This is a genomic window from Candidatus Methylopumilus universalis (assembly GCF_006364435.1).
In the GTDB taxonomy this organism is placed as follows: domain Bacteria; phylum Pseudomonadota; class Gammaproteobacteria; order Burkholderiales; family Methylophilaceae; genus Methylopumilus; species Methylopumilus universalis.
In genome coordinates, this window is the sequence record NZ_CP040977.1 from 170,272 (window position 1) to 396,778 (window position 226,507).

Annotated in this window: 254 protein-coding genes and 6 tRNA genes (2 of these 260 running past the window's edge); 160 read left to right on the top strand and 100 right to left on the bottom strand. The window is 36.5% G+C overall.

Translation table 11 applies throughout. The features are described from left to right. The 63 genes from hisC to rplQ all read left to right on the top strand — a co-directional run. On the top strand, positions 1-471 hold the 3' portion of the coding sequence (gene hisC, locus FIT70_RS00945) for a histidinol-phosphate transaminase (protein WP_139930349.1). 594 nt of this gene lie to the left of the window's left edge; only the last 471 of its 1,065 coding nucleotides appear in the window; the start codon falls outside the window, past its left edge; the stop codon is at positions 469-471. Positions 472-536: 65 nt separating this feature from the next. Beyond that, positions 537-1,127, top strand: coding sequence for an imidazoleglycerol-phosphate dehydratase HisB (hisB, locus tag FIT70_RS00950; protein ID WP_139866813.1), 591 nt, complete (start codon positions 537-539; stop codon positions 1,125-1,127). 22 nt (positions 1,128-1,149) lie between these two features. Next, positions 1,150-1,782, top strand: coding sequence for an imidazole glycerol phosphate synthase subunit HisH (hisH, locus tag FIT70_RS00955; RefSeq protein WP_139866815.1), 633 nt, complete (start codon positions 1,150-1,152; stop codon positions 1,780-1,782). 11 nt (positions 1,783-1,793) lie between these two features. Next, positions 1,794-2,534, top strand: coding sequence for a 1-(5-phosphoribosyl)-5-[(5-phosphoribosylamino)methylideneamino]imidazole-4-carboxamide isomerase (gene hisA / locus FIT70_RS00960; protein ID WP_139866817.1), 741 nt, complete (start codon positions 1,794-1,796; stop codon positions 2,532-2,534). Then, positions 2,535-3,305 (top strand): imidazole glycerol phosphate synthase subunit HisF, encoded by a 771-nt coding sequence (gene hisF, locus FIT70_RS00965; protein ID WP_139869996.1) that lies wholly within the window; start codon positions 2,535-2,537, stop codon positions 3,303-3,305. Further along, complete coding sequence (gene hisI / locus FIT70_RS00970; RefSeq protein WP_139866827.1) at positions 3,302-3,688, top strand: phosphoribosyl-AMP cyclohydrolase; 387 nt, start codon at positions 3,302-3,304, stop codon at positions 3,686-3,688. Before hisF ends, hisI begins: the two co-directional genes overlap by 4 nt. A 5-nt stretch (positions 3,689-3,693) precedes the next feature. Next, positions 3,694-4,023: a phosphoribosyl-ATP diphosphatase gene (locus tag FIT70_RS00975; RefSeq protein WP_139866829.1), complete on the top strand. Its 330-nt coding sequence runs from the start codon at positions 3,694-3,696 to the stop codon at positions 4,021-4,023. Then, a complete protein-coding gene (locus FIT70_RS00980) occupies positions 4,020-4,352 on the top strand; it encodes a histidine triad nucleotide-binding protein (protein ID WP_139866831.1) in 333 nt (110 codons plus the stop codon). The genes FIT70_RS00975 and FIT70_RS00980 overlap by 4 nt, the downstream gene beginning before the upstream one ends. Before the next feature lie 13 nt (positions 4,353-4,365). After that, positions 4,366-4,563, top strand: coding sequence for a Sec-independent protein translocase subunit TatA (gene tatA / locus FIT70_RS00985; protein WP_139869997.1), 198 nt, complete (start codon positions 4,366-4,368; stop codon positions 4,561-4,563). 5 nt (positions 4,564-4,568) lie between these two features. Further along, positions 4,569-4,793 carry a Sec-independent protein translocase protein TatB gene (gene tatB, locus FIT70_RS00990; protein ID WP_052734595.1) on the top strand — a complete coding sequence of 75 codons (225 nt, stop codon included), beginning with the start codon at positions 4,569-4,571 and terminating at the stop codon, positions 4,791-4,793. Then, on the top strand, positions 4,790-5,506 hold the full coding sequence (gene tatC, locus FIT70_RS00995) for a twin-arginine translocase subunit TatC (protein ID WP_139874194.1): 717 nt from the start codon (positions 4,790-4,792) through the stop codon (positions 5,504-5,506). The genes tatB and tatC overlap by 4 nt, the downstream gene beginning before the upstream one ends. 126 nt (positions 5,507-5,632) lie before the next feature. Continuing rightward, positions 5,633-6,232: a ubiquinol-cytochrome c reductase iron-sulfur subunit gene (petA, locus tag FIT70_RS01000; RefSeq protein WP_139930351.1), complete on the top strand. Its 600-nt coding sequence runs from the start codon at positions 5,633-5,635 to the stop codon at positions 6,230-6,232. Between the two features lie 15 nt (positions 6,233-6,247). Beyond that, a complete protein-coding gene (locus FIT70_RS01005; protein WP_139876857.1) occupies positions 6,248-7,552 on the top strand; it encodes a cytochrome b in 1,305 nt (434 codons plus the stop codon). Further along, a complete protein-coding gene (locus tag FIT70_RS01010) occupies positions 7,549-8,253 on the top strand; it encodes a cytochrome c1 (RefSeq protein WP_139930353.1) in 705 nt (234 codons plus the stop codon). The genes FIT70_RS01005 and FIT70_RS01010 overlap by 4 nt, the downstream gene beginning before the upstream one ends. A 2-nt stretch (positions 8,254-8,255) precedes the next feature. Further along, on the top strand, positions 8,256-8,855 hold the full coding sequence (locus FIT70_RS01015) for a glutathione S-transferase N-terminal domain-containing protein (protein WP_139866844.1): 600 nt from the start codon (positions 8,256-8,258) through the stop codon (positions 8,853-8,855). Between the two features lie 10 nt (positions 8,856-8,865). Further along, positions 8,866-9,252: a ClpXP protease specificity-enhancing factor gene (locus FIT70_RS01020; protein ID WP_139930355.1), complete on the top strand. Its 387-nt coding sequence runs from the start codon at positions 8,866-8,868 to the stop codon at positions 9,250-9,252. 50 nt (positions 9,253-9,302) lie between these two features. Further along, a tRNA-Thr gene (locus FIT70_RS01025) sits at positions 9,303-9,378 on the top strand. 86 nt (positions 9,379-9,464) lie between these two features. Then, positions 9,465-9,549, top strand: a tRNA-Tyr gene (locus tag FIT70_RS01030). A 49-nt stretch (positions 9,550-9,598) separates the two neighbouring features. Next, positions 9,599-9,674 (top strand) — tRNA-Gly (locus FIT70_RS01035). A gap of 22 nt (positions 9,675-9,696) precedes the next feature. Then, a tRNA-Thr gene (locus FIT70_RS01040) sits at positions 9,697-9,771 on the top strand. Positions 9,772-9,814: 43 nt separating this feature from the next. After that, positions 9,815-11,005, top strand: coding sequence for an elongation factor Tu (gene tuf / locus FIT70_RS01045; protein WP_139866869.1), 1,191 nt, complete (start codon positions 9,815-9,817; stop codon positions 11,003-11,005). A 23-nt stretch (positions 11,006-11,028) separates the two neighbouring features. Beyond that, positions 11,029-11,104 (top strand) — tRNA-Trp (locus FIT70_RS01050). Positions 11,105-11,123: 19 nt separating this feature from the next. Further along, on the top strand, positions 11,124-11,468 hold the full coding sequence (secE, locus tag FIT70_RS01055; protein WP_139866850.1) for a preprotein translocase subunit SecE: 345 nt from the start codon (positions 11,124-11,126) through the stop codon (positions 11,466-11,468). 2 nt (positions 11,469-11,470) lie between these two features. Beyond that, positions 11,471-12,007, top strand: a complete 537-nt coding sequence (nusG, locus tag FIT70_RS01060; protein WP_139868805.1) for a transcription termination/antitermination protein NusG — start codon at positions 11,471-11,473, stop codon at positions 12,005-12,007. Between the two features lie 71 nt (positions 12,008-12,078). Continuing rightward, the gene (gene rplK / locus FIT70_RS01065; RefSeq protein ID WP_046486936.1) at positions 12,079-12,510 is read left to right on the top strand and encodes a 50S ribosomal protein L11; all 432 of its coding nucleotides are present in this window, start codon (positions 12,079-12,081) and stop codon (positions 12,508-12,510) included. A 1-nt stretch (position 12,511) separates the two neighbouring features. After that, positions 12,512-13,201 carry a 50S ribosomal protein L1 gene (gene rplA, locus FIT70_RS01070; RefSeq protein ID WP_139866852.1) on the top strand — a complete coding sequence of 230 codons (690 nt, stop codon included), beginning with the start codon at positions 12,512-12,514 and terminating at the stop codon, positions 13,199-13,201. A gap of 228 nt (positions 13,202-13,429) precedes the next feature. Beyond that, complete coding sequence (rplJ, locus tag FIT70_RS01075; protein ID WP_139874200.1) at positions 13,430-13,951, top strand: 50S ribosomal protein L10; 522 nt, start codon at positions 13,430-13,432, stop codon at positions 13,949-13,951. Positions 13,952-13,991: 40 nt separating this feature from the next. Continuing rightward, positions 13,992-14,372 (top strand): 50S ribosomal protein L7/L12, encoded by a 381-nt coding sequence (gene rplL, locus FIT70_RS01080; RefSeq protein ID WP_139876860.1) that lies wholly within the window; start codon positions 13,992-13,994, stop codon positions 14,370-14,372. Positions 14,373-14,518: 146 nt separating this feature from the next. Further along, a complete protein-coding gene (gene rpoB / locus FIT70_RS01085; protein ID WP_139866857.1) occupies positions 14,519-18,688 on the top strand; it encodes a DNA-directed RNA polymerase subunit beta in 4,170 nt (1,389 codons plus the stop codon). Between the two features lie 11 nt (positions 18,689-18,699). Further along, positions 18,700-22,947, top strand: a complete 4,248-nt coding sequence (gene rpoC / locus FIT70_RS01090) for a DNA-directed RNA polymerase subunit beta' (RefSeq protein WP_139884191.1) — start codon at positions 18,700-18,702, stop codon at positions 22,945-22,947. 119 nt (positions 22,948-23,066) lie between these two features. Next, entirely contained in the window at positions 23,067-23,441 is a 375-nt protein-coding gene (rpsL, locus tag FIT70_RS01095; protein ID WP_139866861.1) for a 30S ribosomal protein S12, read from the top strand. 34 nt (positions 23,442-23,475) lie between these two features. Then, a complete protein-coding gene (gene rpsG / locus FIT70_RS01100; RefSeq protein WP_139866865.1) occupies positions 23,476-23,946 on the top strand; it encodes a 30S ribosomal protein S7 in 471 nt (156 codons plus the stop codon). A gap of 28 nt (positions 23,947-23,974) precedes the next feature. Then, positions 23,975-26,065 carry an elongation factor G gene (gene fusA / locus FIT70_RS01105; RefSeq protein ID WP_139874205.1) on the top strand — a complete coding sequence of 697 codons (2,091 nt, stop codon included), beginning with the start codon at positions 23,975-23,977 and terminating at the stop codon, positions 26,063-26,065. A 25-nt stretch (positions 26,066-26,090) separates the two neighbouring features. Next, a complete protein-coding gene (gene tuf / locus FIT70_RS01110) occupies positions 26,091-27,281 on the top strand; it encodes an elongation factor Tu (RefSeq protein WP_139866869.1) in 1,191 nt (396 codons plus the stop codon). Positions 27,282-27,333: 52 nt separating this feature from the next. Further along, a complete protein-coding gene (rpsJ, locus tag FIT70_RS01115; RefSeq protein WP_046486954.1) occupies positions 27,334-27,642 on the top strand; it encodes a 30S ribosomal protein S10 in 309 nt (102 codons plus the stop codon). A gap of 94 nt (positions 27,643-27,736) precedes the next feature. Further along, positions 27,737-28,381 (top strand): 50S ribosomal protein L3, encoded by a 645-nt coding sequence (gene rplC, locus FIT70_RS01120; RefSeq protein WP_139930357.1) that lies wholly within the window; start codon positions 27,737-27,739, stop codon positions 28,379-28,381. Beyond that, the gene (gene rplD / locus FIT70_RS01125; RefSeq protein ID WP_139870006.1) at positions 28,381-29,007 is read left to right on the top strand and encodes a 50S ribosomal protein L4; all 627 of its coding nucleotides are present in this window, start codon (positions 28,381-28,383) and stop codon (positions 29,005-29,007) included. Before rplC ends, rplD begins: the two co-directional genes overlap by 1 nt. Continuing rightward, positions 29,004-29,315 carry a 50S ribosomal protein L23 gene (gene rplW, locus FIT70_RS01130; RefSeq protein WP_139866876.1) on the top strand — a complete coding sequence of 104 codons (312 nt, stop codon included), beginning with the start codon at positions 29,004-29,006 and terminating at the stop codon, positions 29,313-29,315. The genes rplD and rplW overlap by 4 nt, the downstream gene beginning before the upstream one ends. A 9-nt stretch (positions 29,316-29,324) precedes the next feature. Continuing rightward, a complete protein-coding gene (gene rplB, locus FIT70_RS01135) occupies positions 29,325-30,158 on the top strand; it encodes a 50S ribosomal protein L2 (protein ID WP_046486966.1) in 834 nt (277 codons plus the stop codon). A 5-nt stretch (positions 30,159-30,163) separates the two neighbouring features. Further along, positions 30,164-30,439, top strand: a complete 276-nt coding sequence (gene rpsS / locus FIT70_RS01140) for a 30S ribosomal protein S19 (protein WP_139866878.1) — start codon at positions 30,164-30,166, stop codon at positions 30,437-30,439. Position 30,440: 1 nt separating this feature from the next. After that, complete coding sequence (rplV, locus tag FIT70_RS01145) at positions 30,441-30,776, top strand: 50S ribosomal protein L22 (protein WP_139866880.1); 336 nt, start codon at positions 30,441-30,443, stop codon at positions 30,774-30,776. Between the two features lie 12 nt (positions 30,777-30,788). Beyond that, complete coding sequence (rpsC, locus tag FIT70_RS01150) at positions 30,789-31,586, top strand: 30S ribosomal protein S3 (protein WP_139866882.1); 798 nt, start codon at positions 30,789-30,791, stop codon at positions 31,584-31,586. Then, positions 31,570-31,986 (top strand): 50S ribosomal protein L16, encoded by a 417-nt coding sequence (rplP, locus tag FIT70_RS01155; protein WP_046486979.1) that lies wholly within the window; start codon positions 31,570-31,572, stop codon positions 31,984-31,986. The genes rpsC and rplP overlap by 17 nt, the downstream gene beginning before the upstream one ends. Before the next feature lies 1 nt (position 31,987). After that, the gene (gene rpmC, locus FIT70_RS01160; protein WP_046486982.1) at positions 31,988-32,182 is read left to right on the top strand and encodes a 50S ribosomal protein L29; all 195 of its coding nucleotides are present in this window, start codon (positions 31,988-31,990) and stop codon (positions 32,180-32,182) included. A gap of 2 nt (positions 32,183-32,184) precedes the next feature. Continuing rightward, positions 32,185-32,451, top strand: coding sequence for a 30S ribosomal protein S17 (gene rpsQ / locus FIT70_RS01165; RefSeq protein ID WP_139866884.1), 267 nt, complete (start codon positions 32,185-32,187; stop codon positions 32,449-32,451). A gap of 162 nt (positions 32,452-32,613) precedes the next feature. Next, on the top strand, positions 32,614-32,982 hold the full coding sequence (gene rplN / locus FIT70_RS01170; protein ID WP_139866886.1) for a 50S ribosomal protein L14: 369 nt from the start codon (positions 32,614-32,616) through the stop codon (positions 32,980-32,982). Positions 32,983-32,992: 10 nt separating this feature from the next. Further along, the gene (gene rplX, locus FIT70_RS01175) at positions 32,993-33,310 is read left to right on the top strand and encodes a 50S ribosomal protein L24 (RefSeq protein ID WP_139866888.1); all 318 of its coding nucleotides are present in this window, start codon (positions 32,993-32,995) and stop codon (positions 33,308-33,310) included. An 8-nt stretch (positions 33,311-33,318) separates the two neighbouring features. Further along, a complete protein-coding gene (rplE, locus tag FIT70_RS01180; protein ID WP_139866890.1) occupies positions 33,319-33,858 on the top strand; it encodes a 50S ribosomal protein L5 in 540 nt (179 codons plus the stop codon). A gap of 9 nt (positions 33,859-33,867) precedes the next feature. Next, entirely contained in the window at positions 33,868-34,173 is a 306-nt protein-coding gene (gene rpsN, locus FIT70_RS01185) for a 30S ribosomal protein S14 (RefSeq protein ID WP_139874206.1), read from the top strand. Between the two features lie 15 nt (positions 34,174-34,188). After that, positions 34,189-34,584, top strand: a complete 396-nt coding sequence (rpsH, locus tag FIT70_RS01190; protein WP_139866894.1) for a 30S ribosomal protein S8 — start codon at positions 34,189-34,191, stop codon at positions 34,582-34,584. A gap of 11 nt (positions 34,585-34,595) precedes the next feature. Next, a complete protein-coding gene (rplF, locus tag FIT70_RS01195; RefSeq protein WP_139866896.1) occupies positions 34,596-35,129 on the top strand; it encodes a 50S ribosomal protein L6 in 534 nt (177 codons plus the stop codon). 10 nt (positions 35,130-35,139) lie between these two features. Further along, a complete protein-coding gene (gene rplR, locus FIT70_RS01200; RefSeq protein WP_139866898.1) occupies positions 35,140-35,493 on the top strand; it encodes a 50S ribosomal protein L18 in 354 nt (117 codons plus the stop codon). A gap of 25 nt (positions 35,494-35,518) precedes the next feature. Further along, positions 35,519-36,031, top strand: coding sequence for a 30S ribosomal protein S5 (gene rpsE, locus FIT70_RS01205; RefSeq protein WP_139866900.1), 513 nt, complete (start codon positions 35,519-35,521; stop codon positions 36,029-36,031). A gap of 4 nt (positions 36,032-36,035) precedes the next feature. After that, positions 36,036-36,239: a 50S ribosomal protein L30 gene (gene rpmD, locus FIT70_RS01210; protein ID WP_139866902.1), complete on the top strand. Its 204-nt coding sequence runs from the start codon at positions 36,036-36,038 to the stop codon at positions 36,237-36,239. Positions 36,240-36,248: 9 nt separating this feature from the next. Then, complete coding sequence (rplO, locus tag FIT70_RS01215) at positions 36,249-36,686, top strand: 50S ribosomal protein L15 (protein WP_139866904.1); 438 nt, start codon at positions 36,249-36,251, stop codon at positions 36,684-36,686. A 10-nt stretch (positions 36,687-36,696) separates the two neighbouring features. Continuing rightward, positions 36,697-38,019, top strand: coding sequence for a preprotein translocase subunit SecY (gene secY / locus FIT70_RS01220; RefSeq protein WP_139874209.1), 1,323 nt, complete (start codon positions 36,697-36,699; stop codon positions 38,017-38,019). Between the two features lie 10 nt (positions 38,020-38,029). Next, positions 38,030-38,248, top strand: coding sequence for a translation initiation factor IF-1 (gene infA, locus FIT70_RS01225; RefSeq protein ID WP_139866908.1), 219 nt, complete (start codon positions 38,030-38,032; stop codon positions 38,246-38,248). 33 nt (positions 38,249-38,281) lie between these two features. Continuing rightward, positions 38,282-38,395 (top strand): 50S ribosomal protein L36, encoded by a 114-nt coding sequence (rpmJ, locus tag FIT70_RS01230; protein WP_082092808.1) that lies wholly within the window; start codon positions 38,282-38,284, stop codon positions 38,393-38,395. Between the two features lie 86 nt (positions 38,396-38,481). After that, positions 38,482-38,844, top strand: a complete 363-nt coding sequence (gene rpsM / locus FIT70_RS01235; protein WP_046487011.1) for a 30S ribosomal protein S13 — start codon at positions 38,482-38,484, stop codon at positions 38,842-38,844. Between the two features lie 21 nt (positions 38,845-38,865). Next, positions 38,866-39,258 carry a 30S ribosomal protein S11 gene (gene rpsK, locus FIT70_RS01240; protein WP_046487015.1) on the top strand — a complete coding sequence of 131 codons (393 nt, stop codon included), beginning with the start codon at positions 38,866-38,868 and terminating at the stop codon, positions 39,256-39,258. A gap of 42 nt (positions 39,259-39,300) precedes the next feature. Continuing rightward, complete coding sequence (gene rpsD / locus FIT70_RS01245; RefSeq protein WP_046487017.1) at positions 39,301-39,930, top strand: 30S ribosomal protein S4; 630 nt, start codon at positions 39,301-39,303, stop codon at positions 39,928-39,930. Positions 39,931-39,960: 30 nt separating this feature from the next. Further along, positions 39,961-40,947, top strand: coding sequence for a DNA-directed RNA polymerase subunit alpha (locus FIT70_RS01250; RefSeq protein ID WP_139866910.1), 987 nt, complete (start codon positions 39,961-39,963; stop codon positions 40,945-40,947). 32 nt (positions 40,948-40,979) lie between these two features. Continuing rightward, complete coding sequence (gene rplQ, locus FIT70_RS01255) at positions 40,980-41,387, top strand: 50S ribosomal protein L17 (protein ID WP_139870010.1); 408 nt, start codon at positions 40,980-40,982, stop codon at positions 41,385-41,387. Between the two features lie 70 nt (positions 41,388-41,457). Here rplQ and rpmG read toward each other — a convergent pair whose 3' ends face one another. The 4 genes from rpmG to coaBC form a co-directional block, all read right to left on the bottom strand. Next, positions 41,458-41,613, bottom strand: coding sequence for a 50S ribosomal protein L33 (rpmG, locus tag FIT70_RS01260; RefSeq protein WP_139866914.1), 156 nt, complete (start codon positions 41,611-41,613; stop codon positions 41,458-41,460). 9 nt (positions 41,614-41,622) lie between these two features. Continuing rightward, positions 41,623-41,859, bottom strand: coding sequence for a 50S ribosomal protein L28 (gene rpmB, locus FIT70_RS01265; protein ID WP_046487024.1), 237 nt, complete (start codon positions 41,857-41,859; stop codon positions 41,623-41,625). An 84-nt stretch (positions 41,860-41,943) separates the two neighbouring features. After that, positions 41,944-42,396: a dUTP diphosphatase gene (dut, locus tag FIT70_RS01270; RefSeq protein WP_139870011.1), complete on the bottom strand. Its 453-nt coding sequence runs from the start codon at positions 42,394-42,396 to the stop codon at positions 41,944-41,946. A 1-nt stretch (position 42,397) separates the two neighbouring features. Further along, positions 42,398-43,579, bottom strand: a complete 1,182-nt coding sequence (coaBC, locus tag FIT70_RS01275) for a bifunctional phosphopantothenoylcysteine decarboxylase/phosphopantothenate--cysteine ligase CoaBC (protein ID WP_223257738.1) — start codon at positions 43,577-43,579, stop codon at positions 42,398-42,400. A 142-nt stretch (positions 43,580-43,721) separates the two neighbouring features. On the opposite strand from coaBC, the gene FIT70_RS01280 reads away from it, so the two are divergent. Both FIT70_RS01280 and FIT70_RS06955 read left to right on the top strand, forming a co-directional pair. After that, positions 43,722-45,719, top strand: coding sequence for a carbon starvation CstA family protein (locus FIT70_RS01280; RefSeq protein WP_139931362.1), 1,998 nt, complete (start codon positions 43,722-43,724; stop codon positions 45,717-45,719). A gap of 27 nt (positions 45,720-45,746) precedes the next feature. Continuing rightward, positions 45,747-45,905, top strand: a complete 159-nt coding sequence (locus FIT70_RS06955) for a CstA-like transporter-associated (seleno)protein (protein WP_190238388.1) — start codon at positions 45,747-45,749, stop codon at positions 45,903-45,905. On the opposite strand, the gene lgt is transcribed toward FIT70_RS06955, so the two are convergent. Next, positions 45,902-46,669 carry a prolipoprotein diacylglyceryl transferase gene (lgt, locus tag FIT70_RS01290; RefSeq protein ID WP_139870013.1) on the bottom strand — a complete coding sequence of 256 codons (768 nt, stop codon included), beginning with the start codon at positions 46,667-46,669 and terminating at the stop codon, positions 45,902-45,904. The genes FIT70_RS06955 and lgt overlap by 4 nt on opposite strands. A 63-nt stretch (positions 46,670-46,732) precedes the next feature. Here lgt and ilvD point away from each other — a divergent pair, with 63 nt between their 5' ends. The 3 genes from ilvD to FIT70_RS01305 all read left to right on the top strand — a co-directional run bounded on the left by ilvD (position 46,733) and on the right by FIT70_RS01305 (position 49,903). Continuing rightward, complete coding sequence (gene ilvD, locus FIT70_RS01295) at positions 46,733-48,586, top strand: dihydroxy-acid dehydratase (protein WP_139930361.1); 1,854 nt, start codon at positions 46,733-46,735, stop codon at positions 48,584-48,586. Positions 48,587-48,594: 8 nt separating this feature from the next. Beyond that, the gene (locus FIT70_RS01300; RefSeq protein ID WP_139870015.1) at positions 48,595-49,494 is read left to right on the top strand and encodes a D-hexose-6-phosphate mutarotase; all 900 of its coding nucleotides are present in this window, start codon (positions 48,595-48,597) and stop codon (positions 49,492-49,494) included. Between the two features lie 88 nt (positions 49,495-49,582). Continuing rightward, entirely contained in the window at positions 49,583-49,903 is a 321-nt protein-coding gene (locus tag FIT70_RS01305; protein ID WP_139866928.1) for a c-type cytochrome, read from the top strand. A 30-nt stretch (positions 49,904-49,933) separates the two neighbouring features. Here FIT70_RS01305 and FIT70_RS01310 read toward each other — a convergent pair whose 3' ends face one another. The 9 genes from FIT70_RS01310 to polA all read right to left on the bottom strand — a co-directional run bounded on the left by FIT70_RS01310 (position 49,934) and on the right by polA (position 60,422). Beyond that, a complete protein-coding gene (locus tag FIT70_RS01310) occupies positions 49,934-51,349 on the bottom strand; it encodes an amino acid permease (protein WP_139866930.1) in 1,416 nt (471 codons plus the stop codon). Further along, positions 51,342-52,250 carry an oxygen-dependent coproporphyrinogen oxidase gene (gene hemF / locus FIT70_RS01315; RefSeq protein ID WP_139866932.1) on the bottom strand — a complete coding sequence of 303 codons (909 nt, stop codon included), beginning with the start codon at positions 52,248-52,250 and terminating at the stop codon, positions 51,342-51,344. The genes FIT70_RS01310 and hemF overlap by 8 nt, the downstream gene beginning before the upstream one ends. Before the next feature lies 1 nt (position 52,251). Then, a complete protein-coding gene (gene tsaC / locus FIT70_RS01320; protein ID WP_189340859.1) occupies positions 52,252-52,794 on the bottom strand; it encodes an L-threonylcarbamoyladenylate synthase type 1 TsaC in 543 nt (180 codons plus the stop codon). 1 nt (position 52,795) lies between these two features. Then, positions 52,796-54,067, bottom strand: coding sequence for a phosphoribosylamine--glycine ligase (gene purD, locus FIT70_RS01325; RefSeq protein ID WP_139930365.1), 1,272 nt, complete (start codon positions 54,065-54,067; stop codon positions 52,796-52,798). Positions 54,068-54,070: 3 nt separating this feature from the next. Beyond that, the gene (gene purH / locus FIT70_RS01330) at positions 54,071-55,630 is read right to left on the bottom strand and encodes a bifunctional phosphoribosylaminoimidazolecarboxamide formyltransferase/IMP cyclohydrolase (protein ID WP_139884195.1); all 1,560 of its coding nucleotides are present in this window, start codon (positions 55,628-55,630) and stop codon (positions 54,071-54,073) included. Between the two features lie 2 nt (positions 55,631-55,632). Then, complete coding sequence (locus tag FIT70_RS01335; protein WP_139866940.1) at positions 55,633-55,872, bottom strand: helix-turn-helix domain-containing protein; 240 nt, start codon at positions 55,870-55,872, stop codon at positions 55,633-55,635. Beyond that, positions 55,872-56,882, bottom strand: a complete 1,011-nt coding sequence (gene dusB, locus FIT70_RS01340) for a tRNA dihydrouridine synthase DusB (protein WP_139866942.1) — start codon at positions 56,880-56,882, stop codon at positions 55,872-55,874. The genes FIT70_RS01335 and dusB overlap by 1 nt, the downstream gene beginning before the upstream one ends. 74 nt (positions 56,883-56,956) lie before the next feature. Next, positions 56,957-57,691: a competence/damage-inducible protein A gene (locus tag FIT70_RS01345; protein ID WP_139931364.1), complete on the bottom strand. Its 735-nt coding sequence runs from the start codon at positions 57,689-57,691 to the stop codon at positions 56,957-56,959. Between the two features lies 1 nt (position 57,692). After that, positions 57,693-60,422 (bottom strand): DNA polymerase I, encoded by a 2,730-nt coding sequence (polA, locus tag FIT70_RS01350; protein WP_139866944.1) that lies wholly within the window; start codon positions 60,420-60,422, stop codon positions 57,693-57,695. A 21-nt stretch (positions 60,423-60,443) separates the two neighbouring features. Here polA and FIT70_RS01355 point away from each other — a divergent pair, with 21 nt between their 5' ends. The 4 genes from FIT70_RS01355 to FIT70_RS01370 are packed head-to-tail and all read left to right on the top strand — an operon-like array spanning position 60,444 to position 63,311. Continuing rightward, positions 60,444-61,172: an LOG family protein gene (locus tag FIT70_RS01355; RefSeq protein ID WP_139866946.1), complete on the top strand. Its 729-nt coding sequence runs from the start codon at positions 60,444-60,446 to the stop codon at positions 61,170-61,172. Between the two features lie 50 nt (positions 61,173-61,222). Then, positions 61,223-61,567: a DUF2782 domain-containing protein gene (locus tag FIT70_RS01360; protein WP_223254735.1), complete on the top strand. Its 345-nt coding sequence runs from the start codon at positions 61,223-61,225 to the stop codon at positions 61,565-61,567. 34 nt (positions 61,568-61,601) lie between these two features. Beyond that, positions 61,602-62,522 carry a homoserine kinase gene (locus FIT70_RS01365; protein ID WP_139930367.1) on the top strand — a complete coding sequence of 307 codons (921 nt, stop codon included), beginning with the start codon at positions 61,602-61,604 and terminating at the stop codon, positions 62,520-62,522. 18 nt (positions 62,523-62,540) lie between these two features. Continuing rightward, positions 62,541-63,311, top strand: coding sequence for a BPSS1780 family membrane protein (locus FIT70_RS01370; RefSeq protein ID WP_139866949.1), 771 nt, complete (start codon positions 62,541-62,543; stop codon positions 63,309-63,311). On the opposite strand, the gene FIT70_RS01375 is transcribed toward FIT70_RS01370, so the two are convergent. The 3 genes from FIT70_RS01375 to FIT70_RS01385 all read right to left on the bottom strand — a co-directional run bounded on the left by FIT70_RS01375 (position 63,308) and on the right by FIT70_RS01385 (position 67,538). Further along, positions 63,308-65,464 (bottom strand): UvrD-helicase domain-containing protein, encoded by a 2,157-nt coding sequence (locus FIT70_RS01375; RefSeq protein WP_139876882.1) that lies wholly within the window; start codon positions 65,462-65,464, stop codon positions 63,308-63,310. The genes FIT70_RS01370 and FIT70_RS01375 overlap by 4 nt on opposite strands. A 91-nt stretch (positions 65,465-65,555) precedes the next feature. Beyond that, positions 65,556-67,208, bottom strand: a complete 1,653-nt coding sequence (gene groL / locus FIT70_RS01380) for a chaperonin GroEL (RefSeq protein ID WP_139866953.1) — start codon at positions 67,206-67,208, stop codon at positions 65,556-65,558. A gap of 42 nt (positions 67,209-67,250) precedes the next feature. After that, a complete protein-coding gene (locus FIT70_RS01385) occupies positions 67,251-67,538 on the bottom strand; it encodes a co-chaperone GroES (RefSeq protein ID WP_046487076.1) in 288 nt (95 codons plus the stop codon). Between the two features lie 156 nt (positions 67,539-67,694). On the opposite strand from FIT70_RS01385, the gene FIT70_RS01390 reads away from it, so the two are divergent. Genes FIT70_RS01390 through FIT70_RS01410 form a run of 5 tightly spaced genes read left to right on the top strand, consistent with a single transcriptional unit; the run spans position 67,695 to position 72,374 of the window. Continuing rightward, on the top strand, positions 67,695-68,771 hold the full coding sequence (locus FIT70_RS01390; protein WP_139866955.1) for an aldo/keto reductase: 1,077 nt from the start codon (positions 67,695-67,697) through the stop codon (positions 68,769-68,771). Between the two features lie 3 nt (positions 68,772-68,774). After that, a complete protein-coding gene (bioA, locus tag FIT70_RS01395) occupies positions 68,775-70,079 on the top strand; it encodes an adenosylmethionine--8-amino-7-oxononanoate transaminase (protein WP_139866957.1) in 1,305 nt (434 codons plus the stop codon). Between the two features lie 2 nt (positions 70,080-70,081). Beyond that, positions 70,082-71,473: a D-alanyl-D-alanine carboxypeptidase/D-alanyl-D-alanine endopeptidase gene (gene dacB / locus FIT70_RS01400; RefSeq protein WP_139930369.1), complete on the top strand. Its 1,392-nt coding sequence runs from the start codon at positions 70,082-70,084 to the stop codon at positions 71,471-71,473. Positions 71,474-71,499: 26 nt separating this feature from the next. Beyond that, on the top strand, positions 71,500-71,955 hold the full coding sequence (locus FIT70_RS01405) for an FKBP-type peptidyl-prolyl cis-trans isomerase (RefSeq protein ID WP_420897690.1): 456 nt from the start codon (positions 71,500-71,502) through the stop codon (positions 71,953-71,955). Continuing rightward, positions 71,955-72,374, top strand: coding sequence for an OsmC family protein (locus FIT70_RS01410; protein ID WP_139866961.1), 420 nt, complete (start codon positions 71,955-71,957; stop codon positions 72,372-72,374). Before FIT70_RS01405 ends, FIT70_RS01410 begins: the two co-directional genes overlap by 1 nt. 7 nt (positions 72,375-72,381) lie before the next feature. Here the strand turns inward: FIT70_RS01410 and FIT70_RS01415 are convergent, their stop codons facing one another. The 3 genes from FIT70_RS01415 to FIT70_RS01425 are packed head-to-tail and all read right to left on the bottom strand — an operon-like array spanning position 72,382 to position 74,726. Then, the gene (locus FIT70_RS01415) at positions 72,382-72,696 is read right to left on the bottom strand and encodes a DUF2322 family protein (protein ID WP_139866963.1); all 315 of its coding nucleotides are present in this window, start codon (positions 72,694-72,696) and stop codon (positions 72,382-72,384) included. A gap of 3 nt (positions 72,697-72,699) precedes the next feature. After that, positions 72,700-73,320 (bottom strand): 2-polyprenyl-3-methyl-6-methoxy-1,4-benzoquinone monooxygenase, encoded by a 621-nt coding sequence (coq7, locus tag FIT70_RS01420; protein ID WP_139930371.1) that lies wholly within the window; start codon positions 73,318-73,320, stop codon positions 72,700-72,702. Next, a complete protein-coding gene (locus tag FIT70_RS01425; RefSeq protein WP_139930373.1) occupies positions 73,317-74,726 on the bottom strand; it encodes a S41 family peptidase in 1,410 nt (469 codons plus the stop codon). Before FIT70_RS01425 ends, coq7 begins: the two co-directional genes overlap by 4 nt. Positions 74,727-74,844: 118 nt before the next feature. Here FIT70_RS01425 and FIT70_RS01430 point away from each other — a divergent pair, with 118 nt between their 5' ends. Then, positions 74,845-75,132, top strand: coding sequence for an Rdx family protein (locus tag FIT70_RS01430; protein ID WP_139866968.1), 288 nt, complete (start codon positions 74,845-74,847; stop codon positions 75,130-75,132). Here FIT70_RS01430 and FIT70_RS01435 read toward each other — a convergent pair. Continuing rightward, positions 75,129-75,659, bottom strand: coding sequence for a C40 family peptidase (locus FIT70_RS01435; protein ID WP_139866970.1), 531 nt, complete (start codon positions 75,657-75,659; stop codon positions 75,129-75,131). The genes FIT70_RS01430 and FIT70_RS01435 overlap by 4 nt on opposite strands. A 90-nt stretch (positions 75,660-75,749) precedes the next feature. On the opposite strand from FIT70_RS01435, the gene FIT70_RS01440 reads away from it, so the two are divergent. The 6 genes from FIT70_RS01440 (at position 75,750) to FIT70_RS01465 (ending at position 81,763) form a co-directional block, all read left to right on the top strand. After that, the gene (locus FIT70_RS01440) at positions 75,750-77,681 is read left to right on the top strand and encodes a DNA repair helicase YoaA (RefSeq protein WP_139874244.1); all 1,932 of its coding nucleotides are present in this window, start codon (positions 75,750-75,752) and stop codon (positions 77,679-77,681) included. 3 nt (positions 77,682-77,684) lie between these two features. After that, a complete protein-coding gene (gene tsaB / locus FIT70_RS01445; RefSeq protein WP_139874246.1) occupies positions 77,685-78,371 on the top strand; it encodes a tRNA (adenosine(37)-N6)-threonylcarbamoyltransferase complex dimerization subunit type 1 TsaB in 687 nt (228 codons plus the stop codon). Beyond that, positions 78,361-78,798, top strand: coding sequence for a ribosomal protein S18-alanine N-acetyltransferase (gene rimI, locus FIT70_RS01450; protein ID WP_139874248.1), 438 nt, complete (start codon positions 78,361-78,363; stop codon positions 78,796-78,798). The genes tsaB and rimI overlap by 11 nt, the downstream gene beginning before the upstream one ends. Next, positions 78,798-79,313, top strand: a complete 516-nt coding sequence (locus FIT70_RS01455) for a hypothetical protein (RefSeq protein ID WP_139874250.1) — start codon at positions 78,798-78,800, stop codon at positions 79,311-79,313. Before rimI ends, FIT70_RS01455 begins: the two co-directional genes overlap by 1 nt. Positions 79,314-79,329: 16 nt before the next feature. After that, on the top strand, positions 79,330-81,054 hold the full coding sequence (locus tag FIT70_RS01460; protein WP_139874252.1) for a proline--tRNA ligase: 1,725 nt from the start codon (positions 79,330-79,332) through the stop codon (positions 81,052-81,054). A gap of 226 nt (positions 81,055-81,280) precedes the next feature. Then, positions 81,281-81,763 (top strand): DUF1097 family protein, encoded by a 483-nt coding sequence (locus tag FIT70_RS01465; RefSeq protein ID WP_189340861.1) that lies wholly within the window; start codon positions 81,281-81,283, stop codon positions 81,761-81,763. Between the two features lie 42 nt (positions 81,764-81,805). Here FIT70_RS01465 and FIT70_RS01470 read toward each other — a convergent pair whose 3' ends face one another. The 3 genes from FIT70_RS01470 to FIT70_RS01480 are packed head-to-tail and all read right to left on the bottom strand — an operon-like array spanning position 81,806 to position 83,981. After that, positions 81,806-82,675: a hypothetical protein gene (locus FIT70_RS01470; protein WP_139928171.1), complete on the bottom strand. Its 870-nt coding sequence runs from the start codon at positions 82,673-82,675 to the stop codon at positions 81,806-81,808. Positions 82,676-82,705: 30 nt separating this feature from the next. Continuing rightward, entirely contained in the window at positions 82,706-83,731 is a 1,026-nt protein-coding gene (gene queA / locus FIT70_RS01475; RefSeq protein ID WP_139930376.1) for a tRNA preQ1(34) S-adenosylmethionine ribosyltransferase-isomerase QueA, read from the bottom strand. 58 nt (positions 83,732-83,789) lie between these two features. Then, positions 83,790-83,981, bottom strand: coding sequence for a DUF2970 domain-containing protein (locus tag FIT70_RS01480; protein WP_139874256.1), 192 nt, complete (start codon positions 83,979-83,981; stop codon positions 83,790-83,792). Positions 83,982-84,076: 95 nt separating this feature from the next. Between FIT70_RS01480 and FIT70_RS01485 the strand changes: the two genes are divergently transcribed. The 6 genes from FIT70_RS01485 to FIT70_RS01510 all read left to right on the top strand — a co-directional run bounded on the left by FIT70_RS01485 (position 84,077) and on the right by FIT70_RS01510 (position 89,139). Beyond that, positions 84,077-84,163, top strand: a tRNA-Leu gene (locus tag FIT70_RS01485). Positions 84,164-84,207: 44 nt separating this feature from the next. Next, positions 84,208-84,666 (top strand): DUF2244 domain-containing protein, encoded by a 459-nt coding sequence (locus FIT70_RS01490; protein WP_139874257.1) that lies wholly within the window; start codon positions 84,208-84,210, stop codon positions 84,664-84,666. 103 nt (positions 84,667-84,769) lie between these two features. Beyond that, the gene (coxB, locus tag FIT70_RS01495; RefSeq protein WP_223257739.1) at positions 84,770-85,930 is read left to right on the top strand and encodes a cytochrome c oxidase subunit II; all 1,161 of its coding nucleotides are present in this window, start codon (positions 84,770-84,772) and stop codon (positions 85,928-85,930) included. A 39-nt stretch (positions 85,931-85,969) separates the two neighbouring features. After that, the gene (gene ctaD / locus FIT70_RS01500) at positions 85,970-87,565 is read left to right on the top strand and encodes a cytochrome c oxidase subunit I (RefSeq protein WP_139866992.1); all 1,596 of its coding nucleotides are present in this window, start codon (positions 85,970-85,972) and stop codon (positions 87,563-87,565) included. A gap of 121 nt (positions 87,566-87,686) precedes the next feature. Beyond that, the gene (locus tag FIT70_RS01505) at positions 87,687-88,232 is read left to right on the top strand and encodes a cytochrome c oxidase assembly protein (protein ID WP_139874258.1); all 546 of its coding nucleotides are present in this window, start codon (positions 87,687-87,689) and stop codon (positions 88,230-88,232) included. Between the two features lie 34 nt (positions 88,233-88,266). Next, positions 88,267-89,139: a cytochrome c oxidase subunit 3 gene (locus FIT70_RS01510; protein ID WP_139866996.1), complete on the top strand. Its 873-nt coding sequence runs from the start codon at positions 88,267-88,269 to the stop codon at positions 89,137-89,139. A gap of 44 nt (positions 89,140-89,183) precedes the next feature. Here the strand turns inward: FIT70_RS01510 and FIT70_RS01515 are convergent, their stop codons facing one another. Then, on the bottom strand, positions 89,184-89,402 hold the full coding sequence (locus FIT70_RS01515; RefSeq protein WP_139866998.1) for a twin transmembrane helix small protein: 219 nt from the start codon (positions 89,400-89,402) through the stop codon (positions 89,184-89,186). A gap of 128 nt (positions 89,403-89,530) precedes the next feature. On the opposite strand from FIT70_RS01515, the gene FIT70_RS01520 reads away from it, so the two are divergent. Together FIT70_RS01520 and FIT70_RS01525 are read left to right on the top strand one after the other, a co-directional pair. Beyond that, positions 89,531-90,166, top strand: coding sequence for an SURF1 family protein (locus FIT70_RS01520; RefSeq protein ID WP_139874259.1), 636 nt, complete (start codon positions 89,531-89,533; stop codon positions 90,164-90,166). After that, positions 90,163-90,750 (top strand): SCO family protein, encoded by a 588-nt coding sequence (locus tag FIT70_RS01525; protein WP_139874260.1) that lies wholly within the window; start codon positions 90,163-90,165, stop codon positions 90,748-90,750. Before FIT70_RS01520 ends, FIT70_RS01525 begins: the two co-directional genes overlap by 4 nt. Here FIT70_RS01525 and FIT70_RS01530 read toward each other — a convergent pair whose 3' ends face one another. Then, positions 90,751-91,245: a peroxiredoxin family protein gene (locus FIT70_RS01530; RefSeq protein ID WP_139884207.1), complete on the bottom strand. Its 495-nt coding sequence runs from the start codon at positions 91,243-91,245 to the stop codon at positions 90,751-90,753. A 90-nt stretch (positions 91,246-91,335) separates the two neighbouring features. Here FIT70_RS01530 and FIT70_RS01535 point away from each other — a divergent pair, with 90 nt between their 5' ends. From FIT70_RS01535 to FIT70_RS01550, 4 genes are read left to right on the top strand one after another with little or no spacing between them, the layout of a single operon-like run. Next, positions 91,336-92,322 carry a COX15/CtaA family protein gene (locus FIT70_RS01535; protein ID WP_139874262.1) on the top strand — a complete coding sequence of 329 codons (987 nt, stop codon included), beginning with the start codon at positions 91,336-91,338 and terminating at the stop codon, positions 92,320-92,322. After that, positions 92,315-93,223 carry a heme o synthase gene (cyoE, locus tag FIT70_RS01540; RefSeq protein ID WP_139870042.1) on the top strand — a complete coding sequence of 303 codons (909 nt, stop codon included), beginning with the start codon at positions 92,315-92,317 and terminating at the stop codon, positions 93,221-93,223. The genes FIT70_RS01535 and cyoE overlap by 8 nt, the downstream gene beginning before the upstream one ends. 20 nt (positions 93,224-93,243) lie before the next feature. After that, positions 93,244-93,717: a c-type cytochrome gene (locus FIT70_RS01545; protein WP_139874264.1), complete on the top strand. Its 474-nt coding sequence runs from the start codon at positions 93,244-93,246 to the stop codon at positions 93,715-93,717. 6 nt (positions 93,718-93,723) lie between these two features. Next, the gene (locus FIT70_RS01550; protein ID WP_139874265.1) at positions 93,724-94,536 is read left to right on the top strand and encodes a symmetrical bis(5'-nucleosyl)-tetraphosphatase; all 813 of its coding nucleotides are present in this window, start codon (positions 93,724-93,726) and stop codon (positions 94,534-94,536) included. Here FIT70_RS01550 and FIT70_RS01555 read toward each other — a convergent pair whose 3' ends face one another. Further along, positions 94,537-95,472 carry a carbohydrate kinase family protein gene (locus tag FIT70_RS01555; RefSeq protein ID WP_139874266.1) on the bottom strand — a complete coding sequence of 312 codons (936 nt, stop codon included), beginning with the start codon at positions 95,470-95,472 and terminating at the stop codon, positions 94,537-94,539. Continuing rightward, on the bottom strand, positions 95,469-95,882 hold the full coding sequence (locus tag FIT70_RS01560; RefSeq protein WP_139867017.1) for a CopD family protein: 414 nt from the start codon (positions 95,880-95,882) through the stop codon (positions 95,469-95,471). The genes FIT70_RS01555 and FIT70_RS01560 overlap by 4 nt, the downstream gene beginning before the upstream one ends. Positions 95,883-96,085: 203 nt before the next feature. Between FIT70_RS01560 and FIT70_RS01565 the strand changes: the two genes are divergently transcribed. Beyond that, positions 96,086-99,949 (top strand): DUF3683 domain-containing protein, encoded by a 3,864-nt coding sequence (locus FIT70_RS01565; protein WP_139874267.1) that lies wholly within the window; start codon positions 96,086-96,088, stop codon positions 99,947-99,949. Position 99,950: 1 nt separating this feature from the next. On the opposite strand, the gene FIT70_RS01570 is transcribed toward FIT70_RS01565, so the two are convergent. The 3 genes from FIT70_RS01570 to phoB form a co-directional block, all read right to left on the bottom strand. After that, the gene (locus FIT70_RS01570) at positions 99,951-100,652 is read right to left on the bottom strand and encodes a hypothetical protein (protein ID WP_223255733.1); all 702 of its coding nucleotides are present in this window, start codon (positions 100,650-100,652) and stop codon (positions 99,951-99,953) included. 8 nt (positions 100,653-100,660) lie between these two features. Further along, a complete protein-coding gene (gene phoR / locus FIT70_RS01575; protein WP_139874268.1) occupies positions 100,661-101,962 on the bottom strand; it encodes a phosphate regulon sensor histidine kinase PhoR in 1,302 nt (433 codons plus the stop codon). A 66-nt stretch (positions 101,963-102,028) separates the two neighbouring features. Then, entirely contained in the window at positions 102,029-102,715 is a 687-nt protein-coding gene (gene phoB, locus FIT70_RS01580) for a phosphate regulon transcriptional regulator PhoB (protein WP_139870048.1), read from the bottom strand. 137 nt (positions 102,716-102,852) lie between these two features. Between phoB and FIT70_RS01585 the strand changes: the two genes are divergently transcribed. The 3 genes from FIT70_RS01585 to nusB all read left to right on the top strand — a co-directional run bounded on the left by FIT70_RS01585 (position 102,853) and on the right by nusB (position 105,515). Next, the gene (locus tag FIT70_RS01585; protein ID WP_139874269.1) at positions 102,853-104,523 is read left to right on the top strand and encodes an OFA family MFS transporter; all 1,671 of its coding nucleotides are present in this window, start codon (positions 102,853-102,855) and stop codon (positions 104,521-104,523) included. An 81-nt stretch (positions 104,524-104,604) separates the two neighbouring features. Then, positions 104,605-105,054 (top strand): 6,7-dimethyl-8-ribityllumazine synthase, encoded by a 450-nt coding sequence (gene ribH / locus FIT70_RS01590; RefSeq protein ID WP_139874270.1) that lies wholly within the window; start codon positions 104,605-104,607, stop codon positions 105,052-105,054. Continuing rightward, positions 105,054-105,515, top strand: a complete 462-nt coding sequence (nusB, locus tag FIT70_RS01595) for a transcription antitermination factor NusB (RefSeq protein ID WP_139930378.1) — start codon at positions 105,054-105,056, stop codon at positions 105,513-105,515. The genes ribH and nusB overlap by 1 nt, the downstream gene beginning before the upstream one ends. On the opposite strand, the gene FIT70_RS01600 is transcribed toward nusB, so the two are convergent. From FIT70_RS01600 to FIT70_RS01620, 5 genes are read right to left on the bottom strand one after another with little or no spacing between them, the layout of a single operon-like run. After that, on the bottom strand, positions 105,512-106,231 hold the full coding sequence (locus FIT70_RS01600; protein WP_223255734.1) for a UDP-2,3-diacylglucosamine diphosphatase: 720 nt from the start codon (positions 106,229-106,231) through the stop codon (positions 105,512-105,514). The genes nusB and FIT70_RS01600 overlap by 4 nt on opposite strands. A 2-nt stretch (positions 106,232-106,233) precedes the next feature. Then, positions 106,234-106,719, bottom strand: coding sequence for a peptidylprolyl isomerase (locus FIT70_RS01605; protein WP_139874986.1), 486 nt, complete (start codon positions 106,717-106,719; stop codon positions 106,234-106,236). 19 nt (positions 106,720-106,738) lie between these two features. Further along, positions 106,739-107,329 (bottom strand): peptidylprolyl isomerase, encoded by a 591-nt coding sequence (locus FIT70_RS01610; RefSeq protein WP_223255735.1) that lies wholly within the window; start codon positions 107,327-107,329, stop codon positions 106,739-106,741. Continuing rightward, positions 107,295-108,545: a L,D-transpeptidase family protein gene (locus tag FIT70_RS01615; protein ID WP_139930380.1), complete on the bottom strand. Its 1,251-nt coding sequence runs from the start codon at positions 108,543-108,545 to the stop codon at positions 107,295-107,297. The genes FIT70_RS01610 and FIT70_RS01615 overlap by 35 nt, the downstream gene beginning before the upstream one ends. A gap of 3 nt (positions 108,546-108,548) precedes the next feature. Continuing rightward, positions 108,549-109,622, bottom strand: a complete 1,074-nt coding sequence (locus FIT70_RS01620; protein ID WP_139930382.1) for a nuclear transport factor 2 family protein — start codon at positions 109,620-109,622, stop codon at positions 108,549-108,551. Between the two features lie 125 nt (positions 109,623-109,747). On the opposite strand from FIT70_RS01620, the gene cysS reads away from it, so the two are divergent. From cysS to FIT70_RS01635, 3 genes are read left to right on the top strand one after another with little or no spacing between them, the layout of a single operon-like run. Next, positions 109,748-111,106, top strand: a complete 1,359-nt coding sequence (cysS, locus tag FIT70_RS01625; RefSeq protein ID WP_139930384.1) for a cysteine--tRNA ligase — start codon at positions 109,748-109,750, stop codon at positions 111,104-111,106. Between the two features lie 3 nt (positions 111,107-111,109). Next, entirely contained in the window at positions 111,110-112,336 is a 1,227-nt protein-coding gene (argJ, locus tag FIT70_RS01630; protein ID WP_139930386.1) for a bifunctional glutamate N-acetyltransferase/amino-acid acetyltransferase ArgJ, read from the top strand. 3 nt (positions 112,337-112,339) lie between these two features. After that, positions 112,340-113,272 (top strand): Nudix family hydrolase, encoded by a 933-nt coding sequence (locus FIT70_RS01635; RefSeq protein ID WP_189340862.1) that lies wholly within the window; start codon positions 112,340-112,342, stop codon positions 113,270-113,272. 2 nt (positions 113,273-113,274) lie between these two features. Here FIT70_RS01635 and FIT70_RS01640 read toward each other — a convergent pair whose 3' ends face one another. From FIT70_RS01640 to coaE, 4 genes are read right to left on the bottom strand one after another with little or no spacing between them, the layout of a single operon-like run. Continuing rightward, complete coding sequence (locus FIT70_RS01640; RefSeq protein ID WP_190247545.1) at positions 113,275-113,697, bottom strand: copper chaperone PCu(A)C; 423 nt, start codon at positions 113,695-113,697, stop codon at positions 113,275-113,277. 4 nt (positions 113,698-113,701) lie between these two features. Next, complete coding sequence (locus FIT70_RS01645) at positions 113,702-113,890, bottom strand: DNA gyrase inhibitor YacG (protein WP_139874277.1); 189 nt, start codon at positions 113,888-113,890, stop codon at positions 113,702-113,704. Next, on the bottom strand, positions 113,887-114,654 hold the full coding sequence (zapD, locus tag FIT70_RS01650) for a cell division protein ZapD (protein WP_139867048.1): 768 nt from the start codon (positions 114,652-114,654) through the stop codon (positions 113,887-113,889). Before zapD ends, FIT70_RS01645 begins: the two co-directional genes overlap by 4 nt. Before the next feature lie 21 nt (positions 114,655-114,675). Then, the gene (gene coaE, locus FIT70_RS01655) at positions 114,676-115,281 is read right to left on the bottom strand and encodes a dephospho-CoA kinase (RefSeq protein ID WP_139875394.1); all 606 of its coding nucleotides are present in this window, start codon (positions 115,279-115,281) and stop codon (positions 114,676-114,678) included. Positions 115,282-115,378: 97 nt separating this feature from the next. Between coaE and FIT70_RS01660 the strand changes: the two genes are divergently transcribed. Then, positions 115,379-115,729: a hypothetical protein gene (locus FIT70_RS01660; RefSeq protein ID WP_139867052.1), complete on the top strand. Its 351-nt coding sequence runs from the start codon at positions 115,379-115,381 to the stop codon at positions 115,727-115,729. Here the strand turns inward: FIT70_RS01660 and FIT70_RS01665 are convergent. Then, entirely contained in the window at positions 115,726-116,694 is a 969-nt protein-coding gene (locus FIT70_RS01665) for a polyprenyl synthetase family protein (protein ID WP_139930390.1), read from the bottom strand. The two genes, FIT70_RS01660 and FIT70_RS01665, sit on opposite strands and share 4 nt — an antisense overlap. A 165-nt stretch (positions 116,695-116,859) precedes the next feature. On the opposite strand from FIT70_RS01665, the gene rplU reads away from it, so the two are divergent. The 6 genes from rplU to FIT70_RS01695 all read left to right on the top strand — a co-directional run bounded on the left by rplU (position 116,860) and on the right by FIT70_RS01695 (position 121,315). Beyond that, positions 116,860-117,174 carry a 50S ribosomal protein L21 gene (gene rplU, locus FIT70_RS01670; RefSeq protein ID WP_139871077.1) on the top strand — a complete coding sequence of 105 codons (315 nt, stop codon included), beginning with the start codon at positions 116,860-116,862 and terminating at the stop codon, positions 117,172-117,174. A gap of 14 nt (positions 117,175-117,188) precedes the next feature. Further along, positions 117,189-117,446 carry a 50S ribosomal protein L27 gene (rpmA, locus tag FIT70_RS01675; protein ID WP_139867058.1) on the top strand — a complete coding sequence of 86 codons (258 nt, stop codon included), beginning with the start codon at positions 117,189-117,191 and terminating at the stop codon, positions 117,444-117,446. Positions 117,447-117,511: 65 nt separating this feature from the next. After that, a complete protein-coding gene (gene cgtA / locus FIT70_RS01680; protein ID WP_139930392.1) occupies positions 117,512-118,546 on the top strand; it encodes an Obg family GTPase CgtA in 1,035 nt (344 codons plus the stop codon). Further along, positions 118,527-119,645: a glutamate 5-kinase gene (gene proB, locus FIT70_RS01685; protein ID WP_139867062.1), complete on the top strand. Its 1,119-nt coding sequence runs from the start codon at positions 118,527-118,529 to the stop codon at positions 119,643-119,645. Before cgtA ends, proB begins: the two co-directional genes overlap by 20 nt. Before the next feature lie 21 nt (positions 119,646-119,666). After that, positions 119,667-120,167 carry a 5-(carboxyamino)imidazole ribonucleotide mutase gene (gene purE / locus FIT70_RS01690; protein ID WP_139867064.1) on the top strand — a complete coding sequence of 167 codons (501 nt, stop codon included), beginning with the start codon at positions 119,667-119,669 and terminating at the stop codon, positions 120,165-120,167. 32 nt (positions 120,168-120,199) lie between these two features. Next, positions 120,200-121,315, top strand: a complete 1,116-nt coding sequence (locus FIT70_RS01695; RefSeq protein ID WP_420897691.1) for a 5-(carboxyamino)imidazole ribonucleotide synthase — start codon at positions 120,200-120,202, stop codon at positions 121,313-121,315. A 26-nt stretch (positions 121,316-121,341) separates the two neighbouring features. On the opposite strand, the gene rpsT is transcribed toward FIT70_RS01695, so the two are convergent. Next, positions 121,342-121,605 (bottom strand): 30S ribosomal protein S20, encoded by a 264-nt coding sequence (gene rpsT, locus FIT70_RS01700; protein WP_139867068.1) that lies wholly within the window; start codon positions 121,603-121,605, stop codon positions 121,342-121,344. Between the two features lie 212 nt (positions 121,606-121,817). Here rpsT and murJ point away from each other — a divergent pair, with 212 nt between their 5' ends. The 11 genes from murJ (at position 121,818) to FIT70_RS01755 (ending at position 135,607) form a co-directional block, all read left to right on the top strand. Beyond that, the gene (gene murJ / locus FIT70_RS01705) at positions 121,818-123,353 is read left to right on the top strand and encodes a murein biosynthesis integral membrane protein MurJ (protein ID WP_139867070.1); all 1,536 of its coding nucleotides are present in this window, start codon (positions 121,818-121,820) and stop codon (positions 123,351-123,353) included. A gap of 9 nt (positions 123,354-123,362) precedes the next feature. Continuing rightward, positions 123,363-124,259, top strand: coding sequence for a bifunctional riboflavin kinase/FAD synthetase (locus FIT70_RS01710; protein WP_139930396.1), 897 nt, complete (start codon positions 123,363-123,365; stop codon positions 124,257-124,259). A gap of 5 nt (positions 124,260-124,264) precedes the next feature. Further along, complete coding sequence (ileS, locus tag FIT70_RS01715) at positions 124,265-127,036, top strand: isoleucine--tRNA ligase (protein WP_139930398.1); 2,772 nt, start codon at positions 124,265-124,267, stop codon at positions 127,034-127,036. Next, complete coding sequence (gene lspA / locus FIT70_RS01720) at positions 127,029-127,496, top strand: signal peptidase II (RefSeq protein WP_139870065.1); 468 nt, start codon at positions 127,029-127,031, stop codon at positions 127,494-127,496. Before ileS ends, lspA begins: the two co-directional genes overlap by 8 nt. Before the next feature lie 2 nt (positions 127,497-127,498). Next, positions 127,499-128,137: a sulfite oxidase-like oxidoreductase gene (locus tag FIT70_RS01725; RefSeq protein ID WP_139930400.1), complete on the top strand. Its 639-nt coding sequence runs from the start codon at positions 127,499-127,501 to the stop codon at positions 128,135-128,137. 29 nt (positions 128,138-128,166) lie between these two features. After that, positions 128,167-128,544, top strand: a complete 378-nt coding sequence (locus FIT70_RS01730; protein WP_139884227.1) for a DUF2946 domain-containing protein — start codon at positions 128,167-128,169, stop codon at positions 128,542-128,544. A gap of 72 nt (positions 128,545-128,616) precedes the next feature. Beyond that, a complete protein-coding gene (locus FIT70_RS01735) occupies positions 128,617-130,878 on the top strand; it encodes a TonB-dependent receptor (protein WP_223257742.1) in 2,262 nt (753 codons plus the stop codon). Then, positions 130,853-132,049, top strand: a complete 1,197-nt coding sequence (locus tag FIT70_RS01740) for a sialidase family protein (RefSeq protein ID WP_139930403.1) — start codon at positions 130,853-130,855, stop codon at positions 132,047-132,049. Before FIT70_RS01735 ends, FIT70_RS01740 begins: the two co-directional genes overlap by 26 nt. A gap of 6 nt (positions 132,050-132,055) precedes the next feature. Then, the gene (locus tag FIT70_RS01745; RefSeq protein WP_139874290.1) at positions 132,056-132,517 is read left to right on the top strand and encodes a TlpA family protein disulfide reductase; all 462 of its coding nucleotides are present in this window, start codon (positions 132,056-132,058) and stop codon (positions 132,515-132,517) included. A gap of 73 nt (positions 132,518-132,590) precedes the next feature. Then, entirely contained in the window at positions 132,591-135,173 is a 2,583-nt protein-coding gene (gene clpB, locus FIT70_RS01750) for an ATP-dependent chaperone ClpB (RefSeq protein ID WP_139874291.1), read from the top strand. 14 nt (positions 135,174-135,187) lie between these two features. Beyond that, the gene (locus FIT70_RS01755; protein ID WP_139930406.1) at positions 135,188-135,607 is read left to right on the top strand and encodes a secondary thiamine-phosphate synthase enzyme YjbQ; all 420 of its coding nucleotides are present in this window, start codon (positions 135,188-135,190) and stop codon (positions 135,605-135,607) included. Between the two features lies 1 nt (position 135,608). On the opposite strand, the gene FIT70_RS01760 is transcribed toward FIT70_RS01755, so the two are convergent. Both FIT70_RS01760 and gpmI read right to left on the bottom strand, forming a co-directional pair. After that, a complete protein-coding gene (locus FIT70_RS01760) occupies positions 135,609-136,844 on the bottom strand; it encodes a murein hydrolase activator EnvC family protein (RefSeq protein WP_139930407.1) in 1,236 nt (411 codons plus the stop codon). Further along, positions 136,837-138,378, bottom strand: a complete 1,542-nt coding sequence (gpmI, locus tag FIT70_RS01765; RefSeq protein WP_139876077.1) for a 2,3-bisphosphoglycerate-independent phosphoglycerate mutase — start codon at positions 138,376-138,378, stop codon at positions 136,837-136,839. The genes FIT70_RS01760 and gpmI overlap by 8 nt, the downstream gene beginning before the upstream one ends. A gap of 86 nt (positions 138,379-138,464) precedes the next feature. Between gpmI and grxC the strand changes: the two genes are divergently transcribed. From grxC to FIT70_RS01785, 4 genes are all read left to right on the top strand, one after another. Further along, positions 138,465-138,725 carry a glutaredoxin 3 gene (gene grxC, locus FIT70_RS01770; RefSeq protein WP_139867094.1) on the top strand — a complete coding sequence of 87 codons (261 nt, stop codon included), beginning with the start codon at positions 138,465-138,467 and terminating at the stop codon, positions 138,723-138,725. Between the two features lie 106 nt (positions 138,726-138,831). Then, on the top strand, positions 138,832-139,356 hold the full coding sequence (secB, locus tag FIT70_RS01775; RefSeq protein WP_139867095.1) for a protein-export chaperone SecB: 525 nt from the start codon (positions 138,832-138,834) through the stop codon (positions 139,354-139,356). Next, positions 139,340-139,798 (top strand): SH3 domain-containing protein, encoded by a 459-nt coding sequence (locus FIT70_RS01780; RefSeq protein ID WP_189340863.1) that lies wholly within the window; start codon positions 139,340-139,342, stop codon positions 139,796-139,798. Before secB ends, FIT70_RS01780 begins: the two co-directional genes overlap by 17 nt. A gap of 4 nt (positions 139,799-139,802) precedes the next feature. Continuing rightward, on the top strand, positions 139,803-140,804 hold the full coding sequence (locus FIT70_RS01785; RefSeq protein ID WP_139867099.1) for an NAD(P)H-dependent glycerol-3-phosphate dehydrogenase: 1,002 nt from the start codon (positions 139,803-139,805) through the stop codon (positions 140,802-140,804). A gap of 2 nt (positions 140,805-140,806) precedes the next feature. Here the strand turns inward: FIT70_RS01785 and trmL are convergent, their stop codons facing one another. After that, complete coding sequence (gene trmL / locus FIT70_RS01790; protein WP_139876940.1) at positions 140,807-141,271, bottom strand: tRNA (uridine(34)/cytosine(34)/5-carboxymethylaminomethyluridine(34)-2'-O)-methyltransferase TrmL; 465 nt, start codon at positions 141,269-141,271, stop codon at positions 140,807-140,809. Between the two features lie 114 nt (positions 141,272-141,385). On the opposite strand from trmL, the gene bioB reads away from it, so the two are divergent. Genes bioB through bioD form a run of 5 tightly spaced genes read left to right on the top strand, consistent with a single transcriptional unit; the run spans position 141,386 to position 145,903 of the window. Then, a complete protein-coding gene (gene bioB, locus FIT70_RS01795) occupies positions 141,386-142,399 on the top strand; it encodes a biotin synthase BioB (protein ID WP_139876941.1) in 1,014 nt (337 codons plus the stop codon). A 7-nt stretch (positions 142,400-142,406) separates the two neighbouring features. Then, positions 142,407-143,594, top strand: coding sequence for an aminotransferase class I/II-fold pyridoxal phosphate-dependent enzyme (locus FIT70_RS01800; protein ID WP_139930409.1), 1,188 nt, complete (start codon positions 142,407-142,409; stop codon positions 143,592-143,594). Next, positions 143,584-144,345: a pimeloyl-ACP methyl ester esterase BioH gene (gene bioH / locus FIT70_RS01805; RefSeq protein WP_139930411.1), complete on the top strand. Its 762-nt coding sequence runs from the start codon at positions 143,584-143,586 to the stop codon at positions 144,343-144,345. The genes FIT70_RS01800 and bioH overlap by 11 nt, the downstream gene beginning before the upstream one ends. A 2-nt stretch (positions 144,346-144,347) precedes the next feature. Next, positions 144,348-145,217 (top strand): malonyl-ACP O-methyltransferase BioC, encoded by an 870-nt coding sequence (bioC, locus tag FIT70_RS01810; protein WP_223257743.1) that lies wholly within the window; start codon positions 144,348-144,350, stop codon positions 145,215-145,217. After that, on the top strand, positions 145,217-145,903 hold the full coding sequence (bioD, locus tag FIT70_RS01815; RefSeq protein ID WP_139930415.1) for a dethiobiotin synthase: 687 nt from the start codon (positions 145,217-145,219) through the stop codon (positions 145,901-145,903). Before bioC ends, bioD begins: the two co-directional genes overlap by 1 nt. Here the strand turns inward: bioD and nadD are convergent. The 10 genes from nadD to FIT70_RS01865 form a co-directional block, all read right to left on the bottom strand. After that, positions 145,878-146,537 carry a nicotinate (nicotinamide) nucleotide adenylyltransferase gene (nadD, locus tag FIT70_RS01820; RefSeq protein WP_139930417.1) on the bottom strand — a complete coding sequence of 220 codons (660 nt, stop codon included), beginning with the start codon at positions 146,535-146,537 and terminating at the stop codon, positions 145,878-145,880. The genes bioD and nadD overlap by 26 nt on opposite strands. 3 nt (positions 146,538-146,540) lie before the next feature. Then, positions 146,541-147,800, bottom strand: coding sequence for a glutamate-5-semialdehyde dehydrogenase (locus FIT70_RS01825; RefSeq protein ID WP_139930419.1), 1,260 nt, complete (start codon positions 147,798-147,800; stop codon positions 146,541-146,543). A gap of 39 nt (positions 147,801-147,839) precedes the next feature. Continuing rightward, positions 147,840-148,868 (bottom strand): DNA polymerase III subunit delta, encoded by a 1,029-nt coding sequence (gene holA, locus FIT70_RS01830; protein WP_139874303.1) that lies wholly within the window; start codon positions 148,866-148,868, stop codon positions 147,840-147,842. 3 nt (positions 148,869-148,871) lie between these two features. Beyond that, positions 148,872-149,279, bottom strand: coding sequence for an LPS-assembly lipoprotein LptE (locus FIT70_RS01835; RefSeq protein ID WP_189340864.1), 408 nt, complete (start codon positions 149,277-149,279; stop codon positions 148,872-148,874). Positions 149,280-149,360: 81 nt separating this feature from the next. Continuing rightward, complete coding sequence (leuS, locus tag FIT70_RS01840) at positions 149,361-151,814, bottom strand: leucine--tRNA ligase (protein ID WP_139884236.1); 2,454 nt, start codon at positions 151,812-151,814, stop codon at positions 149,361-149,363. Between the two features lie 7 nt (positions 151,815-151,821). After that, on the bottom strand, positions 151,822-152,472 hold the full coding sequence (adk, locus tag FIT70_RS01845; RefSeq protein ID WP_139874306.1) for an adenylate kinase: 651 nt from the start codon (positions 152,470-152,472) through the stop codon (positions 151,822-151,824). A 67-nt stretch (positions 152,473-152,539) separates the two neighbouring features. After that, complete coding sequence (gene rsmA / locus FIT70_RS01850; RefSeq protein WP_139884237.1) at positions 152,540-153,304, bottom strand: 16S rRNA (adenine(1518)-N(6)/adenine(1519)-N(6))-dimethyltransferase RsmA; 765 nt, start codon at positions 153,302-153,304, stop codon at positions 152,540-152,542. Next, a complete protein-coding gene (gene pdxA / locus FIT70_RS01855; RefSeq protein ID WP_139930423.1) occupies positions 153,301-154,284 on the bottom strand; it encodes a 4-hydroxythreonine-4-phosphate dehydrogenase PdxA in 984 nt (327 codons plus the stop codon). Before pdxA ends, rsmA begins: the two co-directional genes overlap by 4 nt. Positions 154,285-154,293: 9 nt before the next feature. Beyond that, complete coding sequence (locus tag FIT70_RS01860; RefSeq protein ID WP_139930425.1) at positions 154,294-155,610, bottom strand: peptidylprolyl isomerase; 1,317 nt, start codon at positions 155,608-155,610, stop codon at positions 154,294-154,296. Positions 155,611-155,617: 7 nt separating this feature from the next. Next, entirely contained in the window at positions 155,618-157,906 is a 2,289-nt protein-coding gene (locus FIT70_RS01865; protein ID WP_139930427.1) for an LPS-assembly protein LptD, read from the bottom strand. Positions 157,907-158,098: 192 nt separating this feature from the next. On the opposite strand from FIT70_RS01865, the gene FIT70_RS01870 reads away from it, so the two are divergent. The 7 genes from FIT70_RS01870 (at position 158,099) to FIT70_RS01900 (ending at position 164,503) form a co-directional block, all read left to right on the top strand. After that, entirely contained in the window at positions 158,099-159,079 is a 981-nt protein-coding gene (locus tag FIT70_RS01870; protein WP_139884241.1) for an aminoglycoside phosphotransferase family protein, read from the top strand. Between the two features lie 2 nt (positions 159,080-159,081). Beyond that, positions 159,082-159,765, top strand: a complete 684-nt coding sequence (gene murU / locus FIT70_RS01875) for an N-acetylmuramate alpha-1-phosphate uridylyltransferase MurU (RefSeq protein ID WP_139884242.1) — start codon at positions 159,082-159,084, stop codon at positions 159,763-159,765. Positions 159,766-159,774: 9 nt separating this feature from the next. After that, positions 159,775-161,085 (top strand): aminopeptidase P N-terminal domain-containing protein, encoded by a 1,311-nt coding sequence (locus FIT70_RS01880; protein WP_139930429.1) that lies wholly within the window; start codon positions 159,775-159,777, stop codon positions 161,083-161,085. Next, positions 161,082-162,242 (top strand): FAD-dependent monooxygenase, encoded by a 1,161-nt coding sequence (locus FIT70_RS01885; RefSeq protein ID WP_139884243.1) that lies wholly within the window; start codon positions 161,082-161,084, stop codon positions 162,240-162,242. The genes FIT70_RS01880 and FIT70_RS01885 overlap by 4 nt, the downstream gene beginning before the upstream one ends. Beyond that, the gene (locus FIT70_RS01890) at positions 162,239-163,405 is read left to right on the top strand and encodes an FAD-dependent monooxygenase (protein WP_139884244.1); all 1,167 of its coding nucleotides are present in this window, start codon (positions 162,239-162,241) and stop codon (positions 163,403-163,405) included. Before FIT70_RS01885 ends, FIT70_RS01890 begins: the two co-directional genes overlap by 4 nt. Beyond that, positions 163,406-164,125 (top strand): DsbC family protein, encoded by a 720-nt coding sequence (locus FIT70_RS01895; protein WP_139867136.1) that lies wholly within the window; start codon positions 163,406-163,408, stop codon positions 164,123-164,125. It abuts the gene before it with no gap. A gap of 174 nt (positions 164,126-164,299) precedes the next feature. Continuing rightward, positions 164,300-164,503: a cold-shock protein gene (locus FIT70_RS01900; RefSeq protein WP_046487297.1), complete on the top strand. Its 204-nt coding sequence runs from the start codon at positions 164,300-164,302 to the stop codon at positions 164,501-164,503. A 40-nt stretch (positions 164,504-164,543) separates the two neighbouring features. Here the strand turns inward: FIT70_RS01900 and icd are convergent, their stop codons facing one another. Further along, on the bottom strand, positions 164,544-165,782 hold the full coding sequence (gene icd, locus FIT70_RS01905) for an NADP-dependent isocitrate dehydrogenase (RefSeq protein WP_139879304.1): 1,239 nt from the start codon (positions 165,780-165,782) through the stop codon (positions 164,544-164,546). A 20-nt stretch (positions 165,783-165,802) separates the two neighbouring features. On the opposite strand from icd, the gene FIT70_RS01910 reads away from it, so the two are divergent. The 3 genes from FIT70_RS01910 (at position 165,803) to FIT70_RS01920 (ending at position 168,703) form a co-directional block, all read left to right on the top strand. Then, positions 165,803-166,339, top strand: coding sequence for a pseudouridine synthase (locus FIT70_RS01910; protein WP_139867140.1), 537 nt, complete (start codon positions 165,803-165,805; stop codon positions 166,337-166,339). A 109-nt stretch (positions 166,340-166,448) separates the two neighbouring features. After that, entirely contained in the window at positions 166,449-167,534 is a 1,086-nt protein-coding gene (gene aroC / locus FIT70_RS01915; protein ID WP_139867142.1) for a chorismate synthase, read from the top strand. Further along, entirely contained in the window at positions 167,534-168,703 is a 1,170-nt protein-coding gene (locus FIT70_RS01920) for an MFS transporter (RefSeq protein ID WP_139930432.1), read from the top strand. The genes aroC and FIT70_RS01920 overlap by 1 nt, the downstream gene beginning before the upstream one ends. A gap of 16 nt (positions 168,704-168,719) precedes the next feature. Here FIT70_RS01920 and folE2 read toward each other — a convergent pair whose 3' ends face one another. The 7 genes from folE2 to FIT70_RS01955 all read right to left on the bottom strand — a co-directional run bounded on the left by folE2 (position 168,720) and on the right by FIT70_RS01955 (position 174,718). Beyond that, entirely contained in the window at positions 168,720-169,511 is a 792-nt protein-coding gene (gene folE2, locus FIT70_RS01925; protein WP_139871130.1) for a GTP cyclohydrolase FolE2, read from the bottom strand. 35 nt (positions 169,512-169,546) lie between these two features. After that, positions 169,547-171,385, bottom strand: coding sequence for a 1-deoxy-D-xylulose-5-phosphate synthase (gene dxs / locus FIT70_RS01930; RefSeq protein WP_139930434.1), 1,839 nt, complete (start codon positions 171,383-171,385; stop codon positions 169,547-169,549). A 1-nt stretch (position 171,386) separates the two neighbouring features. After that, entirely contained in the window at positions 171,387-172,274 is an 888-nt protein-coding gene (locus FIT70_RS01935; RefSeq protein ID WP_139930436.1) for a polyprenyl synthetase family protein, read from the bottom strand. Further along, complete coding sequence (gene xseB, locus FIT70_RS01940) at positions 172,267-172,485, bottom strand: exodeoxyribonuclease VII small subunit (RefSeq protein WP_139867152.1); 219 nt, start codon at positions 172,483-172,485, stop codon at positions 172,267-172,269. Before xseB ends, FIT70_RS01935 begins: the two co-directional genes overlap by 8 nt. A gap of 11 nt (positions 172,486-172,496) precedes the next feature. Next, positions 172,497-173,144, bottom strand: a complete 648-nt coding sequence (locus FIT70_RS01945) for an alpha/beta hydrolase (protein WP_139874319.1) — start codon at positions 173,142-173,144, stop codon at positions 172,497-172,499. A 48-nt stretch (positions 173,145-173,192) separates the two neighbouring features. Further along, positions 173,193-173,714 carry an SRPBCC family protein gene (locus tag FIT70_RS01950; RefSeq protein ID WP_139874320.1) on the bottom strand — a complete coding sequence of 174 codons (522 nt, stop codon included), beginning with the start codon at positions 173,712-173,714 and terminating at the stop codon, positions 173,193-173,195. Positions 173,715-173,776: 62 nt separating this feature from the next. After that, a complete protein-coding gene (locus FIT70_RS01955; RefSeq protein WP_139874321.1) occupies positions 173,777-174,718 on the bottom strand; it encodes a YncE family protein in 942 nt (313 codons plus the stop codon). Positions 174,719-174,813: 95 nt separating this feature from the next. Here FIT70_RS01955 and FIT70_RS01960 point away from each other — a divergent pair, with 95 nt between their 5' ends. Next, positions 174,814-175,287 carry an RNA pyrophosphohydrolase gene (locus tag FIT70_RS01960; protein WP_139930438.1) on the top strand — a complete coding sequence of 158 codons (474 nt, stop codon included), beginning with the start codon at positions 174,814-174,816 and terminating at the stop codon, positions 175,285-175,287. 1 nt (position 175,288) lies between these two features. Here FIT70_RS01960 and FIT70_RS01965 read toward each other — a convergent pair whose 3' ends face one another. The 5 genes from FIT70_RS01965 to nadC all read right to left on the bottom strand — a co-directional run bounded on the left by FIT70_RS01965 (position 175,289) and on the right by nadC (position 180,125). Further along, on the bottom strand, positions 175,289-175,933 hold the full coding sequence (locus FIT70_RS01965; RefSeq protein WP_139874322.1) for a phosphatidylserine decarboxylase: 645 nt from the start codon (positions 175,931-175,933) through the stop codon (positions 175,289-175,291). Positions 175,934-175,937: 4 nt separating this feature from the next. Further along, entirely contained in the window at positions 175,938-176,954 is a 1,017-nt protein-coding gene (gene ilvC, locus FIT70_RS01970; RefSeq protein ID WP_139867163.1) for a ketol-acid reductoisomerase, read from the bottom strand. A 20-nt stretch (positions 176,955-176,974) separates the two neighbouring features. After that, positions 176,975-177,466, bottom strand: coding sequence for an acetolactate synthase small subunit (gene ilvN, locus FIT70_RS01975; protein ID WP_139867165.1), 492 nt, complete (start codon positions 177,464-177,466; stop codon positions 176,975-176,977). After that, positions 177,467-179,185, bottom strand: a complete 1,719-nt coding sequence (locus FIT70_RS01980; protein ID WP_139870105.1) for an acetolactate synthase 3 catalytic subunit — start codon at positions 179,183-179,185, stop codon at positions 177,467-177,469. It abuts the gene before it with no gap. Positions 179,186-179,258: 73 nt separating this feature from the next. Then, the gene (nadC, locus tag FIT70_RS01985; protein ID WP_139930440.1) at positions 179,259-180,125 is read right to left on the bottom strand and encodes a carboxylating nicotinate-nucleotide diphosphorylase; all 867 of its coding nucleotides are present in this window, start codon (positions 180,123-180,125) and stop codon (positions 179,259-179,261) included. Between the two features lie 54 nt (positions 180,126-180,179). Here nadC and FIT70_RS01990 point away from each other — a divergent pair, with 54 nt between their 5' ends. Further along, entirely contained in the window at positions 180,180-180,791 is a 612-nt protein-coding gene (locus tag FIT70_RS01990) for a glutathione S-transferase family protein (RefSeq protein WP_139930442.1), read from the top strand. Here the strand turns inward: FIT70_RS01990 and mnmA are convergent. The 10 genes from mnmA to FIT70_RS02040 all read right to left on the bottom strand — a co-directional run bounded on the left by mnmA (position 180,742) and on the right by FIT70_RS02040 (position 188,971). Then, on the bottom strand, positions 180,742-181,869 hold the full coding sequence (gene mnmA, locus FIT70_RS01995) for a tRNA 2-thiouridine(34) synthase MnmA (protein WP_139867173.1): 1,128 nt from the start codon (positions 181,867-181,869) through the stop codon (positions 180,742-180,744). The two genes, FIT70_RS01990 and mnmA, sit on opposite strands and share 50 nt — an antisense overlap. A 4-nt stretch (positions 181,870-181,873) precedes the next feature. Then, positions 181,874-182,647 (bottom strand): pyrroline-5-carboxylate reductase, encoded by a 774-nt coding sequence (gene proC / locus FIT70_RS02000; RefSeq protein ID WP_139875441.1) that lies wholly within the window; start codon positions 182,645-182,647, stop codon positions 181,874-181,876. 26 nt (positions 182,648-182,673) lie between these two features. After that, on the bottom strand, positions 182,674-183,390 hold the full coding sequence (locus FIT70_RS02005; protein WP_139930444.1) for a YggS family pyridoxal phosphate-dependent enzyme: 717 nt from the start codon (positions 183,388-183,390) through the stop codon (positions 182,674-182,676). Between the two features lie 103 nt (positions 183,391-183,493). Beyond that, positions 183,494-183,799, bottom strand: coding sequence for a hypothetical protein (locus FIT70_RS02010; RefSeq protein WP_139930446.1), 306 nt, complete (start codon positions 183,797-183,799; stop codon positions 183,494-183,496). Between the two features lie 154 nt (positions 183,800-183,953). Next, positions 183,954-185,231, bottom strand: coding sequence for a dihydroorotase (locus FIT70_RS02015; RefSeq protein WP_139867179.1), 1,278 nt, complete (start codon positions 185,229-185,231; stop codon positions 183,954-183,956). Beyond that, positions 185,228-186,181, bottom strand: a complete 954-nt coding sequence (locus FIT70_RS02020; RefSeq protein WP_139930448.1) for an aspartate carbamoyltransferase catalytic subunit — start codon at positions 186,179-186,181, stop codon at positions 185,228-185,230. Before FIT70_RS02020 ends, FIT70_RS02015 begins: the two co-directional genes overlap by 4 nt. Further along, positions 186,174-186,674 (bottom strand): bifunctional pyr operon transcriptional regulator/uracil phosphoribosyltransferase PyrR, encoded by a 501-nt coding sequence (pyrR, locus tag FIT70_RS02025; protein WP_139870112.1) that lies wholly within the window; start codon positions 186,672-186,674, stop codon positions 186,174-186,176. Before pyrR ends, FIT70_RS02020 begins: the two co-directional genes overlap by 8 nt. 8 nt (positions 186,675-186,682) lie before the next feature. Continuing rightward, the gene (ruvX, locus tag FIT70_RS02030) at positions 186,683-187,135 is read right to left on the bottom strand and encodes a Holliday junction resolvase RuvX (protein ID WP_139867185.1); all 453 of its coding nucleotides are present in this window, start codon (positions 187,133-187,135) and stop codon (positions 186,683-186,685) included. A 158-nt stretch (positions 187,136-187,293) separates the two neighbouring features. Then, a complete protein-coding gene (ribBA, locus tag FIT70_RS02035; RefSeq protein ID WP_139874327.1) occupies positions 187,294-188,376 on the bottom strand; it encodes a bifunctional 3,4-dihydroxy-2-butanone-4-phosphate synthase/GTP cyclohydrolase II in 1,083 nt (360 codons plus the stop codon). A gap of 7 nt (positions 188,377-188,383) precedes the next feature. Continuing rightward, the gene (locus FIT70_RS02040; RefSeq protein ID WP_139874328.1) at positions 188,384-188,971 is read right to left on the bottom strand and encodes a riboflavin synthase; all 588 of its coding nucleotides are present in this window, start codon (positions 188,969-188,971) and stop codon (positions 188,384-188,386) included. A 49-nt stretch (positions 188,972-189,020) separates the two neighbouring features. Here FIT70_RS02040 and FIT70_RS02045 point away from each other — a divergent pair, with 49 nt between their 5' ends. The 8 genes from FIT70_RS02045 (at position 189,021) to kdsB (ending at position 195,800) form a co-directional block, all read left to right on the top strand. Beyond that, on the top strand, positions 189,021-190,289 hold the full coding sequence (locus FIT70_RS02045) for a lipoprotein-releasing ABC transporter permease subunit (protein WP_139874329.1): 1,269 nt from the start codon (positions 189,021-189,023) through the stop codon (positions 190,287-190,289). Next, positions 190,282-190,959 (top strand): ABC transporter ATP-binding protein, encoded by a 678-nt coding sequence (locus FIT70_RS02050; protein ID WP_139874330.1) that lies wholly within the window; start codon positions 190,282-190,284, stop codon positions 190,957-190,959. The genes FIT70_RS02045 and FIT70_RS02050 overlap by 8 nt, the downstream gene beginning before the upstream one ends. Before the next feature lie 101 nt (positions 190,960-191,060). After that, a complete protein-coding gene (locus FIT70_RS02055; protein ID WP_139874331.1) occupies positions 191,061-191,663 on the top strand; it encodes a MotA/TolQ/ExbB proton channel family protein in 603 nt (200 codons plus the stop codon). 16 nt (positions 191,664-191,679) lie between these two features. Next, a complete protein-coding gene (locus FIT70_RS02060; RefSeq protein ID WP_139874332.1) occupies positions 191,680-192,093 on the top strand; it encodes an ExbD/TolR family protein in 414 nt (137 codons plus the stop codon). A gap of 31 nt (positions 192,094-192,124) precedes the next feature. Then, positions 192,125-193,879, top strand: coding sequence for a lipid A export permease/ATP-binding protein MsbA (gene msbA, locus FIT70_RS02065; protein WP_139874333.1), 1,755 nt, complete (start codon positions 192,125-192,127; stop codon positions 193,877-193,879). 4 nt (positions 193,880-193,883) lie between these two features. Beyond that, positions 193,884-194,879, top strand: coding sequence for a tetraacyldisaccharide 4'-kinase (gene lpxK / locus FIT70_RS02070; protein ID WP_189340865.1), 996 nt, complete (start codon positions 193,884-193,886; stop codon positions 194,877-194,879). Then, complete coding sequence (locus tag FIT70_RS02075; protein ID WP_139874335.1) at positions 194,872-195,054, top strand: Trm112 family protein; 183 nt, start codon at positions 194,872-194,874, stop codon at positions 195,052-195,054. The genes lpxK and FIT70_RS02075 overlap by 8 nt, the downstream gene beginning before the upstream one ends. Beyond that, a complete protein-coding gene (kdsB, locus tag FIT70_RS02080; RefSeq protein WP_139874336.1) occupies positions 195,051-195,800 on the top strand; it encodes a 3-deoxy-manno-octulosonate cytidylyltransferase in 750 nt (249 codons plus the stop codon). The genes FIT70_RS02075 and kdsB overlap by 4 nt, the downstream gene beginning before the upstream one ends. On the opposite strand, the gene FIT70_RS02085 is transcribed toward kdsB, so the two are convergent. The 5 genes from FIT70_RS02085 to sucC are packed head-to-tail and all read right to left on the bottom strand — an operon-like array spanning position 195,797 to position 200,746. Next, the gene (locus FIT70_RS02085; RefSeq protein ID WP_139867206.1) at positions 195,797-196,135 is read right to left on the bottom strand and encodes a P-II family nitrogen regulator; all 339 of its coding nucleotides are present in this window, start codon (positions 196,133-196,135) and stop codon (positions 195,797-195,799) included. The genes kdsB and FIT70_RS02085 overlap by 4 nt on opposite strands. A 22-nt stretch (positions 196,136-196,157) precedes the next feature. Then, a complete protein-coding gene (locus FIT70_RS02090) occupies positions 196,158-197,753 on the bottom strand; it encodes an NAD+ synthase (RefSeq protein ID WP_139930452.1) in 1,596 nt (531 codons plus the stop codon). Between the two features lie 4 nt (positions 197,754-197,757). Beyond that, positions 197,758-198,705 carry an ankyrin repeat domain-containing protein gene (locus FIT70_RS02095; RefSeq protein WP_139867210.1) on the bottom strand — a complete coding sequence of 316 codons (948 nt, stop codon included), beginning with the start codon at positions 198,703-198,705 and terminating at the stop codon, positions 197,758-197,760. Between the two features lie 3 nt (positions 198,706-198,708). Beyond that, a complete protein-coding gene (gene sucD / locus FIT70_RS02100) occupies positions 198,709-199,581 on the bottom strand; it encodes a succinate--CoA ligase subunit alpha (RefSeq protein WP_139867212.1) in 873 nt (290 codons plus the stop codon). 1 nt (position 199,582) lies between these two features. Next, positions 199,583-200,746, bottom strand: coding sequence for an ADP-forming succinate--CoA ligase subunit beta (gene sucC / locus FIT70_RS02105; RefSeq protein WP_139874338.1), 1,164 nt, complete (start codon positions 200,744-200,746; stop codon positions 199,583-199,585). A 123-nt stretch (positions 200,747-200,869) separates the two neighbouring features. On the opposite strand from sucC, the gene serB reads away from it, so the two are divergent. Further along, entirely contained in the window at positions 200,870-201,715 is an 846-nt protein-coding gene (gene serB, locus FIT70_RS02110) for a phosphoserine phosphatase SerB (RefSeq protein WP_189340866.1), read from the top strand. Here the strand turns inward: serB and FIT70_RS02115 are convergent. The 10 genes from FIT70_RS02115 to FIT70_RS02160 all read right to left on the bottom strand — a co-directional run bounded on the left by FIT70_RS02115 (position 201,712) and on the right by FIT70_RS02160 (position 211,861). Beyond that, positions 201,712-202,491: a ferritin-like domain-containing protein gene (locus FIT70_RS02115; RefSeq protein ID WP_139874340.1), complete on the bottom strand. Its 780-nt coding sequence runs from the start codon at positions 202,489-202,491 to the stop codon at positions 201,712-201,714. The genes serB and FIT70_RS02115 overlap by 4 nt on opposite strands. Positions 202,492-202,501: 10 nt before the next feature. Continuing rightward, positions 202,502-203,335 carry an SMP-30/gluconolactonase/LRE family protein gene (locus FIT70_RS02120; RefSeq protein WP_139874341.1) on the bottom strand — a complete coding sequence of 278 codons (834 nt, stop codon included), beginning with the start codon at positions 203,333-203,335 and terminating at the stop codon, positions 202,502-202,504. A 24-nt stretch (positions 203,336-203,359) separates the two neighbouring features. Further along, entirely contained in the window at positions 203,360-203,848 is a 489-nt protein-coding gene (locus tag FIT70_RS02125; protein ID WP_139871169.1) for an ankyrin repeat domain-containing protein, read from the bottom strand. Between the two features lie 18 nt (positions 203,849-203,866). After that, positions 203,867-207,754 (bottom strand): phosphoribosylformylglycinamidine synthase, encoded by a 3,888-nt coding sequence (purL, locus tag FIT70_RS02130; protein WP_139930454.1) that lies wholly within the window; start codon positions 207,752-207,754, stop codon positions 203,867-203,869. Positions 207,755-207,838: 84 nt separating this feature from the next. Further along, positions 207,839-209,629 (bottom strand): ferrous iron transport protein B, encoded by a 1,791-nt coding sequence (gene feoB, locus FIT70_RS02135; protein ID WP_139874343.1) that lies wholly within the window; start codon positions 209,627-209,629, stop codon positions 207,839-207,841. Continuing rightward, a complete protein-coding gene (locus FIT70_RS02140) occupies positions 209,626-209,859 on the bottom strand; it encodes a FeoA family protein (protein ID WP_139874344.1) in 234 nt (77 codons plus the stop codon). The genes feoB and FIT70_RS02140 overlap by 4 nt, the downstream gene beginning before the upstream one ends. 87 nt (positions 209,860-209,946) lie before the next feature. Further along, positions 209,947-210,741 (bottom strand): peptidylprolyl isomerase, encoded by a 795-nt coding sequence (locus tag FIT70_RS02145; RefSeq protein ID WP_139930456.1) that lies wholly within the window; start codon positions 210,739-210,741, stop codon positions 209,947-209,949. 36 nt (positions 210,742-210,777) lie between these two features. Next, complete coding sequence (locus FIT70_RS02150; protein WP_139867232.1) at positions 210,778-211,026, bottom strand: BolA family protein; 249 nt, start codon at positions 211,024-211,026, stop codon at positions 210,778-210,780. 6 nt (positions 211,027-211,032) lie between these two features. After that, positions 211,033-211,332, bottom strand: a complete 300-nt coding sequence (locus FIT70_RS02155; protein WP_139930458.1) for a YciI family protein — start codon at positions 211,330-211,332, stop codon at positions 211,033-211,035. Between the two features lies 1 nt (position 211,333). Beyond that, entirely contained in the window at positions 211,334-211,861 is a 528-nt protein-coding gene (locus tag FIT70_RS02160) for a septation protein A (RefSeq protein WP_139867236.1), read from the bottom strand. 87 nt (positions 211,862-211,948) lie between these two features. Here FIT70_RS02160 and FIT70_RS02165 point away from each other — a divergent pair, with 87 nt between their 5' ends. From FIT70_RS02165 to FIT70_RS02190, 6 genes are all read left to right on the top strand, one after another. Further along, the gene (locus FIT70_RS02165; protein ID WP_139930460.1) at positions 211,949-212,794 is read left to right on the top strand and encodes a 3',5'-nucleoside bisphosphate phosphatase; all 846 of its coding nucleotides are present in this window, start codon (positions 211,949-211,951) and stop codon (positions 212,792-212,794) included. A 68-nt stretch (positions 212,795-212,862) separates the two neighbouring features. Then, positions 212,863-213,501, top strand: a complete 639-nt coding sequence (locus FIT70_RS02170; protein WP_139867240.1) for a site-2 protease family protein — start codon at positions 212,863-212,865, stop codon at positions 213,499-213,501. A gap of 17 nt (positions 213,502-213,518) precedes the next feature. Next, entirely contained in the window at positions 213,519-214,718 is a 1,200-nt protein-coding gene (locus tag FIT70_RS02175) for a tryptophan--tRNA ligase (protein ID WP_139870132.1), read from the top strand. Further along, positions 214,718-215,509, top strand: a complete 792-nt coding sequence (locus FIT70_RS02180) for a segregation and condensation protein A (RefSeq protein WP_139874349.1) — start codon at positions 214,718-214,720, stop codon at positions 215,507-215,509. Before FIT70_RS02175 ends, FIT70_RS02180 begins: the two co-directional genes overlap by 1 nt. A gap of 3 nt (positions 215,510-215,512) precedes the next feature. Then, positions 215,513-216,064 (top strand): SMC-Scp complex subunit ScpB, encoded by a 552-nt coding sequence (gene scpB / locus FIT70_RS02185; RefSeq protein ID WP_139867246.1) that lies wholly within the window; start codon positions 215,513-215,515, stop codon positions 216,062-216,064. A gap of 30 nt (positions 216,065-216,094) precedes the next feature. Beyond that, on the top strand, positions 216,095-217,069 hold the full coding sequence (locus tag FIT70_RS02190; RefSeq protein WP_139884267.1) for a pseudouridine synthase: 975 nt from the start codon (positions 216,095-216,097) through the stop codon (positions 217,067-217,069). Here the strand turns inward: FIT70_RS02190 and prmB are convergent. From prmB to xseA, 7 genes are read right to left on the bottom strand one after another with little or no spacing between them, the layout of a single operon-like run. After that, a complete protein-coding gene (gene prmB, locus FIT70_RS02195; RefSeq protein WP_139928297.1) occupies positions 217,066-217,965 on the bottom strand; it encodes a 50S ribosomal protein L3 N(5)-glutamine methyltransferase in 900 nt (299 codons plus the stop codon). The genes FIT70_RS02190 and prmB overlap by 4 nt on opposite strands. Next, positions 217,962-219,089 (bottom strand): succinyl-diaminopimelate desuccinylase, encoded by a 1,128-nt coding sequence (gene dapE, locus FIT70_RS02200; RefSeq protein WP_139884268.1) that lies wholly within the window; start codon positions 219,087-219,089, stop codon positions 217,962-217,964. Before dapE ends, prmB begins: the two co-directional genes overlap by 4 nt. Position 219,090: 1 nt before the next feature. Beyond that, complete coding sequence (locus tag FIT70_RS02205) at positions 219,091-219,453, bottom strand: Spx/MgsR family RNA polymerase-binding regulatory protein (protein WP_139874353.1); 363 nt, start codon at positions 219,451-219,453, stop codon at positions 219,091-219,093. A 3-nt stretch (positions 219,454-219,456) separates the two neighbouring features. Further along, positions 219,457-220,284, bottom strand: coding sequence for a 2,3,4,5-tetrahydropyridine-2,6-dicarboxylate N-succinyltransferase (gene dapD / locus FIT70_RS02210; protein WP_139874354.1), 828 nt, complete (start codon positions 220,282-220,284; stop codon positions 219,457-219,459). 51 nt (positions 220,285-220,335) lie between these two features. After that, entirely contained in the window at positions 220,336-221,151 is an 816-nt protein-coding gene (locus tag FIT70_RS02215) for a M48 family metallopeptidase (RefSeq protein WP_139874355.1), read from the bottom strand. A gap of 2 nt (positions 221,152-221,153) precedes the next feature. After that, positions 221,154-223,034, bottom strand: coding sequence for a potassium transporter Kup (locus FIT70_RS02220; RefSeq protein WP_139928301.1), 1,881 nt, complete (start codon positions 223,032-223,034; stop codon positions 221,154-221,156). A 33-nt stretch (positions 223,035-223,067) separates the two neighbouring features. Next, positions 223,068-224,297, bottom strand: coding sequence for an exodeoxyribonuclease VII large subunit (gene xseA, locus FIT70_RS02225; protein ID WP_223257744.1), 1,230 nt, complete (start codon positions 224,295-224,297; stop codon positions 223,068-223,070). 64 nt (positions 224,298-224,361) lie between these two features. Here xseA and FIT70_RS02230 point away from each other — a divergent pair, with 64 nt between their 5' ends. The 3 genes in view from FIT70_RS02230 to FIT70_RS02240 are tightly spaced (at most 4 nt apart) and all read left to right on the top strand, a layout consistent with a single transcriptional unit that may run on beyond the window. Continuing rightward, on the top strand, positions 224,362-224,862 hold the full coding sequence (locus FIT70_RS02230) for a disulfide bond formation protein B (protein WP_139870143.1): 501 nt from the start codon (positions 224,362-224,364) through the stop codon (positions 224,860-224,862). Continuing rightward, on the top strand, positions 224,862-225,743 hold the full coding sequence (cysM, locus tag FIT70_RS02235; protein ID WP_139867264.1) for a cysteine synthase CysM: 882 nt from the start codon (positions 224,862-224,864) through the stop codon (positions 225,741-225,743). Before FIT70_RS02230 ends, cysM begins: the two co-directional genes overlap by 1 nt. Before the next feature lie 4 nt (positions 225,744-225,747). Beyond that, positions 225,748-226,507, top strand: partial view of a 3'-5' exonuclease gene (locus FIT70_RS02240; RefSeq protein ID WP_139874357.1) — the 5' portion only. Its footprint extends 17 nt past the window's final position; only the first 760 of its 777 coding nucleotides appear in the window; the start codon lies at positions 225,748-225,750; the stop codon falls past the right edge of the window.

Below are 226,507 nucleotides of genomic sequence, written 5' to 3' on the forward strand. Positions count from 1 at the left end.
TACAATAATTTATTAGTCACCCATTCATTTTCTAAATCGAGATCATTGGCAGGATTAAGACTCGGTTACGCTATAGGACATGCAGACCTTATTGAGGCTTTAATAAGAGTCAAAGATAGTTTTAACTCTTACCCGATAGATCGATTAGGATTAATTGCAGGCATTGAATCCTTCAAAGATGATTCATATTTTAAAAATATCTGCCAAAAAGTTATTCATACAAAATTAAATTTTATAGAAAAACTGACTAGCCTTAATTTTTCAGTACTTCCTTCAGGCGCTAATTTTATTTTTGCTAAACATACTAGTGTCGAGGGAAACATAATCGTAAGCAAACTAAGAGATCAAGGAATTGTGGTAAGGCGTTTTGATAATCCGATACGAATTTCTTCTTATATTCGATTCACAATTGGTTCTGATGAAGAAATGGATTCATTGCTTAAAGCCTTAAAACTTATCCTAAGCGCATGAAATAATTGATGTTAATTACATTTTTAATGAGTTAAAATATCTTATCTACTTTGAAGTAAAAAAATATGACAAGATCAGCATCCGTTTCAAGAAATACAAATGAAACTAAAATTGAGGTAAGTATTAATCTTGATGGTCAGGGGAGTGCAAAACTCAATACTGGCATTGGTTTCTTGGATCATATGTTGGACCAAGTAGCGCGTCATGGTATGTTTGATTTAGAAGTCACAGCAAAAGGCGATCTTCATATTGATGCACATCATACTGTTGAAGACGTTGGTATAGTTCTTGGACAGGCTTTCAATAAAGCAATCGGAGATAAAAAAGGCATTACCAGATATGGTTCAGCCATTATCCCTTTAGATGAAGCTTTGTCTAGAGTTGTGCTTGATATCTCAGGTAGGCCCGGACTTGAATTTGATGTTGAATTTAAAAGAGCGGTTATAGGTGAATTTGACGTTGATTTAATACACGAATTTTTTCAAGGGTTCGTAAATCATGCAAATATCACGATGCACATCGACAATCTTAAAGGCGATAACTCACATCACCAGGCAGAAACAATATATAAGGCATTTGGAAGAGCTCTTAAAATGGCCGTTTGTATTGATCCAAAAATTTCTGGCATAACCCCCTCAACCAAAGGTAGTCTATAAACCTTTTTTCACCAAAATAATAATGATCGCAATCATTGATTATGGAATGGGAAATTTAAAGTCAGTATTTAATGCCTTTAAACAAGTCTCGCCTGAAGCTGATATTAAAGTTACAAGCAATCCTGCTGATATTAAAAAAGCACATCACGTCGTTTTTCCTGGCCAAGGTGCTATGCCTGATTGCATAAGAGAGCTTGATGAAAGAAATTTAAGATCCTCTGTTCTAGACGCGGCAAAAACAAAACCTTTTTTAGGAATATGCATTGGTTTGCAAATGCTATTTGATAAAAGTGAAGAAGGCAATGTGGACGGCTTAGGATTGTTGAGCGGCACCATTAAGCGATTTAATAATGAAAATACAGCGGACGAAAGCGGTCATAAGTTAAAAATTCCTCATATGGGATGGAATGAAGTGTCACAAACAAATAATCATCCTTTATGGCAAAACATCAGTAATAACGATCGATTTTATTTTGTTCATAGTTATTATTTAGAGTCTAAAGATAAAAATATCGTGTCAGCTGAAACGTCATATGCACAAAAATTTTGTTGTGCTATTGCTAAAGAAAATATTTTTGCAGTGCAATTTCATCCAGAAAAAAGTTCTACAGCTGGCTTACAGCTTATAAAAAACTTCGTTCAATGGTCAGTATAGGTTTTTAGTTTATGTTAATTATTCCAGCGATTGATCTAAAAGATGGTAAGTGCGTTAGGCTTAAGCAAGGCTTAATGGAAGAATCAACAATCTTTTCAGAAAACCCTGGACAGGTAGCAAAGCAATGGACAGACCTTGGCGCAAGAAGATTGCATCTGGTCGATCTAAATGGTGCTTTTGCAGGCAAACCAGTCAATGAATCGGCGATTAAAGCAATTGTAAAAGAAGTTGATGGTGCGATTCCAATTCAATTAGGCGGTGGCATTCGTAATCTCGATACCGTAGAAAAATACCTTAATAGCGGAGTTGACTACATCATCATAGGAACAGCTGCGGTTAAAAATCCTGGCTTCCTTCATGAGGCCTGTTATGCATTTCCTGGGCAAATCATTGTCGGACTTGATGCAAAAGAAGGAGAAGTGGCCATTGATGGGTGGGCTAAATTAACTGGACACAATGTGATTGAACTTGCAAAAAAATTTGAAGGATATGGTGTTGAAGGAATCATCTATACAGATATTGGACGTGATGGCATGTTAAATGGATTAAATATTGAGGCGACCGAAAAACTAGCTGAGGCGCTAACGATTCCTGTCATTGCCAGTGGTGGGGTGACCAATCTAGAAGATATTAGAAATTTAAGTTCAATTGCCTATTCGGGTGTCATTGGAGCAATTACAGGCAGGGCCATATACGAGGGCACACTTGATTTTAAGGCAGCACAAGCACTCGCAGATGAGCTTATCAAGTAAATGTCGCTCGCAAAAAGAATTATTCCTTGTCTAGATGTGACTGATGGCAGAGTGGTTAAAGGTATTAATTTTTTAGAGTTAAAAGATGCAGGAGACCCCGTAGAGGTTGCAAAAAAATATAACGAACAAGGCGCCGATGAATTAACTTTTTTAGATATCACAGCAAGTTCAGATAATCGAGGTTTGATACTTCATATTATTGAAAAAGTTGCAAAAGAAGTTTTTATACCGCTGACTGTAGGCGGCGGTGTTCGAACTATAGAAGATGTAAGAAATTTACTTAATGCAGGTGCTGACAAAGTCAGTATTAATACATCAGCAATTGTTAATCCAGATATTGTTTATCAAACTTCATCTCGTTTTGGTTCCCAGTGTATTGTTGTTGCAATAGATGCAAAGTTAACAGTCCAGGGAGATAAATCTTTTTGGCAGGTATTTACCCATGGAGGCAGAAATGCTACTGGGCTAGATGCAATTGAATGGGCTGCGAAAATGGCTTCATTAGGCGCAGGCGAATTATTAATTACGAGCATGGATCGAGACGGGACAAAAAAAGGGTTTGATCTCGAATTGATTAAGGCAATATCTGATAAAGTAGATGTGCCTATTATTGCTTCCGGAGGCGTTGGAGACCTTCAGCATCTTGTAGATGGTATAAAAATAGGTGGAGCTGATGCAGTCCTAGCAGCAAGTATATTTCACTTTGGAGAATATACAATCGATGAAGCAAAAGCATTTATGAAGTCTAATCACATAGAGATTCGTCAATGAGCTGGATACATTCAATTAAATGGGACTCTGATGGCCTTGTGCCGGTGATCGCTCAAGACTATAAAACAAACAAAGTTCTTATGTTTGCATGGATGAACGAAGAAGCTTTGGAGCTCACACAAAAAAATAAAAAAGCCTTTTATTGGTCAAGATCTAGGAAAAAAATTTGGGAAAAAGGTGAGGAATCCGGGCACACACAAAATGTTCGTGAAATAAGACTTGATTGTGATGGCGATGTTATTTTGATTAAAATCGAGCAAGTTGAAAATATTGCTTGCCATACTGGACGTGAAACTTGTTTCTACCAAAAATTAGATGATAAAGGCATTTGGGTAACTGATCATGTCGTCATCAAAGAGCCTAAAGATATTTATAAAAAATAAATAATATGAATACTATTTTAAAAAAGCTTACGGAAACACTCGAAGCTAGAAAAAAAGATGATCCGACTAAGTCATATACAGCTTCTTTGTATCGCGATGGATTAGAAGCTATTTTAAAAAAAGTAAATGAAGAGGCTTTCGAAACAATTATTGCCGCGCGCCAAGGAGATAATAAAGAGCTTATTCACGAAGTCGCCGATCTTTGGTTTCATACTTTAGTATTAATGGCACATAAAAATTTAAGTGCAGAAGATATTTTGAATGAACTTGCAAAGAGAGAAGGCACTTCGGGTATTGAAGAGAAAGAAAACCGTTCAAAAAGCAAAATAATATGACCTGCATTTTTTGTAAAATTATTGACGGTTCTATACCTAGCAAAAAAATATTTGAGAATGATGAGTTAATTGCTTTTCATGATGTTCACCCCATTGATAAGGTGCATTTTCTTATAACACCCAAAAAACATATTGAAAATTTAATGGCCTGCAATGAATCTGATAAGGACATCATATCGAATATGCTTCTATTAGCGCCGAAGTTAGCAAAAGATTTGGGATTAAAAGGTTTTCGAACAATGATTAATTCTGGTGTCGAAGGCGGTCAAGAAGTTTTTCATATGCACTTTCATGTATATGGTGGAAGTTCAAAACTAGCAAAAATTTAATAAGGGAGTTTTTATGGGCTTTTCAAGTATTACACATTGGCTAATAGTTTTATTAATTGTCTTCTTAATTTTCGGCACAAGTAAATTAAGAAATATTGGTAGCGACTTAGGCGCTGCCATTAAAAACTTTAAAGATGCTGTCAAGAATGAAAATACAACTAAAGTTAAAAAATCAATTCGAAGAACATCAAAAACAAGAGCCAGAAAATAAGTTTAATGTTTGATGTTTCATTCTCAGAATTAGTTGTTATTTTTTTTGTGGCACTTATGGTCATCGGCCCAGAAAAGTTGCCTAAGGTAGCTAAAGTCCTAGGCAAGCTTACTGGAAGAGCCCAAAGCTACATTGGCAAACTTAAAGAAGAAATTGAGCGAGAAGAAAAGTTTAAAGAGCTTCAAAAAATCCAGCGTGAAATTAAAAAAAAGTCGATTAAATCTCGGTGACTCACTTTAAACCTTTTATTCAGCAACTCATTGAATTAAGAAATACTCTTTTTAGGGCTGCGGTTAGTTTTATTATTATTTTTATATGTTTAAGTTTTTATGCAAATGATATTTACAGTTTTTTTTCAGCGCCAATCATTGCTAAGTTAACGGATGGGAACAGGCTTGTCAGTACAGGTCTTACTTCAACTTTTTTAGTACCACTTAAAATCACAGCTTTTGTTTCATTTTTGCTTTCACTTCCTTTTATTTTTTATCAGTTGTGGCGTTTTATTTCTCCTGGACTTTATAAAAAAGAAAAAAAATTAATTTTATTTTCCTTTGTAAGTGGATTTGTATTGTTCTTTATAGGGATGGCCTTTGCTTACTACCTAATTTTCCCAATTGTATTTAATTTCTTTATTCTCATGACGCCATCAAATGTAAGCTTGATGATAGATATTTCAAATTATTTAGATTTAATTTTATCCTTACTCATTTCATTTGGTTTGGCATTCGAAGTGCCTGTGATCATTCTTATATTAGTAACATTAGGATGGGTAAAGGTTAAAAAATTGGAAGAAGCAAGACCTTATATGATTGTTATTGCCTTTATCATTAGCGCTATTTTGACACCACCTGATGTTATCTCACAATTTTGCTTGGCTATTCCATTGTGTTTTTTATATGAATTGGGCTTATTTGTATCAAAACGAATTAACTTAAAGGCTTGATAAGCTTTAATTTAGCTTTGCCTGCTATTTAGATTTCGAATGAAACTTTGTATAATGAACTAACTTTCGCAGAGTTAATTTCTCTCAACCATATTAATTTCATAAAAGCATACTTAACAGAAGATCATGGCAAACCATCAAGACGATAAAATAGATAAAAAGAAAAGAAGTTTTTTAATTGCAGCTACTACTGTTACTGGCGCAATTGGCGCAGGAGCGATTGCCGTTCCTTTTTTATCAAGCATGACACCAAGTGAACGCGCTAAAGCAGCTGGAGCACCTGTTGAAGTTGACTTAAGTAAGATTGAAGCAGGATCTATGATCACGACTGAATGGAGAGGTCAGCCAGTTTGGATTATCAATCGCTCTAAGGCAATGTTAGATGATTTAAAAAAAAATGACCCTAATCTTTCTGACCCTAATCTTGATGTAGTTTCTCAGCAACCAAGTTATTGCAAGAATGCTACAAGATCTCTCAAGCCTAATTTAATTGTCTTGGTTGGTATTTGCACTCATCTAGGTTGTTCACCAACCGCTAAATTAGAAATGCAAGGTGATATGGGCGAAAATTGGAATGGTGGATTTTTCTGTCCATGCCACGGTTCTAAGTTCGATTTAGCTGGACGTGTATATAAGGGTTCTCCAGCACCAATTAATCTTGTAGTTCCTCCGCATAAATATATCAATGACAGCACCCTCTTAATTGGTGAAGATAATAAAGGATAAGGATTACTTAAAAGTATGAAATCAGAAATTAAAACAAAAAAATCTAAAGTCGGGTTAATGGCTTGGATAGATGAAAGATTCCCCTTGTCATCTTTAATTACAAACCATCTTACTGAGTATTACGCACCTAAAAATTTTAATTTCTGGTATTTTTTTGGAGCACTTGCCCTACTTACACTGATTCTTCAATTGGTTACAGGTCTTTTGTTAACGATGCATTATAAGCCTGATGCAGAATTAGCATTCGCCTCTGTTGAGTACATTATGCGAGATGTTTCATTCGGATGGTTAATAAGATACATGCACTCTACAGGCGCATCTTTATTCTTTGTTGTTATTTATCTTCATATGTTTAAAGCTTTAATTTATGGATCCTATAAAAATCCAAGGGAGCTCTTATGGCTCTTTGGCGTAGCTATTTTTCTATGTTTGATGGGTGAGGCTTTTTTTGGATATCTTTTACCTTGGGGACAAATGTCTTATTGGGGCGCGCAAGTTATTGTAAATCTGTTTTCCACTATCCCATTTATAGGCCCAGATTTATCGGAGTGGCTAAGAGGTGATTATCTAGTTTCAGATGCAACGCTCAATCGCTTTTTTGCTTTTCATGTGATTGCTCTTCCTATTGTACTTTTAGGTCTTGTATTTTTTCATCTGGTAGCGCTTCATGAAGTTGGCTCAAATAACCCTGATGGCGTTGAGATAAAAAAGAATCTCGATAAAAAAACAAGCATTCCTTTGGATGGCATTCCATTTCATCCCTATTACACAGTAAAAGATTTAATTGGTGTTTCGGTATTCCTTATTGTATTTGCGCTGATTGTTTTTTATTGGCCAGAAATGGGAGGCTACTTTTTAGAGGCCAATAATTTTATTCCTGCTGACCCACTAAAAACGCCTGCGCATATAGCGCCTGTTTGGTATTTCACTCCGTATTATTCAATTCTTCGGGCTGTCCCACCTGTTTTAAATTCGCAATTTCCAGGCGTTGCTGCAATGGGATTATCCGTACTCGCATTTGCTTTTTTACCTTGGCTAGATAAAAGCAAGGTTAAATCAATTCGATACAAAGGCAATTTATTTAAAAGATGGATTGCATTATTTGTTGTGAGCTTTTTTGTTTTGGGATATTTAGGTACAGTTCCATCAAATGTTTGGGGACAATTCTCCAATGCAATTCCCTTGATTGGTGGGGTTGATAAAGCAACAGTAGTTGCTCGAATTTTTACGGTAACTTATTTCTTATTCTTTTTATTGATGCCCTACTACAGTCAAAAAGATAAAACAAAACCAGTTCCATCAAGGGTCAGTAATAAATGAAAATTTTAACTAAATTATTTTTAATATTCGTTATTGTATTTTCTAATGTTGCATTTGCGAATGAGCATGTAACTTTAGATAAAGCGCCCATCGATTTAAAAGATCAAGCCTCTCTTCAACGAGGCGCTAAAACATTCATTAATTATTGTTTAAATTGCCATAGTGCAAACTATATGAGATACAACCGCTTAAAAGATATTGGTTTATCTGATAATTTAATTAAAGAGAATCTACTTTTCACAGCAGAAAAAGTTGGTGAGCCAATGAAAATTGCGATGACCAGAAAAGATGCTAAGGCATGGTTTGGAGTGGCTCCTCCCGATCTTTCTGTTGAAGTAAGGGCAAGAGGTGCGGATTGGATTTATAGTTATCTAAGAGGATATTATCGTGATTCATCTTCGCCTACTGGATGGAACAACACTATTTTTGAAAAAACAGCGATGCCTCACATTTTGTGGAAGTTGCAAGGCGATCAAAAGCTAAACCCAGAGCACCAAACTCTAGAGATTGTTAAACCAGGTTCGCTTTCGGTGAAAGAATATGATGCGCTTGTAGGAGACCTTGTAAATTATCTTACTTTCATGTCAGAACCCTCAAAGCTAAAAAGACTCCATATGGGGTATTATGTTTTGTTATTCCTCGGCTTGTTATTAGTTTTAACAGTCAAACTCAAGAAAGAATTTTGGAAAGATATTAAATAATTATGATGAAATTATATTCAGGCTCGATCGATCCTTTTAGCCATCGCTGTAGAATCGTTCTATTTGAAAAAGGTATGGACTTTGAAGTTGTTGATGTTGACTTAGCAAATAAACCGGAAGACCTCGCTATTCTAAGTCCTCATAATTCTGTTCCTGTCTTGGTAGAAAGAGATCTTGTATTAACAGACGCTAATATTATTAACGAATATATTGATGAGCGCTTTCCTCACCCTCAGCTTATGCCAGCTGATCCAGTGATGAGAGCTAGAGCACGTTTATTTTTAAGTGATTTTGAGAAGCAATTATTTGTGCATATTCCCGCTTTAGAATCCTCTGATGAAACTGCTAAAGAGATTGCAAAAAAACATGTGCGTGATAATTTACTTTTAATCGTTCCCATTTTTTCTAAACAACAACATTTATTGAGTGACGAATTTTCGATGTTAGATGTTGCGATTGCTCCTTTATTATGGCGATTGGGCCATTATGGTATTGAGCTTCCAAATCAAGCAGCACCATTACTCAAGTATGCAGAGAAATTATTCTCTAGACCACTTTATGCTGATGCAATGACACCTTCAGAAAAAGCGATGAGAAAATAATTTAGCATTAATGGCAAAATCAGCTTCAACCAAACCTTATCTTGTAAGAGCAATTTATGAATGGTGTGTTGCTGAACAACACACACCTTATTTGCTTGTAAAGATAGACCAAAATACCTTAGCCCCCAGAGCTTTTATTAAAGATGGAAAAATTCTTCTTAATTTAAGTCCTGGTTCTATTAAAGATTTGCTTATGGGCGATGAAGCAATTACCTTTACAGCAAGATTTAATGGCGCACCTGAAAATTTATACCTCCCTATTTCTGCTGTTGAAGGGATTTACGCTAAAGAAAATGGTGAAGGATTGTTCTTTGAAGCGAAAGAAGATCAAGAATTAGGTTCAGCTGAAATAAAAAAATCACCCAATAAACCTAAATTAACTCTAGTTAAGAGCTAAAAAACTAGTTCAAATTTAAATAAATTGGTATAGTAGCGCCTCCTGATAACGCCGGATTAGCTCAGTTGGTAGAGCAGCGCACTTGTAATGCGAAGGTCGTCAGTTCGATTCCGACATCCGGCACCATCTTAGTTCGTATTTATTTCTTATCTATAAGTCCCTCATTAGTTTGACAAAAATCAAAAAAACCAACATAATTTAGGGTTCGGTTTGGAGGGGTGGCCGAGTGGTTAAAGGCGACGGACTGTAAATCCGTTCTCTCTGAGTACGAAGGTTCGAATCCTTCCCCCTCCACCATGAGTAATAGGCTCTTTTGAGGTGACGTGGAGATTAGATCCATGGGTGTGCGGGTGTAGCTCAGCTGGTAGAGCATTAGTTTTCCAAACTAAATGTCGCGAGTTCGAACCTCGTCGCCCGCTCCAGATATATTGAGAATTTGGACACGCCCATGTGGCTCAGTGGTAGAGCACTCCCTTGGTAAGGGAGAGGTCGCGGGTCCGATTCCCGCCATGGGCACCAGTAGATATTTTTGAAGAATGTAATTAATTAAGGATATAACATTATGGCAAAAGGCAAATTTGAACGTACCAAACCCCATGTGAACGTTGGCACAATTGGTCACGTTGACCATGGTAAGACAACACTTACAGCGGCAATCACAACGATTCTTGCTAAGAAATTTGGCGGAGAAGCTAAGGCTTATGATCAAATTGATGCGGCGCCAGAAGAAAAAGCACGTGGCATTACAATTAATACAGCCCACGTAGAGTACGAAACAGCGAATCGCCATTATGCGCACGTTGACTGCCCAGGCCATGCTGACTATGTTAAAAATATGATTACAGGTGCAGCGCAGATGGACGGCGCAATCCTTGTATGTTCAGCAGCTGACGGCCCAATGCCTCAAACACGTGAACATATCCTTTTAGCTCGCCAAGTAGGCGTGCCTTACATTGTGGTCTTCTTAAATAAAGCAGACATGGTGGATGACAAAGAATTATTAGAGCTCGTTGAAATGGAAGTACGTGACCTTTTAACGAAATATGACTTCCCAGGCGACAAAACACCAATCGTGATAGGTTCTGCAAAATTAGCACTCGAAGGTGACCAATCTGAAATTGGTGAGCCATCAATATTTAAATTAGCTGAAGCACTTGATTCTTATATACCAATGCCAGAACGTGCAATCGACGGTGCATTCTTAATGCCAGTTGAAGATGTGTTCTCAATCTCAGGTCGCGGTACTGTAGTAACGGGTCGTGTTGAGCGCGGTATTGTTAAAGTAGGTGATGAAATTGAAATCGTAGGTATCAAACCTACACTTAAAACAACATGTACAGGCGTTGAAATGTTCCGTAAGTTACTTGACCAAGGTCAAGCAGGCGACAACGTAGGTGTGTTGTTACGTGGTACAAAACGTGAAGAAGTTGAACGTGGTCAAGTATTAGCTAAAGCAGGTTCAATCACACCACATACAAAATTCGCTGCAGAGATCTATGTGCTTGGTAAAGATGAAGGTGGTCGTCATACACCATTCTTCAATGGTTACCGCCCACAGTTCTACTTCAGAACAACAGACGTAACAGGCGCTGTTGATTTACCAGCAGGCACAGAAATGGTGATGCCAGGTGACAACGTGTCAATCACAGTAACACTCATTGCACCAATCGCGATGGAAGAAGGTTTACGTTTTGCGATTCGTGAAGGTGGCCGCACAGTAGGTGCTGGTGTTGTTGCTAAGGTGATTGAATAGTTTTAAAGATAAATTTTATATTTAGGCCAGTAGCTCAATTGGTAGAGTATCGGTCTCCAAAACCGAGGGTTGGGGGTTCGAGACCCTCCTGGCCTGCCATTAAAAGAAAGAAGTATTAATGACTGATAAGTTAAAAATTGTTTTTTCATTCTTACTTTTTGTAGCGGGAATAGTTGGGTTTTATCTATTAAGTGATCAAGCTTTAGTGCTAAGAATATTAGCAATTCTTGCCGGACTTGGATTTGCAGGAATAGTTTTTTGGAAAACAGCGCTTGGTCAAAAGACATTTGGATTTATTAACGAATCCATTGTTGAAGCTAAAAGAGTTGTTTGGCCAACAAGAAAAGAAACAATACAAATGACAATTACTGTATTTATTCTAGTTGCTGTGATGGCAGTTTTCTTGGCATTGGTAGATATAAGTTTTTCATACATGATTAATTGGTTATTGGGACGGGGTTAGTAATGACGATGCGCTGGTATGCTGTCCAAGCTTTTTCTGGATATGAAAAGTTAGTTCAAAAAGGACTTTCTGAAAGAATTGAGCGATCAAGTCTCCAGAGTTTTTTTGGTGATATTTTAGTGCCTGTAGAAGAGGTTATTGAAATGAAGGCTGGCCAAAAAACATTAAGCGAAAGAAAACTATATCCAGGCTACGTTCTTGTGCAAATGGAAATGAATGACGAGAGCTGGCATTTAGTTAAAAGTACACCAAAGGTCACTGCTTTCATTGGTGGGAGCGCACTAAAACCAACACCGATTAAAGATAAAGAAGTAGAGATTATTTTGCAGCGTATGGATGAGAGCAAAACCAATCCAACGCAAAAACTTACCTTTGAAAAAGGTGAATCAATTCGAGTTATTGATGGACCATTCAAAGAGTTCTCAGGAACGATTGAAGATATCAATTACGAAAAAAGCAAACTTAAAGTATCTGTGGTTATTTTTGGTAGAGCAACGCCAGTTGAGCTTGAGTTTGGCCAAGTAGAAAAAGAAGTTTAGTAGTAAAGCAGTAAAAATTAACTAGGGAGCTTTTTTAAATAAAGCGTTTGCACCTAATTTAGGAGAATGAAATGGCAAAGAAAATCGTTGGCTATATAAAGCTACAAATCCCAGCCGGCAAAGCAAACCCAAGTCCACCTGTAGGACCTGCGCTAGGCCAAAGAGGCTTAAATATTATGGAGTTTTGTAAGGCATTTAATGCCGCTACACAAACTGTTGAACCTGGACTACCTATTCCTGTTGTGATTACCGCTTTCGCAGACAAGAGTTTTACTTTTGTTATGAAAACGCCACCCGCATCAATTCTAATTAAAAAAGCAGCGAAATTAGAAAAGGGTTCGCCAAGACCGCATACGGATAAAGTTGGAAAAATTACTAGAGCGCAAGCTGAAGAAATTGCCAAAACAAAAATGGCAGATCTTACAGCTTCTGATATGGATGCTGCAGTGCGAACAATCGCAGGCAGTGCGCGAAGCATGGGTATAGAAGTGGAGGGTGTATAAAATGCCATTAAATAAAAGAATTACAACATTAAGATCTAAAGTTGACCGTGATAAATCTTATCCCGCACAAGAAGGTCTTCAGCTTGTTAAAGAAACAGCAACAGCAAAATTTGATGAATCAGTGGATGCAGTGATTAATTTAGGTATTGACGCTAAAAAATCTGATCAACTTATTCGCGGTGCATTAGTGCTTCCAAACGGCACAGGCAAAACAACACGTGTTGCAGTATTTGCCCAAGGTGCTGCAGCTGAAGCTGCAAAAGCAGCAGGGGCTGACATTGTAGGATTTGATGATCTCGCTGAAAAAATTAAAGGCGGCATGATGGATTTTGACGTTGTTATTGCAACGCCAGACGCGATGAAAGTTGTTGGTGCATTAGGTCAAGTATTAGGACCAAGAGGTTTAATGCCAAATCCAAAAGTAGGAACGGTAACGCCAGATACAGCTGCAGCAGTTAAGAATGCAAAAGGTGGACAAGTTCAATATAGAACTGATAAAGGCGGTATTGTCCATTGCACTATTGGTCGTGCATCATTTTCTGTGGACCAATTAAAAGGTAATTTGGCAGCGTTAATTGATGCAATTAACAAAGCTAAGCCACCCACAACTAAAGGTATTTTTGTAAAAAAATTATCGGTTTCTAGCACGATGGGTGCTGGTGTAAGAATCGATTCGACAAGTTTAGTGTAAGGAATTAAAAAAAAGCGAAAGCTTTTTTAAAAAGAACTTTGGGTTCATTGATACGAAAGTATCGGTGAAGCTTTCAAAGACCGTAGGTGCTAACAAGTCTAATTCTAGTGATCGTTTGCTAGAGCCTACGCAGATGGCGGTACCCCTAAGGGATAGCATCCTGATAAAGGTCGCCGTAATGTTGGTATTAAGTTTACTTAATGCTTAATTTAACGGAAGGAGAAGACCTTGAGTCTTAATCTTGAACAAAAAAAGGCAGTGGTTGCTGAAGTTAATAAGCAAATCGCAGGCGCTCAAGCAGTTGTTTTAGCAGAAAACCGAGGTATTGATGTTTCTGAGATGACAGCGCTAAGAGTTCAAGCCAGAAAATCAGGAGTTTATCTTCGCGTCTTAAAGAACACTTTAGTTCGAAGAGCCGTAGATGGAACTGCATTCTCTGACTTAGCTAATGAAATGGTAGGTCCAATAGTGTATGGCATCTCAACTGATCCAGTTGCAGTTGCTAAAGTGCTAAATGATTTTGCCAAGTCAAACGATAAGTTTGTTATTAAATCAGGAGCAATGCCGAATAAGGTAATGAGCGCTTCAAATATTGAGGCATTAGCATCATTACCAAGTCGTGAAGAATTACTCGCAAAATTATTGGGAACAATGCAAGCACCAATTGCAAAGTTTGTTCGTACGCTTAATGAGGTACCAACAAAATTTGTACGTGGCTTAGCGGCAGTTCGCGATCAAAAACCTGCGTAACTATAACGATTAATTTAAATTTTTTTATTAGGAGTATTAAATGGCTATCTCTAAAGCTGAAATTTTAGATGCAGTAAGTGCAATGACAGTTCTTGACTTGTCAGAGCTTATTAAAGATATGGAAGAAAAATTTGGCGTTTCAGCTGCTGCTGCTGCTGTTGCAGCTGCACCTGCTGCCGCTGCTGCTGGCGGTGCTGCTGCTGCAGAACAAACTGAGTTTACTGTGATGTTAACTGCTTCAGGTGAGCAAAAAGTAAACGTTATTAAAGCTGTTCGTGAAATCACAGGTCTTGGCTTAAAAGAAGCTAAAGACTTAGTAGATGGCGCACCTAAGCCAATTAAAGAAGGTGTTGCAAAAGCTGCAGCTGAAGAAGCACTAGCTAAATTAAAAGAAGCTGGCGCTACAGCAGAGCTTAAGTAATGCTAATTAGCATGGCTGACAGCTTGCTGTCAGCCATTGCTTTTTGTTTTAAATAATTTTTAGATTAAAACTTATAAAAATTCATAAAACAATATTCTTCAATCTGAAAAGTTTATTGTTTTATGAAAATTACACCAGGAGACGCAATGAGCTATTCCTTTACTGAAAAAAAACGTATTAGAAAAAGTTTTGCTAAAAGAGAGCGTGTGCAAGATATACCATACTTGCTCACAATGCAGCTTGAGTCTTATGCAGCTTTTTTACAAAAGAATACGCATGCCGAACAGAGACTTAGCGAAGGCCTCCAGTCAACATTCAATTCAGTATTTCCTATCACAAGTCATTCCGGTAATGCCCGACTTGATTTTGTAACTTACAATTTAGGCGAGGAAGCGTTTGATGTTAAAGAATGTCAACAACGCGGCTTAACATATGGTGTTCCATTAAGAGTCAAAGTTCGTTTAACTCTTATGGATAAAGAAGCATCAAAACCAACAGTTAAAGAAATTAAAGAGCAAGAAGTGTACATGGGTGAAATTCCACTTATGACAGATAATGGCTCGTTCGTTATTAATGGTACCGAGAGAGTTATCGTATCTCAGCTTCATAGAAGTCCTGGCGTATTTTTTGAGCATGACCGAGGCAAAACGCACAGCTCTGGAAAGTTATTATTTTCAGCAAGAATTATTCCTTATCGTGGCTCTTGGTTAGATTTCGAATTTGATCCTAAGGATTATTTGTATTTCCGTGTGGATCGTCGTAGAAAAATGCCAGTCACAATTTTGTTAAAAGCGTTAGGTTATTCACCAGAACAAATTCTAGAAACATACTACGATTTTGATTCATTCCATGTGACTGCTAAATCAATTGATTTTGAATTAGTTCCTGATCGTCTAAGAGGTGAGATTGCTAAGTTTGATATCGCTGACAAAAGAGGAAATGTGATTGTACAAAAAGACAAGCGCATTACTGTTAAACATATTCGCGAAATGGAAAAAGCAGGCGTAAACAAAATTACGGTAGATAAAGATTTCATTTTGGGCCGCAAACTTTCAAAAGCAATTGTAGATAAAAATACAGGCGAAGTTATTGCTAGCGCAAATGACGAAATCACAGAGTCAGTATTGGATAAATTTATTGAAGTGGGTGTAGGACAAATTCATACACTCTATTCAAATGATTTAGATCATGGCGATTACATTTCTCAAACACTTACTTCAGATGAAGTTCCTGATCAGTATAGTGCAAAAGTAGCTATTTATCGAATGATGAGACCTGGCGAGCCACCAACTGAAGATGCAGTTGAAGCTTTATTTAAAGGATTATTTTTCAATGAAGACCGATATGATTTATCTAATGTAGGTCGCATGAAATTTAATCGAAGAGCACATCCAAAAGCATATGAACAACATGCAAATTGGTTGCAAAGATTTTACAAACGCGTAGGCCCTCAAGGTGAAACTGGTGCAAATATTTTATCGAACGATGATATCTTAGCTGTGATTGGTGTTCTGATTGAATTACGAAATGGTCGAGGCGAAATAGATGATATTGACCATCTTGGTAATCGAAGAATTCGTTCTGTTGGTGAGCTTGTTGAAAATCAATTTAGAACTGGTCTTGTTCGAGTGGAGCGCGCAGTTAAAGAAAGATTAAGTCAAGCTGAGGCAGACAATTTAATGCCACATGACTTAATCAATTCAAAACCTATCTCAAGTGCGATTAGAGAATTCTTTGGTTCCTCACAACTATCTCAATTTATGGATCAAACCAATCCATTATCTGAGATTACGCACAAGCGAAGAGTTTCAGCCCTTGGCCCTGGTGGCTTAACAAGAGAGCGTGCTGGCTTCGAGGTACGTGACGTTCATTCGACGCATTATGGCCGCGTATGTCCAATTGAAACTCCAGAAGGACCAAACATTGGCCTCATTAATTCACTTGCACTTTATGCAAGAACCAATCAATACGGCTTCTTAGAAACACCTTATAGACGAGTTGAAAATGGTAAAGTCACTGCAAAGATAGATTATCTTTCTGCGATTGAAGAAAGTGAATTTGTTATAGCCCAGGCAAATACTGAGCTTGATAATAAAGGACACTTTCAAGACGATTTAATTTCATGTCGTCATCGTAACGAATTTACGATGTCCTCAGTAGATCCTATTCAGTATATGGACGTAGCGCCTGGCCAAATCGTTTCTGTGGCAGCCGCATTAATTCCATTTCTAGAACACGACGATGCAAATCGTGCGCTTATGGGTGCAAACATGCAGCGTCAAGCTGTGCCATGCTTGAGAGCAGAGAAAGCAGTTGTAGGGACAGGTATTGAAAGAACAGTAGCAACTGATTCTGGCACAACAGTTCAAGCTAAGCGCGGGGGTGTTGTTGATTATGTCGATTCAAGACGTGTTGTGATTCGCGTGAACGACGATGAGGCTGCTGACGGAGAAGTTGGCGTTGATATTTATAATCTAACTAAATATACAAGATCTAATCAAAATACCAATATCAATCAAAGACCGCTTGTAAGAATTGGCAATAAAATTGCAAGAGGTGATGTGATTGCTGACGGCGCATCAACAGATGTGGGCGAATTAGCACTTGGTCAAAATATGCTTGTTGGATTTATGCCTTGGAATGGTTACAACTTCGAGGATTCGATTTTAATTTCAGAGCGTGTAGTAGCTGAAGATCGATATACATCAATTCATATCGAAGAATTATCTGTTGTATCTAGAGATACAAAATTAGGCCCGGAAGAAATTACACGTGACATTTCAAATCTTTCAGAAAGAATGCTTGGAAGACTGGATGAGTCAGGCATCATTTATATTGGCGCTGAAGTTGAATCAGGCGATGTGCTTGTAGGTAAAGTTACACCAAAAGGCGAGACACAACTTACACCTGAAGAAAAACTCTTAAGAGCAATTTTTGGTGAAAAGGCTTCTGATGTAAAGGATACAAGTTTAAGAGTGCCGTCAGGCATGTCTGGAACAATTATTGATGTTCAAGTATTTACTAGAGAGGGCATTGATAGAGATTCAAGAGCTGAACAAATTATTGATGACCAATTAAAACACTTCAAACAAGATCTAGCTGATCAATTAAGAATCGTTGAAGATGATACTTTTGGAAGAATCGAAAGATTACTTACAAACAAAGTCGCAACTGGCGGCCCAAAAGGGTTGAAAAAAGGCGAAAAAATCTCTAAAGATTTTCTAGCTTCAATTAATAGGTACGATTGGTTTGATATTCGCCTAGGTAACGATGATGCTTCAAAACAATTAGAAAGTTTGAAAGATAATTTAGCAACTGCTAAAGAACAATTCGACAAACGTTTTGAAGAGAAAAAACGAAAATTAACACAAGGCGATGAGCTCCCTCCGGGCGTTCAAAAAATGGTGAAGGTTTACTTGGCCGTGAAACGCAGAATTCAGCCTGGCGATAAAATGGCTGGACGTCACGGTAACAAAGGTGTTGTTTCAAAAATTGCTCCTGTAGAAGATATGCCACACATGGCTGATGGCACACCTTTGGATATTGTATTAAATCCATTGGGCGTTCCTTCTCGAATGAATATTGGCCAAATTTTAGAAACTCATCTTGGTTGGGCAGCTAAAGGCCTAGGTCTTCGTATCGGAGAAATGCTAAAAGAAGAAGTAAAAATTACTGAAGTTCGTAAATTTTTAGATCAAATTTACAACGATGCTTCAGGTAAAAAAGAAGACATTAAGTCATTAAACGATGATGAAGTTGTAGAGCTTGCTGAGCATTTGAAAAATGGCGTTCCATTTGCCACATCAGTGTTCGATGGCGCATCTGAGTCGGACATTCAATATATGTTAGATCTTGCTTACCCAGATAACGATCCAAAAACAAAACTGTTGCAATTCTCAGCAAACAAAACGCAAGTTAAATTGTTTGATGGCCGCACAGGTGAGGCGTTTGAAAGACCGGTCACAGTAGGTTATATGCACGTACTTAAATTACATCATTTGGTTGATGACAAAATGCATGCACGTTCAACAGGACCTTATTCTCTAGTAACGCAACAGCCACTTGGCGGTAAAGCGCAATTTGGCGGACAACGTTTTGGTGAGATGGAAGTTTGGGCGCTAGAAGCATACGGCGCTGCTTATACCTTACAAGAAATGTTGACTGTTAAATCAGACGATGTTGCTGGTAGAACTAAAGTATACGAAAACATAGTGAAGGGTGAGCATAAGATTGATGCAGGCATGCCTGAATCATTCAACGTGTTGGTTAAAGAAATTCGTTCACTAGCTATTGATATTGACCTCGATAGAAACTAAGGAGATCACAGATGAAAGCTTTATTAGACCTATTTAAACAGGTTACACAAGAAGAAGAGTTTGATGCAATTAAGATTGCATTAGCATCTCCAGAAAAAATTCGTTCATGGTCTTATGGTGAAGTTAAAAAGCCAGAAACGATTAATTACAGAACATTTAAACCTGAAAGAGATGGTTTATTTTGCGCAAAAATATTTGGACCTATTAAAGATTACGAATGTCTTTGCGGTAAATATAAACGACTTAAACACCGCGGTGTCATTTGTGAAAAATGTGGTGTTGAAGTTACCTTATCAAAAGTGCGTCGTGAGCGCATGGGTCATATTGATTTAGCAAGTCCAGTTGCACATATTTGGTTCTTAAAGAGCTTGCCAAGTCGTTTAGGTATGGTGCTTGATATTGCTTTGAGAGATATTGAACGCGTTCTTTATTTTGAAGCATTTATTGTTGTTGACCCTGGCATGACTCCTTTAACAAGAGGACAACTTCTTACTGAAGATGACTATCTTGCAAAAATAGAAGAGTTTGGCGATGAATTTACCGCAGTGATGGGTGCTGAAGCAATTAAAGAATTGCTTAAGTCACTCGATATTAATAGTGAAATTGAAAAATTAAGAACTGAATTAGCTGAGACAGGCTCAGAAGCAAAAATTAAAAAAATTGCTAAGCGTTTAAAAGTGCTTGAAGCATTCCAGAAGTCAGGCATTAAACCTGAATGGATGATTCTAGAAATTCTTCCTGTGCTCCCTCCTGAGTTAAGACCTTTAGTGCCTCTTGATGGCGGAAGATTTGCTACATCAGACTTGAATGATTTGTATCGCCGAGTGATTAACAGAAATAATCGTTTAAGAAGATTATTAGATCTTAAGGCGCCAGAAATTATTGTTAGAAATGAAAAGCGTATGTTACAAGAAGCAGTTGATTCACTTCTTGATAATGGAAGACGTGGCAAGGTTATGACAGGTGCTAACAAGAGACCATTAAAATCTCTTGCCGATATGATTAAAGGTAAGGGTGGCCGATTTAGACAAAATCTTTTAGGTAAGCGTGTTGATTATTCAGGACGTTCAGTGATTGTTGTTGGACCACAATTAAAACTTCACCAATGTGGTTTGCCGAAGAAAATGGCACTTGAGTTATTTAAACCATTTATTTTTCATAAATTAGAAGTGCTTGGCCTTTCTACAACTATTAAAGCTGCAAAGAAAAAAGTAGAAGAAGAAGGACCGGAAGTATGGGACATTTTAGAGGACGTAATTAGAGAGCATCCTGTTCTATTAAACAGAGCCCCAACATTACATCGTTTAGGTATTCAAGCATTTGAGCCTATATTAATTGAAGGCAAAGCAATTCAATTGCATCCCTTAGTCTGTGCTGCATTTAACGCCGACTTCGACGGTGACCAAATGGCAGTGCATGTGCCTTTATCTCTTGAGGCTCAAATGGAAGCAAGAACTTTAATGCTTGCATCTAATAACGTTTTATCTCCAGCCAATGGCGAACCAATTATTGTTCCATCACAAGATATCGTGCTTGGTCTTTATTACATGACGAGAGACAAAATCGCTGCACGCGGTGAAGGTATGAAATTTAGTGATGTAGCAGAAGTTCATCGTGCTTTTGATAGTGGACTGGTTGATCTTCATGCGCGCGTGACAGTTCGCATTAAAGAAACTGAATTAGGTCTAGACGGCACAACAACTGACAAAATAAATCGACATGAGACTACGGTTGGAAGAGCAATACTTTCTGAAATTCTTCCAGCAGGACTTTCTTTTGATTTAATTAATAAAGCATTAAAGAAAAAAGAAATTTCAAAATTAATTAATGCAGGTTTTAGACGTGTCGGCATCAGAGAGACAGTAATTCTCGCAGACAAACTAATGTACATGGGTTATACCTATGCCACAAAAGCAGGTATCTCAATCAGCATTCATGACATGCTTGTTCCTCCAGAAAAAGAGCAGCTCATTGAAGCTGCTGAAGCTGAAGTTAAGGAAATTGAAAATCAATACATCTCAGGCTTGGTTACCCAAGGTGAAAGATATAACAAAGTAGTTGATATATGGGGCCGTGCAGGTGACAAAGTTGCTGACGCAATGATGAAGCGTCTTAAGGAAGAGCCTGTTAAAAATGATGCTGGTGAAAATGTAAAAGGCAAAGATGGTAAAGATCTTTATCAAGAATCATTCAATGCAATTTATATGATGGCTGATTCGGGCGCTCGAGGATCTGCAGCTCAAGTAAGACAGCTTGCAGGTATGCGAGGTTTGATGGCAAGGCCTGATGGCTCAATTATTGAGACACCAATTACTGCTAATTTCCGAGATGGCTTAAATGTTCTTCAATATTTTATTTCGACGCACGGTGCACGAAAAGGTCTTGCAGATACAGCATTGAAAACAGCTAACTCAGGTTATTTAACTAGACGTTTAGTTGATGTAACTCAAGATCTTGTTGTAACACAACACGATTGCGGTACAGAAGACGGTTTAGTTACGAAAGCGCTTATCAAAGGTGGTGAAGTTGTTGAGCCATTAAGTGATCGTATTTTGGGTCGTGTAAATGCCCTCGATATTTACCATCCAGAAACGCAAGAAGTGATTTATTCAAAAGGTACGCTCCTTGAAGAAGACCATGTTGAGAAAATTGATGCACTTGGTATTGATGAAGTGAAAGTGAGAACTGCACTTACATGCGAAACAAGACATGGCATTTGTTCTCAATGTTATGGTCGTGATTTAGGTCGTGGTAAATTGATTAGTCAAGGTGAGTCTATCGGTGTGATTGCAGCGCAATCTATCGGTGAACCTGGCACACAATTAACAATGAGAACCTTCCATATTGGTGGCGCAGTTTCTAGAGCAGCATCAGTAAGCCAAGTTGAAAGTAAATCAAATGGCGTAATTCAATTTACATCCACAATGCGTTACGTTACCAATGCTCGAAATGAGCAGGTTGTTATTTCACGTAATGGTGAGTTGATTATTCAAGATGAAAGTGGTCGCGAAAGAGAACGTCATAAAGTTCCTTATGGTGCAAACCTAGTTGTACAAGATGGCAAACCTATTAAAGCAGGTGGCGTTCTTGCAACATGGGATCCTCATACACGTCCAATTATTTCTGAGTATGCTGGACAGGTTAAATTTGAAAACGTTGAAGAAGGTATTACAGTTGCAAAACAAATTGATGATGTCACAGGCTTATCATCATTAGTTGTGATTGATCCTAAGCAACGTGCGGGTCAGTCAAAAGGCTTAAGACCTCAAATCAAAATCTTAGACACATCTGGCAATGAAGTTAAATTAGCGGGTAGCGATATATCTGTTAACGTAACTTTCCAGCTCGGTTACATCATTACTGTAAAAGATTCTCAAGAAGTAAAAGTGGGCGATGTGATTGCTCGTATTCCACAAGAATCTTCTAAGACGCGAGATATCACCGGTGGTCTTCCAAGAGTTGCTGAATTATTTGAAGCAAGATCTCCAAAAGACGCAGGTATGTTAGCTGAAAGTACAGGTACAGTTTCATTTGGTAAAGACACCAAAGGTAAACAAAGACTTGTGATTACAGATCTTGAAGGTGTTTCAAAAGAGTTTTTAATTCCTAAAGACAAGCATGTGACAGCGCATGATGGTCAAGTTGTGACTAAAGGTGAAACTATTGTGGACGGACCAGCGGATCCGCAAGATATTCTTCGCCTTCAAGGCAGGGAAGCTTTAGCAAGATATATTATCGATGAAGTTCAAGATGTTTATAGATTGCAAGGTGTAAAAATTAATGACAAACACATTGAAGTTATTGTTAGACAAATGTTAAGACGTGTTCGTGTCACTGATGCAGGAGACACTTCATTTATTCAAGGTGAACAAGTCGAAAGAGCTGAATTGTTAACTGAAAATGAATCGATAATGTCACAAGACAAAAAACCTGCTGAGTATGAATATGTGCTTTTAGGTATTACTAAAGCATCGTTATCTACAGACTCATTTATTTCAGCGGCTTCGTTCCAAGAAACAACTCGCGTTCTCACTGAAGCAGCAATTTTAGGCAAGCGTGATGAATTAAGAGGACTTAAAGAGAATGTAATCGTTGGTCGTTTAATCCCTGCAGGTACAGGTTTGGCTTATCATGAATCAAGAAAAGCTGCAGCTGCTGGGGAAAGTATGGACCCTGTTGAGGTACCTCTTGATCAAATCGATACTCCAATGGAAGTGGCACAGGAAACTAGCCCTGAAATTGAAGCGCCGACTGAATGATAGGTTGACATTATGCAGGAACCAAAATACAATTTGCGGCTTTTTGGGATCTTCGCGTTTAGCGGGGACTCTAATAAAGTCATCATCAATAGTAATTTAGAAATTTAAGGATTTAGGCGATGCCAACAATTAATCAGTTAATTCGTAAACCACGAAAAAAAGTTGAAAGTAAGAGCAAGGTTCCAGCTCTTGAAGCTTCACCTCAAAAAAGAGGTGTGTGTACGCGTGTTTACACAACAACTCCAAAAAAACCAAACTCTGCTTTGCGTAAAGTGGCTAAAGTTCGTTTGACGAATGGTTACGAAGTGATTAGTTATATCGGCGGAGAAGGCCATAATTTACAAGAACACTCTGTTGTTTTATTAAGAGGCGGCCGTGTAAAAGACTTACCAGGCGTTCGTTACCATATGGTTCGAGGAAGTCTGGATACAGCCGGTGTTAAAGATCGTAAACAGTCTCGATCTAAATACGGCGCTAAGCGACCTAAAGAATAAGTTTTTTAGAATACTAAATTAAGGTAAACATATTATGCCAAGACGTAGAGAAGTTCCCAAAAGAATCATCCTTCAAGATCCAAAATTCGGAAGCCAAGAGGTTTCTAAATTTGTGAATGTATTAATGACGAGCGGAAAAAAATCCGTTGCCGAAAGATTAATTTATGGCGCATTCGATCAAATTAAAACGAAAAGCGGAAAAGACCCTATTGAAGTATTCTCTCTCGCATTAACAAATTTAAGACCAGTTGTTGAAGTAAAAAGTCGACGTGTAGGTGGTGCTAACTATCAAGTACCTGTCGAAGTAAGACCTTCAAGACGTGTGGCTTTAGCTATGAGATGGCTAAGAGATGCAGCACGTAAAAGAGGTGAAAAATCAATGGATTTACGTTTAGCAGCAGAAATTGTAGAAGCTTCTGAAAATAAAGGCGCCGCAATGAAAAAACGTGAAGAAGTTCACAGAATGGCAGAAGCTAATAAAGCGTTCTCACATTTCCGTTTCTAAACTTAATTAATTAAAAGGTAATTCTAAAGTGGCTCGCATAACCCCCATTAATCGATACAGAAATATAGGAATTAGTGCTCATATTGATGCAGGTAAAACTACAACAACTGAGCGTATTCTTTTTTACACTGGGGTGAACCATAAGATTGGTGAAGTCCACGATGGTGCCGCAACCATGGACTGGATGGAGCAAGAGCAAGAGCGAGGCATCACGATTACTTCAGCAGCAACAACTTGCTTCTGGAAGGGTATGGCAGGTCAATTTGACCAGCATCGAATTAATATTATTGATACCCCAGGACACGTAGACTTCACTATTGAAGTGGAGCGATCAATGCGAGTTCTTGATGGTGCTTGTATGGTCTATTGTGCAGTAGGTGGTGTTCAGCCTCAATCAGAAACTGTATGGCGTCAAGCAAACAAATATAAAGTTCCACGTTTAGCTTTTGTAAATAAAATGGACAGAGCCGGCGCAAACTTTTTTAAAGTTTACGATCAAATGCGCTTACGTTTAAAAGCAAATCCAATTGCACTTCAGGTCCCTATTGGCGCTGAAGAAAAATTTGAAGGCGTGATAGATCTTATTAAAATGAAAGCTGTTTATTGGGATGAATCATCTCAAGGTATGAAATTTGATTATCGCGATATTCCTGCAGATTTAGTTGATACATGTAAAGAATGGCGCGAAAAAATGCTCGAAGCCGCCGCAGAAGCCAATGAAGAATTAATGAATAAATATTTGGAAACTGGTGATTTAAGCGAAGAAGATATTAAAAAAGGATTGCGCATTAGAACGATTAATTTTGAAATCGTGCCTATGTTATGTGGATCAGCCTTTAAAAATAAGGGTGTGCAAGCTATGTTGGACGCAGTGATTGAGTACCTGCCTGCACCTACGGATGTACCTCCAGTACCTTGTGAAGATGCTAAAGGTCAACCTACAACTCGTAAAGCTTCTGATGAAGAGCCTTTTGCAGCGTTAGCATTTAAAATTATGACTGACCCTTTTGTGGGCCAATTAATTTTCTTCCGTGTTTATTCTGGCGTGATTAATTCAGGCGATACCATTTATAACCCAATTAAAGGCCGTAAAGAACGTATTGGCCGTATTCTTCAAATGCACGCAAATCAGCGTGAAGAATTGAAAGAAGTTCGTGCTGGCGACATTGCGGCAGCCGTCGGACTTAAAGAAGCAACAACAGGCGACACTTTATGTGATATTAATAATGAAGTTGTTCTTGAAAGAATGATTTTCCCTGAGCCTGTTATTCACGTTGCAGTTGAACCTAAAACAAAAGCCGATCAAGAGAAAATGGGTATAGCTTTAAATAGACTTGCTCAAGAAGACCCTTCATTTAGAGTGAAGACAGATGAAGAAACAAATCAAACAATTATTTCCGGCATGGGCGAGCTTCATTTAGAAATTCTTGTAGATCGAATGAGAAGAGAATTTGGTGTTGAAGCTAATGTAGGCGCACCGCAAGTGGCTTACAGAGAAGCCATCAAGAAATCAGTTGAAATTGAAGGTAAATTTGTTAAACAATCTGGTGGTAAGGGTCAGTATGGTCATGTATGGCTGAAAATGGAGCCAAATGAACCGGGTAAAGGTTTTGAATTTATTGATGCAATTAAAGGTGGAACAGTGCCCCGTGAGTTCATACCTGCGGTTGAAAAAGGATTACGCGAAACACTTCCTGCAGGTGTAGTTGCTGGTTATCCAGTTGTAGATGTCAAAGTTACTTTATTTGATGGTTCATACCATGATGTTGACTCAAATGAAAATGCATTTAAAATGGCAGCTTCGATGGCATTTAAAGACGGAATGCGCAAAGCGGACCCTATCCTTCTTGAGCCTATGATGGCAGTTGAGGTAGAAACACCTGAGGATTATTTTGGTGATTTGATGGGCGACCTTTCATCTAGACGTGGCATGATTCAAGGTATGGAAGATAATGCATCTGGCAAAGTTGTTCGCGCCGAAGTTCCATTAGCAGAGATGTTTGGATATTCAACAACCATGCGTTCCCTATCTCAAGGTAGAGCAACATATTCGATGGAATTTAAGCATTACACAGAAGCACCAAGAAACGTAGCAGAAGCAGTTGTTAATAAAAAATAAGTTAAAAATTTAAGGATATAACATTATGGCAAAAGGCAAATTTGAACGTACCAAACCCCATGTGAACGTTGGCACAATTGGTCACGTTGACCATGGTAAGACAACACTTACAGCGGCAATCACAACGATTCTTGCTAAGAAATTTGGCGGAGAAGCTAAGGCTTATGATCAAATTGATGCGGCGCCAGAAGAAAAAGCACGTGGCATTACAATTAATACAGCCCACGTAGAGTACGAAACAGCGAATCGCCATTATGCGCACGTTGACTGCCCAGGCCATGCTGACTATGTTAAAAATATGATTACAGGTGCAGCGCAGATGGACGGCGCAATCCTTGTATGTTCAGCAGCTGACGGCCCAATGCCTCAAACACGTGAACATATCCTTTTAGCTCGCCAAGTAGGCGTGCCTTACATTGTGGTCTTCTTAAATAAAGCAGACATGGTGGATGACAAAGAATTATTAGAGCTCGTTGAAATGGAAGTACGTGACCTTTTAACGAAATATGACTTCCCAGGCGACAAAACACCAATCGTGATAGGTTCTGCAAAATTAGCACTCGAAGGTGACCAATCTGAAATTGGTGAGCCATCAATATTTAAATTAGCTGAAGCACTTGATTCTTATATACCAATGCCAGAACGTGCAATCGACGGTGCATTCTTAATGCCAGTTGAAGATGTGTTCTCAATCTCAGGTCGCGGTACTGTAGTAACGGGTCGTGTTGAGCGCGGTATTGTTAAAGTAGGTGATGAAATTGAAATCGTAGGTATCAAACCTACACTTAAAACAACATGTACAGGCGTTGAAATGTTCCGTAAGTTACTTGACCAAGGTCAAGCAGGCGACAACGTAGGTGTGTTGTTACGTGGTACAAAACGTGAAGAAGTTGAACGTGGTCAAGTATTAGCTAAAGCAGGTTCAATCACACCACATACAAAATTCGCTGCAGAGATCTATGTGCTTGGTAAAGATGAAGGTGGTCGTCATACACCATTCTTCAATGGTTACCGCCCACAGTTCTACTTCAGAACAACAGACGTAACAGGCGCTGTTGATTTACCAGCAGGCACAGAAATGGTGATGCCAGGTGACAACGTGTCAATCACAGTAACACTCATTGCACCAATCGCGATGGAAGAAGGTTTACGTTTTGCGATTCGTGAAGGTGGCCGCACAGTAGGTGCTGGTGTTGTTGCTAAGGTGATTGAATAGTTTTTTAAAATTAATACCGTAAGGTATTCGCTCTTTGGAAAGGTAGTAAAAAATGCAAAGTCAGAAAATTCGTATACGTTTGAAGGCATTTGATTATCGTTTAATCGATCAATCAGCCCAAGAGATCGTTGAAACAGCAAAAAGGACAGGAGCTGTTGTTAAGGGACCTGTTCCGCTTCCTACTCGAATCGAAAGATTTGATATTTTAAGATCGCCGCACGTCAATAAAACGTCGCGAGATCAATTTGAAATAAGAACTCATCAGAGATTGATGGATATCATAGATCCTACAGATAAAACAGTAGATGCTTTAATGAAACTGGATTTGGCTGCTGGAGTTGATGTAGAAATTAAGTTGTAAAATTTTAAAGCGTTAGGTATAATTTCGCGCTCTTTGTAGAAATCGGTCAATTGTAATCGGTTTCGTTTAATAATAATAATTTAAGGATACGATCATGAGCTTAGCGCTTATTGGTCGCAAAGTGGGTATGACAAGGGTATTTACAGAGGATGGCACTAGCATTCCTGTAACAGTTCTTGAAGTCTTACCTAACCGCGTGACACAGATCAAAACAATCGCTTCGGACGGCTATACTAGCCTTCAATTAGCCTATGGTGCGACAAAAGCTACCAAGCTTGATAAAGCACTTACAGGACATTACGCTAAAGCAGGTGTAACAGCAGGTACTGGATTACACGAAACTGCAATCAAAGAAGAAGATGTAGCGAATTTCCCATTAGGCACGAATATCACTGTAGAAAACTTCAAAGAAGGCCAACTTGTTGATGTTACAGGTACATCAATTGGTAAAGGTTATGCTGGTGTTATTAAAAGATATCACTTCAGCTCAAATCGCGCATCACACGGTAATTCAAGATCACATAACGTTCCAGGCTCAATTGGTATGGCTCAAGATCCAGGCCGAGTTTTCCCAGGAAAGCGCATGTCTGGTCATTTAGGTGCTGTGAGAGTCACTACACAGAACTTGGAAATTGTTCGTGTTGATACTACAAAAAATCTAATCCTAATTAGAGGGGCGGTTCCAGGCTCCAAAGGCGGCGACGTTTTAGTTCGCGCAGCTGTGAAAGTGAGCAAATAATGGAATTAAAATTACTTGATAAAAACGGAAAGTCCGCTAAGAAAAGCGTCACAGTTTCTGATGCAACATTTGGCCGAGAATTTAATGAGGCTCTTGTTCATCAGTTGGTTGTTGCATACATGGCAAATGCACGAGTTGCAACTCGCTCACAAAAAACAAGAGGTACTGTAAAACACAGTACTCGCAAGCCTTACGCACAAAAAGGTACAGGCAATGCTCGTTCTGGTATGACTTCAAGCCCTATATGGCGTGGAGGTGGCAGAACATTCCCAAATTCACCTGATGAAAATTTCTCTCACAAAATGAATCGTAAAGCATATCGCGTTGGTATGAGATCTATTTTGTCTGAATTGGTAAGACAAGAGAGATTAAGTATCGTTGAGGAATTTAAAGTTGAAACGCCAAAGACAAAACAACTTGTCGATAAAATTAAAGACATGGGATATACGCAAGGTGTTTTAGTTTTAACAGATGCGTTTGATGAAAATTTATATTTATCATCAAGAAATTTAACTAACGTAATGGTTGTAGAAGCGCAATATGCTGACCCAGTAAGTTTAGTTCAGTTTCCAAATGTTGTGGCCACAGCTGGTGCACTTAAAAAACTTGAGGAGATGCTAGCGTGAGTCAAATAGTTCATACACAAGATCGTATTATTCAAGTTATTTTAGCGCCACAAATTACTGAGAAAGCAACATTCATTGCTGACAAACATAATCAAGTGGCATTCAAAGTAAGAACTGATGCGACTAAATCAGAAATTAAAGCTGCTGTTGAATTAATGTTTAAAGTTGAAGTAAAGGCTGTGACATTACTCAATGTAGGTGGCAAGGTAAAAAGAGCAGGCCGTTCATTTGGTAAAAGAAATGATTGGAAGAAGGCTTACGTAAGTCTTAAGCCAGGCCAAGAGATTAATTTTGCGAGCGGTGAATAAGGATAAAAAATGGCTTTAGTTAAAGTAAAACCAACCTCCCCAGGAAGACGCGCAGTTGTTAAGGTTGTTAATCCAGACCTACACAAAGGCAAACCCTTCGCACCTTTAGTTGAAAAAAAGAATAAGCATGCCGGAAGAAATAGCCGTGGTGTTATTACAATTCGTCATCATGGTGGCGGCCATAAACAAAATTATCGAATGATTGATTTCAAACGAAATAAAGATGGCATTCCTGCAAAAGTAGAGCATCTTGAATACGATCCAAATAGAACTGCAAATATTGCACTTCTTTTATATGCAGATGGTGAAAGAAGATACATTATTGCTCCTAAAGGTGTAGCTGTAGGTGCTGAGTTAATAAGTGGCTCTGAAGCCCCCGTTAAAAATGGTAATGCTATGCCATTAAGAAACATTCCTGTAGGTAGCACTATCCACTGTATCGAATTACAGCCTGGCAAAGGTGCGCAAATAGCTCGCTCTGCTGGAACTTCTGTGCAGCTTTTAGCAAGAGAAGGTACATATGCTCAATTAAGACTTCGTTCAGGCGAAGTAAGAAAAGTACATGTAGATTGCAAAGCAACTTTAGGTGAAGTCGGTAACGAAGAACATTCTCTAAGATCTATTGGTAAAGCAGGTGCTATGAGATGGAGAGGCGTTAGACCAACAGTGCGCGGTGTAGTGATGAATCCTGTTGATCACCCACATGGTGGTGGTGAAGGAAAAACTGCGGCTGGTATGCATCCAGTGAGCCCTTGGGGAACTCCAACTAAAGGCTATCGAACAAGAACAAATAAACGTACTGACAATATGCGCGTCAGTCGTCGTCCAGCGAATAAGAGGTAATAAATATGGCACGTTCAGTTAAAAAAGGACCATTCATTGATGCACATTTGGCAAAGAAAGTTGAGGTTGCCTCAGGTAATCGCGATCGTAAGCCAATTAAAACCTGGTCAAGAAGATCAACGATCTTACCTAGCTTCATTGGTCTTACCATTGCAATCCATAATGGAAAACAACATGTACCTGTAATGATTACAGAAAATATGATTGGACATAAGTTAGGTGAATTTGCACTAACAAGAACCTTTAAAGGTCACGCTGCTGACAGAAAGGCTAAGGTATAAAATGGCTACCGAAGTTTCAGCAGTTCTAAAAGGTGTTCGTTTATCACCCCAGAAGGCAAGATTAGTTGCTGATTTAGTAAGGGGAAAAAAAGTAGATTACGCGCTTAACATTCTTAATTTCAGCCCAAAAAAAGGTGCAGAAATTATTAAGCGAGTAGTAGAGTCCGCAATTGCAAATGCCGAACACAATAATGGGGCTGATATAGATGAATTGTTTATTAAAACAATTTATGTAGATAAAGGCATTATTTTAAAACGTATCCGTGCACGCGCTAAAGGCCGTGCAGGGAAAATAACAAAACCAACTTGTCACATTAAAGTGACAGTCGGCAACTAAAGAGAAAAAAATATGGGTCAAAAAATTCATCCAATTGGTTTCCGCTTAAGTGTTCAGAAAAACTGGACATCACGTTGGTATGCTAATAGTAAAAATTTTCCTGCAATGTTGAACAATGACATTAAGGTCAGAGAATTTTTAAATAAAAAATTAGCAAATGCTGCGGTAAGTAAAATTGTTATTGAGCGACCAGCCAAAAATGCAAAGATTACAATTTACTCAGCAAGGCCTGGAATTGTAATTGGGAAAAAAGGTGAAGATATTGAAACATTAAGATCAAGTTTACAAGCGCTTATGGGCGTTCCGGTTCATTTGAATATTGAGGAAGTACGTAAACCAGAAATCGATGCAACGTTAATTGCACAAAGTATTGCTCAGCAATTAGAAAAACGTGTGATGTTTAGACGTGCTATGAAAAGAGCAATGCAGAACGCAATGAGGCTAGGGGCTCAAGGTATCAAAATTATGAGTGCTGGCCGATTAAATGGTATTGAGATTGCAAGAACAGAATGGTATAGAGAAGGCAGAGTGCCTCTTCATACATTAAGAGCTGATATAGATTACGGTGTAGCCGAAGCGAAGACGACTTATGGAATTATTGGTATAAAAGTATGGGTCTTTAAAGGTGAGTTATTCGTAGACAATACAAAAGAAACTTCACAGACATTAGATGCTGCAAATCCAGCAATTGAAAAAGCTGCAGAAGAAAAAAAACTTAGAAAACCAAGAGTAAAAAAAGACGAAACAACAGCACAAGAACCAGAAAAAAAAGTGAGAAAGTCGAGGGCTAAAGATGTTACAACCGGCTAGACAAAAATTTCGTAAGATGCAAAAAGGCCGAAACAAAGGCATTGCAACGACAGGAAACAAAGTAAGTTTCGGTGATTTCGGTTTGAAAGCTATTGGACGAGGACGTCTAACAGCGCGTCAGATTGAAGCTGCACGTCGAGTGATGACGCGTCACATTAAGCGTGGTGGCCGAGTATGGATTCGTATATTCCCAGATCAACCAATTTCAAAAAAACCTGCTGAAGTTCGTATGGGTAACGGTAAAGGCAGTACCGAGTACTACGTAGCTCAAATTCAGCCTGGCAAAATGTTATATGAGATGGATGGAGTGACTGAAGCATTAGCGAGAGAAGCGTTTAAATTAGCAGCAGCTAAGCTTCCAATTGAAACAACCTTTATTACTCGTCATATCGGAGGCTAATATGAAAACAGCTGATTTAAGAAAAAAGACAACTGAAGAATTAGGTACCGAGTTATTAGAGTTAAGAAGAGCTCAGTTCTCATTAAGAATGCAATTGGCAACTCAACAATTAAACAAGGTTGATCAAATTGCGAAAATTAAACGTGATATCGCAAGAGTGAAAACAGTTCTTGGCGAGAAAGTTAAACAGGCTTAAATATGACGGATACAAAAAAAGTTGTTAGAACCTTTACGGGCAGAGTTGTCAGCGACAAGATGGACAAGACAGTGACTGTATTGGTTGAAAGAAAAGTAAAACATCCTTTAATTGGCAAGGTAATTGTTAAGTCAAATAAATTTCACGCGCATGATGAAAAAAATGAAAGTAAGGAAGGTGATTTGGTTGTTATTACAGAAAATCGCCCTATTTCAAAAACTAAATCATGGGTCGTTAGTAAAATAGTTACAAAAGCAGTTCAAGTTTAGTTATAAGAAGTTGAGAATAAGAAATAAATAGCATATAATGCGAGACTTTTTTGGGGTTCATAAACTATAAGTTTATAAGCTAACCCCCCAATACTGACCGTAGTATATCGGCTAATTAAAAAGCTGGCCTTAGCAATAACGGATTAAGTTGGAGATAAATTCATGATTCAAATGCAGTCAAGATTAGAAATTGCTGACAATACTGGCGCACGTTCAGTAATGTGCATTAAGGTATTGGGCGGCTCAAAACGACGTTATGCAAGTATTGGTGACATCATCAAAGTAAGTATTAAAGACGCAGCTCCTAGAGGCAGAGTCAAAAAAGGAGAGGTTTATACCGCAGTTGTTGTGAGAACAGCAAAAGGCGTTAGAAGACCAGACGGGTCTTTAATTAAATTTGATGCAAATGCCGCCGTTCTTTTAAACGCTAAATTAGAACCTATTGGAACTCGTATTTTTGGACCTGTAACTCGCGAATTGAGAACAGAACGGTTCATGAAGATCGTTTCATTAGCACCAGAAGTTTTATAGGAGCATACGGATGAACAAAATTCGTAAAGGTGACAAAGTCATTTTAAATACAGGTAAAGACAAAGGTAAACAAGGTGTTGTTTTAAGCGTTCTTAAAACAGGACATGTTGTGGTTGAAGGTTTGAATATGGTAAAAAAACACACCAAACCGAATCCTGCAAAAAATATTCAAGGTGGAATCGTAGGTAAAGAAATGCCACTTAATATTTCTAATGTTGCTTTACTTAATAACTTGACTCAAAAAGCTGACAGAGTCGGAATTAAAAAATTAGATGATGGAAAAAAAATCCGTGTTTTCAAATCAAACAACGAAGCAGTTGACGCATAGGAAAAGAAATGGCTCGATTAAAAGAATTTTATAAAACAGAAGTTATTAAAAAAATGACTGAACAATTTGGTTACTCATCACCAATGCAAGTCCCTAGAATTGAAAAAATTACTTTAAATATGGGTGTGGGTGAAGCGGTAGCTGACAAAAAGATCATGGAACATGCTGTAGGCGATATGGAAAAAATTGCTGGTCAAAAAGCTATTGTCACAAAAGCTAAAAAATCAGTGGCAGCATTTAAGATTCGTGACGATTATCCAGTAGGTTGCAAAGTAACTCTCCGTAGAGATCGTATGTATGAATTCTTAGATCGACTTGTTACAGTTGCTATTCCTCGAATTAGAGACTTTAGAGGTATTTCTGCTAGATCATTTGATGGTCGTGGGAATTACAACATGGGTGTTAAAGAGCAGATTATTTTTCCTGAAATTGAATACGATAAAATCGATGCATTAAGAGGGATGAATATCACAATTACAACGACAGCTAAAACTGACGAAGAAGCAAAAGCATTGTTATCTGCGTTCAGTTTTCCATTTAGAAACTAGGTTTAGACTATGGCTAAAATGTGCATGATAGAACGTGAGTTAAAACGACGCAATATGGTTGAAAAATTTAAGACCAAACGTGCTTCTTTAAATCAAATTATTTCAGATATAAACGCATCTTCAGAGCAAAAACAAGAAGCGAGACAGAAACTACAAAGTTTACCCCGCAATTCAAGTCCAGTTAGATTAAGAAATCGTTGTTCTCTAACAGGACGTCCAAGAGGCGTCTACAGTAAGTTCGGGATTGGTCGAAGTAAATTAAGAGATTTAATGATGCGAGGCGAAGTGCCTGGCGTGATTAAAGCAAGTTGGTAATAGGAGAAAAATAATATGAGTATGAGCGATCCAGTTGCCGATATGCTAACCAGAATTAGGAATGGTCAAGGTACTAATAAAGTATCTATCACCATGCCTGCATCTAAATTAAAAAAAGCTATCGCACATGTTTTAAAAGATGAAGGCTACATTGAGAATTTTGCTGAACACGAAGTTCAAGGCAAGCCAGTATTAAATATTGAACTCAAATATTATGCCGGCAGACCTGTTATTGAAAAAATTGAAAGAGTAAGTAAGCCAGGTTTACGAGTTTATAAAGCAAGCCAAAGCATTCCAGAAGTTATGAATGGTCTTGGTGTTGCAATCGTATCGACGTCTAAGGGAGTTATGACAGATAGAAAAGCAAAAGCTGCGGGTATTGGCGGCGAAGTGCTTTGCTATGTGGCTTAAGGAGAGAATATATGTCACGTATAGCTAACGCACCCGTAGCGATTCCTCCTAAAGTAGAGGTTTCAATTAATGATTTGAATATTTCGATTAGTGGACCGATGGGAAAATTAAATCAGTTCATTACACCTAACGTTAAATTAAATAATGATGGCCAAGCAATTACATTTGCAGCAGCTGATGAGTCTCAGCAAGCAAACGCAATGGCTGGCACTATGCGAGCTCTTGTTGCAAACATGATGAAAGGTGTTTCTGAAGGATTTGTAAGAAAACTAACTTTAATTGGTGTTGGGTATAAAGCTCAAGCGCAAGGTGCAAATCTTAATCTTGACCTAGGTTTTTCACATCCTGTGAATTATAAAATGCCTGAAGGCGTTAAAGTTGAAACACCAAGTCAAACTGAAATTATTTTAAAAGGTTCTGATAAGCAATTAATAGGTCAAGTTGCTGCTCAAATTAGAGCGTATCGACCTCCAGAGCCATATAAAGGTAAGGGCGTTCGTTATTCAGATGAGAACGTAATTATCAAAGAAACTAAGAAAAAATAAAGGTTGAGATATGTATAATACAAACCCCCGTTTACGTCGCGCTAAAAAGACAAGAGCAAAAATCGCTGAACTTCAAGTGACAAGACTAAGCGTTCACAGAACGAACACAAACATTTATGCGCAAATCATAAGCGCTGGTGAGAATAAAGTTTTAGCAAGCGCTTCTTCACTTGAAGCGGATATTAAAAAAACTTTAAAGAATGGCGGCAATATTGAGGCAGCTGCTCAAATTGGCAAACGCATTGCTGAAAAAGCAAAAAAAATAGGAATTACAAATGTAGCATTTGATAGGTCAGGTTATCGCTATCACGGCAGAGTTAAAGCTTTAGCAGATGCTGCTAGAGAAAACGGCTTGTCTTTCTAACCCAATAATTTAAATAGGTCAAAACATGGCAAAAGATTTAGAAAATCAACAAACGCAAACAGACGGTCTAAGAGAAAAAATGATTGCTGTAAACCGAGTTACTAAAGTAGTTAAGGGTGGTCGAATCATGAGCTTTGCTGCGTTAACTGTTGTTGGTGATGGAGACGGTTCAGTTGGTATGGGAAAAGGTAAAGCAAGAGAAGTGCCTGTGGCAGTTCAAAAAGCAATGGACGAAGCTAGAAGAGGTATGCTCAAAGTAAAACTTAACAATGGTACTTTGCAACATGCAGTAATGGGTGAGCACGGCGCTGCAAAAGTATTCATTCAGCCTGCTTCCGAAGGTACCGGCATTATTGCTGGTGGCGCTATGCGAGCAATTTTCGAGGTAATGGGCATTACTAATGTTTTAGCAAAATGTATTGGATCAACAAATCCTTATAATGTTGTAAGAGCAACATTGAATGGACTTGAGTCAATGAATACACCGGCTGAAATTGCTGCTAAACGCGGTAAATCAGTAGAAGAAATTAGAGGCTAATTAAATGGCAAAAACAAAAAAAGAAATTACAGCGGGTTTAAAAGTTACATTAATTAAAAGTTTGATTGGCAGAACTGAGCCTCATCGCGCAACAGTGAAAGGATTAGGTCTTAGAAGAATACATCATACAGTTGAGTTGCAAGACACTCCTGCGATTCGAGGCATGATCAATGCAGTGAATTACTTACTTAAAGTCGAAAAGATATAAAGAGAAATTATGAAACTAAATACATTAAAACCAGCAGTTGGTTCTAAAAAAGTAGCAAGACGTGTTGGCCGAGGTATTGGTTCCGGTCTTGGAAAAACGGCTGGACGCGGACACAAAGGACAAAAATCTAGAGCTGGTGGATTCCATAAAGTTGGTTTTGAAGGCGGTCAAATGCCGATTCAAAGACGTCTTCCAAAACGCGGATTTAAATCATTAACACATAAATTAACTGCTCGCGTTAGAACAAATGAGCTCAATTTAGTTGAGTCAGACAATATTGATTTGCTCGTATTAAAAGCGGCAAAATTAATTTCTGATAATGCTAAGACAGCAAAAGTATATTTGTCTGGCGAAGTGAAAAGAAAATTAACAATCCAAGGTTTATTGCTAACTAAGGGCGCTCGAGCTGCGATTGAAGCGGCGGGCGGAAAAGTAGTAGAAGTTTGAGAATTTAATTTTGGCTCAAGATAATCTATTAGGTGCTTTAGGTAAGACAAGCGAATTAAAAAATCGCATATTGTTTGTTTTAGGCGCCATTATTGTTTATAGACTTGGCGCTCATATTCCAGTACCTGGAATTGATCCGCTTGAGCTTAAAAAATTATTTGACTCACAAAGCGGCGGCATCTTAGGAATGTTTAATATGTTCTCTGGAGGCGCGCTAAGTAGATTTACCTTATTTGCGTTAGGGATCATGCCTTACATTTCTGCATCGATCATTATGCAATTATTAACTGTGGTATCGCCTCAGCTTGAACAGTTAAAAAAAGAAGGCGAAGCAGGCAGAAGAGCAATAACAAAATATACGAGATACGGTACAGTTATTTTGGCCGCATTTCAGGCGCTTGGTATTTCAATTGCGCTGGAGTCTCAACCTGGATTAGTAATTGATCCGGGATTAGCTTTTAGACTGACATCAGTTGTAACTTTAGTCAGTGGAACAATGTTCCTTATGTGGTTGGGTGAACAAATTACTGAAAGAGGTATTGGTAACGGTATCTCAATTATTATTTTCACGGGTATTGTCGCTGGATTGCCAAGTGCATTGGGAAGCACACTTGAGCTAGCTAGAACGGGCGCATTTTCAATACCATTAGTTTTCTTCTTGTTTGCAGCAACTATTTTAGTGACAGCACTGGTCGTTTTTGTTGAAAGAGGGCAGCGAAAAATTACTGTTAATTATGCAAAAAGACAAGTTGGTAATAAATTATATGGAGGCCAAACCTCTCATTTGCCTTTAAAACTAAATATGGCGGGTGTCATCCCACCTATTTTTGCATCAAGCATTATTTTATTTCCAGCGACTTTAGCTGGTTGGTTTGGATCTGGAGAAAATATGTTGTGGCTTAAGGATATTGGAGCTGCAATTTCACCAGGACAGCCGATTTATATTTTTCTATTCGCATTAGCGATAGTGTTTTTCTGCTTTTTTTATACCGCTTTGGTTTTTAATCCAAAGGAAACAGCAGATAATTTGAAAAAAGGCGGTGCGTTTGTTCCTGGCATTAGACCGGGAGAACAAACTGCAAAATATATCGACCAAATTATGGGTAGATTAACTTTAGTGGGCGCTGTGTATATAACGCTTGTATGTTTATTGCCAGAGTTCTTAATACTTAAGTTTAATGTTCCTTTTTATTTTGGAGGTACATCATTATTAATTATTGTAGTGGTAACGATGGATTTTATGACCCAGGTTCAGTCTCATCTGATGTCATATCAGTATGAGGGATTACTTAAGAAAGCTAACTTTAAAGGTGGCGCTAATGCGCTTAGATAGCCTTTAATTAATGGCAAAAGAAGACACAATTGAAATGCAGGGGGAGATTATAGAAAATCTTCCAAATGCAACTTTTAGAGTTAAGTTGGAAAATGACCATGTTGTATTGGGTTATATTTCAGGAAAAATGCGTATGAATTATATTCGTATTCTTCCAGGAGATAAGGTGACAGTTGAAATGACGCCTTATGATTTAACCAGAGCAAGAATTACGTTCAGGGTTAAATAAGTAATATTTAATTAAAATTTAAGAGGTATAAAAATGAGAGTTCGCGCATCCGTAAAAACATTATGCCGAAACTGTAAAGTTGTCAGAAGAAGAGGTGTTGTGAGAGTAATTTGCTCAGATCCTCGACATAAGCAACGACAAGGATAAGGGTGGGTTGTTAATTGTTAAAAATTCAACAACCTGTTAAAATATAAGGCTTTTTATTTAATTTGCCATTTTTTTTGGAGTAAGTTATGGCTCGTATTGCTGGGGTGAATGTACCCGATCATCAACATGCAGAAATTGCTTTAACAGCGATTTATGGCGTTGGAAGAAACACCGCAAAGAAGATCTGTATTGCGGCAGGAATCATTGCGACTGCTAAATTAAAAGATTTGAACGATGCTGACGTGGAAAAGCTTCGTGATCAAGTTGCAAAAATTAAGGTTGAGGGTGACTTACGAAGAGAAGTCACAATGAACATTAAACGTTTGATGGATCTTAGCTGTTACCGAGGTGTAAGACATAGAAGAGGTCTTCCAGTAAGAGGCCAAAGAACTAAAACGAATGCAAGAACAAGAAAAGGCCCTGTTAAAGCAATTAAACAGGCTAAATAAAAGAAGGTTTAAGGATTATTTATGGCAACAAAAGCTAATGTTCGTGTAAAAAAGAAAGTTAAGAAAAATGTAGCAGAAGGTATTGCTCATATTCATGCATCTTTCAATAACACAATCATCACAATTACAGACAGACAAGGTAATGCATTATCTTGGGCAACATCTGGCGGCGCTGGATTTAAAGGCTCGAGAAAAAGTACACCTTTTGCAGCGCAAGTTGCAGCTGAGGCAGCAGGTAAAGCGGCTCAAGAGTGTGGTGTAAAAAATCTTGAAGTAAAAATTAAAGGACCAGGCCCTGGAAGAGAATCTGCAGTGCGTGCACTTAATGCTGCAGGATTTAAAATCACGAGCATTCAAGATGTAACGCCAGTGCCACACAATGGTTGCCGTCCACCTAAGAAAAGAAGAATTTAATAAGTTGAGCATTGAATTGCTCATTGAAACAGGAGAGTTATTTTGGCAAGAAATCTAGATCCTAAATGTCGTCAATGTAGAAGAGAAGGTGAAAAACTTTTTCTCAAAGGCGAGAAATGTTTTACTGACAAATGCGCTATTGAAAAGCGTAATTTTCCTCCTGGCCAACATGGACAAAGAAGAGCGAGCCGCTTATCAGATTACGGCGTTCAATTAAGAGAGAAACAAAAGCTCAGAAGAATTTACGGAATATTAGAAGCACAGTTTAGAAGTTACTACGCTGAAGCGGATAGAAAAAAAGGCATCACTGGTGAAAATCTTCTACAACTTTTAGAGTGCAGATTAGATAACGTTGCATATCGAATGGGTATTGGCGCTTCACGAACAGAAGCAAGACAAATTGTCAGACATAACAGTCTTCTAGTAAATGGCCGAAGAGTAAACATTCCTTCCTATCAAGTTAAGCCAGGTGATGTTCTCTCAGTTGCAGAAGCATCTAAGCAACAATTAAGAATCAAAGGTTCAATTGAAGCTGCAGAGCAAAGAGGTTTTCCGGAGTGGATTGAAGTTGATGTAAAAGGTCTTAAGGGTACGTTTAAAAACAAACCACTACGCGATGATTTACCAGCAACAATTAATGAATCACTCGTTGTTGAGCTCTATTCGAAATAATTAAATAAGAATTATTGATAAGGATACATAATGCAAAATAGTCCTACAGAATATTTAAAACCAAGAATCGTAAATGTTGAAGTTATAAACCCAGTAAGAGCTCGAGTAACTTTAGAGCCTATGGAAAGAGGCTTCGGCTTTACTTTAGGTAATGCATTGAGACGCGTTTTATTGTCATCAATTCCTGGCTTTGCAATTACTGAAGTAAAGATTGATGGCGTAGTTCATGAGTATTCAACTTTAGATGGCGTGCAAGAAGACGTGGTTGATATTCTTTTGAATTTAAAAGGTGTTGCATTAAAACTTCATAATAAATCTGAGACAACGCTCACATTAAACAAAACTACCGAAGGTCCAGTGACAGCAGCTGATTTTGAAACAAATCACGATGCTGAAATTATCAATCCAAATCATTTAATTGCGCACCTTACAAAAGGTGGAAAATTAAATTTAGAAGTTAAAGTTGAAATGGGTAGAGGATATCAACCAGTTCCAGCGAGAAGAAAATCAAATCAAGAAGATAAAACCCTAGGTTTTATTATGGTTGACGCTTCTTTTAGTCCGATCAATAAAGTAAGTTATTTTGTTGAGAGCGCTCGTGTAGAACAAAGAACAGACTTAGATAAATTAATCATGGACGTTGAAACTAATGGCGTTATTGACGCTGAACAAGCGATCAGAGATGCTGCGAGAATTTTAATGGGACAGCTTTCTGTATTTGCAAACTTAGAAAGTGCTTTAACTGAAGTTGAAGTGAAGCAAGCGCCCCAAGTTGACCCAGTCTTATTAAGACCTGTTGATGATTTAGAGCTCACAGTGAGATCAGCAAACTGTTTAAAAGCAGAAAATATTTATTACATTGGCGATTTAATTCAACGCAGTGAAAATGAGCTTTTAAAGGCTCCAAATCTTGGAAGGAAATCACTTAACGAGATTAAAGATGTTCTAGCTTCTAAAGGTCTAACTTTAGGAATGAAATTAGAGAATTGGCCTCCAGCAGGTTTAGAAAAAGCGTAATCATTAAATAAGAAAAATTTGAGGGTAAGAGTATGCGTCACGCAAATGGTCATAGAAAATTAAATAGAACGAGCAGTCATCGACAAGCAATGTTGAGAAATATGGCTACCTCTTTGTTAAAAAACGAGATTATTAAAACTACATTACCAAAAGCTAAAGAGCTTAGAAAAGTAGCTGAACCTCTTATTACATTAGCAAAAAATGCAACCTTATCTAATAGACGTCTAGCCTTTAGCCGTTTAAGAGATAGAGACATTGTGACTAAGTTATTTGCTGAGCTAGGCCCACGTTATAACTCAAGAAAAGGTGGCTATTTAAGAATATTGAAGTGTGGCTTCCGAGATGGGGATAATGCGCCTATGGCTTTTGTTGAGCTTGTAGATAGGCCCATTGTTGAGGTTGCAACACCTGCTCCCAAAGAAGAGGCAGTAGCAGAATAAAGTATTATTAGATAAATAAAAAAAGCCAGCTAATGCTGGCTTTTTTTATTGTCTTTGTTAAAGCTTAAAATTATTTAATTTTTGCTTCTTTATAAACTACATGCTTTCTAACAACGGGATCAAATTTTTTGATTTCCATTTTATCAGGCATGGTTCTTTTGTTTTTTGTTGTGGTATAGAAATGTCCAGTACCAGCACTAGACTCTAATTTGATTTTTTCACGCATATTTATTCCTTAAATTTTCTGGCCAGCTGCACGCATTTTTTTAACAATAACATCAATGCCTAGCTTGTCAATTGTTCTGAGCGCTGCATTAGTAATTCTCATTGAAACCCAACGATTCTCGGTCTCAACCCAAAATTTACGGTTTTGTAAATTAGGTAAAAAGCGTCTTTTGGTCTTGTTATTGGCGTGAGATACGTTGTTTCCAGACATTGGTTTTTTGCCGGTTAATTGACATACGCGAGCCATAATTTAAATCCTTTATTTGTTACAATAATTTCGAAAAAGAGTGCTATTAAACCACATAACCCACTGTCTTTTCAAGTGAATTCGTTAGTTTTTACCTGTACTTCCAAAGCCGCCCTCACCTCGTTCTGTTTCAGGAAATTCGGCTACAAGGTTAAATTTAGCCTGGATAACCGGCACGATGACTAGTTGTGCGATACGCTCCATAGGGTTGAGTAGAAAGGCGTTCTCGCCACGATTCCAGCAAGAAACTAGCAATTGACCTTGGTAGTCTGAGTCTATTAAGCCTACCAAATTACCTAAAACGATACCATGTTTATGCCCTAAGCCCGACCTAGGAAGGATAAGCGCTGCATAAGCAGGATCCTTAATAAATATTGAAATACCAGTGGGTATAAGAAATGTTTCACCTGGATTAATCGTTTGTATATGCTCGGTACATGCTCTTAAATCAAGACCTGCTGAACCCGGCGATGCATAATTAGGCAGCATTTCTTCGATTCGCTTATCCAAAATTTTAAAATCAATTATTAGGCTCATTTTATTTGTCCGAATTTATGCGATGGGCTATTTCTTTTAAGATAACTTTTGCTGCAACTATTTTATTTGATTTTGGCACATCAATAACATCGTTTTTGCTAATTATGGAAACTTTAGTATCTTGTAAGCCCATAGATTCATGAATTAAATTTGCCACAATTAAATCCAAATTTTTCGTCTTTAGTTTCTTTTGTGCATTTTCAATAAGATTTTCACTTTCCGCAGCAAAGCCTACTTTAAAGATTTTATTTTTAGATAACCCTACTTCTTTCAGAATGTCTATTGTAGGCTTGAGTTGAAGTGTCATATCTAAATTATTTTTTTTCAATTTCCCATTAAATATTTCTTTAGGTGTGTAATCAGAAACGGCTGCAACACTTATAAAAATATCTTGGTCATTGATATGCTGAAGGACAGCTTCATGCATAGAATGCGCATCTCTCGCATCAATGACATTTATATTTTCTGAAAAATCTTGATTGCCTGACGTGATTACAGTGACTGATGCGCCCATAGATTCTGCAGTATTGGCGATTGCAGAGCCCATATTGCCTGAGCTAAGATTTGTAATAGCTCTCACGTCATCTATCATTTCAATTGTGCCACCAGACGTTATTAATATTTTTTTGTTTTTGAGGATTTTAGGCGTGAGATGATTTTGAATTGATCTGAACAATTCTTCAGTATCTATCATTCTTCCAAGCCCTATATCACCGCAAGCCTGAGCCCCTGAATCGGGACCAAAAAATAACACACCATCTTTTTTTAATTGTGAAACATTACGTTGGGTAGCTTCATTGGCCCACATGCGAATATTCATAGCAGGAGCAACGGCAATCGGACAAGCTCTTGCTAAGCACAAAGACGATAAAAGGTCATCAGCAAAACCATGCGTTAATTTTGCTAAGAAATTAGCGCTGGCAGGTGCAATAAGAATGAGATCGTAATCTCTTGATAGCTCTATATGAGACATCCCATTATTAGCATTACTTTTCCATAAACTTGTTAAAACTTCTTTGCCTGAAAGAGCCTGAAATGTAAGAGGTGCTATGAAATGACTCGCAGATTCAGTCATCACAATTTGAACATCGAAATCATTTTTCACAAGAAGACGAGTTAATTCAGCTGCTTTATATGCAGCTATACCCCCTGTAACGCCGATGATTATTTTATTAGATGCCAAGATAAGATTTACGCAGTCGCAATGAATTTAGTTATTTTAATTTTTATTAATTGCATATAATTAATAGATTGAATGGGAAGTCAGTATATCAAAGATATATAAGGCAATAAATTAATTTAGATATCAGATTGGATACATTGTGATTAAAAAATATTTTAAAAATATAGTTTGGGTTCTTCTTGCTTTATTGGGGGCTTTAGCATTTTCAACAATTGCACTGAGCCGCAATGAGAGTATCAACGCCGTTTGGTTTATTACGGCTGCTGTATGTATATACATGATTGCTTATAGATTCTATGCAAGCTGGATTGCAGCAAAAGTTCTAGTCATTGACGAGCATAGAAAAACACCAGCTCTAAGACTGCAAAATGACAAAGACTTTATTCCTACAGACAAGTGGATTGTATTCGGCCACCATTTTGCTGCGATTGCTGGGCCAGGTCCTTTGGTTGGCCCCACGTTGGCAGCCCAGTTTGGTTATCTTCCTGGCATGTTATGGATTTTAATAGGTGCTGTATTAGGAGGCGCTGTTCAAGATATGACCACATTATTTTTTTCTACGAGACGCAACGGAAAAAGTTTAGGACAAATGGCAAGGGATGAGATTGGTGTAATTGGCGGAACTGCTTCATTGATTGGTACATTTTTAATCATGGTTATTTTGATTGCTGTTTTAGGGTTGGTGGTTGTGAATGCCATGAAGCATAGCCCTTGGGCAACATCGACAGTTGCGGCAACAATACCTATCGCAATTTTTATTGGGATTTATTTAAGGTCCATTAGGACAGGCAGAGTCCTTGAGGCCTCATTAATTGGATTCGGATTATTGCTTTTGGCCGTTTTTGCTGGAGGATTAATTGACCATTCCCAGACGCTACGAACTTATTTTGATCATGATAGTTTGACGCTGGCGTGGGCTATTATCTTTTACGGCTTTGCAGCAGCAGTGCTTCCAGTTTGGCTTTTGCTAGCGCCAAGAGACTATCTATCGACATTTGTAAAATTAGGTACAGTGATTGTTTTAGCGGTTGCGATTATAACCCTGCAACCAGAAATAAAAATGCCAGCCCTGACACAGTTTACAGACGGTACAGGCCCTATTTTTGGTGGCAGTCTATTTCCTTTTGTTTTTATTACCATCGCGTGTGGATCAATTTCTGGATTCCACTCTTTAATAGCTTCAGGCACAACACCTAAACTATTGGACAATGAAAAATATATTCCAATGATTGGATATGGCGCGATGCTTTTAGAATCTTTCGTAGCTATTATGGCCTTAATAGCCGCAACAGTATTGGAACCAGGCATCTTTTTTGCAATTAATAGCCCTGTGGGAGTTGTTGGATCAGAAGCTGTCGATGCCATTCAAAAAATAAACTCATGGGGATTTAAAGTGACAGTTGAGGAAATGGAATTGCTTGCAAAAAATATGGGTGAAACATCACTTTTTGCTAGAACAGGCGGAGCCCCTTCATTAGCCGTGGGTATGGCAAATATATTTGGCAAGGCATTTGGTACAAACTTATTAGCGATGTGGTATCACTTTGCCATCATGTTTGAGGCAATATTTATTCTCACTACATTAGATGCAGGCACTCGTGTTGGAAGATTTATGTTACAGGATATGATTGGCAACATTTACCCGAAGTTTGGTCAAACTTCATGGATGCCATCAATTATTTTAAGTAGTGCAATCGTTGTAAGCTGTTGGGGATATTTTTTATACATTGGCGTGATAGATCCTAATGGCGGTGTAAATATTCTGTGGCCTTTATTTGGTATTGCGAATCAAATGTTGGCAGCGATTGCATTATCTGTAGGCACTGGCATTCTTATTAAATCGAACAAATTAAAATACGCTTGGGTCACTGGACTACCTTTAATTTGGTTAATTATTGTGACCACTACTGCTGCTTATCAGAAAATATTTAGTCAAGATATTAGAGTTGGATTTCTTGCAGCAGCTAGAAATCTGACAGATAAAATAAATACAGGGCTCATCGAGGACAGTAAAATTTCCATTACTCATCAGCTAATTTTTAATCAAAAACTAGATGCTTTTATTACTCTCTTCTTACTTATTATTTTGTGGACAGTAGTGATTGATATGTTAAGAATCTCATTTTTCAAAAAGAATTAATAAGCCATGCTAAGAGCAATTAAATTAATGTATGCATTTTTACGCAGATTATCAGGAGATGATCTCTATGATCTTTATTTATTGAATCATAAGCGATGTTTAAAAAAACATAAGCTCATGAGTAAAAAGAATTTTTATCAAGCAACGCTTGATAAAAAATGGAGTGGTATAAAACGTTGTTGTTAGCTTTTTTTAAACAAATAAATGCCAGCAATGAGCATTGGAATAGACAGCCACTGACCCATAGAAAGATTAAGGAATAGCAGCCCTAGGAAATGATCAGGCTCTCTTGTAAATTCAATTAAAAATCTAAAAGTTCCGTACAGTATCAAAAAAACAGCAGATATCTGACCCGTTTCCCTTTTTTGTTTTGAATATAACCAAAGCGCTATCAATAGAATAAAACCTTCAAAAAAGCTTTCGTAAAGTTGAGAAGGGTGTCTTGGCATGCTGTCCACATTAGGAAAGATCATGCCTAAGAAAAATTGTGTGGGTCTTCCCCATAGTTCTGCATTAATAAAATTTCCAATTCGACCAAATGCAAGCCCAAGAGGAACTAAAGGTGCAATGAAATCTAAAACTGATAGCAAAGATACTTTATATTTTTTAGCCAAAAGTATCATGGCAATAACTACACCTAAAAATCCTCCATGGAATGACATGCCACCTTTCCATAATGCAATGATCTCGGTCGGATCTTGAACATAGTATTGCAGTTGATAAAATAAGATATAACCTAATCGACCGCCTGCAATAACGCCAATAGCACCATAAAAAAAAGCATCATCCAACATTTTTTCATTCCAGGATAACCATGGACGCGTTCTGATTTGAACTTTACCTAATTGAAGAAATCCCACAAAAGCCAAAAGATACATAATTCCGTACCAATGAATTTGAAACGGTCCAAGATTAACTGCTACAGGGTCTATTTGGGGATGAATAAGCATAAGTTTATTGTCATTATAAGTTAAAATAATTGTTTAAATTGATTGTAATTTTAAGAGGTCATTATGCCCGTATATCGCTCTAAAACGACTACTCATGGCAGGAATCAAGCTGGTGCCCGCGCACTTTGGCGTGCCACAGGCATGAAGGATGGTGATTTTACAAAGCCAATTATTGCAGTTTGTAATTCATTTACACAGTTTGTTCCAGGGCACGTTCATTTAAAAGATATAGGGCAGCTTGTAGCAAGAGAAATTGAAAAACATGGCGGCGTTGCAAAAGAGTTTAATACCATCGCAGTAGATGATGGGATAGCTATGGGGCATGACGGAATGTTATACAGCCTGCCAAGCCGAGATCTAATTGCGGATAGCGTCGAGTATATGGTTAATGCTCACTGTGCAGATGCCATTGTTTGTATATCTAATTGCGATAAGATAACGCCCGGTATGCTTATGGCAGCCTTAAGAATTAATATTCCCGTAGTCTTTGTTTCAGGCGGCCCTATGGAAGCGGGTAAGGTCAATTGGAATAATGAAATCAAGAAATTAGATTTAGTAAACGCAATTGTTGCTGGCGCCGACCCGAAAGTATCTGATAAAAATTCTGATGAAATCGAACGGTCAGCATGTCCAACATGCGGCTCTTGTTCAGGCATGTTTACAGCAAATTCAATGAACTGTTTAACCGAAGCCTTAGGATTAAGTCTGCCCGGAAATGGAAGTACTTTAGCTACGCATGCAGCTAGAAAAAAATTATTTCAAGAGGCTGGAAGAGTTATTGTTGATTTAGCGAAGCGATATTACGAAGGTGAAGATGAAAGTGCATTACCTAGAAATATTGCAAGTTTTAAAGCTTTTGAAAATGCAATGACTTTAGATGTGTCTATGGGAGGCTCAACAAATACGGTTCTTCATTTGCTTGCGGCAGCTCACGAGGCTAAAGTAAATTTCACGATGAAAGATATAGATCGCATTTCAAGAAAAGTGCCGTGCTTAGCAAAAGTAGCGCCTGCTACAGATAAGTTTCATATGGAAGATGTTCATAGAGCAGGTGGTGTGATGGGAATTCTAGGAGAGCTTGATCGTGCGACATTAATTCATAGAGATGTCCCTACTGTTCACTCTAAAACTTTAGGTGAAGCAATAGATCATTGGGATATTGTGACGACCAAAAATGAAGAGGTTAAAAACTTTTATCGTGCAGCACCAGGAGGCATACCTACTACAATCGCATTTAGTCAAAGTATGCTCTACCCAACATTAGATGATGATAGAGCTGCTGGCTGTATTAGAAATAAGGAAAATGCTTATAGTCAAGACGGCGGACTAGCAGTTTTGTTTGGGAATATTGCACGTAATGGCTGCATTGTTAAAACAGCAGGTGTTGATGAGGGGATTTTAAAATTCAAAGGACGTGCGCGTATTTTTGAATCACAAGATGAGGCTGTAGAGGCTATTTTGGGGGATAAGATTATTGCAGGTGATGTTGTTGTCATCACATATGAAGGCCCAAGAGGTGGGCCTGGCATGCAAGAAATGCTCTATCCGACTGCCTATCTAAAATCGAAAGACCTCGGTAAGGTTTGTGCTCTTTTAACTGATGGTAGATTTTCTGGTGGAACTTCAGGGCTGAGTATTGGACATGTATCACCTGAGGCTGCTGAGCAAGGCGAGATCGCATTAATTGAAGAGAATGATCATATTGAAATCGACATCCCAAATCGAACAATTAATTTAATGATTGATGATGCAACTCTGATTCAAAGAAAAAATAAGATGAATGCCAAGGGCAAGAATGCTTGGAAACCTAAACCAAGAACAAGAAAAGTTTCTCAAGCATTAAGAGCTTACGCATTGATGACCACAAGCGCAGATAAAGGTGCTATTCGTGACATTTCAAAGTTAGAGGAAATTTAATTTTTAAAATGATAAGTGAAAAAAATATATCAGCAGCTCAAAGTTACAAAATTACACAAAATGAAATTGGTTTAAAATTTATTACGATTGATAATGAGCTTGCTTCAGCAAAGATTGCGCTTCAAGGTGCTCACATTATGCAATGGAAGCCACATGATGTAAAAAATGAAGTGCTCTGGCTTTCAAGCAACGCGAGATTTATGCATGGAAGATCTATTCGGGGCGGCGTGCCTATTTGTTGGCCATGGTTTGGCGCCCATCCTACAGACGGAAGTTTTTGTCCGCATGGATTTGCTAGAGTTATTCCATGGCGCATTAATGAGATTATTGATTTGGAGAGTGGGGCAACTAAAGTGACACTTGTTATGCTTCCTACCCCCGAAGTGAATAGACAGCTTTCATATCAATTTAATTTAGAATTCTCTATCACGATTGGTAGTTCAATCCACCTTGATCTTAAAACAACAAATTTATCTGAACAACCTTTCTTAATTGGTGAGGGATATCACACTTATTTTGAGATAAGTGATATTGAAAATATTGAAGTGACTGGATTGGAAAATAAAATCTATTCAGACAAAGCTAGGGGGTATAAAAAATTCACTCAAGAAGATCAAATTAAATTTGATGCTGAATTCGATAGAGTTTATTTAAATACAAAAGATACATGTGTGATTCATGACCAAGGGTTTAGTCGGAAAATTACCGTACAAAAACAGAACAGTGAATCAACAGTTATTTGGACTCCGTGGGATAAAAAAGTTAAAACTATGGTTGATATGGGCACTGAACATGAATGGAAAAAAATGATCTGTGTGGAAACTGTTAATGCACTGGAAAATAGCGTTATGGTCTATCCAAATCAGTCTCATAACCTAATAGCCGAGTATTTAGTTCAGGAATATTAAGAGTCTAATGTTGTTTAAATTGCTTTTAATTTGAATAAGATTAGGAGTATCATAACAATCGCAAAATCAATTTAAGGGTGGAAATAATATGAAATCAGTAATTTTAGGTATTGCAATGATCGGTGCGTTCTTAGTAAATCAAGCTCAAGCCGCAGATGCTAAAGCTGCTGAAGCATTGGCTCAAAAAAGCGGATGTTTAGCTTGTCATGGTGTAGAGAAGAAAGTTCTTGGACCATCTTACAAGGATGTCGCAGCTAAATATAAGAGCGACAAAGGTGCTGAAGCGAAATTAGTAGCTAAAGTAAAAGCTGGTGGTAGTGGTGTTTGGGGTCCGGTTCCAATGCCGCCTCATCCTCAAGTTAAAGATGAAGATATTAAAACGATCGTACAATGGGTTTTATCGCTTTAATCAAGTTTTAAACTTAAATAAAAAACCGGCTTAGGCCGGTTTTTTATTTAAGTGACTATGTTTTATTGAATAAGTAAAGTAAAAAACAATCCCAATAAACACCCAAATCAAAAATCTTCTCCAAGTTTCATGGGGCAAGAAAAACATTAAGGCGCCACATGAAAAGATTCCCAAGAGTGGAATAAGGGGATGCCATTTATTCTTGAAAGTTGCTTTATTATTTTTGTGAAGTTTACGTATAAAAATGACTCCCAGAGAAACAATCACAAAAGCAGCTAATGTTCCAATATTAACAATTTCAGCTAAAGTGCCCAGCGGTATAAAACCAGCAATTAATGAGATGATCAGCCCGCAAAAAACAATAACTTTCACAGGGGTGTTGGTATTTTTATTTACCTCAGATAAAGCATGAGGAAGCAATCCATCTCTACTCATTGCGAAGATAATTCTTGTTAAGGCGTAGTAAAGAACAAGCATTACAGTTGTGAGCCCGGCAATAACACCAGTAGCGACAACTGCAGAGGCCCATTGAAAGCCTATTTTTTGGAGTGCATAAGCCACAGGCGAAGATACATTAAGTTCTTGATATGGAACAACGCCTGTAAGTAATAATGAAACAATAATGTAAATCACAGTACAAAAAGCAAGTGAACCAATAATGCCTTTGGGCAGATCCCTTTGTGGATTGATTGCTTCTTCAGCAGCAGTTGAAACTGCATCAAAACCAACGTACGCAAAAAATACCAATGAAGCGCCAGCGAGAACACCAACGGTTTTTCCATCAGGTAATGTCGAAAACCATCCATAAGGCATAAAGGGATGCCAGTTAGCTGGATTTACATTAAAGATAGCAACTGAAATAAATAATGTGATGGTTAGAAGTTTAATAAAAACCATCGCAGCATTAAATTTAGCACTTTGCTTTGCGCCGACAATAAGTAAGGACATCATGATTAATATAATGACCATTGCAGGAAGATTGACTAAACCTCCCAATGAAGGCGCTTTTGATAATGACTCCGGAAGACCAAGACCCATAGCGGTCAGAGCATTATTAAAATAGCCAGACCAGCCATTTGCAACTGCAGCAATAGACATTCCGTATTCCATTAGCAGAATCCACCCCATAATCCATGCAAAGAATTCACCAAAGGCAACATAACTATAGCCATATGCACTTCCACAGCCACCAATCGAAGATGAAAGTTCTGCATAAGCTAAAGCTGCAAAAGCACAAGCAAAGCCCGATACTATAAAAGATAAAATGACTGCAGGACCAGCTTGGTTAGCGGCCGCAATACCGGTTAAAACAAAAATACCGGTGCCAATGATGCATCCTATACCAAGTAATGTAAGGTCTAGCGCACTCAAACATTTTTTTAAATGCGCTGGATGCTTATGGTTAATATTTTTTTTTCTAAGAATTTTTTTAAATAGATTATTCATGATTCAGCCAGTCTTTATTCGTTAAAAAATATGTATATAATTTTTCTTCTTTACTGCCTGGATCTGGTTTCCAATCATATTTCCATTGAACCATTGGTGGCATTGACATTAAAATTGATTCAGTTCTACCGTTAGATTGCAAACCAAACAAAGTGCCACGATCAAATATTAAATTGAATTCTACATAACGACCGCGTCGATATAACTGGAATTCTCTTTCTTTCTCTGTGTACTGAATATCTTTTCTTCTTTGCAGAATGGGCAGATAAGCGTTTAAAAAAACATCACCCACCGATTTATTCAAACTAAAAGACTTATCAAAACCTAAGCGATTAAAATCATCATAGAAAATACCGCCAATCCCTCTAGGCTCTTTGCGATGCTTTAGATAGAAGTATTCATCACAATTCTTTTTAAATTCCAAATAAAAGTTTCTATCATATGAATCGAGCATAGTTTTAAGTGTCTGATGAAAATGAATTGCATCTTCGTCGAAGCCGTAATAGGGAGTGAGATCCATACCACCGCCAAACCACCATATATCTTCATAGCCTTCTTTTTTTGCAATAAAAAATCTAACATTCATATGCACTGTCGGCGCATATGGATTTTTAGGATGAAAGACTAGCGATAACCCCATAGCCTCCCATTTTCTATCTGCCGCCTCTGGATGACTAGCGCTTGCCGATCTGGGCAACTTGTCACCTAAGACATGTGAGAATCCAACGCCAGCTCTTTCAAATACGTTACCATTTTCTAAGAGACAAGAAGTTCCACCGCCACCTTCTTTTCTTTGCCATGAGTCATTAATAAAATTTTTTCCATCAACAATCTGAATTGTTTCGACAATCTTAGTTTGAAGGTTATTAAAGTACTCAAAAACTACATTTGAATTAATCATATTATTTTCTAATTATTCTTTTACTAAAAAAATCTTGGATCGTTGTAGGTTTTTTTTCACTACCAATATTTCCTTCAATGATCTTTACTTTATCTCCATATAAATTTTTACATGCCCTAAGAGTTTTGATGGATTGTTTATGGCTTAAATTAGCACTTGTTGAGGTGATTGGAAAGTTGATTGAATTTAATAAATTCAAAGTGCTTTTAATTTTAGGAAGTCTTATAGCAATGTTTTGACTGCTACCCCTTAACCATAAAGGGCAATAATTAGACGCAGGGACTAACCAAGTATGAGGCCCAGGCCATTTATCCATCATTTCTTTTTCTTGTTTCTCTGACAGATCTCGCATATATGCACGCAAATGATTTATCTTGGAGCTAATTAAAATAAAACCTTTTGACCGGGCTCTTTTTTTTAAACATATAATTTTTTCTACCGCATATTTATTTTTTGGATCACAACCCAATCCATAACACGACTCAGTAGGGTAGGCTATAACGCCACCTTGTTTTAGATATCGGATTAAGCGTTGATTAGCCAATTTAATTATTATTTAATGCTCTGTAACCTATATCTTTTCGATATTGGACACCATTAAATTTAACAGTATTGATAGCCTCATACGCTTTAAATTGTGCTTCTTTGACAGAGTTACCAAGTGCAGTGACAGCTAAAACTCTTCCGCCGGAAGTAAGAAGCTTATTATCTTTGTATACAGTACCTGCATGAAAAATATAGCTGTCAGGAATAATGCGATCTTCAATATGAATTTCATCGTTTAGCTTTGGAGATTCAGGGTAACCTGCTGATGCTAAAACGACAGCTAGCGCTGTTCTTGTATCCCATTCAATTTCTAATGAATCAAGATGTCCGAGAGCTGCTTTGTATAGCATTTCAAACAAATCACTTTTCAGCCTCATGAGAATGGGCTGTGTTTCAGGGTCACCCATACGGCAATTAAATTCTAATGTTTTTACATCGCCCTTTTTAGTTATCATGAGACCTGCATAAAGAAATCCAGTAAAAGGAATACCATCTTTAGCCATACCATAAATAGTGGGGGAGATAATCTCTTCCATGACTTTAGAATAAATTTCGTTAGTTACTATAGGAGCTGGAGAATAAGCCCCCATACCCCCTGTGTTAGGGCCCATATCATGATCTAAAAGCCTTTTATGGTCTTGACTTGTAGCAAGCGGTAGAATTGTTTTGCCATCACATACCACCATAAAGCTAGCTTCTTCACCCTCAAGAAATTCTTCGATCACAACTTTAGCCCCTGCATCACCAAATTTATTGTCTAAAAGCATAAAGTCGATTGCTTCATGAGCTTCTTCGACTGTCATAGCAACAATGACACCTTTTCCAGAAGCCAAACCATCAGCCTTGATCACAATGGGTGCGCCATGCTCAGCAATATATTGATGTGCTTCATCTGGCATTTTAAATGTTCTATATTTTGCAGTAGGAATGTTGTGCCTATACATGAAGTCTTTGGCAAAATCCTTAGAGCTTTCAAGTTGAGCAGCTTTTTGAGTAGGCCCAAAAATATTCAAATTTTTAAATCTAAATAAATCAACAATACCTTTAGAAAGCGGTAGCTCCGGGCCAACAACAGTCAGATCAATTTTTTCTTTAATTGCAAAATCTGAAAGAAGATTAATATCGGTTAGATCAATATTTTTGAATTTTGGATTGAGATAAGTGCCGCCATTGCCTGGTGCAATAAAAGTAGCACTTACTTTGATACTTTGAGAAAGTTTCCATGCCATTGCATGTTCTCTGCCGCCACTTCCAATGACAAGAACTTTCATAAATTAATGCCTAAAGTGACGATATCCAGTAAATAACATGACGAGACCTAATTCATCGGCAGCAGAGATAACTTCTTCATCTCTAAGGCTTCCGCCAGGCTGAATAACACATTTTGCGCCAGCCGTGGCAAGCACATCAATACCATCCCTAAAAGGAAAGAACGCGTCTGAAGCGACCACTGAATTTATTAAATCGAGATTTGCATTTTGAGCTTTGATCGATGCAATCTTGGTACTGTCTACTCTGCTCATTTGGCCTGCACCGATTCCTAATGTTTGATTATTTTTACAAAATACAATCGCATTTGATTTGACATATTTAGCGACGCGCCATGCAAAAAGCATGTCAGCCATTTGTTCTTGGTTAGGCTTGAGTTTAGAAACTATTTTGCAATGATCCATATCGATATTGAAATTATCTGGCGATTGAACGAGCAAACCGCCACCAATTTTTTTTAATTCAAAAGCATTGAAGTTGTTATCCAAAGTTACCTCTAGCAATCGAATGTTTGGTTTTGATTCAAATATTTTAAGTGACTCGGCCTCGTAAGAGGGAGCGATTACAACTTCCACAAATTGCGAAATAATTTGAGATGCAGTATTTTTGTCTAACGCTGTATTGCAAGCAATAATACCGCCAAATGCAGAAGTTGGATCAGTTGAAAATGCTTTCTTATAAGCATCTAATAAGTCCTTAGAAGAGCCTACTCCGCATGGGTTGGCATGTTTTACGATTACGCAAGAAGGAAGCTTAAAGCTTTTAACGCATTCCCACGCTGTATCTGCGTCATTTAAGTTATTGTATGAAAGCTCCTTGCCTTGTAATTGTTTAAAGCTTGCTAATGATCCTTTGGTTGCTATTTCATCAACGTAAAACGATGCACTTTGATGCGGATTCTCGCCGTAACGTAAATCCATCTTTTTATTAAATGCGAGGTTAAGTTTTTTAGGGTAAGTTACATTTTTATTTGTATCTAGTCCATTAAGATAATTTGAAATAGCTAAATCATATTTGGCAGTATGTTCAAAAGCTTTTTTAGCCAAAATAAATCTACATTCCAGATTAAGGGCGCCATCATTTTTCTTTAATGCATCTTCAATCATTTTATAATCCGAATTATCAGTTACTACAGCTACACCATTATAATTTTTGGCTGAAGATCTAATCATTGCTGGACCGCCGATATCTATATTCTCAATAGCTTCAGATAGCGGACAGTTTTCTTTGGATATTGTCGCTTCGAATGGATATAAGTTCACTACCACCAAATCAATTAAAGGAATATTAGATTTAATCATCGTTTGTAGATGTTTTTCGTCATCTCTTTTTCCGAGAATGCCGCCATGTATCTTTGGATGAAGTGTTTTTACTCTACCGTCTAACATTTCAGGGAAGCCAGTGTAATCACTGACCTCAATGACAGGAATATTATTTTCAGCAAATAATTTTGCTGTACCCCCAGTAGATAAAATTTCAACGTTGTACTTAATTAGTATCTTAGCGAAATCGATAATGCCTTTTTTGTCTGATACGCTTATAAGGGCTCTTTTTATTTTAATCATAACTAGATATCAATTTTATGTTGTTTTAACTTTTTTCTGAGTGTGTTTCTATTAAGACCAAGAATTTCTGCAGCCTTACTTTGGTTGCCTTTTGAAATGCCCATAATATAAGTTAATAGTGGCTTCTCTACGATACCGATGACCATATCGTAAACATTCGTGGGATGTTCGCCATCCAAGTCTTTGAAGTATTGATCTAAAGACTCGTTTACACAATCCGGAATATCTGTTTTCTTTTCCATTAAGCTACCAACATTTCTTCTTCATACTTTATATATGGGGATTCGATTGAAAGAAAATTAAAATAATCTTCGATTGTTTTAATTTGAGCATCGATTGTTTCAATTGTATTCATATGGTGTCTAAAATTTGCAGAATTTTTTAATCCTTTTGTGTACCAAGAGATATGTTTTCTAGCAATTTTTAATCCTGCGTTTTCACCATAAAAATCATAAAGCTCCTTCACATGAGCAATCGTTATATTTTTTATTTCATAAGTGGACGGGTTATCTAAATGCTTTCCTGTTTTAAGATAGTGATCAATTTCTCTAAAAATCCAAGGTTTACCTTGGGCAGCTCTTCCGATCATTACTCCATCTACACCGGTGTAATCTAAAACAAATTTAGCTTTTTCTGGTGAAGTAATATCACCATTCGCAATAACGGGAATTCTGACTGACTGTTTTACTTCGGCGATGGTGTCATATTCTGCATCACCCATGTACAAACAAGCTCTTGTTCTGCCATGAATAGCTAATGCTTTAATACCAATGTCTTCGGCAATTTTTGCAATTTCTATCGCATTACGATTTTTAGTGTCCCAACCAGTTCTTATTTTTAATGTGACAGGAACATCTACAGATTTAACCACGGAAGACAATATTTTTTGTACAAGCGGTTCATCTTTAAGAAGTGCTGATCCTGCCATGACATTACATATTTTTTTCGCAGGACAGCCCATATTGATATCGATAATTTGAGCGCCATGATCTACGTTAAATTGAGCTGCTTCAGCCATCATTTTTGGATCAGCGCCAGCAATTTGAACTGAAATTGGATCTACTTCACCTTCGTGATTGGCGCGACGAAGTGTTTTTTCGCTGCCGTATAGAAGAGAATTTGATGTCACCATTTCACTTACCGCCATGCCAGCGCCAAACTTTTTACAAAGTTGACGGAAAGGACGGTCTGTGACGCCTGCCATGGGCGCGACTACGAGATTATTTTTAATGGAAATGGAACCTATTTGCACTGTGTTTATATTTGCTTAGGGAAAGCTGCCTATTTTATAGGCAAATGGCTTTTTATAAAAGTGAAGTCTTCAAATTACTTAAGCCATGCATAGCCTAAATTAACAATTTTAGTTTGTATCTCTAAAAGGGCTTCATCAACTGAATTTGATGGGCCTTTAACACCCAGCTCAATAGTCTTGATGGGCTTTAATTTGGGCAGGCTAAAAAGTTTAATTTCTGGATATTTTTTTACAATCTCATTCATCAAATCGATCAATTTACTTTCACTTACATCATTAATCCAAATCGAAGCTTCGGCAAAATCATTTTGATTTAATAGCTGCTGATAGTGGGTATTGAGAATCCATTCGACCATCGGCCAAGCCATTTCAGGAAAACCTGGCAGGAAATGATAATCATTAATTTTAAATCCAGGAATTTTATTAACGTCGTTTGGAATCAATAATGCACCCTCTGGAATATCTGCCATTAAAACTCTTTTTGGATAAGCTCCATCACCAAAATGTTCTTCAATAAGTTTTACAGCTTCATTATTTCTCATTAATTGAAGATCAAAAGCGATTGCAGCAGCCTGTCTTGTGAAGTCATCTGGTGTTGCACCAATGCCACCAAAAGAGAAAACAACAGTCTTAGAGTTTGTTGACTCTTTGATAGATTGAATAATACTTTTCGAATCGTCTTGAATATATTTCACCCAAGACAATAAAAGACCATATTTTTTTAATGTTTTTTTTAAGTATTCAAAATGTTTATCTTCTCTTTTGCCAGATAAAATTTCATCACCAATAATTAAAGCGCCAAATTCCATTCTAGTGAGCTGCATCCCAATTTAAACCAACACCGATATCTACAATAAGAGGAATATCAAGATTTGCAACGCCCTCCATTAAGACAGGCAATTCTTTTTGTAATATATTGATTTCATCTTGAGGGACTTCAAAAACAAGCTCATCGTGTACCTGCATAATCATCATTGTTTTTAAGTGTGTGTTCTGAGTAAGCCATTGATCAACTGCAATCATTGCTAACTTAATGAGGTCAGCGGCAGTGCCTTGCATGGGAGCATTTATTGCCGCTCTTTCTGCTGCAGCTCTTCTAATTCCATTTGAACTATTAATTTCTGGGATCCATAATCGTCTTCCAAAAAATGTTTCTACATAACCTTTATCTTTAGCAAATAATTTTGCTTCTTCCATATAACGTTTAACGCCAGGATATCTAGCAAAATAAGTCTCAATATAATTTGAGGCAGCACTGCGCTCAATACCAAGTGATTTTGATAAACCGAACACACTCATGCCGTATATCAATCCAAAGTTAATAACCTTGGCATAACGCCTTTGTTCTTGGGAAACGCTGTCTAGGTCGCAACCAAAAATTTCAGCTGCTGTTGATTTATGAATGTCTTCATTATTCCTGAAAGCTTCAAGCAATCGTTTATCTTGAGACAAATGAGCCATGATTCTTAATTCAATTTGAGAATAGTCTGCAGATAGAATAGATGAACCTTCATTCGCTATAAACGCTTCTCTTATTTTTCTGCCTTCCAGGGTTCGGATTGGAATATTTTGTAAATTAGGATCTGAACTTGCAAGACGTCCGGTGATTGCTACAGCTTGGTTATAGCTTGTATGAATGCGACCAGTGTTGGTGTTAATCATTTTTGGTAATTTATCTGTGTATGTTGATTTGAGCTTAGATAGACTTCGATGTTCAAGTAATAATTTGGGTAGAGGATAATCAAGGGCTAAATCTTGTAACACTTCCTCATCCGTAGAAGGCGCACCTGAAGGTGTTTTTTTTAAAGATTTAATACCCAGCTTATTAAATAAAATATCTTGTAATTGTTTAGGTGATGCGAGATTAAAGGGTTGTCCTGCTAATTGATAGGCCTCCTCTTCAAGCAGTAAAATCTTTTTACCAATTTCGTGACTTTGTATATTTAGTTTTTTGTCGTCCACAAGCACGCCATTTCTTTCAATTTTTAAAAGCACCCCAGCGGCGGGCATTTCGATGTTTTCGTAAATGAATTTTAGTGGCGCATCATTTTCAATTGCAGGATTAAAAAATTGATTTAATTGCAATGTAATGTCGGCATCCTCAGACGAATAATGAGATGCCACATCAATATCGACTTCATTAAATCTAAGTTGATTTACACCTTTGCCTGCAACTTCTTCGTAACTTACACAGGTATGTCCTAGATGCCTCAAGCTTAAATTATCCATGCCATGGCTTTGATGGCTTTCTGTCACATAGCTTTGAAGCATCGTATCGTGCTTAATACCTTTAAGACATATCCCATGGTTTAAAAAAACATGCGCATCATACTTTATGTTTTGCCCAATTTTCTTGATCTTTTCATCTTCTAACATGGGTTTAAGTATATTTAATACAGTATCAACTGATAACTGATCAGGAGCGCCAGGATAATCATGTGCTAAAGGAATGTAGGCTGCTTCACCAGCAGTTACTGCTATCGATATCCCTACAATTTTTGCCTGCATAGAATCAAGTGAGTTAGTTTCTGTGTCGACACAGACATATTTTTTATCTTTGATTTTTTCTAGCCATATATGTAATAGATCTTTGTCGAATATCGTGTCGTATTTTATTTTAGAAATAAAATGACTGGGTGATTTGATAGATATTTTTTCTTCACTACTTTTGCTTGATAAATTTTCCTGATAGCTGCCTTCTTTAATTTCGTTAAGCCAATTTTTAAATTCAAATCTCTGATATAAATTTTCTAAAGTGGACGGATCCTGTGCTTTAGGTTTGAAATTATCCCAATTTTTGTCGATATCTAAATCGCATCGAATCGTAATAAGATCTTTGGCTTTAGGAATCCAATCGAGTGATTTTCTTAAATTTTCACCGACGACACCTGAGAATTGAGCAGCATTCTTTACGATATTGTCGAGTGTTTGATATTCATTAAGCCATTTCAATGCAGTCTTAGGACCGACTTTCTCAACGCCAGGGACGTTATCTGAAGTGTCTCCAATAAGTGTTAAGTAATCGATAATTTGATTAGGCATCAACCCAAATTTGTTTTTGACACCTTCGATATCAAGCTTTTCATTTGTCATCGTATTAATCAAAGTGACATGCTTATTTACAAGTTGAGCCAAATCCTTATCGCCTGTAGAAACGACGACATTAAATTGATGTTGAGTAGCTTCCTTGCATAATGTACCAATGACATCATCAGCTTCAACTCCTTCTTGAATGATAATAGGCCAACCCATCGCTGTAATTGCTTCATGAAGCGGTTGGATTTGAGCTCTTAAATCATCAGGCATCGCTGATCGATTGGCCTTATACTCAGGGTAAAGATCATTTCTGAAAGTTTTTCCTTTTGCATCAAAAACGCAAGCGCTATAATCAGAAGGAAACTCTTTATGGAGTTTTCGGAGCATATTTAAGACGCCATAAATAGCCCCAGTAGGTTCTTGGTGACTGTTTCTAAGGTCAGGTAATCCATGGAATGCTCGATAGAGATAAGATGAGCCATCGACCAATAATAGTGTTTTCATTGTTTAACTTTGAAAGTTTTTATGTCAGCAGATAAAAAGATACCTAAATTTAACGGCCCAGAATTGTTTGATGAAACTCATAACGAGAGCGAATCCTGGTATGCATTTGAAATTATGTCAGAATTTGTTGGTGCCACCGAAAAACTTAAAAAAATAACCCCTGCCGTATCTGTGTTTGGCAGTGCTAGGGTTAGTGAAGACCATCCTTATTACAAGCTCACCGTCGATATAGCAGAGGCGCTATCCAACTCCGGATTTAGTGTTATTTCTGGCGGCGGTCCCGGTCTTATGGAAGCCGTGAATAAAGGAGCTTCCCTAGGCAAGGGCCCTAGTATTGGACTTAATATTAACTTGCCCCACGAACAAAAATCGAACGACTATCAGGATATTTCAATCAATTTTAAATATTTCTTTATGCGTAAAGTGATGTTTATTAAGTACGCTTCAGCTTACGTCGTATTACCAGGTGGATTTGGAACTCTTGATGAATTAATGGAAGTCATCACACTGATTCAAACAGGTAAATCAAGAAAAATCCCTATCATTTTAGTAGGAAAAGAGTTCTGGTCTGGCTTATTAGACTGGTTAAAAGACAAAATCGTAAATGAGGGCATGGCTGAATTAAAAGACTTAGATTTGATCCAAATTCTTGAGGGGCCCAAAGAGATAGTAGATGCGATATTTAACCACTATGAATCGATTGGTTTTACGCTAACGCCAGCGGAGAGAAAAGCTCAGCTTTACTTATAAATTATCAAATAAACCATACCATCTATAGGTTTTTTGCTAGAATCTTGTGTATGAAAATACAAAATTTAATTAAAGCTTTTTTATTGGCGACTGTCTTCATGAGTTTAAATGTAATGGCTGAAAAAAAACTCGAGCTTTTAGAAGAAGTGAAGCCGCCGCCAAAGAATTTTGAAAGCGATATTGTGGATGAACCTCAAATTACCATCACCAAAAAAGGTGCTGATACAGTCGAGGAATACCGCATTAATGGAGAGCTTTATATGATGAAAGTAACACCCCCTGCTGGTGGACCTTCATATTATCTATTGAAGGAAGACCAAGACGGTGGTTGGGCTAAATATGACGGCCCTAGCCAGCCGCTTACTGTGCCTAAATGGGTAATATTTAGATTCTAAATTTTTTTTGAAAGGGCTTTAAGCCCTTTTTTTTATGTCTGTCTATACATCAGTTAATATTGAAGAATTAAAAATCTGGCTTCAAGATTATGCTTTAGATAATCTCACTGATTATCAAGGTATCAAGTCTGGAATCACGAACACTAATTATTTTTTGATGACGGCACATGATCGTTTTGTTTTAACACTCTTCGAAAAAAACACCTTAGAAGATCTCCCGTATTTTGTAGATCTCATGGCTCACTTAGCTAAAAATTCATTTTTGTGCCCCAAGCCGATTTTCAAAAATAACGGCACAGCTTTAAGTATTTTAAAAAATAAACCTGCTTTAATCGTGACATGCTTAAAAGGCAAAGAGCTCAACAAACCTGAAGTTAAGCATTGCAAGGCTGTGGGCGCAAGTCTCGCAGAGCTGCATATGAAATCAGCTAATTTTACAGCTCAACATCAAAATACAAGAGACCTTAACTGGATTAAAAAAACAGCTGAAACTTTATTTAGTGAATTGCCCAAAGATGAGAGTCTCTTATTAAGAGAAGAAATTCTTTACCAAGAAAAGAAAAATTATAAGCTGCCTAAATCCACTATTCATGGAGACCTATTTCGAGACAATGTGCTCTTTTTAAATGATCAAGTATCAGGGTTTATTGACTTTTATTATGCTTGCACAGATTATCTTATCTTAGATGTAGCGATCGCCGTAAATGATTGGTGCGTAAATAATGATGGTTCTTTTGATGAGGCGAGATTGAATGCTTTCTTAGATGCCTATAAAAAGATAAGATCTTTTAATGATGATGAAGATCAAGCTTGGAATGATATATTGAGATTAGCGTCTCTTAGGTTCTGGGTTTCAAGACTTAACGATTTCTATCATATAGAAGAAGGTGAGCTTACCTTCATAAAAGACCCTGACCATTTTAAGAAAATTTTAAAGCAACGCATTAGCGGATAAATTTTAAGGTAAATTAATATGAAAAAAATTACATTCCGTGATTCCATTCGCTGGAATAAAGAGAGCTTCATGCTCTTCAAAAAGACGCCTAATCAATCATTGATGCTTAGCTTAGCTTATCTTTTTATTTTTATGCTCTTACCTTCAATGCCTATGATTCAAATTTTTTCAATTGCGTCTATCTTGATTTGGCCAGTTTTTTTGGTATTCGCGGTTAACTTCTACAAGACTCATGACAAAAATAAGGAAGAAAAATTTATAGCCGTTTTCGAAAAAATTAAACCTAGGCTGCCAACATTGCTAACACTTGGCTTCATTTGCTTAATTTATGCGGGTATGGTGACGATGGTTTTAAATTCTGAAATGCAGGGTTTTATTCAAATATCAGAAAAAAATAATGAGCTTTTGACAGTGATGAATAATTTTGTCCCCATGATAGGAAAATTAATCTTACTCCTACTTCCGCTTCTTATGGCTACTTGGTTCTCACCAATGCTGATCGTTTATAACAACTACTCACTTTTTAAAGCAATCAAATCTAGTATCGCCGGATGCTTAATGTATATTTTTCCTCTAGGTCTTTCATGGTTTATTTTTTCAACAATAGCAATATTATTTATGTTGTCATGTGGGTTATTGATTGGATCTCTCGCTTCATTCTTTCCCGCCATAGGACCCTCACTAATGGGAGCGATTATTTTCTTCGCACTTCTCGTGATTACATCAGTGATGTTTGCGTTTCAATATATTAGTTACCGAGATATTTTTAAGTCTGCTAGAAGTTATTAGTGTTTGAAGAGTTTTGCGTATTCCATTGCAAGCCATTTGGTACCTGCTTTGCTAAATTTAATTTGGATTCTTAAATCATCCGCATTTCCTTCATAACCTAAAACAGTTCCCTGGCCAAATTTTTCATGCATTACAGATTCACCAATTCGCCAGGAATGCTTCTGCTGAGAAGGTTGTGAATAATTCTCTTCAATCTGATCTACATTATTCTTAAAATTAATGGTGTTAATGTTTTTGACGAGATTCTCAGGGATTTCTTCTAAGAATCTTGATGGCATTCCATATCTTGTTTGACCATGGAGCATTCTTGATAATGCATAGCTTAAGTATAGTTTTGATCGGGCTCTCGTCACAGCAACATACATAAGCCTTCTTTCTTCCTCAAGCCCTTTGGATTCGAAGAGACTTTGTTCGTGCGGACATAAACCTTCTTCAAGGCCTGAAATAAATACTACATCAAATTCTAATCCTTTAGATGAGTGAATCGTCATAAGTTGAATAGCATCTGAACCTTCGCTTGCTTGCATATCACCACTTTCTAAAGAGGAATAATTCAAAAAATCTCCAAGTGGATTTGTAGACTCATTGTTATCATTGTTAAGAAAGGTTGCGGCCGCAGAAACTAATTCATTTAAGTTAGAGACCCTATCTAAACCATCTTTTTCATTGGTATAGTGATCCTTTAGTCCTGATTCGTTAATAATAAGATCAATCATTTGTGGAAGCGTTAATCCTTCGAAGCCGCTTTCAATATGTTTGATGAGATGGACAAAATAAGGCAAACCTTTTTTAATTGTGAGTGTTTGATCTGATGACTTCACTGCAGCATCCCAAAGGCTACAACCATCTCGCCTAGATGTATCTTGAAGACTTTCTAATGACCGACTTCCAATACCGCGTGTTGGAAAATTTACAATTCTTAAAAATGCACTGTCATCATTTTTATTTGCAATGAGTCTCAAATAAGCAATAGCATGTTTAATTTCGGCACGCTCAAAGAAACGTAATCCACCATAAACACGATAAGGTAGGTTAGATGAAAAAATATTATGTTCGAGAATGCGCGACTGTGCATTGCTTCTATAAAGAATTGCAATATGATTGAGCGAGACACCTTCCCTATGAAGCATTTTGATTTCATCTACAATAAACTTGGCCTCATCAATGTCGGTATGACCTGTATAAATTCGAATAGGATCGCCCTCTCCAGCCGAAGTCCATAAGTTCTTGCCTAATCTATTTTTGTTATGATCAATGATGGCATTTGCGGTATTAAGAATGTTACTTTTAGATCTGTAGTTTTGTTCTAGCTTAATAATTTGTTTAACATGGAAATCTCTTTCAAGATCTTTCATGTTGCCAACTCTAGCTCCTCTAAAGCTATAGATAGATTGATCATCATCCCCCACAGCAAACACAAAACTGCTGCTACCCGCAAGAAGTTTTAACCATTTATATTGAAGTTCGCTCGTGTCTTGAAACTCATCAATGAGAATATGCTTAAATCGATCTTGATAATGCTGGCGAATAGCTATTTTTTTTTCAAAAAGTTCATAGCATCTTAGAAGCAATTCACCAAAATCAACTAGACCTTCTTTTTGGCATTGTTTCTCATACTCAAGATAGATTTCATTTAATTTTTTTGAGTGTGTGTCATAAGTATCGACATGCGCAGCCCTTAAGCCCTCATCTTTGCATCCATTGATATAATGCTGTACTTGTTTTGGTGCATATGTTTCATCGTCCACATTCATGACTTTCATAGTTCTTTTGATGAGAGATAACTGATCTTGGCTATCTAGTATTTGGAACGTCTCAGGTAAATCAGCATCTCTTGCATGCGTTTTAAGAAATCTATTACATAAACCATGGAATGTACCTACCCACATACCTCTTGTATTAATGGGAAGCTGCATAGTAATTCTTTGCAGCATTTCTTTTGCGGCTTTATTGGTAAATGTTACAGCGATAAGGCCAAAAGGACTCACCACATTTGTTTGAATAAGCCATGCAATTCTGGAGGTGAGTACTTTAGTTTTGCCACTCCCTGCGCCAGCGAGAATGAGTGCAGATTCATTTTGAAGTGTTACAGCTTCAATTTGTTTTTCATTTAAATCTTTAAATTGATTTTGGTTTGGCAGGGATAGGGTCATGAGGTGTAATGCTATCCTAATTTATTACTAGATAAAAAAAAGATTAAAAAAAAGACCTCCTAAGAGGTCTATTTTTATTAATGCTTTTGAGTTACATCATACCGCCCATGCCACCCATACCGCCCATACCGCCCATATCACCACCGCCCATTGCTGGAGAGTCATCTTTAGGAAGATCAGCAATCATACAGTCAGTCGTTAACATAAGGCCTGCGACAGATGCTGCATGTTGCAATGCAGAGCGAGTTACTTTAGTTGGGTCTAACACACCCATCTCAACCATATCACCATAAGTCTCGTTAGCTGCATTAAATCCGTAGTTGCCTTTGCCAGCTACTACATTATTAACCACTACAGATGGCTCTACACCAGCATTCGCAACGATTTGTCTTAAGGGCTCTTCAACAGCACGAAGCACAATACGAACACCAGCTTCTTGATCTGCATTTTCACCTTTAACTTTTGCAATCGCATCACGCGCTCTAATTAAAGCAACACCACCGCCAGCAACAATACCTTCTTCAACTGCAGCTCTTGTTGCATGGAGTGCATCTTCAACGCGCGCTTTTTTTTCTTTCATTTCAATTTCAGTTGTTGCACCTACTTTAATTACAGCAACGCCACCTGCAAGCTTTGCAACACGTTCTTGAAGTTTTTCTTTGTCGTAGTCACTAGTAGCTTCTTCGATTTGTGTTTTGATTTGAGCGATACGTGACTTAATATTTTTTTCGTCAGCAGCACCATCAATAATGATAGTGTTTTCTTTGCCCACTTCAATTCTTTTCGCTTGCCCTAAATCTTCAATCTTAATTGTTTCTAATTTCAAACCTACTTCGTCTGAAATCACTGTAGCACCTGTAAGAATTGCAATATCCTCAAGCATTGCTTTTCTTCTATCACCAAAACCAGGTGCTTTAACTGCGACAGTCTTTAAGATGCCACGAATATTATTTACAACTAAAGTAGCCAGCGCTTCACCTTCAATATCTTCAGCAATAATAAGAAGAGGGCGGCTTGATTTTGCTACTTGTTCCAATGCCGGAAGAAGATCTCTAATATTAGATATTTTTTTATCATGTAAAAGAATAAAAGGATTATCTAACAATGCAATTTGTCGATCTGAATTATTTATGAAGTAAGGTGAAAGATATCCGCGATCAAATTGCATACCTTCTACGACGTCTAACTCATTTGTTAAGCCTGAACCATCTTCAACAGTGATTACACCTTCTTTACCTACTTTATCCATCGCATCTGCAATGATTTGTCCGATAGAGTGATCAGAGTTAGCAGATATTGAACCTACTTGAGCAATTTCTTTACTTGTTGTACATGGCTTACTTAATTTTTTAAGTTCAGCAACACCAGCTTCAACAGCTTTATCGATGCCTCTTTTAAGATCCATTGGATTCATACCTGCGGCTACTGATTTCATACCTTCACGAATGATCGCTTGAGCTAATACAGTTGCCGTCGTCGTTCCATCGCCTGCGATATCAGAAGTTTTAGATGCAACTTCTTTAACCATTTGCGCGCCCATGTTTTCAAATTTATCTTTAAGTTCGATTTCCTTTGCAACTGATACACCATCTTTAGTGATTGTAGGTGCGCCGAATGAACGCTCCAGAACAACATTTCTACCTTTAGGGCCGAGTGTAACTTTAACTGCATTTGCTAAAATATTTACACCAGTAATCATCTTTTGGCGAACGTCGTCACCAAATCTTACGTCTTTTGCTGCCATTTTTTATTTCTCCAAAATATTTACGAATTAATGTTTAAGGCTTTATTCAACAATGCCCATGATGTCTTCTTCACGCATCACAAGTAATTCTTCACCATCGACTTTAACTGCCTGGCCAGCGTATTTTCCAAATAAAACTTTATCGCCTACTTTGACGTCTAGTTTTTTAACACTGCCATCTTCTAGGATTTTTCCATTGCCTACTGCTTGGACTGTTCCTTGGTCTGGTTTTTCTGTTGCGCCGTCAGGAATAACAATGCCTGATGCTGTTGTACGTTCTTCTTCAAGACGCTTTACAATTACGCGATCATGTAAAGGGCGAATTTTCATTTCATATTCTCCTAATAGTGTATTCTTTGAAAATTAATCAAAATCGAAAACATGAGCGATTAGCACTCAATGTCATAGAGTGCTAATAATAGGGACGAAAGTCTAAAATTTCAAGTGCTATTTCGTTAAATATCTGAATTTAAACATTATTTTTATATGAGTTATTACATAGAAAAGCAAGACTATCGAAACCTAGGGCAATCTAATTTGCTTATTTCACCCATTACTTTGGGGACGATGACCTTTGGTGAGCAAAATACAGAGGCTGAGGCATTTTTGCAGCTTGATTGGGCGATATCACACGGTATTAATTTTATTGATACGGCCGAGATGTATCCCGTTCCGCCAAAAGAAAATACTTTTACAGCGACCGAAATCATCATAGGTAATTGGCTAAAAAAACAAAAAAGAGATGACATTGTTTTGGCGACTAAAGCTGCGGGGCCCAGAAGATCACTCCATTGGATTCGCAATGGTCCTAAGGCGTTTGATGAGCAAAATTTTCGTGCGGCACTTGAAGGTTCTTTAAAAAGACTTCAAACAGATTATATTGATTTGTATCAGCTCCACTGGCCCGAAAGAAATGTGCCTATGTTTGGCCAATACAAATTTGATCCAAGCGGTGAAATGGAAGGTTCAAAATTAAAAGAATGGGTCTCTATAAATGAACAGTTAGAGGCATTAGCTAAGTTAGTGCAAGAAGGTAAGATTAAATATATCGGCATCTCAAATGAGCAGTCCTGGGGCGTGATGGAATTTATTCGTATTGCAAGAGAAAAGAATTTGCCTCTTATAGCTTCAGTTCAGAATTGTTATAACCTCATTAATAGGGGGTTAGAGTTTGGGATGACAGAAATCTTCTATCGAGAAAAGATCGGTTTTTTAGCTTACTCCCCTTTAGCTTTTGGACATCTCACCGGTAAATATTTAAAGAATATCGATGAAAAAGGTCGCGTCACATTGTTTAAAGGCTTTGCACAAAGATATGACAAGCCTAATGTCTTCCCTGCTGTGAGGGCTTATGAAGCATTAGCATTAAAACATGACATGACATTGACTGAGATGGCTTTAGCATTTGTTTATCATCAATGGTTTGTAACATCCACCATCATAGGCGCAACATCGGTTGATCAATTAAAAGAAAATATTGAGGCGTTCAAAAGAAGATTACCTCAAGAATTATTAGATGATATTGAAAGAATTCATCTTACTCATATGAATCCGGCACCTTAATGTATGAAGAATCAGCAGTTTATTGATAGAAGTTTAAAAAATTTGTGGCATCCATGCACGCAAATGAAAATTCAACAAGCCCAATCCCTTATCCCGATTAAGCGAGGTGAGGGAGTTTGGTTGTACGATTACAATGAAAAAAAATATTTAGACGCAATAAGTTCGTGGTGGGTTAATTTATTTGGCCACAATCAAAGCGAAATTAAAAAATACATCACAGACCAGCTTGATCTAATAGAGCATGTGATGCTTGCAGGTTTAACACATGAGCCTGCTATCCTTCTCTCCGAAAAGTTAAGTAGTATCACAAACTTAGGCCACGCTTTTTATGGCAGCGATGGATCTAATGCTATTGAAATCGCTATTAAAATGAGCGTGCATTATTGGAGGAATAAAGGATGTCCTAAAAAAAATAAAATAATTTATTTGGAAAATAGTTACCATGGAGAAACGCTCGGTGCTTTATCTGTGACAGACATAAAACTTTTTCGAAAAAATTATGCTTCATTGATTAAAAAAAATAATCCTATCAAGACGCCAGACTGGCGATATGCTGACAAAGGTGAAACATCCGAATCCTATGCATTAAGATGTATTGAAGATTTAGAAATATATCTTCAAGACAATCATCAACACATAGCAGCTTTTATTATAGAGCCGCTTGTGCAATGCGCAACAGGCATGGGGATGTATCACGCAACTTATTTAGCAAAAGCCAGAGAGCTTTGTACAAAGTATCAAATCCATCTTATTGACGATGAAATTGCAGTTGGTTTCGGAAGAACAGGAAAAATGTTTGCATTTGAGCATGCACAAATAAAACCTGATTTTATTTGTCTCTCAAAAGGATTAACAGGGGGCTATCTTCCTCTGTCATCTGTATTAACGACTGATGACATTTATATGGCATTTTATGAAGATAAGATAGAAAAAGGATTTCTTCATTCGCATAGCTATACAGGTAATCCGCTCGCTTGCAGTGCAGCATTAGGCACATTAAGTTACTTTGAAAATCATGATGTGATTAATCAAAATAATAAAACCTCAGCTTATATATCGGAACGCATAAAGACACTCGAAACATTACCTATTTCTAATTTAAGAAATGTAGGCATGATATGGGCATTTGAGCTTGAAGAAGCCTCAAAAAACACAATAAAAAAAATAACTATGAAAGCCATTAAGAATGGGCTATTCATAAGACCAATAGGGAATACCATTTACTTTATGCCGCCTTATGTTATTAACCATGTCGACATAGATTTTATGATTGATACAACTTTAGAAGCAATCCAGTCATACGTATAAATATGCGAATACTAATTTTGATTTATGCGTTATGGACGCATGCTGCATTTGCGGATACTAATGCCATTAATAAAATACTCAATCGCGCTGAGCTTTCAAAAGAAAACTACTCGCTTTATATTAAAAATATATCGAAGCAAAATGTAGTGTTTAGTTATAACGAACAAAAAGCATTTAATCCAGCTTCAGTGATGAAGCTCGTGACGACATACGCTGGACTCCAACTTTTAGGCCCACAGTTCCAATGGAAGACAGAGGTACTTTATAAGGGCGCCATAAAAAATAAGCACCTTTATGGCAACCTTATTATTAAAGCTTATGGCGATCCCACACTCACTTATGCAGATCTTTCAGAAATTATCGAGAAAGTTCAACAGCAGGGTATTTTGCACATTCATGGCAATGTTATTTTTGATGAAAGTTTCTTCGGGAAATTGGAAGATCAAGATGCTATTGATGATAAAAAATATCGAGCCTATAACGTCAATCCAAAATCTTTTGTAGTGAACGAGAACACAGTCAACTTTAAATTTTCAATCATTAATAAAAAAATTAAAATACAAACCTTTCCTGAAATTAAAACGCTAAAAGTTATTAATCATTTAAAACTTACTGATCAGGGGTGTAATGATTGGAAAGATAGTCTTGGGTATGAAATAGAGACGAAATTAAATGTGACGGAGATTAAATTTAGCGGTCGCTTTGATAAGGCTTGTGAAAGTAAAAATATTGATTTGTCTGTGATGGGTATTGATCGCTTACCTCAGGCCTTATTTGAAAAGCTTTGGAATCTCCACGGTGGAAGCGTAGAGGGTGAATTTAAAAACACCTATCAACATATTGCCGATACGCTTAAGATTTACGAGCACCAATCGAGACCGTTAAGTCTCGTTGTGAGAGATGTTAACAAATATAGCCAAAATTTAATTGCTAGGAATTTATTGCTTACTATTCTTGCAGAAAATAATGGCAATCCCATTACTGAAAATGAGGCAGGAAGATTTATTAAAGAATCTTTAATTAAAGGAAAAGTTAATCTTGATTCTCTTGAGATGGATAACGGCGCTGGACTATCAAGGAATGCAAAAGTGAATTCTGAGAATCTAGGCTTTTTATTAGAAAAAGCCTACACCGATACCTATATGCCTGAATTTATAGCATCGCTTCCAAATATAGGGATAGACGGTACTTTGAAGAGTAGAGGAAAAAAATTATCTGTTGCAAAGCATGCCTATTTAAAAACAGGCAGTATTCAAAATGTCAGCGCTATTGCAGGATATATTTTTGATAAAAATAATGACGTGAAAGTTTTTGTATTTATAGCAAATGATCCTAAGGCAAACGAATCATCTAAAATACAAGACGAGCTGATTGAATGGACTTATCTTAATTAAACTTAAGGAATGTTAATATGCGATATATGAATGTGATTAAATTTATTTTAGCTTTTAGTATTATTTTAATTAATATTGATTTGGCTTTTGCTGAATCAAAAATCTCACAAAAGGAATTGAAATTGGAAAAAAATATCACTACATTAGTTATTAAAGATAGTGTCCTAGGAAATGGACGGCAAGCTGAAAAGGGACTTGCAGTAACTGTTCATTACACCGGCTGGTTATACGACCCTAATCAAAAAGATGGCAAGGGCAAAAAATTTGATAGCTCATTAGATCGCAATGATCCTTTCGTTTTTAATTTAGGTGGTGGTCAGGTAATACGGGGTTGGGATGATGGAGTGGATGGTATGAAAATTCATGGCAAAAGGACACTCATTATTCCTCCAGAAATGGGTTATGGATCTAGAGGAGCGGGTGGCGTTATTCCACCAAATGCCACTTTAATTTTTGATGTTGAGTTGCTTGGAGTTAAATAATGAAAGCTCGGGTTAAGTGGGTTGAGAATGTATGTTTTATTGGTGAGTCCGAGTCAAATCATTCAGTGATCTTAGATGGACCCGAAGAGTTAGGTGGCAGAAAATTAGGTATGCGACCTATGGAAATGTTACTGATTGGCATGGGAGGGTGCACATCATTTGATGTGGTCACCATTCTCAAGAAATCAAGACAAGCTATCAGTGATTGTTATGCTGAAATTGAAGCTACGAGAGCTGATACAGTGCCAAAAGTATTCACTAAGATACATATTCATTTTGTACTAAAAGGTGAGAACTTAGACAAAGATCAGGTTGAGCGAGCGATTAAGTTATCTGCTGAAAAATATTGCTCAGCTTCGATCATGCTATCCAAATCAGTTGAAATTACTCACGATTTTGAAATTAAAGAAGGTGATTAAGCCGTAATTAATGTTTAATAATTCTTAAATCGAGGGGCTCTTCATTTTCCATTACGGAAAGAAGGCGATCAATATTTGGATGTTTTCCTGGGTTCTTTTGTGCATCCTCAGTATGTTCCGAATATAAATCAAGACCTTCAATCGCAGCATCTAAAGTAATTGAACCAAAAAGCTTCCAAAGATGTTGGTAGACTTTAATAGAGCCTTGGCTTCCGGGCTTATTCTCGATAGAGCCTATTAATGTATTATTTTTATAAATCTCGATGCGATCAATATGATCTGAATTATCGAGTGTCAATAGAATTTCATTGAATTTTTGCATTGATTAAATTTTTGCAGAGAGCATAGTCATAACTTTTGATGTTAATGACATTGCTTTTTTGACTTGATGAGGCAATTCGATACCACCTAATTCCTTTGCTTTGGCTGCATGCTGTTCTTCATCGTTCGCCATCACTTCTAAAATTTTATTAGTTTTAAGATCTTTTTTTGATATTTTATTTAAGTGATTTGTTAAATGTTGTGTTACTTGACGTTCTGTTTCAGCTAAAAATCCTAAGTTATATTTTTCACCTAATACGCTTGCAAAAGAGCCCATTAAGAACGATCCCGTATACCAAATAGGATTAAGAAGGCTGGTTTTGCCCCCTAGTTCATGAATTCTAGTATTACACCAATCAAGATGATCAATTTCTTCCTTGGAAGCTTTTTTTAAAGACTCCGTCCCTTCGCCATGCGGATTGAAAAGAAGTTGTCCGCTATATAAAGCTTGTGCGCATACCTCACCCGCATGATTGACTCGCATCAATTCGATGGTGCGTTTTTTTTCGTCTGGAGTTAATTCGGTATCTTCAATGTGAAGATCAGGTCTTGGTCTTGAGCCCTTAGGTTTGGAAAATAAAACCTTCAGGCCCTTATCAAATTCAATAATGAGATCATCAATCATTTGTTTTGAATAATTTGTAGGCCTTTGAGAATATTCATCGCTTCTTGAAATTGCTTATCTGCTTTACTTGCAGGTTCAATCGGGCCTGATGGCGTATCAGAAGTTTTCTTTTTCTCTTCTTCAGGTTTTTTGATTGGTGGAGCTAAAGGTTTGCTATCTTTATCTTTAGGTGCAACATTCGTATCCGCATCTTTTGGATTTGAAAGATGGTTTGTAAGATCCGCTTCTTTAGTCATAAATGAAGGATCGCTTCCGTCATCAACAATGATATCAGGCACAATCCCTTTAGCCTGAATAGATCTTCCTTTAGGCGTAAAGTATCTTGCTGTTGTCATCTTAATCGCCGTACCGTTATTCATAGGCAGAATACTTTGTACAGAGCCTTTACCAAAACTTTGCATACCTACAATCAAAGCTCTCTTATGATCTTGGAGTGCGCCTGCTACAATTTCAGATGCAGATGCTGAACCGTTATTTACTAAAACAGCCATGGGTGTTGTTCTAATATCCTCTGGAAAATCTTTAAGGTAGTCATCTTTGCCCCCGCCTTTTAAATAATCCCCTGGTACAGCTGTTAAGTGCATTTTTGAATCTTGTGCACGACCTTCGGTATAAACGACTAAGTCACCTTTTGGCAAGAAGGCAGCAGATACACCTACAGCGGCATTCAATAGACCACCTGGATTATTTCTAAGATCAAGCAATATACCTTTTAATGGTGTTTTATTTTGCTGGCGAAGATTTTTTAGGAGCTTCGCTAAATCTTCACCTGTATGTTCTTGGAATTGAGCGACACGAACGTAAGCGTAATTAGGTTCAACAAGCTTTCCTTTAACGCTTTGTGTCTTGATGATGGCGCGCACTAGATTAAAAGTTAAAGGTTTAGTTTCTCCCTTTCTTAATACAGTGAGAACAATGCTGGTCCCTGGTTTACCACGCATTTTTTTAACTGAGTCATTAAGCGTTAAGCCTTTTGTCGAAGTCTCATCTAATTTCATGATAAGGTCGCCGCTCTTCAGACCTGCTTTATAAGCTGGACTATCTTCAATCGGAGAAACCACTTTTACAAAACCATCTTCCATGCCGACTTCAATACCAAGACCACCAAACTCACCTTGAGTGGCTTGATTTAAGTCCTTAAGATCTTCGGTATTTAGGAAAGAAGAGTGAGGATCAAGTCCTGTTAACATGCCGTTGAGTGCTTCGTTAATAAGCTTCTTGTCTTCTACGGGCTCAACATAGTCAGATTTAATTTTGCCAAAGACTTCAGCAAAAGTTCTAAGCTCATCAACGGGCAAATTATTTTTTTCAGCTTTATCCGCAAAGACGGGTAAATTTAAACTGATTAGAACACCAATAATAGCGCCACAGGCTATAAGGGTAAATTTTTCGAATTTTGAGCGCATGAAGGACTTTCGTAATAAGCTATTAAGCAGTAATTATTTAATAATAAAGCATTCTGTCTTTTTGTTTGCCTTATATCAATAGGCTTGAATAAATATATTTTAAGAATACCTTTGAACCATGGGAACTAAATCTAAAACATATGAAATCGAAATTCAATTTTGCACTCAATGTGGCTGGCTTCCCAGAGCATCATGGATGATGCAGGAGATATTAACGACTTTTCAGGATGAAATTTTATCAGTCACATTAACCCCAAAGTCAGGCGGAATTTTTGAAATTTTCCTAGATAAAGAAAAAATCTATTCTAGATCGGACTTCGGAGGATTCCTGGATATTAAGGATATTAAAAAATTGATTAGAGATAAGATTAACCCAGGAAAAAACCTAGGTCACACTGATCTTTAGAGTGTTTCTTCTGGATCAACTCTCGTTGCGCCATTAAATCTTTTAAGCCAATAGTTTTTTGTAAGATTTTCTACGCGAATAGTTTTTCCTGTGCGTGGCGCGTGTATAAATTCATTATTTCCCACATAGATACCAACATGAGAGAACTTAGATTTTCTTGTATTAAAAAACACAAGATCCCCCGGTTGTAAGTCCTCAAATTTTATAGTTTCACCAATCTTACTAAGTGATCTGGCACTTGGCGGAAGGCTTAAATTTAGCGCTTGCTCGAAGACATATTTTACAAACTGACTACAATCAAAACCCGTTTCTGGTTTTGAGCCACCTAACTTATATTTAATACCCGTAAGCTCATAAGCTTTATCTATGATAAGAGGGATGTTGTTAGTCCATTGTTTATCAACTACTGGTGTCGACTCTGAGGCTACCACCGAGTCTTGACTGCTAACATTAATTGAATCAACTTCAGCCCAAGCGGGACTTGAAAATGCAAGTATTAAAAGGGTAATTAGCGTTTTGAAATTCATAGTTTGAAAATGAGTTAATTTAAGACATTTTACCATTTAAGGTGTGTTTGTGAAATCGGAGTTTCATCTGCATGAGATAATCCTGGGACCATGAATGAACTATTTATTAAACAATTTTTTAGTGAAAAAGGCGAGCTATCTCAGAGTATTGAAGATTATCGTCTGAGACAGGAGCAGGTCGACATCTCGGTATTAATTGACGAAGCTATCACAAATAAAAAAAAGTTAATTGTTGAGGCCGGAACGGGTATTGGTAAAACTTTTGCGTATCTTGTGCCAGCGTTTTTGTCTGGCGGGAAAATTATTATTTCTACGGCTACCAAAAATCTTCAGGATCAGTTGTTTACTAAAGATATTCCCATGATTAGAGATGCATTAAATGTCCCCGTGACTCTAGCAATGTTGAAGGGCAGATCAAACTATCTATGTCACTTGCGATTAGAAAACGCCATGATCGAAGGCGCATTTATGACCAAAGAAGATGTCACTTATTTGCATCTCGTTAATCAACATGCGAAGCATAGTATGGATGGCGATAGATCAGAATTGGATACAATTCCAGAGAGCTCCTCCATATGGCCCCAGGTCACCTCCACTAAAGAAAATTGTTTAGGTCAGGATTGTAGTTTTTATAAAGAGTGCTTTGTTATGAACGCCAGAAAAAAAGCATTGACTGCTGATGTCACGATCGTGAATCACCATTTATTTTTTGCCGACCTTAACATGAAGGAAGAAGGCATATCCGAACTTCTACCAAAAGCCACTACTGTTATTTTTGATGAGGCCCATCAAATACCTGACATCGCATCTATTTTCTTTGGAAAAAATGTTTCAACGGCTCAAATTAGCGAGATCGTTCAGGATGGCTATCAAATTTATTTGAAACATATGAAAGACGTTTCAGATTTTGAAACAATTTTAAATGATCTAGAAAAAGCAAATAAAGATTTTAGACTTGTATTTCCAAGGGAATCTAATCGATACCCATACCAAAAAATTTCTACTTTTAGCCGATTCGACTCTGCTTACGAAAACTTAATTGAAAAACTCAAAACATTAATTCAGTTATTGGCTCATCACAAGGACAGGGATACGGAGATTGAAAAGTATTTTGATAATTCGAATGAAATACTTTCCAATTTTGATAATTGGCGTGACGATAAAGATAACAACTCAATAAAGTGGGTAGAGGTTTATTCTCAGTCCGTGCAACTTAATAATACCCCCTTATCGATTGCCGATATGTTTGCAAAACATATCAATAATGAATTAACTTCATGGATCTTTACATCTGCAACTCTCGCTGTAAAAAATAATTTTGATCATTTCAAAAGTCAGCTAGGTTTAACAGATGCGGATTCTGTTTCTAAGGAAAGTCCATTTAACTACGCTGAAAAGGCTTTACTTTTTGTACCTAAACTAATGCCAGATGCTAATCATGAGAACTTTAACTTTGCGGTTGTTAATCAAATTTATCCCTTTATCAAAGCGAGCAAAGGTAGGGCATTTATTTTATGTACGACACTAAAGTCTATGCGGGAGATATTTACGCTCCTTCAAGATAAAATTGAAACGGATCAGTTGGATTACCCCATATACCTTCAGGGCGATGGTTCAAGGAATCATCTTTTAAATAAGTTTAGAGAACACGGTCACGCTGTCCTCATAGGCTCTTTAAGTTTTTGGGAGGGGGTTGATGTGAAGGGAGATGCCCTATCATTAGTGGTAATAGATAAATTGCCTTTTTTTTCGCCAGAAGATCCGGTGCTCGCTGCGAGAATTGATAAAATTAACAAAAGTGGAAAGAATGCCTTCATGGAATATCAGTTACCTAACGCAGTGATTACTTTAAAGCAGGGAGCTGGTCGATTAATTCGCGATGAATTTGATAAGGGCGTACTGGTGATATGTGATACAAGAATTATTGAAAAAGCTTATGGAAAAAGAATGTGGCAGAGCCTGCCTCCTTTCGCTCGATCACGAGATGATTTAGAGGTTATCCAGTTCCTAGAAAAAATTTAATCTATGAAAATCTTATCTTTAGATACTTCGACCGAATATATGTCTTTAGGCTTAAAAATTGATGAGGATTTTTACTCGATCAATATCAAGGCTGGACAGACTCACTCAGAAATTGTCTTGCCGGAAATAAAAAAATTACTAAGCGAGCATCAATTAACCATAACGGATCTTGATGCTGTTGCATTTGGCAGAGGTCCAGGTTCATTTACAGGGATTAGAATTGCATGCGGCATAGCTTATGGATTGGGCTATGGTGCATCGATTCCAGTCATCGGTGTTAATAATCTTTTGGCACTTGCTGAGGCATCAGGTAAAGATAAAGTGGTCAGTGGTATTGATGCCAGAATGGGTGAAATATATTTAAGTGCTTACATAAAAGAAGGGAAAACATTTTCAGAGCCTATGCTCGAAGGTGTTTATAAGCCTCATGAATTGCCTCAGCTTAAAGGCTTAGGTTGGACCTTAGTTGGAAATGCAATTGAGACATACGAAAAGCAAATGAAAGATCACTTTGGTCAGCAGATTGAAGAAGTTATTTTTGGCCCCTATGAAGTGGTCGAATCCATTTCTAAACTCGCAATGCCCTTCATTAAAAATAAATTATTCGAGCTGATTCATGCCGAACCTCTCTACTTAAGAAATAAAGTGGCCTTTACGACCGAAGAGCGAAAGTCATTGAATGCAGTTTAGTGACTTCAAAGAGATTGATTTAAGCGCGATTGAATTGATTGAAAATGAAGTTCATGCTTACCCTTGGACGCGAGGTAATTTTTTAGATTCAATAAAATCAAGTCACACATGTTTTATGATGAAGGCAAATGAAGAAATCATAGGATATGCGGTCATAATGTTTGTATTAGATGAGTGTCACATACTTAATATAAGCATAAAAAAAAGTATGCAAAAGAAAGGCTATGGTTCGGATTTACTTAAAGAAGTAATTCGTCGTTCAGAGTTGGCTCATTCTAAAACGATTTATCTTGAAGTTAGGATGTCCAATCATGCCGCTATTCACTTGTATGACAAACATGGGTTTAATGAAATGAGCATTAGAAAAAATTATTATCGTGCTAAAGAAGGGCGGGAAGATGCAGTTTTAATGGGGCTCGAGATTTGATGGATGCTGAATACACAAAAAGAATTTTAAAGGAACTTGAATTATTTCCCCTTTGGAAATTAAAAGACAAGGATATTGCTTTATCTATTTCAAAAGAAGAGATAAAGCTCATTGAGACCGATTTATTTTTTGTATTCAAAATTAATTGTGTAGAAGGATCGTTATTACTTTTAAGCCAGAATTTTGTATTGGAACAGGAAGGGGCTGTACAAGAATTATTTTTAAATATTGCAAAATTTATTACAACGACGATAGGTCAAGACACATTCCAGAAAAATCATTTATTAATACTCACTAAAGATCAATTAAGCGACCTATGCCTAAATACTCCTCCAAAGCATATGCTAGCTTTTGGGTTAAATAATCAGTTTTTTGAAGAATACAAAACAAATAATTTGATGAATAATGTCACTTTGAACATTAAGCATACGCTTGATCTTAATCATCTTCTTCAAAACCCAAAAGATAAGAAATTAGTTTGGGAAAATATTTTAGATTTAATTAAAGACTTTTAAAAAAGAAAGAACATTAATGCTTGCATCAAAATTTTACATTTCAACCCTAAAGGAGGCGCCATCAGAGGCTGAGCTTATTAGTCATAAACTTATGATTCGCGCAGGCTTTATTAAGCGACTCGGTTCAGGCCTTTATTCTTGGATGCCACTTGGCTTAAAAGTTTTAAGAAAAATTGAAGCGATCATTAGAAATGAAATGAATAAGGCAGGGGCCCTAGAGTTATTAATGCCAGCCATACAGCCAGCTGAGCTATGGGAAGAGACAGGGCGATGGGAACTCTTCGGACCACAGATGTTAAAAATCAAAGATCGCCATGATCGAAGTTTTTGTTTTGGACCGACGCACGAAGAAGTGATCACAGATATTGCTAGAAAAGAAATTAATAGCTACAAGCAGCTGCCTATTAATTTTTATCAGATTCAAATGAAATTTAGGGATGAAATTAGACCTCGTTTCGGGGTGATGCGTGCTCGCGAGTTTCTTATGAAGGACGCCTATTCTTTCCACGCCTCAAAAAACTCTCTGCAAGAAACCTACGAGACGATGTATCAGGCCTATACCAATATTTTTAATAAGATAGGTCTTCAGTTTAGAGCAGTTAAAGCGGATACCGGTGCAATTGGAGGAGACGGGTCACATGAGTTTCATGTTTTAGCTGATTCCGGTGAAGATGCGATTGCATATAGCTCGGTTTCTGACTATGCCGCTAACATTGAATTAGCAGAAGCTATTCTTCAGGATCATAAAAGGCCAGATGCAATAGAGAAGATGGTTAGATTTGACACACCTAAACAGACGACATGTGACGACGTCGCTAAGTTAATTGGCGCATCTACTAAGAAGACAGTCAAAACTATAGCCCTTATCAATCAAACTAATGAAGCGAATGAATTTTTCTTGGCTCTTCTTCGCGGCGATCATGAACTTAATGAAGTGAAATTATCTAAACTACAAGGATTTGAGAATTTCCGTTTTGCAACTGAAGATGAAGTGAAAGAGCATCTTAAATGCCCACCAGGATTTATTGGGCCTGTAGGAGTTAAATCTTCTATAAAAATTATAGCGGACAAGTCCGTCGGTATTCTGTCTGATTTTATCTGCGGGGCCAACGAGCCCAAGCTTCATCTAAAAGGGGTAAATTTTGTGCGAGACGTTCCGGAGCCACTACTTTATGCAGATATAAGAAAAGTGGTTGAAGGTGATGTCAGTCCAGATAAGCAAGGCATGCTTCAGATATGCAGAGGGATTGAAGTAGGCCATATTTTTCAGTTGGGTAATAAATACTCTAAAGCGATGAAAGCCGAATATTTAGATGAAAATGGCCAGACTCAAACTTTAGAGATGGGCTGTTACGGTATAGGAGTGTCACGCATTGTAGCTGCTGCTATTGAGCAATCACATGATGATAAGGGCATTGTTTTTCCTATTAATATCGCACCTTTCGAAGTGGTGATTGCACCTATAGGTTACGACAAAAGTATTGAAGTAAAAGCTTCGGCTCATAAAATTTATGATGCGCTTCAGGCTTTAGGGGTTGACGTCTTGCTCGATGACCGAGGAGAGCGCCCGGGGATTATGTTTGCCGAGATGGAGTTGATAGGTATTCCTTATAGAATTGTCATTGGTGATCGTAATTTAAAAGAAGGTAAAGTCGAGTTCCAAGGTCGATTGGATCAAGAGTCTAAGTTAGTTGATGAATATCAAATAGTTAAAGAAATTAAATCTTTGTTAGCCCATTGAAAATTTAACCAATTTATTCATAAGTATATGATTTAATTGAGTTTTTTTTGTCAAGTATTTATTACAAAATAATTACAATTAAGGGGTGTATTTGTTAAAAAAAAGGGGTAATATTCGGCAAGTAGTTAGTAATCAATGACCTGGAAGACTAGGCCCATATGATAACTAAGTGCTCAAGTACTACAGCTCTTTGATGTATATACAGTCAACTAACTTAGGAGATGTTATGTCGAAATCATTAGCAGTAGCAATTAGTGTTGGTGTAATAGCAGGTCTTTGGAGTTTCCTCGGAAGTGGTTATCTCAGCTTTGCAAGTATCGCGATTGGTTTTATAGCTTGGGCTGCTTCTGGCCTAGTTGGCAAATCAGACGCAATGCAAAAAACAGTTATTGGAATGACGTTCGGCGCAATTATTGCATCAGTTGCAGTTTATTTAGCGGGTGTTGAATTACCGCTTATAGGTGCAAATATCGCAGTAGGCGTTGGTGTAGCAGCACTCATTCTTGTTCTGGTTGCTGATAAGGTATCTCAAGTTGCTAATGTTGGTGTAAATGTTTTAGGTTTTGCGTCAGCTTTCACACTATCACCAAGTGCAGCTAGTATCGGTGCAATGGATTTATCTAATCCAGTAGCTATTGTTTTAGTTTCAAGTATCTTGGGCGTAGTTGCAGGTAACTTAGCAGGAAGACTTGCCGCTGCAATTAAATAATTGTTTTAAATAAAAAAACGCACCTTTTGAGGTGCGTTTTTTTTATTTAGATTTGCTAGAAATTTTAAACCCATAATAGGTTCCGAACTCACCCTCAGATTCGTTATATATAAAGAATAAATTATTTGCGAAGCCAAGGCCGTTGTAATGATTGTGTGCCCTTAACTTGATATCCTTTGGCAAAGAAGATTTACCAACGAAGCTACCCTTAACATTAAAGATTAATACTGCTTTATGGTCCACATCGAGAATAGCCAGCTCTTCCCCATCAATGCTCGTTGCCGCAATAAAGCTATCGCTTAAATCATCAAATGCTACACCTGCTGATTTGAGATCCAAATTAATTTCCCCCACTTTGCTGCCATCATTCACATCAATAATAATGACCCTGCCACTTCTTTTTTGTTTAGCAAAGTAACGATTCGTTTTTGAGTCAAAAGAAGGCATCGTTGCTGAATCGCCAAAGGCAGGATTAAAGCTAGACACTTCTTTGGAGGTACCTTTTAAAATACCTTGTGAATCGAGGTCTAGAGAAAAAATACCCGTGTTAGGTGCGAAACCAGCTTCACTCGAAACGTTATAAGTGATGGTTGTAAGCTGAAAGCTTAATTCATTATAAAAAATGGAGCGATTATCAAATCCTGCTTGTGTTGAAGCCACATACTTTCCAGATTGATCATAGGTGTGAATAAGTGATTTAGAGATAGGTGCTTCGGTTTCAGAGCCTAAAGGAGCTAGGCCGCCATCTGCGATGTAATATTTTTTCTGTCCCGGAATAAAAGCCACTGTCATAGGCCGCGTCGTGGGCTTCTTAGCAAGCGTAATTTTAACTTCTGATTTTGCTTCAGGAAGCACGTCCGCATAAATAGAATAATTAAATATTAAAAAACATAATGCAATAATAATTTTCATAAGATCTATTTTCTAAGGTTGATTGTTAATTTAAGACCGCTCAATAAATGTAGCATCGCCATAACTAAAAAAGCGATATTCATTTTTAATGGCGTGCTGATATAGTCTTTTCATAGTATCACTTCCACTAAAAGCCGAGACTAAAATAAATAATGTACTTTTCGGTAAATGAAAGTTGGTAAGTAATGCGTCTACAATTTTAAATGTATAACCTGGTTTAATAAAGATAGAAGTTTCTTTTAATCCAGATTGGATCGTTTCCTCGGAAAATAAACTTTCAAGCGCTCTTAAAACGGTGGTACCGATGGCAATAATTCTGCCATTCTTTGATTTGGCATCATTAATCATGTGAATAGTTTTATCTGGCACATTAAAAGACTCGCTATGCATTTGATGGTCATTAATATCGTTATCTCTAACGGGTTGAAAAGTGCCAGCTCCGACATGCAGCGTTAAAAAAGTGTATTTAATTTTTTTGTCATCTAAGGCTTTAAAAATTTCATCGGTAAAATGGAGTCCAGCAGTGGGCGCTGCGACGGCACCCGACTCTTTGGCATAGATTGTTTGGTATCTTTTTTCATCAGATATATCCGCATTTCTCTCGATGTAAGGGGGTAAGGGGATATGCCCATATCTTTCAAGTATGTCGTAACTGGATAAATTTGAATTAAACCCAATATAAAAAAGATCGTTTTCTTTCTTGATGACTTTAACCGACACGTCTTTGTTGATTTCAAAGATATTATCATCAACTATTTTTTTTGATGTTTTTAAGTGCGCGAGCGCATGATGGTCATCCAAGATACGCTCAATCATGATTTCAACTTTTCCGCCTGTGATTTTTTTCCCAAATAACCTGGCTTTAATCACACGTGTGTCATTGAAAATCAAAAGATCATTTGGATTTAATAAATCAACAAAGTCTGTAAACTTTTTATCGCTGAATGACTTTGTATTTTTATTTAAAACAAGGAGCCGACTCGAGTCCCTTTTTTGAAGGGGAGTTTGGGCAATAAGATGCTGGGGCAGTTCAAAATTAAAGTCTTCAATTAGCATATTAGATTTATGCGCTTAACATTTTAAGAGCAGTTTTTAAATGATCTGAATATTAGAATTATTTAATATGGTTCAAAATAATACCTACTAAAATTGCAAGCGTTAATAGCAAAAGAATTGCCACTAAAAAACCTATAATCACAAAATACTTTATCCCATGCTTTTCAACAAAAGCATCATCCTGAGAAAATCTTCTATTATTTTGGATGCCGAAAAAAGCCGATAGGATACTTTTGATGATATTAAGCATGGTCTTTTACTAAGTTTTAAATTCCTACAATCATAATATAGTTATCAGATTTAAGCCGATATTATCTATAATGTTAAGCTTGTATGCATCTAGAGGCCGGGATGGCGGAATTGGTAGACGCACGGGACTCAAAATCCCGCGCTAGTAATAGCGTGCGAGTTCGATTCTCGCTCCCGGCACCATAAATTATTGGAATTTTTTTCTTTTAAGTACGTCAAGAGAAAATATGATTCAAATCAAAAAGTCAAAGAAAGGCACTTTAGACGAATTTATTCTTCGGCCAAATCCATCTATGCCATGGAGAGTGATTAAAAAAATATATCTTTTTTTCTTTATCTTTATTCTCATAATTTCCTTAATACTCTGTTACTTTGGATTGTATCTAGCGATTCCTTTTTACGGCATTGAAGTGCTTTTGCTTGGATATGCTTTATATTTCACTTGTCTTAAAAGTACCTTTTATCAAATTATAAGAATCAGTTCCCGCTTAATTGAAATTAAAACTATTCAAGGGAAAAAAATAATTAGAGAGGAGTTTAATCGAGACTGGAGTAAATTTAGACTTGTAACAACATACTTTAATCGACCTAGCTATATAGTCATAAGCTCTAAGGGAAAAAATACTCGTATTGGAGATTTTTTATGCGAGAAAGAGCGCTTAGAATTGTTTAAAAAAATCTCATGATTACTATTTTTCGTATTGATTTTAAAAAATCCTACTGATAACATGAGGAACATAAAATTTCAGTAAATATAGATCATTCGACTTTTACCGTAAGGAATAATAAATGCACTTGAATAAAAGTATGGCTAGATTTTTATCTAATTTCATAGTTATCGTCTCAGCACTATTCTTATTAAGCCCCGATATATTACATGCTGCTTGGGGTTTAAATATGAGAGAGGGAGCTACCCCTATAAGTCAAGATGTTTATAACATGCATATGACTTCTTTATATGTAGTTACTGTCATTGGTATTTTGGTGTTTGGTGTGATGTTTTGGTCAATATTCCATCATCGTAAGTCGAAAGGCGTCAAACCAGCAAAATTTTCACACAGCACAACCGTTGAAGTAATTTGGACTCTTATACCTTTTGCTATCATTGTTGCATTGGCAATACCTGCAACTAAACTTCTTGCAAGGATGGATGACACTTCAAAATCTGAAATCACTATCAAAGCAACAGGGTATCAATGGAAATGGAAATATGACTACATAGATGAGGATATTACTATTTACAGTAATTTGGCCGCTGATAGTGTTGATGCTAGCCAGAGGAATTCAGGTATTGATCCAAAGACTGCAGATAACTATTTACTAAATACTGATACAGCTCTTGTACTTCCTGTTGGTAAAAAAATTAGAATTATGACAACAGCGAACGATGTTATTCATGCTTGGTGGGTGCCTGATCTAGGCTGGAAAAGAGACGCTATCCCAGGATTCATTAATGACAACTGGACGGTAATTAATAAAGAAGGTGTTTATCGCGGGCAGTGCGCTGAAATTTGCGGCAAAGGACATGGATATATGCCCATTGTTGTAAAGGCTGTTCCAGAAAAACAATACTTAGCTTGGGTTCAAGAAACAAAACTTGCATTAAAATCTAAAAAAGATAGTGGCGATAAAGAGCTGTCAATGGATGAGTTAAAATCTAAAGGTGAAGCGGTTTATAAAGCAAATTGTCTAGCTTGTCATCAAGCAAATGGACAAGGTATTAAGGGAGTTTTCCCATCAATTGATGGCAGCCCTCTTGCAAACCTAAAGGAAAATATACCAGCTCATATTCATCAAGTTATTTATGGAAAGGGAAATATGCCAGCTTTTGGCGAGCAACTATCGGACACTGATATTGCCTCAGTAGTTACTTTCACAAGAAATAATTGGGGTAATAAAACAGGCGATATTATTCAGCCTAAAGATGTAGCAGCAGGCAGAAAGAAATAATTTTAAATTTAATTTTTTTAATTTAGGAAGATTTTAAGAATGAGCACAATAGCACACGCCGATCACGATCATCACGATCATAAGCCCACAGGCATTAAACGTTGGTTGTTTTCAACAAACCATAAAGACATAGGTACGATGTATCTCGTGTTTTCATTGATTATGTTCTTTATTGGCGGCGCAATGGCGATGGTTATTCGTGCAGAGTTATTTCAACCAGGGCTTCAGTTTGTAGACCCCCAATTTTATAACTCGATGGTTACTGTGCATGCGCTTGTAATGATTTTCGGAGCTGTTATGCCTGCTGGAGTCGGTCTTGCTAATTGGATGATACCTATTATGATTGGCGCTCCGGACATGGCCCTTCCTCGTATGAATAATATGAGTTTTTGGATTATGCCTTTTGCTTTTGCACTTCTTTTGGGCACTTTATTTATGGAAGGTGGAGGCCCTGCAGGCGGCTGGACTATGTACCCTCCTCTTGTTCTTCAAACAGGAAAAGCATTTCCGTATTTAATCTTTGCGGTTCATTTCCTAGGTATCTCATCTATTATGGGTGCAATTAATATTATTGCGACAGTTTTCAATATGAGAGCGCCAGGTATGACATTAATGAGATTGCCTTTGTTTGTCTGGACTTGGGTGATTACAGCCTTTTTACTTATTGCCTCTATGCCAGTTTTAGCAGGTGCCGTAACAATGCTCTTAACAGATAAATATTTTGGCACAAGCTTTTTTAATGCTGCCGGTGGCGGTGACCCAGTATTGTTCCAGCATATTTTCTGGTTCTTCGGACATCCAGAAGTTTATATTTTAGCCCTACCAGCTTTCGGAATCGTATCTCAAATTATCCCGACTTTTGCTCGTAAGCCACTTTTCGGATATGCATCTATGGTTTATGCCACAGCATCAATTGCAATTCTTTCTTTCTTTGTATGGGCGCATCATATGTTTACAGTTGGGCTTCCTATCAACGGCGAATTATTTTTCATGTATGCAACGATGTTAATTGCTGTTCCGACAGGCGTTAAAGTATTTAATTGGGTAGCTACAATGTGGAGAGGCGCTATGACTTTTGAGACTCCCATGCTATTTGCATTGGCATTTGTAATTTTATTTACAATTGGGGGCTTTTCAGGGCTTATGTTAGGCATTACGCCAGTTGACTTCCAATATCATGACACTTACTTTGTTGTAGCTCATTTCCATTATGTCTTATTAACAGGTGCAGTATTTGCTCTAATGGCATCTGTTTATTATTGGCTTCCTAAATGGACTGGCAACATGTATGACGAGAAATTAGCTAAGGTACATTTCTGGTTATCGACCATTTTTGCAAATGTACTTTTCTTCCCACAACACTTTTTAGGTTTAGCCGGTATGCCAAGAAGAATTCCAGATTACAGTGTTCAGTTTGCAGATTTTAATATGGTTTCAAGCCTTGGCGGTTTTGCTTACGGCATTTCACAGTTGTTATTCGTATACATAGTTATCAAATGTGTCCTAGGCGGCAAAAAAGCTACAGGTCAAGTTTGGGAAGGCGCACGCGGTTTGGAGTGGACATTGAGCTCACCTCCGCCATACCATTCATTCACTAAGCCACCAAAAGTCACAAAAGCTTTAATGGACTATTAATGGTAAAAAAAGCATTTCAAAATAATAATGAATTAGTTAAAAAAAGAAATAAACGATTAGCATTAATTCTAGGCTTAGTTGCTTTTTCTTTTTACGTAGGGTTTCTTCTAAGCAATATGAAATGATTAAATTTGGCGGCATTAAGCGAACAACTGTTTATTTAACGCTGCTCACAGTTGTAATGTTTGGTTTTGGTTATGCACTTGTGCCTCTATATGATGTTTTTTGTGAAGTCACTGGGCTGAATGGAAAGACAGGACGTATTTACAATGCAGAAGCGTCAAAGTTAATTGTAGACACTCAACGATTTGTTACGATTCACTTTGATTCGAATATAAATGGTAATTTAGCTTGGAAATTAAAAGCCGATCAAAAGTTTTTAAAGGTTAATCCAGGTAAATTTTATGTTGTGACCTATACCGTTGAAAATATGATTAGTGAGGAAATTATTGGGCAGGCAATACCAAGTGTTACGCCTCAAATTGCATCACTTTATTTAAAAAAGTCAGAGTGTTTTTGTTTTAGGAATCAAGTATTAAAGCCCGGTGAGAGTAAAAAACTTACTGTACGGTTTGAGGTGGATAAAGATATTCCTAAAAATGTGGAATCACTTACTCTTTCTTACACTTTTTTCAGAGCTTTGAAAGATGACAAAAAGGCAAGTTAAGTAATGTTAATATATTAATAATGAAGGAAATTATATGGCAAGCAAAGATATCTATTTTGTTCCAGAGTCAAGCAAATGGCCAATAGTCGGCAGCCTTGCTCTCTTTACTACATTCGTAGGTTCAGCGATGTTATTAAATCAATCGCCCAATGCAAAGTATGTCTTTATTGCTGGCATAGCAGCAGTAATTTATATGTTTGCAGGATGGTTTTCAAATGTAATAGCTGAGAGCCTTTCAGGGAAATATAATAAACAAGTAGATATTAGCTTCAGAATGGGCATGGGCTGGTTTATTCTTTCAGAAGTTATGTTTTTTGCAGCTTTTTTTGGTGCGCTATTTTATGCTCGTGTATTATCTGTGCCTTGGCTTAGTGGTGAAGGTCATGGAGTAGTAACGCATCAGTTTTTATGGCCAGCGTTTAAAGCATCTTGGCCTATGTCAGTGATGCCAAATCCAACCAATTTTACGGTTTATAAAGACACTATCCCGGCATTTGGCTTGCCCGCAGTTAATACCTTAATACTTTTAATAAGTGGGGTGACAGTTACATTTGCTCATTGGGCTTTAAAAAAAGCACAAAGAAATTATCTTAATATCTGGCTTGCTGTTACGGTCGCATTAGGTGCATTATTTGTGTACTTGCAAGCAACCGAGTATCACCATGCTTACACCGAATTAAGTTTAAAACTTAGTTCTGGAATATATGGATCTACATTTTTCTTACTTACAGGATTCCATGGTTTTCATGTAACGATGGGAGCTGTGATGTTAGCAGTGATTCTATTGAGATCAATTAAAGGACATTTTACAAAAAATGATCATTTTGCTTTTGAGGCTGTCGCTTGGTATTGGCACTTTGTGGATGTGGTTTGGCTAGGTTTGTTTATATTTGTATATTGGCTTTAATCTAGCACATTTAAAAAGCGCTATATTTATAGCGCTTTTTTATTTTACATGCCATGAGGATGAATCAGGCCAGAATAAAATCCATAAAAAAGCAGGAAGAATAAAAGAAGAGAAAGCCCAACTCTAAAGGAAAGCGATGTAACCATTCTGTTAGAATTCTTTTTTTTATCTTTGATTAGAAAGAAAAGCCCACCCGAAAGGGATAGAAGTATAAATAATAGAATTGCAATTACAAGAATCTTAAATAATAATTCACCGCTCATAAAATAACCTTGTCTTCAATATAATTTTGAAATTTTCAATCTATAACATAAGTTTTAATTATAAGTTATTACCTACTCTGATATTTATTATATTTTTTACCTTTTTTATTAAATTAGGGTTCTGGCAGATGGACCGTGCCGATCAAAAAAAGATAATTAATATGGCATTTGTCGAAAGACAAAATAAGCCGCCAACACATTTGAATAAAGAAACTATCCAAATGCCAATAAAGGATATTATTTGGCGCCACGTTACTTTGAGCGGGGAGTTTTTAAATGACAAGAATATTATTCTAGACAATCAAATTCGTGAAGAAAAAGCAGGCTTTCTCATTTATACCCCTTTTAAAATTTTAGACTCTAATAAAATTATCTTAATTAATAGGGGCTGGTATCCTCTAACCAATTCAAGAAAAGATATTCTTGATATACCTCCTATTAAAGAGATGCAAACAATTGAAGGTCAAGTTAGTCAAATGCCCTCTTCTGGTATTTCACTAGGAAAAGTAGTAACTGAAAAATTAAATGAGTCGTCTTTTAGGCTTCAGAAGATGGATTATGAAGTTTTAAGCTCTTTAATAAGCAAAGATTTAATGGGGTATGAAGTTAAACTCAGAAAACCAATTTTTGATAAGACTTATGTTGTAGATTCAGGTACCCCAGTCCCGGACAGTGATAAAAATTACGGTTATGCATTTCAGTGGTTTGCGATGGCATTTACTCTTTTCATTATTTTTATAAGATTAGGCGTAAAAAAGAAATGATCTTAAGCGATATTCTTAAGTCACGGTTAAAACTAATTGGTATTGTATTGTTATTTGTTATGCCTGTAGTTTATGCATGGTATTTAGTTTTTTTTACAAATTACAAAATGCATACAAAAGGAGTAGAGCATGGACTCTTAATTAGTCCAATTATTCAGGTTGGTGATTTCGAGTTATTTGAACCGATAAGCCAAGAAAAATATCAATTAATTGGTAAATGGACATTAGTTTCCTTCGTGGAAAATAAATGTGAGAAGGCGTGTGAGTTTCAATTATATGAGTTAAGACAAATTTGGCTTGCATTAGGTAAAGATGGCAATAAAATTCAAAGGCTAGCTATAGTTAAAGATAAAAATTTAATTTCATCTGAACAGATTAAATTGAGCCAAGGCCACCTCTTTTTGAAAGAAGATAAAGATTCAAAAGATAGACTAAATAGTCGAATTAAATCTTATCCAGCCTTTGATAGCGAATCTATCTATCTGATAGATCCTTATGGAAATTTGATGATGCAATATAAAAAAGGAACGAATCCATCTGGAATAATTAAAGATATAGAACGATTAATAAGAATTTCAAAATAATTAGGAATCTAGATGCTTTTTCAAAAGAGCATTTAATTTATTAAAATCTAATTCTCCTATGACTTTATCAATGATTTTTCCATTTTTATCAATTAGTATTGAAGTTGGTGTAAGACGAATGTTCTCAAATGATTGTGCAATTTGACCGTCAATGTCTAGCACAACAGGAAAAGGGATTTTATTCTTTTGAGTAAAATTTAAGACATGATTTGGCGGGTCATAACTCATAGATACAGCGATAATTTCCAAACCTTGCCCTCTGAATTGATTATAAGTAGCAGCTAGACCTGGCATTTCTTTGATACATCCTGGACAGTCGGTTGCCCAAAAATTGATGATTGTAAAATTGTTTTTAACTTGATAAAGCTGGAAAGCTTCACCAGTAATTGAAGTAACCCGAATCTCAGGAACTTTTTTATTTGCAGTTAATGACAAAAAAAATAAGACTAAAAGAGCTAATAAAACGAATAACAGCCAGAGAGATTTTTTTGCCATAATTGGGTGAATGTTATAATTCTTTCATAGTAATGGAATTATTTCTTATGAGTCTAATCGATATTATTATAATTTTATAGAAATTTAATTATGAATCTTTTTAAAAAAATTACTTTATTTACAACAATTATGACATTTTGCTTAATTGTTTTAGGCGCCTATGTAAGGCTGTCTGATGCTGGTTTAGGTTGCCCAGATTGGCCAGGATGTTTTGGAACGCTAACAGTGCCAGAAAGCCAACTGGCTATTGAAAAAGCCCAACATACTTTTCCAGGTCAGGTTATAGAAAATGACAAAGCTTGGAAGGAAATGGTTCATAGATATGTGGCAGGCCTATTGGGGCTTTTAATTTTATCAATTGCATATTTGGCTTATAAAAATAAAAAATCACTTAAAGTGAACATCCTTGTTCCTTTCACTCTTCTGGGTATTGTATTTTTTCAAGCTATGTTAGGAATGCTTACAGTTACACTTTTACTCAAGCCTATTATTGTTAGTGCCCATTTAATAGGTGGCATGGCAACTTTAGCTATACTCACCTATCTAAGCTACGAACATTTCAACAAAAATTCAAAATTAATTCTAAAGAAAAGCATAATTTTTTATATGGCAAGGTTTGGCCTTATTCTGATTTTTATGCAAATATTTTTAGGTGGTTGGACAAGCACTAATTATGCTGGTCTCGCTTGTACAGATTTTCCGACCTGCCATGGTCAATGGATCCCTGATATGGACTTTAAGAATGCGTTTAATATTTTCAGAAATCTAGGCCAAACTTCTGAAGGGGCTCCAATTAGCCTTAACGCACTACATGCAATTCAATGGATACACAGAGTAGGCGCTATAACTGTAGTTATTTATTTTGGCTATTTATCTTATGCATTGATGAAATATAAACAATTGAGATTTGAAGCAATCCTTCTATTAATTATATTGGCAGCCCAATTTGTTATTGGAGTTGCTAACTTGATTCTTCATCTCCCAATGGTCTTAGCTGTTAGTCATAATCTAACAGCAGCTTTACTAGTTATCATAATAACAATATTAAATTCAAAAATTAAAAAACAATATGCTTAACTCTCTTAAAAAAAATGCTTTGAATCTTAAGGTTGATTTAAAGAATTTTTTAGTTCTTTGCAAGTTGCGAGTTAATTCTCTTATTGTTTTTACTGCTGTGATAGGAATGTTTTTAGCTACCCCAGGGATGGTGCCATTTAATCTATTACTAAGCTCTATTTTGGGTATTGCTTTTGTCTCGTTTGCAGCAGCAGCTTTTAATTGCCTGATTGAACAAAAAATAGATGCTGTGATGGCAAGAACAAAAGGAAGGCCAATAGGGACAGGGCAATTGTCATCCGAACGCACTGTAGTTTATGCAAGTATTTTGGGAGGTATTGGATTAGCAATTCTTTTTTATTATGTGAACTCTCTAACAATGTGGCTTACTCTTGCAACTTTTTTCTCTTACTCTGTCATTTATACAATTTTTCTTAAGCCTGCTACGCCAATGAATATTGTTATTGGTGGTGCCTCTGGCGCCATGCCTCCTATTTTAGGGTGGGCAGCAGTTAATAATACTGTTGGACCGGAAGCGCTAATTTTATTTTTAATTATCTTCTGCTGGACGCCACCTCATTTTTGGGCATTGGCACTTTACCGGAGAAATGATTATGCAAAAGTAGGTATACCAATGTTACCTGTCACACACGGCGAGTCTTTCACATTATTACAAATTGTTCTATATACAATCATTTTGATTATTGTGACTATGGCGCCATTTAGTCTTGGTATGAGTGGGCTTATTTATTTAATTTGTGCCACTATTCTTAATGCCTTTTTCTTGTACTATGTAATTATGCTTTATAAAAAGTACTCAGATAAATTGTCCATGAAAACATTTAGATATTCTATTATCTATTTAAGTTTGATTTTTTCTGCGATGTTAGTTGACCATTATTTTAAATTTACTCTGTATTAAGATTACAAAAGGAAAGTTAAATGAATTTAGAAAAAGAAAAAAATGTATTATTTGAATTAACTATAATTATTGTTGGAGCAATTGTAGGGGGAATTTTATTTATTTCATTCGTAACCTATGACTTTAAGAGCAGTCCTAGTTCTAACGTTATGGTAGAAAGTAAAATTAAAGAAAATATTCAGCCAGTAGCAAAGGTAGAGTTATCACAGGCTATTGCAGAAGGGTCAGCTTCGGGAGGAAAATCAGGGGAGGAAGTCTACAAAGCTGCTTGTTTAATGTGCCATCAAGCTGGTATGTTAAATGCTCCAAAATTTGGTGATGTGCAAGCCTGGGCTCCAAGAATAGCTCAAGGTTACGAAGTGCTTGTTCAGCATGCCATCAAAGGAATTCGATCTATGCCTGCAAAAGGTGGGAATGCATCTTTGTCTGACAATGAAGTTGCAAGTGCGGTCTTATATATGTCGAATTCATCAGGCGCTAACTTTAAAAAATAAATATCTATGGCAATTTACGCAATTGGTGATATTCAAGGTTGCTACTATTCTTTTCTAGATTTACTAAAAAAAATTAAATTTAAACGTGGCAGAGATCAACTTTGGCTCGTAGGCGATTTAGTTAATCGTGGTAATGGATCATTAGAAATTTTAAGATGGTGCTATAAAAATAAATCCTCAGTGACAGCTGTCTTAGGCAATCATGATCTTCATGCATTAGCTATCAAATATAAAGTCATTGAGCCAGACGATGAAGATACTTTGTCTCGCCTTCTTAAAGCAAAAGACTCAGATTTACTTTTTAAATGGTTAAGATCACTCCCATTAGTGCATTATGAAAAAAAACACTTAATGGTTCATGCAGGTGTAATGCCTCAGTGGACTATTAAAGACGCTCTTAAATTCTCAAAAGAAGTAAGCACGCAACTCCGCAGTAAAAAATATATAGAATTTTTATCTTCTATCTATGGCAATAAGCCAGATAAGTGGTCTAGCACTTTAAATAAAAATGATAAAGCAAGAATTATCATTAATGCGACAACAAGATTGAGGGCTTTATCTTCAGACGGAGCTATTGATTTTACCTATAAAGGCGAACTTAAAAATATGCCTAAAAAATTAAAAGCTTGGTTTGATTTTCCTAAAAGAAAAACTAAAGATAACGTTATTATTTTTGGCCATTGGTCAGCACTTGGGCTTGTCACAAGAGGAGATATTTTTTCGATTGATACAGGCTGCGTTTGGGGAAGATCTTTAACGGCCGTCAGGCTTGATGATAAGTCAGTATTTTCTGTCAAAGCTAATTCAAAAGATACCTAGTTAATTATTTTCTTCGATTAATTTTTTTGTATAAAGTATTTCGATGTCATCACGGGTAGGCCGATGATTCTGACCTCCTTGATTTTGAATTTTAATAGCGCCCATCACAGAAGCTAATCGACCAGTAGATTGCCAATCCCATTTCTTAGAAATTCCATATAGAAGGCCTGCGCGATAAGCGTCGCCGCACCCTGTTGGATCAATAGTTGATTGAACCTTAATGGGTTCGATCTTGTATGTTTTATGATCAGCATAAATGATTGAGCCTTCACCACCCCTGGTAACAATTAATGCCTCTACTTTTTTAGAAATTTCTTCTAAAGAAAGAGAAGTCTTTTCTGATAGAAGAGTTGCTTCATAGTCGTTCACCGCAATATATGTAGCATCATCAATAAATTTTAAAAGTTCTTCACGATTAAACATTGGCAGCCCTTGGCCAGGATCGAACATAAAGGGGATATTAAGTGCCTTACATTCTTTAGCGTGATTCATCATGCCATCTTTTCCATCTGGCGCAATAATCGCTAAACATACATCCTTCACTTCTTTAATTTTGTTCTGATGAGATTCCACCATGGCGCCTGGATGAAAAGCTGTAATTTGATTGTCACTGAGATCAGTTGTAATATATGCCTGCGCTGTATAGAGACTTTTAATTTCTTTGATATATGAAGTATCAATTCCATTTTGATTAAGCCAGTCAAAATAAACGGAAAAGTCGCTACCTACCGTTGCCATAATGACAGGATTTTCATCGAGAAGCTTAAGATTGAAAGCAATATTTCCTGCGGTACCGCCAAATTCTTTCCTAAGTTCTGGCACATAAAAAGCCACACTTAATTTATGAATACTTTCAGGCAAAATATGGTTTTTAAATTGGTCTTTGAATACCATAATGGTATCGAAAGCCATAGAGCCACAGATGAGTATACTCATGCTGGTTTAAATTCGACTAAGTAAATTATGACAACAAGAGCTATTACAGGCACCTCATTAAACCATCGGAAATAGATATGGCTATGCTTATTTTTATTGTTTTTAAAATCAATAAGATGTTTAAAACATAGATAGTGATAAGCAAGTAATAAGATTACAAGACCTATTTTAATTTGAAGCCATTGTTCAGTGACTCCATAGAGATTCCAAAGCCATCCTCCGAAAAGTATTGTTAAAAAAGCGCCAGGTGTCATGATGCCAAAAAAAAGCTTTCTTTCCATGACTTTGAATCTTTCATGGCTAATTTTATCTTTACTCATGGCGTGGTAAACAAATAGCCTTGGCAAATAAAAAAGGCCAGCAAACCAAGTCACCATAAATATAATATGAAGGGTTTTTATCCAGAGCATTTTGGGTGTTTTTGAGAAATTAATCTGAACTTTGTTAAAGTCATTGGATTCATAAAAAGATAAGGGACGGGCTCTTTAAGCCGAGTAAATTGAGTTCATATTTTAACTGAATTTTTTGCCTAAAGTTCAATAACCCTATGGGTTATAACGTTGTTAGCAATTCTCCTCCATGATATGCTCATGGTTAAATTAAATTTATTTAAATGAACGCCCCAATACTCAAATCTATTTTTAAAACGCAACCATTTCCAATCAATCGATTGCGTGAAATACCCTATAACTATACTTCGTTTTCAGACCGAGAAATTGTCATTAGATTCTTGGGGGAAAATGTCTGGAATATTCTGAATGAATTGAGAGACGAAAGAAAGACAGGCCGATCTGCTCGAATGCTTTTCGAGGTGCTAGGTGATTTATGGGTAGTTAATAGAAATCCTTACCTTCAAGATGATCTTTTAGAAAATCCGAAGCGACTGAAAGCATTAGTAGATGCTATGTATCATCGTATCCATTCGATTGGGGAGCGAAGTTCTGGCAATGCCAAAGTCATTGAGCTTTCTGAGGCAGCGCATAAGGCAGTTAAGACTTTTGAAAATGATTTCAAGTTGGTCAAAAAACTTAGAAGAAAAATTTTTTCTAAATTAAAAAAAATCACTAAAAAAGATAATATTCAATTTGATGGATTGGCGAGAGTATCTCATGTAACTGATGCAACGGACTGGAGAGTTGAATACCCATTCGTGGTAATAAACCCAGATCACGAAGAAGAGATGGCGCACATTGTTAAAGCTTGTATCGACCTTGAGTTAACGATTATTCCTCGAGGTGGAGGTACAGGATACACTGGTGGGGCTATTCCGCTCTCCCCGTTTTCAGCGGTCATTAATACCGAAAAACTTGATGATATAAGCAATGTCGAATATCAGAATTTACCTGGTGTTAGTGAGCGTGTGCCTGTTGTGAAGTGCGGTGCTGGGGTTGTTACAAGACGCGCTATGGAAATGGCGACAAATAACGGTCTTGAATTCGCTTGCGATCCAACATCAGCAGATGCATGTTGTATTGGTGGCAATATTGCAGTAAATGCTGGCGGAAAGAAAGCGGTTCTGTGGGGGACAGCTTTAGATAATTTAGCTTCTTGGAAAATGGTTGACCCTAATGGTAATTGGATTGAGATTGAAAGATTAGATCATAATCTTGGCAAAATTCATGATATAGATTTGGTGCGCTTTAAAATTAGTCGTTACAAAACTAATGGTAAAGACTTAATTGATAAGCCAGAAATATTAGAAATTCCAGGAAGCAGTTTTAGAAAAATTGGATTAGGTAAGGATGTTACTGATAAATTCTTGAGTGGGCTTCCAGGTGTCCAAAAAGAAGGCTGTGACGGACTTATCACATCTGGTACTTTCATCCTTCATAAAATGCCAAAGTATATAAGAACTGTATGCTTAGAATTTTTTGGTAATGTCTCTCATGCAGTTCCAGCAATTGTTGAAATCAAAGATTATTTAGATCAATCAAATAGCACGCTCTTAGCTGGCTTAGAGCATATGGATGAGCGTTATATTAAGGCTGTTGGATATAGCACAAAAGCTGCAAGGCAAGAGCGTCCCCGCATGGTTTTGATTGCTGATATAGCTAGTGATGATGAAGATGCTGTAGGAATTTCAGCCTCTCAAATTGTCCAGATAGCTAATTCAAGAGATGGCGAAGGTTTTATAGCAGTTTCAGCAGATGCACGAAAACGTTTTTGGCTTGACCGTGCAAGAACAGCCGCTATTGCAAAACATACGAACGCATTCAAGATTAATGAAGATGTTGTAATTCCCTTGCCAAAGCTTGGTGAATATTCTGACGGTATTGAAAGAATTAATATTGAGCTTTCAATTAGAAACAAATTAAAACTTTTAGATGATTTAGAAACTTTTATTGAGCACGATAAGTTTCTTTATGAAGAAGAGGGTTTGAATTCAGATCCAGAGCTTAATCAAGTTAAGCAAAAAATGAGTATAGATTTGATTCATGGATTAAGGGAAAAATGGGGCCAGATGCTCGACAATTTGGATGGTCCGCTTTCATCACTTCTTCAAAGAAATGTTGATATTGAATATAAATATGAAAATATCTTTAGAGCCCTTCAATCTTATGAGTTAAGAATTTCTTGGAAGAAAGAACTAAAAGATCCACTTCATGAAATTTTTAGTGGAAGAGAGTACCAGGCCTTTCTACTTAAGCTAGATCAAATACATAAAAATACTTTGAAGAGCAGGGTATTTATAGCCCTTCATATGCATGCTGGAGATGGTAATGTGCATACCAATATTCCAGTCAATTCAGATGACTACCAAATGATGCACGAAGCGCATGAGGCGGTAGTGAGAGTTATGGCTTTAGCTAAAAGCCTCAATGGTGTTATTTCTGGCGAGCACGGCATTGGCATTACAAAAATGGAATTTCTAGATGAGAGCACAATTGAAGCATTTGAGAAATATAAAAATAAAGTAGACCCCTTTGGACATTTTAATAAAGGCAAACTACTTCCAGGATCTGGTTTAGAAAATGCTTATACGCCAAGCTTCGGACTATTAGAGCAAGAATCGATCATCATGGAACAATCTGCTATTGGAGAAATCGCAGATTCAATAAGTGATTGCCTGCGCTGCGGTAAATGTAAGCCCGTTTGTACTACTCATGTTCCGCGCTCTAATTTACTCTACAGCCCAAGAAATAAAATTTTAGCAACCTCACTTCTGATCGAAGCATTTCTGTATGAAGAACAAACAAGGCGTGGCATTTCAATTAAACATTTTGATGAATTCAATGATGTAGCTGATCATTGCACTGTCTGCCATAAATGCTTAAATCCATGTCCGGTAGATATTGATTTTGGTGAAGTCTCTATCGCTATGCGAAATTTTCTAAGAGAGCAGGGTAAGCGTCATTTTAGTCCAGGCACTGCTCTAGCTATGACTTATTTGAATATGAAAGACCCTGTCACTATTAAAATTATGAGAACTTTAATGGTTGATTTCGGTTACAAAGCTCAACAAGCTGGGCATAATCTATTAAAAAAACTTGGTGTTATTAATTTATTTAAAAATAACCCACCTTCTACAATTGGCAAGGCTCCAATTAAGTCTCAGATTGTTCATTTCTTAAATAGGCCTATGCCTAAAAATATGCCCACTAAGACATCAAGAGCTCTTCTCGGCATAGAAGACGATAAGCTTGTTCCCGTAATAAGGAATCTACAAAAAATCAATGAAGACTCTGATGCAGTTTTTTATTTCCCCGGATGTGGCTCTGAAAGACTTTTCTCTCAAGTAGGCTTGGCGACCCAAGCAATGTTATATGAGGTAGGTGCTATTACTGTGCTGCCGCCAGGTTATTTGTGTTGTGGTTATCCGCAAACATCATCTGGCAACCATGATAAAGGTCAAAAAATAACTTCTGATAATCGTGTTCAATTTCATAGAGTCGCTAACACGCTTAATTACTTAGATATTAAAACAGTGATTGTTTCTTGTGGGACTTGCATGGATCAATTACAAAAGTATGAATTTGAAAAAATATTTCCTGGTTGTAGATTATTAGATATTCATGAATATCTCATGGAAAAAGGAATAAAAATGGAAGGTGTATCAGGTACAAGATATATGTACCATGACCCATGCCATAGCCCAATGAAAACATATGCGCCTAGCAAAGTTACAAATGCATTGATGAATACAAATGTACCTCTAAATGATCGCTGTTGCGGTGAGTCTGGAACGTTTGCTGTAGGTAGGCCAGATATTGCAACGCAAGTTAAAAAGAGAAAACAAGAGGAAATTGAAAAAGGCATTCAAAAAATGGGCGAGGATCAGCCAGAGGCTTTAGGGGAAGTGAAAATTCTTACTTCCTGCCCTTCATGTCTGCAAGGGCTTGCTCGTTACGGAGAGGATACAAATACGACTGCAGATTATATTGTTGTTGAATTGGCTAAGAATTTATTGGGCGCCAATTGGATGCAAAATTATGTCGAGAGCTCAACCAAAGGTGGCATTGAGAAAATACTTTTGTAATTTAAAAGGGTATCAATAAGCCAGTCGTGACGTTCTGAATAATTCGCGTAATACTGCGCTCAGTTTTTTCAGATAACGTAAAAGCTAGAAAATCTGTTCTACCAATAATTTTTCCAAACTCTCTTTCAAAAGATAAATTACTTTCTTTTTCATTTATTTCATTCGCTAGTAAAAAGAATTTACCGGAGCTATCTTTAGTGTTAGAGAGTTTCCAAACAGCTGTTTCAATATTGCGAGAGGCGTTGTACAACATCTGAGGATCAACGGAGTCAAATAAATAAAATTCTTTTTTGCCTCCATGAGCTTTGATAAGCATCGTATAAATACCAACAATAAATGGAAGCACTTTGTCGCCTTTATAGTCCTCGCTAAATGTTAAATAAATAGCATCAGTGCCTTGAGCATTATTGATAGCTTCAAAATTCCAATTATGGTTTCCATTAAATACCCAATTCACCATTTTTTCAGGATCTTCAGACGTACTTTTTTTTAATTCAGAAGGATTTCTTTTGTAAAGCTTAATCATAAGAGTTTTTAAACTTTGAATATTTTCTCTGATCTCATGATCAGCCATACGATCAAAATCTGTTTTTCCAAGCTGTCTTGCAGACTGCCTATCTGGCTCAACAATTTCTTTTGCATGTGAAATGGGAAGGGACACTATAAATACTAAACAAAAAAAGAAATAATAAAATTTATTCATTTTCTTCTTCATTTCTTAAGAGACAGTCTTTCTTGAGGGAAAATGATTTTAAATTGACTACCTTTACCTACCTGACTTGTAATTTCTATTTGTGCCTGATGTCGAATGCAGATATGTTTTACAATAGATAATCCTAATCCAGTACCCCCAGTAATTCTGCTTCTATCAGCATTAATTCTATAAAAGCGCTCCGTAAGTCTCGGAATTAGCTTTTCATCAATACCGATACCAGAATCTTGCACTTCAAAATAAGGCTTTTGATTTTCCATATCCCATATAACATTAATCGACCCGCCTTTTTCAGTATAGCGTATAGCATTACTTACTAAATTTAAAAATGCACTATATATTTCTTTTTCATATCCTAATAAAGCAATATTTTTTTTAATGGACATATTAATTTTATGTAATTTGCCGGATATCAAATCTGAATCTTTCTCCAGTCGCTTAAAGAGATGGTGCATATCTATTTCTTTTTTTTCGGCTGCTGCTGCGTTTGATTCTATCGAGGAAAGTTGAAGTAAGTCCTCAACTAGTTTTTTCATTCGATCTGATTGCTCAAGCATCATTTGCAGATAGGAATAGGTTTTTTCATTGAATTCATTTTTCATATCTGAAAGTGTTTCTAAAAATCCAATGATGACCGTTAGCGGCGTTTTTAACTCATGTGAAACATTTGCAATAAAATCACGCTTAATAGAATCATTTTTTTCAATCTGTGTAATATCTCTACAGATAAGAAGTTTTTGACTTGCACCAAAAGGAACTAGAAGTATTTCGAATGATCTGCTTGTATTCCGCCAAGAAATTAATTTAAGCGAGTCATTGTATTTATTGTTATTGAGGTATTCAGTAAAGCTAGTTTCGCGCAATAAGTAGTTGATTGGCTGATTGATATCTTTGGATAGATTAATACCGAACATTTTTTCTGAAGGCTTGTTGCACCACTCAATCTCATTATTTTGATTCAGAGCAACAATACCATCAGGAATAGCTTCTGCTGCTGTCATAAATCTGCCAAGTGTTGTGGTTAGTTCAGACTTACTTTTCTTTTGTTTTTTATATTCTCGATAGAGTATGGAAAATATTTCTTCCCAGATGCCTGATCCATCAGGGATAGTTGATAGATTTGGATTTTTAAGCCATTTGTTTAGACGGTGAATCCAATAAACATGAGAAAGTAAATAGACAGTGAGGCATAAGACAAAAAACAAAAAAGCAACTTCTAAACTTTTAAATCCCCAAACAACAAGAGATAAAAAGGATACAAATAATAAAACCCAAAAAGTATTCCAACGGATATCTTGCAATGTTTTTTCTCGCTAAAAACTTATCAGTATTATAGCGAGTAATGCTTGAAGTGATCTAGGTAAATTCTATTTTGTAGAGAGTCTGTAACCTGAGCCTCGGACAGTCTGAATTAAATTTTCATGTTGAGATTGGGTAAGAATATTTCTCAATCTTCGAATATGAACATCGACTGTTCTATCCTCAATAAAAATTTGACTCCCCCAAACTTTATCCAATAATTGACTCCTTGAATAAACTCTTTCAGGGTTGCTCATAAAAAAATGAAGCAATCTAAATTCTGTTGGACCCATCTCCAGCGGTTTATTGTTTCCGGTAACACGATGGGATACAGGATTTAATTCTAGGCCATTAATTTTTAAGATATCTTCAGTAAGTTCAGGTGCTTTTCTTCTAAGAACAGCTTTGATTCGAGCGTTAAGTTCTCTAGGACTAAAGGGCTTTGTAATGTAGTCATCTGCACCAACCTCCAAACCTTTAACTTTATCTAATTCATCACTTCGGGCTGTTAACATGATAATTGGTATTGTTTTTGTTAAAGCATTGCTACGCAATTTTTTTGCAAAATCTATACCTGACATACCAGGCAACATCCAGTCGAGCAAGATAATATCGGGAAGAGCTTCGTTAATGAGTTTTTCTGCATGTTCTGCACTTATAGCCCTTAAAGGGTTATAGCCGGCCTGGGAAATATTAAGTGCCAAAAGCTCAAGAATCGGGCTTTCATCTTCAACGATCAGTATATTGGCTTTCATAGTTGCTTATATTAATGGATTGGTTATGATCGTATGACATTTGTATGACATTTTAATGACAATATATAGTTTACAAAGAATAAGATGTTTTTTAAAAATTAATTTAATATTGAAATGTTGATTTTCGGAGAATGTGTATGCCAAGTTTTTTTTCAAAAGAATATATCACTGCTAAGGCTTCTTATAATCGTTGGTTGGTTCCCCCTGCAGCATTAGCCATTCATCTTTCAATTGGTATGGCCTATGGATTTAGTGTCTTTTGGAAGCCTTTAGGGAACGCCTTAATAGGTTCAGATGGCAAGGCTTTAGCTGCATGCTCTGCTGGAGCAGCTACCTTTGCAGATAAACTTCATGGAACACTTAGAGCTTTAACTGCGACAGATTGTAACTGGACTCAATTTGATTTGGGGTGGATGTACACACTGTTCTTTGTTCTTTTAGGCTGTTCCGCAGCTTTTTGGGGAAGCTGGTTAGAGCGAGCGGGTCCCAGAAAAGCCGGGCTTGTATCTACATTATGTTGGTGTGGTGGATTGTTGCTTTCCGCATTTGGCATATATACGCATCAGCTTTGGATGATGTGGCTTGGCAGTGGCGTCATTGGTGGGATAGGCTTAGGCTTAGGATATATTTCCCCCGTATCGACTCTAATTAAATGGTTTCCCGATAAAAGAGGTATGGCAACTGGTATGGCGATTATGGGTTTTGGAGGAGGTGCAATGATTGGCTCTCCGCTAGCCACAATGCTAATGACAAAATTTTCTACAAACACTAACGGCATGATTCAGCCTGGGATTTGGCAAACATTCGTAGTATTGGCCATTATTTATACCATTTTTATGATTTCAGGCTCTTTAGGATATAGAGTGCCTCCAACAGGCTGGAAGCCAGCAGGATGGAATCCTCCTAAGAATAAAAATAATAATATGATTTCGGTTAATCATATCCATTTAAATAAGGCGCATAAAACGCCACAATTTTGGTTTCTGTGGATAGTTCTTTGTATGAATGTGTCAGCAGGTATAGGAATTATTGGAGCGGCAGCGCCAATGCTTCAAGAAACTTTTGGCGGCGCCTTAATTGGCCACTCAGATCTGGGCTTTGCAGACCTTAAAAAAGATGAGGCTCTGTTGGCGCTTGCAGCAGCAGTTGGCGCAGGATTTGTAGGGTTAATTTCTTTGTTTAATATTTTTGGCCGGTTTTTTTGGGCCAGTATTTCAGATAAGTTAGGAAGAAAACTGACTTATATTGTATTTTTTACACTTGGTATCTTGATGTACGTCACCGCGTCCTATATGGCTGGATCAAAATCATTAGCGCTCTTTGCAGCATGTTTTTGTATTATTGCTTCTATGTATGGTGGAGGATTTGCAACGATACCGGCTTACTTAGCAGACATGTTTGGAACTCAATTTGTGGGCGCAATTCATGGAAGAATTCTCACAGCTTGGTCAACTGCTGGCATATTAGGACCTGTGATTGTAAATTATATGCATGATATGAGGGTTGAAGCACAAGTTCCTTTTTCGGAAATTTATGCACCCATTTTTTATATTTTAGCGAGCATGCTTGCTATCGGATTTATTGCAAATCTTATGGTGAGACCTGTGGACAAAAAATTCTTTATGACTGATAAAGAGTTATTAGCTGAAAAAAAATTAGCCCATGAAAAATTTATTTCAACAAAAGAAACCTTTGGAAGAGCTGAAAAAACTCCATTAATAACTTTTCTTGCTTGGTCAGCTGTTGGCATACCAATCTCTTATGGGATATGGAGCACCATACAAAAGGCCTGGATATTGTTTCATTAACTTATATAAAAGCAAAAGATAGCTCTCATATAAGTTAAAATTACTTTTTTATTTAAAAGTAATACTAAAGGACTTAGTGAATTGAGAGAGATTTTAAAAAATTCAAATGGAGAATTATTCTCTATTGGTATTGTGATGTCAGAATTTAATCCGCATGTTGGTGAAGCTCTAGTTAAGGCATGTCATAAAGAACTTCTAGCCCTTGGTGTAAAAGATGAACGTATTGTATTAGCAAAAGTTCCTGGCGCCTTAGAAAGTCCACTAGCTCTTAAAAAGATGGCGCAAACAAAAAAATTTGATGCGCTTATTGCAATGGGAGCTGTAATAAGAGGGGAGACTTTTCATTTTGAAGTTGTAGCAAACCACTCAGCAAAATCAATTATGGATGTTCAATTAGAATTTAGTATGCCAATTGTTAATGCAATATTGACTACTGAAAATGACGAGCAGGCTATGGAGCGAGCCCCAGTTAAAGGCAAAGAAGCTGCTCAAGTGGCTATACAAATGATTCATCTATTAAAGTCAATCTAATGCTAGAAGTGCAACCGATTAAAAAGAAAAAAAAGCTTGTCAATAATAGACGTAAGTCCAGAGAGCTTGTGATGAAAAGTATTTATCGCGGCATCTTAAATCAGTTTGATACTAATCAGATTAAAAAAGACATTAAAGATGACCCTGATTATTTAAAAGCGGATGAAGTTTTTTACCACCAACTTTTTGATGGCATCATGAATAATATGGATCAATTAAATAATGAAATTTCAAGTTTCATTGATCGGCCTATTGAAAAGCTAAGCCCTATAGAGCATTCAATTCTATGTATTTCAGTTTATGAGCTTATGTATGATGCGCTAATTCCATATAAGGTGGCTATTAATGAAGGTGTTGAATTAGCCAAGACCTTTGGTGGAATTGATGGGTATAAATATATCAATGGCGTGCTAGATAAAGTAGCTGAAAAAAGAAGACCGTTAGAGTTTCTAAAGCATTAAATTTGATGAGTTTTGATACCATGTAAATCTAGTGTTAAATAACTCCCCTGCTCATACCAGTCACCTAAAACAACGCGTTGCATTTGATGGCCATCAAGATTAATTGAATGATGGTATGGTCTATGTGTATGGCCATGAATAAAAAAATCTGGGTAATTAAATTGAATTAGGATTCGATTTACTTCATCAGGATTTGCATCCATGATTTCTTCAGATTTATTTTTTTTATTTAATTCACTTTGCTTTCTGAATTCATTTGCAATTAAGGTTCGCTCAGGAAGAGGTATTTTTAGAAATTCATTTTTCCATGATTCATCTCTAACTTTTTTTTTGAAAGATTGATACTCAGTATCATCGGTACAGAGTGAATCTCCATGACTTAGAAGTATTTTTCTGTCATAAATTTTGATAAGCGTTGGATCTTTTAATAAAATGGCGCCCGTTTTTTTTTCAAAGGCAGACCCTATGAGGAAGTCTCTATTGCCGTGCATTAAAAAAACTTTAATATGACGATCGACCAATCCTTTAAGGGCGCTGATTACATTTTCATGATAGCTTGAATCGTCACCGATCCAATATTCAAAAAGATCGCCAAGTATGAAAAGTGCATCAACCTGACTAGTCATTTTATTTAAAAAATTTACGAAAGCATCAGTAATGCTTGGGCGACTTTCGCACAAGTGTATGTCTGATATAAAGATAGTTTGATTAGGCAATATTAGTTAATAGCGACATTAAGAATTGTGACAGTTTCAATAGGAACATCTTGATGGCCACCCGAATTACCTGTTGCGACTTTTTGAATTTTATCGACAATGTCAGTACCTTCAATAACTTTTCCAAAAACACAATAACCCCAACCATCTTGGCCTGGGTAATTTAAAAAATCATTATTATTTACATTAATAAAGAATTGGCTCGTAGCAGAGTCGGGTATTGAAGTTCTTGCCATGGCAATAGTATATTTGTTATTTTTAAGGCCATTATTAGCCTCATTTTTAATAGGTTTTTCAGTAGCTTTTTGCTTCATCGAAGCATCAAATCCACCGCCTTGAATCATGAAGCCATCAATGACTCTGTGGAAAATAGTGCCATTGTAATAACCATTCTTAGCATAACTTAAAAAATTTTCGACAGTAATGGGAGCCTTATCCGTGTCAAGCTCCAAAATGATATTGCCAAAATTGGTTGAGAGTGTAATCACTTTAATTCCTTTATAAAAATTAGTTAATATGTTTTGCATTAATAATAATGACGGGCCTAATAGGCACATCAGAGAAGCCTTTGGAGTTACCTGTAGGTAGCTGCCCAATTTTTCGAATAACATTCATACCCTCAGTTATTTTGCCAAAAACACAGTAACCGATAGAACCTGCCTCAGGGCTTGTATAGTTTAAAAAATTGTTATCGATAAGATTTATAAAAAATTGGGCTGTTGCAGAATTCGGGTCATTTGTTCGAGCCATAGCAATAGTTCCTGCGCTATTTACCAATCCATTATTTGATTCATTAACAATAGGAGGCTGCGTTGTTTTTTCAGACATCTCTCGAGTAAATCCGCCACCCTGAATCATAAAGTTATTAATGACTCTATGAAAGACAGTTTCCTTATAAAAACCGTTATTTACGTAATATAAAAAATTAGCGACTGTTTTTGGAGCCTTTTCAGGATAGAGCTCAATCTTAAAGTTGCCTTGATTAGTTTCAAACTCAACAACTGGATTAGCCGCATAGGTTAAGGGTGAAAATAAGAAAAAAACAAAAAGTAATTTGATTAAATTAAGCGCCGCCTTCATACATAATTCTCCATTCATTATTTTCATTAATCCAATACTGCCTTTTATTCATTTTATTGTTAATTGTGGGACTTTTATAATCCTGAATAAAATCTACCAAAACCATTTCATTTTCTGTGTTCGGATAATCAAAGAATGAAATTTCAGATAGCCCTACAAAGACCTTTTGCTTTTGAGCCTGAATAATTCTCTTTCTCTCAGCCCAGGAGTCATAATTATCTTTTTGACTAAAAAAGTTTTTTGAATAAAATTTTAGGTAGCTTTCAGTGTCTTGATCTTCCCATTTTTCTCTCCATCTTTCTATGGCATTAATAAGTGAAAGTTTTCTCTCAGCCAAATTTTTGTTACTAGACTCTAAATCTTTTAGTGACTGAAAAGAAATAATAATAGGAATTTTGTTATTATCTAAAACAGAAGATAACTTGATTAGATCAGGGTTACTTAATACAATACATCCATCACTTGCTAGCGGTGCTCTATTGTAAGTGGTCTTTGGCGTGCCATGAAGCCATATGCCAGAGCCATTTCTTTTATTCTTTATATCAATTTCATTTGGGTAACTTAAAGGGTAGGCTGCTTCACCATAAAAATCAGATAATGATTCTCTGATTTTTTTTCCTGTAAAGTAAACGCCCACTGGTGTCTTTTTATCACCTTCATACTGCTTGCCAAATCCATTTTTGCCTATAGAAACATAAAAATCATCTTTATAAGAAAGCTTTCCATCTATATTTTCGTATAGATAGAGTCGAGAACTACCTGCATCTACATAAAAAAGATATTTATCTTTGTCGCTAAGTTGAGCAAAAATTTTCGGTTCATTTTGTAGATTTAAATTATTAAGGTATCTTTCAATTCTTACTTTTGCTTCATTTTTTAAATTTTCAACTTCTTCTTTTTTTTCACCTGTAGTTTCATCACCTATACCATTAATTTGCTTTGCGTGAGCTAAAAGCAAGTCCCCTTGAATTAGATAGGCTAACTTAAAATTTGGTGTTTGTTTGATAAGGGCGTCAATAGTTTTAAGGGCTATGTCTACCTTACCTTCTGAAATTTCTACTAAAGATTTTACAAGCATCTTTTCAGGTGTTTCATATCTTAATTCAATAGGATTTAAATTGTTATTCGAAACAAGTATTTCTTCGCTTAAGGCTTGGGAGGAATTAAAAAGAAGCGCCAGGATTAAAAAAAAGCGAAATTCTTTTGTCAGGAATATTCTGATGAAATTTACCATCAACTATTGTTTGCCAGAATATTCTTGCTCAATAAACCAACCAGAACCCTCTTTTCTTAAGATAAGAGTTTTGCTTGATATTTGAGTTAATTTATTTGAAGTATATTTTTGTTTAAAAGTCACCTGAGCAAAACTATCGCCTTTTCTTGAGATGTTTGTTCCAGAAACTTCCACTGTAATTATGTCCTTACCTACAATTCTATTCCTTCTTGATTCTTGCCAGTCTGAAAAGCTTTCTCCATTAGGTGTTCTGAAGTTAGAAGAATATTTAGCTAGATAAGCATTAACGTTTTTTGACGACCAAGCTTCAGCCCATTCTGCTAAAAAAGAATCAATTTCAGAATCACTATTATTAGCTATATTATTTTTAACAGAAGGGATTTCCTGAGGTAAATTTTTTGGTGGCTGCACATTTGCAGTTTGAGCCGGCGGTGTTGTCATAGTCGATTGCGCAATTGCAGGTTTCTTGTTGACGTCGTTAGTCGCTATTTGAACTGGCTGTGAGACAGGGGCAACTGGTGCTTTAATATCATTTGCATTAAAGAGTTTTTTGATAAGGGATAGTTTTGTTTTAGCTTGTAAATTTGTTTTATCAATTTCCAAAGCTTTGTTGTAGGCAACCGTAGCTCGTTTAGTATAAAGATCACCCAAGTTAACATGAGCAGTTGCATAGCTAGGGTGAGTTTTAATGGCTGACTCCAGAGCTTTTTGTGCTTTATCGTAGTCACCTAATTCAGCATAGAGTACTGCTAAGTTATTAAATGGCTCAGGAAGGCTGGGATGTTTTTCAGTGAGGTAAGTGAATGCCAATATGGCTTCGTTATATTTTCCAAGCTCAGCCTTCACAACGCCTTTAATAAAGATGACCTGAGGGTCATTAGGATTCGTTTTAAGATATAGGTCTATTTGTTGAGCGGCTTTTTCTTTTTCGCCTTTTTCAATAAGTTGCATAATCGATTTAAAATCATCAGCTGCGTAAATGTCATTTGCTATGAAAAATGTAGTTAGGGATAAAAGGATAAACAGTAAAAAACCTTTTAAATTCTTAATATTAGAACATTCGTTTTTTTGCGGCATGGTATGATTTAACCTAATAAATTTAGCATAATTCTACCAAATAGCACCCTTATCATCTATATGTTATTTATGAATAAGCCCTTCACTATTCCTTTGTTATTCTTGAAATTACAAGCTTATTTGCAATGATTAAAATCTATAACACCCTTTCGAAAAGCAAAGAGACTTTTAAGCCTATCCAAGAAGGGCAAGTGAACATCTATGTATGTGGAATGACGGTCTATGACTTATGTCATATTGGGCATGCGCGTGTAATGGTTATTTTTGACGTGGTAAGGCGTTGGTTTGATATTTTAGGATATAGCGTGAATTATGTTAGAAATATTACTGATATAGACGACAAGATTATCAGTCGCTCCATTCAAAACAATGAATCGATTCAAGCTCTCACGCAAAGATATATAAACGAAATGAATGATGATGCGAAAGCGCTCAGCGTTTTGAGTCCCTCAAACGAGCCAAAAGCAACAGAACATATTAAAGACATGCTTTCTATGATTCAGATATTGATTGAAAAGCAGCATGCCTATGTTGCTAAAAATGGAGATATTTTTTATTCAGTAAGATCTTTTAAGGAATATGGAAAATTATCGGGCAAATCAATAGAAGATTTGCGTGCGGGCGAGAGAGTTGATATCGACCAAAATAAGCATGATGAATTGGATTTTGTTTTGTGGAAGTCTGCAAAACCTAATGAGCCGAGCTGGGAATCGCCTTGGGGTAAAGGAAGGCCGGGCTGGCATATTGAATGTTCGGCAATGAGCTCTCATTATCTTGGCCATCATTTTGATATTCACGGAGGTGGACAGGACCTTCAATTTCCTCATCATGAAAACGAAATAGCTCAATCTGAAGCCGCACATGATTGCAAGATGGCTAATTATTGGATGCATAACGGTTTTGTGAGGGTTGATGATGAAAAAATGTCTAAGTCTTTGGGAAATTTTTTCACTATACGGACAGTGCTTGAAAAATTTGATCCAGAGGTGGTTAGATTTTTTATTTTAAGAGCCCACTATCGAAGCCCACTCAATTATTCAGATACGCATCTTGATGATGCAAAATTAGCATTACAAAGATTATATGTAAGCTTAAGGGGATTTAAGATTGAGAATTCTGAAGTGGATTGGCGCCATCCATTAGCAAATAAATTCAAAGAAGCTATGAATGATGACTTCAACACACCCGAGGCTATCTCTATTTTATTTGAATTAGCAAATGAAATTAATAAAAGCAAATCTGAACTTCTTGCTGGCTTACTTAAAGCTCTTGCGAAGACAATTGGACTTCTCGAAAGAGATCCAGAAAATTTTCTAAAAGGCGATGAAAAAATTTCTCTTAATATTGATGCATTAATTTTACAAAGATATGAGGCGAAAAATAATAAAGACTTTAAGGAGGCAGATCGTATTAGATCTTTATTGCTTGAAAATGGCGTTGTGTTAGAAGATACTCCTCAAGGCACTATTTGGAGAAAAGAATAAGCTATGCCAGTTAATCTTAAGCCACTCACTATAGATTCTATTTCCCCCATCAAAGGTATATCGCTTGGGACTGCTAAAGCGCATATTAAAAAACCTAACCGTAAAGATTTACTGTTGGTAACTATTGCAGAAGGCTCAAGAGTTTCGGGTGTATTTACGCAAAATGCATTTTGTGCGGCACCTGTTCTTCTTTGCAAGGAACATTTAAAAAATGAATCCGACATTCGTGCGCTCATTATCAATACTGGTTGTGCTAATGCAGGTACGGGAGAAGAAGGCATCTTAAAGGCGCAAGAGACGTGTCAAGCTGTCAGCGAACTTCTTTCCATCAATTCAAGACAAGTTTTACCATTTTCGACAGGTGTTATTTTAGAAAGCCTGCCAATTGATAAAATTAAAAATGGATTGCCAGATACAGTAAAAAACTTAGACCCAGCTCACTGGTTCGATGCAGCAGAAGCAATCATGACTACAGATATTGCTCCAAAGGGAGCCTCGAGAAGAATAAAGATTCAAGATAGGGAAATTTTTATTTCTGGTGTAAGTAAAGGCTCCGGCATGATTCATCCAAACATGGCAACCATGTTGTCATTTATTGCAACAGACGCTTCTATCAATCAAATCCTACTTGATAAACTTCTTAAAGAAGTGACGCAACAATCATTTAATTGCATTACTGTTGATGGCGATACATCTACTAATGATTCATTCATTCTCATTGCAACAGGGCATGCAGGGAATCGTGAAATTATTGAAGAAGATAATGATTATGAGATTCTTAAGGCTGCCATTCTTGAAGTTGCCATTGAGCTAGCGCAGGCTATTGTGAGAGATGGGGAAGGTGCTACGAAATTCATTACTATTCAAGTCGAATCAGGTCTTGATAATGCTGAATGCAGAAAAGTGGGTTTTGCAATAGCACATTCACCTTTAATTAAAACAGCTTTCTTTGCATCTGATCCGAACTTGGGAAGAATATTAGCTGCAATTGGCTATGCCGGTATTGAGTCTCTTGATATTTCAAAAATAGAATTATATTTGGGAGATTTTTTAGTAGCAGAAAAAGGTGGTCGAGCAACTTCATATACTGAGCACCAGGGACAGGAAGTCATGAAACATTCTGAGATCAGTATGCGAATACTTCTTAATCGAGGCCATGCTAAAGCAACAATATGGACATGTGATTTTTCATATGACTATGTAAAAATTAATGCCGATTACCGTTCTTAAATTGTGAATATTGTTCGCGCAGCCGCAGCTGTTATCCAAAGACATGATGGATTTCTTCTGATGGCCCAAAGACCGCCTGGTCGAGGATGGAGCGGGTGGTGGGAATTTCCAGGCGGCAAGATTGAAATAAATGAATCGCCTTTTGAGGCACTTCAAAGAGAGCTTCAGGAAGAAATTAATATTTCCGCAAATGATGCGACGTTATGGTTTGAGCGAAGTTACATCTACCCAGATAAGACGGTCTATATCTATTTTTTTAAAGTGACTGATTGGACTGGCCAAATCACATCATGTGAGAATCAATTATTAGATTGGCAAGATCCATCTCATGTAACAGTTGCTCCAATACTGCCTACCAATTTATTTGTGCTGAAATCTATTTTACTTCCCTCAGTTTATGCCATTACAAATATTGAAGAAATGGGAGATACATTATTTTTTGAGCGATTCAAAATTAAACTTGAAGAAGGCTTGAAGATGATACAGGTGAGAGAAAAAAACTTACCTTACCAAGACGTAAAAAAAATAGCTCAAAAGATCTTAGATATGGCAAGGCCTTATCAGGCAAAAGTTTTAATTAATGAAAATGAAAAGCTCGCATTAGATATTGGAGCTGACGGTGTTCATTATCCATCACATAGACTAAATAAATTAAAAGACCGACCAGCCTTTTCTCTATGCGGAGCTTCTTGTCACAGCATAGAAGAGCTGATGATTGCACAAGATTTAAATATGTCATTTGCTGTATTTTCCCCAGTTCAAAAAACTGAATCTCATCCTCTTGCCGATCCGATAGGCTGGGAATTTTTTAGTGAATGTACAAATAAATTAGATATACCAATTTATGCGCTTGGTGGACTCAACCCTTCGAGCTTAAGCACATCCTGGCAATATGGTGGACATGGTATTGCGATGAAAACGGCTATTTGGGAATAAAATTACTTGATGACTGCGTTAATTGATTTATCAAAAGACTGATTTTTTTTGTCCTTAAAATGAAGTGTAAGTTTCACTTTTTGGCCAGCCTTTAGCGGACCTTTAAAATCCATGAGCATTAAATGATGTCCACCGGACTTAAATTCAAATGTCTTGTCTTGGTCAATTCTGATTTCATGCGCCATACGCATTTTCATGACGCCTTTTTCTTGAATAGTATTGTGCATTTCTATCGTTTTAATTCTTTGAGAAGTAACCGAAGTCAGTATTAAATCTTCATTACTAAAAAGTGACATATAAGCGACGCTCATATCATCACCTTCTTCAGTAGAAGCAATCCAAGCATTTTCTATTTTGATATCTGGGGCTGCTAGTATTTCTGTCGATATTAGAAGTGCAATTGCAAATAAGATAAATTTTAACAATTTCCTAGATAGAGTCTTCATTTAAATCCTCGAGGTTAATTTCAACAGGAATTTTATAGCCTTCATTTGCCCACTGACCCAAATCAATCATGCGGCATCTTTCAGAGCAAAAAGGCCTAAAAGCATTAGATAGACTATATTCAATGCTTTGATTGCATTGAGGGCAGTTTACAAAAGTAATCTTCAAGCTCATAACCAGCAAATACTATATTTAAATTCAAGATTTAATTTAACAGGCTCTTTTTTTAATTCTTCACTAAGCTGGTTAAAGAAAACATTAACGGTATATTTGTTTGCGCTAATTTCAGGATAAATATTTAAAGTCTTTTCAAGTTCAAGTCGGATAAGGTCGAATGTCTTGAGCGGGTCAATGGTTTGCTGATGTTTGCCTTCTTTTGCTTTGATCGACTCAACGTGACATTGATTTCTCAATATTAATAAAATGATAGAGGCCGCATCCTTAAATACCATAAGTGGCTGAGCCCAGGATTTAAAATCCTCTAATTTAGATTTTCTCGTTTTATGAGTTGCCCAGTTACGAAAATTTGGAAAATCAACATCAAGAAGGCCGCCGGGAGAGCTAATCCTTTTTTTAACCTCTTCTAAAAATAAATTGTTATTGAAGTTAAAGCCAGGCTTTACATCTATATTCTCTAACTTTTTACGAGCTACTTGTATCATTGGAATAATTTCTTTTGGATTGAGCTGCCCTTCTTTTAATGTTTGACTCTCTATGAGCGTTGACTGCTTCTTTTCTTGCCTTTCAAGCTCCTGAAGAAAATCAATTTTTAAATCAGACCTTGATACAAGCTGTACTATTTCAAAAAGTGTATTGAAACAACCGAATTCAAAATAATCATGTGTATTTTTTAATTGATGTTCAAATTTTTGATAGATTTCTTCAATACGAAGTAATCTTCGAATGCGTTCATTAAGCGGAAATTCAAATGTGATCATATGGGCATTATCGGTTTGATTTTATTTAACAGCAACTAAATTTAAATATTTCTTATGTAATGATTTTATCGATTCTTCTAGCTTTTCTATTGATCCATCATTAATAACGACATCATCTGCTTTTTCGATGCGTGAGCTACGATTGATTTGTTGGTCGATGATGGATTGAATAACAGAGATATCAATACCATCTCTTTTTTTAACACGTTCGATTTGATCATTTTCCTTACAGTCAATAACAAGTGATCTAGAAATAAGACTTGTGTATTGATTTGTTTCAAATAGTAGTGGAATGTCAATCACCACATAAGATTCATGCGATAACGCATTTAGTCTTTTTTTCACTTCTTCATAAATTTTTGGATGAAGAATTTTTTCGAGATTTATTTTTTTATTCTTATCTGAAAAAATAATTTCTTTTAATTTTTTTCGATCTAATTGATTGTCTTTATCGAATATAGCATCCCCAAAAACTAATTTGATTTCTTGTATAGCTTGATGACTTGTCTCTGTAATTTCTTTTGAAATATTATCGAGATCAATAACTTTAATACTTAAGGATTTAAATATTTTCAGCGCTTCACTTTTGCCTGATCCAATGCCGCCAGTCATCCCAATAATAAACATTATTTACCTTAAACTTTTTAAATATTATGAATAAATTTACTTGAAATTATAGAATTAATCACCATTAATAGATCATGAATGATTTAAACTATGACTTATGAATGAATTGCAAAATACGCCAAACAACTTAATTCCATCGGAAGATCAATCTGCCTGGGCCGATTTAGTGATTTGTCGAGTAGAGGTTGATTTACCTAATTGGCTTTCACAGCTCGCAGGTGGCAGCAATTGGCAAGTTTACTCCGAATCGGAATATGATCACTCCATTAGTTTCTTATTGCGACAAGGCAAGAAGGAAGCAGAAGTAACTTTGTTTAATAATGGCTATGCTCAAGTTGATCTTAACGGTAAATCGATTTTTGATGGATCCATAACCTCAGGCACCAATAAATGTGCGCATCTGAGTTATTACCGTGCTGATAACGGTGATCCTATTGTTTTAAACTAGTAATCTCTCAATATTACAAATTGGGTGAGAGCTAAAAGAGCATCTTTATAAACTGAAGATGTAATGTGTTTAATCAGTTTTTCACCTTTTTCTATTTCTTCTTTTGCAAGCTGTCTCACATATTCTAGAGCTTTGGTTTCTTTGACAGCATTTAAAACACTCTCTAACTCGGTTAAGCCTCCATTTTCAATAGCTGCTCTAATAATATTTTTTTGCTGATCATTACCTTTTTTCATTGTATATAAAAGAGGCAGTGTAGGTTTGCCTTCTGCTAAGTCATCACCTAGATTTTTTCCTATCTCTTCAGGGTTGCCTGATAGATCAAGAACATCATCAATCAACTGAAAAGCAATGCCCATATGTTTTCCAAACTGAGCAAGGGCTTTTATGTCGGCATCATCAGCGCCACCTATAATGGCACCGAGTTCGGCAGCAGATTCAAACAATTTTGCAGTTTTGTAGTACACAACTTTTAAATAATCCTCGTCTTCAATAGAAGCGTTATGAATATTTAAGAGCTGTAAGACTTCACCTTCTGCAATTGTGTTTGTTGTATTCGCTAAAACCTCCATCACTCTCATATGATTGATTTTCACCATCATCTGAAATGCTCTGGAGTAGATAAAATCGCCCACTAAAACGCTCGCAGCATTTCCAAAAATAGTATTCGCTGTTTTGTGGTTTCTTCGTTTTGTGGACTGGTCTACAACATCATCATGAAGAAGTGTTGCAGTATGAATAAATTCAATGACTGCAGCCAATTCATGGTGCTCTTTTTGAATGGGGCCAAATAAACCACCTGCTAAGAGAAGGGTGCTTGGCCTTAAGCGCTTACCACCCCCCTGGATAATATGGCCTGCGACTTGGTTGACAAGAGGCACTTCGGAATAAAGCGAAGCTCGAATAACCTCGTTTACGGCCAGTAAATCGCTTTTAATTGGGGATAAAATGGTGCTAAGAGTCACAAAAACAAGGCTTAAGGGTTGTTAAAGTCTTATTTTAGCATAGCCCTCTTTGGGCTTTTTACAGACAAAAAGCCTTCATCCTTACCCTTGAAGAATTTGCTTAACAGGCCTAATTTAAGTATAATTCGCGATTCTTTTAAAGTAGTTAAAGTTTGAGGTTTTATCATGTATGCAGTAATCAAAACAGGTGGTAAGCAATATCGCGTAAATCAAGGCGATAAGCTTAAGATTGAAAAAATAGCAGGTGATGTAGGTGCGAATGTCGTTCTAGATCAAATTTTAACAGTCGTTGATGGTGATAACGTGACTATAGGCTCGCCTATTGTAAGAGGCGCTAGTGTTACAGCAACCGTAGTGAGCCACGGCCGTCATGATAAAGTGCGAATTTTTAAAATGCGCCGTAGAAAACACTACCGCAAATCTCAAGGCCATAGACAAAGCTTTACTGAGATTCAAATCGATAAAATATCAGCTAAATAATTTAAGGATTAATCATGGCACATAAAAAAGCAGGCGGAAGTTCAAGAAACGGTCGTGACTCCCAAGCCAAACGTCTTGGCGTAAAGGCTTTCGGTGAGCAGGTTGTTTCAGCTGGTAGTATTATTGTTCGTCAACGTGGCACTAAGATGCACCCGGGTGTAAATGTAGGTATGGGCAAAGATCATACTCTTTTTGCAAAGGCTGACGGTAAGGTAACCTTTACCATCAAAGGCGCATTAAAACGTAAAACCGTTAATATTGTTCCAGTCTAAGCAATTCTAAGATTCTACAAAGCCCTGTCAGTTGATAGGGCTTTTTTATTTGGTAAATTGATATTATGAAATTTATAGACGAAGCAACCATTAAGATCTACGCGGGCGATGGCGGCAATGGCATTGCAACATTTCGTCGAGAAAAATATGAGCCTATGGGAGGACCTAGTGGAGGAGATGGTGGCCGAGGTGGCTCCGTATTTTTCGAAGCCGATCAAAATTTAAATACGCTCGTTGACTATCGTTACACGCGAACTTTAAAAGCGCAAAGAGGTGAAAATGGCCGAAGTGCTGAATGCTACGGCGCTAAAGGGGAGGATTTAATATTAAGGGTGCCTGTCGGTACGGTAATCTCAGATAAAGCGACTGGCGATTCTTACGCTGATTTAAGCCATCATGGGGACAGAGCTCTTTTAGCTAAAGGCGGTAAAGGCGGTCTTGGTAATATTCATTTTAAATCGAGTATTAATCGAGCGCCGAGACAATGCACTAAGGGCGAGCCTGGTGAAGAGTTTGAGCTTTATCTTGAGCTTAAAGTGCTAGCTGATGTGGGTCTCTTAGGTATGCCAAACGCTGGCAAATCTACTTTTATAAGATCTGTATCAGCTGCGAAACCAAAAGTAGCGGACTATCCTTTTACAACATTGCACCCTAATTTAGGTGTGGTGAGAGTAGGGGAGAATCAAAGTTTTGTGATTGCCGATATTCCTGGCCTTATTGAAGGCGCTTCAGAGGGCGCTGGTTTAGGACATCAATTCTTAAGACATCTTGCAAGAACTACAATACTCTTACATTTAGTTGATATCGCACCTTTTGATCCTTCGGTGAATCCGGTCGATGAAGCGCGCGCCATTGTGAATGAATTAAAAAAATATGATGAACTTTTATATCAAAAACCACGCTGGTTGATATTAAATAAAATTGATATGGTAGAAGATGTTGCAGATAAGGTGAAAGCATTTGTTAAATCTTTCGGTTGGTCAGGCCCAGTATATTCAATCTCCGCAATTAAGGGAGTTGGTTGTAAAGAGCTTACATATGACATCATGACCTTTATTGAAGAAAATAAAAAAATTCAAAATGAAATCGTTATTAGCTAATAGTCAACGCATTATTATTAAAGTAGGCTCTAGCTTACTCACCAACCACGGTGAAGGGTTAGATCAAAAAGCTATTGCTTCATGGGTAGAGCAGATCGCTCATCTTGTTAAATCAGGCAAAGAAATTGTTTTGGTTTCAAGTGGCGCCGTCGCTGAAGGCATGCAAAGACTTGGTTGGAAAGCGAGACCAACTTTAATTAATGAATTACAAGCAGCAGCTGCTATTGGTCAAATGGGTTTAGTTCAAATTTATGAAAAGAATTTTTCACAGCACGCATTAAAAGCTGCACAGATTTTATTAACGCATGATGACCTTGCTGACCGGAAAAGATATCTCAATGCGCGCTCTACATTAAATACACTTTTAGAACTTAAAGTGATTCCAATTATCAATGAAAACGACACAGTAGTGACGGATGAAATTCGTTTTGGTGACAACGATACGCTGGCATCCCTAGTTGCTAATCTTATCGAGGCTGATCTCTTAGTGATTTTGACAGATCAACCAGGACTATTTTCTGAAGACCCAAGAAAAAATAAAGAAGCCAAGCTCATTCATCATGGTGTTGCAGGCGACATATCTCTAGAAGCAATGGCTGGCGGTGCAGGCTCTTCAATTGGTACAGGCGGTATGCTTACTAAAGTTTTAGCTGCTAAACGCGCATCTAGAAGTGGGGCGCATACAATCATCGCATCTGGCAAAGAAGAAAATGTTTTAATTCGACTTAGTCAAGGTGAAACTATAGGGACTCATTTAGAAAGCAAACAATTAAAAGTTGCAGCAAGAAAACAATGGCTTGCTGATCATTTACAACTAAGAGGTAAGTTAATATTAGACGACGGTGCTGTCGATGCGTTAAAAAAAGAAGGTAAAAGTTTATTGCCTATTGGCGTCACTTCGGTTGAAGGAGATTTTGATCGGGGAGAGGTTGTGCTTTGTCTTGATTCAAAGGGCGGCGAGATTGCGCGTGGACTCATCAATTATAATGCGGCCGAAACAAAAAAAATTATGGGCAAATCTACTAATTCGATAGAAAATTTATTGGGCTACATTGATCAGCCTTCTTTGATTCATCGAGATAATTTAATTTTACTTTAAGATTTTTAAAGGGAGTTTTGTATGTCAGAAAATAAAAAACTTGTCGCCATTGTTATGGGATCTGACAGTGATTGGCCGGTCATGAAATTTGCAGCTCAAATGCTTGCAGATTTTGATGTGCCTTACGAGGCCCAGGTCATTTCAGCGCATAGGACCCCAGATTTGATGTTTAAATTTGCTGAAGATGCTGCAAAAGAAGGCTATCAAATTATTATTGCAGGCGCAGGAGGTGCGGCTCATCTGCCTGGCATGGTTGCTTCTAAAACCACGTTGCCCGTATTAGGCGTACCGATTCCTTCAAAACATCTTCAAGGTCAAGACTCTTTATTATCGATTGTACAAATGCCAAGAGGTATTCCTGTAGCCACTTTTGCTATCGGTGAGGCAGGGGCTGCAAATGCAGGACTTTTCGCAGTATCTATTTTGGCGCATGAAAATAAAATATTAGCTAAAAAGCTTGAAGTGTTTAGAGAAAAGCAAGCTAAAAAAGTCATCGATATGAATTTATCGGAGAAGCCTTGAGTCAGCTAGTTCAACCGCTTTTACCTCCAGCGATGCTTGGCATTCTTGGAGGAGGTCAATTAGGCCGTTTCTTTGTGATTGCAGCTCATGAGATGGGTTACAAAGTCACTGTATTAGATCCTGATCCACAAAGTCCGGCAGGGACCATCGCAGATATTCATTTATGTAAATCTTATGATGACGTTTCGGCTTTGGAACTTATGAGAGATACATGTCAAGGCGTAACCACTGAATTCGAAAATGTTCCTGCAGATAGCATGGACTTCTTATCGAAAAAGATACATGTGAGCCCTTCAGCAGAATCGGTAAGAGTCGCTCAGTATCGCGTTCTTGAAAAAACTTTTTTAAAAGAATCAGGACTGCCCGTAGGTCCTTTTGAAATCATTCGGGACGACAAAGATATTCCATCTGATACTTCCTCTATTTATCCTGCTATCTTAAAAGTCGCTCGCTTTGGATATGACGGTAAAGGCCAGGCAAGAGTTGCTTCACAAAAAGAAGCATTAGCTGCTTTTCATCAATTCTCAAATCAGGAATGTGTTTTAGAAAAAATACTTCCTTTAGATATGGAAGTTTCTTTAGTTTTGGCGCGAGATCAAGCAGGTCATATAGAGACGTTTAATGTTTCAGAGAATATTCATACTAACGGTATTTTAGATATCTCCATTGTGCCGGCGCGTTCAACACAATTGATTAATAATTTAGTGGATCAACTTGCAAAACAAGTAGCTCAAGCACTTAATTATGTCGGCGTACTAGGCGTTGAGTTCTTTGTCAGTGAGGGTAAAGTTTTTGTTAATGAGATTGCTCCTAGACCGCATAATTCTGGTCATTACACCATTGACGCTTCTGTGACGAGTCAGTTTGAACAACAGGTAAGAGTGCTAGCAGGTCTTCCGCTTGGAAGCGCTGAGCTTCATTCATCCGCTGTCATGGTTAATCTATTAGGGGATGTTTGGACAAACAGCAAACAAAAAAAACCTGATTGGGATAAGGCTTTTAATGAGCCGGGTTTAAAAATGCATCTTTATGGAAAACATGAGGCAAGACCAGGTCGAAAGATGGGTCACTTTACCGTGGTAGATAAAAACTTAGATATAGCCTTTGAAAAGGCTATAAAAGTAAGAAAGCTTTTGGGAATTGCTTAGATCAAAGAGAGAAGCTCTCTTTGAAATTAAGCCATTGATTTGATTGCTGCGTTTAAGCGTTGTTTATGACGTGACGCTTTGTTTTTATGAATAATCTTTTTATCAGCGATACGGTCGATAACTGAAACATTTTCTTGGAAAGATGTTTTTGCAGCTGCTTTATCGCCAGTTTGAATTGCTTTTAAAATCTTTTTAATTGCAGTACGCAAAGTTGAACGCAAACTTGCATTATGAGCTCGTTGCTTCGTTGCTTGGCGGGCACGTTTTCTAGCCTGTGCGGTATTTGCCATGTTTATCCTTTAGTTAATATCTTTTATTACGAAGGCGAGAATTTTAGCGATATTTGAGGTTTTATACAAGATAAAACGCTCATTTTAGTCCTAAATTTCAGTCATATCCCCTTGATATTCTAAGCTTATCAATATTTTTGTTGGAAACCTTGATAAAACGACCTCCATGCTAAAATCTTTGTAATTTAGTGACACTTAAATAGATAAATTCAATGAATCTTCTTAGAGCACTCGCAACCGTCGGAAGCATGACTTTCGTATCAAGAATTTTAGGTTTTGTGAGGGATAGCTTGATCGCCAAAATCTTTGGCGCGGGCATGGAGACGGATGCTTTTTTTGTAGCTTTTAAAATTCCCAATTTATTAAGGCGGATTTCAGCAGAAGGCGCTTTCTCCCAAGCTTTCGTCCCAATTCTTGCTGAGTATAAAAACAAACGTAGTTATGAGGCAACACATCTCTTAATTAATCACGTATGTTCATTATTAAGTCTTTTTCTAATAGCAATTACATGCATTGGTATTTTTGCGGCACCTTGGCTTGTCTATGTTAGTGCGCCAGGTTTTATAGAGCATTCTGAAAAGTTTCAGCTCACTGTTGATTTATTAAGAATCACCTTTCCTTATATATTTTTTATTTCTCTAGTCTCGATGGCTGGCGGCATTCTGAACACTTTCAACAAGTTTTCCGTACCTGCTTTTACGCCTGTATGGCTTAATTTATCTTTTATATTTGCAGCATTATTTTTTGCCGATTATTTTGATCGGCCTATTTTAGTTCTAGCTTGGGCTGTATTTGTTGGGGGCGTGCTCCAGTTAATTTTTCAGATTCCCTTTTTAAGAGAAATTGGGTTTATTCCTAAATATCAATTGGATCTTAAAGATCGAGGTGTGTGGAGAATTATTAAACTCATGGGACCTGCAATTTTCGGGGTATCTATTGCGCAACTATCTTTGCTTATTAATACTATCTTTGCATCATTTCTCGAGACCGGAAGTATTTCATGGCTGTATTATGCGGATCGACTCATGGAGTTTCCAGCAGGCGTTTTAGGCGTAGCACTCGGAACGATTCTACTGCCAAGCCTTTCGAAATCTTATTCAGGTAAGAATCAAAAAGAATACTCAGGTTTACTTGACTGGGGACTAAGGCTGACTTTTATTCTTGCAGCGCCTGCAGCTGTTGCATTGGCCGTATTATCCCTACCCTTAATTACAACCTTATTTCACTATGGCGCTTTTAATATGCATGATGTTTTGATGACTCAACAAGCTACCATTGCATACAGTTTTGGACTGATGGGTTTAATCATGATTAAAGTATTAGCACCTGGATTTTATGCAAGACAGAATATTAAGACGCCGGTCAAAATTGCACTTTTTACTTTATTCTCAACTCAACTCATGAACATGTTATTTATTGGACAATTCAAACATGCAGGCTTAGCGCTCGCGATTGGTTTGGGCGCATGCCTAAATGCAAGCCTTCTTTATTATCATTTAAGAAAAGGCAGGTATTACAAACCTCATGATGGATGGGCACAATTTTTAATAAAACTTTTTATTGCCTTAGTTTTAATGGGTCTCACTTTATTTTATTTAAAAGGAGATTCATTGCTTTGGCTTGAGTATTCAATTTCAAAAAGATTGATTTACTTAATAATGCTTATTCTTGCGGGTTCAGTTGTTTATTTTGGCTCATTGTGGATGATGGGATTAAGACTTCAATCATTCATTCGAAGAGCTATTTAAGTTTTTGTGATGCAAGTCTTTCGCCATTTTCCACTAAGTTCAGAAACGCCTATTGGTCTTACAATTGGCAATTTTGACGGTGTTCATATAGGCCATCAAGCCCTTATTCAAAAACTTATAGAGGAATCTAAAAGAAGAAAAATTACACCATCGATTATGACATTTGAACCGCACCCTAAAGAATTTTTTGTGCCTGAACATGCACCAACTCGACTTACGAGCCTAAGAGAAAAGCTAGAGTTTTTTTCAAGCTGTGGCGTGGAAAATGTTTTTGTATGTGCCTTTAATAAAAAATTTGCAAACATTTCTAGCGATGTGTTTATGCATCAAATATTAAAAAAGCAATTAAAAGCAGAGCTCATTATCGTAGGAGATGATTTTCGTTTTGGAGCTCAAAGATTAGCGGGAATAGAAGACTTGAGAAAAAGTGGATTTGAATTATTCGAAATTCCAGAAATCGATGTGAAAGGTAAGCGAGTATCAAGCACATCAATTAGAGAGGACCTTAAAGAGGGTCGTATTGAATCAGTCAATGAATTTTTAGGTAGGTCTTATTCGATCAGCGGAAAAGTGGTTAAAGGAGACGGGCGCGGAAGACAAATGGGCTTTCCAACTGCCAATATTCATATGAAGCATTCGAGACCGGCTCTAACAGGTGTATATGCGGTAAAATTAGGAAATAGAAATGGCGTTGCTAATCTTGGAATCAGACCGACAGTTGCAGGCATCCCGAAACTTTTGCTAGAAGTTCATTTGCTTAATTTCAATGAAGATATTTATGGGCAGCATGTGCAAGTGACTTTTCTGGAAAAGATTAGAGATGAAATGAAATTTGAAAATATTAATGCACTCATTGAACAGATTAAAAAAGACGTAATACATGCAACACGTTTTTTTGAAAAATAAAATATATGACCGAAGAAAATAAATATCAATTAAATTTGCCAGATACGCCATTTCCTATGCGTGGTGATCTTGCTAAAAGAGAACCTCTTTGGGTTAAGCGCTGGCAGGAATTTAAGCTGTACCAAAAAATTAGACAAAAAAGAAAGGGCGCTAAGAAATTCATTCTGCATGATGGCCCACCTTATGCAAATGGAGATATTCATATTGGGCATGCTGTTAATAAAATTTTAAAAGATATTATTGTTAAATCAAAAACCTTATCTGGGTTTGACGCACCATATGTTCCAGGGTGGGATTGCCATGGACTTCCGATTGAGCTTGTTGTCGAAAAATTGCATGGCAAGAATATTGACCCTAAAAAATTTAGAGAACTATGTAGGGAATATGCAGCAACGCAAGTTGAAAAACAAAAAAATGATTTTATACGTTTAGGTGTATTAGGGGACTGGAATCAACCCTACCTCACGATGAATTTTGAAACCGAAGCCGACATCATGAGATCGCTTGGACATATTCATCAAAATGGATACCTCTATCAAGGAAGCAAGCCTGTGCATTGGTGTGTTGATTGTGGTTCAGCATTGGCTGAGGCTGAAGTGGAATATGAAGATAAAACTTCACCTACAATTGATGTGGGGTTTAAAGTTATAGACGGTGATATTTTAAAAAAGATATTCAATATAAAAGAAGTAGAAGATACGTTCGCAGTGATTTGGACAACAACACCCTGGACACTTCCAGCGAATCAGGCTGTATGTGTTCATCCTGAACTAAGTTACGGTTTATATAGTACTGAAAAAGGTAATCTTATCCTTGCTGAAGATTTGGCTGAAAAAAATCTTATGTATTATGGTTTAGAGTCTTTTAAGAAATTATCCTCATGTAAAGGTCAAGATTTAGAGCATCTTAAACTCAGCCACCCGTTTTATAAAAGAAATGTACCTATCATATGTGGCGACCACGTCACTCTAGACGCTGGAACTGGACTTGTTCATACAGCACCTGCACATGGGTTAGAGGACTATGCAGTTGGGATGCAATATCAATTGCCTGTAGATAACCCAGTCAACGAAGAGGGAAGGTTTTATTCTTTTGTTGAACAGTTTGCAGGCGAGAGTATCTGGGAGGCCAATAAAAAAATTATTGAAACATTAGACGCTAATCAATCTTTATTTGCTTCGAAGAAATTATCACATAGCTACCCACATTGTTGGCGCCACAAAACACCAGTGATTTTCAGGGCTACACGTCAATGGTTTATTGGGATGAATCAAAAAAATAATAAAAAGACATTGCGTGAGAATGCAAACGAAGCGGTCAGTCATACTACTTTTTATCCTGAGTGGGGGAAAGCGCGTTTAGAAGCTATGATTAAAAATCGCCCTGACTGGTGCGTTTCTCGCCAAAGAAACTGGGGTGTTCCTATGCCACTTTTTGTTCATAAAGAAACTTACGAATTACATCCGCGCACTAATGAATTAACTGAATTGGTTGCTAGAGAAGTTGAGAAGTCAGGTATTGACGCTTGGTTTAATTTAGATGCTAAAACATTACTTGGCGAAGATGCTAATCAATATAAAAAAATAAGTGACACATTAGATGTCTGGTTTGATTCAGGAACGACGCATGCTTCTGTGCTAAAAAAACGTGAAGACTTAGCTTATCCAGCTGATCTTTATTTGGAAGGCTCAGATCAGCATCGGGGCTGGTTTCAATCGAGCTTACTTACAGGTTGCGCAATTGATGGAAGAGCGCCTTATGAATCTCTATTAACGCACGGCTTCGTCGTTGATGGAAGTGGACATAAAATGAGTAAATCTAAGGGCAACGTCGTAGCACCACAAAAAGTCATGGATCAATATGGTGCTGATATTTTAAGATTCTGGGTAGCCTCTACAGATTATTCTGGCGAACTCACTATTTCAGACGAAATTTTAAAGCGAGTTGCTGAGGGATACAGGCGCATAAGAAATACCTTACGCTTTCTGCTAGCTAACCTTGGCGATTTTGATGATAAAAAAGATTTACTTCCAGTGAAAGAATGGCTGTCGATAGATCGCTATGCATTACATTTGACGCATCAGCTGCAAGATCATATTAAAAAAGATTATGCATCTTATGAATTTCATTTAGGCATGCAAAAGTTTGTAAGCTTTTGTTCTGAAGACCTAGGTGGATTCTATCTTGATATTTTAAAAGATCGACTTTACACATCAAATGAAAATTCTAAAGCAAGACGAGCTGCGCAAAGTGCAATCTTCCATATTACACATTCCTTAATGAGATTGATGGCCCCTGTTTTAAGCTTTACAGCAGATGAAATTTGGCAGATTCTCATGCCAGAAAGTGATGAATTAGTATTTATGGATACATGGTATGACCTACCACCTCACGATTTGGACGCAAGGGAATTACTAGCATGGGAGCATATTATTCATGTACGTGCAATTGCTAATAAAAAAATTGAAGAGTTACGTGAAAAAGGATTAGTAGGCTCTTCACTTCAGGCTGAGATTGATATCTACGCTTCAGGTGAAATTTATGAATCTTTAGAGAAGCTTCATGAAGATCTTAAGTTTTCGATGATTACTTCGCGTGCAAAACTTCATGAAAGACAAGGCGATTTACATATAGATGTTCGCGCAAGTGAGCATAAAAAATGTGATCGATGCTGGCATTATCGCAAAGAAGTTGGATCGCATCATGAACATCCAACGATTTGCAATCGATGCATCAGTAATCTTTTTGAAAAAGGTGAAGTAAGGTCTCATGCGTAAATATATTGTGATTGCATTCTTGATTGTTATTTTGGATCTCATAACCAAACAATGGATATTTAACCATTTAGATTTTGGAAGTGCTTTAGTAATAACTCCATTTCTTAATATTGTGCATTTTCAAAATACGGGAGCCGCTTTTAGTTTTTTAAGCGAAGCTTCTGGCTGGCAGAGATATTTCTTTATCGTCGTTTCATTGGTCGCAATTTTTATCATTATTCGATTAATGCATCAGCGATTAAAACAGCCATTATTGTGCTTAGCCCTCGCCTTCATACTTGGCGGAGCAATAGGTAATTTGTGTGACAGAAGCTTTTATGGTTTTGTGATCGATTTCATTTATGTTCACTACGAAGCCTATTACTGGCCAGCATTTAATGTGGCAGATAGCTTTATTTCAATAGGCGTCGCTTTAATTCTTTATGATGCATTTAAAAACAAAAAACCTTTATTGAGCTAATCATGCCTGACTGGAAAAAACTGATAGAAGGTAAAATCGCTCTTGCTAAAAAGGGCTTAAAACGAAACGAACCCAATCAAAATGAGCGTATTCCCTTAGGGCAAACACTCACCACTAAATTTCCTATACTTGATTTAGGAATCAGACCTGACATAGATGAAAGTAATTGGAACTTGAAAGTATTTGGTCTGGTTGAAAAAGAAATTGATTTGGATTGGACTTCTTTATTAAAACTACCTCAAACAAAAGATATTTCGGATTTTCACTGCGTGACACGCTGGTCTATGTTGGATGTGCCGTGGGAGGGTGTTTTAGCTAGGGACATTTTAAGTTTAGCTAAGCCATTAAATAAGGCTAATTTTGTAACGCTTCATAGTTATGACGATTACACGACTAATATCCCACTAGAAGTTATGCTAGATGATGATGTGATTGTTGCGCACCATGTTTTTAATAAGCCATTAGAAAATGAACATGGCGGCCCAGTAAGATTAGTTGTGCCTAAACGTTATGCATGGAAAAGTGCAAAATGGCTAAAAGCCATTGAATTGCACGCTGAAGATAGGCCGGGCTTTTGGGAAGTCCGCGGATATCATAATGATGCTGATCCATGGCTTGAAGAGCGTTTTTCAGAAAATTAGCAATCAATTCTTGTTATAATATTCTGACCATGAAAAATGCATATAAAAAAATAGGAAGTTGGATTGCGATTTTTGCAATGCTTTTAACATCCTTTATGCCATTAATTTCACACGCAATTGAGTCACAAAATAATCTTGATAATCAAGAGAGAATTTGTACTTCTCAAGGCATTAAATTTGTTTCGACGCAAAATGATAGCCCAGATAAAAATCATACAAGTATTAATATGATTCATTGTGCTTATTGTTCGACAACTTCAGATAAGAATTATCTACCAGAAGGTAATATTCAATTAGGATTAACTTTGATTCCTAATCCTGCGAAATTTTTCCTAGAATACGAATCCCCAATACTTCAGTCCTACTTTAGATCCTCTCACCCTCCTCAAGCCCCGCCAGTTATTTAATTTATCTAGTAATGCATCACTTGTGCATAAATTTGCACATTTTTTCTATTTTTCGAGATTGATTAAATGCTTATGAAGAAGATTATTCCTGCTATTTTATATTTATGTATTGTGCCATCAGCTTTGTCTGGAGAGACATCTGATTTGGTGACCGGTACTATTACAGTCAAAGATTCTTTTGTCGATAGCCGTATTATGAAATTTCCGGCTACCGTTGAAACTTTTGACAGAAAGCAAATTGAAGAGAGTGTTAACGCTGCAACACCAGCACAGACTTTAAAATACTTACCCAGCATTCAAGTGAGGGAAAGATCTATCGGAGATAGAAACGGTATTATTTCTTCAAGAACCATAGGAAGCATATCTAGCGCACAAAGCATGCTTTACGCTGACGGTATCCTTTTATCTAATTTACTTGGGAATTCATTTTCATATCCTCCAAGATGGGGCATGGTAAATCCTGAAGAAATTCAAAGGATAAGTATGATGTATGGTCCTTTTTCTTCACTCTATGCTGGAAATTCAATGGGGGGAGTGATCAATATCGAAACACGCATGCCTGAAAGATTAGAAGCTCATGCCGGAGTGCAAAGTTTTATACAAAATTTTAAGCTTTATGGTACTGATCAAACTAAGATTGGTAACCGTGAATTTCTTTCTATAGGTAATAAAGTCAATGATTTCAGTTTTTGGGCGAGTATGAATAGACTTGAAAATACGGCACAGCCCCTTGATTTTTTAGTTGCTAATCTCAGTTCAACTGCAGCAGGAGGTGCAACTCTTGTGACAGGCGCTTATCAGGATAAAGGCATTTCAAATCAGGATAGAGTTATTTTTGGTGCAACAGCTATCGATACTTCTATTCAGACAAATGGAAAATTTAAAGGTCAGTATGAATTTTTAAATGGATCTAAGCTCGCTTATACAATTGGATTATGGGATCTTGATAGCAGACAGAATGTACAAAGTTATATTAAGGATAGCGACGGCAATTCAATTTACGGTGGAGATGTGAACTTTAATAATAAAAAATATAGTTTAGCAACAACAAGAATGAATCCAGCTCAGGCAGAAGCGTTTCACGTGATGCAATCCATAGATTTTAAATCTAATGATAAAGGTTTCTTTAATTGGCAAATGACACTATCTGATTATGATTACTCTAAGGACTTGAGTAATCGATCAAATTTAACTGGAACTGCTAATACCAATCCTTATATTACAAAAACCGGACAGATCACAGACCTTGCAGGTACAGGTTGGACAGTATTCGATAGTCGCATCACATTGCGTCCAAAAGATCACACCATTGATCTCGGCTACCACTTAGATTACTATCAGCTAAGGCAAATAGTAAATGCATCTAGTGATTGGATGGGCTCACAAAAAGGAACTTTTAGTTCCTTATCTTCCGGTAATACAAAAACGCATGCTGTTTATGTTCAAGATAAGTGGCAAATAACGCCGTTATGGGCGCTTACATTGGGAGCTCGTCAAGAGCATTATGAAGCTTATGATGGAGTAAACCAAAATACTACAAATCTTGCTAGGTATGAGGATAGATCTAGAAATACCTTTTCTCCCAAGGTATCCTTAAGTTTTGAACCTGTACCAGCATGGGGATTTCGAGCCGCCTTTGGCAAAGCGTACCGATTTCCAACCGTCACAGAGCTATTCCAACAGTTAACAGACAATGGCAGGATTGTTACGAATAATCCCAATTTAAAACCTGAAGAGATTTATTCTAGTGAAATCACAGGGGAGCGACGCTTTGCAAACGGCCTTGCAAGAGCTAGTCTTTTTAGAGAGGATAGGTATGACGCATTAATTTCTCAAACAAACGTTTCATCTGTTGGTACTTCAAGTTCATATGTTCAGAATGTAGATCATGTCAGAATACATGGCATTGAATTAGCAACTGAATTGAAAAACGTAATGATTCCTAAACTTGATGTGGTAGCTAACGCGACCCTAATCGATTCAGAGATTTTGAAAAATGATGCGGCGCCTTCGTATATCAATAAAAAAGTGCCCCGCATCCCAAGACAGCTTTATAAAGCTGTAGCAACTTATAGAGTAAGTGAAGATTTCACAATGAGTTTAGCTGCAAGATATAGCGGACGTCAATTTATACAATTGGATAATTCAGATATCAATCCAGAGACATATCAAGGCGCTAGTCGATTTTTATTTGTAGATGCTAAGGCAAATTATAAATTTAAAGATAGATGGACAGCCTCATTGGGAGTAGATAATATTTTTAATGATCAGGCTTATGTTTCCCATCCACTTTCTCAAAGAACAGGCTATGTGCAAGTTAAATTTGATTATTAAGTTTTTTAAAAAAATAATATTTTTACTATTGATTTTATTCTGTGAGACGAGTTTTTCTCATGAGGGTCATAGTCATGGCCCTTCGGTTGTCGCTTCGGTCTCATTTGATAAGTCAGGAACTTTATGGCGAGTGAGAGAGCAGCAGGGATTTGTTATTGTTGACTCATCAAATGATCAAGGACTTAATTTCTCGAAATCTATAAATGTAAATACAGAACTTCAGAAAATAGGAACATCAGGAGACGCAAAACCTAAGATTGCTATTGGTCCTGAGGGGAATATTTATGTCACTTGGACCCAGGCTCTTTCAAAGCCTTATACAGGCTATATATGGTTTGCGAGATCAAAAGATCGTGGAAAAACTTTTGAATTGCCTCAGATTGTTCACCAAGATAAGTCAGAAATTACACATCGTTTTGATGCTATCAATGTAAATAAAGACGGGCGAATTTTTGTAGCATGGGTAGACAAGCGCGATTTAGAAAAAGCCAAACTGCAAAAAAAAGAAAGAGAGTATAAAGGAGCAGCCTTGTATTATGTAGTTTCAGAGAATTTTGGCGAATCATTTAAAGTCGAGAAAAAAATTGTTGATAGCAGTTGTGAATGCTGCAGAATTAGTTTAACCAATGATAGTAGAGGAAATATTATTGCTCTGTGGCGGCAGCTTTATGATGGGGGTATTAGAGATCATGCAGTAGCTAAGATTGATCTTAACGATAATATCGTCGTCAATAGAGCCACTTTCGGTGGTTGGAAAATTGACGCATGTCCTCATCACGGCCCTGCAATATCTAGAGGAGGTGACTGGGGATATCATATGGCTTGGTTTGATGGGGGAGATAAAGCAGGTTTATTTTATGGACGAATCGATGGCGATGCTTGGGTAAGCTCACCCGCTAAGAGGTTTGGAAATGCTAACTTTCAGGCAGGCCACCCATCACTATTGAGTATCAATGAAAAAGTTTATCTAGCTTGGAAAGAGATCAATGACTCGGACAACTATATTGTTTTAGCTATTTCAGAAGATGGCGGAAAAAATTGGCTAGAAGCTAAAAAAATCAAAAAAACTGAAGGTGCTTCAGACTATCCTGAGCTTATTCAATTTAACAACAAAGCCTTTCTTTCTTGGAATACCATTAAAGATGGCTATCAATTCATAGCTCTTGAATAAATTTTTATGAAATTAAAAATCTTTTTATTCTTTTTGTTTTTTTCTCACCTTTCCTTTGCGTATGACTTTATGCCATTTGATATGAACACGCGTAAAGTTATTGAAAAAAGATATATTGATCAACCTTTAATTATTTCTTTTTGGTCGATTGATTGCCCCTATTGTATAGATGACCTTAAAAAGCTTGGCAAAGCTCTTAGTAAAAATACAAATGTACAATTAATCACAGTATGTGTAGATGGAAAAGAGTCCGCTAAAAAAGCTGAAAGAATTTTAAGTCAGGCTAATCTGCCAAAACACGAACAATACCAATATGCAGAAGTTGATGAAGATAGACTTCGATATAACATTGATCCAGCATGGTACGGTGAGCTTCCGAGAACATACTTTTATGACGCGACACACCAAGTCACTCCTTTAAGCGGGAAAATCTCTAACTCATTCCTCGATAAATGGTTTAAAAAATAAGTTAATAATCTGATTGAAATTTATGACTTCATCCCCATATTAGTAGTATTAGACTAATTGATGAGGAATTAATATGCGTTTTGATAAATTGACCACAAAGTTTCAGCAAGCATTTGCTGATGCACAGAGTCTTGCAAATGCGAATGACAATCCTAATATCGACCCAGTTCACATGGTTCAAGCTTTGCTTGATCAAGATGACGGAAGTACAGCTTCACTTCTATCTTATGCCGGTGTTAATTTAGCACCACTTAAAGTATCCCTTAAATCATCTATTGATAAATTAGCTAAAGTAGAAGGCAATCAAGGTGAAATTTCAATATCACGAGATTTAAATAATCTTTTAAATCTCACTGAAAAAAATTCACAAAAATTGGGTGATGCATACATCTCAAGCGAGATGTTTTTACTAGCATTAGCCGATGATAAAACCGAAGCAGCTAGACTATTAAAACAACATGGCCTAACTAAAGCCGCCTTAGAAAAAGCTGTTCAATCTGTGAGGGGTAGCGAAAAAATAAATTCTAAAGATGCAGATGGTCAAAGAGAGTCCCTAAAAAAATATACAATAGATTTAACAGAGCTAGCGAGAGTCGGCAAGCTTGATCCTGTGATTGGCCGGGATGACGAAATTCGTCGCACTATTCAAGTACTACAACGTCGAACAAAAAATAACCCTGTGTTGATTGGTGAGCCTGGAGTAGGTAAGACAGCTATTGTTGAGGGCTTAGCCCAGCGCATTGTGAATGGGGAGGTTCCCGATTCATTAAAAAATAAACGAGTCTTGTCACTTGATATGGCTGCTTTGTTAGCAGGTGCTAAGTATCGAGGCGATTTTGAAGAGCGCTTAAAAGCTGTTTTAAAAGAAATTGCATTAGACGAAGGTCAAACAATTGTCTTTATCGATGAGATTCATACAATGGTCGGTGCTGGCAAGTCTGAGGGTGCGATGGATGCAGGCAATATGTTAAAGCCTGCATTAGCGCGCGGCGAACTTCATTGTGTAGGTGCTACGACTCTAGATGAATATAGAAAATATGTTGAGAAAGATGCTGCATTAGAAAGACGATTCCAAAAAGTGCTTGTAGATGAGCCTTCAGTCGAAGCCACCATTGCAATCCTTCGTGGACTGCAAGAAAAATATGAACTTCATCATAATGTAGAGATTACTGACCCTGCGATTGTGGCAGCAGCAGAATTGTCACATCGCTATATTACTGATCGCTTCTTACCTGATAAAGCAATCGACTTAATCGATGAGGCAGCGTCTCGTATAAAGATGGAAATCGATTCAAAACCTGAAGTCTTAGATAAATTAGAGCGTCGACTTATTCAATTAAAAATTGAACGTGAAGCGATGCGCCGAGAAAAAGATGAAGCATCTAAAAAGCGTTTTGAGTTAATTGAAGATGAAATAAAAAAACTTGAAAAAGAATTTAGTAATTTAGAAGAGATTTGGAAGTCAGAAAAAGCACAACTTCAAGGTTCAAAACATATTAAAGAAGAGATTGAACAAATACGTTTAAAAATTGAAGAGGCAACACGCAAAGGCGAATGGCAAAAAGTTTCTGAGTTGCAATATGGAAAGTTACCTGAGCTAGAAACACAGCTCAAGCAAGCTGCTAAAGCTGAGACTGCTAAACCACAAGCGAACCGAATGTTGCGGACCGAAGTGGGTGCTGACGAGATCGCAGAGGTTGTAAGTCGTGCTACAGGTATCCCTGTCGCAAAAATGATGCAAGGAGAGCGTGAGAAACTTTTAAAAATGGAAGATAAACTCCATGAGCGCATTGTAGGTCAAGATGAAGCTGTTCGTGTTGTATCGGATGCAATCCGTCGTTCACGCTCAGGCTTGAGTGACCCTAATCGACCTTATGGCTCTTTTCTTTTCTTAGGACCGACAGGTGTAGGCAAAACAGAACTCTGTAAATCTTTAGCTAATTTTTTATTTGACTCCCCAGATCACTTAATCAGAATTGATATGAGTGAGTTTATGGAGAAGCATTCTGTAGCTCGCTTAATCGGTGCTCCTCCAGGTTATGTAGGTTACGAAGAAGGCGGATACCTCACTGAGGCTATCCGAAGAAAACCTTATTGCGTGATTCTATTAGACGAGGTAGAGAAAGCACATCCAGATGTGTTCAATGTGCTTCTTCAAGTTTTAGATGATGGTCGTTTAACAGACGGACAAGGGCGCACTGTAGATTTTAAGAATACCGTCATCATCATGACCTCTAACTTGGCTTCTAATATGATTCAATCGATGTCAGGTGATGATTACCAGGTCATTAAACTAGCGGTAATGGGCGAAGTTAAAAATCATTTTCGGCCAGAGTTTATTAATCGTATTGATGAAGTGGTTGTCTTCCATGCATTGGGTGATGATCATGTTAAATCGATTGCAGCGATTCAATTGCAGTATTTGAAAGATCGATTATCACAGCTTGAAATGAAAGTAGAAATTACTGATGCTGCTTTAGATGAAATCTCTAAAGAAGGGTTTGATCCGGTCTATGGTGCAAGACCTTTGAAGAGAGCGATCCAGTCTGAAATTGAGAATCCACTTGCTAAGGAAATTTTAGCAGGTCATTTCATGGCAAAAGATACAATTAAAATTGACAGTGTTTCAGGTAAACTTAAATTTATTAAAGTTTAAATAAAGTCTTGTTTATGAAACAACTCAGTCAAACATTGGCGATCCAAACTTCGGGTCGCCACTTTTATGATGTCACTCAAAAAGTTTTGGATTGGGCAGAGCGGTCAGATTTTAAAGAAGGCCTATTAACGCTTTATGTCCAACATACTTCAGCCAGCCTGCTTATTAACGAAAATTATGATCCAGATGTTTTAGTTGATTTGGAAAGTTTCTTCGAGCGTTTAGTGCCTGACGGCGACCCATTATTTATTCATACAGCAGAAGGTCAAGATGATATGCCAGCTCACATTAGAACTGCTCTAACGCAAACAAGCCTCTCCATACCAATCAAGGAAGGTAAGGTTGCATTAGGTCAATGGCAGGGTATTTTTTTGTATGAACATCGTTATCAATCCCACGAGCGTCGCATCTTAATGCATGTGATTGGTGAATAAGTTATTTAATTGAAGTCCAGGCAAGAGGATCAAAAGGCTTGCTGAGTTTTCTTAATTCAAAATAAAGACCATTTGAGTCATTGCCCCCAGTATTGCCCACCAAAGCAATCACGTCTCCACCACGCACAATTTCACCTGTCTTTTTAATTGTGGATTGATTATTTCCATATAGACTCATATAGCCTTCGCCATGATCCACAATAATAAGATTTCCAAAGCCACGAAGCCAGTCTGCAAAGACGACGCGACCAGTCGCAATGGATTTAACTTCATTACCTTCATTAGATTTAATAAATAAACCTTTCCAAGATAAGCCAGTATCTTCTCGAGGTGAGCCGAATCGATTAATTACATCTCCCTTAACGGGTAAGCTTAATTTACCTCGTAATGTTTCAAACTTTTGACCTGAAAATGTTTCTGTAGGGATGCTCTCATTACGAACAATAGGTGTTTTTGAAGATATTTTTTCTTCTCGTTTTGAAGGAACAGGGGCTGAAGGTAATCTTGCTAAACGATCAACAAGGTCTGTTAATCTTTTTTCATCTCGCATTAATTTTTGAATTTCATTGCGTTGTTGATTAATTTTTGAAGACAAACTTGCAATAAGTTTAGCGCGATCTTTCTTTTGAGATTCGAGTTCTGTTTTCTTTACTTCTTCTTTTTGTTTTAAACCTGCAATCTCTTTAAGCTTCTGTGCAGTTTCAGCACTATAAGCCTCAATTTTTTTTAAGTTACCTTGCATTTGGTAAATACTTTTAGCGCGAGCTTTTGCCACATAAGAGTAATATTGAATATTTCTTGCGACAACACTAGGATTTTCAGATTGGATAATCATTTGTAAGTAGCCAGGATCACCATGAAGATACTGCTGGTAGATTTGTTCACCCAACATTTTTCTTTGGAGATCAACCTGAGACTCTACTGTATCGGATTGTGCTTTAAGCTCTTGAAGTTTGGTATAATTTTTCTTTTGTTGAACTGATATTTCATAAAGTGAGCGATTGGTATCACTGATCTGCTTTTCGCTTTTTCTTAACTGATCGGTCGCATCTTCTTGAGCTTTTTGCGTGCCACTTAATTCTTTTTTCAACCGATCAATTTTTTCATGAACAGCGTTTAAGTTTTCTTTGGCTGAATCAGCTTTTGTTGCAGCTAAGCTATGATGAGAAAAAGATAGAAGGCATATAAAGGTGCATTGAATCAAAAAACTCAATGAGCTGTTTTCGACTTTAATCATTCAATTGAATTAGGTTTTGTCCTGTCATTTCGGATGGCTGTTTTTCACCCATGAGATGAAGTAGGGTGGGAGCTATATCCGAAAGTCTTCCATTGGATTTAATCGTAGCTTTTCGACCAATATAAAGGAAAGGCACTATATTTGTAGTGTGTTGTGTATGGACTTGTTTATTTTCATAATCTTCCATGAGCTCTGCATTGCCATGGTCTGCCGTAATAATGACTTCGCCGCCTATAGATTCCATAGCATTTACGACCTGACCAATACATGTATCGAGTGCTTCCATCGCTTTAATTGCAGCATTAAGGTTGCCTGTGTGGCCTACCATATCTGCGTTCGCAAAATTACATATGATAGCGTGATATTTTTTACTCCGAATAGCGCCCTCTAACTTTTCTGCGACTTCAAACGCGCTCATTTCAGGCTGTAAATCATAAGTAGCTACCTGTGGTGAGGGCACTAGAATGCGATCTTCACCTTCATAGACAGTTTCATTGCCACCATTAAAGAAAAAAGTAACATGCGGATATTTTTCTGTTTCAGCAATGCGCAATTGTTTTAAACCTAATTTTGAAATATATTCACCAAATGAATTATTCACAGATGTCTGTTTAAAAATCACGGATGATTTTTTGTCATTCTGGTCGTATTGAGTCAAAGTGAAATAGTGGCTAATATTAATTTTCTTTTGACGCTCAAAAGCGTTGAAGTTGTCTTGCAAAAGTGCATCTGTAATTTGTCGTGCACGATCCGATCGATAATTCATGAAGACGACTGCATCTCCATCTTGAATCGTAATAGCTTTCCCATTTCCATCATGAATGGATGTAGGTTTAATAAATTCATCTGTTTCTTCTCTGTTGTATCCCTCATGAATTGCATCAGCTGCATGAGAGGCATGGATAGGAGATCCTATCGTTAATGTGTTGTAAGCTAATTCAATGCGAGGCCAACGTTTATCGCGATCCATCGCATAGTAGCGACCTGATATAGAGGCGATTTTTCCAATACCGATATCTTTTAAATGAGATTCAAGTTGTTCGATAAAATGTAAAGCGCTTTTAGGGGGAGTATCTCGACCATCTAAAAAGGGGTGAATATAAACATTTTTCAATTCACATTGCTTTGCGACTTTGAGCATGGCGTAGAAATGATCTAAATGGCTATGGACGCCTCCATCAGAAAAAAGGCCCAGAAGATGTAAGGCCTTGCCATTTTCTTTAAGTGATTTAAATGCATTAATAAGAGATGGATTTTTAAAAAAATCACCCGACGTAATACTTGTGTTAATTCTTTCAAGATCTTGCTGAACAATTCGGCCAGCGCCTATATTTAGATGGCCGACTTCTGAATTACCCATTTGTCCTTTAGGTAAACCTACAAATTCTTCAGAAGCATTAATAAAGCTATGTGCGTATTTATTCCACAAACCATTCCAGTGGGGCATCTTTGCATTTTTAATTGCATTATGGTCCTCGTCATCTCGATGGCCAAAGCCATCCAAGATAATAAGTAGCACAGGTTTTTTTAACATAATAGAAGACATGTGTATGTGGCTTTAAAGATTAATGAATTATAATGCTTGTCATCAAATTTCACACTCCTTAACGTTAGTGCGCTATGAAATCAATCAAGATGTATACCAGTGCTTATTGCCCTTATTGCTCAAATGCTGAAAAGCTTTTGTCTAAAAAAGGGATTACGCAGATTGAAAAAATCCGCGTAGACGAAGATTCGGCCATTTTAAAAGAGATGATTGAAAAAACTGGACGTCGAACAGTGCCTCAAATTTATATTGGTGACTATCATGTAGGCGGGTTTGATGATTTAAGATCTCTAGACTTACAAGGCAAGCTCGATCCACTTCTTGGGATTTCTTAGAAAGATTACTTCTTATTTTATTTAAATATTCGCTATAAAAAGATAGAATGCTGTATTCGTTTAATTAAATAACAGCGGTTTTAATGCCGCGTGACTGGAAAATAACATGGCAGAAAAAAAGAAAGCAGCTCCCAAATCAACCAAGGCAGAAAAAAACGTCAAAATTGACCCCCAGGCAAATGGAAGTGCGCAACCTGGTTTCGCTATCGAAAAACTTTTTCTTAAAGATGTTTCAGTTGAGGTACCTAATTCCCCAGAAATTTTTACACAACGTGAAGCGCCTCAAATCGCTATTGAGTTAGGTAATTCAGGCAAGCCTCTCGCTGATGGTTATTTTGAAGTTGCTTTAAAAATTACTGTGACGTCTAAAATTGCTGATAAAACAGCCTTTCTTATTGAGGTGACACAAGCAGGTATCTTTGCATTGCGTAATATTCCAGAAGAAAATCTTGAAATGATTATCGCGATTACTTGCCCTAATATTTTATTCCCATACGCACGCGAAGCTATTTCAGACTTAGTGATTAAGGCAGGTTTTGCACCTGTTCTTTTAAATCCAATTAATTTTGAAATGCTCTATATGCAACAAAAGCAGCAAGCAGCGGGTAATGCGGTTGACACAAAAAACTAAGTTTTTTTTCCGTTATTTTTTTGTAGGGATTCTCTGCGCTATATCGCAATCCGCGTATGCCGAATTTCGATCTGTCATATCACCTAAAACCATTCTCTTTGAAGCACCGTCAGCAACTACCAAAAAAGTCTATTTAGTGGGTGAAGGCTACCCTTTAGAAGTTATTGTGAATTTAGGCGACTGGCTAAAGGTAAGAGATCCTTATGGTGCTTTAAGCTGGGCTGAATCAAAAAATTTACAATCCAAAAGGACGGTGATTGTGAAAGTAGATAAAGCAAACATATACAAAGAGCCTGAATCTAAATCAGCGCTGATAGCTACCATCGAAAAAGATGTTGTCATTGAACTATCAGATCCTCTTATCACTAATGGCTGGATTAAAGTACGTTACCAACAAGATCTTGATGGATACATTCAAACCTCTCAAGTATGGGGAATTTAATTAATTGAAAATCGCAGTCTTAGGCGCAGGCGCATGGGGCACGGCTTTGGCGATGCAAATCAGTCAAAAGCATCAAGTCACCTTATGGGCTAGGAATGCAGGTCATGTATCTGGCATGCGTAAAGCAAGATCAAACCCGCTTTATTTAGGCGACTTCCCATTTAACGATCAATTGATGCTTGAAGATAATTTAGAGGAAGCGATTCGCGATGCCGAGCTTATTCTGTCGGTCGTACCTACCTCAGGTTTTAGAGCTATTCTAAAAGAGATAAAATCCTTAAATCATAAAGCTCCTGTCATATGGGCCAATAAAGGGTTGGAAGCAGGGACCGCAAAATTACCTCATGAAGTTGCTATCGAAGAACTAGGCGACCCTAAAAAAACAGGACAGCATTGGGGGGCTTTATCAGGCCCGAGTTTTGCAGCTGAGCTTGTAAGATCTCTACCTACCGCATTAACTTTAGCCGCAACTGACGAAGCATTCACACAAAGCTTAGCTTCCATTATCCATGGGAATAACTTGCGCGTTTACACAAGCCAGGACGTGATTGGAGTGTCTGTCGGTGGCGCGCTTAAAAATGTGATCGCTATTGCTGCAGGTATTTCAGATGGCATGGGATTTGGAAATAATGCGAGAGCTGCTTTAATTACCCGAGGCTTGGCTGAAATTACGCGTTTCGGTATGAGTTTGGGCGGCCAAAAAGACACTTTCATGGGACTTACAGGCGCAGGCGATTTAATTTTGACCTGCACTGGAGACTATTCGAGAAATCGTGAGGTAGGCTTGAGGCTTGCTAAAGGTCAAACGATTAATGAAGTTCTAAAGGGGTTGGGCCATGTTGCAGAAGGTGTATACACTGCTAAAGAAGTTGTGAATCGCGCAAAAGCGCTTCATGTCTCTATGCCTATCATGCACGAAGTGAATCAAGTGTTAAGTTTTAGTAAATCACCTAAAGAAGCTGTGATCGATTTATTAGGTCGCGAGCAAAAATCAGAAACACACTAAGTCTAAGCCCCGCCTTTAAATCCATTTTGTCGCCATGCTTCGTAGAGAAGAATTGCGGCTGCATTCGATAAATTTAAGCTCCTACTATTTTCCGCCATAGGAATTCTTATTTTTTTATCGTGATCAAATTGACTACGAATCGACTCAGGTAAGCCTCGGGTTTCAGGCCCAAATAAAAAGATATCACCCTCTTGATATGAAACCTCATGGTAGGGCATCCCGCCTTTAGTCGTGACTGCAAACATGCGACTTTTGCTGTAAAGCGATTCGAATGCTGAAAAATTTGGATATGTTTTGACTGGGGCGAACTCATGATAATCAAGTCCTGCCCGAAGAAGCTGCTTGTCATCCAAACTAAAACCTAAGGGCTCAATTAAATGAAGTTGAGTGCCTGTATTAGCGCAAAGCCTAATTATATTTCCAGTATTAGGCGGGATTTCAGGTTCAAAAAGGGCAATAGAAAACATAAAATATAACAACTGATTAATTTTTATACAATTGTAACAAATTATAGTAAAATACCTTAACAATTGGTTTTTAATGATATTTTTATAATTAAATCATATAGATAGGGAATTTTCATGATTGAATCTCAGCCTAATATAAGTCAGCAACCCATTCAATTTGAACGAAAGCCCCCTAAAAAACCAAAAAATTCCCCAAAAGATCGCTGGTCAATTATTGAAATTGAAGCCTTATATGCGCTACCTTTCAGTGACCTTATGTTTAAGGCCCAAACGATTCATCGTGAAAATTTTGATCCCAATAAAGTTCAGGTAAGCACGCTCTTATCTATTAAGACGGGAGGATGTTCCGAAGACTGTGGCTATTGCCCTCAATCTGCTCGCTATGACACCAATGTAGAGAATGAAGCCATGATGCCTATCGATGAGGTGCTTAAAGCTGCAAAGGCTGCAAAGGATGCGGGTGCCAGTCGCTTTTGTATGGGCGCTGCTTGGAGAAGTCCAAAGGATAAAGATTTAAAGCCCGTCTTGGAAATGATTCAAGAAGTTAAAAAAATGGGACTTGAAACTTGCGCAACCCTCGGCATGTTAAAGGATGGGCAAGCTAATATGCTAAAAGAAGCGGGGCTTGATTATTACAACCATAATTTAGATACGGCCCCTGAATTTTATGGCGACATAATTTCAACACGCGTATATCAAGACAGACTTGACACATTAGATCGTGTTCGAGAAGCTGATCTTCATGTGTGTTGTGGTGGCATAGTTGGTATGGGCGAGAGCAGAACTCAGCGCGCAGGCCTGATTGCGCAGCTCGCCAATATGGAAAAGCAGCCTGAGAGTGTGCCGATTAATTTATTGACACAAGTAGAAGGTACGCCCTTGCATGGTACCGAACCACTCGACCTTTTTGAGTTTGTGAGAACGATTGCTGTTGCAAGAATTACGATGCCAAAAAGTTATGTAAGATTATCTGCAGGAAGACAGTCGATGCACGAAGGCATACAATCATTAGCTTTCTTAGCTGGGGCCAATTCAATTTTTTATGGCGAAAAGTTATTAACGACAGATAATCCGGATGCAAAAGTTGATCAAGCCTTATTTAATAAGTTAGGTATTCATCCTATATAAGCTTGTGATGCTAGATCAAATTCATCGTGAACTCCAATCTTTAAAAGACAATCATCTTTTTAGAACAAGAAAATTATTAAGTGGAAGATTGGGATCTAATCTTTCTTTTAATCATCAAAATTATTTAAGCTTTTCATCGAACGACTATTTAGGTCTTTCACAAAATAAATCTATTCAAGCTGCGCTGATTGAAGGTATTCATTTGTCAGGCAACGGCATGGGAGCCTCTCATCTTATTTCAGGCCATCATGAATTCCATGAGGCATTTGAAAGTGCATTTAGTGAAGCGCTTCATTTTGAAAGAGCGCTTTTATTCTCATCAGGCTATATGGCCAATATGGGGATCATCTCAGCATTAGTTGGAAAAGACGATACTATTTTTTCTGATAAGTTAAATCACGCATCATTAAATGATGCGTCTATTCTTTCTCGCGCTGCTCATAAAAGATATCGACATCATGATTTACAACATCTAGAAGAGTTATTGCAAGCATCAAAATCAAAAGCAAAGCTTATTGTTACGGATGCTGTTTTCAGCATGGATGGCGATTTAGCTAATATTCCAGACTTATTGCAATTATGTGAAATGTACGATGCTTATCTTTACGTAGATGACGCACATGGTTTTGGTGTATTGGGAAAAAATGGTAAAGGTATACTGCAATACTTTTATGACCAAGAAAAAATTAAAGAACCTTATTCGCCCAGGATTATTTATATGGCAACGTTAGGGAAGGCTGCTGGTATTCATGGTGCTGTCGTAGCATCTTCAAATAATCTTATCGAATATTTCATTCAAAAATCTAAACAATACATTTATACAACTGCTATCCCAGCTTTTATGGCGCATGGATTGAAAGAATCCTTAAATCAAATTTTGAAGGCAGATCAAATAAGAGCTCACTTAAATAATCTTATTGCGCATTTTAAAGCTGAGGTTAAATTACAAAAAATGAATTTAGGTGACTCATTAACGCCTATTCAGCCACTTATTGTTGGAAGTGAAATAAATGCATTAAGATTAAATCAATGGTTAATGGAAAAGGGAATATATGTCCCTGCTATTAGACCGCCTACGGTTCCTCATGGCACTTCTCGTTTACGCATTTCATTTTCAGCATTACATCAAGATAAGGACGTGATGACATTAATAGAAAATATATTAGATTTTGAAAGTCAATCTGATGCACATTAAAAAAATTGGACAAGGCAAAGATCTTGTTCTTATTCATGGATGGGGTATGCATAGTGGTATATGGGAACCTATCATTGAGAAATTTTCAAATCAATACACACTTCATCTTGTCGACATCCCAGGTATGGGTAAAAGTGATAGCATCGACCCTTATGATCTCAATCACCTCGTTGATGCGATCAGTCAAAAATTACCATCATCTTTTGATATTTTAGGATGGTCTTTAGGCGGCCTCATTGCATTAAAAATGAGTTTGATACATCCACAAAAAATTCATCGTATGGTTTTGGTGGGGGGGACGCCTTGTTTTATTAATCAGACAGATTGGAGTTGTGGCGTAGATGTTAGAGATTTTAATGATTTTGCTGATAAGCTTTTTAAAGATTACAAATCAACTATGATAAATTTTTACACTCTACAACTTATGCATTCAAAAGACAGCAAATTCCTTATTAAAAAACTTAAAGAGATAAATGAAAAATCAGATCCTCCGAAAGTCAAGTCTTTGCAGCTTGGCCTAGATATCTTGTTAAATAATGATTTGCGAGATGACATTAATAAAATTAACCATAAAACACTTTTAATAGTCGGCGACATGGATCGCTTGACACCAAAATCAGCTTCTACATGGCTTGAAGGTCATTTAAAGGATGCGCGATTAAAAGTAATCCAAGGCGCATCACATATTCCTTTTTTATCTCACTCGCATGAGTTTTTTGATCAACTCGATCAATTTTTATTAGCAGCTTAATCATGACTCAGCATCATATTGATAAAAAAAGAGCTCAAGCCTCATTTAATAAAGCTTCTGCTTTATATGAAGATTCAGCTGTTCTTCAAAAGCAAGTATTAGAAGAAATGTTTCTAAGGTTAAAATTACTCAAAATTAATCCGAACAGCATTCTTGACTTAGGTTGTGGACCCGGTAATGCTGGACCTGAATTAAAAGCTGCATATAAGCCTCATGATCTTATTTATTTAGATTTTGCCTATGACATGCTAAGAAAAGCAGAAGAGAAAAACAGAGATCATTTCTTAAAGGTATTTTCAAGTAAAACGACACAGCGATTTATTTGCGCAGATATGGAGGCTATCCCATTAGCAGATAATAGTATCGATATGGTTTGGTCAAATTTATCTCTTCAATGGTGCAACGACCTTGATCAGGTATTCACTCAAATAGCAAAAACATTAACGCATAATGGACTTTTTATTTTTAGTACATTTGGACCAAGCACACTTCATGAATTAAGAATGTCGCTCGCATCATTTTCTCAGTACTCACATGTAAATCAATTTATAGATATGCATGATATTGGTGATGCGCTAATACGATGTGGCTTTTCAGATCCGGTTTTGGATGTAGATGTTTACACACTTACCTACAGTACGTTTAAAGAAATAATGTATGACTTGAAGCATATCGGAGCTCGCAATGCTCTTCAGGGAAGAGCAAAGGGTATGACAGGTAAAGGCTTCTTGTATCAATTAGAGAAATTGTATGAAGTTTATAGAGCTGATGAAAAATTGCCTGCAAGTTACGAAGTTGTGTACGGGCATGCATGGAAAGTGAATAAGCTGCATGATGAATCCTCAATTATTAAGTTCTACCCAAAACAATAATGCATTCATTTTTTATTACTGGGACTGATACAAATATAGGAAAGACTGCTATTACGTGCAGCTTAATTGTTAAGTATATTGAGGAAGGATTTCGAGCAGCCGGTATGAAGCCTGTTGCTGCAGGGTGTCATTTAGAAAATGGTTATATGATTTCTGATGATGTTAAAAAGATTATTGAAGTTAGTAATGTAGATCTAAATTTAGAAGAAATTAATCCTTATTCATTCGAACGGCCGATCGCACCTCATATAAGTTTTAAGTCAAATGAAATTGATATTCGTTTAATTAAAAAACATTTACGATCTTTTGAAATAAAAATAGATTATTTATTTATTGAAGGAGTGGGAGGATACGCAGTGCCTTTAACTGAAACCTTTACTACAGCTGACTTAGTCGAGAGTTTAGAGATACCAGTTATTCTGGTGGTGGGTATGAAATTAGGGTGTATCAATCACACTTTATTAACAGTTGAAGCAATTTTGAATAAAAAGCAAAAACTCTGTGGCTGGGTCGCCAATTGTGTAGATGAACACATGGAGGCTTATGAAGAAAATTTTTCTTTTTTGAAAGAAAAAATTAAGGCACCTTGCTTGGGTGAAGTCCCTTATTTCAAAGATTTTGACCCTTACAAAGCATCAAAATTTATCAATATAAATAAGCTTAATGGTAAAGCTTATGAAGATTGATGTAGTCAGCAACACCTGCAGGCAAAAGATTTATAAGATTTTTATTTGAATAAATAGTGTCTCGAATTTGAGATGACGAGATATCAATATACTCAAATGTTTTCGTCATAATTAGCCCGTGACCAGATGTGCGAAGATCTTCAACATTTTGAGTGAGTCTTTCAGCCCATTCTTTTTTTAGAACTGATGTTAATTGTTCTTCTAAAATAGGGGATTCGCGCCTTTCTACTACCAATATGTGGCAATAATTAAAAAGCTCATTCCATAAGTGCCATGATTCAAGCTTTAGGAAAGCGTCACTTCCCATTAAAAAACAAAACGCTTGCTCCTCTTTTTTTTCTAATGCAAGACTTTGCAATGTCTCAATAGTATAAGAGGGTTTTAGGTCGCTTTGGTTTTTTTTAATTTCACGATCATCAATGAAAAAATTAGTGTGCGGATTGAGAGCGAGTTTGAGCATTTCTATACGATGCTTATTTTCTACGACGATATTTTTATGAGGCGCTAAACCGGCTGGAATAAAAAGGACTTTCGACAATGACGCTAGGTCTTGCCAGGCTTTAGCTAATTCTATATGACCACAGTGTATTGGATCGAATGCGCCGCCTAATACACCAATAAGTTTCAAAGACATTCCTTATTTACGTATATGCCCATTACCTAATACGATATATTTTAGCGAAGTAAGTCCCTCAAGCCCTACAGGACCTCTTGCATGTAATTTATTTGTTGAAATGCCTATTTCAGCACCTAGGCCATATTCAAAGCCATCAGCAAAACGAGTTGAAGCATTAACCATAACGCTACTTGAATCGACTTCTTTTAAGAATCGCATAGCGTGTCCATAGTTTTCAGTAACGATAGCATCTGTATGATGAGAAGAATATTGATTGATATGATTAATTGCATCGTCAACGTCATCGATAATCTTGCATGAAATAATTGCATCAAGGTATTCGGTATAAAAATCATCTTCACTTGCTGCTTTAATACCCCTTACAAGTTTCAAAGTTTCTTTGCAGCCACGAACCTCAACTTTATGTTGATGCAGCATTTTCACAATTTTAGGTAAAAAATCTCGCGCAATGTCTTTAGATATTAAAAGTGATTCGGTCGTATTGCATGTTCCCAATCTTTGAGTCTTAGAGTTCTCAATAATTTGAAGTGCTTTATCTAAATCTGCATTTTTATCTACAAAGACGTGGCAATTTCCATCTAAGTGTTTAATGACAGGCACAGTTGCCTCATCGCTAATCATCTTAGTTAAGCTTTTGCCGCCCCTTGGAATGATCACATCAATGTAGTTATCAAGTTTAATCATAGCTTCAACTATCGATCTATCGGTTGAATCAATCACCTGAACAGCCTGAACTGAAAGACCGGCTTTTTTAAGTGCCTCATGAATAATATTGCTTAAAGCAATATTAGAGTGAATAGCTTCGCTACCACCTCTTAATATAATGGCATTTCCAGATTTGATAGATAAACTCGCTGCATCAATGGTGACGTTAGGACGAGATTCATAAATCATACCTATAACACCAAGAGCTACACGCATTTGACCGACTTGAATACCTGATGGCCGTGTATTCAAATGCATAATTTCACCAATAGGATCCTTAAGATCAACAATACCTTGTATGCCTTTAATCATCGAATCAATAGTTTTAGTTGAAATGATAAGGCGCTCGATAGAAGCGCGATCTAATTTATTTTTTTTAGCTACTTGGATATCCTTCTTATTGGCTTTCAGAATAGTTTTTGCTTTTGTATTCAAAAGCTGAATGAGATGAGTCAATGCATCATTCTTTTGTTGTGTTGATGCTTTAGCCATCAAGCGTGAAGCTTTTTTCCCTTCTAGGCCAATTTTTTTAAGATATTGATTTATATTTGTCATGTGTGAATTATACGCGTTAAGAAATTAACTTGTATAGGATCAAATTTTTCGACTTCGAGATGCTATTTTTGCAAGTCCTAGACAAAGCCTATCTGTCTCTAACCAAGCATCCCCATGGGAAACACCTTTTGATATTTTATCGATTTCGGATAGCTTTTGAATAGCCGCTCTTAAATGCTTAGCCGAAAAAAAAGAAAGTGCTTTCCTAACATATATAAGTTTGTCTCCAAATATTCTTGATTTTGTAAGATGACTTTCTAAAGATTGACCTCTAAAATCAAGCTCTTTTATTTCAAGCATGGGTTTTAATACCCATGAAAGTGAGCTTGTAATGCTAATTGGGTTTTGACCTTCTTCCTTTAAAAAATTAAGTGTCGATAACGTTTTCATCTGATCACCAATTAATACATATTCAGTGAGTTCAAAAGCGTCATAACGAGATACATTGGAGATAGATTGAGAAACTTTTTCGTACGAAATAGGTTGGTTTGGAAAAAGCAATGCTAATTTATTTAATTCTTGATCTGCGGCAAGCATATTCCCATGAACGAAATGACTAATAAGCTGAATACTCTCCTCATCTAGAGTTATAGACAATAATAAAGCTCTTTTTTTTAACCAAGAAGGAATTTCAGCTGGTTTGATTTCGTCAAGCCTAATTGTGTAAGCAATTTTTTCAAGATCTTTAAACCATTTCTGCTGCTTGGTTTCTTTCTCTGTTTGAGGTAATTGAACAATAAGAAGGTCGTCTTGAGAAAAATTTTGCAGAATTTCATAAAAAAATTCGCCACCTTCTTCATTTATTTTTCCTGAGGGAATAACGATTTCAATAATGCGCTTTTGAGAAAATAAGCCTTGAGATGAAAGGGACGAGGCACATTGATCCCATTTGAAATAGCGGTCAACATTGAAACTCAATTTTTCTAAGTAAGAGTGTTCTTTAGCGAATTGACGTAGGATGTCGAAAGCTTCTTTTCTTGAAAGAGCCTCATCTCCTAAAAGAAGAAATTTTGATCCCTGATTTTTTTGAAGCTCTTTTTTAAGAGCTTCCGAATCAAATGCTACCATTAGTTATTTTTTACTAAGCTGAATTTGGTTGAATAGATTTGTAATAGTTTCAATACGCATAGATTCGTTAAGCTGTCTTTCTTCTTCCTCTTTACCAATAACATTCGAGTCGCTATAAGTAAAGTCCCGACGTGATTCTAGAACATTTTCTTGACTCCAAGTTTCGCTATCTGGAGTTTTAATTCGATAACGAATCCTATAGAAAATTTCAAATTCTCGAACAAGACCTTGTCCACTTAAAGATAAAATTCTTTTTTCACTCTCTTCACTAAGAAGCTCAATTCTTAATTCTGGATTTTCTGTAGGAAGAACAATAGCCACTTTATTGCTAGTTAAGGCTTTTTTGAGATTTTTTGTAAAGCTTAAATCCTTACCTTCTATGCTGACTGTTTTAAATGATATTTCTGTCATGCCTCTCAAATGAAATCCACAGCTAGTTATGATTACAAGTGTGAGCAGCGTTATAAATTTTTTATGTATAGTATTCATCATTTACCCTGTGACGATATTAATGAGTTTTTTAGGTACAAATATCATTTTTTTAACACTATTTTCATGGCTAATAAATCTTTTAACGTCTTCATTTTCAAGGGCCATCCGCTCAATATCTTTTTGCTCAAGACCTGTTGATACTAGCATATTTCCCCTGAGTTTTCCGTTCACTTGGATCACCATAGCATATTCGTTTTTAATTAATGCGTTAGGGTCAGTTTTGGGCCATAACTCTTTATCAATAGGAGCATTAAAAATATGATTCCATAGGGCATGACATATATGCGGCACGAAAGGGTTGAGTAACAAAATTACATTTTGTATGACTTCTTGTTTTACTGAAAGCGTTACAAGATCATTATCTTCAACTTTTGCAAAAGTATTCATTAGCTCCATTACAGAAGATATAGCTGTATTAAAACTATGCCTTCTTTGAATGTCATCAGTAATTTTTTGTATAGTGTGATGAAGCTCGAATCTTAAATTCTTTGTTTGAGCCGAGAGTTCGCCTTCTTTATAAGGCTCAATTTTGCCTCTAGCATGATGGTCATAAACGGTTTTCCAAAGCCGTTTTAGGAAGCGATTGGCTCCCTCAACACCACTATCAGACCATTCTAAGCTTTGTTCCGGAGGGGCTGCAAACATGATAAATAGTCTAGCAGTATCAGCGCCAAATTGATCAATGAGTGACTGAGGGTCAACAGTGTTACCTTTTGATTTTGACATTTTGGTACCATTTTTTAATACCATGCCTTGCGTCAAAAGATTTTTAAATGGCTCAGAATGTTTAATGAGGCCAAGGTCTCTTAAAAGTTTATTAAAAAAGCGTGCATATAATAAATGCAAGATGGCGTGCTCAATGCCACCAATATATTGATCAACAGGCATCCAGTAATTACTTCTTTCATCGACCATGGCATTTTGATTGTTATAACTTGGATAGCGAGCAAAATACCAAGATGATTCTACGAAAGTATCCATCGTATCTGTTTCCCTTTCAGCTGGCTTGCCGCAGGAAGGACAGGTTGTTTTATAAAAAGATTCATCTTGTTTAATAGGAGATCCAACACCATGCATAACGATGGATTCGGGAAGCACTACAGGCAAATCTTTTTCTGGCACAGGCACTTCGCCACATGAATAACATTTAATAATGGGTATTGGGCATCCCCAGTAACGCTGTCTTGAAATCCCCCAATCACGCAATCTAAATTGCGTTGTTTTTTTGCCTTTATGGAGAGAGATTAATTTATTAACAATGGCATCAAATGCCTCTTGAAATTCCAAGCCATTAAATTCACCCGAATTAATTAACCGTCCGTAATCAGTAAAAGCAGCTTCAGCAAGGTTGGTTGTTTTTGCATCAATTGGCTCAATAACTTGTTCAATGTTAAGGTTGTATTTTTTTGCAAATTGAAAATCTCTTTCATCATGCGCAGGAACCGCCATCACCGCTCCTGAACCATAATTCATAAGTACATAATTGGCGATCCAAATTGGCACTTCTTTTTGTGTGATAGGGTGAATAGCTCGAAATCCAGAGTCGATACCTATTTTCTCTGCAGTTGCAATATCAGCCTCAGCGACGCTGCCTGTTGTGCATTCGTTAATAAATGTTTCAATTGCAGGATTATTTTTTTTAATTAATGAAGCAAGTGGGTGTTCTGCGGCAATAGCTAAGTAAGTGACACCCATAAGTGTATCTGGCCTGGTGGTGAAGACTTTAAGAGGATCAGCGTGATCTTTAATGGTAAATTCAATTTCACAACCATGACTTTTACCAATCCAATTTCTTTGCATGGTTTTGACTTGTTCTGGCCAGCCTTCAAGATCATCTAAATCCCTTAGAAGCTCATCCGCATATTCAGTAATTTTCATAAAATACTGAGGGATTTCTTTTTTCTCAATAACAGCGCCAGATCTCCATCCTTTTCCGTCAATTACTTGTTCATTAGCAAGGACAGTTTGATCCACGGGATCCCAATTAACCGTAGAAATTTTTTTGTAAATTAATTTCTTCTTAAAGAGTTCAGTAAATAACCATTGCTCCCATTTGTAATACCCTGGTCGACATGTTGCAATTTCTCTTTTCCAGTCGATTGCAAGGCCTAGCTGTTTCAACTGGTGTTTCATGTAATCAATATTGCTATAGGTCCAAGCAGCAGGAGCAGATTTATTTTGTAATGCTGCATTTTCTGCAGGCAAACCAAAAGCATCCCAGCCCATAGGTTGCAACACATTAAAACCAAGCATGCGATGAAAGCGGCTTAATACATCGCCGATCGTGTAATTTCTAACATGCCCCATATGAAGTTTTCCACTTGGGTAAGGGAACATAGAAAGGCAATAATATTTTGGTTTTTTAGAGTCTTCCGAAACAGAGAATGTATGTTCTTGATCCCAATAGGACTGAACTTCTTCTTCAATACCTTTGAAAGGATAGTTGGGTTGCATATGCTAATTAATTAATTTGATCAAAAATTGTTTTTTGAATGTCTTTAACATCACCGAGGCCGTTAATCTTAATATAGCGAAGATCTTGATTTTCAGACATTGCCCATTTTGAATAATAATTAACAAGTGGTTTCGTTTGGGTATGATAAACATCAAGACGTTTTAGAATGGTTTCTTTTTTATCATCATCTCTTTGAATAAGAGGCTCACCTGTGATGTCATCCTGATCTTGAATTTTAGGTGGATTATTATGAATATGATAAATGCGACCTGAAGCAATATGCGTCCTTCGTCCACTTAATCTCTCTACAATGACGTTATCTGGCACATCAATTTCAATGACTATATCTATCATAATCGAAGCCTGTTTCATTGCTTCGGCTTGAGGAATAGTTCTAGGGAAACCATCTAACAAGAAGCCTTGTTTACAATCACTATCTTGTATCCGCTCTTTAACTAATTCAATAATTAGTTGATCCGGAACAAGTGCGCCACTATCCATAAATTGCTTAGCTTCAAGCCCTAATTTTGTATTTGCTTTAATAGCAGCACGAAGCATGTCGCCAGTTGATATTTGGGGGATATTAAATTTGTCTTTAAGTATCTGGGCTTGAGTGCCTTTACCAGCGCCTGGCGCTCCTAGTAGAATAATTCTCATATATCTCTCCTTAAGTCTTAATTATATCAGCCGATGTTCATTTCACATGGCAATTAGTCTGTATAAATTAATCTAGATAATTTGAAATATTTACGAAATCTGATACTGATAAATTTTCGGCTCTTAACTGCGGATTGATACCTATTTTTTCAAAATCATTTTCGTTAATAAAGGATTTAAGTGTATTGCGAATAGTCTTTCTTCTTTGAGAAAAAGCTTCCTTAACAATCTTTCCAAACTGATTGATATTGTTTGCTATAAAAGGGTATTGCTCATAAGGAATAAGCCTTACGAAAGATGATTCGACTTTAGGCTCAGGTTCGAATGCCTCTTTAGGCACTTGAACCAAACGCTCAATTGAAAAATAATATTGAAGCATCACTGATAGTCTCCCATATTCGGAAGACGAGGGGATGGCGATCATGCGATCTACAACTTCTTTTTGTAACATAAAATGTAGATCCTTTACAATTTGAATATTTTCAATACATTTAAATAGAATGGGCGTTGAAATGTTGTAAGGTAAATTACCTACAATTCTGACTTTTTGATGAAATTGATGAAAGTTAAAATTTAGAACATCTTCATTGAATATGGTAATGCTTTTTTTGGGGTATTCATTTTCCATCCAACTTACAATATCTCGATCAAGTTCAATCGCTAACAAATGAGGACATTTTTCGAGTAGAGGTTTTGTAAGCGCTCCAAGACCAGGACCTATTTCAATAAGAATATCATCTGGAAGAGGGTTGATTGATTGAATAATTGAATGAATAATCGAAGCATCTTTGAGAAAATTTTGCCCAAATTTTTTCTTAGGAATATGTCTCATGCGTGAGATTTTTGAGCTAAATCAATTGCCAAATCAATCGCACTAAAAAAGCTATTTGGGTCTATATTACCTTGACCAGCAAGATCGATAGCGGTTCCATGGTCAACTGAGGTTCTAATGATCGGAAGGCCAAGGGTAACGTTCACACCTAAGCCAAAATTAGCATGTTTAAATACTGCAAGACCTTGATCATGATACATTGCCAAAAAACAGTCAGCTTTTTGAATATATTTTTCCGTGAAAAGTGTATCTGCTGGAAGTGGCCCTTCAATTAACATGCCTTCGCATTTTAATTTGCTGATAACAGGCGTGAGAATATTAATTTCTTCTAAACCTAAAACGCCATTTTCACCTGCATGAGGATTAAGGCCTGCGACAAAAATTGCAGGATTGTTTATTTTAAAACGATGAATAAGGTCGCGATGAATTGTTCTTATTGTTTGCTCAAGCTTTTCTGATGTAATCAAGTGACTTACTTGCGATAAAGGCACATGTGTTGTCACAAGTGCGACTTTCATAGTTTTAGAAGCGAGCATCATAACTTCATTTTTGGCTTGAGTATAATGCGCAATGTATTCAGTATGGCCGGTAAAAGGCTGACTTTCATTGATAATGCTTTTATGGATAGGAGCTGTTACAAGTGCATCAAAAGATTTATTTAAGCAGCCATCTAGTGCAAAGTTTAGGACATCAAGAACATATTGATTATTCTTAGGATTAAGTAGTCCTGTCTGAATGTTTTCGCAAGCAGGAATATGATGAATAGAAAGTGAGTGATCACCTTTATGTTCTATAGGAACATTTTCATATAATGTAATCGATTTATTGAGACGAGCAGCTCTGTCAGTTAAAGCATTTTTATCGCCAACCACTGTAATAAATGCTGGAAATTTTTTTGTACTAAGCAGAACGCAAAGATCAAGACCAATGCCCGCAGGTTCGCCTGAGCTTATGACTATATGTGGCTTAAAAGCAGTCAAAATAAGAAATTAAAAGTTGTCTTCTAAGCGAAGCTCTACAAAAGAGCGATCTCTTAATTCCTGCAGCCAATCTTGATAGGCTTCTTCAGATTTACGCATTTTAATTTGCTGTCTACCTTGCATTCGAGCCGATTCTTTCGACATATCTTGAGATCTTTTTTCAAGAACTTGAATAAGATGCCATCCAAATGGAGTTTTAATCGGATCGCTGATTTGATTTATATTAAGCTGTTTCATTGTTTTTTCAAATTCAGGCACAGTATCTCCTGGATTGATCCATCCTAGATCTCCACCATTGGTTGCAGACGGATCTTCCGAATATTGCTTTGCCATATCCTCAAACTTTATACCATTTTCTAATCGCTCTTTAATGCCGATCAATTTTTGACGCCCCTCATTTTCTGAGGTAATTTCAGAAAGCTTAATTAAAATATGCCTTACATGCGTTTGCTCCACAACAACCGGGCCACTTGATCCTTTTTTGTTAATTAATTTAAGGATATGAAAGCCATTAGGACTTCTTAAAATAGGGCTAAGCGAACCTACTTCTGTTTTCTTAAGAGCATCCACAAATAATGTTGGCAAATCTGAGGCTTTTTTCCATCCAAGATTGCCGCCTTCAAGTGCATTGGGTGTTTCCGAAAATGCTGCAGAAACTTGTGTGAAATTTTTACCTGATTGAATTTGCTTAGCGGCTTCCTCAGCCTTATTTTTTAACTTCTCAAGTTTTTCAGGAGACGCGTCCTCAGGAACGCGAATCAGAATATGAGCAACCTCGAACTCATCTTGAATTTCTTTTGATTGAGCATTTAAGAAATTATCAATTTCTCCATCTGTAATTACTATTTTACTATCAACCTCACGCTCTTTTAATTGTGCAATCGTGATTTCATTTCTAATCTCTTCTCTAAACTTATAAAAATTAGTACCATCTTTTTCTAATGTTTTTTTAAAATCAACCACATTAAGCTTATTTTTTTCCGCAATACGTTCAATAGTTTTATCAACTTGAGCGTCACTAATCCTTAATCCAGTTTGATTAGCAAGTTGAATTTGAATACTATTCGCAATCAATCTTTCTATTACTTGTTTCCTTAAAACACTTTCTGATGGGATTTCAATTTTTTGATTTTTTAGATTGCCAATCACTGAATTAATTTTTTCTTGCAACTCTTTTTCTGTGATGACATCTTGATCAACAACAGCAATAATTCGATCAAGTTTTTTAATTCCATTTTCAGACTTTGCGTATCCGAGTGAGAGAAGTGTTAAGCCAAATAGAGTTAGTATCAGTTTTAAAAGAAATATTATTTTTTTAAGTTGCATATTTGAATTAGTTAAAGTTTGCCTGACGATTAACATCAGGAATTTGATTGACGTTTCTGAGGCCTGGAACATTCCTGTATAAAAAGTTATTTAATTTGTTTGCGTCCGAGCCTATGGAACCAATGCCATTTAACTCAAGCTGAATAAAAAATGCATAATTCGGATTCGGGCTTGTTGGCAATGATATTCTGTCAAAGATTGATCTTGCAACCCAGCAGCCGCCGTCGTATTCTAATCCTGCTAAAACTTCAATAGTTTGCGAGCTCTTCAAGTCATAATTGTAACGACCAATAGAGTAGAATCGGTTTCCTAGAGGCCATTGACCCGCCGCATTAAAAACTTCTAAATCTTGATTATTATCAATAATATTATCAATCAACCGATAGCTTACATTGAGCATTTTTCCTGGCTCTGGATTATATCGACTTCCTAGCGTGCTTCTTAATAAATTGTTAGAGGTTGGGTCAAATTGAAACATTGCATCTAGGTTAAGTGAGTTCGGTAATTTTGCTGATGCACCCATAAAAATATCTGAATTTGCTTTTTTAGCTTCTGTAAGATCATTACCAAAGACTCTTCTGTCTTCAAAATAATATCTTTGAGCAATTATGGCCGATAATCTCTCCTTACCATTTTTATCTAAAAATTTAGATGTTAATGATGCAGTTAATTGATTTGCATCATTTATTCGATCTTGCCCATTGTATTGATTCTCATAAAATAAAGTTTGCATATTTAAATCTGCAAGGCCTGAGTCAAAGTTAGGCAATACTGATTGATCTTTATATGGAATGTAGACATAAAATAATCTCGGCTCAAGCGTGTTTGTATAATTTTGATTTAAAAAATTTATATTTCTGTCGAGATAAACACCGCTATCCAAAGAGAAAATTGGTGTGACTATATCTTTGTTATTATCAGGTGAATTGTTAAGATTATAAGATCTAATATTTGCAGAAACTTTCGGTTTAATATATCCGTATTCAGAGGTTAGCGGAATAGTGATTGCTGGAGTCATTGTAAATCTGCTCCCAGTAATCTTTTGCGCTTCTGTGAATGTTGATGCGAACTTATCATCCCTTTCAAAAAGAGTCCATTGTGACTTAAGGTCTAATGTGAAATTATCGTAGTCTTTTTTCCCCGAGAGATTAACTTGTGGAAGTCTTTGATATGGAGAATTTGATGCATTTGTTAATGTTTGATATTTTTCAGTTAGTAAGTTTAATTTCCAAACATCACCCGAATAATTTAGATTTACTCTTTGAGGTAAATTGACCACGCTAGTAACTTGAATCATAGTGGCTAAATCAGAAAAGTAAGTATTATCTGATACTTTTTGAAGATCATAAGATCCCGACCAACCCCTACCAAATTGATGCTGATGAGTAAGTTTTAAAAAATATCTATTATCTTGACCGCTAGATTGATCATGATTCATATATTGAAGTTGATTAATTCCTGAATAGTTTTCGGTTAGGTAGCGAAATTCACCATCCGCTAGGGGACCTCTTTTACCTAAATACCTGGCTGTCAGAGTTGCATCCATATCAGGAGAAATATTAAAGTAATAAGGTACGCGAAATTCAAAACCACTTTTAGATGTGGTGCCAAAGGTTGAAGATAAGAAACCAGATTGTCTATTTTTATTGAGAGAAAAGCTTGTGCTAGGCATATAGAATATCGGGACCCCTTTGAAATCAACCGAGGCATGTGAGGCTTTTACCCGGTCTTTTTTTGTATCAATTTCCATATTTTTAGATTTAATATACCAATCATTGGAATCTACCTCACACGTGGTTAATCTGCTGGATTCAAGTTTTGTCTTATTTTCACCCTCAAAAAAAATTGCTTTAGCATCACCTCGGAAGTCATAATAACGTTTGGTAACTTGAATACCTTTTTGAACGATAGTTTCTTCTTTTTTATCAGACTTTATATTAAAGGTCACATCTTCCATCTTTCCAGTCTGGTCGCTTAATCTATAATTAAGCTTTGAGCCAGAAATAGAGATGTTTTCTAGGTCTATGGATGTATTTCCTTGTGTAATGAGTTTTTCTGAAATTTGATCATACTCAATCACTTCAGCTTTGATAGTTTTATTGCCTTTTTTGAGAATAGCATTCCCTTTGGCTTTCATTTTTCTATCGAGAAGCGTTTCAAGGCTATCCCCTTCAATTTCAACTGATTCCTGAAAAATTTCTGAAGATTGTTTTTCACTTACCAAGTCTTCAGCAGATGAAAGCTGAGGAAGAATAAAAAACACTAGCCATAGCGGTGAGATTGTTTTTCTAAACATGGAATTTTGCTGAAGGAGCAAGTAGGGGTGCTATAGTTTTAATGTTGAATATTTCATAAACGTTAAAATCTCATATTTTAGCTATTTTATCAACTTAAATTTATTAATAATCAGGTAGTTATATAACTTACTTCATTAAGCTAATTGCTTAAAACGTACAATTTTTTTAAAAATTTATAGGTATTTTTTATTGTGACTCGCGAAAATCAGATTGCTACATGGTTAAATAATAGTCTTAAAAATCAAGAATATACAATAAATCCTGCTTCTTCAGACGCCAGTTTTCGTCGTTACTTCCGTATTATTTCAAATAATCAGTCTTTCATCTTAATGGACGCCCCGCCTGATAAAGAAAATTCAAAGCCCTTCGTCGATATAGCAAATATTCTTTTTAAGGCGGGACTAAATGTACCTAATATTCATGAGGCAGATCTGAAAGAAGGCTTTTTGTTATTGTCAGATTTAGGCAATAAAACTTACCTTGAGGAGTTAAACCATGAAAATGCATCAACGCTCTATAAAGATGCTTACTTAGCGCTTATTAAAATACAAAAAAATGCTGATACATCATCGCTTAAACACTACGATGATTCATTGTTGATGCAAGAGCTTCAACTATTCCCTGATTGGTATCTAAAATTCCATAAATCTTATGAAATGAATGATTCGGAAAAAAATATACTTAACTTAACTTTTGAATTGCTTATTAAAAATATTCGGTCCCATACAGAAGTTTTTGTGCACAGAGATTTTCATTCAAGAAACTTGATGTTCTGTGATGGAGAGCATGGAAAAAATCCAGGCATTTTAGATTTTCAGGATGCGGTTAAAGGATCTATTGTCTATGATCTCGTGTCGCTATTTAAAGACGCTTACATTACATGGGAAGAAGAGCAAGTTATAGATTGGCTGATTAGATACTGGGAATTAGCAAAGAAAAACGGGTTTAAAGTTCAGGAAGATTTCGCAGAGTTTTATAGAGATTTTGAGTGGATGGGCGTTCAAAGGCATTTAAAAGTATTAGGTATTTTTGCTCGCTTAAATTATAGAGACCATAAAATAAATTATTTAAACGATTTGCCAGCCGTTGAAAATTATCTGCGAAGAGCTTGTGAGCGCTATAGGGAATTGCACCCTCTATTAAAAATGATTAACAAATTAAGCTTGATATGACTATGAAAGCTATGATTCTAGCGGCAGGCAAAGGCGAGAGGATGCGTCCTTTGACCGATCAAATACCAAAACCATTATTAGAAGTAGCTGGTAAGCCATTAATAGTTTGGCATATAGAAAAATTAGCTAAGGCTCATTTTAAAGAAGTGGTCATTAACCATGCATATTTAGGCGAAATGATCGAATCATATCTTGGCAACGGATCAAAATGGAGCCTTAAGATCCACTATTCTAGAGAAGGCACTCCATTAGAAACAGCAGGAGGCATAAAAAAAGCTCTAACGTTTTTGGGTGATGAGCCATTTTTAGTGGTTAATGCAGATATATTTACTGACCTAGATTACATTGTATTAAAAAATATGAACTTAGATAAGTTTAAAGGTCACTTAATAATGGTTAAAAATCCACCGCATCATATGCAAGGGGATTTTGTTTTAAAAGATAACATCATTGCATTAGAGGGGGGTAATAAATTAACCTTCTCAGGCTTAGCTATTTATCGACCAGAAATTTTTGAAGAGATTGAAATGGAGCCTGTTGCGAAGTTAGCGCCCATTCTCAAGAAATTAATTGATGCAGGATCTGTCTCTGGTGAAGAGTATCATGGGATTTGGTGTGATATAGGCACACCAAAGAGACTGGAAGAAATTAATTTCTTCCTAAAAAATAACAATTTCAAAAGCTAAATTAAAAACATGAAAAATAAAGATTATCAAGAATTCAAAAAAAGGAGAGATGCTTTAGCTAATAAAATTGGCGATGGCATAGCTATCATTTTTAATGCTAGTGAAGCGATTAGAAATCGAGATAGCCATTACCCTTATCGACCTGATAGTTATTTCCATTATTTCTCAGGGTTTAATGAGCCACAATCCGCGCTAGTTATTTTAGGCGGAAAATCTCCAAAAACGATTCTATTTTGTCGAAAAAAAAACGTTGATATGGAAATTTGGAATGGTTTTATATACGGACCAGAAGCAGCAAAAGAGCTTTTTCTATTTGATGAGGCTTACGATATTAACTTGCTAGATGAGATTGTTTTAAAAGAAATTCCAGGACATCAAAAAATATATCATCGAATAGGTCAGGACGTTCTAATTGATCAAAAAATTAATGATTGGATAAAGCAATTAAGGGAAAAAGGCAGGGCTGGAGTTCGGGCGCCTCATGAAATTGAAGACATTAGCTATATAGCAGATGAAATGCGACTCATAAAAAGTGATTTCGAAATTGACATAATGCGACGCTCAGCAAAGATTGCATCTTTAGCCCACAATCGCGCAATGAAATTTGTAAAGCCTCACATGTATGAATATGAACTTGAAGCTGAAATTTTGCATGAATTTATGTCTCAAGGAATTCGTTCACCAGCTTACCAATCTATTGTTGCCGCTGGTGGGAATGCATGCACATTACATTATATTAATAACAATAATGAGATTAAAGATGGCGATCTTATTTTGATAGATGCTGGATGCGAGTTAGAAGGATATGCATCTGATATAACAAGAACATTTCCTGCAAATGGAAAATATTCAAAAATACAAACAGATTTCTATCAAATGGTATTAGAAGCTCAAAGCGCTGCCTTAGAAAAAATATCCCCGAAACATCATTGGAATGAGCCTCATGAGGCAGCTTTATCAGTTTTAATTGATGGTTTTAGAGATTTTGGTTTATGCCAAGGAAGCCGCGAAGAAATTTATGAAACAGGCTCCTATAAAGAATTCTATATGCATAGAACAGGGCACTGGCTGGGTCTTGATGTTCATGATGCGGGAGAATATAAAAATGTTTCAAAGGAATGGAAGCAGCTTAAACCAGGCATGGCTTTAACAGTGGAGCCAGGATGTTATATTAGACCGTCTTCAAAAGTACCTAAAGAGTTTTGGAATATTGGCATTAGAATTGAAGACGACGTCTTGGTTACGCAAGATGGGCATGAGGTGCTTACCAAAGACAGTCCAAAAAAAATAGAATCCATTGAAGCATTAATGGCAAAATGAAAAAGTCAGAATACCTCATTGTGGGGGCTGGTCCAGTCGGACTAATTTTATCTTTATTACTAGCAAAGCAAAATAAAGCTTCACATCTTCTAGAGGCAAGGAAAAAAAATGACGCACATTCAGACAAGCGAGCATTAGCTCTTTCATATGGAACGAGACTGATTCTTGAAAATCTTGGAATATGGAGATTGCTAGAAAAAAAAATTACTTCAATTCAAAGCATTCACACAAGTCAAAAAAATAGCTTTGGACGAACATTGCTATCCTCGGATGAATATAATTTACCGGCATTAGGTTATGTTTTGTCTTATGGCGACTTATCAAAAGCTCTTGAAGATGAAATTAGTAAATCCTCATTAATAAAAGTGAGTTACGAATTTAAAGTTTCAGCTATCAAAAATAAAAAAGATAAATCCATTTTATATAGCCTGACTAAAAATTTACCTCTTGAAGCGCCACTTTTAATATTGGCTGATGGTGGAAAAAATACGACCGATTTAATTGAAAACCTCAAAAGAAAAGAAACTAGTTATAACCACACTGCACTAGTTACGAAAGTAATTTCAGAAATTCCCCCTAACAATGTGGCTTATGAAAGATTTACTTCTATGGGACCCATTGCACTTTTACCAAATGGACCAGAAGAATTTTCATTAGTTTGGACAGGTAAAGATAAAGACATTCAAGCGCTGGCTAAAAATAAAAAAAATATTTTCTTAGAAAAACTGCATGAGCACTTTGGAGATAGAGTTGGAAGATTTCTTGATTGCAAGGAATTTATTACTTTCCCATTGAAAAAAATTGTTCTTGAAGACTTTCCGAAATCCAACATAGTGGTTATCGGTAATTCCGCACAAACAATGCATCCAGTTGCTGGACAGGGCTTTAATACTGGCATCAGAGATGCTTATGCATTATCAAAATTAATGAATGAAACAGAGTTGGCTCATATAGGCTCCGAACCATTTGTTAATCAATATTATGCTTCTAGAAAGCTAGAGACAAAAAAGACACTTTTCTTTACGGATTCTTTGGTAAGCATTTTTTCAAATGATTTAGTTGGATTATCGATAACAAGAGGATTTAGTTTATCCCTTTTAGATAACTTTAAGCCTATTAAAAAATTCTTAGTCAACAAAATGAGTTTTGGTAGATGATTCAAGAGTCGAGTGATGTATTAATTTTAGGCTCAGGTATTGTGGGCATGGCTGCTTTAATTGCTATTGATAAATATGATATCAAGGCAACGCTATTATCAGAAACAAAAACCATCCATAAAAAAGATTTTGATCCTAGATTTTATGCAATTACCCCAGGCGTTAAAACATGGCTGGAAAAAAATGGCGTATGGGATTTTTTGCCTAAGAAAGAAGTATCATCGGTGCGATCTATCATTGTTTATTCAGACAGAGAAAATTCATCTTTAAAATTTAATGCTGATGATGTAGGAATGAATGAGCTTGCATTTATTGTGAGCCATGAGGACATCGAAAAAGCATTTATTCACCGAATAAGCAAAATAGATTATAAGGAAATTAAAACAAACAAAGTTGAATCCTTAAGTGCCGGAGTAGAAGATATAAATCTTATTTATGCGAATGGTAATAAATGCCAATATAAATTAGCTATTGGCGCTGATGGTTCGAATTCTTGGGTGCGCAGTCAGTCATCTATAGATTTTAAGAATAAAGATTTTGATCAGACAGCAATGATATTTAATGTTAAAACATCAAAAGCACATCAAGGGTGCGCTTATCAAAAATTTACGCATCACGGTATATTGGCATTGCTACCCTTACTTACCAATGAATTTTCTGTTGTCTTTTCTTTAAATAATGAGATGCTTAAAGAATATAAGAGCTTAACTGATGCTAAATTCATTCAAATGTTCAAAAAAGAAATAGGTGAAATTTTTGGAGATATTACTTTAATAACAAAGCGCCAATACTTTCCTTTAAATATGAAGATTAATAAATCATTAATTTCAGATCGCGTTTTACTTGTTGGAGATGCAGCTCACCAGATCCATCCCCTTGCAGGTCAGGGTTTAAATTTGGGCTTAAGAGATGCAATAGAAATTGATAATTTGTTAAGTTCAAATAAAAAATATCATCATGATCTTGGATTAAAATCTTTTCTTAAAAAATATAACCGTAATAGAAAGACTGATATATTATCTTTAAGCTATTTAACTGATAAATTAAGCTCTCTCTTCACTGCTAAAAATGATTTTTTAGATTTTGCGATTAATTTTGGCCTCAATAAAATTAATCAAAATCAGTTAATTAAAAAAATTCTTATAGAAAAAGCAATTCATTAAATGATAACTTTAAAAAAAATTACTGCACTTCTTTTATTATTCCCTTCTTTCTATTCCATGGCAGATGAAGCCAATTTAAAAAAGATGATTGAAGCTTCTTACCCAAAATACAAGGTTGAGAGTATCAAGAAAACTTCATACAGTGGTCTTTACGAAGTCTTTATGGGCGGTCAAATTATTTATACAGATGAAAAATTTTCATTTCTTATCGCAGAAGGCCGAATTGTTGACCCAAAAACAAAGAAGGATTTAACAGGAGAGCGTCTTGAGGATTTAACTAAAATTGATTTTTCATCGCTCCCTCTTGCCTCAGCGATTAAAACTATCAAAGGTGATGGCTCGAGGAAGCTAGTTGTATTTTCAGATGTCGATTGCCCTTTTTGCAAAAGGCTTGAGCAGAATGAATTTACACATATAAATAATATTACGATTTATACATTTCTTTTTCCAATTGAAAAATTGCATCCTGATGCTAAGAATAAATCACGGCTTATTTGGTGCGCTAAAGACCGCTCAAAAGCTTGGCTTGATTGGTCGCTTAATGAGACACTTCCTTCAGGTAAGCCGAATTGTGAAGCACCGACAGAGCAAGTGCTGGAATTGGGATCAAAATTAGGTATAACATCTACACCGACCCTTATTTTCTCTGATGGTAAGCGAATGCTAGGTGCTCAACCCTATAAAGAGATAGAAAAAGTATTAAACAACGTCAAATTGTAAGGTTTTTTTAGGCAACAAATAGCTTGACATTTATGACTAAACAACGTAAAAAAGCTCCCAGGTGTTTGGTTTCGAGTTTTATTTAGCTAGCTTTAATTTATATTTAAGTAGTGCTTTAGTTCTTGATTCAAACTTTTGGGGGGCCTCCCTTGTTTAAAGTTAAGGATTTATGAAATGGCAACAGGTACAGTAAAGTGGTTTAATGATTCAAAAGGTTTTGGTTTTATTACTCCTGATGATGGTGGTGATGATTTATTTGCTCACTTCTCAGCAATCGTAGATACAGGATATAAAAGTCTTAAAGAAGGTCAAAGAGTAACTTTTGACGTTACAGACGGACCAAAAGGCAAGCAAGCTTCAAATATAAATAAAGCTTAGTTTCAAATTGAATAAATAAGCCCGCGTAAGCGGGCTTTTTTTACATATAACTTATGATGGCATCAGCAAAGCTATCGGTAGATAGCGCATCAACATTATTTAATTGCGATGAAAAATCTTGAGTGACTTTTTGAGCTACCAATGTTTTTCTAAATGCTGATAAAAGTATGCCAGCAGCCTCCGACCATCCCATATGCCTTAACATCATTTCAGCCGAAAGAATCAGAGAGCTGGGATTGGCAATTTTTTTACCCGCAATGCTTGGGGCGGTGCCATGGGTAGCTTCAAAAATAACAGTCGAATCTGATAAATTAGCACCTGGGGCAATGCCAATGCCTCCAACTTGCGCTGCTAATGCGTCCGAAATATAGTCCCCGTTAAGATTAAGTGTAGCTACAACATCGTATTCGTTAGGGTGCAGTAAAATTTCTTGCAAAAAGGCATCAGCAATGCAATCTTTGATGATGAGGCCGTTATCACATTTAAAACCAGACTTTCCTTCAATAGCTTTGGCACCAAACTCATCTCGTGCTAATTCATATCCCCATTCTTTAAATCCACCTTCAGTAAATTTCATGATGTTGCCTTTATGCACGAGCGTGACCGATTTCTTTTTATGCTCAATAGCATATTCAATAGCTTTTTTTATTAGCCTTTGGCTTCCTTCTTTAGAAACAGGTTTAATTCCTATCGCTGTTGATTCAGGGAAGCGAATTTTATTTTTAAAGCCCAACTCCGAAATCAATTGAATAATTTTCTTTGATTCCTCAGAGTAGGCCTGCCATTCAATCCCTGCGTAAATATCCTCTGTATTTTCTCTAAAAATAACCATATTAGTTTTTTCAGGATTTTTTAGGGGGCTTGGCACGCCATCAAAGTATTCAATGGGTCTTAAGCAAACATAAAGATCAAGCCCTTGTCTTAATGCTACATTAAGTGATCTGATGCCACCACTTACGGGCGTTGTGAGGGGGCCTTTAATAGATACAACATACTCCTTCATAGCATCAAGAGTTTCTTGAGGTAGCCATGTATCTTTATCGTATGTTTTTGTAGCCTTTTCTCCAGCATAAATTTCCATCCAAGCAATTTCTTTTTGACCGTTATAAGCTTTTAAAACGGCTTGATTGACGACTTTAAGCATTGCCGGTGTAATGTCGACACCGATGCCATCGCCTTCAATAAATGGGATAATGGGACGGTCTGGAACATTCAAAGTTGAATTTGAGTTAACAGTAATTTTTGATGCATTTTTTGGAAGATTAATTTTGTTAAGCATTCATACTCACTTTTATTTTAATGAAAATATTATTTAACAAGCCTTATGGTGTGGTTTGTCAGTTTAGTAAGCATGACAACCATAAAACTTTAAAAGATTTTATTCCAATACCTAATGTTTATCCTGCTGGAAGGCTTGACACAGATAGTGAAGGTTTAATTATTCTAACTGATGATGGGATATTTCAACATCAAATTAGTGATCCAAAATACAAAATGCAAAAAAATTATTGGGTTCAGGTTGAGGGTGCTCCGAAAGATAGTGATTTGGAGGAATTAAGGAAAGGCGTTGATTTGGGAGATTTTAAAACATTACCAGCAGAGGTAAAAATGATAAATGAACCCGCAATATTATGGGAAAGAATACCGCCGATTAGAGAGAGAAAAATGATTCCCACAACTTGGCTAGAAATTAAAATATCTGAAGGTAAAAATCGCCAAGTGAGAAGAATGACCGGAAAAATTGGATACCCCACCCTAAGATTAATTCGTTTTGCGATTGGGACTTATAAATTAGATGAATTAGATCCTGGTACCTATAAAATTATCCATGAATAAAAAATTAATTTTAATTCAGCCTTTAAGGGCTGCGGATTAAAGGATTGCTATTCCATTAATAAGTAACCGATTATGATAAAATTTAACTACATTTATAAGAAGCATCTCTATGTCAGGTAATACTCTAGGTACATTATTTACACTCACTTCTTTTGGTGAATCCCATGGCGCCGCTATAGGCGGTATTGTAGACGGATGTCCACCAGGATTAGATTTATCGGAAGAAGATTTGCAAATAGACTTGGATCGAAGAAAACCTGGTACCTCAAAGCATGTGACTCAGCGCAACGAAGAAGATAAGGTTGAGATTTTATCTGGTGTATTTGAAGGCAAAACTACAGGTGCACCTATAGGCTTTATTATTAGAAATACAGATCAACGTAGTCAAGATTACTCAAAAATTAAAGATGTATTTCGCCCCGGACACGCAGATTATACTTATGCTCATAAATATGGTCTAAGAGACTATAGAGGCGGAGGAAGATCAAGCGCTAGGGAGACGGCGGTAAGGGTTGCTGCTGGTGCCATAGCTAAAAAATGGCTTCTTAAAAAATATGGGATAAAAATTCGTGCTTATTTAAGCCAAATGGGGACTGTTAATATTCCATTTAAAAAGTGGGAGGATGTAAATCAAAATCCATTTTTTTGTCCTAATCTTGATCAAGTACCTGAGTTGGAAAAATATTTAGATAGCATTCGTGCCGATAGAGATTCTGTAGGCGCAAAAATTACTGTAGTTGCTGAGAATTTACCTGTGGGCTTGGGTGAGCCAGTTTTTGGAAGATTAGACGCTGAAATTGCTTATGCAATGATGAGTATAAATGCTGTAAAGGGCGTTGATATTGGCGAAGGCTTCGGCTCGGTCATTCAAAAAGGAAGTGAGCATGGTGATGAACTAACACCACAAGGCTTTTTAACAAATAATGCAGGTGGTATTTTAGGGGGTATTTCCACTGGGCAGCCTATTATTGCTCATGTGGCTTTTAAGCCAACTTCAAGCATTCCTCAAGATAGAAAATCAATCAACACAAAAGGTGAAGCCGTTCTTATGCAAACAACAGGCCGTCACGATCCTTGTGTTGCCATTAGAGCAACACCTATCGTTGAAGCTATGTTGGCTTTGGTTATTATCGATCAAGCATTAAGGCATCGAGCTCAAAACGCCGATGTAATTCCACATACACCTAAAATTTAGTGAGTTCTAGTCACAATCTTCATTGGCGTTTATCACGCTTTTATTTTTTTTATTATTTCTTCGTAGGTTCTTTCGTCCCTTACTGGGGAATTTATTTACAATCAGAAAATTTTTCACCCTCTAGCATTGGCATTCTTCTCTCTTTGTTCCAAATCAGCCGCATCGTTGCTCCTAATCTTTGGGGTTGGCTAGCTGACCATACAGGCCATCGAGTTAAATGGATAAAGCTCACGTCATTTTTAGGCCTCATAGGGTTTATCGGTGTTTTTTGGGCTAAGGGATTCTTTTGGATCTTTTTAGTAATGTCAGCATTAAGTTTATTTACGAGCTCAACATTGCCACTTGCCGAATCTTTAACTCTTGCACATTTAGCAACTACAGATGGTCATTACAGCAGAATAAGACTATGGGGATCAATCGGATTTATTGTAGCGTCCTTATTCTTAGGATATTTAATAGACCTTCAAGGCATTAATATTTTATTGTGGGTTTTATTGATAGCTCAAGCCATTATATTTTTCTTATCAAATACTATTCCTGAAACTCAAGAGATTCACCATAAAAAAAACCATGTACCTATTTGGAAGATTATCAAAACACCATCTGTAGTGGCACTTTTAATCGGATGCACTCTAATGGTTTCAGCGCATGGAGTGCTTTATAATTTTTATTCAATTTACCTAAAGGAACATGGATATAGCAGTGCTACCATAGGATGGCTTTGGGCAGTTGGTGTCATTTGTGAAATTTTGATTTTTATGTTGATGCCAAAAATTTTACGTCGCTACTCACTTAAAACAATTTTACTGATGAGTTTATTCTTAGGTGTGATTCGATTTATTCTAATCGGAGCCTCTCCTGATCGCTTATATTTATTATTCATTGCACAAATGTTTCATGCTGCAACTTTTGGAAGTTTTCATGCAGCATCAATTGAAGTTATCGCTTACTTTTTTAAAGGACGAAATCAAACAAGGGGACAGGCAATTTACAATAGCGTAGCTTATGGCATTGGTGGAACCGTTGGAGGATTGGGAGGTGGTTATTTAATACAATATCTTGGCGGTCAGATTGGATTTATGATTGCCGCTATATCACCACTGATTGGATTTATGGTGATTTGGTTTGGATTAAAACTAGAAATTAAAGGCAATAAAATATTTGGATAGGTTGATTTAGCTGGGATTACCCTTCAATCAATGCGTAGGCTGAATGATTATGAATAGATTCAAAGTTTTCAGATTCCACAATGAAGTGATCAACTCTTTTTTCTAGTTTTAATTGAGCCGCTACATCTCTTACCATATCTTCTACAAATTTAGGATTGTCGTAAGCTTTTTCAGTTACATATTTTTCATCTGGTCTTTTTAGCAGACCATAAAGCTCGGATGATGCCTGTTTTTCAATAAGCTCAATTAAATCTTCTACCCAAATAAATTTGTTAATTTCAGCCGTAACCGTAACATGGGATCTTTGATTATGCGCACCATAATCTGAAATTTTCTTTGAGCACGGACAAAGACTTGTCACTGGAACAACGACTTTAATTGTGTTTTTGAATTTTCCATCAACAATTTTCCCAATAAAACTTACCTCATAATCTAAAAGACTTTTGACCCCAGAAACAGGAGCAGTTTTATTAATGAAATATGGAAATGTCATTTCGACATCGCATGATTTAGACTCAAGTCGCTTAATCATTTCTCTTAAGATATTTTCAAAAGACTCAACAGAGATTTCTCGCTCATTCATGTTTAAGATCTCGACAAATCTAGACATGTGCGTGCCTTTAAAATTGTGCGGCAAATATACATACATATTAAATGTTGCAATAGTATGTTGAGCGCCACCCGTTTTATCTTTTACCAGTACAGGATGTTTTATAGATTTAATGCCAACTTTGTCAATATCCAAACTCCTTAAATCAGGGGAGTTTTGAACGTCTTCAATAGGGCAGATGTGGTCGCTTGTAGTCATAATAAAGAATTAAATAGTAATACTTGAGTGTAACACTAGGTTAATTTTTTCTCAATTGATTTAATAATAGATGCTGCATCTAAACCATATTTTTTACGTAACTGTTCCTGACCCCCTTGTTCGACAAACTTATCAGGTATGCCAATGCGAAGCGATTGACATTTTAAATCATATTCACTGATGACTTCTAAAACAGCTGAACCAGCGCCACCGGATATTGTATTTTCTTCCAAGGTTACAAGAAGTTTATGTGATGAGCCCAAATCTCTAATTAATTTAATATCGAGTGGTTTAATAAATCTCATATTCACGACAGTAGCATTAATTTTGTCTCCAGCTTTTAAAGCTTCCTCTAACATATTACCAAAAGCCAATAATGCAATCGTGCGACCTTTTCTTATAACTTCAGCTTTACCAATGGGAATAGCTGTCATTTTAGATTTAATAGCAGATCCTGGACCTGGACCTCTTGGATAACGAACCACTGAAATACCTTTGAATTTAAATCCGGTAAAAAGCATTTGCCGACATTCATTTTCATTGCTTGGCGCCATAATAAGAATGTTCGGAATACACCTTAGGAACGATAAATCGAAACTTCCTGAATGTGTCGGGCCATCTTGCCCTACAATGCCAGCCCTATCTATTGCAAAAAGCATTGGAATGTTTTGCAATGCAACATCATGTATGAATTGATCATAAGCTCTTTGAAGAAAAGTTGAGTAAATAGCAATTACAGGTTTGTAATTTTCACAGGCAAGCCCAGCCGCAAAAGTTATTGCATGTTGTTCTGCAATGCCTACATCAAAAAAACGATCAGGAAATTTTTCAGAAAATTTATTTAGACCAGATCCATCTAACATAGCGGGGGTAATAGCGCATAGCTTTTTATCAATCATAGCCATGTCAACAACCCAATCCCCGAAGACATCTGTATAAGTAGCCTTTTTTATTTTTAATGGCTGAGCGCCATCACTCAAGCTGAATTGACCTATACCATGAAATTTATTGGGATCAGTCTCTGCAGGCTCATAACCAAATCCTTTTTGGGTTGCCACATGAAGGAGCTGTGGCCCTTGAAGTGCCTTAAGATTATTTAGGGTATCAACCAGTGCGTTAAGATCGTGACCATCAATAGGGCCAATATAGTTAAACCCAAACTCCTCAAATAAAGTACCTGGAATTACCATACCTTTCACATGTTCTTCAGCACGCTTTGCAAATTCAAGCATAGGAGGGATGGCTGATAAAACTGCCTTACTCGAACGTTTAATACTTCCATAAAGATTGCCTGACATGAGCTTTGCTAGATAGTTATTAAGCGCACCTACGTTTTTAGAAATTGACATATCATTGTCGTTTAAAATAACCAAGATATTATTTTTTGAGTCGCCAGCATTATTAAGGCCTTCAAAAGCCATGCCGGCAGTCATGGCGCCATCCCCAATAATTGCAATTGCTTTGTGATCTAAATTTTTCTTTTTAAGAGCTTCGGCCATGCCTAAAGCAGCTGAAATTGAAGTGCTTGAGTGCCCAGTCCCAAAAATATCATAATCACTTTCTGATATTTTTGGGAAACCTGAAATTCCATCCAAAGCTCTTAAAGAGCCCATTTTCTTTTTTCTACCAGTCAGAATTTTATGGGGGTAAGTTTGATGCCCAACATCCCATATAAATTTATCTTGAGGACAATCAAAAACATAATGGAGTGCAACAGTAAGTTCAATAACACCTAGATTTGATGAAAGATGACCACCTGTTTTTGAAACGCTTTCAATAATAAAGCTTCTTATCTCATCACATAATGTAACAAGCTCGATGCGTGTGAGTTTTTTTAAATCTTTTGGTGAATTAATTTTATCAAGGAGATTCATGTCAGTGTGATCGTGTCATTATTAATTCAGCCATACTAGACAAATAATATGCCTTATCACCAAAAGGCTTAATTGCCGTTAAAGCTTCTTCATAATATTTAGCGGCTAATTCTTTTGATTTTGCAATGCCTAATAAAGATAAAAAAGTAGCTTTATTATCTTTTTCATCCTTGCCAGGTGTTTTACCTAGAGATTCTTGGCTTGCCTCTTTATCAAGAATATCATCTTTAATTTGAAAGATAAGGCCAATTGATTTTGAATAAGTATCTATTATATCTAGCGTATTTTTATCACAATTATTGGAAGCTAGCACTGCCATCAGGCATGCGCTATTAATCAGAGCGGCAGTTTTAAATTGATGCATGATTATAAGTTCATCCAATGAGATTTTTTTGTTGGTATTATTAATATCTAAAGCCTGGCCTTTTGCCATACCTTCAATACCAATAGCATTAGAGAGTGTGTGAATAATTTTTAACTGATTTTCAGGTTTAATCTGAAGCGATGGTGAAGATAGAAGAGAAAAAGCAATTGACTGCAACGAGTCTCCAACCAGAAGGGCGGTGCTTTCGCTAAACTTTTTATGGCAAGACAATTTTCCTCTTCTCAAATCGTCGTTATCCATGCAAGGCATATCATCATGCACTAAAGAGTATGCATGTATGAATTCTACAGCGCATATAATTTTTTCAATTGCATTTGGCGGCACTTCAACAATTTCAGCGATCGCAAGTATAAGTAATGAACGCATTCTTTTTCCGCCGTTTAGAACGCTATATTTTATTGCTTCATTTAAATGAGTTTCATCGCTAGTTTGAGGCAAGTTTTTTTCAAGCAAAGATTCAACAAATGCTTGTTTCTGAGAAAGCCATTCATGAAAGTTACTCATTAGTAGGCTTGAATTTTTCGAGAGTGTTTTCTGCAGAAAGCACCAAAACTTTTTGCTCGATTTCTTTTAGGGAGTCTTGGCATGATTTAAGCAGAAGCATGCCTTTTTCATAAGATTTGATCGAATCTTCAAGTGCCATATCGCCTTGTTCCATTTTTGACACAATAGACTCAAGCTCTTTAAGATTTACTTCGAGTGAATTTTTATTCATAAAAATTATCTTTATTTGAATGTTTGGTTGAAGAAAGTTGATAAGTCATCGATTTCTTTTTCACATACCTCATGGCCCATAGGGTATTTTTCAAAGTTCGCAGAATTAAACCTTGCTATTAGCTTTTCAAATGAGCGGTCGGCAATTTGTATATCTATAACATTATCATATAGGCCATGAGCCATAAAGATTGGTATCCTAATTAAATCATCTTTTATAGATGATATAAGCTTGTCTTTTAAAGGAAGGTAGCCTGACAAGGCCACAATACCACCTAATTTTTTATCGTATTTTAATCCTAAGTAAAAACTCATTACAGCCCCTTGAGAAAAGCCTCCAATAATAATTTTTTCGGAAGGGATGCCCAGGGAAATTTGCTCTTCAATCAACTTTTGAATGATTAAACTTGATTTTTGCATCCCCAATTCATCTTCATCTTTTTCCAAAGATAGATCATACAAATCATACCAAGCCCTCATTTCTAAACCTTGGTTGATCGACACTGGCTGATAAGGGGCATGGGGCAGGATAAATCGAATTTTACTGAACTGCGGTCTTTCGAAGATAGCTTTGAAATCAAATCCATCAGCCCCTAGACCATGAAGAAATATGACTGAGCCTATGGGCGATTCAATAGAGTCAATAATAATGTGTGTCATAAATAAAAAAAGCAGAATTAAATTCTGCTTTTTTATACGTAAGTTATTTTATTTCGTTTCAGCTAATTTCTTAAGTGCCGGAAGTCCTGAATCATACATTTCAGTCACAGCTTTAATTGCTGTCTCATCATCTTGACCAGGTGGAATTGGTGGATTGAGTTTGTAAACTCTATAAAAACGTCCTACCCATGTTACAGAAGATTCATTAGGGCCAGAACCCTTTGCTACAACAATAAATGAGTTATAGTCTGCCACAGGGACTGCGCCTTCTAAGATTTCATATTTTAACTTCATAGCCTCTTCATCGATACCTTTGAGTCTCTCAACGACCTTACCACCAGATTTTAGTGTAAGCGTTCTCAGGGTATCCTCACCTTTTTTTTCTACTTTGCTATCAGTTACAAGAGGTTGCCATTTTTGAAAATTACCAAAATCTTTAATGATTGCCCAGACCTTATCAGGCGACGCATTAATTTTGATTGATTTTTCAACTTTCTGGGGCGATGGACCATGAGCAAATACATTAATTGATACGAATAAAAGGAAAAAGCCAATAATAATTTTTTTCATTTGAATAGAGCCTTTTGGTGTTTAGTAAACTGGATAATTATAAATTGTTTTTATATATTACATTAGTCAATTTTGATAAATTGACCAAAAGATCGACTTTGCTTCCCAGTTTTAATTTCATAGAGATATTCATGTTTAGCCAAGTCAATGATCGAAATAGAGTCACTTCTCCAATTTGAAGTGACTAATATATTATCTCTTTCATCAATATCAATGCCTTCAGGATTTCCACCTACTTTGATTTTTTTAATTTCTTTTTTCATCTTAAGATCAATAACACTTACATTGTCATCTTGAGTGTTTGTAACAAATGCAAATTGGTTTCTTGTATCAGATACAACCCCATAAGGGTGATCTCCAACTTTAATAGTTTCTGTAGCGAATGATTGGGTATTCACGATAGATATTGAGTCATCTAAAACATTAACAACAAAAAGTAAGTTTTTGCTTAAGAAGAGGCCGTAAGGATGATTGCCTACCTTAATTTTCTTAACGAGATTCAAGTCAAATTGGTTATATATTTCGACAGTATTCTCATCGCGATTAGAAATAAAAAGATATTTACCCTCAGCGTCACATATCATGCCAGATGGAGATTTGCCAACCGCTATTTTTTTAATAATTGTTAAAGATTTTGTTTCGATTATAAGAATTTCACTATTAAACCAATCGCTCACATAGATGAAGTCTTCATTGGTTGACTTGGTAATTCCTACTGGTGTTCCGCCAATCTTTATTGTTTTAATAATACGATTATGTTGAAGATCTAAAACATTTACAGAGGCATCATTTGAGTTTGTAATAAATGCATAGGATTTTTTTAGAGAAATAGCAATTCCGACAGGCCCTTTGCCTACTGAAATTTCTTGAATGACTTTTTTTTCTTTTAAATTAACAATGCTTACGGTATCAGAGCCTTGATTAGTTATGTAAGCAATAGGTGTGCTTGAGCAAGCACAAAGTAATAAATATAGAGCGAGTGAAATAAGTTTTTTAAAATTCATAATTTAATTTTTTTCGTAATAGATTCTAGCTTTAATTCTTGCTTTTATTTAAACTAAATCTATGAAAAAATTAAAGAAATACTTAGGGTGCCTTTATGATTGATAAAGATGGTTATCGGCCAAATGTTGGTATTGTCATCTGCAATGCCGAGAATCAGGTTTTTTGGGCTAAACGGACACAAGAGCATGCATGGCAATTCCCTCAAGGCGGTATTCAAAAAGGCGAGGCACCAGAAGAGGCTATGTATAGAGAGCTGATGGAGGAGGTTGGGTTAAAACCACATCATGTAGAAATACTTGGCCGTACAAAGGACTGGTTAAAATATGAAGTGCCTTCTCAATGGCTTCGGAGAGATTTTAGAGGTGTTTACAAAGGCCAAAAACAAATATGGTATCTCTTAAGAATGAAGGGGCAAGATACCGATATCTTTTTAAGAAACACTAAGAAGCCTGAGTTTGATGCATGGCGCTGGCATGATTACTGGCTGCCTCTTAATGAGGTGATTGAATTTAAAAGAGATGTTTATAGGCTTGCTTTAAACGAACTTCGATTGTTTATAGATAATTAGTCTATTTTTTTAATTCAGCAATAATTGTTTCACCATTAAAAACTTTGTCGCCCAAAGTAACTTTTATCTTTGAATTGATAGGTAAATACAAGTCAACACGTGAACCAAATCTTATAAAGCCATACCTTTCACCGACTTCTAATGCATCGCCTTTATTTGCGTAGCATAGAATTCTTCTAGCAATTAACCCTGCAATTTGAACGCAAGTAATATCAAAACCTTCTTTTGTTTTTAAGTGAAGCGCGCATCTTTCGTTTTCCAAAGAAGCTTTTGACAGAGCTGCATTTAAAAATTTTCCAGGAAAATACCATTTATTCATAATAATTGATTTGATCGGGCTTTTATTTGAGTGCACATTAAAGACATTCATAAAGACACTTACTTTAATTGCGCGTCTATTAAGATAATCGTCTTTACATTTTTCAATCACAATTACTTTGCCGTCAGCTGCTGATACCACCATATTTTTTTTAGAGGGCGTACTTCTTTTGGGATCTCTAAAAAATTGCAGAATAAATAAAGAGATTACCCAAAGCGGAATTGACCACAAAGCACATAGATTAAATACAAAAGCTGATATGACAATAGATGCTATTAGAAATGGCCAGCCTTCTTTTGCTATGATTGGGTAAGCTTTTTTTGCCATGAAGCTAGTTTTTACTTTGATCAACGAGCTTATTCTTAGCGATCCAAGGCATCATTGATCTAAGTTGCGAGCCAACTTTTTCGATAGGATGTTCAGCGTTGAGTCTTCGTCTTGCGGTCATTTCTGGATAGTTTGTTTTTCCTTCAAGGATAAAACGCTTCGCATATTCTCCATTTTGAATATTTTTTAAGGCTTCTTTCATAGCTAACTTTGCTTCATTGCCGATAACTTTGGGTCCAGTTACGTACTCTCCGAATTCAGCATTATTTGAGATAGAGTAGTTCATATTAGCAATACCACCTTCGTACATTAAATCTACAATAAGTTTCAGCTCATGCAAGCATTCAAAATAAGCCATTTCTGGAGCGTAGCCTGCTTCAGTCAATGTTTCAAAACCTGCTTTGACAAGCTCAACTGCGCCACCACATAAAACAGCTTGTTCTCCAAATAAATCAGTTTCAGTTTCCTCACGGAAATCTGTTTCAATCACGCCCCCTTTAGTACCGCCATTTGCAGCTGCATATGAAAGTGCAATTTCTTTTGCTTTGCCAGATTTGTTTTGATAGATAGCAATTAATGAAGGCACGCCACCACCTTTAAGATATTCTGAGCGCACTGTGTGACCAGGACCTTTTGGTGCAATCATAATGACATCCAGATCATCCCTTGGAATAATTTGGTTGTAGTGAATATTAAATCCGTGGGCGAAAGCTAATACAGCATTTTTTTTCAGGAATGGCGCAACTTCTTGATGGAAAATCTGAGGCATTGTTTCATCGGGTATTAAAAGCATTACGACATCAGCATTTTTGACAGCTTCATTAATTTCTAAAACGTTATGTCCTGCACTTTTGGCTTTATCCCATGATGCGCCACCTTTTCTAAGAGCAACAGTGACGTTGACGCCTGATTCTTTAAGATTGGCTGCGTGAGCGTGGCCCTGTGAGCCGTAACCAACAATAACAACATTCAATTTTTTAATTAAATTTAAATCAGCATCTTTATCGTAGTAAACCTTCATAATAACCTTTCAGTTTTAATTTATACTTTTAAAATTCTATCACCGCGTCCAATTCCTGACGCACCAGTTCTCACTGTTTCTAAAATAGCAGCTTTATCAATGCTTTCAATATAAGCGTCTAATTTGCTAGATGATCCTGTTATCTCAATAGTAAATGAGCTGTCAGAAACATCGATAATTCGGCCTCGGAAAATATCACACATTCTTTGCATCTCATCCCGATACTGAGCATTTGCTTTAACTTTAACTATCATTAGTTCCCGCTCAATAAATTTGCCATCATTTAAATCTAATACTTTTACAACATCAATTAATTTATTAAGTTGTTTAATGATTTGTTCAATAATTTCATCTGAACCAGAAGTCACAATCGTCATTCTTGAGAGCGTTGCATCTTCAGTAGGTGCAACAGTCAAAGATTCAATGTTGTAACCCCTCGCAGAGAATAACCCTGAAACTCTGGATAAAGCACCAGATTCATTTTCCATTAAAAGAGAAATAATATGTCTCATTTATAGATCCTCAGCTGTAATCATTTCTGACAAGCCTTTTCCATTAGGAATCATTGGAAATACATTTTCTTTTTGATCTGTAATAAAGTCCATAAAGACCAAGCGCTCTTTTAGTTTGCTGCTAAAAGCTTCTTTGAGAGCTGGTTCCACATCACTTGGTTTTTCGATTTTCATTCCAACATGGCCATAAGCTTCGGCTAATTTTACAAAATCAGGCAATGCTTCCATATAGGATTCTGCGTAGCGATTGCCATAAAAAAATTCTTGCCACTGCCTTACCATTCCCATGTATCGATTATTAAGATTAATAATCTTGATAGGTAAATGAAATTGTTTGCATGTAGATAGCTCTTGAATACACATTTGTATAGAAGCTTCACCGGTAACACAAGCAACCTGAGCATCAGGATGAGCTAATTGAGCACCCATCGCATAAGGTAATCCAACTCCCATGGTTCCAAGTCCACCAGAATTAATCCATCTTCTAGGTTTATCAAATGGATAGTATTGCGCTGCCCACATTTGATGTTGACCTACATCAGAAGTAATAAAGGCATCGCCTTTTGTGACCTGATGAAGGGTTTGAATAACAAATTGAGGCTTAATGAGTTTTTTGTCATTTTTAAAACTTAGGCAATTCAACGATCTCCATTGGTCAATTTCTTTAAACCAATGTTTAAGAGATGTATTTTGTTTTATTTTTTCTTTAGATAAAAGATCATTAAGTTCGGTAAGAACTGAAATGACATCACCTACGATAGGTATATCAATCTTTACTCTTTTAGAGATGGATGATGGATCTATGTCGATATGAATGATTGTTTTTGGTTTGGATAAAAAATGCTCCGGATTACCAATCACTCTGTCGTCGAAACGAGCGCCAACAGCCAATAATACATCACATTCTTGCATAGCCATATTCGCTTCATAGGTGCCATGCATACCTAACATACCTAGAAATTGCTTATCACTTGCTGGAAAGCCACCTAAGCCCATAAGCGTACTTGTTATAGGAGCTCCAATGGTACGAACAAATTTAGTTAATTGTGAAGAGGCATCACCCAATACAACGCCACCACCTGAGTAGATCATTGGTTTTTTTGCACTTAAAAGAAGTGACAATGCTTTTTTGATTTGGCCGCTATGACCCTTAATAATAGGGTTATAAGATCTTAAATGAACTGATTTAGGGTAGTTAAACTCATATTTTTCGGCTGTGATGTCTTTTGGGATATCAACTAAAACAGGACCAGGCCTTCCGCTCGATGCAACATAAAAAGCTTTTTTCATTGTAGATGCAATGTCTTTAATATCTTTAACTAAGAAATTGTGTTTTACACATGGACGAGTAATACCTACCGTGTCACATTCCTGAAAGGCGTCTTGCCCAATAGCGTAAGTTGGAACTTGACCGCTAATAATCACCATAGGAATGGAGTCCATATAGGCTGTAGCAATACCTGTCACAGCATTGGTAGCTCCTGGGCCTGAAGTTACAAGAGCGACGCCAACTTTTCCAGTAGATCTTGAGTATGCATCAGCCGCATGAACGGCTGCTTGTTCATGACGAACTAGGACATGCTTAAATTTATTTTGCTGAAAAACAGCATCATAAATATTAAGGACAGCGCCACCAGGATAACCAAAGACGAATTTGACTTTTTCCTCGTGAAGGCATCGAATAACAATTTCTGCTCCAGAAATGTGATTTGAGTTCATAGAATTATTGATTGTAATTAATGAGATAGCTATAAACCCTCAACCTTAACGCTTTAAGCGTATTTGGTCAAGTTTAGAGACTTTTAAAAGTCTCAATTTTCATAGATAAATCAATTGCTTTGATATTTTTTGTGAGTGAGCCTAGAGAGATTCTATTTACGCCCGTGAGTGCAATTTTTTTAACATTTTTTAGCGTAATGTTTCCTGACGCCTCAAGAATCGCTCTTTTTTTATTAATAAGTACAGCTTTATTAAGATTTTTAATATTAAAGTTATCTAACAATATATTTTTAAAGCCTAGTTCAAGAAATTTTTTCAATTGATCAAGATTTTCAACTTCAATTTGAATATCTTTATTTTTGGCATGTTTCAGGGCGAGGGGAAGTAAATTATCTATTTTTTTACTGGATTTAATATGGTTTTCTTTGATAAGTATTTGATCATAAAGTCCAATACGCTGATTATTGCCGCCCCCGATCGTGACAGCATATTTTTGTGCAATTCTTAACCCCGGGATTGTTTTGCGTGTATCAAAGATTTTTGCATCAGTGTTTGAAATAGCTTTGACATATTGCTGTGTAATCGTTGATGTAGAAGATAGAGTTTGTAAGAAATTAAGCGCTACCCTTTCTCCAGTGAGAATCGGTCTTGCTCTTCCGTAAATCTCACAAAGCCTTTGATTTTTTTTTACAATTTCACCTTCTTTAACAAGCCACTTTATTTTGATTTTTGGGTCTAGCATCAAGAAGGTAGAGTTAAACCAAGGAATGCCAGAAATGATGGCTGACTCTTTAGATTTAACATAAGCCATTGCAAACGATTTTGCTTCGATAAGTTGGGCCGATAAATCAATATTGGCTATATCTTCCTGGAGCGCCGTTTTGATATTTTTTCGAATGGCTTCAATCAAAGTTTTCTTATTTATTTTTGATCTTTGCATAATGTAGAAGCTTATCAAATTATAATAAATTTAGTTTTTTTAATTGAGAGAAAAATGAAGCTTTTTTATTCAAACAATAGCCCGTACGCTAGAAAAATAAGAATTTTAATTGATGAGAAAAAAGTTGCAGTGACTTTAGAGAAGGTGGTACTTACTAATAAAAATTGCACTATTCACGAATACAATCCTTTAGCTAAAGTGCCTACATTAGTGGTAAACGATATATCAATTTTTGATTCACCGGTGATAGCTGAATATGTGGACCATAAGAGCGGCCCGCTTTATTTAATACCTAGTGATTTTGATAAAAAAATATTACTAAAAAGATGGGAAGCTATAGCTGATGGATTATGCGATGCAGCAGTTGCAATTATGTTGGAAAAAAGAAGGCCGGCCTCTCAACAGAATCCTGATGTTTTTGAAAAGCAAATGAAAAAGATTAGGTTAAGCCTTAAATGGCTTAATCGAGAGATGGAAGGCAAACAATATTACCTAGAGGATACATTTTCATATGCTGATATTGCAGTCGGAAGTGCTTTGGGATACGTTCAATTAAGATATCCTGAAATTGACTTTAAGAATGAATATCTAAATCTATATGACTTGTACGAATTGCTTATGCAGCGACCATCTTTTCAGACAACGGTTCCTGAGCCTTATCTATAGCACTTTCAATAATAGCTCCGCCTAAACATACATTGCTCTCATAAACTACCACAGATTGACCGGGGGTAATGGCCCATTGTTTTTGCCCAAAAAATATTTCAACTGAATCATCTTTTATCATATCAATTTCACAGGGGGCATCAGGTTGGCGGTATCTTGTTTTAGCACCATACACCCAATGTTTTTCTGGTAACGCCCCATCTATCCAGTGAGCTTTCTTCGCAACTAATCCATCTTTAAATAACAGGGGATGGGTATGCCCTTGAGCAACAATAAGTACATTTTCTTTAATATTTTTTTCAACTACAAACCAAGGCTCACCATTGCTTGTTTTGGAGCCGCCGATGCCAAGCCCCTGTCTTTGGCCAAGAGTATAAAACATAAGGCCTATATGCTCTCCCAAAGTCTTTCCGTGTTCATCTTTAATGGGGCCTGGAGAATTCTCTATGTATTTATTCAAAAATTCTGTAAAGGGTCTTTCGCCAATAAAACATATACCCGTCGAGTCTTTTTTATCGCTGTTATGTAAGCCTTCTTTTTTAGCAATCTCCCTTACATCTTTTTTAAGAAGATTACCTAAAGGAAATAAAGACTTTGAGAGTTGATGTTGATTAAGGCGATACAAGAAATAACTTTGATCTTTTGTTGAATCGTCTGCTTTAAGAAGCCTATAAAGGCCATCTGCTTCTTTTATTTGTGCGTAATGACCAGTCGCAATCTTGTCGGCCCCCATTGAAATTGCATGATTTAAAAAAGCATTAAATTTAATTTCAGAATTACATAAAATATCTGGATTCGGAGTTCTGCCACTTTTAATTTCATTAATAAATTCAGAAAATACCTTTTCCTTATATTCTTTGCTGAAGTTTACTACTTCAATATCAATGCCAATTTTATCGGCAACAGATACTGCATCCAAAAGATCTTGTTTGCTTGAGCAATACTCATCATCATCGTCATCTTCCCAATTTTTCATGAAGAGACCAACGACTTTATAACCTTGGTTTTTTAAGAGTAAAGCAGCTACAGAAGAGTCAACGCCGCCTGATAAACCTACAATGACTTTACTTTTTTGCATTTAATTAATTAAACTCTAAGCCAATTTTTTTTGATTTTTCATAAGCAGCACGAGTAGCCTTTAAAAGCATTTCATTTAATTTATATGATTCAAGTTGCTTCAAGCCTTCTTCTGTTGTGCCACCTTTTGAAGCGACAGATAAAATGAGATTTTGAAGGTCATTTAATTGATCCAAAGCCAAATGAGATGAGCCGAGCAAAGTTTTGCCACATAATTTTTCAGCCTCATTTCTTGATAAGCCTAATTCAATCGCTGATTCAATAAATGCATTGAGAAAATAGAATATATAAGCCGGCCCACTTCCTGAGATTGCTGTAACAGCATCCATTTTAGATTCATCATCTAACCAAATAAACTCTCCAATGGCGCTCACAATTTCTTCGACCGCTAATTTGGTTTTTGTATCCAAAACTTCTTTGGTAAAAAGAGCCGTTACACCAAGCTGAATTTGAGCGCACACATTAGGCATAGACCTCACAATATTTTTATGACCGCGTGCCCACTTCCCAATGGATTCGATTTGAATACCTGCTGCAATAGATAAAATAAGTTGTTCGGAAATTTCAGTGGAAATTGATTTAAGAAGAGATTCAGCTTGTTGAGGCTTAACGGCAAGTACAATAATTTCATCTTTATCAATTTTTTTAAATTCCGCCATTGAAGAAACTTTGAATTTATTCTCAATGACTAATCTTTTTTTACTATCAGATTCAATCACACGAATAAGCGCAGGACTATAATTTTTATTTAATAAGCCGCCAATTATAGCTGCAGCCATGTTTCCACCACCTAAAAAACAAATATTCAATTATCGTCCCCTTGAGTTTTCATTGCTCGCGCCCCAAAAATAGCGGTACCTACTCTAACAAGATTTGAACCATGCTCAATCGCTGGTTTGAAGTCATTTGACATTCCCATAGACAATGTATCAACAGTATCAATTTGATTTTTTAATTTGGAATAAAGCATATACATGGATTTAAATTCATTAATGACTTGTTCGCTACTTTCTGTATTGGTAGGTATAGACATAATACCTCTTAGTTTAAGTTTAGGAAGTTCTTTGAGTGTGCTAACAAGATCCATTAAATGTGATTGTGCATCATTCATCCCGATGCCGCTCTTAGTATCTTCGCCACTTGAATTAATTTGAATGCAGATATTTAAAGGGGGAGCATTTGAAGGTCGAAAATCATTAAGAAGTTTCATGACTTTTATTCTATCTACGCTATGCACCCAATCGAAGTTTTCTGCGATAAGTCTACATTTATTACTTTGAATGGGCCCTAAAAAATGCCACTGAATTGCAAACTCTTCTAAATGTAATTTTTTATTAAGCGCTTCTTGAAGATAGTTTTCTCCAAAATTTATGATTCCGGCATTAAAGGCTTCAATAATTTTATCAAAAGAATGCCCCTTGCTTACGGCAACCAGAGTAACTTTCTCAGGAAAATTACTAATAGCAGCAGCCTCTAGAATGCTTTCATTGATTCGAGCAATGTTTGAAGAAATTGTAGGCATTATTTAAATAAAAAAACCAAGCAAAAATGAAGTTTGCTTGGTTTTAGTTTGTTTAGCAACAAAGAACTTGCTAATAAAAACGGGACCTAAAGTCCCGTAATATTTATTTCTTAGCTGCTGGTTTTCTCTTAGCTGCTGGTTTTCTCTTAGCTGCTGGTTTTCTAGCTGCTGGTTTTCTAGCTGCTGGTTTTTTCTTAGCTGCTGGTTTTTTCTTAGCTGCTGGTTTTTTCTTAGCTGCTGGTTTTTTCTTAGCTGCTGGTTTTTTCTTAGCTGCTGGTTTTTTCTTAGCTGCTGGTTTTTTCTTAGCGCTAACTGATGTTGAAGGTTTAGAAATTGTTGCTGGAAGTGTGCTATTAGTTTCTGCTGGTTTTGAAGAACCAAAAATTGCTGAAATTAATTTTTTGATCATTTAAAAATACTCCAAAGAATAAAAAAAATTTTTTTTACTGCAAATGCAAGTGTAAATATGGACTTGTTTTTAAACCTAGTCAAGTTTTTATTGCAATTATTTTCATATTACTTTTCGCGCGAAAATTAGTTTTTTTATTTAATTTTTTAAATTTCTAAGTGCCAATAAAGACAATATTACCGTTAAAAAAAGTACTCGATACTTTTCCAGTAAAATTTTGGTTCAAAAATGGTGTATTTTTACCTTCACTAATTAAAGTTTTTGAATTTATTTCCCATGAATGTTCGGGGTTAAATATACAAATATCTGCATCCGAATTAACCGAGAGACTTCCCTTATTAATTTCCAAAATGCTTGAAGGCTGATTCGTTATTTTATTGATTAGCAAGCCTAAGTCTATTTTGTAATCCTCGGATAGCTTGTATACAAGAGGCATCAGAAGCTCTACGCTTGATGCACCATATTCAGACTCGGCGAAAGGTTTTAACTTATTATCTTCATTTACTGGTGAATGGTCTGAACATATTGCATCAATTGTGCCGTCAATAATTGAATCAATAATCTTCATTCGATCAGATTCTCTTCTTAAAGGAGGCTTTAAAAAACAGTTAGTGTTAAAGAAGCCAATATCATTGTCTGTAAGAAAAATTTGATGGATAGAAACGTCACAAGTTACATTGACACCATTTTTTTTAGCTATTTTTATTAAATTTAATCCATCAGCAGTTGATATTTTATTCAAATGAATCTTCGTTTTGGTTAAATGAGCTATTTCCAGTATTTTATTGATAGCAGTAGTTTCACTTATGCTTTGAATACCTTTTAATCCAAGTCGAGTTGAGATTTCACCGGCATTTATAATGCCTTTTTCTGATAAATAAGCATCCTCTGCTCTTAAAAATGCTTTTAAATTGAATGTGGAGAGATATTGAAATGATCTATATAAAACTTCAGTGTCTTGTATTGGCTTTTCTGCTTGAGAAAAACCAATACACCCAGATTCGTATAAATCGTTTATTTCGGTTAATAATTTCCCATTCAATTTTTGAGTGAGAGCTCCAAGAGGATATACATTACCTAATTTAAGTGCTTCTGATTTATTCTTTAGCATTTTCACAAGGCCTGGCTCATCTAGAATCGGTGTTGTGTCTGGAGGACAAACCATGCCAGTGACTCCACCAGCATTTGCAGCTTTCATTTCACTTTCTAATGTTGACTTATATTGGTTGCCTGGCTCTCTTAAATTTAATTGAAGGTCAATAATGCCTGGTATAACTATTTTTTTTGAGGCGTCAATTATCTGCTTTGCTTTTTTTGAGTCTAAATTTTTATTTAGCTCCGTAATTTTTCCATCTACGACCAATATATCTAATATGTCATCTATATTATTTTTTGGGTCAATCACTCGACCATTTTTGATTAGAATACTCATGAATGTTGTCCAGCTAAAATTGCCATCACAGCCATTCTTACAGCTATACCAAAAGTCACTTGGGGAAGGATGACAGATTGCTCACTGTCAGCTACTGCTGAATCAATTTCAACCCCTCTATTCATTGGACCCGGATGCATAACTATTGCATCTTTTTTCGCCAAATCTAATCGCGCTTGATTTAATCCATAAGTTTTGAAGTATTCTTCTTGCGAAGGCAACATGATTCCATCCATTCTTTCATTTTGAATCCTTAGCATCATAATCACATCTACATCTTTAAGTCCTTTGTCGATATCGTAAAAAACATGTACCCCTAGCTTTTCAATTTCATCGGGAAGTAATGTTTTGGGAGCAACCACTCTGACTTCAGGAACGCCCAGTATATTTAATGCGTGAATATTAGATCGTGCAACCCTAGAATTTAGAATATCTCCGACGATAGCCACTTTTAGCTTATTAAAGTTTGTTTTGTATTTTCTTATAGTAAAAGCATCAAGAAGACCTTGGGTGGGGTGGGAGTGATTTCCGTCACCTGCATTGATAATGTGAATATTTGGCTTTACATGAGATGCGATAAAATGAGCTGCGCCTGATGATGAATGCCTTACAACAAAAATATCTGCATTCATAGCAATCAAATTATTGATTGTATCTAAAACAGTTTCACCCTTAGATTGAGACGAGGTAGCAACATTTAGGTTAATGACATCAGCAGAGAGTCTTTTGGCGGCAATCTCGAAAGTAGTTCTAGTTCTTGTGCTATTTTCAAAGAAAACATTACATACTGTTTTGCCTCTTAAAATAGGAACTTTTTTAACATCTCTCTCACCTATTTTTAAGAATGATTCCGCTGTATCCAAGATTTGGATAATTTTATCTTTTGACAAACCTTCAATAGATAAAAGATGATTTAAATTGCCTTTATTATTTAGCTGGGGATTAAACATGAGATTCCTTTAGCTGAAAGGCAAATTTTTTATTCTCATCCAATATAAGCTCTAAATTTTGATCTTTATTGAGGCTAATTTTTTCGATACAAATCTGCGGAGCAATAGGAAGCTCTTGCTCATTTCTGTCAATTAAAACAGCTAGTGTAATTTTGCCAGGTCTTCCATAATCAAAAATTTCATTCATGGCAGCTCTTACAGTTCTTCCTGAAGAAAACACATCATCAATAAGAATAATATGCTTGCCATTAATTTCCGTATCAATTTTTGAAGGCTTGTTTTTTATTTTTAAGCCGCGACTTGAAAAATCATCCCTATAGAAAGATGTATCAATTGAGCCTGTTGCGACGGTATTTCTTAAGCCAGGTAAAATTTTTTGAAGAATAAGTTCCCCACCGCGCTGCACTCCAATAAGAACAGTGTTGTCATCAATCACTTCATTGATTTTATTTTTTAGGCTTTCTATAAGATTTTCTGCGTTAGGTAGATTCATTTTTTAACTTAAATTTGATCAAGATAAGATTGTAAAATAATTTTGGCAGCTATCTGGTCAATTAATAGTTTCTTTTTCTTTACATCAATTTTTTTATCTTTAAGCTCATGACTAGCTTCTATTGAAGTATAGCGTTCATCAATAAGATGAGTGGGGAGTGAGTATTTTTCCTCTAGTTGCTTGGCGAATTTTTTAGATAGATTAGTGACTTTATGTTCAGATCCGTCTACATTAAATGGAACCCCAACAACAATAGACACAGGCATCCATTCTTCCATAATTTTTTGAATAGCTTCGAATTTTTGATTATTCGTTGCAGATTCGATTGTTATTAAAGCTTGAGCTGTCTTGGATACATTGTTTCCAATCGCAACCCCTATGCGCCGCTGTCCAAAATCAAATCCTATGATATTCCCTTCTCTTTGCTTACTAATCACTTGATGATTTTCAATATTTAACATGGTAATTTGGTCGAGCTTAATTCTAAATTTAGGCTAACAAGGGAAGTTTTTTTCGAAAAAAAAACTGACATGAAGTCAGTTTGACAGTGTGCTTTAAAATTATTTTTTCTATAATTTTTCAATGTCGCCATGATAGCATAATTTATTAATGACACATATTAATTTTCTAAATAACCTGTAATTTCAAGTCCAAAGCCAATCATGCTTGGCATCTTTCTTGGAGCAGAAAGTAGCTTCATTTTTCTAACTCCTAAATCTACCAATATTTGAGAGCCAATCCCATAATTTCTTAAATCATTATGACTCTTAAGTGGCAGAGTATTTTCTGTTTTTAAAATATTTAAAAGATCATTGGTATTTGTATCGTGGTTTATAAAGACTAATACACCGCCATTCTCACTTATTTTTTTGATAGCCTTCAAAGCATTCCATGAGTGCTTTTTGTCTTCTATATCTAAAAGATCTATGACCGATAAAGGCTCATGCACTCTTACAATAGTTTCTTTATCTTTTTGAATTTCGCCCTTAACAAGTGCGATATGAGTTTCTTCTAAGATTTTGTCTTTATATAAAATTAATTTCATTTCGCCATAAGGCGTTAAGATGTTTTTTTCGATTAACTTTTCGATTAATATTTCATTTTTTCTTCGGTATTCGATGAGATCTGCAATTGTTCCAATTTTAATATTATGCTGCTCTGAAAATTTAATTAAATCTGGAAGTCTTGCCATATTTCCATCTTCATTAAGAATCTCACATATCACTGATGCTGATTCAAGGCCTGCAAGATGAGCAAGATCACATCCAGCTTCAGTATGGCCAGCCCTAACAAGCACACCACCTTTTTTAGATATTAATGGGAATATGTGGCCGGGCCTTACGATACTTTTTGAGGTAGCATTTTTATGAATTGCAGCTTTAATCGTAGTGGCTCTGTCATTTGCTGAAATTCCAGTAGTGACCCCTTCAGCAGCTTCAATAGATACCGTAAAGTTAGTCCCTAAACGAGTTTCGTTTTCTTGCACCATAAGGGGCAATTCGAGCATTTTGCATTTCTCTTCTGTCAGCGTGAGACAAATAAGGCCACGTCCGAATTTAGACATAAAATTAATATGATCTGAATTAGCAAATTCAGCTGCAAGAACGAGATCACCCTCATTTTCTCTATTTTCCTCATCTACAAGGATAACCATTTTGCCTTGTTTTATATCTTCAATAATTTCAACTATAGGACGGATCATCTATTCTTTATTTTCTTTTGAGGATGTTTTCAAGGTATCTAGCAATCAAATCTACTTCAATATTCACTTCACTTCCCTTGGTTAGATTTCCTAAATTAGTTTCCTTAAGGGTAAATGGAATGATGTTTACTTTAAAAGCATCATTTTTAATTGAGTTTACTGTAAGGCTTACGCCATTTATTGCAACAGATCCCTTTTCAGCAATAAATTTTAGTAGTTTTTTAGGGGGCTTGATTTCTAGAATCCAACATTGGCTATTAGTTTTAATGCTATTGATTTTTGCTATACCATCAATATGACCTGTAACAAAATGGCCGCCTACTTTTCCATTATATAAAACGGCACTCTCTAAATTTACTGGAGATTTTTCAGTGAAAGATATAGTTCTTTTTAATGTTTCTTCGGATACATGAAATATAAATTGATTATTTTGTTTTTTCTGAATAGTAAGGCATACCCCATTGATAGATATACTATCGCCCAAGTTGCTTGCCCCCATTTTATTGGCCTTATAGGCTACAGTAATGCGAGCATCTTTTTTTAAAGATTCAATTTTTTTTATTGAGCCAATGGATTGAATTATGCCTGTAAACATAAGGTGATTTTATCAGATTAGAATGTATAACCCTGATAAAATAAAGCAAATGTCTTTACTTAACAAATACCTGCCTTTTGAAGTTTGGATTGCTTATAGATATATAAAGTTTAAGCAAAAAAATAGCTTCATATCTTTTATTTCAATGACAAGCATGGTTGGAATAGCTCTTGGAGTTTCAGCGCTCATTATTATTCTATCTGTTATGAATGGTTTTCAGGATGAACTTCGAACACGAATCCTTGGGGTGGCTTCTCATATTGAAATTACAAGCTCAAATAATACATTGACACGTTGGGAAGACTTAACAAAAAAACTTCATGAATCTCCGGAGGTAATAGGGTCGGCGCCTTATGTAGATGGCCAGGGTATGTTGGTTAGTGAATTTGGAAGTCAGGGGATTATGTTAAGAGGTATTTCATCAGAACTTGAGGGCAATGTTGATGACCTGGAAAAGAAAGTTAAGGTTGGTAAATTATCTGATTTAAAACCTAATGCATTTAATTTGATTTTAGGCATAGACACTGCAAAGCAACTAGGTATTGTGGTTGGAGATAAAGTTAATATTTTAATTCCGCAAGGCTCATATACGCCTGCAGGCACATTTCCTAGAATGCGACAATTTAATGTTTCAGGTATTTTTGAAATTGGAATGTATGAATATGATTCTGGCATGGCGCTAATGAATCTGGAGGACGCTCAGAAATTCCTTCAAATGAACGATGCCGTTTCTGGGGTTAGGGTAAAGATTCTTGATCTTTTTTTAGCGCCTTTAGTCGCAAAAAAATTATCGGACGGCTTGTCGGAATCGGGTGTTTTTTATGTCAGTGATTGGACAAAAAAGCATGCCAATTTTTTTGCGGCTGTTCAAATGGAAAAAAGAGTGATGTTTATCATTCTGATGTTAATCATCGCGGTTGCAGCATTTAATATCGTTTCTACTTTAGTGATGGCGGTGACTGATAAAAGATCAGATATTGCAATTCTTAAAACATACGGCGCGAAACCTAAAAGCATTCTATATATATTTATTATTCAAGGTTCTTTAATTGGCATAATCGGAACTATCAGCGGGGTATTTTTAGGGACTATTGTTGCGTTAAACATTCATTCAATCGTGCCTTTTATTGAGCATTTATTCAACGTTCAGTTTTTATCTAAAGATATTTATTATATTTCTGAAGTACCTTCCAAGCTTTTGTTAAGCGATATAACTGTTATAGCCTTTATCTCGATTTTGTTATCGATTATTGCCACAATTTATCCAAGCATAAAAGCTTCTAACACTTCACCTGCTGAGGCGTTAAAGCATGATTAAAAAATTACTTATTGCTTGTAAGGATTTATCTAAGACATTTCCTGGTTTAGATGAAGCAATTATTAACAAGCTAAATCTTAATATCAGCGAGGGAGAACATACAGCGATTATTGGCGTCTCAGGGTCTGGTAAAAGTACACTTCTTCATCTTATGGCTGGACTTGAAAAGGCCTCATCTGGACAAGTAAAAATTTTAGATCAAGATATCTCATGCTTAAGTCAAGATGAATTAGGAGTTTTGAGAAATACACATTTAGGCTTCGTGTATCAGTTTCATCATTTGCTCAGCGATTTCAATGCTATAGAAAATGTTGCAATTCCGTTGCTAATTAGAAGGCATACATACAAACAGGCTTTTAAGGAAGCTGAGACCCTATTAAAAAAAATAGGCTTAGGTAAAAGGCTGACTCATAAGCCATCCGAATTATCTGGGGGCGAAAGGCAGAGAGTGGCAATCGCAAGATCTTTAATCACTAAGCCAAAGTGTATTCTTGCAGATGAGCCCACAGGAAATTTAGATGGTAAAACGGCACATTTTGTATTTGATTTATTGCTTGATTTAGCCAAAGAGAATCGATCAACTCTAGTCTTAGTAACTCATGATAATCAGCTAGCATCAAAATTAAAGTTTCAATATAAATTAAATCAAGGAAAACTTAAAAAGACGTAAGTTTATTTAAGCAATTAACCGAATATTAAGACAAGTTGATTTAAGCAATTAAACGAATATTAAGATAGAATAATACCCATCAAATACTTGGAGAGTTAGTTATGTGGGAAATTATTTTAGCCGCTGGATGGCCGATTTGGCCACTCATATTCGCATCAATTATCGCTTTGGCAATTATTGGCGAGCGATTTTGGTCTTTAAGGCATGAAATTGTTGCCCCAAGCGATCTTCTCCCAGAAGTTCAAAAGTTATTAAATCAAGGCGCAATCAAAAAAGATGTGATTGCAAAAATCAAAGAACACTCTCTTTTGGGTGAAATTTTTGCAAGTGCTCTTATTAATTCAAATACATCTGCAGCTCATATTAAAGAAGCGATAGAAGAGTCAGGCAGAGGAGTTAACTACAAGCTTGAAAAGTACTTACCAACACTTGGAACGATCGCAGCAGTCGCACCTCTTTTGGGACTGCTAGGTACGGTGATAGGTATGGTCGATCTTTTTAGTTCATTTACAAACAGCGGTCATGATGTGGCAGTATTTGCGAGAGGTATTTCAGTAGCTCTCTATAACACAGCAGCAGGTATTGTTGTGGCGGTTCCCGCTATGATTTTTTATCGATTTTTTAGATCCAAAGTAGATGATTTAATTTTTGACATGGAGCAACAAGCGCTTAAGTTGATTGAATCTATGGGCATTCGTAAATAAATAATTAGGATTGCATATGAATTTTCAGCGAGGAAAAAAACACGAAGAGATGGAATTGAACTTGGTTCCTTTAATCGACGTTTTATTAGTTATTATTATTTTCCTTGTCGTAAGCACAACCTTTTCTAGATTTAGTGAATTAAAAATTAATCTTCCTACTGCTGAAGCCAATAGCCCTGATAAGAAACCTAATGTTATTAATGTGTCTATTACAGCGGAAGGTGTCTACGCTATAAATGATAATCCTTTGCCAAATAAGAGCCTTGAATCTATTATTGCGGCTTTAAAAAATTCAGCAAAAGGTGAAAAAGAAATACCGGTGATTATTAATGCAGACGCGAAATGTGAGCACCAGTCCGTCATTAATGTTATGGAAGCCTCAAGACAGGCAGGGTTAACTCATATTACGTTCTCAACAAAAGTTAACTAGACTTTAAAAGGGTTTAGCTTTTTTTGGCCTAATGGCAAAAAATATTAAAAACATAACTGCATCACAGCCAATAAATTTTAGATATCTTTATAAAAGACTGTTTAAATATACTTGGCAACATAAGTTTATTTTATCTTTAAGTTTAATTTCATTGGTTGTGCTGTCATTAACGAATACAGCATTTCTTGCCATTATTAAAAAAATTACTGATCAGGGATTCGGGTCAGGAATTGCAGATAAACAATCTTCCTTAGCCCTCCTTCTTCTCTTGGTCATGTCGATAAGAGCCTTATCTGGATTATTCTCAAGCTATTTTATGAAATCAACTTCATTGAAGGTTGTTGAAAGTCTTAGATCTGATTTATTTAAGAAGATTATGATGTTGCCAATGAATTTTTTTGACAAAAATTCATCAAGTCATATTGTCTCTAAGTTAAATAGCGATGTTCAGCAGCTCTCAAATGTGATTACAGATATAGGATTTAATCTCATAAAGGATGGGATAAGTTTTATTGGGATAGTTTGCTATATGATTTATTTGGACTGGAAACTTACACTAGTATTTTTATTGTTAGCTCCAATCCTGGCCTATTATCTTAAAATAATGTCGCCGAGACTCAGAGCCGCAGGAACAATTTCACAGAATGCAAATGGCGAGTTAATCATGGCATCTGATGAAGCTATCGCCGCACAAAGAATTGTTAAAATATTTGGAACAAGCCAATACGAAGTTAGTCGATTTAATAAAATTTCAGAAAAAATAAGGAAAATCCAGGCAAAGCTTATAAGAATTGCAGCTTTAAATTCCTTTACAGTAGAAATTTTAGCGGGCATTGCATTATCAGGGATTGCTTTTTATTCATTTGGTAAATTTTCAGCGGGACAATTTGCTGCTTTCTTTGCAGCCTTGTTGATGATTATTGCCCCAATTAAAAGCTTAACCTCCATTAATGACAAAATTCAAATTGCTATAGCAGCCGCTAAAAGTGTATTTGGTTTAATGGATGAGCCCTCAGAAATTGATCGTGGCACAAAACTTATTAAGAGGGCAAAAGGACATATAAAAATATCTGACTTAACCTTTAAATATCAAAATAGTAAAGATAATATTCTTGAAGGTATTAATTTAAATATTAAGCCTGGTGAGAAAGTGGCACTTGTCGGAAAATCTGGCGGCGGAAAAACAACACTAATTAATTTATTACCAAGATTTTATGAAATTGACCAAGGTAAAATATTTTTAGATGGTATTAATATTAATGATCTTAAGTTAAGAAACCTGCGAAGTCAGTATTCGTTGGTAAGCCAGGATACAATTTTATTTAATGACACAATAATGAATAATATAGCTTATGGCAGTTCAGAAGGGTCCGTAAGTATAGAGGACGTTAAAAAAGCTGCTATCGCAGCAAATGCCTGGGAATTTATTGACCCGCTTCCAAACAAACTAGACCACGAAATTGGCGATAGGGGCGTTAGACTTTCTGGAGGTCAAAGGCAAAGAATTTCAATTGCTCGTGCTATTTTAAAAAATGCACCTATATTGCTTCTCGATGAAGCAACGTCTGCACTTGATTCACATTCGGAAAAATATGTTCAGTCAGCCCTAGACAATTTAATGAAAAATAGAACAACCATAGTCATTGCACACAGATTGTCTACCATTTTGAATGCTGATCGAATTGTTGTGATTGATAAATCAAAAATCGTTGATGTTGGCACGCACTCAGAATTAATTAGGCGGTGCAAACATTATGCAATCTTGTACAAAAAAGGTCTGAAATAGTATTTTGAATTCTTTAAGAGCTATCTCGAAGCTGCATTATGGAACAAAAAGCTTAACTTCTTTATTTCTTCTTCCGTTATCAGCATTTTTTCTCTTAATATCTTTTATTAGAAAATATCTCTACCGATTTAATCTTTTAAAGTCTTTTAAGATACAAGTGCCTGTAATTGTTATCGGAAACATAACTTTAGGTGGTACCGGTAAAACTCCTTTAGTGATTCATCTTGCAAATGAATTAAAGAAAAATGGATACCATCCTGGAATTATAAGTAGAGGATATGGGGCAAAAGGAAATGGGATAAGTGAAGTCAATCAAAAAAGCAATGTGGAGAATGTTGGCGATGAGCCGATATTGATTCAGAAACATACTCGTCTGCCAGTTTTTATTTCAAAAGATAGAGTATTGGCAGCGCAAGCACTTCTTAAAAAATACAAAAAAATAGATGTCATTTTGTCTGATGATGGATTGCAACATTATCGTTTAAAGCGCGATATAGAAATTTTAGTCATAGACGGGACTCGAGGATTTGGAAATGGATATCTTTTACCAGCGGGGCCGTTAAGGGAGTCAAAGCGGAAACTAAAGGCCGTAGATGCTATCGTCTGTAATGGAAAAAAAGTGATAGATGGCAGTTACCTGATGAAATATAAGAGTGATTCCCTAATTAATCTAAAAACTAAGAAAAAAATTCCACTAAATAAGCTGCTCTTAAAAAACCTTCATGCAATAGCTGGCATTGGGAACCCAGATCGATTTTTTAATTACCTTAAGGTGTTAGGCATGGTATTTGATAGCTCTTCCTATCAAGATCATTATCAATTCACAAAAAAAGATTTTAAAGTTATGAATGATAAGAATATTATAATGACTGAAAAGGACGCTGTTAAATGCGAAAAGTTTGCTAGGGATAATTTTTGGTATTTGCCAGTTACTGTTGAAATTGACTCAAAGTTTACTGATTTTATTTTAAATAAAATGAAAAATATAATCCATGGATAAAAATCTATTAAAAATTTTAGTTTGCCCGGTTACTAAGGGACCATTAATTTATAAAAAAGAACAGAATGAGCTTATTTCGAAGTCGGCTAAACTTGCCTACCCGATTAAAGACGGCATTCCAATTTTACTGGAGAGCGAAGCGAGAGTCATAAATGGCGATGAAGATTATTCATGACATTTAAAATTATTATTCCAGCGAGATATCAGAGTAGCCGATTGGAAGGAAAACCTCTTTTAGAGATTGATGGTGTTCCTATGGTGGTTCACGTTGTAAAGCAATCATTAAAAAGCAAGGCAGATGAGGTTGTGGTTGCAACCGACGACCAAAGAATTTTTGATGTTGTTGTAAAGTTTGGATATAAAGCAATGATGACAAATCTTAATCATAGATCCGGTACAGATCGAGTTGCAGAGGTTGTTGATTTGATGGGTTGGGCAGACAACGAGATTGTCGTCAATGTTCAGGGGGATGAGCCTCTTATTAATCCATTATTAATTAATCAAGTTGCAGAATATTTGGATGACCAAAGAGACGTCTTTGTTTCTACAGCGTGCCATTCCATCACTGATTATAATGATTTTGTTAATCCAAATAATGTGAAAGTCGTATTGGATAAAAATTCACAAGCTTTGTATTTTAGTAGAGCGCCCATTCCTTTTCCTAGAGATGAATTTAATCAAAAGATAATTGGAAGAGAGGGATTTTATAAGCATATTGGCATTTATGCTTATCGTGCTAAGTTTCTAAAAGGCTTTAAAGATATTGAGCAAGTACCATTGGAAGATATTGAAAAGTTGGAGCAGCTTAGAATTCTATATGCAGGTTATAAAATTGGTGTGGTTCATTCAATTGACACGCCATTTCCTGGAGTTGATACCCCCGAAGACCTTAAAAGGGTAAGAAAGCTATTTTCTAATTAAATAGCAGATTCACCCGTTTCGCCAGTTCTAATCCTTACCACCTCTTCAATGTTGCTTACAAAAATTTTTCCATCCCCAATTTTTCCTGTGTGAGCAGCAGCAGATATTGCTTCAATGACTTTTTTAACCATTTTGTCTGAGACAATAATATCTAATTTAATTTTAGGTAAAAAATCAATTACATACTCTGCGCCCCTGTAGAGTTCAGTGTGACCTTTTTGTCTTCCGAAGCCCTTAACTTCTGTCGCTGTAATTCCATTGATGCCAATTTCAGAAAGAGCTTCTCTTACTTCGTCTAATTTAAATGGCTTAATTACTGCCTCAATTTTTTTCATTTAATTTCCTTCTTCAAATGCATTAATGTTTAAAGGTTACGGGGTATCTTCTGTCTTTGCCAAAAGCTCTATGAGTAATTTTAGGTCCTATAGGGCTTTGGGCTCTTTTAAATTCATTATTGTTAATTAACTTTACAACGTGATTCACATTTTTACTAGTAAAACCTTTTTTGACAATCGACGCTATATCTAAATCTTTTTCAACATAAAGCTCAATTATCTTATCAAGAATTTCATATTTAGGGAGGCTATTCTGATCAAGCTGATTAGGACTTAATTCAGCTGTAGGTGGTCTTTTGATTATTTCATTAGGAATGATGGTTGATATTGAATTTCTATAATGTGCTAATTTATAAACCCATGTTTTTGGCACGTCTTTAAGAAGTGCAAAGCCTCCAACCATATCTCCATAAAGGGTTGTATACCCTACAGCAGTTTCACTTTTATTACTTGTTGATATTACAAGGCCATTAAATTTATTAGATAAAGCCATTAATAAAACACCCCTGATACGAGCCTGTAAATTCTCTTCAGTCGTGTCAAAAGGCTTATTTTTAAAATCACTAGATAATGTTTTTCTAAAAAGTTTAAAAATAGGTTGAATATTTATTTCTTTGTAATTGACACCTGTATTTTTAATTATTTTGCGAGATTCAATAATACTTATTTTAGAAGTGAATTCTGAAGGCATCATGACGGCAGTAATATTTTTTTTGTCAAATACGTCATTTGCCAAAGCCAAAACCAGAGCAGAATCTATACCACCAGATAACCCTATAAAAAGACTTTTAAAATTATTCTTAACTACATAATCTCTAAGCGCTAATTTAAGTGCCTCATATAAATGTGATTCTTTGTTATAAGGAGATTCATCAAAATTATTCTTAATATTTATTTTTGAGGAAACATCAATAATCGCTGTTTCTTCTTTAAAAAATGATAACTGGTGGATAAGCTTTGCATGTTTGCTAACAACAAAAGAGCCGCCATCAAATATGAGCTCATCTTGACCTCCAATTGCATTGACGTAGATCACAGTAGATTTTGTTTCTTTAGCTAACTTGGAAATAATTTTTACTCGTTTTTCATACTTTTCTATTTCATAAGGGGATGCATTAATTACAATAATGGCATCCACCGATTTTTTCTTAAGTAATTGGCTTGGGGAAGCTTTCCAAGCATCTTCGCAAATAATAAGACAGATCTTTAAACCTTTATGTACAAAAATAAACTCTTTTTTACCAGGTTCAAAATATCTATTTTCGTCAAATACCCCATAATTAGGAAGAATTTTTTTAAAATAGGTGCCTTGAATTTTTCCATTAAAAAGTAATGATGCCGCATTGTATATCTTGTTGCCTTTTTTTAATGGGTGCCCAACAATTACTTTAATAGAAGGCACGGCTTGCGCAATTTTACTCAATGCTTTTGAACATGCTTTAAGAAAATCTTCTCTTAAGACAAGGTCTTCAGGTGGGTAGCCACAGATTGAGAGTTCAGGTGTAATAAGCAATTCAGCCCCTTTTTTAGAAGCCTCTTTAGCTCTTTTGATGATAGCAATGCTATTGTTTTCAATATCACCAACAAATGAATTTATTTGCGCTAGTGCTATTTTCATAGTTTTAGTAGCTGCCACCCGCATTTTTAATAATGTCAACAATCTCTGTATTTTTTGCTTTGAGTGCGTATACAAGAGCTGTTAATCCATAACGATCTTTTGCTTTTAAATTAACTTTTGATTCAATAAAAAGCTGAATCATTTCCTTGGATTTATTTGCTACAGCATAATGAATTATTGGTGTGCCATCAGAATCTTTGCGGTCAATATTGGCACCATTTGCTATAAGAAGTTTTGAAACTGCTAAATGATTTTTTTTCGTAGCCCAAGTTAGAGCTGTCCAATTGAACTGGTCTTCATAATCAATTTTTATGCCACGCTTTATGAAAAGACTTACTGCATCTGCATTACCTTCTCTTGCAGCATACATAAGAGGACTGCACTTATATTTATCTACGATATTTGGATCAGCGCCCTGGTCAAGAAGTATTTGAATGGTTTTAATATCACCGTTTTTTGCGGCATACATCAAAACAGTTTGCCCAGCATCGTTAGTGTTGTTAGGATCAATACCATGTTTTATTAATAGATCTACGATGTTATGAAATCCTGATATCGCAGCTAGTCCATAAGCACTCCAGCCGTCATTGTCTCTTATTTTTGGATCTGCCCCATTATCTAAAAGTAATTGAGCTGATCGAGTGTAATTTTTCTTTGCAGCAAACATTAGCGCCGTCCAGCCGTTACTTTCAATCGCATTCACTGAGGCACCTTTTTTAATTAAGAGCGCTACAACCTTATCCATATCTTTTCTTACTGCATACATAAGAGCTGTGACGCCATCTTCATCTTTAGTATTTGGATTTCCACCACTTTCCAAAATAGCGCTTACTGTTTCAAGATCGCCTTTTGCTGCTGCTGTTAAAAGATAATTTACTGATTCTTCTGCATTTGCTATTAAGGCAAAAAATGAAGTGATTAGAAAAAAGGTAAGAAGAGTTTTTTTATACAATTTTTATTTTTTTAACAATGCTTGCATAGTAAGTCCCATGTCTGCGGGGGATTTAGACATGCTCACACCGGCTTTTTCTAGCGCCTTAATTTTATCTATTGCAAGGCCAGAGCCTTGAGAAATGATAGCACCTGCATGACCCATTCTTTTCCCTTCAGGGGCTGTAATGCCAGCAATATAGCCTGCTATAGGTTTTTTTATATGTTGTTTAATATACTCAGCAGCCACTTCTTCGTCTGAGCCGCCAATTTCACCAACTAATATAACGCCCTTTGTATTTTTATCTTCTTCAAACATTTGCAGACATTCAATAAAATTTAGTCCTTTGATGGGATCGCCACCAATACCAACACATGTGCTTTGGCCTAGCCCAAGCATTGTTGTTTGTTGAACAGCTTCATAGGTTAAAGTGCCGGATTTTGAAATAATTCCAATCGATCCAGGTAAGTGAATGCTTCCTGGCATAATGCCAATCTTACATTCGCCAGGTGTAATAACACCGGGACAATTAGGTCCAATCAGTTTGGATTGGTTAGCTCGAATAGCAGCCTTCACATTAATCATATCTTGAATTGGAATACCTTCTGTAATACATACGATAATTTCAATACCTTCTTCAGAAGCTTCGATAATTGAATCTGCAGCAAAGGCAGGGGGAACGTAAATAACCGATGCATTGGCTCCAGTTGTTTTAATAGCATCTCTGACTGTATTAAATACAGGTAAATTAAGATGCAACGATCCACCTTTGCCAGGGGTAACTCCGCCCATTAATTTTGTGCCATAAGCTAGCGCTTGTTCTGAGTGAAAGGTACCTTGCTTGCCAGTGAACCCTTGGCAAATAAGCCTGGTAGATTTATTAATAAGAATAGACATTTTATTTTTTGATGAGACTAGTTGCGATCGTTGCCGCTTCAGTAAGTGTATTTGCGGCCTTAATATTTAAGCCGCTTGTTTGTAAAAGTTTTTTGCCTAAATCAACGTTGGTGCCTTCTAATCTTACGACAATAGGAATTTTGATACCAACCTCTTTGATTGCAGCGATAATACCTTCAGCGATAATGTCGCATCGCATAATGCCACCAAAAATATTCACCAAGACAACTTGTACATTTTTATCGTCAAGAATAATTTTAAAAGCTTTAGCAACTGTTTCTGCAGTTGCTCCACCACCCACATCTAAAAAGTTTGCAGGTTCGCCTCCGCAGAGTTTGATGAGATCCATCGTAGCCATTGCAAGACCTGCACCATTGACCATGCAACCAATATTGCCATTAAGTGCAATGTAATTAAGCCCAGCAGCAAAAGCTTCAGCTTCTTTAGAATCGTTTTGTGACCAATCACGGAGCTCAGCTAATGTTTTTTGTTTGTAAAGAGCATTGTCATCGACATTTATTTTGCAATCGAGGGCAATAATTTTTTTATCTGAATCGATAACAAGCGGATTAATTTCTAATAAAGCTAGATTATTTTCAATAAAACTTTTAAAAGCGCTTCTAGCAAACTTAACGAAATCATTAATCATTTCATTAGGTAAGCCTAATGCAAATGCAATATTTCTAGACTGATAGTCCATAAGGCCATTAATTGGACTGCATGTTTCTTTAATAATTTTTTCAGGGTTATTTTTAGATATTTCTTCAATTTCCATGCCGCCTGCAGAAGATGCAATAACGACAATTTTTTCTGACTGCCTATCAACTAATATAGAAAAATATAACTCTTTTTCTATGTCACATGACTCTTCTATAAGAAGGGTATCAACAGGCTGGCCATCTGGTTTGTTTTGATAAGTAACTAGTTTTTTGTGAAGAAGAGAATTTACAACCTCAGCTGCTTCTTTTTTAGAAGTTACAATCTTAACGCCACCTGCTTTACCTCTGCCACCCGCATGAATCTGGGCTTTAATAACATAAGCAGAAGAGTCAAGCTGAGCTATCGATTGATCCAATTCATCTGGGGACTTAATTGCAATGCCTTTTGGTACGGAAATGCCGTATTTCGCAATTAATTGTTTGGCCTGATATTCGTGGAGATTCATGTTAAAAAGGAGCTAAATAAACATTATTTTCTACGAATTTAGATAAACATGCCAGTTAAGAATTATATTTTAATAGCAATGTTAGAATTATTCTTTTGTAGGCTTATATCATTTATACATACCATGAAATTATTAGTTCAGTCTTCATATAGTCTCCAAACTCATTTAGCAGAAATCTCTGAAATTTTAGGCCAAGTGACAACTTCTCCTTACACGCTTATCAATGATACTGCTGCTATATATGAGATTGAAGCCGACTTACCAGATGATTTAAAAAATAAGCTTCACCTTAAGCATGTAGATTTTGCAGTTTTAGACAATTACAGAGCTTTAAGTGAATTTAGCCTATGTGTGATGGATATGGATTCAACACTTATCTCGATTGAATGTATTGATGAGATTGCAGATTTGTGCGGTAAAAAACAAGATGTAGCCTTAATTACTAAAAGTGCCATGATGGGTGAAATTGATTTTTCACAAAGCCTAATCAAGCGCGTTTCTTTGCTGCAAGGACTTGGAGAGGAGATGCTATTCAAAGTCATAGAGGAAAGATTAAAGTTGAATGACGGCACCCAGGCATGGATTGAAGCTTGTCGCAGAAATAATGTGACCACAGTTCTGGTATCAGGCGGCTTTGATTATTTTGCAGATTATGTGAAGAATAAGTTAGGGATTGATATTGCTATATCTAATCAACTTGAAATTAAAGACAAGAGGCTGACTGGTAAAGTGCTAGGTCGAATTGTCGATGATGAATTAAAGGCTCAAACTGTAAGAGATTTTCAAGCAAAACTTAGCATTGATAAATCAAATACAATCGTCATTGGAGATGGGGCAAATGATTTAAAGATGTTAGCTGAGGCCCAATATAGTATTGCGTATCATGCCAAGCCTATTGTGCAAGAAAAAGCGCGATTTAAATTAAACCACTCAGATTTTAAAGGTGTATTAAATCTTTTTAAGGTTTAAATAAGCTCTTCTTTTAAGAAGCCAGCTCTATAACGCGCTTCTTTATTTAATTTTTGGTAATTTAATTTAATATCATAAGCTCCCAGCAATTTTTTATATGTCTCATGTGGGTCTAGTTTTTGAGATTCACATGCCCAGCGATACCAAATATTTCCGATAGATACATGATGAATTTCTTCTTCATAAATGATTTGCAGAATAGCTGCAATGTCGTCATCTTTTTGCTGCTTAAATTTTTCTATAATTGGGGGCGTCACATCCAGACCTCTTGCTTCCATTGTTTTTGGAATGAGCGCTAATCGATGAATTAAATCATGGCTTGTCCTATCAGCCATTTCCCAAAGACTATTGTGCGCATTGAAGCTACCGTAACTTAAGCCAAATTTTTTTAGATAGTTATTAAGGAGACTGAAGTGCACATGTTCTTCATAAGCAATTTGAAGCCAGTCACTATAGAATTGATCTGGAAGATTTTTAAAGCGCCAAATGATATCAAGTGCTAAATTAATCGCACTAAATTCAATATGAGCTAATGCATGAATGAATATTAATTTCCCTTGCTCTGTAGAAGTTGATCTTTTTTCAACAAGTTTTGGTGGCACAATTTGAGGTTTTGATGGTGCGCCCGGTAAATGATAGATATTTTGAATGTCAGCTTTTGAATCAATCGTCAGCTGATAAGACTTAAAAGATTCGTATATAACATTTACTTGATTTAATTTTTCATTTAAATCATTTATAGCAAGAGCCTTTAGGCAATTAGCTCTCAACTCCATAGCTGAATGATTAGTGAATTGGAACGAGGGTTACGGAGCCAGTTTTCATATCTGGAGTGATAATTGATCTTTTATCATAGGATAGGGCTATATCAGCAGCAGCCGTAAAGCCTTCTTTAAATAAGGTGACTTTGTTACGTTGTAATTTAAAAATCTTTCCATTTTTCCAATCACTAACAAAGAAACTATCCCCGGATTTAATTAAACCATCTCCGCCACCAAACCCTTCAGCAACTTTCAAGATAGATTTTGTTTTCAAGTTGATTTTATATAAAATGCCACTTGCAAAATCTACTTCGAATAGATCGTTTTTAACAACTAAAAGCCCATTAGGGGCTAAAATTTCAGGGGTATTTTCATTCAGGATTAAAGTAATTTTTTTATCCTGAGTAATTTTAAAAATCGCACCACCTGCTGAGAGGTTTCCGCTATCACTCACATATAAATTGCCAGCTTCGTCTGAAGTAATGTCATTTAAAAAGATAGGTGTTTGTGGAAATGCCATAGTACTTCCAAACACCATCCATTTACCATTGGACTCAACTTTTAAAACCCTATTTTTGTCTGTCACATACAAAGACTTTCCGATAAACGTTAAGCCTTTAGGGTCGTCCATGCCGCTTGCAAATGTTGAAAGTTTTCCGTCAATTGAAATACGTGTAATTTTTCCGTCACCATCTTTATTGAATTCACCGATTTCAGATACGTAAATATCTCCCTTAGCATCTTGAACCACTGACTCAGGGCTTATAAATCCTGAGATTAGATTTAGTGATTCATGCGCTTTTGAGGGGGTAGCAATAAGTGTTAATAATAAAATTAAAAATACACGCAAGTTTTTCATAGTTTAATTAAGAAGCCTTAATGATTAAATACATTTATCTTCGCAGCCTTCTTCACTCACACCTAGAGAAAGAAGTAACTCGACCATTTTTTTATCGCCTTTTTCTTGTTTTACTACGCGGATAATAGACACGCCACCCTTCATTTTTTTATTAATATCAGCGCCCTTGGATGCAAGGTATTTAACAATTTCAGTTCTGCCATCAAAAGCAGCATGATGAAATGCATTCATTTTTGTAAGAGGATGCGTGTAATTAATATCGGCGCCTTGTTCTGCTAAATACTTGAGCACTTGAAATTGACCCTTAGCAGCGGCCATAAGAAGCGGACTCCATGCAAAATAAGTTGCATTGACATCTACTTTTTTTACTTCAACATACTTTTTAACGATAGGTAATTTACCTTCATTTACAGCACCTGAAAATTCGATTTCTTCTGCATCTGTTAATGCAAAAAGTTGCATTGAGAAGGTGAGTAAAATTAATGTCAGTGTTGTTTTTAAAAATTTATTCATATTAAGTGACTCTTTCATTTAGTTAAAAAATTGATAAGCATTTGCAAACATTTTATACCATGGTGCTAATTCATCCCATGCTTTAGGATGCCAAGAATTTTGTACCACTCTATAAACTCTCTCTGGATGAGGCATCATAATTGAAAAACGACCATTTTCAGAAGTAAATCCAGTAATTCCTTCAGGAGAGCCATTTGGATTCATAGGGTAGGCAGAAGTTCCCTTATGGTAGTTATCAACATAGCGAAGCGTTGCAAGTTGATGATTTAAAACATCATTCATTTGAGTCTGGCTTTGATATTCTGTATAACCTTCACCATGGGCTACTGCAATAGGAAGGATGGCGCCATCCATCCCACTAAAAAATAAAGAATTAGACTTAAGAATTTCAACTGATACAAATCTTGCTTCAAATTGTTCAGATCTGTTTTTTACAAAGTGTGGCCACAATGCAGAGCCTGGAATAATTTCTTTGAGGTTACTCATCATTTGACAGCCATTGCATATACCAAGTGCGATCGTATCAGGCCTCGAGAAAAATGCCGCAAAAGCGTCACGTGTTTTTGAATTAAATAGAATGGATTTAGCCCAGCCTTCACCTGCGCCTAATACATCGCCATATGAAAAGCCACCGCATGCAACTAGCGCTGAAAAATCAGTTAATGATTTTTGGCCTTGAATAATGTCTGACATATGAACATCATGCGCTTCAAATCCTGCGGCAGAGAATGCGGCTGCCATTTCAACATGACCATTTACGCCTTGCTCTCTTAGGATAGCAATTTTAGGCTTCATCTTTTTAATTGCAAAAGACTGTGGAATTTCAAAATCAAATTTTGGGATAATGCCTGGATCAAGGTCATCTGAAATTTGTGAAAACTCTTCCAGGGCAGACTCTGGATTATCCCTCATAGTTTGCATCTTGAAGGATGTTTCACTCCAAGCACTTTGCAAGTTTGATCTCGTCTCTTTAAATACAGTTTCATTCTGATGTTGAATATGAATTGTTTGATTTTGACTGATAGATCCAATGAGGAAAGCATTGTGTTTTAGGGCCTCATTAATTTTTTTGAGTGTATTGGAAATATGCTCTTTTTGAACTTGTATGACAGCACCCAATTCTTCGTTAAATAAAATGGCTTTAATATCATTGCCGCAATTAGTTAAATCAATATCTAGACCACAGCGCCCTGCAAAAGCCATTTCAGTTAGCGTTGCAAAAAGACCGCCATCAGATCGATCATGATAAGCCTCAATCACGTTTTCATTTTTAAGTGTTTGAATCACATCAAAGAATACTTTAAGTGTTTTCGCATCATCAAGTGTAGGAGGGATATCACCTACTTCATTGAACACTAAATTAAATGTGGAAGCCCCTAATCTATTTTTGCCTAAACCTAAATCGATGTAGATAAGACCGCTATCCTTAAGGCTTCTATTAAGTGTTGGCGTTAATGTTTTTCTAGCATCAAAGACGGGTGCAAAAGCACTTACAATAAGGGACACAGGAGAGACCACCATTTTTTCTTTTGTGCCATCTAACCAGGCTGTTTTCATAGACATGGAATCTTTACCGACTGGAATACTGATACCTAAGTCGGGACATAGGCGCATGCCGATTTCTTCAACCGCATCAAATAAGGCAGCGTCTTCCCCATCATGACCTGCTGACGCCATCCAATTGGCTGATAATTTAATATCTTCCAAATGACGAATCGAGGCTGCAGATAAATTGGTAATAGCTTCGCCTAAGGCCATACGAACAGAAGCTTTTGCATCGATCATCGCAATAGGTGTTTTTTCGCCAATAGCAAAAGCCTCACCGAGTAAGCTATCAAATGATGATAACGTGACGGCAACATCAGCAACTGGCACTTGCCAAGGACCTACAAGCTGATCTCTTGCAATCAATCCTGTCACTGAACGATCGCCAATATGAATTAGGAACATTTTATTTGCTACAGCTGGGTATCTCAGAACACGATAAGCCGCATCTTTGATGTCAATATTTTCTGTGTTAAACCTTTTAAGAGCTTTTTCTTTTCGTTTCACATTACGCGTCATCTTAGGTGGCTTACCCAAGAGAGTAGATAAATCCATATGGACCGCATCTTTTTTTAGAAGACTATCTTCGACGATGAGTTGTTTATCTTTTTTTGCAACACCTACAATCGCGAAGGGGCATCTTTCTCTCTCACAAAGCGACTTAAACAAATCAAGGTCTTTTTCTATAATAGCCAGTACATAGCGCTCTTGGGCTTCATTACACCAGAGCTCACGTGGTGACATACTGGGCTCTTCATTATTAATTGAACGTAATTGAAATGTCGCCCCCACGCCGCCATCATTGACTAATTCAGGGAATGCATTTGATAAACCACCAGCACCTACATCATGAATGCTTAAGATGGGATTGTCTTTACCTAATTGCCAGCATCGATCAATTACTTCTTGCGCTCTTCTTTGTAATTCGGGATTGCCACGTTGCACAGAATCAAAATCTAGATTTTCTGCATTGAATCCAGTCCCCATACTTGAGGCTGCACCACCACCTAATCCAATAAGCATTGCCGGGCCACCTAATTGAATGAGTAGAGCGCCTGGAGGAATTGCGTGTTTTTTCGTATGGATATCGTTAATACTTCCAATACCGCCTGCTAACATAATGGGCTTATGAAAACCTTTTATTTCATTATCATGCTTAATTTCTAATGTTCTAAAGTAACCTGCAATATTAGGTCTGCCGAATTCATTATTATAAGAAGCGCCACCAATCGGACCATCAATCATAATTTGAAGTGCTGATGATATGCGCGAAGGTGCACCATAAATATCTTTTTCCCAGGGCTGAATAAATCCAGGGATGTGTAAATTAGAAACTGAAAATCCTGTAAGACCTGCTTTAGGTTTTGAACCTCTTCCTGTTGCGCCCTCATCTCGAATCTCACCCCCTGCACCAGTCGCAGCTCCGGAGAAAGGGGAAATGGCTGTCGGATGATTATGTGTTTCCACTTTCATAATAAAGTGAGTTAATTCTTGATGATCTTCATAAACACCATTTTGATTTGGATAAAAGCGATTAATCTCAGCACCTTCTACAATAGAAGAGTTATCCGAGTAAGCCACAATCGTATTACCTGGATGTAACTGATGTGTATTTTTAATCATGCCAAAAAGCGATTTAGATTCTGCCTTACCATCTATAACCCAATCAGCATTAAATATTTTATGACGGCAGTGCTCAGAATTTGCTTGAGCAAACATCATGAGTTCAGCATCTGTAGGATTTCTTTTGATGGAGATAAAGTAATTAAATAAATAATCGATTTCATCTTCAGATAACGCAAGCCCAAGATTTTTATTAAAATCATTTAAGACTTGTTTGCCGCCTTCAAGTATCTCTGCGAACTGAATGGTCTTGGGCGGAAGGTGAGAAAAGAGAGAATGAGCTTCATCAAGATCAAAAATAGAAATTTCTGTCATACGATCATGAAGTAATAAAGAAAGCCCTTTCTTTTCATCTTGCGATAATAAAGATTCATCTTTTAACTCTACATAAACGGCAATGGCTCTTTCGATACGTTTGATATCATGAAGACCGCAATGGTTTGCAATGTCAGTTGCCCTCGAAGCCCATGGTGATATCGTACCTGGACGTGGAATCGTGATAATGGAATTATTTTTATACTTTAATGAATGAGCCTTGGGGCCATAATGCAGAATTTTTTCTAAGATGACTTTTTCTGTGTCTGTAATTTTTTTTTCGCACCAAACAATATGAATGTATTCAGAATGAATATCTTTGATTTGGCCATTAACTTTTTGAAGCTTTCCAAGAAGTTTTTCTTTTCTAAACTTTGAATAAGCTGGACCGCCAGCGATATGAACAATTTCTTGGCTTTGCATGATTTGGGTAGTGTTTAAGACGTTACTTTAAGCTTATGATTTTAACAGAAGCTATTTTTTTAAACCTTGTTAATTTTTACTAAATTAACTAGAAAAATAGAGCGAGGTTTGATAGAAAATAAAGCTAAAAACCCAGGCCAGAAGAAGAGCCCAGAAAACAGAATAAATCACAAATGAAAGACTTTTAGATTCATTTCTAAGCGTAGCAATTGTTGAAAGACAGGGTGTATAAATAAGGGTAAAAATCATAAAACTAATCGCCTGTATTTGGCTTACATTACTGTAAAGGTGATGGGCTAGTGCAGATCCTTCTACGCCATAAATCACAGCTAATGCGCCAATCACAATCTCTTTAGCGATAAAGCCAAAAATTAAAGCAATCACTAATTGTTCGTTGATGCCAATGGGGTGAAAAATAGGGGACAACCATTTGCCTAGTTGGCCTGAATAAGTAAGCTCGCTGGCGATAGGGACGTCCATTGGAAAGTGGGTTAATGCCCATACAAGAAGAACGCCAATAATAATAAATTTGGTAGCACGCGTTAGAAAATGCTTAATCTCAAGAACGCTTCTTTTGATAATCTGATTCATCGTAGGAAAGCGGTAGGGAGGTAATTCAATGATGATAGGCTCTTTATTTTTAAACTGATGTTTAAAGATAAGGGCTGAAATAAAGATCGTAAAAAAACTTAATAAATAAAGGCCAAAAAGAACCAGTGGCCCGTATTGAGCGCTAAAAAGAGCTGTGATAATAAATAAAAATACTTGAAGTCTCGCTGAGCAGAGTGAGAATGGAATTACAAACATCGTTAAAAGACGCAGTTCTTTTGTGCGCATAATTTTAGTACCCATGAGAGCCGGCACATTGCAACCAAAACCCATAAGCATCATGACAAAACCCCTTCCATCTAAACCTATTTTTTCCATCAATGTATCCATCAAAAATGCAGCTCTAGAAAAATAACCGCTATCCTCTACGACGCTCATAATAAGGAAGAAGAGAATAATGATGGGTACAAAAGCAGCCACCGTGGTCACGCCTAGATAGAGACCATCTAAAAGCAGGCTTTGGAAAATGCCATGATGATTTGTGAATAACGGTTCAAGATAATCCACCCTAAAAAAATTAAAGAATTGCGTCATTAAATCTTGAATGGGTTTGCCGAGAGTAAAAATAAACTGAAAAACTGAAAATACAATAATAAAGAAGATAGGTAAGCCCCAATAAGGATCTAGAAAAAGCCTATCTAATTTTTTGGTATTTTTGTCGTTGAGTTTGATAGGGTATTTAACAGTTAATTTAATTAATGTCTGAATCGTTTTTTCATTCGATATTTGATCAGATGCATTTAGTGGCTTAATTTTTTTAATCGGAGTAGTGACTTTTTGATTTATGACCTTAGTGCATGCTTTTAAAAGCTCAGCTATACCTTCGCCATATTTGGCGCTTGTTTTAATGGCGGGCGTTTTAAGTTTCTTTTCTAATAACAAAGCATCAATAGTGATACCCATTTTCTTTGCTTCGTCATGCATATTAAGGGCGAGCACGCAGGGTATGTTAAGTTTTTGAAGTTGCAGCAGCAAAGAAAGCTGTCGTTCAATTTGAGCGCTACATAAAACAACAATGGCTAAATCAATCTTGTTCTGATTGATAAAGCTTTGCACAATTTTCTCATCTTCAGATAGGCCTTGAAGATCATAAATACCTGGAAGATCAACTAATTCTGCGATGTGGCCACCTAAGAATGTTTTAACCGCATGAAGATCAACAGTGATACCAGGCCAATTACCGACGCGCGCAGATGAGCCGCTTAACCGATTAAAAAGTGTCGACTTCCCAGTATTGGGCATGCCTAAAAAAGCGATGCGTTTCATCCGGCAGCTGAAGTAATATTAATGAGTGAAGCTTCGTGCTCTCTAATCATGAGTTCGGTTGTATCAATCATGATATGAAAAGGACCTTTAAATTGAGCTTTTCTTAGAACAGTTATTTTTTTCCCACGGCGAAGCCCCATGGCATTTAGCCTTTGAATAAGCAGGCGATCCATATTGAGTTTATGGATAATGCCACTTTGACCTTCTGCTAGCTCTAATAAGGTAGTCATAGATATCTAAATGATAATGATTCTTATTATTATATACAAAAAAGCCTGCATAGCGCAGGCTTTGTGTGGTTTCTGAGGGCAGCTTCTTTATTTGCGATTATCTACAATCTTGGCTTTTGCTTTGAGATCTAATACAAGCTTATCAAGTTGTTTTTGTTGGAGCGTTTTAGCTAAACCTTCTTTCACTTTATCAAATTCAGGCGCTTGAAGTGCTCTTGTATCTTCCAATTTGATCACATGCCAACCAAATTGCGTTTGTACAGGCGCTGTTGTGAAGTTACCTTTTTTAAGAGAAGTGAGTGCTTCAGCAAATGGTTTAACCATGGAGTTAGCTGGGAACCAACCTAAGTCACCGCTTTTATCTTTTGAGCCTGGGTCTTTTGATTTGTCTTTAGCAATCTTACTAAAGTTGCCACCTTTATTGAGTTCAGCAATCACGTCTTTAGCTTCTTGTTCATTTGCTAAAAGAATATGTTTTGCATTGAACTCTTGCGTGCCTAAATCTTTCTTGTATTGCTCATATGCATTTTTAATATCAGATTCTGAAATAGGATTTTTTTGAACATAACCTTGTAAGAATGTGTTGTATAACATTTCTTTACGAGCCAACTCTTCTTTTATAAGATAAGTTGCATCTTTATTTAATCCAGTTCTTTCCGCTTCTTGGTTAATAAGTTCCATTGCAATCATGCGATTCACAATCATGTTGTTAAGATTGTCATCCATTTTTTGACCGCGACTTGCGAGATCTTTTACTACAAAATCATATAGATTTTTTTTAATAGGTTTTCCATTGACTGTAATATTTAAATCAGCTGCTTGAGCCAAACTTCCAATTTGGATGAGTAAAACAAAAACGAAGGTTTTGATAAAAGAAAACATAAAGCTCCTTGGTTATTAATATTGAAAAGTGATTCCTTAAGGCAAATCAGCTTTGATACTTAATGCATGAATTTTTTCAGGAATTAAATCTTTAAGCGCATCGTATACGAGGCGATGCCTCATTATGGTGGATTTTCCTAAAAAATGCGAACTAGTAATTTCCAGATCGAAATGACCCCCACCTGTATTACCTGTATGACCTTTATGAAGATCGCTTAAATCTTTAAGGCTTATATGGGAAGGCTCTAAAAATGCTAGCCTTTGTTTAATAATGTCTTGAATCATAAATATTTAAGGAAGTGTTTTTCTAAAAGGTTTTACTTCAACAGAAGCATATACACCTGAAGTGTAAAAAGGATCTTCATGCGCCCAGAGGATAGCTTCATAGAGCGAAGAAAATTCAGCGACAATCAGACTGCCTGTAAAACCATCCAAGCCCGGGTCGATGGAGTCAATAGCAGGAAAGGGTCCTGCGAGAACCAGTTTGCCTTGATCTTGCAATACTTTAATCCGCGCTAAATGCGCGGGCCGATGAGCCAATCTTTTGTCGAGACTGTTTTGATGGTCTTTGGCGATGATGGCGTAAAACATATTATTTATGATTTGCTCTCGATGCTAAGATCCCAATCAAGACGGCATAGCACATGATCAATCCTGTGATACCAAATAATTTAAAGTTAACCCACGTACTTTCTGAAAAATTAAAAGCGATATAAAGATTGAGTGCGCCTAACACACCAAAAAATACAGCTGAAGTTATGCTGATTTGGTCCCAGCCTTTTTCAGTCAATTGAATTTGTTTTCCCATAAGATTTTTAACAAGGTTTTTTTTCTTAAAAAATTGAAAAAATAAAAGTGCGCCTGATAATAGCCAATACAAAATACTAGGTTTCCATTTAATGAAATTTGCATCATGGAGCCATAAAGTAGTGCCACCTAAAATGCTGATCAATACTGCATTAAATATAAGTAACTTATCGACTCTCTTATGAACGAGCTTGCTATAAATCACTTGAAAGATCGTGGCGCCAATAACGACTAATGTTGCGGTATAAATGTTTGAAAATTTATAAGCAATAAAAAAAAGGATGACGGGAAATAGATCGAATAGAAATTTCATTTGTAAAATTACCCCAAGCTTTCGTTAATTATCTTTGGTAAAGACTATCTGATACTATGGTAGTTCATATTGAAGTACTAAATATCCATGATTGATCTTCACTCACATTCTACTATATCTGATGGTTTGTTAACTCCAAGCGGACTAGTTCAGCATGCCCACTCTAAAGGTATTAAAGTACTTGCTTTAACGGACCATGACGATGTTGAAGGTTTGAAAGAGGCTGCATCGGAAGCAAATTTATTAGGCATGCATTTAGTGCATGGCGTTGAAATTTCAGTGACTTGGAAAAGAAACACAATTCATATCGTTGGATTAAATGTGGACTCTCAAAATAAAATACTATTACAAGGACTTTCGTCCATTAGAGAAGGGCGTTTTGAGAGAGCCAAAAAAATGGCACATTCACTTGATCAAATAGGAATCAAAGGGAGTTTGGAGGGCGCATTAAAATACGCAAAATCAGGCATTTTAGGCCGTACGCATTTTGCAAGATTTTTAGTAGAAACAGGGCATGCTAAAGATGTCAAAACCGTATTCAAAAATTATCTCGTGAAAGGCAGGCCGGGTTTCATCGAGCACACCTGGACGAGCTTAGAAAATGCACTTTCATGGATTCATGGAAGTGGTGGGATTGCAGCTATTGCACATCCTGCAAGATATGATTTAGGTAAAAATAATCTTTTGGCATTTTTAAATGAATTTAAAGAGATGGGTGGTCAAGGCATTGAGGTCATTTCAGGAAGTCATACAACTGAAGATTCCTTAAAATTTGCAAGAATTGCAGAAGAGTTTGAATTCCTAGCATCTACAGGTTCTGACTATCATGGACCAGGCATTTCTTACAGGGAGATGGGGTCTTTACCAAAGATACCCGAAACATGCATTCCGATATGGAAAAGTTGGAATGAAGTCAATGCCTTACTGAACTAATTTTTTTCTTAAAAACACATATTTCTTGAATGAATATAAGAATATTCAAATAGAATGACATTCTATATATGGAATTAACCGCTATACAAAAAGTTACTGTTTACGCACTCCCCATCATCTTTGCAATTACGGTTCATGAGGCAGCGCACGGCTATGTTGCGAAGCATTTTGGTGATTTAACCGCCTACAAGCAAAATAGAATCAGTCTTAATCCATTAAGGCATATTGACCCCATTGGTACCATTGTTCTCCCAGCCTTAACTGTATTGTTAGGGGGCGTTTTATTTGGATGGGCTAAGCCTGTGCCAGTGAATTTTATGAATTTACGCCATCCAAAAAAAGATATGCTTTGGGTAGCGGCTGCAGGCCCTTTTTCAAATTTAATTATGGCGATATTCTGGGCGATTTTATTTGGTCGAAGCGCTTACTTTCCGGAGTCGATGTCTTTGTTTGTTCAGCAGATGGGTATTGCGGGTATTAGTATTAATTTATCCTTGATGGTATTAAATTTAATTCCACTCCCACCTCTTGATGGAGGAAGAATTGCTGTGAGTTTATTGCCTAATCATTTGGCATACAAGTATGCGCAAGTTGAGCGATATGGCTTTTTAATATTAATTATTTTATTAATGACTCATATGCTTGATTTATTTATTTTTCCACTCATCCAAATTAGTCAAAGTCTAATTTTATGGATATTTGCTTAGGAGCTCAGGGATAGGTTATGGCTATTGAACGCGTTATATCTGGCATGCGACCTACAGGCAATCTTCATTTGGGCCACTACAATGGAGTATTGAAAAATTGGATCAATCTGCAACATGAGTTTGAATGCTTATTCTTTGTAGCAGATTGGCATGCACTCACGACACATTATGATTCCCCCGAAATTATTGAAGAGAATGTTTGGGAGATGGTTGTGGATTGGCTCGCAGCAGGCGTAGACCCAGCGACGGCAACTATTTTTATTCAATCTAAAGTGCCTGAGCATGCCGAACTTCATACTTTACTTTCTATGATTACACCCCTAGGTTGGCTGGAGAGGGTGCCAACTTACAAAGATCAGCAGGAAAAATTATCATCTAAAGATTTGTCGACCTATGGATTTTTAGGTTATCCATTACTGCAAAGTGCAGACATTTTAATTTATAAAGCAACGCAAGTACCTGTCGGTGAAGATCAAATTCCTCACATCGAATTTACGCGCGAAATTGCGCGACGCTTTAATCACCTCTATGGCAAAGAAACGGGTTTTGTTGAAAAGGCTGAGGAAGCAATTAAAAAATTAGGCTCTAAAAAAAGTAGTCTCTATATGGAGATGAAAACAGCGTATCAAGAAAATGGTGACGAAGAAGCGCTGGACTCGGCTCAAGTGTTAATTGAAGAGCATCAGGGTTTAAGTTTAGGAGATAAAGAAAGGTTGTTAGGCTTTTTAGAGGGTGGCGGCAAAATGATTTTAGTTGAGCCTGAGTATAAATTAGCGCCTGCATCTAAGATGATTGGTTTAGACGGTCAAAAAATGTCTAAATCATATAACAACACTATTGCCTTAAGAGAGCCCCCCGAATCTGTTGAGAAAAAAATTAAAACGATGCCAACTGATCCTGCTCGTATCAGAAGAAATGATCCGGGGAATCCAAATCACTGTCCTGTATGGCAGTTACATCAAGTGTATTCAAGTGATGAAGTCAAAGCTTGGGTTGAAACAGGATGTAAAGAAGCTAAAATAGGATGTATCGAATGCAAACAGCCTGTGATTGATGCGGTTAATAAAGAACTAAAACCTATCCAAGAAAGAGCATTTCATTACATTGAAGATCCTGATCTTGTGAAAAATATCGTAGCCGAGGGCTGTGAAAAAGCAAGAAAACTAGCGAGAGAAACCATGCGTGAAGTAAGAGAAGCGATGGGATTGAGTTACTAATGAATCAAGAAGCACAAATAGCCACGATTGGAAAAATTCATGGAGAGAATATTGAGGTCTTACCTCAAGATCTCTATATTCCACCCGACGCACTAGAAATTTATTTGGAAGCATTTGAAGGGCCGCTCGATCTTCTTTTATATCTTATTAGAAAACATAACTTAGATATTCTCGATATACCTATGGCTGATTTGACAATTCAGTACATGGATTATGTAGAGAAAATGAAAGAAATTAAACTTGAGTTAGCTGCAGATTACTTACTTATGTCAGCAGTTTTGATTGAAATTAAATCAAGAATGTTATTACCTAAGAAAATAGCTGAGGTTGATGCAGAACAAGATCCTCGCGCCGAACTTGTTCGAAGGCTTATGGAGTATGAGCTCATTAAAATAGCTTCTGAAAAACTCACTCAAATGCCGCAAGTAGGCGTTGATCTTTATGTAGCTAATGCGTATTTTGAAAAAATTACAGAAATTACCTATCCTGATGTATCAATTGATGAGATATTTTCAGCATGGAAAAATATCTTAAATCGTGCAAAACATTTTGAGGCGCATAAAGTTGCTCGAAATGAACTCTCGGTGAGAGAGCACATGACAATGATTTTAAGAAAACTTCAACAAGAAGAATTTGTAGAGTTTTCGTCATTATTTAATGTGGCTGAAGATAGAATTCAAAAATTAGTAGTATGTTTCTTAGCTATATTAGAATTAGCAAGAGAGCGACTTATAAAAATTACCCAGCAAGAAAGCTTTTCCCCTATTTATATTAAATTACAGATCAACTAAGCTATGACAGACTTAAATAACATATCAAAAATTAAACAAATACTAGAGGTAGCATTGCTAACAAGTGCCAATCCTTTATCTTTAGATGATTTGCAAAAGCTATTTTCAGAAAAAATTGAGCGATCTACATTAAGAATGTTACTTGATGAGCTCAAAACAGAATGGCAAGATCGCACTATGGAATTGGTTCTTGTAGCTTCGGGCTATCGCTTTAAAGCAAGAGATGAATACTCGAGTTACTTAATGAGATTAAGTCCAGAAAAAGTAGCTAAATATAGCCGCGCCGTTATGGAAGTGCTAGCGATTGTAGCTTATAGGCAGCCAGTGACACGAGGCGAGATAGAAGAAATTAGAGGTGTTGCACTTAATCCCAATGCTATTAGACAGCTTCAAGAAAGAGATTGGATTGATGTAATTGGTCAAAAAGAGGTTCCGGGCAGACCTTCGTTATATGCAACAACAAAACATTTTTTAAATGACTTTAATTTAAGATCTTTATCTGAGCTTCCTGATATTGAAAGCTTCCTCCAAAATGAAATTCCTTTGAATGTCTAATTTTAAGTCATTGATGACTTAAATCACTTTATGCGTTCACAAGATCAAGACACAGCTAAAGAAAGAAAGACCACTAGCCCATCTAAAACACAGCGCTTACATAAACTCCTTGCTCAATCTGGGATTGGCTCCAGGCGAGAAATGGAAAAATATATTGAAGCGGGTCGTGTACATGTGAATGATAGCCCAGCAACATTAGGTCAATTAATTCATGAGCACGATGTGATCAAGATTGATGGAAAAACAATTCATCTTTTCTTTGATTTAAAATTTCCTAAAATTCTTATTTATCACAAACCTGAAGGTGAAATTGTTTCTGTCAGTGATCCGCAAAAAAGAACTACAGTATTTTCAAAGTTACCTAGAATTAAAAACGAAAAATGGATTTCCATAGGGCGTCTTGATATCAATACTTCGGGACTGCTTATGTTTACAACCTCAGGCGATCTTGCTAATCGACTTATGCACCCTAAATTTGAAATTGAACGCGAATATGCCGTTCGTATCTTCGGTGAATTAACTGAAGAGCAAATGTCAAAATTAAAATCCGGAGTTAAGTTAGAAGACGGCCTAGCAAAGTTCGATGAAATTCGTTATCAAGGTGGGGAGGGGGCTAATCGATGGTACCAAGTCATCCTTATGGAAGGTAGAAATCGAGAAGTTAGACGTTTATTCGAACATTTCAATCTACCAGTAAGTCGTCTTATTCGAACCAGGTTTGGCTCTGTGTCACTTCCCTCGCGCGTTAAACGAGGCATGATGTTGGAGCTTGAAGTAAAGGAAGTTGAGAATATTTTAAAATGGCTCGACATGCCTTTTTCTGTGGTGAGCCGCAATGAAAGCCTCATTAAAGTTAAGGCGCGTAAGAAGCATGCACACCCATCACCTTATGCACCTAAAGTGAAGCTTGACCGAAAAGCAATACTAGACAAAAAAATTAAAAAAATTGGAAAAAAACCAATTAAGAGAAGAATCAGAAGTGATTCGGATATTAAAAAAATCTAATTAGATAGCTGAGATTTTTGCAGCATAAATACAAAATCATTACCTAAAGAAACATCTAGCCACTGAAATTGAAGTCCTGGAAATTTATCTAATAAAGCTTCTTTGTTGTGACCAATTTCAACAATAAGCATGCCGCCGTCGTTAAGATATTGCTTTGCTTCATGAATAATTCTAATTGTATGGTCTAAACCTTCATCTCCACTTCCAAGAGCCATGCTTGGTTCTTTTAAAAACTCCGTGGGAAAATTGTTCACTGAAGCTTGATTGACGTAAGGAGGATTCGAAATAATGAGGTCGTATTTCTTTCCTTTTAATCCATCAAATAAGTCGGATCGAATTAATTCAATGCGATCATCTAACCCATACTGATCAACATTGATTTGGGCGACTTGCAATGCTTTTTCAGAAAGATCAACAAGATCAATTGTCGCATTTTGGAAGCTGTGTGCCATCATGATACCTAAGCAGCCACTTCCGGTACATAAATCAAGTGCACTATAAATAGTTTCGGGATCATCAATCCATGGATAAAGATTTTCGCTTAATGATTCTGCAATTAAAGATCTAGGAATGATGACGCGCTCATCAACATAAAATTTATAATCTCTTAACCATGCTTCATTAAGCAGATAAGCAGTTGGCATCTTATCGTTAATTCTTTTTTCAATTAAAAATAATAAATCTTTTTTTTCTTTGCTCGTTATATGAGCATCTAAAAAATTTTCTATTGTGTCGTGGGGTAAATGGAGAAAGCCAAAAATAAGCCAGACGGCTTCGTCATATGCATTTGAGGTGCCATGGCCGAAAAATATATCGGAGCTCTCAAATTGACTTACCGCGTATCTTAACCAATCGCGTATTGAGAAAAGCTCTTTAAATAGTTGCGTTTGGCTCAAGTGAGAATCTTGTGAAGCGTAAGCTTGTAAATATTTTTAAGTGGTTCAATATCTTTCATATCAATACATTCATTGATTTTATGAATCGTAGCATTGAGCGGACCAAACTCAACGACTTGATCACTAACATTCGCGATAAAGCGACCATCTGAGGTGCCACCTGTTGTTGATAGTTCAGGCGTAATACCAACAGTTTCCTTAATAGCATCCGATAAAATTTCTACAAGCTTCCCTTTTTTTGTTAAATAAGGATTGCCTGAATACTCCCAATCAATCACGTAATCAAGTTTATGCTTATCTAAAATTGCGTGCGCTCTTTCTTTTAAATTCTCTGCGGTACTTGCTGTTGAGTATCTAAAATTAAAAAGAATATCTACTTCGCCAGGCACAACATTTGTAGCGCCTGTTCCGCCTTTGATATTAGAAATTTGCCATGATGTTTTAGGGAAATATTCATTACCTTCATCCCAAGACATATTCACTAAATCTGTAATAGCAGGTGCAACCATATGAATAGGATTTTTTACTAAATGGGGATAGGCAATATGACCTTGTATACCTTTTACGGTAAGTTTTGCTGAAAGCGATCCTCTTCGGCCATTTTTAATCATGTCACCGAATTTATGATGTGAAGTCGGTTCGCCCACTAAACAGAAATCAATTCTTTCATTTCTTTCCTTGAGAAGTTCAACCACTTTAACTGTGCCATCGACTGCAACACCTTCCTCATCAGAAGTAATGATTAATCCAATTGAACCTTTAAAACCCTTAGTTTCTTTTAAAAATTCTTCGATAGAAACAATAAAAGCTGCAATAGATGTTTTCATATCCGCAGCACCTCGACCATAAAGCTTGTCATCTTTGATTGTAGGTTCAAAGGGCGGTGATATCCATTGGTCAACGGGGCCGCTAGGTACAACATCTGTATGCCCAGCAAAAACAAAGAAAGGTGCTTCAGTGCCTTTGCGTGCGTATAAGTTGTCTACATCACCTGATTTAATTTTCTCGCATTTGAAACCTAAAGGCTCCAAGAGGCTAATCAGCAAATCTTGGCAGCCAGCATCATCTGGCGTATTAGATTTTCTAGCAATTAAATTTTTAGTAAGTTCTAAGGTTCTGGTCATTTTATTTTTTAAATAATTGTTTAAATACCGCTTCATCAAATCCAAGCGATACTACTTTCTTATCGATGGCTACCAAAGGTCTTTTCATTACCGTTGGTTTTTCTATAATTAATTGAACGGCAGTTTCTTGTTTGTCAGCGAGTTTTTTCTCTCGGTCTGTAAGATTTCTCCAAGTCATGCCAGATTTATTAATAAGCATATCCCAAGTTAAATGACTTGGTAACTTTTTAAACCATGAAGTCAAAGTGGCCTCATTTAACGCATCTTTTTTGAGATCGTAAAATTCATATTTAATTTGATGACTATCAAACCAAGTTAATGCTTTTTTGACGGTGCTGCAATTTTTAATGCCATACACCATCATGATTTAAATACCTCTAAGTAACTCGTTAATACCTACCTTGCCAAGCGTTTTTTCATCTACCTTTTTTACAATCACTGCACAATAAAGACTATAAGAGCCATCTTTTGAAGGGAGGTTTCCTGAGACTACAACAGAGCCTTTAGGAATGCGACCGTATGTCACTTCGCCTGTTTCGCGATCATAGATCTTAGTTGACTGGCCAATATAAACACCCATAGAAATAACCGCATTATCTTCAACCACAACACCTTCGACCACTTCTGATCGGGCGCCAATAAAACAATTATCGCCAATTATAGTAGGACCTGCTTGAATGGGCTCTAATACTCCACCAATACCAACTCCGCCTGAGAGGTGAACGTTTTTCCCAATTTGTGCGCATGATCCAACGGTGGCCCATGTATCAACCATCGTACCTTCATCTACATAAGCACCGATATTGACATAAGAAGGCATAAGCACAACATTTTTACCAATAAACGAACCGCGTCTTGCAATTGCGTTAGGCACAACTCGATAGCCACCTGCTTTAAAATCTTCCTCTGTGAAGTTCGCAAATTTTGAATGTACTTTATCAAAGTAATTTGTATAACCACTTTTCATAACTTCGTTATCGTAGAGTCTAAAAGAGAGAAGCACTGCTTTTTTAATCCATTGATGCGTTTCCCATTCTTGGGAGTCTTTAATGCGTGTTGCAACTCGAAGCGATCCATTATTTAAGTTGTTGAGGACTTCATCCACAGCATCTTTAATTTCTTTTGGCGCATTTTTTGGATTGATTTCAGCTCTTATTTCAAAAGCATTTTCGATAATTGATTTTAATTGGTCCATGAGAGTATTTATTTTAGTTAAAACAGTATTTTACATTAAAGTCTAATGTAATTAGCGTAGTCGGTTTGATTCGTATAAAGGTTTTAATTGATATGCAAGCTCGGTGAGATCTCTAATACGGTTATCGTCCGATGGGTGAGTGCTTAGAAATTCAGGTGGTTTTTTTGTATTTTGTTGTTTCATTTTTTCCCATAAGGTCACTGCCGCAAAAGGATTAAAGCCAGATCTTGCAGAAAGCTCAAGACCAATAGCGTCTGCCTCTCTTTCTTGTGTGCGACTATTAGGGAGAGCAAAAAATAGGGTAGCGCCTAATGAAGCTGCTTGCATCGTTGCATTAGCTCTATTTCGACTGGATGTATTAGAAATGTAAGCTGCAAATCCAATTAAACCAAACTGCTGAATAGCGGCCGTCGACATTCTTTCTCGCCCGTGTTCGCGAAGTGCGTGAGAGATTTCATGACCTATCACAGCTGCTAATTCATCATCTGTTGCTTTGAGCTTTCGAATGAGGCCTGAGTAAACCATGATTTTTCCTCCAGGCATACAATAAGCATTTACTTCGTCACTATCTTCAACATTTATTTCCCATGCCCATTGACTCGCTTCAGGTTTAAAATAATTTGCATTGGCAATGAGTCTATTGCTAATTTTTTTGACGCGCTTAACTTGGAAAGGATCGACATTGAGTTTATTTTTTTTGCTCGCTGCTTCAAGTGCGCTTCGGTAGCTATCACTTGCTATTCCTGCCACCATAGATTGCGGCATAAGTAACAGTTGTTTCCTATCGACACCTGATTGATTTTTTAGAGTTGTTGAAGCACAGCCCAAGGTAAGAAAGGCTAATAAAAATAAAATGCTATATTTCATTCTTAAAATAATACTTGGCTTCCTAACTCAACCACGCGGTTGGGAGGTAATTTAAATTGATTGGTAATTGTTTCTGCACTTCTAAATAAACCTATAAACAATTTCTTTCTCCAATAGTTCATATTCTCTTTTGGTGTTGCCAATAAAATTTCCTTACCAATAAAGTAAGAGCTATTCATTGGGTCAATATTGATACCATTTTTAGCATGCAGGGCAAGGTCTTTAGGTAAGTCAGGCTCATCTTTAAATCCATATTTCACAGTAACTTTATAAAAGTTGTGAGGTAATTTTTCAACAGTAACAAGATCTTTTGTTAGTGAATGAGGGTAATCCATAAACATCACAGTCAGAATAATAACTTTTTCATGAATAACTTTGTTGTGTTTGAGATTATGAAGCAGGGCATGAGGCACACCATCTGGATTAGGCGTTAAAAATATTGCTGTACCTTCTACCCGAGGTGGAGGGTTCGTGCCCATAGAGGTAATGAATGAATTAATTTCAATAGCCTCACCTTTAAGTATTTTGTATAAAAGTGCACGCCCCTTTTTCCAAGTCGTCATTAAAATAAAAATAACAGTGCCAATTAAAATTGGGAACCAGCCGCCATCAGGTATTTTTAAAATATTTGCACTAAAGAATGCAAGATCGATTATTAAAAAGATTGCCATGAAAATAACTGTTTTTATGGAATTCCATTTCCATACTTCATAGAACACAAAGCTTGCGAGAAGTGTCGAGATCACCATATCACCCGTAACTGCAATACCATAAGCCCCTGCAAGATTACCTGAGCTTTTGAAGGTTACTACTAAAGCCATAACTGCAATCATTAAGAGCCAATTAATTCTTGGTAGGTAAATTTGCCCTTCTTGATTTTCAGAAGTATGTTCGACATGCATTCTTGGAAGAAATCCTAAGAGAAGCGCTTGTCTTGAGACTGAAAAAGCGCCTGTAATGACAGCTTGTGATGCAATGATTGCTGCAAGCGTTGCTAAAATAATAAGAGGTATGACAAGAAATTCAGGCGCCATGAGATAAAAGGGATTTTTAATATTCTCAGGGTTGCTAATAATTAATGCGCCTTGACCAAAGTAATTTAATGTAAGCGCTGGAAGAACAAAAATAAACCATGCAAGTCTTATCGGCTTCCGACCAAAATGCCCCATATCTGCATAAAGTGCCTCAGCGCCTGTGACTGATAAAACGACCGCGCCCAATGCTACGAATGCCACCATGGGCGCTAGCTGAAAGAAATGAAATGCATATAATGGATTAATGGCTTCTAGAACATGCGGTTCCTGAGCAATATTGATAATCCCTAATACTGCAAGCGTTAAGAACCAAAAAAACATAATGGGCCCAAAGAAGGCGCCCACAACATTCGTCCCTTTGCTTTGTGCATAAAATAAAATAAATAACACTGCAAGAGTAATAGGAATAATAAGATAACTTAAAGAGGGCGCTACAACTTCAAGACCTTCGATCGCAGATAAAACAGAAATTGCAGGGGTAATCATTCCGTCTGCATAAAACATACATGCCCCAAGAATACCTAAAATCACAATCAAATTTCTTTTATTGCCACTAGGTGCATTTTTATTAGCAAGAGAGAGAAGAGCCATAATGCCCCCTTCACCTCTGTTGTCAGCACGCATAATAAAAGCAACATATTTAACTGACACAATCATAATGAGTGACCAGAAAATAAGAGACAGTATGCCGAGGACGTTAAATTGGGTGAGTTCGACAGGATGTTTGCTGAGAGAAAAAACTTCTTTCATGGTGTATAGCGGGCTTGTGCCAATATCACCAAATACAACACCTAATGCTGAAAGTGAAAGTGTAGCTAGAGAAACTTTGTGATTTTTTTTATCTTCCATGTGTGCGTCAGTTTTTTTTAAATCAATCTAAAATTATTGATCTTTGAGATCTGAAATATTTGCGTCAGCTTGCCCATGGTTTAGTTGAATATGAATTTTATCATCAAGCTTTAACTGGGCTACATTATTTATAATCTGGCCATCCACATTCGTAATAATGGAATAGCCTCTTGATAAAACAGCATGAGGGCTTAAGTGATCCAAATTTAACTTTAATTTATCGATGTGCAAACGATATTGGATCACAGCATTTCTCATGCTTTGATTAATCCTTTGTATATATTGATGAATCTGTTCTTTTTGCCTTTGAATCTGTTGGTGAGGTGATACAAGACGTTTTTCTAAGTAATCAATTTTCTGCATCACTTCTCGAATAAGAACTGCCATGACTTTATTTAACTGGTTTTTATAAATCTGAATTGTTTTAATAAGTTCGACAGTATGGCTGGTGACGAGCTCAGCAGCGCCTGTCGGCGTGGGGGCTCTTAAATCAGAAACAAAATCAGCTATTGTTGTATCAGTTTCATGTCCAACACCTGTAATTGTAGGTATTTTTGATGCAACAATCGCGCGCGCTACGATTTCCTCATTAAAGGCCCATAAGTCTTCAATCGAACCTCCGCCGCGTGCCAAAATTAGAACATCACATTCTTTTCTTATATTTGCAGTTTCAATGGCTTTCACAATTGCGAGAGGTGCTTCTTTGCCCTGAACGAGACTAGGATAAATAATGACCGGAATATGAGGACTTCGTCTTTTAAGTGTAATTAAAATATCTTCGATCGCAGCCCCTGTGGGTGAAGTAATAACACCAATAGATTGAGGAAATTGAGGCATAGATTTCTTGCGCGAATCCTCAAAAAGACCTTCTTTGAGGAGTTTTTCTTTTAATTGATTGAAGGCTTCTGATAAAAGTCCCGCACCTGCATGTCTAATTGACTCAATATTGAGTTGATATTCGCCCCGCGCCTCATATAAACCGATAAAACATTTTGCTTCAATTTTTTCGCCATTTTTGGGTGTCCAATCCATTGCCATATTTTTATTTTTAAACATGGTGCAACGGACTTGAGCTTCATCATCTTTAAGGGAAAAGTACCAGTGCCCTGAAGATGCACTTATGAAATTAGAGATTTCACCCGAAATCCAAAATGAGGGAAAGCTTTGCTCAAGGAGCTCCCTTACAAGACGGTTAATTTCTTTAACAGAAAAAACTCTTGCTTCGTTAGGTTTGGTCGTATTTATTGGCGTTGAATTAATCAAACTAGAAGGATATCCGTTACAATTATCTTCATTATAGAGTTAATGAATAACTAAAGAGCTTTAATTGAAGAAATTTTTTTTATCACATAGACAAGCCCACTTAACTGCTTTTGTTGCTGCTTATTTTTTAGTTGCTTTAGCAGTTTTTATCCAAAAAAAATTCAACCTCGAACCATGCCCTTTATGTGTGACCCAGCGAATTATTTTTATGGTCCTGGGGTTACTTTTTTTAATCAATGCCTTCATTAAACCTACATATTTAATTAAAAAGTTATCTTTAGTCGTTTTATCTATAACTTCAATCACGGGCATGGTATTTTCTTTTAAGCACATATTGATTCAATCAAAAGCTATTCAGGTGCCAAATGAATGTGGTGTTGATCTAAATTATATGTTTGAAAATTTTCCATTCTCAAAAGCTTTGAATTTGCTTTTTAAAGGGACAGGCGACTGCTCACATATTGATTGGACTTTGTTAGGCCTTACGCTTCCTGAATTAGCTTTAATCGGATTCGTATCATTTTTTATCTATACCGTTTTTTTATTTCGGATGAATTTAAAGTAATGCAATTAGAAGATTTTATTGGAAATACACCACTCGTCGCTTTGCAGCGGATGCACGGAAATTCAAGCAGTGCTATCCACTTAAAGTTGGAAGGGAATAATCCTGCCGGCTCAGTCAAGGATAGGGCTGCATTCTCTATGATTCACAATGCTGAATTACGAGGTGAGATTAAACCTGGTGACACCCTCATTGAAGCGACATCTGGGAATACAGGTATAGCGCTTGCCATGGTGGCTGCGATGAAAGGTTACAAAATCATTCTGGTCATGCCAGAAAATCAAACCATCGAAAGACGGCAAACCATGAAAGCATTCGGCGCAGAATTTATTCTGACTTCAAAAGAAGGCAGTATGGAGCTTGCTAGAGATACTGCATTAAAAATGCAAAAAGAAGGTAAGGGTTTTGTGTTGGATCAATTCAGCAATCTTGATAATCCTAAAGCGCATTATGAGACTACAGGTCCTGAAATTTGGAAAGACACAAAGGGTCGTATCACACACTTTATTGCGAGCATGGGAACCACAGGGACGATTGTAGGCACTTCGCAATTCTTAAAAGAAAAAAATAAAAATATTCAAATTATTGGTGTGCAGCCAGAAGAGGGTGCTCAGATTCCAGGTATACGTAAATGGCCGGAAGCCTATTTGCCGAAAATATACAGCGCAAAAAATATTGATCGCATTGAATACGTTTCTCAGCAACATGCAGAAGAGACTGCGAGACGCCTTGCAAAAGAAGAAGGTATTTTTTCTGGTGCATCGACAGGTGGCGGACTTTATATAGCCCTTCAAATCGCAAAAGCAAATAAAGATGCCGTCATTGTTTCTATTGCTTGTGATCGCGGTGACCGTTATCTATCTTCTAATTTATTTTTGAGTTAATACATTGGTTCCTATTTTAGTTTTTGATATTGAAACCATTCCTGATATTCAAGGCATTAGATCTTTATACGCCTTAGACAAAAATTTATCTGATGATGATGTCGTTAATGTAGCTACTTACAAAAGAAGACAAAAAAATGGCTCTGACTTCTTACAGCATCATCTTCAAAAAATTGTAGCAATCTCGTGTGTCCTTCGAGAAAAAGACCAGTTAAAGATTTGGACGCTTGGGGAGGTTGATGATCCTGAAGAAGAAGTGATCCAACGTTTTTTTGATGGCGTTGATAAATATACACCCACCCTTGTATCCTGGAATGGCTCAGGGTTTGATCTTCCTGTATTAAATTATAGGGCATTAATGCATGGCATTAATGCATCCAAGTATCTAGACATGGGTGAAATAGATAAAGATTTTAAATGGAATAATTATTTAAGTCGGTATCACACACGCCATACGGATTTAATGGAATTTTTAGCCATGTTTCAAGGTAAAAATAACGCGCCCCTAGATGATATTGCAAAGCTGTGTGGCTTCCCGGGTAAGTTAGGTATGGATGGCGGTAAAGTTTGGGACACATACAGGCAAGGAGATATTCAATCGATCAGAGATTATTGTGAAACGGATGTCGCCAATACTTATCTTGTATATCTTAAATTTCAATTGATCAGAGGCCATCTCAACCAAAATGAATATGAATCTGAAATTAATTTAATTAAAAATACCATTCAAGAATATCAAAAAGATTACTGGGATGAATTTTTGT

What these genes read in the sequence shown, in the direction of transcription:
- cgtA (WP_139930392.1), top strand. Translation starts at nt 117,512, where the DNA reads ATGAAATTTATAGACGAAGCAACCATTAAGATCTACGCGGGCGATGGC.
- FIT70_RS02170 (WP_139867240.1), top strand. Translation starts at nt 212,863, where the DNA reads ATGGAATTAACCGCTATACAAAAAGTTACTGTTTACGCACTCCCCATC.
- coq7 (WP_139930371.1), bottom strand. Translation starts at nt 73,320, where the DNA reads ATGATTGATGATCTCATTATTGAATTTGATAAGGGCCTGAAGGTTTTA.
- FIT70_RS01565 (WP_139874267.1), top strand. Translation starts at nt 96,086, where the DNA reads ATGAACGCCCCAATACTCAAATCTATTTTTAAAACGCAACCATTTCCA.
- mnmA (WP_139867173.1), bottom strand. Translation starts at nt 181,869, where the DNA reads ATGCAAAAAAGTAAAGTCATTGTAGGTTTATCAGGCGGCGTTGACTCT.
- FIT70_RS01305 (WP_139866928.1), top strand. Translation starts at nt 49,583, where the DNA reads ATGAAATCAGTAATTTTAGGTATTGCAATGATCGGTGCGTTCTTAGTA.
- queA (WP_139930376.1), bottom strand. Translation starts at nt 83,731, where the DNA reads ATGCTAATTGAAGACTTTAATTTTGAACTGCCCCAGCATCTTATTGCC.
- FIT70_RS01480 (WP_139874256.1), bottom strand. Translation starts at nt 83,981, where the DNA reads ATGCTTAATATCATCAAAAGTATCCTATCGGCTTTTTTCGGCATCCAA.
- ilvD (WP_139930361.1), top strand. Translation starts at nt 46,733, where the DNA reads ATGCCCGTATATCGCTCTAAAACGACTACTCATGGCAGGAATCAAGCT.
- FIT70_RS02045 (WP_139874329.1), top strand. Translation starts at nt 189,021, where the DNA reads ATGTCTTTACTTAACAAATACCTGCCTTTTGAAGTTTGGATTGCTTAT.
- icd (WP_139879304.1), bottom strand. Translation starts at nt 165,782, where the DNA reads ATGCTTAACAAAATTAATCTTCCAAAAAATGCATCAAAAATTACTGTT.
- FIT70_RS01835 (WP_189340864.1), bottom strand. Translation starts at nt 149,279, where the DNA reads ATGACAGAAATATCATTTAAAACAGTCAGCATAGAAGGTAAGGATTTA.
- FIT70_RS01900 (WP_046487297.1), top strand. Translation starts at nt 164,300, where the DNA reads ATGGCAACAGGTACAGTAAAGTGGTTTAATGATTCAAAAGGTTTTGGT.
- proC (WP_139875441.1), bottom strand. Translation starts at nt 182,647, where the DNA reads ATGGCTGCAGCTATAATTGGCGGCTTATTAAATAAAAATTATAGTCCT.
- infA (WP_139866908.1), top strand. Translation starts at nt 38,030, where the DNA reads ATGGCAAAAGAAGACACAATTGAAATGCAGGGGGAGATTATAGAAAAT.
- FIT70_RS01865 (WP_139930427.1), bottom strand. Translation starts at nt 157,906, where the DNA reads ATGTTTAGAAAAACAATCTCACCGCTATGGCTAGTGTTTTTTATTCTT.
- dapD (WP_139874354.1), bottom strand. Translation starts at nt 220,284, where the DNA reads ATGGACCAATTAAAATCAATTATCGAAAATGCTTTTGAAATAAGAGCT.
- sucC (WP_139874338.1), bottom strand. Translation starts at nt 200,746, where the DNA reads ATGAATCTCCACGAATATCAGGCCAAACAATTAATTGCGAAATACGGC.
- rplF (WP_139866896.1), top strand. Translation starts at nt 34,596, where the DNA reads ATGTCACGTATAGCTAACGCACCCGTAGCGATTCCTCCTAAAGTAGAG.
- aroC (WP_139867142.1), top strand. Translation starts at nt 166,449, where the DNA reads ATGTCAGGTAATACTCTAGGTACATTATTTACACTCACTTCTTTTGGT.
- groL (WP_139866953.1), bottom strand. Translation starts at nt 67,208, where the DNA reads ATGGCAGCAAAAGACGTAAGATTTGGTGACGACGTTCGCCAAAAGATG.
- trmL (WP_139876940.1), bottom strand. Translation starts at nt 141,271, where the DNA reads ATGTTTTCTATTGCCCTTTTTGAACCTGAAATCCCGCCTAATACTGGA.
- rpsQ (WP_139866884.1), top strand. Translation starts at nt 32,185, where the DNA reads ATGACGGATACAAAAAAAGTTGTTAGAACCTTTACGGGCAGAGTTGTC.
- rplD (WP_139870006.1), top strand. Translation starts at nt 28,381, where the DNA reads ATGGAATTAAAATTACTTGATAAAAACGGAAAGTCCGCTAAGAAAAGC.
- rpoB (WP_139866857.1), top strand. Translation starts at nt 14,519, where the DNA reads ATGAGCTATTCCTTTACTGAAAAAAAACGTATTAGAAAAAGTTTTGCT.
- rplL (WP_139876860.1), top strand. Translation starts at nt 13,992, where the DNA reads ATGGCTATCTCTAAAGCTGAAATTTTAGATGCAGTAAGTGCAATGACA.
- FIT70_RS02165 (WP_139930460.1), top strand. Translation starts at nt 211,949, where the DNA reads ATGATTGATCTTCACTCACATTCTACTATATCTGATGGTTTGTTAACT.
- rpsJ (WP_046486954.1), top strand. Translation starts at nt 27,334, where the DNA reads ATGCAAAGTCAGAAAATTCGTATACGTTTGAAGGCATTTGATTATCGT.
- FIT70_RS01755 (WP_139930406.1), top strand. Translation starts at nt 135,188, where the DNA reads ATGAAACAACTCAGTCAAACATTGGCGATCCAAACTTCGGGTCGCCAC.
- FIT70_RS01405 (WP_420897690.1), top strand. Translation starts at nt 71,500, where the DNA reads ATGAATGTGATTAAATTTATTTTAGCTTTTAGTATTATTTTAATTAAT.
- zapD (WP_139867048.1), bottom strand. Translation starts at nt 114,654, where the DNA reads ATGATCACATTTGAATTTCCGCTTAATGAACGCATTCGAAGATTACTT.
- FIT70_RS02160 (WP_139867236.1), bottom strand. Translation starts at nt 211,861, where the DNA reads ATGAAATTTCTATTCGATCTATTTCCCGTCATCCTTTTTTTTATTGCT.
- FIT70_RS01910 (WP_139867140.1), top strand. Translation starts at nt 165,803, where the DNA reads ATGAAAATATTATTTAACAAGCCTTATGGTGTGGTTTGTCAGTTTAGT.
- rpmB (WP_046487024.1), bottom strand. Translation starts at nt 41,859, where the DNA reads ATGGCTCGCGTATGTCAATTAACCGGCAAAAAACCAATGTCTGGAAAC.
- FIT70_RS01345 (WP_139931364.1), bottom strand. Translation starts at nt 57,691, where the DNA reads ATGGAATTTGGCGCTTTAATTATTGGTGATGAAATTTTATCTGGCAAA.
- FIT70_RS01465 (WP_189340861.1), top strand. Translation starts at nt 81,281, where the DNA reads ATGTCGAAATCATTAGCAGTAGCAATTAGTGTTGGTGTAATAGCAGGT.
- FIT70_RS02155 (WP_139930458.1), bottom strand. Translation starts at nt 211,332, where the DNA reads ATGTTTTACGCCATCATCGCCAAAGACCATCAAAACAGTCTCGACAAA.
- FIT70_RS01645 (WP_139874277.1), bottom strand. Translation starts at nt 113,890, where the DNA reads ATGAGCTTGAAGATTACTTTTGTAAACTGCCCTCAATGCAATCAAAGC.
- dut (WP_139870011.1), bottom strand. Translation starts at nt 42,396, where the DNA reads ATGAGCCTAATAATTGATTTTAAAATTTTGGATAAGCGAATCGAAGAA.
- rpsE (WP_139866900.1), top strand. Translation starts at nt 35,519, where the DNA reads ATGGCAAAAGATTTAGAAAATCAACAAACGCAAACAGACGGTCTAAGA.
- FIT70_RS00980 (WP_139866831.1), top strand. Translation starts at nt 4,020, where the DNA reads ATGACCTGCATTTTTTGTAAAATTATTGACGGTTCTATACCTAGCAAA.
- FIT70_RS02040 (WP_139874328.1), bottom strand. Translation starts at nt 188,971, where the DNA reads ATGTTTACAGGCATAATTCAATCCATTGGCTCAATAAAAAAAATTGAA.
- FIT70_RS01980 (WP_139870105.1), bottom strand. Translation starts at nt 179,185, where the DNA reads ATGAACTCAAATCACATTTCTGGAGCAGAAATTGTTATTCGATGCCTT.
- tatB (WP_052734595.1), top strand. Translation starts at nt 4,569, where the DNA reads ATGTTTGATGTTTCATTCTCAGAATTAGTTGTTATTTTTTTTGTGGCA.
- hisI (WP_139866827.1), top strand. Translation starts at nt 3,302, where the DNA reads ATGAGCTGGATACATTCAATTAAATGGGACTCTGATGGCCTTGTGCCG.
- FIT70_RS01365 (WP_139930367.1), top strand. Translation starts at nt 61,602, where the DNA reads ATGTCTGTCTATACATCAGTTAATATTGAAGAATTAAAAATCTGGCTT.
- rpsG (WP_139866865.1), top strand. Translation starts at nt 23,476, where the DNA reads ATGCCAAGACGTAGAGAAGTTCCCAAAAGAATCATCCTTCAAGATCCA.
- hisB (WP_139866813.1), top strand. Translation starts at nt 537, where the DNA reads ATGACAAGATCAGCATCCGTTTCAAGAAATACAAATGAAACTAAAATT.
- nusG (WP_139868805.1), top strand. Translation starts at nt 11,471, where the DNA reads ATGACGATGCGCTGGTATGCTGTCCAAGCTTTTTCTGGATATGAAAAG.
- purL (WP_139930454.1), bottom strand. Translation starts at nt 207,754, where the DNA reads ATGCAAAGCCAAGAAATTGTTCATATCGCTGGCGGTCCAGCTTATTCA.
- dxs (WP_139930434.1), bottom strand. Translation starts at nt 171,385, where the DNA reads ATGAATCTCCTTGATAAAATTAATTCACCAAAAGATTTAAAAAAACTC.
- tuf (WP_139866869.1), top strand. Translation starts at nt 26,091, where the DNA reads ATGGCAAAAGGCAAATTTGAACGTACCAAACCCCATGTGAACGTTGGC.
- rplU (WP_139871077.1), top strand. Translation starts at nt 116,860, where the DNA reads ATGTATGCAGTAATCAAAACAGGTGGTAAGCAATATCGCGTAAATCAA.
- FIT70_RS01730 (WP_139884227.1), top strand. Translation starts at nt 128,167, where the DNA reads ATGAAAAATGCATATAAAAAAATAGGAAGTTGGATTGCGATTTTTGCA.
- FIT70_RS02190 (WP_139884267.1), top strand. Translation starts at nt 216,095, where the DNA reads ATGCGTTCACAAGATCAAGACACAGCTAAAGAAAGAAAGACCACTAGC.
- cyoE (WP_139870042.1), top strand. Translation starts at nt 92,315, where the DNA reads ATGCTTAACTCTCTTAAAAAAAATGCTTTGAATCTTAAGGTTGATTTA.
- FIT70_RS01525 (WP_139874260.1), top strand. Translation starts at nt 90,163, where the DNA reads ATGATCTTAAGCGATATTCTTAAGTCACGGTTAAAACTAATTGGTATT.
- lgt (WP_139870013.1), bottom strand. Translation starts at nt 46,669, where the DNA reads ATGCTTATTCATCCCCAAATAGACCCTGTAGCAGTTAATCTTGGACCG.
- FIT70_RS02150 (WP_139867232.1), bottom strand. Translation starts at nt 211,026, where the DNA reads ATGATTCAAGACATTATTAAACAAAGGCTAGCATTTTTAGAGCCTTCC.
- FIT70_RS01585 (WP_139874269.1), top strand. Translation starts at nt 102,853, where the DNA reads ATGCCAAGTTTTTTTTCAAAAGAATATATCACTGCTAAGGCTTCTTAT.
- FIT70_RS02115 (WP_139874340.1), bottom strand. Translation starts at nt 202,491, where the DNA reads ATGGAGTTGAGAGCTAATTGCCTAAAGGCTCTTGCTATAAATGATTTA.
- rpsH (WP_139866894.1), top strand. Translation starts at nt 34,189, where the DNA reads ATGAGTATGAGCGATCCAGTTGCCGATATGCTAACCAGAATTAGGAAT.
- purD (WP_139930365.1), bottom strand. Translation starts at nt 54,067, where the DNA reads ATGAAAGTTCTTGTCATTGGAAGTGGCGGCAGAGAACATGCAATGGCA.
- tuf (WP_139866869.1), top strand. Translation starts at nt 9,815, where the DNA reads ATGGCAAAAGGCAAATTTGAACGTACCAAACCCCATGTGAACGTTGGC.
- murU (WP_139884242.1), top strand. Translation starts at nt 159,082, where the DNA reads ATGAAAGCTATGATTCTAGCGGCAGGCAAAGGCGAGAGGATGCGTCCT.
- gpmI (WP_139876077.1), bottom strand. Translation starts at nt 138,378, where the DNA reads ATGTTAAAAAAACCTGTGCTACTTATTATCTTGGATGGCTTTGGCCAT.
- ilvN (WP_139867165.1), bottom strand. Translation starts at nt 177,466, where the DNA reads ATGAGACATATTATTTCTCTTTTAATGGAAAATGAATCTGGTGCTTTA.
- coaE (WP_139875394.1), bottom strand. Translation starts at nt 115,281, where the DNA reads ATGTTTATTATTGGGATGACTGGCGGCATTGGATCAGGCAAAAGTGAA.
- coxB (WP_223257739.1), top strand. Translation starts at nt 84,770, where the DNA reads ATGCACTTGAATAAAAGTATGGCTAGATTTTTATCTAATTTCATAGTT.
- FIT70_RS01505 (WP_139874258.1), top strand. Translation starts at nt 87,687, where the DNA reads ATGATTAAATTTGGCGGCATTAAGCGAACAACTGTTTATTTAACGCTG.
- FIT70_RS01710 (WP_139930396.1), top strand. Translation starts at nt 123,363, where the DNA reads ATGCAAGTCTTTCGCCATTTTCCACTAAGTTCAGAAACGCCTATTGGT.
- FIT70_RS02220 (WP_139928301.1), bottom strand. Translation starts at nt 223,034, where the DNA reads ATGGAAGATAAAAAAAATCACAAAGTTTCTCTAGCTACACTTTCACTT.
- scpB (WP_139867246.1), top strand. Translation starts at nt 215,513, where the DNA reads ATGACAGACTTAAATAACATATCAAAAATTAAACAAATACTAGAGGTA.
- purH (WP_139884195.1), bottom strand. Translation starts at nt 55,630, where the DNA reads ATGATTAAAATAAAAAGAGCCCTTATAAGCGTATCAGACAAAAAAGGC.
- murJ (WP_139867070.1), top strand. Translation starts at nt 121,818, where the DNA reads ATGAATCTTCTTAGAGCACTCGCAACCGTCGGAAGCATGACTTTCGTA.
- FIT70_RS01370 (WP_139866949.1), top strand. Translation starts at nt 62,541, where the DNA reads ATGAAAAAAATTACATTCCGTGATTCCATTCGCTGGAATAAAGAGAGC.
- rplX (WP_139866888.1), top strand. Translation starts at nt 32,993, where the DNA reads ATGAACAAAATTCGTAAAGGTGACAAAGTCATTTTAAATACAGGTAAA.
- FIT70_RS01660 (WP_139867052.1), top strand. Translation starts at nt 115,379, where the DNA reads ATGAATGAATTGCAAAATACGCCAAACAACTTAATTCCATCGGAAGAT.
- FIT70_RS01990 (WP_139930442.1), top strand. Translation starts at nt 180,180, where the DNA reads ATGAAGCTTTTTTATTCAAACAATAGCCCGTACGCTAGAAAAATAAGA.
- argJ (WP_139930386.1), top strand. Translation starts at nt 111,110, where the DNA reads ATGCCAGTTAATCTTAAGCCACTCACTATAGATTCTATTTCCCCCATC.
- FIT70_RS01935 (WP_139930436.1), bottom strand. Translation starts at nt 172,274, where the DNA reads ATGAGTAACTTTCATGAATGGCTTTCTCAGAAACAAGCATTTGTTGAA.
- FIT70_RS02215 (WP_139874355.1), bottom strand. Translation starts at nt 221,151, where the DNA reads ATGAAATATAGCATTTTATTTTTATTAGCCTTTCTTACCTTGGGCTGT.
- bioB (WP_139876941.1), top strand. Translation starts at nt 141,386, where the DNA reads ATGATTGAATCTCAGCCTAATATAAGTCAGCAACCCATTCAATTTGAA.
- holA (WP_139874303.1), bottom strand. Translation starts at nt 148,868, where the DNA reads ATGGTAGCATTTGATTCGGAAGCTCTTAAAAAAGAGCTTCAAAAAAAT.
- FIT70_RS01460 (WP_139874252.1), top strand. Translation starts at nt 79,330, where the DNA reads ATGCTTGCATCAAAATTTTACATTTCAACCCTAAAGGAGGCGCCATCA.
- FIT70_RS02180 (WP_139874349.1), top strand. Translation starts at nt 214,718, where the DNA reads ATGAATCAAGAAGCACAAATAGCCACGATTGGAAAAATTCATGGAGAG.
- bioA (WP_139866957.1), top strand. Translation starts at nt 68,775, where the DNA reads ATGAAGAATCAGCAGTTTATTGATAGAAGTTTAAAAAATTTGTGGCAT.
- FIT70_RS01880 (WP_139930429.1), top strand. Translation starts at nt 159,775, where the DNA reads ATGAAAAATAAAGATTATCAAGAATTCAAAAAAAGGAGAGATGCTTTA.
- rpsL (WP_139866861.1), top strand. Translation starts at nt 23,067, where the DNA reads ATGCCAACAATTAATCAGTTAATTCGTAAACCACGAAAAAAAGTTGAA.
- FIT70_RS01415 (WP_139866963.1), bottom strand. Translation starts at nt 72,696, where the DNA reads ATGCAAAAATTCAATGAAATTCTATTGACACTCGATAATTCAGATCAT.
- FIT70_RS02010 (WP_139930446.1), bottom strand. Translation starts at nt 183,799, where the DNA reads ATGATCAAAAAATTAATTTCAGCAATTTTTGGTTCTTCAAAACCAGCA.
- secE (WP_139866850.1), top strand. Translation starts at nt 11,124, where the DNA reads ATGACTGATAAGTTAAAAATTGTTTTTTCATTCTTACTTTTTGTAGCG.
- FIT70_RS01470 (WP_139928171.1), bottom strand. Translation starts at nt 82,675, where the DNA reads ATGAAAATTATTATTGCATTATGTTTTTTAATATTTAATTATTCTATT.
- FIT70_RS01560 (WP_139867017.1), bottom strand. Translation starts at nt 95,882, where the DNA reads ATGCTCTGGATAAAAACCCTTCATATTATATTTATGGTGACTTGGTTT.
- FIT70_RS01800 (WP_139930409.1), top strand. Translation starts at nt 142,407, where the DNA reads ATGCTAGATCAAATTCATCGTGAACTCCAATCTTTAAAAGACAATCAT.
- FIT70_RS01520 (WP_139874259.1), top strand. Translation starts at nt 89,531, where the DNA reads ATGGACCGTGCCGATCAAAAAAAGATAATTAATATGGCATTTGTCGAA.
- FIT70_RS01375 (WP_139876882.1), bottom strand. Translation starts at nt 65,464, where the DNA reads ATGACCCTATCCCTGCCAAACCAAAATCAATTTAAAGATTTAAATGAA.
- FIT70_RS02090 (WP_139930452.1), bottom strand. Translation starts at nt 197,753, where the DNA reads ATGAAAATAGCACTAGCGCAAATAAATTCATTTGTTGGTGATATTGAA.
- FIT70_RS02075 (WP_139874335.1), top strand. Translation starts at nt 194,872, where the DNA reads ATGGATAAAAATCTATTAAAAATTTTAGTTTGCCCGGTTACTAAGGGA.
- FIT70_RS01950 (WP_139874320.1), bottom strand. Translation starts at nt 173,714, where the DNA reads ATGAAAAAAATTATTATTGGCTTTTTCCTTTTATTCGTATCAATTAAT.
- rpmJ (WP_082092808.1), top strand. Translation starts at nt 38,282, where the DNA reads ATGAGAGTTCGCGCATCCGTAAAAACATTATGCCGAAACTGTAAAGTT.
- rplA (WP_139866852.1), top strand. Translation starts at nt 12,512, where the DNA reads ATGCCATTAAATAAAAGAATTACAACATTAAGATCTAAAGTTGACCGT.
- msbA (WP_139874333.1), top strand. Translation starts at nt 192,125, where the DNA reads ATGGCAAAAAATATTAAAAACATAACTGCATCACAGCCAATAAATTTT.
- dacB (WP_139930369.1), top strand. Translation starts at nt 70,082, where the DNA reads ATGCGAATACTAATTTTGATTTATGCGTTATGGACGCATGCTGCATTT.
- rpsN (WP_139874206.1), top strand. Translation starts at nt 33,868, where the DNA reads ATGGCTAAAATGTGCATGATAGAACGTGAGTTAAAACGACGCAATATG.
- tatA (WP_139869997.1), top strand. Translation starts at nt 4,366, where the DNA reads ATGGGCTTTTCAAGTATTACACATTGGCTAATAGTTTTATTAATTGTC.
- leuS (WP_139884236.1), bottom strand. Translation starts at nt 151,814, where the DNA reads ATGCAACCCAACTATCCTTTCAAAGGTATTGAAGAAGAAGTTCAGTCC.
- FIT70_RS01435 (WP_139866970.1), bottom strand. Translation starts at nt 75,659, where the DNA reads ATGAATTTCAAAACGCTAATTACCCTTTTAATACTTGCATTTTCAAGT.
- FIT70_RS01570 (WP_223255733.1), bottom strand. Translation starts at nt 100,652, where the DNA reads ATGAATAAATTTTATTATTTCTTTTTTTGTTTAGTATTTATAGTGTCC.
- rpsS (WP_139866878.1), top strand. Translation starts at nt 30,164, where the DNA reads ATGGCACGTTCAGTTAAAAAAGGACCATTCATTGATGCACATTTGGCA.
- FIT70_RS01335 (WP_139866940.1), bottom strand. Translation starts at nt 55,872, where the DNA reads ATGGAAAAGAAAACAGATATTCCGGATTGTGTAAACGAGTCTTTAGAT.
- hemF (WP_139866932.1), bottom strand. Translation starts at nt 52,250, where the DNA reads ATGATTAATTCAAATGTAGTTTTTGAGTACTTTAATAACCTTCAAACT.
- FIT70_RS02005 (WP_139930444.1), bottom strand. Translation starts at nt 183,390, where the DNA reads ATGCCTACAATTTCTTCAAACATTGCTCGAATCAATGAAAGCATTCTA.
- FIT70_RS01960 (WP_139930438.1), top strand. Translation starts at nt 174,814, where the DNA reads ATGATTGATAAAGATGGTTATCGGCCAAATGTTGGTATTGTCATCTGC.
- FIT70_RS01430 (WP_139866968.1), top strand. Translation starts at nt 74,845, where the DNA reads ATGGGAACTAAATCTAAAACATATGAAATCGAAATTCAATTTTGCACT.
- FIT70_RS01355 (WP_139866946.1), top strand. Translation starts at nt 60,444, where the DNA reads ATGTCAGCAGATAAAAAGATACCTAAATTTAACGGCCCAGAATTGTTT.
- rimI (WP_139874248.1), top strand. Translation starts at nt 78,361, where the DNA reads ATGCAGTTTAGTGACTTCAAAGAGATTGATTTAAGCGCGATTGAATTG.
- feoB (WP_139874343.1), bottom strand. Translation starts at nt 209,629, where the DNA reads ATGAAACGCATCGCTTTTTTAGGCATGCCCAATACTGGGAAGTCGACA.
- serB (WP_189340866.1), top strand. Translation starts at nt 200,870, where the DNA reads ATGAAATTATTAGTTCAGTCTTCATATAGTCTCCAAACTCATTTAGCA.
- ctaD (WP_139866992.1), top strand. Translation starts at nt 85,970, where the DNA reads ATGAGCACAATAGCACACGCCGATCACGATCATCACGATCATAAGCCC.
- hisA (WP_139866817.1), top strand. Translation starts at nt 1,794, where the DNA reads ATGTTAATTATTCCAGCGATTGATCTAAAAGATGGTAAGTGCGTTAGG.
- FIT70_RS01510 (WP_139866996.1), top strand. Translation starts at nt 88,267, where the DNA reads ATGGCAAGCAAAGATATCTATTTTGTTCCAGAGTCAAGCAAATGGCCA.
- clpB (WP_139874291.1), top strand. Translation starts at nt 132,591, where the DNA reads ATGCGTTTTGATAAATTGACCACAAAGTTTCAGCAAGCATTTGCTGAT.
- FIT70_RS01965 (WP_139874322.1), bottom strand. Translation starts at nt 175,933, where the DNA reads ATGGCAAAAAAAGCTTACCCAATCATAGCAAAAGAAGGCTGGCCATTT.
- FIT70_RS02085 (WP_139867206.1), bottom strand. Translation starts at nt 196,135, where the DNA reads ATGAAAAAAATTGAGGCAGTAATTAAGCCATTTAAATTAGACGAAGTA.
- rpmA (WP_139867058.1), top strand. Translation starts at nt 117,189, where the DNA reads ATGGCACATAAAAAAGCAGGCGGAAGTTCAAGAAACGGTCGTGACTCC.
- FIT70_RS01015 (WP_139866844.1), top strand. Translation starts at nt 8,256, where the DNA reads ATGATGAAATTATATTCAGGCTCGATCGATCCTTTTAGCCATCGCTGT.
- proB (WP_139867062.1), top strand. Translation starts at nt 118,527, where the DNA reads ATGAAATCGTTATTAGCTAATAGTCAACGCATTATTATTAAAGTAGGC.
- folE2 (WP_139871130.1), bottom strand. Translation starts at nt 169,511, where the DNA reads ATGACTACAAGCGACCACATCTGCCCTATTGAAGACGTTCAAAACTCC.
- bioD (WP_139930415.1), top strand. Translation starts at nt 145,217, where the DNA reads ATGCATTCATTTTTTATTACTGGGACTGATACAAATATAGGAAAGACT.
- ribBA (WP_139874327.1), bottom strand. Translation starts at nt 188,376, where the DNA reads ATGATCCGTCCTATAGTTGAAATTATTGAAGATATAAAACAAGGCAAA.
- FIT70_RS01250 (WP_139866910.1), top strand. Translation starts at nt 39,961, where the DNA reads ATGCAAAATAGTCCTACAGAATATTTAAAACCAAGAATCGTAAATGTT.
- FIT70_RS01385 (WP_046487076.1), bottom strand. Translation starts at nt 67,538, where the DNA reads ATGAAAATTCGCCCTTTACATGATCGCGTAATTGTAAAGCGTCTTGAA.
- petA (WP_139930351.1), top strand. Translation starts at nt 5,633, where the DNA reads ATGGCAAACCATCAAGACGATAAAATAGATAAAAAGAAAAGAAGTTTT.
- cysS (WP_139930384.1), top strand. Translation starts at nt 109,748, where the DNA reads ATGATTAAAATCTATAACACCCTTTCGAAAAGCAAAGAGACTTTTAAG.
- nadC (WP_139930440.1), bottom strand. Translation starts at nt 180,125, where the DNA reads ATGCAAAGATCAAAAATAAATAAGAAAACTTTGATTGAAGCCATTCGA.
- FIT70_RS01890 (WP_139884244.1), top strand. Translation starts at nt 162,239, where the DNA reads ATGATTCAAGAGTCGAGTGATGTATTAATTTTAGGCTCAGGTATTGTG.
- FIT70_RS01615 (WP_139930380.1), bottom strand. Translation starts at nt 108,545, where the DNA reads ATGGTAAATTTCATCAGAATATTCCTGACAAAAGAATTTCGCTTTTTT.
- FIT70_RS01550 (WP_139874265.1), top strand. Translation starts at nt 93,724, where the DNA reads ATGGCAATTTACGCAATTGGTGATATTCAAGGTTGCTACTATTCTTTT.
- FIT70_RS01740 (WP_139930403.1), top strand. Translation starts at nt 130,853, where the DNA reads ATGTGCAAGTTAAATTTGATTATTAAGTTTTTTAAAAAAATAATATTT.
- FIT70_RS01745 (WP_139874290.1), top strand. Translation starts at nt 132,056, where the DNA reads ATGAAATTAAAAATCTTTTTATTCTTTTTGTTTTTTTCTCACCTTTCC.
- sucD (WP_139867212.1), bottom strand. Translation starts at nt 199,581, where the DNA reads ATGTCTATTCTTATTAATAAATCTACCAGGCTTATTTGCCAAGGGTTC.
- ilvC (WP_139867163.1), bottom strand. Translation starts at nt 176,954, where the DNA reads ATGAAGGTTTACTACGATAAAGATGCTGATTTAAATTTAATTAAAAAA.
- FIT70_RS01895 (WP_139867136.1), top strand. Translation starts at nt 163,406, where the DNA reads ATGATAACTTTAAAAAAAATTACTGCACTTCTTTTATTATTCCCTTCT.
- FIT70_RS02145 (WP_139930456.1), bottom strand. Translation starts at nt 210,741, where the DNA reads ATGTTTTCTTTTATCAAAACCTTCGTTTTTGTTTTACTCATCCAAATT.
- FIT70_RS02060 (WP_139874332.1), top strand. Translation starts at nt 191,680, where the DNA reads ATGAATTTTCAGCGAGGAAAAAAACACGAAGAGATGGAATTGAACTTG.
- rplN (WP_139866886.1), top strand. Translation starts at nt 32,614, where the DNA reads ATGATTCAAATGCAGTCAAGATTAGAAATTGCTGACAATACTGGCGCA.
- FIT70_RS02205 (WP_139874353.1), bottom strand. Translation starts at nt 219,453, where the DNA reads ATGATGGTGTATGGCATTAAAAATTGCAGCACCGTCAAAAAAGCATTA.
- FIT70_RS01360 (WP_223254735.1), top strand. Translation starts at nt 61,223, where the DNA reads ATGAAAATACAAAATTTAATTAAAGCTTTTTTATTGGCGACTGTCTTC.
- FIT70_RS01760 (WP_139930407.1), bottom strand. Translation starts at nt 136,844, where the DNA reads ATGATTAAAGTCGAAAACAGCTCATTGAGTTTTTTGATTCAATGCACC.
- FIT70_RS01440 (WP_139874244.1), top strand. Translation starts at nt 75,750, where the DNA reads ATGAATGAACTATTTATTAAACAATTTTTTAGTGAAAAAGGCGAGCTA.
- FIT70_RS01010 (WP_139930353.1), top strand. Translation starts at nt 7,549, where the DNA reads ATGAAAATTTTAACTAAATTATTTTTAATATTCGTTATTGTATTTTCT.
- polA (WP_139866944.1), bottom strand. Translation starts at nt 60,422, where the DNA reads ATGAAAACACTATTATTGGTCGATGGCTCATCTTATCTCTATCGAGCA.
- rplO (WP_139866904.1), top strand. Translation starts at nt 36,249, where the DNA reads ATGAAACTAAATACATTAAAACCAGCAGTTGGTTCTAAAAAAGTAGCA.
- FIT70_RS01390 (WP_139866955.1), top strand. Translation starts at nt 67,695, where the DNA reads ATGAGTTATTACATAGAAAAGCAAGACTATCGAAACCTAGGGCAATCT.
- kdsB (WP_139874336.1), top strand. Translation starts at nt 195,051, where the DNA reads ATGACATTTAAAATTATTATTCCAGCGAGATATCAGAGTAGCCGATTG.
- FIT70_RS01955 (WP_139874321.1), bottom strand. Translation starts at nt 174,718, where the DNA reads ATGAATTTTAAAAAACTTATTTCACTCGCTCTATATTTATTACTTTGT.
- FIT70_RS02175 (WP_139870132.1), top strand. Translation starts at nt 213,519, where the DNA reads ATGGCTATTGAACGCGTTATATCTGGCATGCGACCTACAGGCAATCTT.
- FIT70_RS01530 (WP_139884207.1), bottom strand. Translation starts at nt 91,245, where the DNA reads ATGGCAAAAAAATCTCTCTGGCTGTTATTCGTTTTATTAGCTCTTTTA.
- rplK (WP_046486936.1), top strand. Translation starts at nt 12,079, where the DNA reads ATGGCAAAGAAAATCGTTGGCTATATAAAGCTACAAATCCCAGCCGGC.
- FIT70_RS01945 (WP_139874319.1), bottom strand. Translation starts at nt 173,144, where the DNA reads ATGACACACATTATTATTGACTCTATTGAATCGCCCATAGGCTCAGTC.
- adk (WP_139874306.1), bottom strand. Translation starts at nt 152,472, where the DNA reads ATGAGAATTATTCTACTAGGAGCGCCAGGCGCTGGTAAAGGCACTCAA.
- lspA (WP_139870065.1), top strand. Translation starts at nt 127,029, where the DNA reads ATGCGTAAATATATTGTGATTGCATTCTTGATTGTTATTTTGGATCTC.
- FIT70_RS02120 (WP_139874341.1), bottom strand. Translation starts at nt 203,335, where the DNA reads ATGAAAAACTTGCGTGTATTTTTAATTTTATTATTAACACTTATTGCT.
- rpsK (WP_046487015.1), top strand. Translation starts at nt 38,866, where the DNA reads ATGGCAACAAAAGCTAATGTTCGTGTAAAAAAGAAAGTTAAGAAAAAT.
- FIT70_RS01735 (WP_223257742.1), top strand. Translation starts at nt 128,617, where the DNA reads ATGAAGAAGATTATTCCTGCTATTTTATATTTATGTATTGTGCCATCA.
- rplR (WP_139866898.1), top strand. Translation starts at nt 35,140, where the DNA reads ATGTATAATACAAACCCCCGTTTACGTCGCGCTAAAAAGACAAGAGCA.
- FIT70_RS01310 (WP_139866930.1), bottom strand. Translation starts at nt 51,349, where the DNA reads ATGAATAATCTATTTAAAAAAATTCTTAGAAAAAAAAATATTAACCAT.
- FIT70_RS01515 (WP_139866998.1), bottom strand. Translation starts at nt 89,402, where the DNA reads ATGAGCGGTGAATTATTATTTAAGATTCTTGTAATTGCAATTCTATTA.
- hisH (WP_139866815.1), top strand. Translation starts at nt 1,150, where the DNA reads ATGATCGCAATCATTGATTATGGAATGGGAAATTTAAAGTCAGTATTT.
- FIT70_RS01860 (WP_139930425.1), bottom strand. Translation starts at nt 155,610, where the DNA reads ATGCAACTTAAAAAAATAATATTTCTTTTAAAACTGATACTAACTCTA.
- dapE (WP_139884268.1), bottom strand. Translation starts at nt 219,089, where the DNA reads ATGACCAGAACCTTAGAACTTACTAAAAATTTAATTGCTAGAAAATCT.
- FIT70_RS01455 (WP_139874250.1), top strand. Translation starts at nt 78,798, where the DNA reads ATGGATGCTGAATACACAAAAAGAATTTTAAAGGAACTTGAATTATTT.
- nusB (WP_139930378.1), top strand. Translation starts at nt 105,054, where the DNA reads ATGCTAGAAGTGCAACCGATTAAAAAGAAAAAAAAGCTTGTCAATAAT.
- FIT70_RS01620 (WP_139930382.1), bottom strand. Translation starts at nt 109,622, where the DNA reads ATGCCGCAAAAAAACGAATGTTCTAATATTAAGAATTTAAAAGGTTTT.
- purE (WP_139867064.1), top strand. Translation starts at nt 119,667, where the DNA reads ATGTCAGAAAATAAAAAACTTGTCGCCATTGTTATGGGATCTGACAGT.
- FIT70_RS01535 (WP_139874262.1), top strand. Translation starts at nt 91,336, where the DNA reads ATGAATCTTTTTAAAAAAATTACTTTATTTACAACAATTATGACATTT.
- cysM (WP_139867264.1), top strand. Translation starts at nt 224,862, where the DNA reads ATGCAATTAGAAGATTTTATTGGAAATACACCACTCGTCGCTTTGCAG.
- FIT70_RS02140 (WP_139874344.1), bottom strand. Translation starts at nt 209,859, where the DNA reads ATGACTACCTTATTAGAGCTAGCAGAAGGTCAAAGTGGCATTATCCAT.
- xseB (WP_139867152.1), bottom strand. Translation starts at nt 172,485, where the DNA reads ATGAATAAAAATTCACTCGAAGTAAATCTTAAAGAGCTTGAGTCTATT.
- FIT70_RS01825 (WP_139930419.1), bottom strand. Translation starts at nt 147,800, where the DNA reads ATGACAAATATAAATCAATATCTTAAAAAAATTGGCCTAGAAGGGAAA.
- grxC (WP_139867094.1), top strand. Translation starts at nt 138,465, where the DNA reads ATGAAATCAATCAAGATGTATACCAGTGCTTATTGCCCTTATTGCTCA.
- FIT70_RS01885 (WP_139884243.1), top strand. Translation starts at nt 161,082, where the DNA reads ATGAAAAAGTCAGAATACCTCATTGTGGGGGCTGGTCCAGTCGGACTA.
- FIT70_RS01020 (WP_139930355.1), top strand. Translation starts at nt 8,866, where the DNA reads ATGGCAAAATCAGCTTCAACCAAACCTTATCTTGTAAGAGCAATTTAT.
- rpmG (WP_139866914.1), bottom strand. Translation starts at nt 41,613, where the DNA reads ATGCGTGAAAAAATCAAATTAGAGTCTAGTGCTGGTACTGGACATTTC.
- FIT70_RS01490 (WP_139874257.1), top strand. Translation starts at nt 84,208, where the DNA reads ATGATTCAAATCAAAAAGTCAAAGAAAGGCACTTTAGACGAATTTATT.
- phoB (WP_139870048.1), bottom strand. Translation starts at nt 102,715, where the DNA reads ATGAAAGCCAATATACTGATCGTTGAAGATGAAAGCCCGATTCTTGAG.
- FIT70_RS01610 (WP_223255735.1), bottom strand. Translation starts at nt 107,329, where the DNA reads ATGAATGGAGAATTATGTATGAAGGCGGCGCTTAATTTAATCAAATTA.
- rpmD (WP_139866902.1), top strand. Translation starts at nt 36,036, where the DNA reads ATGGCAAAAACAAAAAAAGAAATTACAGCGGGTTTAAAAGTTACATTA.
- bioC (WP_223257743.1), top strand. Translation starts at nt 144,348, where the DNA reads ATGACTCAGCATCATATTGATAAAAAAAGAGCTCAAGCCTCATTTAAT.
- FIT70_RS01695 (WP_420897691.1), top strand. Translation starts at nt 120,200, where the DNA reads ATGCTTGGCATTCTTGGAGGAGGTCAATTAGGCCGTTTCTTTGTGATT.
- rplE (WP_139866890.1), top strand. Translation starts at nt 33,319, where the DNA reads ATGGCTCGATTAAAAGAATTTTATAAAACAGAAGTTATTAAAAAAATG.
- rplC (WP_139930357.1), top strand. Translation starts at nt 27,737, where the DNA reads ATGAGCTTAGCGCTTATTGGTCGCAAAGTGGGTATGACAAGGGTATTT.
- FIT70_RS01725 (WP_139930400.1), top strand. Translation starts at nt 127,499, where the DNA reads ATGCCTGACTGGAAAAAACTGATAGAAGGTAAAATCGCTCTTGCTAAA.
- rplB (WP_046486966.1), top strand. Translation starts at nt 29,325, where the DNA reads ATGGCTTTAGTTAAAGTAAAACCAACCTCCCCAGGAAGACGCGCAGTT.
- pyrR (WP_139870112.1), bottom strand. Translation starts at nt 186,674, where the DNA reads ATGAATCTACCTAACGCAGAAAATCTTATAGAAAGCCTAAAAAATAAA.
- rpmC (WP_046486982.1), top strand. Translation starts at nt 31,988, where the DNA reads ATGAAAACAGCTGATTTAAGAAAAAAGACAACTGAAGAATTAGGTACC.
- ruvX (WP_139867185.1), bottom strand. Translation starts at nt 187,135, where the DNA reads ATGTTAAATATTGAAAATCATCAAGTGATTAGTAAGCAAAGAGAAGGG.
- rpsT (WP_139867068.1), bottom strand. Translation starts at nt 121,605, where the DNA reads ATGGCAAATACCGCACAGGCTAGAAAACGTGCCCGCCAAGCAACGAAG.
- rpsC (WP_139866882.1), top strand. Translation starts at nt 30,789, where the DNA reads ATGGGTCAAAAAATTCATCCAATTGGTTTCCGCTTAAGTGTTCAGAAA.
- FIT70_RS01425 (WP_139930373.1), bottom strand. Translation starts at nt 74,726, where the DNA reads ATGCGCTCAAAATTCGAAAAATTTACCCTTATAGCCTGTGGCGCTATT.
- rsmA (WP_139884237.1), bottom strand. Translation starts at nt 153,304, where the DNA reads ATGAGACATATTCCTAAGAAAAAATTTGGGCAAAATTTTCTCAAAGAT.
- FIT70_RS02020 (WP_139930448.1), bottom strand. Translation starts at nt 186,181, where the DNA reads ATGTTTAATCCCCAGCTAAATAATAAAGGCAATTTAAATCATCTTTTA.
- FIT70_RS00975 (WP_139866829.1), top strand. Translation starts at nt 3,694, where the DNA reads ATGAATACTATTTTAAAAAAGCTTACGGAAACACTCGAAGCTAGAAAA.
- FIT70_RS01545 (WP_139874264.1), top strand. Translation starts at nt 93,244, where the DNA reads ATGAATTTAGAAAAAGAAAAAAATGTATTATTTGAATTAACTATAATT.
- FIT70_RS02015 (WP_139867179.1), bottom strand. Translation starts at nt 185,231, where the DNA reads ATGAGTATTCTAATCAAAAATGGTCGAGTGATTGACCCAAAAAATAAT.
- FIT70_RS01300 (WP_139870015.1), top strand. Translation starts at nt 48,595, where the DNA reads ATGATAAGTGAAAAAAATATATCAGCAGCTCAAAGTTACAAAATTACA.
- hisF (WP_139869996.1), top strand. Translation starts at nt 2,535, where the DNA reads ATGTCGCTCGCAAAAAGAATTATTCCTTGTCTAGATGTGACTGATGGC.
- secB (WP_139867095.1), top strand. Translation starts at nt 138,832, where the DNA reads ATGGCAGAAAAAAAGAAAGCAGCTCCCAAATCAACCAAGGCAGAAAAA.
- bioH (WP_139930411.1), top strand. Translation starts at nt 143,584, where the DNA reads ATGCACATTAAAAAAATTGGACAAGGCAAAGATCTTGTTCTTATTCAT.
- tsaB (WP_139874246.1), top strand. Translation starts at nt 77,685, where the DNA reads ATGAAAATCTTATCTTTAGATACTTCGACCGAATATATGTCTTTAGGC.
- nadD (WP_139930417.1), bottom strand. Translation starts at nt 146,537, where the DNA reads ATGTCTTTGAAACTTATTGGTGTATTAGGCGGCGCATTCGATCCAATA.
- rpsM (WP_046487011.1), top strand. Translation starts at nt 38,482, where the DNA reads ATGGCTCGTATTGCTGGGGTGAATGTACCCGATCATCAACATGCAGAA.
- FIT70_RS01410 (WP_139866961.1), top strand. Translation starts at nt 71,955, where the DNA reads ATGAAAGCTCGGGTTAAGTGGGTTGAGAATGTATGTTTTATTGGTGAG.
- rplV (WP_139866880.1), top strand. Translation starts at nt 30,441, where the DNA reads ATGGCTACCGAAGTTTCAGCAGTTCTAAAAGGTGTTCGTTTATCACCC.
- rplP (WP_046486979.1), top strand. Translation starts at nt 31,570, where the DNA reads ATGTTACAACCGGCTAGACAAAAATTTCGTAAGATGCAAAAAGGCCGA.
- FIT70_RS02055 (WP_139874331.1), top strand. Translation starts at nt 191,061, where the DNA reads ATGTGGGAAATTATTTTAGCCGCTGGATGGCCGATTTGGCCACTCATA.
- FIT70_RS02050 (WP_139874330.1), top strand. Translation starts at nt 190,282, where the DNA reads ATGATTAAAAAATTACTTATTGCTTGTAAGGATTTATCTAAGACATTT.
- FIT70_RS01005 (WP_139876857.1), top strand. Translation starts at nt 6,248, where the DNA reads ATGAAATCAGAAATTAAAACAAAAAAATCTAAAGTCGGGTTAATGGCT.
- FIT70_RS02125 (WP_139871169.1), bottom strand. Translation starts at nt 203,848, where the DNA reads ATGAATAAATTTTTAAAAACAACACTGACATTAATTTTACTCACCTTC.
- rpoC (WP_139884191.1), top strand. Translation starts at nt 18,700, where the DNA reads ATGAAAGCTTTATTAGACCTATTTAAACAGGTTACACAAGAAGAAGAG.
- ileS (WP_139930398.1), top strand. Translation starts at nt 124,265, where the DNA reads ATGACCGAAGAAAATAAATATCAATTAAATTTGCCAGATACGCCATTT.
- FIT70_RS06955 (WP_190238388.1), top strand. Translation starts at nt 45,747, where the DNA reads ATGTATGCATTTTTACGCAGATTATCAGGAGATGATCTCTATGATCTT.
- rplQ (WP_139870010.1), top strand. Translation starts at nt 40,980, where the DNA reads ATGCGTCACGCAAATGGTCATAGAAAATTAAATAGAACGAGCAGTCAT.
- FIT70_RS01555 (WP_139874266.1), bottom strand. Translation starts at nt 95,472, where the DNA reads ATGAGTATACTCATCTGTGGCTCTATGGCTTTCGATACCATTATGGTA.